Origin of the sequence: Alcaligenes sp. EGD-AK7 (assembly GCF_000465875.3) — a bacterium.
Taxonomy (GTDB): domain Bacteria; phylum Pseudomonadota; class Gammaproteobacteria; order Burkholderiales; family Burkholderiaceae_B; genus Alcaligenes; species Alcaligenes phenolicus.
Map to the genome: position 1 here is coordinate 400246 of NZ_AVOG02000001.1, position 230686 is coordinate 630931.

215 protein-coding genes, 1 tRNA gene and 3 riboswitches (2 of these 219 running past the window's edge) are annotated in these 230686 nt (G+C 54.5%); of the genes, 106 read left to right on the forward strand and 110 right to left on the reverse strand.

Translation table 11 applies throughout. The annotated features are described in order from the left end of the window. The 7 genes from N879_RS01860 to N879_RS01885 all read right to left on the reverse strand — a co-directional run. Positions 1-158, reverse strand: the start of a protein-coding gene (locus N879_RS01860; protein WP_003799903.1) for an ArsR/SmtB family transcription factor. The gene continues 166 nt to the left of window position 1, outside the view; the window shows 158 of its 324 coding nt (coding positions 1-158); the start codon lies at positions 156-158; its stop codon lies beyond the left edge, outside the window. An 842-nt stretch (positions 159-1000) separates the two neighbouring features. Beyond that, positions 1001-1321: an H-NS histone family protein gene (locus N879_RS01865; protein WP_009454066.1), complete on the reverse strand. Its 321-nt coding sequence runs from the start codon at positions 1319-1321 to the stop codon at positions 1001-1003. 102 nt (positions 1322-1423) lie between these two features. Continuing rightward, positions 1424-2332, reverse strand: coding sequence for a hypothetical protein (locus N879_RS01870; protein WP_009454065.1), 909 nt, complete (start codon positions 2330-2332; stop codon positions 1424-1426). 6 nt (positions 2333-2338) lie between these two features. Next, positions 2339-2938 (reverse strand): hypothetical protein, encoded by a 600-nt coding sequence (locus tag N879_RS20265; RefSeq protein WP_128831567.1) that lies wholly within the window; start codon positions 2936-2938, stop codon positions 2339-2341. A 22-nt stretch (positions 2939-2960) separates the two neighbouring features. Next, positions 2961-3704: a DsbC family protein gene (locus N879_RS01875; protein WP_009454064.1), complete on the reverse strand. Its 744-nt coding sequence runs from the start codon at positions 3702-3704 to the stop codon at positions 2961-2963. 21 nt (positions 3705-3725) lie between these two features. Beyond that, the gene (locus N879_RS01880) at positions 3726-4214 is read right to left on the reverse strand and encodes a PH domain-containing protein (RefSeq protein ID WP_021446572.1); all 489 of its coding nucleotides are present in this window, start codon (positions 4212-4214) and stop codon (positions 3726-3728) included. Between the two features lie 92 nt (positions 4215-4306). After that, positions 4307-5113, reverse strand: coding sequence for a SprT-like domain-containing protein (locus N879_RS01885; RefSeq protein WP_009454062.1), 807 nt, complete (start codon positions 5111-5113; stop codon positions 4307-4309). Positions 5114-5266: 153 nt separating this feature from the next. Here N879_RS01885 and N879_RS01890 point away from each other — a divergent pair, with 153 nt between their 5' ends. The 6 genes from N879_RS01890 to N879_RS01910 all read left to right on the forward strand — a co-directional run bounded on the left by N879_RS01890 (position 5267) and on the right by N879_RS01910 (position 9215). Next, positions 5267-5638: a hypothetical protein gene (locus tag N879_RS01890; protein ID WP_009454061.1), complete on the forward strand. Its 372-nt coding sequence runs from the start codon at positions 5267-5269 to the stop codon at positions 5636-5638. Between the two features lie 227 nt (positions 5639-5865). Next, entirely contained in the window at positions 5866-6018 is a 153-nt protein-coding gene (locus tag N879_RS01895) for an antitoxin MazE-like protein (RefSeq protein WP_009454060.1), read from the forward strand. Then, positions 6015-6341, forward strand: coding sequence for a type II toxin-antitoxin system PemK/MazF family toxin (locus N879_RS01900; RefSeq protein ID WP_022983158.1), 327 nt, complete (start codon positions 6015-6017; stop codon positions 6339-6341). Before N879_RS01895 ends, N879_RS01900 begins: the two co-directional genes overlap by 4 nt. 337 nt (positions 6342-6678) lie before the next feature. After that, complete coding sequence (locus N879_RS19895) at positions 6679-7080, forward strand: GFA family protein (protein WP_009454057.1); 402 nt, start codon at positions 6679-6681, stop codon at positions 7078-7080. A gap of 207 nt (positions 7081-7287) precedes the next feature. Further along, on the forward strand, positions 7288-7962 hold the full coding sequence (locus N879_RS01905) for a hypothetical protein (RefSeq protein ID WP_009454055.1): 675 nt from the start codon (positions 7288-7290) through the stop codon (positions 7960-7962). Between the two features lie 341 nt (positions 7963-8303). Continuing rightward, positions 8304-9215: an AbiJ-NTD4 domain-containing protein gene (locus N879_RS01910; RefSeq protein WP_021446574.1), complete on the forward strand. Its 912-nt coding sequence runs from the start codon at positions 8304-8306 to the stop codon at positions 9213-9215. Between the two features lie 450 nt (positions 9216-9665). Here the strand turns inward: N879_RS01910 and N879_RS01915 are convergent, their stop codons facing one another. The 21 genes from N879_RS01915 to pilL2 all read right to left on the reverse strand — a co-directional run bounded on the left by N879_RS01915 (position 9666) and on the right by pilL2 (position 30300). Then, positions 9666-11294 carry a conjugal transfer protein TraG N-terminal domain-containing protein gene (locus N879_RS01915; RefSeq protein WP_021446575.1) on the reverse strand — a complete coding sequence of 543 codons (1629 nt, stop codon included), beginning with the start codon at positions 11292-11294 and terminating at the stop codon, positions 9666-9668. 14 nt (positions 11295-11308) lie between these two features. Continuing rightward, on the reverse strand, positions 11309-11710 hold the full coding sequence (locus N879_RS01920; RefSeq protein ID WP_009454051.1) for a hypothetical protein: 402 nt from the start codon (positions 11708-11710) through the stop codon (positions 11309-11311). Beyond that, complete coding sequence (locus tag N879_RS01925) at positions 11707-13098, reverse strand: integrating conjugative element protein (protein WP_021446576.1); 1392 nt, start codon at positions 13096-13098, stop codon at positions 11707-11709. Before N879_RS01925 ends, N879_RS01920 begins: the two co-directional genes overlap by 4 nt. 19 nt (positions 13099-13117) lie before the next feature. After that, entirely contained in the window at positions 13118-14464 is a 1347-nt protein-coding gene (locus tag N879_RS01930; RefSeq protein WP_021446577.1) for a TraU family protein, read from the reverse strand. A gap of 9 nt (positions 14465-14473) precedes the next feature. After that, entirely contained in the window at positions 14474-14953 is a 480-nt protein-coding gene (locus N879_RS01935; protein WP_009454042.1) for a TIGR03757 family integrating conjugative element protein, read from the reverse strand. Further along, positions 14950-17871 (reverse strand): conjugative transfer ATPase, encoded by a 2922-nt coding sequence (locus tag N879_RS01940; RefSeq protein WP_009454040.1) that lies wholly within the window; start codon positions 17869-17871, stop codon positions 14950-14952. Before N879_RS01940 ends, N879_RS01935 begins: the two co-directional genes overlap by 4 nt. Then, a complete protein-coding gene (locus N879_RS01945) occupies positions 17861-18370 on the reverse strand; it encodes a TIGR03751 family conjugal transfer lipoprotein (protein ID WP_009454038.1) in 510 nt (169 codons plus the stop codon). The genes N879_RS01940 and N879_RS01945 overlap by 11 nt, the downstream gene beginning before the upstream one ends. After that, positions 18357-19931: a TIGR03752 family integrating conjugative element protein gene (locus N879_RS01950; protein WP_021446578.1), complete on the reverse strand. Its 1575-nt coding sequence runs from the start codon at positions 19929-19931 to the stop codon at positions 18357-18359. The genes N879_RS01945 and N879_RS01950 overlap by 14 nt, the downstream gene beginning before the upstream one ends. 15 nt (positions 19932-19946) lie before the next feature. Continuing rightward, positions 19947-21107 carry a TIGR03749 family integrating conjugative element protein gene (locus tag N879_RS01955; RefSeq protein WP_009454036.1) on the reverse strand — a complete coding sequence of 387 codons (1161 nt, stop codon included), beginning with the start codon at positions 21105-21107 and terminating at the stop codon, positions 19947-19949. A gap of 11 nt (positions 21108-21118) precedes the next feature. Continuing rightward, positions 21119-21919, reverse strand: a complete 801-nt coding sequence (locus N879_RS01960) for a PFL_4703 family integrating conjugative element protein (RefSeq protein WP_080584946.1) — start codon at positions 21917-21919, stop codon at positions 21119-21121. Further along, positions 21916-22455 (reverse strand): TIGR03750 family conjugal transfer protein, encoded by a 540-nt coding sequence (locus tag N879_RS01965; protein WP_009454033.1) that lies wholly within the window; start codon positions 22453-22455, stop codon positions 21916-21918. Before N879_RS01965 ends, N879_RS01960 begins: the two co-directional genes overlap by 4 nt. 15 nt (positions 22456-22470) lie before the next feature. Further along, positions 22471-22881 carry a DUF2976 domain-containing protein gene (locus N879_RS01970; RefSeq protein ID WP_009454031.1) on the reverse strand — a complete coding sequence of 137 codons (411 nt, stop codon included), beginning with the start codon at positions 22879-22881 and terminating at the stop codon, positions 22471-22473. 45 nt (positions 22882-22926) lie between these two features. After that, positions 22927-23178 carry a DUF3262 family protein gene (locus tag N879_RS01975; RefSeq protein WP_021446579.1) on the reverse strand — a complete coding sequence of 84 codons (252 nt, stop codon included), beginning with the start codon at positions 23176-23178 and terminating at the stop codon, positions 22927-22929. Positions 23179-23200: 22 nt separating this feature from the next. After that, a complete protein-coding gene (locus N879_RS01980) occupies positions 23201-23464 on the reverse strand; it encodes an integrative conjugative element protein, RAQPRD family (RefSeq protein ID WP_131071821.1) in 264 nt (87 codons plus the stop codon). Between the two features lie 103 nt (positions 23465-23567). Beyond that, on the reverse strand, positions 23568-24350 hold the full coding sequence (locus tag N879_RS01985; RefSeq protein WP_009454027.1) for a TIGR03747 family integrating conjugative element membrane protein: 783 nt from the start codon (positions 24348-24350) through the stop codon (positions 23568-23570). Beyond that, positions 24347-26611: a type IV conjugative transfer system coupling protein TraD gene (gene traD, locus N879_RS01990; protein ID WP_021446580.1), complete on the reverse strand. Its 2265-nt coding sequence runs from the start codon at positions 26609-26611 to the stop codon at positions 24347-24349. The genes N879_RS01985 and traD overlap by 4 nt, the downstream gene beginning before the upstream one ends. Then, entirely contained in the window at positions 26601-27152 is a 552-nt protein-coding gene (locus N879_RS01995; RefSeq protein WP_009454022.1) for a PFL_4695 family integrating conjugative element protein, read from the reverse strand. The genes traD and N879_RS01995 overlap by 11 nt, the downstream gene beginning before the upstream one ends. Beyond that, complete coding sequence (locus N879_RS02000; RefSeq protein ID WP_021446581.1) at positions 27142-27933, reverse strand: transglycosylase SLT domain-containing protein; 792 nt, start codon at positions 27931-27933, stop codon at positions 27142-27144. Before N879_RS02000 ends, N879_RS01995 begins: the two co-directional genes overlap by 11 nt. 11 nt (positions 27934-27944) lie before the next feature. Beyond that, positions 27945-28505: a hypothetical protein gene (locus tag N879_RS02005; RefSeq protein ID WP_235484223.1), complete on the reverse strand. Its 561-nt coding sequence runs from the start codon at positions 28503-28505 to the stop codon at positions 27945-27947. A gap of 11 nt (positions 28506-28516) precedes the next feature. Next, the gene (locus N879_RS02010; protein WP_009454016.1) at positions 28517-29749 is read right to left on the reverse strand and encodes a hypothetical protein; all 1233 of its coding nucleotides are present in this window, start codon (positions 29747-29749) and stop codon (positions 28517-28519) included. Next, positions 29746-30300, reverse strand: a complete 555-nt coding sequence (pilL2, locus tag N879_RS02015; RefSeq protein ID WP_009454013.1) for a PFGI-1 class ICE element type IV pilus protein PilL2 — start codon at positions 30298-30300, stop codon at positions 29746-29748. Before pilL2 ends, N879_RS02010 begins: the two co-directional genes overlap by 4 nt. 530 nt (positions 30301-30830) lie before the next feature. On the opposite strand from pilL2, the gene N879_RS20270 reads away from it, so the two are divergent. The 3 genes from N879_RS20270 to pap all read left to right on the forward strand — a co-directional run bounded on the left by N879_RS20270 (position 30831) and on the right by pap (position 35739). Further along, on the forward strand, positions 30831-31370 hold the full coding sequence (locus tag N879_RS20270) for a hypothetical protein (RefSeq protein ID WP_021446582.1): 540 nt from the start codon (positions 30831-30833) through the stop codon (positions 31368-31370). Positions 31371-31529: 159 nt separating this feature from the next. Beyond that, positions 31530-33857 carry a MobH family relaxase gene (gene mobH / locus N879_RS02020; RefSeq protein WP_009454011.1) on the forward strand — a complete coding sequence of 776 codons (2328 nt, stop codon included), beginning with the start codon at positions 31530-31532 and terminating at the stop codon, positions 33855-33857. A gap of 352 nt (positions 33858-34209) precedes the next feature. Further along, positions 34210-35739: a polyphosphate:AMP phosphotransferase gene (gene pap / locus N879_RS02025; RefSeq protein ID WP_009454010.1), complete on the forward strand. Its 1530-nt coding sequence runs from the start codon at positions 34210-34212 to the stop codon at positions 35737-35739. 74 nt (positions 35740-35813) lie between these two features. Here pap and N879_RS02030 read toward each other — a convergent pair whose 3' ends face one another. The 4 genes from N879_RS02030 to N879_RS02045 form a co-directional block, all read right to left on the reverse strand. Continuing rightward, positions 35814-36272: a hypothetical protein gene (locus N879_RS02030; RefSeq protein WP_021446584.1), complete on the reverse strand. Its 459-nt coding sequence runs from the start codon at positions 36270-36272 to the stop codon at positions 35814-35816. Between the two features lie 18 nt (positions 36273-36290). Continuing rightward, complete coding sequence (gene purT / locus N879_RS02035) at positions 36291-37493, reverse strand: formate-dependent phosphoribosylglycinamide formyltransferase (RefSeq protein ID WP_009454002.1); 1203 nt, start codon at positions 37491-37493, stop codon at positions 36291-36293. 150 nt (positions 37494-37643) lie between these two features. After that, positions 37644-39233, reverse strand: a complete 1590-nt coding sequence (locus N879_RS02040; RefSeq protein ID WP_009454001.1) for a multicopper oxidase family protein — start codon at positions 39231-39233, stop codon at positions 37644-37646. Positions 39234-39815: 582 nt separating this feature from the next. Then, positions 39816-40883: a DNA-binding protein gene (locus N879_RS02045; protein ID WP_021446587.1), complete on the reverse strand. Its 1068-nt coding sequence runs from the start codon at positions 40881-40883 to the stop codon at positions 39816-39818. A gap of 189 nt (positions 40884-41072) precedes the next feature. On the opposite strand from N879_RS02045, the gene N879_RS02050 reads away from it, so the two are divergent. The 5 genes from N879_RS02050 to N879_RS02070 all read left to right on the forward strand — a co-directional run bounded on the left by N879_RS02050 (position 41073) and on the right by N879_RS02070 (position 45812). Continuing rightward, the gene (locus N879_RS02050; RefSeq protein WP_009453997.1) at positions 41073-42272 is read left to right on the forward strand and encodes a tyrosine-type recombinase/integrase; all 1200 of its coding nucleotides are present in this window, start codon (positions 41073-41075) and stop codon (positions 42270-42272) included. Positions 42273-42419: 147 nt separating this feature from the next. Continuing rightward, complete coding sequence (locus tag N879_RS02055) at positions 42420-43352, forward strand: LysR family transcriptional regulator (protein ID WP_009453995.1); 933 nt, start codon at positions 42420-42422, stop codon at positions 43350-43352. A gap of 103 nt (positions 43353-43455) precedes the next feature. Continuing rightward, positions 43456-44127 carry a DsbA family oxidoreductase gene (locus N879_RS02060; protein ID WP_009453993.1) on the forward strand — a complete coding sequence of 224 codons (672 nt, stop codon included), beginning with the start codon at positions 43456-43458 and terminating at the stop codon, positions 44125-44127. Positions 44128-44229: 102 nt separating this feature from the next. Next, positions 44230-45198, forward strand: a complete 969-nt coding sequence (locus N879_RS02065; protein WP_432763166.1) for a cyclase family protein — start codon at positions 44230-44232, stop codon at positions 45196-45198. A gap of 173 nt (positions 45199-45371) precedes the next feature. After that, positions 45372-45812: a YtoQ family protein gene (locus tag N879_RS02070; protein ID WP_009453991.1), complete on the forward strand. Its 441-nt coding sequence runs from the start codon at positions 45372-45374 to the stop codon at positions 45810-45812. 144 nt (positions 45813-45956) lie between these two features. Here N879_RS02070 and N879_RS02075 read toward each other — a convergent pair whose 3' ends face one another. Next, on the reverse strand, positions 45957-48365 hold the full coding sequence (locus tag N879_RS02075) for a heavy metal translocating P-type ATPase (protein ID WP_021446588.1): 2409 nt from the start codon (positions 48363-48365) through the stop codon (positions 45957-45959). Here N879_RS02075 and N879_RS20610 point away from each other — a divergent pair. Beyond that, positions 48364-48543 (forward strand): hypothetical protein, encoded by a 180-nt coding sequence (locus N879_RS20610; protein ID WP_021446589.1) that lies wholly within the window; start codon positions 48364-48366, stop codon positions 48541-48543. The genes N879_RS02075 and N879_RS20610 overlap by 2 nt on opposite strands. A gap of 15 nt (positions 48544-48558) precedes the next feature. Here N879_RS20610 and N879_RS02080 read toward each other — a convergent pair whose 3' ends face one another. Next, positions 48559-48873: a DUF4148 domain-containing protein gene (locus N879_RS02080; RefSeq protein ID WP_009453988.1), complete on the reverse strand. Its 315-nt coding sequence runs from the start codon at positions 48871-48873 to the stop codon at positions 48559-48561. A 139-nt stretch (positions 48874-49012) separates the two neighbouring features. On the opposite strand from N879_RS02080, the gene N879_RS02085 reads away from it, so the two are divergent. The 3 genes from N879_RS02085 to N879_RS02095 all read left to right on the forward strand — a co-directional run bounded on the left by N879_RS02085 (position 49013) and on the right by N879_RS02095 (position 52018). Next, positions 49013-49966, forward strand: a complete 954-nt coding sequence (locus N879_RS02085; RefSeq protein WP_009453987.1) for a LysR family transcriptional regulator — start codon at positions 49013-49015, stop codon at positions 49964-49966. A 105-nt stretch (positions 49967-50071) separates the two neighbouring features. Beyond that, positions 50072-50746 (forward strand): ankyrin repeat domain-containing protein, encoded by a 675-nt coding sequence (locus N879_RS02090; protein ID WP_009453986.1) that lies wholly within the window; start codon positions 50072-50074, stop codon positions 50744-50746. A gap of 54 nt (positions 50747-50800) precedes the next feature. After that, positions 50801-52018 (forward strand): cyanate transporter, encoded by a 1218-nt coding sequence (locus N879_RS02095; protein ID WP_021446590.1) that lies wholly within the window; start codon positions 50801-50803, stop codon positions 52016-52018. A gap of 212 nt (positions 52019-52230) precedes the next feature. On the opposite strand, the gene N879_RS02100 is transcribed toward N879_RS02095, so the two are convergent. Further along, positions 52231-52569, reverse strand: a complete 339-nt coding sequence (locus N879_RS02100; RefSeq protein ID WP_009453982.1) for a c-type cytochrome — start codon at positions 52567-52569, stop codon at positions 52231-52233. 251 nt (positions 52570-52820) lie between these two features. Here N879_RS02100 and N879_RS02105 point away from each other — a divergent pair, with 251 nt between their 5' ends. Continuing rightward, on the forward strand, positions 52821-53246 hold the full coding sequence (locus N879_RS02105; RefSeq protein WP_009453980.1) for a universal stress protein: 426 nt from the start codon (positions 52821-52823) through the stop codon (positions 53244-53246). A gap of 56 nt (positions 53247-53302) precedes the next feature. On the opposite strand, the gene N879_RS02110 is transcribed toward N879_RS02105, so the two are convergent. The 5 genes from N879_RS02110 to N879_RS02130 form a co-directional block, all read right to left on the reverse strand. Next, positions 53303-54484, reverse strand: coding sequence for a PQQ-dependent sugar dehydrogenase (locus N879_RS02110; RefSeq protein WP_021446591.1), 1182 nt, complete (start codon positions 54482-54484; stop codon positions 53303-53305). 128 nt (positions 54485-54612) lie between these two features. Beyond that, positions 54613-56010 (reverse strand): class II fumarate hydratase, encoded by a 1398-nt coding sequence (gene fumC, locus N879_RS02115; protein WP_009453975.1) that lies wholly within the window; start codon positions 56008-56010, stop codon positions 54613-54615. 50 nt (positions 56011-56060) lie between these two features. Continuing rightward, entirely contained in the window at positions 56061-57104 is a 1044-nt protein-coding gene (locus tag N879_RS02120) for a type I glyceraldehyde-3-phosphate dehydrogenase (RefSeq protein WP_009453973.1), read from the reverse strand. Positions 57105-57117: 13 nt separating this feature from the next. After that, positions 57118-57906, reverse strand: coding sequence for an SDR family oxidoreductase (locus N879_RS02125; protein WP_021446592.1), 789 nt, complete (start codon positions 57904-57906; stop codon positions 57118-57120). A 3-nt stretch (positions 57907-57909) separates the two neighbouring features. Beyond that, a complete protein-coding gene (locus N879_RS02130; RefSeq protein ID WP_009453969.1) occupies positions 57910-58881 on the reverse strand; it encodes a D-2-hydroxyacid dehydrogenase in 972 nt (323 codons plus the stop codon). Between the two features lie 154 nt (positions 58882-59035). On the opposite strand from N879_RS02130, the gene N879_RS02135 reads away from it, so the two are divergent. Further along, a complete protein-coding gene (locus N879_RS02135; RefSeq protein ID WP_009453968.1) occupies positions 59036-60946 on the forward strand; it encodes a S9 family peptidase in 1911 nt (636 codons plus the stop codon). A gap of 60 nt (positions 60947-61006) precedes the next feature. Beyond that, positions 61007-61621 (forward strand): glutathione S-transferase family protein, encoded by a 615-nt coding sequence (locus N879_RS02140; RefSeq protein WP_009453967.1) that lies wholly within the window; start codon positions 61007-61009, stop codon positions 61619-61621. A 245-nt stretch (positions 61622-61866) separates the two neighbouring features. Here the strand turns inward: N879_RS02140 and N879_RS20275 are convergent, their stop codons facing one another. The 6 genes from N879_RS20275 to proC all read right to left on the reverse strand — a co-directional run bounded on the left by N879_RS20275 (position 61867) and on the right by proC (position 67894). Continuing rightward, positions 61867-62568, reverse strand: coding sequence for an ABC transporter ATP-binding protein (locus N879_RS20275; RefSeq protein ID WP_009453966.1), 702 nt, complete (start codon positions 62566-62568; stop codon positions 61867-61869). After that, a complete protein-coding gene (gene livG / locus N879_RS20280) occupies positions 62569-63333 on the reverse strand; it encodes a high-affinity branched-chain amino acid ABC transporter ATP-binding protein LivG (protein WP_009453965.1) in 765 nt (254 codons plus the stop codon). Then, positions 63330-64553, reverse strand: coding sequence for a high-affinity branched-chain amino acid ABC transporter permease LivM (locus tag N879_RS02155; protein ID WP_021446595.1), 1224 nt, complete (start codon positions 64551-64553; stop codon positions 63330-63332). Before N879_RS02155 ends, livG begins: the two co-directional genes overlap by 4 nt. Then, a complete protein-coding gene (gene livH, locus N879_RS02160) occupies positions 64553-65482 on the reverse strand; it encodes a high-affinity branched-chain amino acid ABC transporter permease LivH (protein WP_009453959.1) in 930 nt (309 codons plus the stop codon). The genes N879_RS02155 and livH overlap by 1 nt, the downstream gene beginning before the upstream one ends. Positions 65483-65586: 104 nt before the next feature. Then, on the reverse strand, positions 65587-66708 hold the full coding sequence (locus tag N879_RS02165; RefSeq protein ID WP_009453957.1) for a high-affinity branched-chain amino acid ABC transporter substrate-binding protein: 1122 nt from the start codon (positions 66706-66708) through the stop codon (positions 65587-65589). A 334-nt stretch (positions 66709-67042) separates the two neighbouring features. Next, a complete protein-coding gene (gene proC, locus N879_RS02170; RefSeq protein ID WP_021446596.1) occupies positions 67043-67894 on the reverse strand; it encodes a pyrroline-5-carboxylate reductase in 852 nt (283 codons plus the stop codon). Between the two features lie 166 nt (positions 67895-68060). Here proC and ugpB point away from each other — a divergent pair, with 166 nt between their 5' ends. From ugpB to N879_RS02190, 4 genes are all read left to right on the forward strand, one after another. Beyond that, positions 68061-69368 (forward strand): sn-glycerol-3-phosphate ABC transporter substrate-binding protein UgpB, encoded by a 1308-nt coding sequence (ugpB, locus tag N879_RS02175; protein ID WP_009453953.1) that lies wholly within the window; start codon positions 68061-68063, stop codon positions 69366-69368. A 180-nt stretch (positions 69369-69548) separates the two neighbouring features. Further along, positions 69549-70433 (forward strand): sn-glycerol-3-phosphate ABC transporter permease UgpA, encoded by an 885-nt coding sequence (ugpA, locus tag N879_RS02180; protein WP_009453951.1) that lies wholly within the window; start codon positions 69549-69551, stop codon positions 70431-70433. Positions 70434-70454: 21 nt separating this feature from the next. Further along, complete coding sequence (gene ugpE, locus N879_RS02185; protein ID WP_021446597.1) at positions 70455-71297, forward strand: sn-glycerol-3-phosphate ABC transporter permease UgpE; 843 nt, start codon at positions 70455-70457, stop codon at positions 71295-71297. Positions 71298-71317: 20 nt separating this feature from the next. Further along, positions 71318-72403: a sn-glycerol-3-phosphate import ATP-binding protein UgpC gene (locus N879_RS02190; protein WP_021446598.1), complete on the forward strand. Its 1086-nt coding sequence runs from the start codon at positions 71318-71320 to the stop codon at positions 72401-72403. An 88-nt stretch (positions 72404-72491) separates the two neighbouring features. On the opposite strand, the gene N879_RS02195 is transcribed toward N879_RS02190, so the two are convergent. From N879_RS02195 to N879_RS02220, 6 genes are all read right to left on the reverse strand, one after another. Continuing rightward, the gene (locus N879_RS02195) at positions 72492-73616 is read right to left on the reverse strand and encodes a branched-chain amino acid ABC transporter substrate-binding protein (RefSeq protein ID WP_009453947.1); all 1125 of its coding nucleotides are present in this window, start codon (positions 73614-73616) and stop codon (positions 72492-72494) included. Between the two features lie 156 nt (positions 73617-73772). Further along, positions 73773-74240, reverse strand: a complete 468-nt coding sequence (locus N879_RS02200) for a Dps family protein (protein WP_026482584.1) — start codon at positions 74238-74240, stop codon at positions 73773-73775. A 392-nt stretch (positions 74241-74632) separates the two neighbouring features. Next, positions 74633-75598 (reverse strand): LysR substrate-binding domain-containing protein, encoded by a 966-nt coding sequence (locus N879_RS02205; protein ID WP_009453943.1) that lies wholly within the window; start codon positions 75596-75598, stop codon positions 74633-74635. A 37-nt stretch (positions 75599-75635) separates the two neighbouring features. Then, positions 75636-77717, reverse strand: coding sequence for an ATP-dependent DNA helicase RecG (gene recG, locus N879_RS02210; RefSeq protein WP_021446599.1), 2082 nt, complete (start codon positions 77715-77717; stop codon positions 75636-75638). A gap of 12 nt (positions 77718-77729) precedes the next feature. Beyond that, positions 77730-78116 (reverse strand): Rid family detoxifying hydrolase, encoded by a 387-nt coding sequence (locus tag N879_RS02215; protein ID WP_009453941.1) that lies wholly within the window; start codon positions 78114-78116, stop codon positions 77730-77732. Positions 78117-78189: 73 nt separating this feature from the next. Then, a complete protein-coding gene (locus N879_RS02220) occupies positions 78190-78966 on the reverse strand; it encodes a ferredoxin--NADP reductase (RefSeq protein ID WP_009453939.1) in 777 nt (258 codons plus the stop codon). Between the two features lie 308 nt (positions 78967-79274). Here N879_RS02220 and N879_RS02225 point away from each other — a divergent pair, with 308 nt between their 5' ends. From N879_RS02225 to N879_RS02235, 3 genes are all read left to right on the forward strand, one after another. Next, positions 79275-80318 (forward strand): Fe(3+) ABC transporter substrate-binding protein, encoded by a 1044-nt coding sequence (locus N879_RS02225; protein WP_009453937.1) that lies wholly within the window; start codon positions 79275-79277, stop codon positions 80316-80318. A gap of 94 nt (positions 80319-80412) precedes the next feature. Further along, on the forward strand, positions 80413-82077 hold the full coding sequence (locus N879_RS02230) for an ABC transporter permease (RefSeq protein ID WP_009453931.1): 1665 nt from the start codon (positions 80413-80415) through the stop codon (positions 82075-82077). Then, complete coding sequence (locus tag N879_RS02235; RefSeq protein ID WP_009453929.1) at positions 82074-82856, forward strand: ABC transporter ATP-binding protein; 783 nt, start codon at positions 82074-82076, stop codon at positions 82854-82856. Before N879_RS02230 ends, N879_RS02235 begins: the two co-directional genes overlap by 4 nt. 39 nt (positions 82857-82895) lie before the next feature. On the opposite strand, the gene N879_RS02240 is transcribed toward N879_RS02235, so the two are convergent. Together N879_RS02240 and N879_RS02245 are read right to left on the reverse strand one after the other, a co-directional pair. Beyond that, the gene (locus tag N879_RS02240) at positions 82896-83657 is read right to left on the reverse strand and encodes a MauE/DoxX family redox-associated membrane protein (protein ID WP_021446600.1); all 762 of its coding nucleotides are present in this window, start codon (positions 83655-83657) and stop codon (positions 82896-82898) included. Positions 83658-83783: 126 nt separating this feature from the next. After that, positions 83784-84977 carry an MFS transporter gene (locus N879_RS02245; protein ID WP_161808928.1) on the reverse strand — a complete coding sequence of 398 codons (1194 nt, stop codon included), beginning with the start codon at positions 84975-84977 and terminating at the stop codon, positions 83784-83786. A gap of 102 nt (positions 84978-85079) precedes the next feature. Between N879_RS02245 and N879_RS02250 the strand changes: the two genes are divergently transcribed. Beyond that, the gene (locus N879_RS02250) at positions 85080-86009 is read left to right on the forward strand and encodes a LysR family transcriptional regulator (RefSeq protein ID WP_021446601.1); all 930 of its coding nucleotides are present in this window, start codon (positions 85080-85082) and stop codon (positions 86007-86009) included. 56 nt (positions 86010-86065) lie between these two features. Here N879_RS02250 and N879_RS02255 read toward each other — a convergent pair whose 3' ends face one another. The 7 genes from N879_RS02255 to N879_RS02285 all read right to left on the reverse strand — a co-directional run bounded on the left by N879_RS02255 (position 86066) and on the right by N879_RS02285 (position 94768). Then, positions 86066-86524: a GNAT family N-acetyltransferase gene (locus N879_RS02255; RefSeq protein ID WP_021446602.1), complete on the reverse strand. Its 459-nt coding sequence runs from the start codon at positions 86522-86524 to the stop codon at positions 86066-86068. Positions 86525-86647: 123 nt separating this feature from the next. Further along, positions 86648-88060, reverse strand: a complete 1413-nt coding sequence (gene glnA, locus N879_RS02260; RefSeq protein WP_021446603.1) for a type I glutamate--ammonia ligase — start codon at positions 88058-88060, stop codon at positions 86648-86650. Between the two features lie 227 nt (positions 88061-88287). Next, the gene (gene hemW / locus N879_RS02265; RefSeq protein ID WP_021446604.1) at positions 88288-89502 is read right to left on the reverse strand and encodes a radical SAM family heme chaperone HemW; all 1215 of its coding nucleotides are present in this window, start codon (positions 89500-89502) and stop codon (positions 88288-88290) included. A 4-nt stretch (positions 89503-89506) separates the two neighbouring features. Then, positions 89507-90118, reverse strand: a complete 612-nt coding sequence (rdgB, locus tag N879_RS02270; RefSeq protein WP_009453909.1) for an RdgB/HAM1 family non-canonical purine NTP pyrophosphatase — start codon at positions 90116-90118, stop codon at positions 89507-89509. 153 nt (positions 90119-90271) lie between these two features. Next, positions 90272-91009 carry a ribonuclease PH gene (gene rph / locus N879_RS02275; protein ID WP_009453908.1) on the reverse strand — a complete coding sequence of 246 codons (738 nt, stop codon included), beginning with the start codon at positions 91007-91009 and terminating at the stop codon, positions 90272-90274. Between the two features lie 29 nt (positions 91010-91038). Beyond that, positions 91039-93660 carry an AAA family ATPase gene (locus N879_RS02280; RefSeq protein ID WP_009453906.1) on the reverse strand — a complete coding sequence of 874 codons (2622 nt, stop codon included), beginning with the start codon at positions 93658-93660 and terminating at the stop codon, positions 91039-91041. Then, positions 93650-94768, reverse strand: coding sequence for a metallophosphoesterase family protein (locus tag N879_RS02285; RefSeq protein WP_009453904.1), 1119 nt, complete (start codon positions 94766-94768; stop codon positions 93650-93652). Before N879_RS02285 ends, N879_RS02280 begins: the two co-directional genes overlap by 11 nt. 147 nt (positions 94769-94915) lie before the next feature. On the opposite strand from N879_RS02285, the gene N879_RS02290 reads away from it, so the two are divergent. Beyond that, entirely contained in the window at positions 94916-95848 is a 933-nt protein-coding gene (locus N879_RS02290; RefSeq protein WP_009453903.1) for a YicC/YloC family endoribonuclease, read from the forward strand. 609 nt (positions 95849-96457) lie between these two features. Next, positions 96458-97219 carry an NAD(+) diphosphatase gene (gene nudC, locus N879_RS02295; protein WP_009453902.1) on the forward strand — a complete coding sequence of 254 codons (762 nt, stop codon included), beginning with the start codon at positions 96458-96460 and terminating at the stop codon, positions 97217-97219. 8 nt (positions 97220-97227) lie between these two features. On the opposite strand, the gene N879_RS02300 is transcribed toward nudC, so the two are convergent. From N879_RS02300 to N879_RS02325, 6 genes are all read right to left on the reverse strand, one after another. Next, a complete protein-coding gene (locus N879_RS02300) occupies positions 97228-97683 on the reverse strand; it encodes a MarR family winged helix-turn-helix transcriptional regulator (RefSeq protein WP_009453901.1) in 456 nt (151 codons plus the stop codon). A 71-nt stretch (positions 97684-97754) separates the two neighbouring features. Beyond that, positions 97755-98912: an FAD-dependent oxidoreductase gene (locus N879_RS02305; RefSeq protein ID WP_009453900.1), complete on the reverse strand. Its 1158-nt coding sequence runs from the start codon at positions 98910-98912 to the stop codon at positions 97755-97757. Between the two features lie 10 nt (positions 98913-98922). Beyond that, positions 98923-99915, reverse strand: a complete 993-nt coding sequence (locus tag N879_RS02310; protein ID WP_009453898.1) for a VOC family protein — start codon at positions 99913-99915, stop codon at positions 98923-98925. Beyond that, entirely contained in the window at positions 99912-100775 is an 864-nt protein-coding gene (locus N879_RS02315) for an alpha/beta hydrolase (protein WP_009453897.1), read from the reverse strand. Before N879_RS02315 ends, N879_RS02310 begins: the two co-directional genes overlap by 4 nt. A 3-nt stretch (positions 100776-100778) precedes the next feature. After that, positions 100779-102017, reverse strand: a complete 1239-nt coding sequence (locus N879_RS02320; protein ID WP_009453896.1) for an MFS transporter — start codon at positions 102015-102017, stop codon at positions 100779-100781. A gap of 170 nt (positions 102018-102187) precedes the next feature. Next, positions 102188-103411: an MFS transporter gene (locus N879_RS02325; protein ID WP_326942911.1), complete on the reverse strand. Its 1224-nt coding sequence runs from the start codon at positions 103409-103411 to the stop codon at positions 102188-102190. On the opposite strand from N879_RS02325, the gene N879_RS02330 reads away from it, so the two are divergent. Then, positions 103410-104183 carry an AraC family transcriptional regulator gene (locus tag N879_RS02330; protein WP_009453892.1) on the forward strand — a complete coding sequence of 258 codons (774 nt, stop codon included), beginning with the start codon at positions 103410-103412 and terminating at the stop codon, positions 104181-104183. The two genes, N879_RS02325 and N879_RS02330, sit on opposite strands and share 2 nt — an antisense overlap. A 121-nt stretch (positions 104184-104304) precedes the next feature. Then, a complete protein-coding gene (locus N879_RS02335; RefSeq protein WP_009453890.1) occupies positions 104305-105621 on the forward strand; it encodes a M20 metallopeptidase family protein in 1317 nt (438 codons plus the stop codon). 74 nt (positions 105622-105695) lie between these two features. Here N879_RS02335 and N879_RS02340 read toward each other — a convergent pair whose 3' ends face one another. From N879_RS02340 to N879_RS02350, 3 genes are all read right to left on the reverse strand, one after another. Beyond that, positions 105696-106145 (reverse strand): Hsp20/alpha crystallin family protein, encoded by a 450-nt coding sequence (locus N879_RS02340; protein WP_009453888.1) that lies wholly within the window; start codon positions 106143-106145, stop codon positions 105696-105698. 191 nt (positions 106146-106336) lie between these two features. Further along, complete coding sequence (locus tag N879_RS02345) at positions 106337-107869, reverse strand: nucleobase:cation symporter-2 family protein (RefSeq protein WP_021446606.1); 1533 nt, start codon at positions 107867-107869, stop codon at positions 106337-106339. 55 nt (positions 107870-107924) lie between these two features. Continuing rightward, the gene (locus N879_RS02350; RefSeq protein WP_009453885.1) at positions 107925-109301 is read right to left on the reverse strand and encodes an 8-oxoguanine deaminase; all 1377 of its coding nucleotides are present in this window, start codon (positions 109299-109301) and stop codon (positions 107925-107927) included. Positions 109302-109754: 453 nt separating this feature from the next. Here N879_RS02350 and fmdA point away from each other — a divergent pair, with 453 nt between their 5' ends. From fmdA to N879_RS02390, 7 genes are all read left to right on the forward strand, one after another. Continuing rightward, the gene (gene fmdA, locus N879_RS02355) at positions 109755-110954 is read left to right on the forward strand and encodes a formamidase (protein ID WP_021446607.1); all 1200 of its coding nucleotides are present in this window, start codon (positions 109755-109757) and stop codon (positions 110952-110954) included. 57 nt (positions 110955-111011) lie between these two features. Then, positions 111012-111299 (forward strand): FmdB family zinc ribbon protein, encoded by a 288-nt coding sequence (locus N879_RS02360; RefSeq protein ID WP_009453884.1) that lies wholly within the window; start codon positions 111012-111014, stop codon positions 111297-111299. 241 nt (positions 111300-111540) lie between these two features. Further along, the gene (locus N879_RS02365; protein ID WP_009453879.1) at positions 111541-113778 is read left to right on the forward strand and encodes a TonB-dependent siderophore receptor; all 2238 of its coding nucleotides are present in this window, start codon (positions 111541-111543) and stop codon (positions 113776-113778) included. Between the two features lie 209 nt (positions 113779-113987). Beyond that, entirely contained in the window at positions 113988-114746 is a 759-nt protein-coding gene (gene dsrO / locus N879_RS02370) for a sulfate reduction electron transfer complex DsrMKJOP subunit DsrO (protein ID WP_009453878.1), read from the forward strand. A gap of 9 nt (positions 114747-114755) precedes the next feature. Next, positions 114756-115787: an NrfD/PsrC family molybdoenzyme membrane anchor subunit gene (gene nrfD, locus N879_RS02375; protein WP_009453877.1), complete on the forward strand. Its 1032-nt coding sequence runs from the start codon at positions 114756-114758 to the stop codon at positions 115785-115787. A 37-nt stretch (positions 115788-115824) separates the two neighbouring features. Further along, positions 115825-118950: a tetrathionate reductase subunit A gene (locus tag N879_RS02380; protein ID WP_021446608.1), complete on the forward strand. Its 3126-nt coding sequence runs from the start codon at positions 115825-115827 to the stop codon at positions 118948-118950. A gap of 593 nt (positions 118951-119543) precedes the next feature. Continuing rightward, positions 119544-120077: an AAA family ATPase gene (locus N879_RS02390; protein WP_009458281.1), complete on the forward strand. Its 534-nt coding sequence runs from the start codon at positions 119544-119546 to the stop codon at positions 120075-120077. A 206-nt stretch (positions 120078-120283) separates the two neighbouring features. Here N879_RS02390 and N879_RS02395 read toward each other — a convergent pair whose 3' ends face one another. From N879_RS02395 to N879_RS02410, 5 genes are all read right to left on the reverse strand, one after another. Beyond that, positions 120284-120919 carry a riboflavin synthase gene (locus N879_RS02395; RefSeq protein ID WP_021446609.1) on the reverse strand — a complete coding sequence of 212 codons (636 nt, stop codon included), beginning with the start codon at positions 120917-120919 and terminating at the stop codon, positions 120284-120286. Further along, positions 120919-121086, reverse strand: a complete 168-nt coding sequence (locus N879_RS20540) for a hypothetical protein (RefSeq protein WP_161808929.1) — start codon at positions 121084-121086, stop codon at positions 120919-120921. Before N879_RS20540 ends, N879_RS02395 begins: the two co-directional genes overlap by 1 nt. Then, a riboswitch (FMN riboswitch) is annotated at positions 121071-121215 on the reverse strand. It overlaps the preceding gene by 16 nt. Positions 121216-121272: 57 nt before the next feature. Beyond that, entirely contained in the window at positions 121273-122022 is a 750-nt protein-coding gene (locus N879_RS02400) for an SDR family NAD(P)-dependent oxidoreductase (protein WP_009458283.1), read from the reverse strand. A 151-nt stretch (positions 122023-122173) separates the two neighbouring features. Further along, positions 122174-123466 (reverse strand): LLM class flavin-dependent oxidoreductase, encoded by a 1293-nt coding sequence (locus N879_RS02405; RefSeq protein ID WP_009458285.1) that lies wholly within the window; start codon positions 123464-123466, stop codon positions 122174-122176. Then, entirely contained in the window at positions 123463-124245 is a 783-nt protein-coding gene (locus tag N879_RS02410; protein ID WP_009458287.1) for a 3-oxoacyl-ACP reductase, read from the reverse strand. The genes N879_RS02405 and N879_RS02410 overlap by 4 nt, the downstream gene beginning before the upstream one ends. Before the next feature lie 50 nt (positions 124246-124295). Beyond that, a riboswitch (TPP riboswitch) is annotated at positions 124296-124393 on the reverse strand. Between the two features lie 66 nt (positions 124394-124459). Further along, a riboswitch (TPP riboswitch) is annotated at positions 124460-124567 on the forward strand. Positions 124568-124708: 141 nt separating this feature from the next. On the opposite strand from N879_RS02410, the gene N879_RS02415 reads away from it, so the two are divergent. Next, entirely contained in the window at positions 124709-126148 is a 1440-nt protein-coding gene (locus N879_RS02415; RefSeq protein ID WP_031232068.1) for a sodium:solute symporter family protein, read from the forward strand. A 75-nt stretch (positions 126149-126223) separates the two neighbouring features. Here the strand turns inward: N879_RS02415 and N879_RS02420 are convergent, their stop codons facing one another. The 3 genes from N879_RS02420 to N879_RS02430 form a co-directional block, all read right to left on the reverse strand. Next, entirely contained in the window at positions 126224-127069 is an 846-nt protein-coding gene (locus N879_RS02420; RefSeq protein WP_115633629.1) for an OmpA/MotB family protein, read from the reverse strand. Positions 127070-127073: 4 nt separating this feature from the next. Beyond that, a complete protein-coding gene (locus tag N879_RS02425) occupies positions 127074-127889 on the reverse strand; it encodes a motility protein A (protein ID WP_009454185.1) in 816 nt (271 codons plus the stop codon). A 138-nt stretch (positions 127890-128027) separates the two neighbouring features. Then, positions 128028-128408 (reverse strand): flagellar protein FlhE, encoded by a 381-nt coding sequence (locus N879_RS02430; protein ID WP_009454187.1) that lies wholly within the window; start codon positions 128406-128408, stop codon positions 128028-128030. A gap of 247 nt (positions 128409-128655) precedes the next feature. Between N879_RS02430 and pbpG the strand changes: the two genes are divergently transcribed. From pbpG to N879_RS02460, 6 genes are all read left to right on the forward strand, one after another. After that, complete coding sequence (pbpG, locus tag N879_RS02435; RefSeq protein ID WP_009454188.1) at positions 128656-129660, forward strand: D-alanyl-D-alanine endopeptidase; 1005 nt, start codon at positions 128656-128658, stop codon at positions 129658-129660. Positions 129661-129670: 10 nt separating this feature from the next. Then, on the forward strand, positions 129671-130585 hold the full coding sequence (locus N879_RS02440) for a LysR family transcriptional regulator (protein WP_021446610.1): 915 nt from the start codon (positions 129671-129673) through the stop codon (positions 130583-130585). Between the two features lie 158 nt (positions 130586-130743). Next, positions 130744-131733, forward strand: a complete 990-nt coding sequence (locus N879_RS02445; protein ID WP_021446611.1) for a Bug family tripartite tricarboxylate transporter substrate binding protein — start codon at positions 130744-130746, stop codon at positions 131731-131733. Positions 131734-131777: 44 nt separating this feature from the next. Beyond that, positions 131778-132728 (forward strand): succinylglutamate desuccinylase/aspartoacylase domain-containing protein, encoded by a 951-nt coding sequence (locus N879_RS02450; protein WP_009454193.1) that lies wholly within the window; start codon positions 131778-131780, stop codon positions 132726-132728. Between the two features lie 128 nt (positions 132729-132856). Then, on the forward strand, positions 132857-133750 hold the full coding sequence (locus tag N879_RS02455; RefSeq protein ID WP_009454196.1) for an NRDE family protein: 894 nt from the start codon (positions 132857-132859) through the stop codon (positions 133748-133750). Further along, positions 133747-134166 carry a carboxypeptidase-like regulatory domain-containing protein gene (locus N879_RS02460; RefSeq protein ID WP_009454198.1) on the forward strand — a complete coding sequence of 140 codons (420 nt, stop codon included), beginning with the start codon at positions 133747-133749 and terminating at the stop codon, positions 134164-134166. Before N879_RS02455 ends, N879_RS02460 begins: the two co-directional genes overlap by 4 nt. Here the strand turns inward: N879_RS02460 and N879_RS02465 are convergent. Next, a complete protein-coding gene (locus N879_RS02465; RefSeq protein ID WP_039941207.1) occupies positions 134153-134767 on the reverse strand; it encodes a tRNA-uridine aminocarboxypropyltransferase in 615 nt (204 codons plus the stop codon). The two genes, N879_RS02460 and N879_RS02465, sit on opposite strands and share 14 nt — an antisense overlap. A 114-nt stretch (positions 134768-134881) precedes the next feature. On the opposite strand from N879_RS02465, the gene imuA reads away from it, so the two are divergent. From imuA to N879_RS02490, 5 genes are all read left to right on the forward strand, one after another. Next, positions 134882-135619 (forward strand): translesion DNA synthesis-associated protein ImuA, encoded by a 738-nt coding sequence (gene imuA / locus N879_RS02470; RefSeq protein WP_021446612.1) that lies wholly within the window; start codon positions 134882-134884, stop codon positions 135617-135619. Then, positions 135576-136859, forward strand: coding sequence for a Y-family DNA polymerase (locus N879_RS02475; RefSeq protein WP_009454204.1), 1284 nt, complete (start codon positions 135576-135578; stop codon positions 136857-136859). Before imuA ends, N879_RS02475 begins: the two co-directional genes overlap by 44 nt. Beyond that, positions 136856-140053, forward strand: a complete 3198-nt coding sequence (locus N879_RS02480) for an error-prone DNA polymerase (protein ID WP_021446613.1) — start codon at positions 136856-136858, stop codon at positions 140051-140053. The genes N879_RS02475 and N879_RS02480 overlap by 4 nt, the downstream gene beginning before the upstream one ends. A gap of 65 nt (positions 140054-140118) precedes the next feature. Then, the gene (locus tag N879_RS02485) at positions 140119-140580 is read left to right on the forward strand and encodes a GatB/YqeY domain-containing protein (RefSeq protein WP_009454206.1); all 462 of its coding nucleotides are present in this window, start codon (positions 140119-140121) and stop codon (positions 140578-140580) included. Continuing rightward, positions 140577-140996, forward strand: a complete 420-nt coding sequence (locus N879_RS02490) for a PaaI family thioesterase (protein ID WP_009454207.1) — start codon at positions 140577-140579, stop codon at positions 140994-140996. Before N879_RS02485 ends, N879_RS02490 begins: the two co-directional genes overlap by 4 nt. Before the next feature lie 129 nt (positions 140997-141125). Here the strand turns inward: N879_RS02490 and N879_RS02495 are convergent, their stop codons facing one another. Beyond that, positions 141126-142226 carry an alkene reductase gene (locus tag N879_RS02495; RefSeq protein WP_009454209.1) on the reverse strand — a complete coding sequence of 367 codons (1101 nt, stop codon included), beginning with the start codon at positions 142224-142226 and terminating at the stop codon, positions 141126-141128. Between the two features lie 156 nt (positions 142227-142382). On the opposite strand from N879_RS02495, the gene N879_RS02500 reads away from it, so the two are divergent. From N879_RS02500 to N879_RS02520, 5 genes are all read left to right on the forward strand, one after another. Continuing rightward, positions 142383-143036 carry a potassium channel family protein gene (locus tag N879_RS02500; protein WP_009454211.1) on the forward strand — a complete coding sequence of 218 codons (654 nt, stop codon included), beginning with the start codon at positions 142383-142385 and terminating at the stop codon, positions 143034-143036. 3 nt (positions 143037-143039) lie between these two features. Beyond that, positions 143040-144407 carry a TrkH family potassium uptake protein gene (locus N879_RS02505; RefSeq protein WP_009454213.1) on the forward strand — a complete coding sequence of 456 codons (1368 nt, stop codon included), beginning with the start codon at positions 143040-143042 and terminating at the stop codon, positions 144405-144407. Positions 144408-144539: 132 nt separating this feature from the next. Next, entirely contained in the window at positions 144540-144740 is a 201-nt protein-coding gene (locus N879_RS02510; protein ID WP_223254031.1) for a hypothetical protein, read from the forward strand. A gap of 13 nt (positions 144741-144753) precedes the next feature. Then, entirely contained in the window at positions 144754-145428 is a 675-nt protein-coding gene (locus N879_RS02515; RefSeq protein WP_009454217.1) for a hypothetical protein, read from the forward strand. A gap of 154 nt (positions 145429-145582) precedes the next feature. Continuing rightward, complete coding sequence (locus N879_RS02520) at positions 145583-146524, forward strand: formylglycine-generating enzyme family protein (RefSeq protein WP_009454219.1); 942 nt, start codon at positions 145583-145585, stop codon at positions 146522-146524. Here the strand turns inward: N879_RS02520 and N879_RS02525 are convergent. From N879_RS02525 to N879_RS02535, 3 genes are read right to left on the reverse strand one after another with little or no spacing between them, the layout of a single operon-like run. Then, complete coding sequence (locus tag N879_RS02525) at positions 146521-147135, reverse strand: helix-turn-helix domain-containing protein (protein ID WP_009454221.1); 615 nt, start codon at positions 147133-147135, stop codon at positions 146521-146523. The two genes, N879_RS02520 and N879_RS02525, sit on opposite strands and share 4 nt — an antisense overlap. Continuing rightward, positions 147125-148198: a YkvI family membrane protein gene (locus N879_RS02530; protein WP_009454223.1), complete on the reverse strand. Its 1074-nt coding sequence runs from the start codon at positions 148196-148198 to the stop codon at positions 147125-147127. Before N879_RS02530 ends, N879_RS02525 begins: the two co-directional genes overlap by 11 nt. A gap of 35 nt (positions 148199-148233) precedes the next feature. Continuing rightward, positions 148234-149364 carry an NAD(P)/FAD-dependent oxidoreductase gene (locus tag N879_RS02535; RefSeq protein WP_009454225.1) on the reverse strand — a complete coding sequence of 377 codons (1131 nt, stop codon included), beginning with the start codon at positions 149362-149364 and terminating at the stop codon, positions 148234-148236. A gap of 105 nt (positions 149365-149469) precedes the next feature. On the opposite strand from N879_RS02535, the gene N879_RS02540 reads away from it, so the two are divergent. Beyond that, positions 149470-149748, forward strand: a complete 279-nt coding sequence (locus N879_RS02540; protein WP_021446614.1) for a hypothetical protein — start codon at positions 149470-149472, stop codon at positions 149746-149748. A 69-nt stretch (positions 149749-149817) separates the two neighbouring features. Here N879_RS02540 and N879_RS02545 read toward each other — a convergent pair whose 3' ends face one another. Further along, positions 149818-150735 (reverse strand): AraC family transcriptional regulator, encoded by a 918-nt coding sequence (locus tag N879_RS02545; protein WP_009454229.1) that lies wholly within the window; start codon positions 150733-150735, stop codon positions 149818-149820. A gap of 99 nt (positions 150736-150834) precedes the next feature. Here N879_RS02545 and N879_RS02550 point away from each other — a divergent pair, with 99 nt between their 5' ends. The 4 genes from N879_RS02550 to N879_RS02565 all read left to right on the forward strand — a co-directional run bounded on the left by N879_RS02550 (position 150835) and on the right by N879_RS02565 (position 155179). Beyond that, a complete protein-coding gene (locus N879_RS02550) occupies positions 150835-151830 on the forward strand; it encodes a zinc-dependent alcohol dehydrogenase family protein (protein ID WP_021446615.1) in 996 nt (331 codons plus the stop codon). Between the two features lie 64 nt (positions 151831-151894). Further along, positions 151895-152323, forward strand: a complete 429-nt coding sequence (locus N879_RS20285; RefSeq protein WP_128831578.1) for a DUF2946 family protein — start codon at positions 151895-151897, stop codon at positions 152321-152323. Positions 152324-152385: 62 nt separating this feature from the next. Beyond that, a complete protein-coding gene (locus N879_RS02560) occupies positions 152386-154533 on the forward strand; it encodes a TonB-dependent receptor family protein (protein ID WP_021446616.1) in 2148 nt (715 codons plus the stop codon). A 169-nt stretch (positions 154534-154702) separates the two neighbouring features. Further along, positions 154703-155179 carry a copper uptake system-associated protein gene (locus tag N879_RS02565; protein WP_009454240.1) on the forward strand — a complete coding sequence of 159 codons (477 nt, stop codon included), beginning with the start codon at positions 154703-154705 and terminating at the stop codon, positions 155177-155179. 94 nt (positions 155180-155273) lie between these two features. Here the strand turns inward: N879_RS02565 and N879_RS02570 are convergent, their stop codons facing one another. Further along, positions 155274-155558: a hypothetical protein gene (locus N879_RS02570; RefSeq protein WP_009454242.1), complete on the reverse strand. Its 285-nt coding sequence runs from the start codon at positions 155556-155558 to the stop codon at positions 155274-155276. 242 nt (positions 155559-155800) lie between these two features. On the opposite strand from N879_RS02570, the gene N879_RS02575 reads away from it, so the two are divergent. The 31 genes from N879_RS02575 to N879_RS02715 all read left to right on the forward strand — a co-directional run bounded on the left by N879_RS02575 (position 155801) and on the right by N879_RS02715 (position 182921). Beyond that, on the forward strand, positions 155801-157111 hold the full coding sequence (locus N879_RS02575; protein WP_021446617.1) for a ParB/Srx family N-terminal domain-containing protein: 1311 nt from the start codon (positions 155801-155803) through the stop codon (positions 157109-157111). A gap of 478 nt (positions 157112-157589) precedes the next feature. Beyond that, on the forward strand, positions 157590-158147 hold the full coding sequence (locus N879_RS02580) for a hypothetical protein (RefSeq protein WP_031232077.1): 558 nt from the start codon (positions 157590-157592) through the stop codon (positions 158145-158147). Positions 158148-158443: 296 nt separating this feature from the next. After that, positions 158444-158641 carry a hypothetical protein gene (locus N879_RS02585; protein ID WP_009454246.1) on the forward strand — a complete coding sequence of 66 codons (198 nt, stop codon included), beginning with the start codon at positions 158444-158446 and terminating at the stop codon, positions 158639-158641. A gap of 36 nt (positions 158642-158677) precedes the next feature. Further along, positions 158678-159400: a zinc ribbon domain-containing protein gene (locus N879_RS02590; protein WP_009454248.1), complete on the forward strand. Its 723-nt coding sequence runs from the start codon at positions 158678-158680 to the stop codon at positions 159398-159400. 352 nt (positions 159401-159752) lie between these two features. After that, a complete protein-coding gene (locus tag N879_RS02595) occupies positions 159753-160820 on the forward strand; it encodes a tyrosine-type recombinase/integrase (RefSeq protein WP_009454251.1) in 1068 nt (355 codons plus the stop codon). A gap of 159 nt (positions 160821-160979) precedes the next feature. Further along, complete coding sequence (locus tag N879_RS20940; protein ID WP_009454253.1) at positions 160980-161312, forward strand: plasmid mobilization protein; 333 nt, start codon at positions 160980-160982, stop codon at positions 161310-161312. Continuing rightward, entirely contained in the window at positions 161296-161523 is a 228-nt protein-coding gene (locus tag N879_RS02605; RefSeq protein ID WP_009454255.1) for a hypothetical protein, read from the forward strand. The genes N879_RS20940 and N879_RS02605 overlap by 17 nt, the downstream gene beginning before the upstream one ends. Positions 161524-161542: 19 nt before the next feature. Beyond that, positions 161543-161878 carry an H-NS histone family protein gene (locus tag N879_RS02610; protein WP_009454257.1) on the forward strand — a complete coding sequence of 112 codons (336 nt, stop codon included), beginning with the start codon at positions 161543-161545 and terminating at the stop codon, positions 161876-161878. Between the two features lie 89 nt (positions 161879-161967). Beyond that, on the forward strand, positions 161968-162645 hold the full coding sequence (locus N879_RS02615; protein ID WP_009454259.1) for a TrbM/KikA/MpfK family conjugal transfer protein: 678 nt from the start codon (positions 161968-161970) through the stop codon (positions 162643-162645). 9 nt (positions 162646-162654) lie between these two features. After that, complete coding sequence (locus tag N879_RS02620; RefSeq protein ID WP_009454261.1) at positions 162655-163317, forward strand: lytic transglycosylase domain-containing protein; 663 nt, start codon at positions 162655-162657, stop codon at positions 163315-163317. Between the two features lie 37 nt (positions 163318-163354). Further along, entirely contained in the window at positions 163355-163753 is a 399-nt protein-coding gene (locus N879_RS02625) for a hypothetical protein (RefSeq protein ID WP_009454263.1), read from the forward strand. A gap of 236 nt (positions 163754-163989) precedes the next feature. Continuing rightward, positions 163990-164313: a hypothetical protein gene (locus N879_RS02630; RefSeq protein WP_009454265.1), complete on the forward strand. Its 324-nt coding sequence runs from the start codon at positions 163990-163992 to the stop codon at positions 164311-164313. Positions 164314-164316: 3 nt separating this feature from the next. After that, positions 164317-164673 carry a type IV secretion system protein VirB3 gene (locus N879_RS02635; protein WP_009454267.1) on the forward strand — a complete coding sequence of 119 codons (357 nt, stop codon included), beginning with the start codon at positions 164317-164319 and terminating at the stop codon, positions 164671-164673. 11 nt (positions 164674-164684) lie between these two features. After that, complete coding sequence (locus N879_RS20725; protein ID WP_021446619.1) at positions 164685-166202, forward strand: hypothetical protein; 1518 nt, start codon at positions 164685-164687, stop codon at positions 166200-166202. Positions 166203-166223: 21 nt separating this feature from the next. Next, positions 166224-167138: a hypothetical protein gene (locus N879_RS20730; RefSeq protein WP_021446620.1), complete on the forward strand. Its 915-nt coding sequence runs from the start codon at positions 166224-166226 to the stop codon at positions 167136-167138. A gap of 78 nt (positions 167139-167216) precedes the next feature. Beyond that, positions 167217-167579 (forward strand): hypothetical protein, encoded by a 363-nt coding sequence (locus N879_RS02645; protein ID WP_009454269.1) that lies wholly within the window; start codon positions 167217-167219, stop codon positions 167577-167579. A gap of 99 nt (positions 167580-167678) precedes the next feature. Further along, positions 167679-168365, forward strand: coding sequence for a type IV secretion system protein (locus N879_RS02650; protein WP_009454271.1), 687 nt, complete (start codon positions 167679-167681; stop codon positions 168363-168365). Positions 168366-168377: 12 nt separating this feature from the next. Further along, positions 168378-169316 carry a type IV secretion system protein gene (locus tag N879_RS02655; protein ID WP_021446621.1) on the forward strand — a complete coding sequence of 313 codons (939 nt, stop codon included), beginning with the start codon at positions 168378-168380 and terminating at the stop codon, positions 169314-169316. Between the two features lie 94 nt (positions 169317-169410). Then, complete coding sequence (locus N879_RS19915) at positions 169411-169557, forward strand: conjugal transfer protein (protein ID WP_082453569.1); 147 nt, start codon at positions 169411-169413, stop codon at positions 169555-169557. Beyond that, positions 169550-170236, forward strand: coding sequence for a virB8 family protein (locus N879_RS02660; RefSeq protein ID WP_009454276.1), 687 nt, complete (start codon positions 169550-169552; stop codon positions 170234-170236). The genes N879_RS19915 and N879_RS02660 overlap by 8 nt, the downstream gene beginning before the upstream one ends. 20 nt (positions 170237-170256) lie before the next feature. Further along, the gene (locus N879_RS02665) at positions 170257-171375 is read left to right on the forward strand and encodes a TrbG/VirB9 family P-type conjugative transfer protein (protein WP_021446622.1); all 1119 of its coding nucleotides are present in this window, start codon (positions 170257-170259) and stop codon (positions 171373-171375) included. Further along, positions 171372-172484, forward strand: coding sequence for a type IV secretion system protein VirB10 (virB10, locus tag N879_RS02670; protein WP_031232088.1), 1113 nt, complete (start codon positions 171372-171374; stop codon positions 172482-172484). Before N879_RS02665 ends, virB10 begins: the two co-directional genes overlap by 4 nt. Then, complete coding sequence (gene virB11, locus N879_RS02675) at positions 172453-173475, forward strand: P-type DNA transfer ATPase VirB11 (protein ID WP_031232089.1); 1023 nt, start codon at positions 172453-172455, stop codon at positions 173473-173475. The genes virB10 and virB11 overlap by 32 nt, the downstream gene beginning before the upstream one ends. Before the next feature lie 15 nt (positions 173476-173490). Next, complete coding sequence (locus tag N879_RS02680) at positions 173491-173757, forward strand: hypothetical protein (RefSeq protein ID WP_009454284.1); 267 nt, start codon at positions 173491-173493, stop codon at positions 173755-173757. 135 nt (positions 173758-173892) lie between these two features. After that, complete coding sequence (locus N879_RS02685) at positions 173893-174831, forward strand: TrfA (RefSeq protein ID WP_031232090.1); 939 nt, start codon at positions 173893-173895, stop codon at positions 174829-174831. A 650-nt stretch (positions 174832-175481) separates the two neighbouring features. Beyond that, a complete protein-coding gene (locus N879_RS02690; RefSeq protein WP_009454288.1) occupies positions 175482-175928 on the forward strand; it encodes a hypothetical protein in 447 nt (148 codons plus the stop codon). A 42-nt stretch (positions 175929-175970) separates the two neighbouring features. After that, positions 175971-176714: a StbB family protein gene (stbB, locus tag N879_RS02695; protein WP_009454290.1), complete on the forward strand. Its 744-nt coding sequence runs from the start codon at positions 175971-175973 to the stop codon at positions 176712-176714. Further along, on the forward strand, positions 176707-177141 hold the full coding sequence (locus N879_RS02700) for a hypothetical protein (protein ID WP_009454292.1): 435 nt from the start codon (positions 176707-176709) through the stop codon (positions 177139-177141). Before stbB ends, N879_RS02700 begins: the two co-directional genes overlap by 8 nt. Positions 177142-177203: 62 nt before the next feature. Further along, positions 177204-178793 carry a helicase HerA-like domain-containing protein gene (locus N879_RS02705; RefSeq protein WP_041202843.1) on the forward strand — a complete coding sequence of 530 codons (1590 nt, stop codon included), beginning with the start codon at positions 177204-177206 and terminating at the stop codon, positions 178791-178793. A gap of 37 nt (positions 178794-178830) precedes the next feature. Next, the gene (gene mobF / locus N879_RS02710) at positions 178831-181755 is read left to right on the forward strand and encodes a MobF family relaxase (protein ID WP_021446625.1); all 2925 of its coding nucleotides are present in this window, start codon (positions 178831-178833) and stop codon (positions 181753-181755) included. 560 nt (positions 181756-182315) lie between these two features. Next, positions 182316-182921, forward strand: coding sequence for a hypothetical protein (locus N879_RS02715; RefSeq protein WP_009454295.1), 606 nt, complete (start codon positions 182316-182318; stop codon positions 182919-182921). 190 nt (positions 182922-183111) lie between these two features. Here the strand turns inward: N879_RS02715 and N879_RS02720 are convergent, their stop codons facing one another. The 10 genes from N879_RS02720 to N879_RS20615 all read right to left on the reverse strand — a co-directional run bounded on the left by N879_RS02720 (position 183112) and on the right by N879_RS20615 (position 195161). Next, positions 183112-183816, reverse strand: coding sequence for a hypothetical protein (locus N879_RS02720; protein ID WP_021446626.1), 705 nt, complete (start codon positions 183814-183816; stop codon positions 183112-183114). Positions 183817-184110: 294 nt separating this feature from the next. After that, a complete protein-coding gene (locus N879_RS02725; protein WP_021446627.1) occupies positions 184111-184404 on the reverse strand; it encodes a HigA family addiction module antitoxin in 294 nt (97 codons plus the stop codon). Positions 184405-184419: 15 nt separating this feature from the next. Beyond that, the gene (locus N879_RS02730) at positions 184420-184698 is read right to left on the reverse strand and encodes a type II toxin-antitoxin system RelE/ParE family toxin (protein WP_021446628.1); all 279 of its coding nucleotides are present in this window, start codon (positions 184696-184698) and stop codon (positions 184420-184422) included. Positions 184699-185020: 322 nt separating this feature from the next. Next, positions 185021-186127 carry a caspase family protein gene (locus N879_RS02735; RefSeq protein ID WP_009454305.1) on the reverse strand — a complete coding sequence of 369 codons (1107 nt, stop codon included), beginning with the start codon at positions 186125-186127 and terminating at the stop codon, positions 185021-185023. Between the two features lie 27 nt (positions 186128-186154). Further along, positions 186155-188641, reverse strand: a complete 2487-nt coding sequence (locus N879_RS02740; RefSeq protein ID WP_021446629.1) for a GAP1-N1 domain-containing protein — start codon at positions 188639-188641, stop codon at positions 186155-186157. Positions 188642-188645: 4 nt separating this feature from the next. Then, on the reverse strand, positions 188646-189482 hold the full coding sequence (locus N879_RS02745; RefSeq protein WP_009454307.1) for a hypothetical protein: 837 nt from the start codon (positions 189480-189482) through the stop codon (positions 188646-188648). A gap of 3 nt (positions 189483-189485) precedes the next feature. After that, on the reverse strand, positions 189486-190298 hold the full coding sequence (locus N879_RS02750; protein WP_235484225.1) for a GTPase domain-containing protein: 813 nt from the start codon (positions 190296-190298) through the stop codon (positions 189486-189488). A gap of 145 nt (positions 190299-190443) precedes the next feature. Beyond that, complete coding sequence (locus tag N879_RS02755; RefSeq protein ID WP_009454311.1) at positions 190444-191760, reverse strand: GTPase-associated system all-helical protein GASH; 1317 nt, start codon at positions 191758-191760, stop codon at positions 190444-190446. A 1096-nt stretch (positions 191761-192856) separates the two neighbouring features. Beyond that, positions 192857-194740, reverse strand: coding sequence for a ParB/RepB/Spo0J family partition protein (locus N879_RS02765; protein ID WP_009454316.1), 1884 nt, complete (start codon positions 194738-194740; stop codon positions 192857-192859). A gap of 19 nt (positions 194741-194759) precedes the next feature. Next, a complete protein-coding gene (locus N879_RS20615) occupies positions 194760-195161 on the reverse strand; it encodes a hypothetical protein (protein WP_009454318.1) in 402 nt (133 codons plus the stop codon). A gap of 585 nt (positions 195162-195746) precedes the next feature. Here N879_RS20615 and N879_RS02775 point away from each other — a divergent pair. Both N879_RS02775 and N879_RS02780 read left to right on the forward strand, forming a co-directional pair. After that, complete coding sequence (locus N879_RS02775) at positions 195747-196850, forward strand: M48 family metalloprotease (RefSeq protein ID WP_161808931.1); 1104 nt, start codon at positions 195747-195749, stop codon at positions 196848-196850. Positions 196851-198028: 1178 nt separating this feature from the next. Then, positions 198029-198673, forward strand: a complete 645-nt coding sequence (locus N879_RS02780; protein WP_009454322.1) for a hypothetical protein — start codon at positions 198029-198031, stop codon at positions 198671-198673. A gap of 357 nt (positions 198674-199030) precedes the next feature. Here the strand turns inward: N879_RS02780 and N879_RS02785 are convergent, their stop codons facing one another. Beyond that, positions 199031-199582, reverse strand: a complete 552-nt coding sequence (locus N879_RS02785; RefSeq protein ID WP_009454323.1) for a recombinase family protein — start codon at positions 199580-199582, stop codon at positions 199031-199033. Between the two features lie 871 nt (positions 199583-200453). On the opposite strand from N879_RS02785, the gene N879_RS02790 reads away from it, so the two are divergent. After that, positions 200454-201968 (forward strand): SH3 domain-containing protein, encoded by a 1515-nt coding sequence (locus N879_RS02790; protein WP_152978302.1) that lies wholly within the window; start codon positions 200454-200456, stop codon positions 201966-201968. A gap of 518 nt (positions 201969-202486) precedes the next feature. Beyond that, positions 202487-203149, forward strand: a complete 663-nt coding sequence (locus N879_RS02795; RefSeq protein WP_031232095.1) for a hypothetical protein — start codon at positions 202487-202489, stop codon at positions 203147-203149. Positions 203150-204242: 1093 nt separating this feature from the next. Here the strand turns inward: N879_RS02795 and N879_RS19920 are convergent. The 14 genes from N879_RS19920 to N879_RS20620 all read right to left on the reverse strand — a co-directional run bounded on the left by N879_RS19920 (position 204243) and on the right by N879_RS20620 (position 219113). Continuing rightward, a complete protein-coding gene (locus N879_RS19920; protein ID WP_009454326.1) occupies positions 204243-204476 on the reverse strand; it encodes a transcriptional regulator in 234 nt (77 codons plus the stop codon). Between the two features lie 635 nt (positions 204477-205111). Beyond that, positions 205112-205188 (reverse strand) — tRNA-Pro (locus N879_RS02800). Between the two features lie 213 nt (positions 205189-205401). Beyond that, positions 205402-206934, reverse strand: a complete 1533-nt coding sequence (locus N879_RS02805; protein WP_009454327.1) for a M81 family metallopeptidase — start codon at positions 206932-206934, stop codon at positions 205402-205404. A 19-nt stretch (positions 206935-206953) separates the two neighbouring features. Next, complete coding sequence (locus tag N879_RS02810) at positions 206954-208135, reverse strand: YgeY family selenium metabolism-linked hydrolase (protein ID WP_009454328.1); 1182 nt, start codon at positions 208133-208135, stop codon at positions 206954-206956. Beyond that, a complete protein-coding gene (locus N879_RS02815; RefSeq protein ID WP_009454329.1) occupies positions 208126-209061 on the reverse strand; it encodes an N-carbamoyl-D-amino-acid hydrolase in 936 nt (311 codons plus the stop codon). Before N879_RS02815 ends, N879_RS02810 begins: the two co-directional genes overlap by 10 nt. 150 nt (positions 209062-209211) lie before the next feature. Next, a complete protein-coding gene (locus tag N879_RS02820) occupies positions 209212-210855 on the reverse strand; it encodes a dipeptide ABC transporter ATP-binding protein (RefSeq protein WP_009454330.1) in 1644 nt (547 codons plus the stop codon). 24 nt (positions 210856-210879) lie between these two features. Then, complete coding sequence (locus tag N879_RS02825; RefSeq protein WP_009454332.1) at positions 210880-211719, reverse strand: ABC transporter permease; 840 nt, start codon at positions 211717-211719, stop codon at positions 210880-210882. Between the two features lie 27 nt (positions 211720-211746). Further along, entirely contained in the window at positions 211747-212688 is a 942-nt protein-coding gene (locus N879_RS02830; RefSeq protein WP_009454334.1) for an ABC transporter permease, read from the reverse strand. Further along, positions 212685-214283, reverse strand: coding sequence for an ABC transporter substrate-binding protein (locus N879_RS02835; protein ID WP_009454336.1), 1599 nt, complete (start codon positions 214281-214283; stop codon positions 212685-212687). Before N879_RS02835 ends, N879_RS02830 begins: the two co-directional genes overlap by 4 nt. 77 nt (positions 214284-214360) lie before the next feature. Beyond that, on the reverse strand, positions 214361-215605 hold the full coding sequence (locus N879_RS02840; RefSeq protein ID WP_021446635.1) for a Zn-dependent hydrolase: 1245 nt from the start codon (positions 215603-215605) through the stop codon (positions 214361-214363). Next, positions 215602-216849: a diaminopropionate ammonia-lyase gene (locus N879_RS02845; protein WP_021446636.1), complete on the reverse strand. Its 1248-nt coding sequence runs from the start codon at positions 216847-216849 to the stop codon at positions 215602-215604. Before N879_RS02845 ends, N879_RS02840 begins: the two co-directional genes overlap by 4 nt. A 21-nt stretch (positions 216850-216870) precedes the next feature. Beyond that, complete coding sequence (locus N879_RS02850) at positions 216871-217716, reverse strand: MurR/RpiR family transcriptional regulator (RefSeq protein WP_009454338.1); 846 nt, start codon at positions 217714-217716, stop codon at positions 216871-216873. A 526-nt stretch (positions 217717-218242) separates the two neighbouring features. Then, a complete protein-coding gene (locus N879_RS02855) occupies positions 218243-218617 on the reverse strand; it encodes a DUF7079 family protein (protein ID WP_009454340.1) in 375 nt (124 codons plus the stop codon). A 328-nt stretch (positions 218618-218945) separates the two neighbouring features. Next, positions 218946-219113: a hypothetical protein gene (locus N879_RS20620; RefSeq protein ID WP_009454343.1), complete on the reverse strand. Its 168-nt coding sequence runs from the start codon at positions 219111-219113 to the stop codon at positions 218946-218948. A gap of 932 nt (positions 219114-220045) precedes the next feature. Here N879_RS20620 and pgaA point away from each other — a divergent pair. From pgaA to N879_RS02900, 9 genes are all read left to right on the forward strand, one after another. Beyond that, entirely contained in the window at positions 220046-222529 is a 2484-nt protein-coding gene (pgaA, locus tag N879_RS02860) for a poly-beta-1,6 N-acetyl-D-glucosamine export porin PgaA (protein ID WP_021446637.1), read from the forward strand. A gap of 12 nt (positions 222530-222541) precedes the next feature. Further along, on the forward strand, positions 222542-224563 hold the full coding sequence (gene pgaB, locus N879_RS02865; RefSeq protein ID WP_021446638.1) for a poly-beta-1,6-N-acetyl-D-glucosamine N-deacetylase PgaB: 2022 nt from the start codon (positions 222542-222544) through the stop codon (positions 224561-224563). Beyond that, positions 224556-225884, forward strand: coding sequence for a poly-beta-1,6-N-acetyl-D-glucosamine synthase (gene pgaC / locus N879_RS02870; protein WP_021446639.1), 1329 nt, complete (start codon positions 224556-224558; stop codon positions 225882-225884). Before pgaB ends, pgaC begins: the two co-directional genes overlap by 8 nt. Further along, entirely contained in the window at positions 225881-226414 is a 534-nt protein-coding gene (gene pgaD, locus N879_RS02875) for a poly-beta-1,6-N-acetyl-D-glucosamine biosynthesis protein PgaD (protein ID WP_009454351.1), read from the forward strand. Before pgaC ends, pgaD begins: the two co-directional genes overlap by 4 nt. A 137-nt stretch (positions 226415-226551) precedes the next feature. Beyond that, the gene (locus N879_RS02880) at positions 226552-227037 is read left to right on the forward strand and encodes a curli production assembly/transport protein CsgE (protein ID WP_009454353.1); all 486 of its coding nucleotides are present in this window, start codon (positions 226552-226554) and stop codon (positions 227035-227037) included. A gap of 15 nt (positions 227038-227052) precedes the next feature. Beyond that, the gene (locus tag N879_RS02885) at positions 227053-227487 is read left to right on the forward strand and encodes a curli assembly protein CsgF (protein ID WP_009454355.1); all 435 of its coding nucleotides are present in this window, start codon (positions 227053-227055) and stop codon (positions 227485-227487) included. Next, complete coding sequence (locus N879_RS02890) at positions 227484-228452, forward strand: CsgG/HfaB family protein (protein ID WP_031232101.1); 969 nt, start codon at positions 227484-227486, stop codon at positions 228450-228452. The genes N879_RS02885 and N879_RS02890 overlap by 4 nt, the downstream gene beginning before the upstream one ends. 89 nt (positions 228453-228541) lie before the next feature. Beyond that, on the forward strand, positions 228542-229651 hold the full coding sequence (locus N879_RS02895; RefSeq protein WP_009454359.1) for a hypothetical protein: 1110 nt from the start codon (positions 228542-228544) through the stop codon (positions 229649-229651). Between the two features lie 389 nt (positions 229652-230040). Further along, positions 230041-230686, forward strand: partial view of a response regulator transcription factor gene (locus tag N879_RS02900; RefSeq protein ID WP_009454362.1) — the 5' portion only. 119 nt of this gene lie beyond the right edge of the window; 646 of the gene's 765 nt are visible here — the first part of the coding sequence; it begins with the start codon at positions 230041-230043; its stop codon lies beyond the right edge, outside the window.

A 230686-nucleotide genomic window follows, 5' to 3' on the forward strand; every position in this document is an offset into this window, starting at 1 on the left:
AGATGGAACGACAAAGCATTGGGAGCAATGCCAAGTTGCTCTGCTAAAGCGCTGGGAGTCAGGCCATCAGGTCCGGCGACGACTAGAGCACGGAAGATGCGCAGGCGAGCCTCATGGGCTAAAGCGGAGAGAGAACGGATAACTTGAAGTTCTTGCATTGAACAATAGTACAACAATTGTTGAAGTGTTGTTTGTTTTTCTCTCTTTGAATGGCTAACAGAGTGAGTTAACTATGAATTTGTTGAATAAGCACCGTGTTTCAACATTGTGTGCGCTCCTCTTACGCTTTTGCGCTTGGACAGCTTACTCCCTCAGTACAGTGTCTCAGAACATTGAAATCCCATGTCAACTGCTTCAGATTGCAAGGCTATGAGAAATTTATCGATGTTAAAAAACCGCTTGGACTTTCGGGAGCGGCCTCCCAGGCATCGCGTCCGTCGCATTGCCTGGTAATGCTCGTGCCCTTTGGGGTATCCCCCGGAGCGTGGGCAGGCGATGGGTTTGACTGTGCAAGGTGTGGAGCTTGCGCAGCGCGATACTATGTAGCGTGTCATCCGCGTGGGTAAGCTTATAAGAAAAATAGTGAATGTACCTATTTCATGCTCCAACTTCCCTGTTAGGCTTATTTCTCAAAAAATGTCTCTGAGTCTTTTCATCGTGCTTAGCTCGAAAATTGCTGCGCTGAGCTTTTGAAAGCCAGTGTTCTCGCTGCGTTAAAAAACGATTCAGCAGCCCGGCCCAGATTGACAGCTATCCGGCAGTCAGCTCGTCTCAGGATAGCGGCAGCATCTGCTGGTGAGCGAGCCACCACCAGCCCTGTTGGATCAGCTTAATTGATGATAATCACGGATACACCAACCCTTTAGCTTAGAGTGTGGTAGAAGTTCAGTGCAGCTGTTTCCATAGGGGACAGCGTTGAAGCAATGCGTCCATCCAGACCTTGGATATCTGCTATTTGAGGGTTTGAGTTGAGCATGTTGCCAGCCTCCATAATCTGAGTTCATTCATTGCTAACAGCAAAGTCGTCACGGGAACGGCCTTCCGATTCAATCTGCTTGATCCATGTCGGCGTGCGTCCTCTACCAGTCCACGTATGGCCATCTGGGTGTCGATACCTGATTGTCGATACTGCTTTTGTCTTTAAGGGGGGTTTATGAAACGCCTGAGCAATATCTTCAGGACTCAGGTCGTTTTCCTTCATGGATCGAAGAATATCGCTGACTACTTTAGATCTCGTTTTTTGTTTGAGTTTATCGGCATCACGTTGCAGTCGAGCAATTTCTTTTTTTATTTCGGAGATGGAGTTAAGTTCTTTTTTCATGCGTTCCTCTTTATTATCTCTCAACCGGCGAAACTGAGAGGTGACCTTTCTAACGAGGATGTTGGCCAGGCACCAGCGGCTTGGCTAATCTTTTTTCTTGAGTTAGAACAACGACATCACAACAATGAATGACATTCCGATCATGATAGTTTTCTGTACGCCACTTACAAGCTCAACCTTTTCGATTGAACCAGTTGAGTAGTTTCGAAAAAGCGCCGTAATAAATGACATCAAGATAAGGATAACAAAAGCAGTTGATATCGCAAAAATGATCGCTCTTAAATTGCCCATGCTGACGCCAGATCCAGATGCAAATCCTTGCTCCAGGCTTTCGGTTAAAGGCAGGCAGCCTTCACCCTCACGGATACACGGATCGACGGGTGGCCGGTAGATGCCACCTTGATCAGGGTTGGGGCGAATGAGGTCGTCAACAGGATCGCCGTTATTGCCCGTAGGCGGACCATTACGTATTCGGTCAGCCATTTTGCAGATGGTCGTCCCATTGATATCCGCAAAGCCGCTACAACTGCCTGAGTTGATCATTTTCTGGCAATTCCCGATTCCGAGCTGTACGCATGCCAGCACCATATCACCATCGACTTCTCGGCCATCGAACGTTCCCAGTCCTGCAAGAGTCTTGGGTGCTTGTGCTTGCATGGCTTTAGTGGTCAGTTTTGACCAGGCGTCTACTTGCTCCTGTAATCCCCATGTTCTGAACTCCTCGGGAGATACCTTGGCATATTTTTGAATATTGGTTTTATTCATTTGCAAAATGCCTGAGCAGCATGAGCCATTGTAAACATCTAGTTGTCCGCCACCTGATTCGAACATAGCCAAGCGCCCAACGGCATCTGCATTAGCTTTTAGCCACGGACTGGCGTGTGGAGAATTTTTTATCGCTTGGGCAACTTGTTCAGCAGTGACAAGGGTTGCAGCAATAGTGACGACTGTGAAAATAAGACCAAGGAAAGACCATACTAGCTTTTTAAAGCGATTAAAGTTCCTTAACATGTTTTTCTACCGTAATGCTAATTTTCGATCACATGCCGGTACGTGTTTTCCGTGCTGGATAACTCGGAAATGTGCCGTCATATTTTTTTCGTCAAATGCAAATTCTGTTTGATTGACATCACCAGGTTGGTCAGGCGGGAAGGGATAGAGATGACAATAATTTTGAAACTCTTGAGTGCGCGACTGAGAGCCTTGAAATTCTGTCACTCGCAATGGGCATGTCTCGTACATGTCCTCAATCCCACTGCCATTACCAGGCTCTATGCATCCTGGTGTCCCAGCTGAACTAAAGATTGAAAATGTGTACTGCACACCTTGATTCGTAACTGAGCTAACTAAGATGAAAGAAGGCAGTTTTGTTCCATCATCGTCCAGGGGGGCAGAGTCGATTTCTTTATTCCAGACGGTTCTGGCTAGGTTCATATCTGCACGCGATACATCAGGAACATTTATTCTGCCGTAATTGAATGAAGCTATAGCCATGGGTCGCCATTGCAGATGATTTTTCGTGCCATCCTTATGGTTCATGCTTGTTTGAGCCAGTGTCGCATTTGTACTGGCCAACGTGATTGCAATTGTTAGAACTGACGCTGTGCTTATTTTCATTTCCTATTCCCTTAGCGTGAATTTAAGAAGCATCTAATTCTGCAATAAATTGCTCGGGAGGTGTTGCGCCAACTAACCGCTTTCCGTTCCCCAATATAACTGTAGGTGTGTTAGCGATATTGTTTGCTTCTCCGAACTTTAAAATCTCCACGAGCCCAGTAATGTCGCAGTCTTCACGACCGTCTATGTTTCGTCCATTCATGACCATGTTCCAGGCAGTGTTTCGATCTGGCGAGCACCATGCTTTGCGGGCGATGGGGGCCGATTGCGGGTCAATAACGGGAAAGACAAATCGATAGACCGTTACGTTTTCCAGTTGATCGACGAATTTTGTGAACACGCGGCAGATGGGGCAGAGCGGATCCTCAAAGACGGCCATCTTGCGTTGTCCGTTGCCATGGACTTGCACAATGGCTTGACTCAGCGGTAGTGATTCCCATGGGATTGTGTTGAGCTTCTCCAGGGCTGGTGCGGTCACATCGCGGCGGTCTTTCATGTCCATGAGGGCGCCGCCGACAAATGCGTACCGCCCGGTCGAGTCGCTGTAGAAAATCTCGTTGCCACTGGTGACCTGGTAGATGCCGGCAATAGGCGTGGTTGAGATGCTATCGATGGGGACAGAACCTTGAGTGTGTTCCTCAATAGCTGCTTGCACGTCAGACGGTACGCCTTGAGCCCAGGACGCTGTGGCCAGTCCCAGGCTAAGGCTTGCACTGGCTGCCAGGCGAATCAGCAAAGAAGAATGGGAATAGGTTGAGGTAAGCATTGTTCGGAAGAATCCTGGTTTTCAGTAATCAAAGGCGCGAACGCCTCGGGCGACACGGCATTGTTCGACCGCGTCACGAATAAGTTGGGAGACGTGCTGAGGGCTAGCGATCGCGCTGATGTGCACGGTCGGCGTCGAGGCGTCAGTGGTTTGCAAAACGACACGGCCACGGCCGAACAGGGCTTGAAAGAGGGTGCCGGAAACGGCGATGTCTTTTACCCGGTATAACTCCAGGGTTTCGACACGTTTGACGAGAATTCCGCTGTATTCCAGTAGGCGTTGGTTCGTCAGTTCATAGCGATGATTGGCAACCTTAAGGTATCGGTAGATCGCCCATAGGACAGGTATGACTGTCCAGCAGAACAGGATAGCGACAATGAACCAGCCCGCATTGACGAGCTGGCCTTCAGTGCCTGCCCAGATAAGTTCTGTCTCTCGCGTGGATGCAGGAGGCGCAATGTGGCTGGCAGCTGCCTGTGATAGTGGAGAAGGGGTGTCGAATGGGTCCATGTGGCCACTGTAGGGCCGCATGAAGTGTGTGTCTGTTCAAACCCTTGGGCACATAACCAAGGGTTTCGACTTGACAAGCCTTTAAATCAATTCTAGGCCGATTCGCTGTTGGTGCTTAGTCGAGCTGCGTCTGGCGATGTGAATGTGCTTTCACAGGATCCGCAGATAATCTTCAACTTTGGTTTACCCCAGACGCTTGTGCCGCATGGGCAGACGTACTTCCAGCGGTTTGAATTGCCGGTGGGTTTTACCGGCATACTCTCGTCTCCCTGGGCGGCGTTGCTCGTGGAGGCGGCACTGGATGCTAAAGCTTGAGTGAGTGCTGGAAGTGCGATGTATGGAGGAGCTCCACCTCCTACTGAGATGTCCAAGCGCTCAGCGGCGCTACGAGGTGCGTCGGCATGTGAGAAGCGATCGTACCAGGTCAGACAGAATGACTGGGTGAGCAGATCGGCGCACGCTTTCACAAATTTGCCATCCTCAATCGCATAATCAGCCATGAGTTGGCCAGTGCGAGCGCCACCAGGTTGGCCAGTCGAAGAGGGCATCAGTCCAATCGCTTCCATCTTCGAGGCCCACTCATCATTGTGATACCTGCCACGCCCAGGCTTGCCGAAATGGAATTGCCAGAGATGGCACATTTCATGTACCAAAGTTTGCATAGTTTCGATCAAGGGCACGACGGCAAAGTAGGCCGGGTTCATCGCTATTTCGTCTGTATAGGTACCTTGAGCATCGACAAATCGCTGGCTTGAGAAGTAGCCCATTGAGCGTTTCTCGCGTTGCAAAGTAATCAAACAGTTAGGCAACCTACCGTCGAATAGGGCGGTATTAAAATGATCGTAGGCTTGTTGCAGCTCGGTATATGTTTGATGGGTCGGCGCCGTTTTCATGTTCATGGTGGTCTTAAAGTATGAATTTGTATTGCACAATACACTACATTTGGCGTCAAAGCATTGGCCGAATTTGAGATTGGAGACAGTTAAACTAGTCACCGCGTGAGATCTCGTGCTCCTGAAATTGCAGTTTTTTTAAAGTCTATATGGAATGAAATGAGTACATCCAACATTGAGGCCCTGGCCAGCATTTGGGCACGGATTGCTGAGGAAACGGAATTCCCAACCGACTACGAAGGGACGGCCACGCCTGCGGCACACCAAGCCAGCGTAGCAATACAGGTACGGATTCGGGATCATATCGTCGCGACCAACGACATGCGGTTGTTCGGCCTGCTGCACTTGCTGGGGCAGGCGTCGCTGTGCATGGAGCAGGTGCTATGGCCGGAGGAATACGAGCGGATGGCCCGCGAGGTTGAAGAAGCTCTGGGTGAAGTCAGTGATCCCAATGCCAGGTTGTACACCCATGAGGAAGTAATGCAGGTGATGCAAGAGCGGAACCAACAGGCACGAAGCAAGCTCCGTTGATGGGGTGATGTAATTGATGGCTGTTTCGGCTTGAGCGGGGGACGCTGGGCTATCGATCACGAACTCAAGGGGCCTTGTCTTTGCGTTGCATACAACTGTCGAAGCATGTTGCATGTAACGGGTAATGGCCGTACTATAAGTGCATAGTTATGGAGGTCAAGATGGCAAATGTAAACGCGAGAGTTCAGAAGCACCGGGATTCCCTCCGGCAAGCAGGATTGCGCCCAGTGCAGCTTTGGGTGCCTGATACACGTCGGCCCGATTTTGCGGCGGAATGCCGCCGCCAGGCGCAGCGGGTAGCCAAGGCAGACAAGACCGATGTGGATACAGAACATTTTATGGATGAGGCTCTGGCTGACCTGGATGGTTGGACAGAATGAGACGTGGGGATCTAGTTACTGTTGCAATGCAAGGGGATTTTGGAAAACCACGGCCTGCGTTGGTTATTCAAGCAGATTTATTTGCTGCCCATTCCTCGGTCACTGTACTTCCAGTTACCAGCACAATAGTGAATGCGCCCTTATTGCGCATTAGCATTCAGCCAGACCCAGAAAATGGTCTACAAAAACCATCACAAATTATGATCGATAAGGCATTGACCGTGAAACGGGATAAGATTGGCCAAGCTTTTGGATCTGTTAGTGCTGATACACTGGTGGAAATTGAACGATGCCTTGCTGTTTTCTTGGGAATCGCTAAGTAATACTGGGTGTGAGGAGGGCTAAGGTAAATGAAGTACGCTCTGAAACTAGCACGACATGGAAGTATTTTTTTTATAAGGGTGACGTGGATTGGGTTAATGCTCGTGTTTGATTTTCTTCTAATGTTAATAAATTCAAGTAGTAATAAAAACTTGAATAACATGGCCGCACCAGAAGTCCCTGATCCGTTGGATCGGATGGATCCTAGCTGGGACTTCTATTGGGGTGATCGTGAGTGACGGAGTCGTTTCTCAATGACTGTTTACGGCCAGGAGCGGTCGCTCGGCGAATTAAGTTCGAGGTAGTTACACTGGTTCTTTGACTGTGTGGAGACGCATAATGCCAGAGGCATTCCAGGGAAGTTGTTTGTGCGAAAAGGTCCGTTATGAGCTGCTCGTCCCTCCCAAAGCAGTGAGCCATTGTCATTGCAGCAAGTGCCGTAAAGGTCACGGAGCAGCGTTTGCATCCTATGGCAGCATTCCGCGTAGCGCGCTACGCGTTCTTTGCGGGGCCAACAACCTTAAAACATATGCGTCCTCACAGACGGTGTTGCGCGAGTTCTGCGCAGAGTGTGGTTCGACCCTGTTCTGGTCACGCTGTGAAGGTGAATTTGCCGACTGGATTTCGGTAGCACTAGGCACACTTGATACGCCATTCGTGCCCCACAAACAAAAACACGTCCACGCTGATTCCGCAGCCGATTGGTACAAGTCATCTAGCTGTCAATCAAACGCTGAATGACCGCTTAGGTCGAAAGTCGACATACACAGTAAGCTAAAAACTAATCAGTCCGACTAGCTATATCCGCACTCTTGCACCCAAGCCCTCTTCTGAGGGCTTATTACTTTTCATTACTACTTCTTCCGATATTTACGTAAATAGTGATGTGCAACTTATAATGCAGTTAAATGTAAGAAGCATATTCAATAAGCGATCAAGGAGCCAATAATGCACCCCGTAGTTACCAAGGACTTCCCCGAAAATCTCTCTGGTGGGGTGATGATCTGCGGCATAAATTTTGGCTACTCCTCCAAAGATGAAGCCTTAGAGAAGTCTGGAATGCTACAAGAAATAGACGCCCCTTCATTTTTCTCTGATTTATCAGTCAATAATACACGGTTCCGAAATACTGTACGCAAGTGGTTGAAAAACTGGGGTCTCCCTTTATCTCATGAACCTGGGAGTGAAACAGCATTTGATCGATCTTTTTTTCAAACTAACTGGATTAACTCTCAAACACGCAGTGTTCAAAGTAATGAGAAAATCACTATCAACATGATGGTCAAAGAGTCTGATGGCATTCTCAGCCTGATTGAGTCTAGAAAGCCCAAAGTAATAATATTCTTTGGCGTTCAAATGATTCAGGCTCTTAATGATATTGATATTCGCAAACGTGTCGTTTCGGCCTTAGGTGAACGGCCAGGCAATGGGGAGGTTTATCAAGCAAGATTAGAGAATTACAAAGGAACACGCTTTAAACTAATAACTCAAAATTTTCCTAAGGCCCTAGTACTGAGTCTCCCCCATCCTCAAACTATTGGTATAACTGATGAATATATGGCTGCTCTTAAACCTGCACCGCAGCACCTTGAAAGAATCATAAGCATGAATCAATCAGTATAAATTGCAAAGCTCAACACTCGAAAAGCCGCCTCTCTAGGCGGCTTTTTTCAGGTTAGTCTATACTAGGTAGTCCCTATAATTTCTGCTATCGGCCGAAGCAGTCATTCCATTACAGGCGTTTGGCTACTAATAACAAGCCTTCATCTCAGTGTTTTTGGTTTACCTAATAAGTATTTAGGATCGTTCACTCTGAGACGTTACTTAAGCTTCAGGGTATCCTTATGGACATGCAAACGGTTCGCCTTCCGGCAGGAGGGGGGGCTGCGCTACGGCCTACTATGTCCTCAAATGTTGTACAAAATTACTAATAATCAACATACCAATTGCTTGAACGTTGAGACATGACAGCTACACCATCGATACCGTTTTCTGCGCGCGCTAAGGGGTCACATCGGCAAATTGACTCTGACTTTCCTGATACAGGTAAGGCAGGCCTACTTCATTTGCTAGCTGACCTTATTGAACAAGGGTATGTGGCCGACTGGATAGTAATTGCTCGAGAGCTTCACCGTATCGGCCGGCTTGAGTTGGTGTCGTATGACACTTCGTCAGTGTCGAGTCTTGAGCAGGCGAAGGCCAACGCCACGTATGCGTTGGAAACACTTCAGTGGCAGAAGGTCTATGATTTTTGTGAACGGCTCTACTCTAAACTCCCGAATCAGATAGGATGGGAAGACAACTACGGTAATTACACCGAGGAGATCTCCCGTTCCGATTCACAAGCCTACATCGCCGCTGAACTTCAGCGACTCTTTCTTGAGGAGTCACTTGCATACGAATTCACAGATGGTGCAGTACGGCGGCGAGGTCGGAAGCACACCGTCGAGCTCGCCTCAAAATCTCAAGTCGTCCTTGGTGCAGCGGAGTTGATTAGTGCCAGGCAGCATTACGAGAAGGCACTGCAGTTTTTCCGGCATCCAACCAAGCCGGACTTCGAGAACGCAGTTAAAGAGGCAGTGTGTGCTGTCGAGGCAACAGGGAAGGTGCTCTTTCCAATGGCCAAGGCCTCGACGTTGGGAGATTTGATTAAATGGTTCGGATCAACGAGTCTTGTATCAGTTCCGAAGGCACTTACGCAGACGCTCAATGGCATTTATGCATTCCGGAATGGAGCTGAGGGCGTGGCTCATGGAGCGGCGACAGGAGGGAAGGCTTCTGTCGAAGTCACCGAGTACGTGCTAGCTGTTTGCGCATCACAGATAATTTATCTAGTAGATCTTGCAAATGGTTTTGAAGGGGATGTTCCATTTTAGGTCAAGGGCATGGCGACGAATCCTGCGCCTACTCCTATATCGAACTCGTTGTGCCTCTGCTTGTCGTGTAAATCTAGTTGGGTCTTATTGGGAGTAGTTCGATGGATGTTTTCGTGTTCCTTAGTTCGTTACTTGGCTGCTGTGGAATTGGCAACGTTGGAATGGGTCGCCTGGTACAACCATCAACGCCTGCTCGGGGCCATCCGGTATATTCCTCCTGGGCAGGCTAAAGAGTTCTATCACCGTAACCACTCTGAAGCTGTGCCGATGAACACTGTACTTTAACCAAACAGCCTCCTCGGTTCCCGGGGCGATCCATTTTTATATTATCGATAATTTATACTAGTCAAATCGTGCTTGATAAAAATAAAGTGGAGTCCTAGGAATCGGAACGTCTTTCTAAAACTATGAGTACCTTGTGTCTGCTTGGCCCTATTAAGAAATTAGATTTTACTTTTTCCTACCAAAAATTTTCCCTAGCAATGGAAGTCGTCCCGAGTTGGCTGCTCCGTTTCCTCCTTCACTTACCATTTTATCGATACCACCCGCCACTTTGAGTCCAGCCCACGCCATCATCGAAGACCAAATGACCGGTAAACCGACATACAACGACAATAAAATCGTGTTCAGTATCATTCGTTTGTAGCCCGCTGGAATCGCTCCTTTGCCGATCATCATGGCTTCTTGAACAAATATATTGCCCAGAGCGCCAGGGTACATGGCGTTGATGAGGTGACCGTCGATCCAGGTGGCGATGTACCACATCGATGCCCACATTTTGATGGTAAGAATGGCCATAGCTCCTAAGAACAAGACCCGGAGACTGAAGCCGCTGACCAAGGTGGCCAAGGGAAGAAAAGCGTAGATCCCCATGAGGACTAAGGCCTGGATCATAGGTAAGGACGTCACTAAGGGCATCCATGCCATGCTGGCCATGAAGGCTGCCCCACCAACACCGAGCGTGCTTCCTGCGCCCGTTATTGTTCGACCCGCGACCGTGGCAGAGTCATAGGGAGTCCCCATCATTTGGTCGAAATCAACAAAGACTGGATTGGCTGCGGTTGACGCCAGACGAGCCACTTCATCTTTTTGTTTGTCGAACGACGTAAAGGTGAGAACGTTCGCTGCTCTGGATGCGAACGCTCGCACCCCAGGGCTTCCATCGATCAGCTTTTCTCGTAGCTGATCCTCCCACCATTGCTTGCAGGTTGGGCGTCCAAACTCTGGGTTTACCGCGCCGGTGACTTGTGGATCCACGTCACTCGATGGGTCGTAGTACTCCGTATCGCGGGAGTAATCGATCGCAAAACCAGTTACTGGTGCACGACTGCGCATGGAGGCGTAATACCCAGGTTCAGTTCTGAAAAACTGGCTGCCCATCCAATCCACATCGGTAGGCCCATAGTCGGCATTGGATTCTGCCAAGATCGAGGCACCTGATGCACTGATTCTGCTGCGATCGCTGCGCAAATACTGACTGCGTGCCGGGATAAAGCATTCGCTGTAGAAGCGCTGCACATCACCGAGCAAGGCGGGGTCTTCGATTGTGGCATTCTTGGCCATATCCTCCAGAACCCGCATATCAGATCCGGAATTATTCATGCCATTGCGAAAGGCATTGTTGATCCCAGAGCTGATGGACATGATGGAGTACCACCATAGGGGCACGTTACTCAGCCCGCTGGCTTGGCTCATGCTTCCATCAATAGCATCGCGTAGTGCCGTATCGTAGGTGCTGCCACTCGCTCCAGGCGTTGCCTCTGCAGGGTTAGGGTTATCAATCGAAGGAGGAGGCACGTACGACAAGCGCGCATACGTCAGGCTTGTGATGGGCGATGTGAAAAAGCAGACCGACATCACAAACAACATGACGATGAGCTGCGTTTGTACGCTTTTGATGACACCCATAACGCCGATGTCTTGCATTCCCCGCTGGCCAGCTTCGCGCCAGGCATTGAGGATTACCACAAGAAAGGGGATGACGACCAAGCCGGTGCCGGTGACGATCTCGCCAAAAATATTGGCAAAAGCCCACCCGTAGAAAGTGGTGAAGAGCTCAAGATAACTGTCTAGTTGCATGGCGTATTCCCCAGCTAAGCCGCAATGAGCGCTGTCACCCAGCGCCAGATGCGGTCAAGGCCAATCGGAATCAAAACTAAGTACAGCGTGGCAAATGCCGCCACCTTGCGGCGGCTGGCCAGCACGGCGTCATATTCGAATCCTTGAACAATATGCCTGGCTTGAAGCCAGCGCACGACGGCTGGCCAGCGCCAAATAATGAGTAGTGCTGCCAGACATTGCGCGATTGCTCCAATATCTCGTACTGACGATGTCCCCTCAAGAAGGCTTAGAAGTTTATGTTCCTGTCCGATAAACGACTGCGCTAGTGCGCCGAGCAGCCCAATGAGCAGGAGAAATCCGGCCAAACCGATGGCGAGCCATATCAGTGCTCGCCACAGCCAGCTGCGTTTTTTGGTGAGAGAGACTTGTGTCATAGTCCAGGCACCCGTCCACCCACTGCTGGGGCAGGATCAACAGGGTTGCCACCCGGTACGTTCAGTGATTGTGTGTCAATGGCGGACTGGGTGTTGATGATCGACAATGCCGTCTGGGACGTCAGATCCTTGCGGATCCGAGCCTCATACATCAAGTCGTCAATGTAGCCACTTAAGCGATCGACCGAAGCCTGGGTGTTTTGGATTGCATCTCCTGCGGCCGTAACCTCCGGTAAGGTCAGACCTGTCATCAACACGCTACGCGCCACCAGTGCTTTATTGATCACCCGGTGCATCGCCATTTCCTGAGCAATGCGGTTCACAGCGATGCTGCGGGTGTCAGGCGGCATTGCTCGTAAGGAGTCAAGCAACTGAGGAGACACGGCAAAGCCAGGAGCTGAGATTTCTGCGAGATCGGCATAAGTGGCCGAGTTCGATGGGTTGGCCATTGCCTCAAGCTTAGGCTGGACGAAATCGACTTCGGCTTCATATTTGGGCCCCAGGCCGCTGGAGGTCACGACCGTGGTTGGGGCAGGACAGTGATGTTGCCCGCAGGTATAGACCTTCTGATCCCCAAGGACTTCGGTTGTCCATTGGGCAAGTTCTGCCGGTGATTTAAACGCACGAACCAGGCGAGAGTTTTTCTCGGCAGGTGAGTTACTGTAGTCCGTGGTCTCTGATGCTGTGATTGGTTTGTTGAGGGTAGCGTTATAGCCTGCCACAGAGAGATCTCGCACCGGCTCAATAGGTCGGCCTCCTACACCCCCGGCATTTTGGCCAAAGACCCATGGCACCCCGGCTTTATTGGCCTCTTCATTCTTCTCAATGTCGATTTTTGCCTGGTAAATATCACCTTGCGCGGAGGCCTTGATCTTCCAGCCTTCACCTTTGGCCATCTTGATCCAATCCTCATAGGGGTTCTGCCCCGCTTTGACCATGGCCTCCATCTCTTCGCAGGATTTAAGGCTGGCCCCGAGCAGGAGATCCACCTTTTGCGAATAGTTTTGAAAAATCTGATACAGGCCTGGCTGTGCGCGTTGCAAGACGTACAAGGGGAGGGCAGCGATACCAGATTGAATCGCCCCAGTCACCGTCTGGCCCAGGTTGTTGAGGTTGTTCATGATGTTGGCCCAAGATAGGCCTATATCAAACTTGCCACATGAATAGTTCAGTCGAGCATTTCCTCCAAAGCCTAAGCTGTGAGCGACCTGGCCGCGATAATTTGCAGAGCCGCCGGGCGAGCCGCCTCCCATTCGGTAATATAGCGAAGAGCCGCGTACGGGTTGCGCGTAGGCGTCGGGCATCACGCTCATGGAGGTCAACGCAAGAGCCAGCATCATGGCTGCTGGTTTCAAGCGCAGTGTGAACGGGCGTTGTGGTTGTTGCATAGATATTCTCGTCCTTCGCTTAAGGGATGCTGTATAAAAACTCACCACGGATGCGGCAGCAGTCATAGTGGTTCCACATATTCCACATATAGCCATCGGAACCATCGGTTTTGTAATCGCCAAAGCTGGCCAGGCTCATCGAGTCATCTGCACCAAAGGTCATGCAGGACCGTTGAGCGCTCGGATAGATCATCTGCCAGGTAGTGGGCTTGGAGGTGGGGAAATACTTGTAGCCACTACCGGGTTGGAGACGCTTGTAAATGTGGGGCTGTGCCGATTGCGAGATGATGCTTCCGACACGCGTGGCCAGCACGGCGGAGGCCTTTACTGGGTGTGACTGCACAAGCTCGCCGTTACGTGGGTATATAGGCCCCCAGGTAGTGGAAAGGGGCGAGGTGCTTACTTCCCCTGTACCAGGCACCCATGATTGGGGGTAGAGCATCTCTAGCGGCCAAAACCCTCGCCAGCTCATCGCGTCCATGTCTGACTGAAAATGCAGATTGAACGCCGACGCTGAGCCGGGGCAGAACATCTCAGATAGCCCACCGGAGGCACCCAGGCGCTGAGCGATCTGCACCATGTCTCTGATTGGCCCAAGATCTGCACCCACCATATCGACACCGGACAAGCCAATGGCTTGGGTGCTAACGCTTCCACCAAAGACATTGCCCAAATTTCCAATTGATGAGCTCAGCTCGCCAAGTTTTGCCGGAAATGCAGAGACGGAGGAAATGATGTCTGCTGGTGCATTGGCCATGGCACGGGCTGCTTCGATGAATTCGTTGCCCAGCTGTTGGGGGACTTGCCGCCAAGACTGCGCGATACGAGGCAGTTCTGTGCGAGTGAAGGCCAACAATTCGCTATGGCCCGGAAACTGGAATGAACTGCCAAAGCTGGGGATGTAGCCGCTGGCGATGCTGGCAATCAAGCCTGCGGGGTTGCCAATGGCGTCCGCACTTTTATATGTAGTCACCTCTGTGCCCTCGCGCTGTGTTCCTGCTGATGCGTCGATCGGGGCGCCGACTACGGCTGATCCCACTGAGGATATAGCTGTCGCCAATGGCTTACCCACCTCAGCCCAAGGGTGAGCCAGAGGATCGTTGTAGGTGCTGATCACGACATCGGGCACGTAATGTGCAACCCGAACCGACGTCCGGATGAAGCAGCCAATGAGCGGGATGCAAACCAGCCAGACGCAAATGCCTTTGACCTGATAGGACGTGCAACTGGGGAGTGCAGCGACCGTATTGGTGACGACGCCCGCCGTGGTTGTGGCAGCTGTTGCTGGAACAGGCCGCAGCGCGGTTGCCAGCACCAGCAAACTAATCGCAAGCATGTGCCGAAAGCGCAAAGTAATGATTGACATGAGCGCCCCTTAATTTTGGCTGTCACGCCAGGCCATAAGCGCCTGGTCAACGTCGACATAGCCAAAGACTACATAGCGCTGGTTGATGACCACCGCTGGTAATCGGTCAATCTGATAACGCTGCGCGCGTGCCAGGCCGTTAACGGCACTCGCGACCATGGGTTGGATCATTTGTCGTAAGCGGGCTTCATTGTTGGCAACCCATAGACGTGCTTCTGCTTCGTCTTGTGGCATACCTTCATTCATCTGAGCTTCGAGATTATTCATTGCATCCAAGCGGTAGATGGACAAGGCATAGTGTGGTGAAGTGCTTGGTGTTACCGGCATGGCACTGTTGGCAAACACCTCTACGGTCATGACCCCTGCGTACAGGTCTTGGTCAGGCTGTTGCGCAGTCGCTGGTGTGACGACGGCAAGCAGTGCAGTCAGAACCGCGATGCAAGCCGTGAGACGAGAAACTCCTTTGCTAAGTGAGCGTATCTTGATCATGCGCGACTCCGCGCTAGCTCTTGTGCCACCATTTGAGCAGCCCCCATTTCGTTGATTCCATGCTTTTCCATCAGGCGACGTCGATGTGCTTTCTCATGGCCCTCAGTCATGGCCAATGCAATCGGGAGAGCTGGAGGGACGTTGCGAAAGAGCATCTGGCCGGTCGCAGAAATCAGAACCCCTTCCGTGTATTTCGGGGGCTCCTTTTGGGCGGATTCCATCATGGCTCGCTGCTCGTTGGTGAGCGACCGAAATCGCACCACTTCTTCAATCTCTGCTTTGTCCATGGTCAGTAGCATCCAGTACTCACACATCGAGAGCACGCGCTCCATGGAGTCGGGGAAGTCTTTCAGGTTTTGTGTGGCAAGCCAGAACCAGGTATTGAATTTGCGCCACATTTTGGTGCCCTTGGCTATCTTGGGGCCAAGCAGCTCATTGGTTGTGATCAAGTGGCCCTCGTCCGTAAGGAACACCATCGGGCGACCAGAGTGTTGGTTCAGCTCGGCACGGGACTGTACTGAGTCGATGAGGCTTGTGTACGCAACTGCCAAGGCATCTTCATAGCCGTCTTGAGTGAGCGTACCCATCTCGACCAGAGTGACGTCTGCATCTGGCCAGTCCTGTCCCTCACGATTGAATAATTTGCCTCGCAGCGCCTGGGTGAAGGTCATCATTGACTGACCCATTTCTTCGGCGCGGGCCCGCCGCGCCGGTGACATGGTCTGATCTTTGTTCATGTGCATCAGCTGCAGGGCCACATCTTGTGTCAACGGGTGCTTGGCTCCCCGTTCTTTGCAACTGATCGCGGCCATGATGATGGCGCGTGATACCAAGTACCGGTCGGCTCGACTCATCTGTGCGACTTCGTCCGCTTCACCGCCTGTGATCATCAGGATCGCGGCAATCAGCATCTCGCCCAGCAAGTCTCTTTTATCCAGCTCGTCGTCCTGCTCTTCGTCATCTTCACTGGCCTGGAACGTTTCATGAAAAGACACGTCGGCAGCCGACGGCCCATCATCTTGGCCAAGCAGGGCATTGAGCAGTTCGTCATCGGGCAGGCCTGCGTTGCTTCGTGCCTGCTGCTCGGCCGCCACAAAACTCTCCATCACTTCACTATCATCTAGTAGTTGGTACGCATGAACGAACGGTGGCAAGGACACTTTTGCACTACTGTTCAGTTCAACTTTGTAGGTCGATAGCCCTCGGTCTTTAAAAAAATCCACCAAAAGACCGAAGGAGTTCCCGGCATCGACAATCACCAGCCGTGGCCGATGAATGGCCATCGTCATCATGGCGATGTAGTTCAAGGTGGCCGATTTACCGGCTCCGGTCGGTCCCAGCACCAGCATATGCGCGTTCTTTTTACGATCGCGTTTGTTGAGCGGATCCACAAACAAGGGTTCCCCGCCACGATTCCAGAACCACATGCCGGGGTGAGGTGTGCCACGGGCACGGCCATACAATGGCAACAGACGCGCAATATGGGAGGCGAAGGTCAAGCGGGACCGACGAAGTACCTGATTATCGAAGGCGGGGTCATAGTTAAAGGGCAGCGCCCGCATGAATGTGTCCAGCGGGACCAGGTCATGCTGATTACTGATGAACTTCAGGCCCGATGGGATCAACAGCGCATTAATCGTGTTGATGTTGCTATCGAGTTCATCTGTGCTGGTGGCAGTCGCGTACAGGGTCACCATCATTGGAAACAGGTGGTTGCCCCGAACTATTTCATTCAAAACGTTGGTGCATTCCCGGTAGGTTTCGATGGCCTGCGCAGTCTTGGCGCGTGAGGCATCCCGGATCCGCTCAATTTGTGACTCTACGACGTGTTGCGGCGCGATGGTAATGGACACTGAGAGCATCGAACCGGGAGGTAGCCGATCAAAACGTGCAAATCGTTCCTTGCCATTGGCCAACTCGGCCGTGAAGTGTCCGATTTCTGGCTGCTTGCGCATATTTTGCAAAGTCAGCGCTTTGACCGGTACGCCATCAAACTCAAATAACCCTTGCTCCAGGTCCGAACGGGGCTCATTGATACTCAACAGCTCAGACAAGTCCCATCCAAAAATGGGCGTGTCCTCGTCATCGGTTAACGGGGTGTCGCCGGGATAGGGTAATTCACGCATCATTTGCGTGCCAGGCGCCCAGGGTAGATCGCGGTTAAAAAACGGCAGTAGCCACTCATAGAGGTCTTTGCCGGTGCAGCGGCGAACGGCTACACCGGCTTCGGAAAACGTGGCCATGATGGTGTTGGCTACCGACTCGATTTGCTGCACCGGCGTTTGTGGATCATCGGCTGCACCGCCAAATCGACGATACAGGCAACAACGAACACGGCGGATTTGCCCGCGCCAGACTTGACCGGTGACAAGCGTATCGGTGAACAGGCCATTGGGTTGCGAGACATTCGACAGGTGCGAGCGCACTTCGTCCAATACCGCCTGGGTAAAAGGCGAGTTAAGGATCTCCTGGCCCAGGCCATCGTCCTTGTGTTGCTCCAGGATATAGTCGGTAAAAGTGTCATTAAGATGATCCAGGTTACGGTCATCATTGACAAAAAACTGAGCAATCCACGGTGCGCCGTTGACCGATGGCATGGCTTGCAAGGCCTCCTGAATCTTCTGGGCGTGTTCATTCAGGATTTCGATAGGCATGGCCTCGGTCGCAATGGGCGAGAGTTCAAACATTGCCCCGAGGGTATTGCCATCACGCAACACAAAAATGCGCTCATCGGGGGCATAGCTGATATAGGGCAGCATGTCGGTAAACGACGGTGGCCGCAGGGCCATGCGTCGACGATCTGCAACGGTCTGGCCAGGAGACGATGCCTTTGCGGTGACTTGAGGAGCGCGCTTACTGCCTGGTTGCGCTGCACGTTGACGCGTGAATCCGAGCAAGCTGGCCACATTAGCGATCATCTGCGCCTCCCTTTTTCTTGGCGCTGGATTTTGCCTCAAAGTAGTCACCTCGCCACTGCAGTAAATTTTGGGTGACCTCACCAGGTAGCGCATACTGTGTCTGGTCGTACATCGGGAAGACGGTCACGTAGCCTGGAACCGGATACTGGCCCTTGGCCAGATGCGGAAACACCACCATTACCAGGTCAGGATTCGGCAGCCGAGCAAATCGCTGATTCATGGAATCAACAGCTGACCAATATCGCTGGGTTAACTCATCACCTGGATTAATCGGTCTAGCCTGAGTGCGCTCACGCATCCGCTCCTGGGGGGAAATGCGCGACTGACGAGTCGCTTCGTTTCGATAGTCGGTGCCCCGGTAGACGTCCAGGACGGTTGGCGAGTCTTTGGTGACTTCGTTGAGCGGGGACTCGCGATCCATCATGACGGTACAACCGCTTGCCATCGTAGTGGTGAACAGGACCAGCGCCAGGCGTTGGGCAGTTTTATTCCAGACCATAATGTGCTCCACGAGAAATCTGCTGCGTCCCTTGCTGGCGGTAGACCAGCTTGCGGGCGTTTGGCATCTTGTCAATCTGCAGTTCTTTATCCAGGTGAATGACCATCTGCTTGCCAGCCGGGGTTACAACGGCGTCAAAACTATTCTTGAGGCGGGAGGTCATCCAGGCGACGACTTCATTGGTTGCGCCAGAGGCGGCTTGTCCCATGGCGTAGCTGCTACGCGAGCCGGTGATTTGAGAGGTGGTATTTCCTGTGCCCAGGTTGTTCGAGACGGTGCGCTGAGCATCGGAGAACGCTTGCGCAGCGACATCCAAGCCCTTGAGCGCAGCCAGATCGGCCAGATAGGCCGGTGCATTGGTGACGAATTTGCCAGGAATGCAGGGGTTCCCATGTACGTCTGAGATGTAGCCCAGGTCCTGGGTGGTGCCGCTACCATTGACGTTGGCATTACCCCCGCCTTTGGAGCGCTCAGAGATGGTGCGAACCGTGCCATCATTAAAGATAAAGGTGATCGAGCGCACTTTTCCTTCTGAGCACGACAGCGCCATATCCCCAATGGCCACACCGGTGACGATCATCCCTTCAATGTCTGCCGGTAATTCAAAGCCATTGGCTGCCAGGTTGTCGCGGCCGACAATCGCTTTAAACTGCATCGGGTCAGTGACACGACCATCGATGGGCACACGTCCGATGAGACTGGTCATGGATACTGCGCCGACCAGTGTCGAGTTCTCGGGAACAGTAAAATACGGAATCGGTTCAGGCTTGGCGGCTTGCGGTGTTGACCGTGTTTGTGTGGCGGTCGGCCTGGATACAGGAACCATTGAGCTATTGGCATAGGCCTGATTACCACTGGTGCGGACATAGCGCGTAATGGCTGGTCCGTCATTACCATTGCGGCCCTGCTCGGACTGCGTTACCGCGCTATAGCCCATGGGAGGCAAAACACGATATGGGCCTGATGAGGCAACCGTCGGAGTGGACGATTCAGTTCCCAGTGATAATGATTGTTGTGGGACCAGGGGAGTTGTTCGTGTCTGAGCAGCTCGATTGGCCGCTTCGGTCTCAGAGCGGGCCGGTGACAGTTGAAAGGCGCGTGAGAACGTATCGACCGCTTCGGAGCCTCGCTGCAAGGTTAGGTTGACTGCGCTTTTGGCGCTTGTCTCATCGCCAGTTGGATCGATCGAGCCCGTCCGAGGTCCGTCAATGTTGAGTGTGTCGCGCTGTTCTTGTTCAATGCGACGCGAGACCGTCGCATTAGCGCCTCCCATGCGCTTATTCTCAGCGATGAGTTGATTGTTCATCTCGATCACGCGTGCCACATCACGCCGCAATTGTTCATTGCTGGCGGTGACGGTGCGTAGGGTTTCGGCGGCGTTGTCGTTGTCCGCTCCTTGCGCGGTAGGCAGTGTGGCACTTTCAGGTGTAGGAATGGAGGTCAATACCGAGTTGGTGGATTCTCCTGAACCCGTAAATTGCCTGTATATCACCACGCTGACTATTAAGACTGCGACACCACCGAGGATGGGGATCAGTTTGTTGCTGGACGTGCTGCTCATGCTGTTGTTCCTTTATTACCGGCAGGCTTCAAATCGGCGCTGGCACACCAGATAAATGGCGGTGGTGTCCGTCTCGGAACCGGCTGGGCCAATTCGACCGTGCTGCGCGGTGGCTGCAATCCATTGGCCGCGCACTTGCTCAAGTGGAATCTCCAAGGGGTTATGTGACCGGTTCTTGATGAGAACGGCTGTCACATAGAGCTGGCCAGAACGCCATTGACCGACGGGGGTGGATACAACATTGACGCCGCGTATTAGGTTGGCAATTGGCTCAGCTGTGACTTCGACCTGCTGTACACCAGAGAATGGCGTGGCAAGCCGCTTTGGGGCATAAAGCTGGCGTGCGGCGTAGCGGGTGAGCTGGACCATATCTGTCGGTGCCGATTCCGCCATTTGCTGGCTCAATGTGTGTGCATTCGCTATGCTGGTCGCTTGCGCTGCCGCTTGGGAGGCGGGACCATCACCACCGATCCCCTCTGTACCAGGCGATGATGAAGCAACGACAAAAACCTGAAGTTCGCTACGGGCACTGGCTGTTGTGCTGTCGGCAACCAGATCGAAGGGAATTTGCTGCCCAGAGTCAATGAGCTCAGCAATGATTCGCACGGGTGTGAACTGCTGGAGGGCCGTGATGTACATCGTGCGATCAATGACTTCGATTCGGGCAATCTTGGACATATCCGATGGCACATGCAGGGCGGCAGGCGCAGGCAAGGTAATCATGCGTTCGATGCCCACAGGCAGTGGCGCACGTACCGGAGCTCGATTAAACACGGCTCGCTCGACGCCATGCGGTTTGTTTTGTGGCGGTTTGCGGATGGTCGTGCCGCTTTCGTCCTGATTATCCTTGGCCTGTTGAATGGCCGCATCCACAGTGCTCACCACCATAGCTTGGTCACCCATCACATTGACGCCAGGGGTTTGATACTCAGCATTAGAGGGTGAGGAGCCAAGATTGGGAATCTCTCCCAGATCGGGCGCGTTATTCACTGCTGCGTTTGTTGCAGAACCCACATTGACACTTGAGTTGACGCTGTTAGGGGCTGGAGCAATAAGATCTGCTGGTACGCTCTCCAAGTTTGGCCCCAAGTCTCGCACTTGTGCCTGTGCGTACTGGGCCAGCCCCAAAAGAGCGCAGGCCAGAGCTGTTTTGCGAATGCTAAGAATGGCTTTCATGGATGACAATCTCACTCGCTTTGTGGTTGGACGGGTCGCACCTGGATAGGTGTCGGAGCGGGGTCGGTCACGTTGGTTGCCGGGTCGGTGATCGTGCCGGGCAATGTGGCGGGCACGATTTCTGACTCAGTTGGCAGCTCGGGACTTTGGTTGTTCTTCTGGACTGCGGCGACTTCGTCAGGATTCAGGCGGGCAGGGCGGTTGTTGCCATAGCAGTCAATGGCCAGCTTCCAGGGGTTTTTCTCGGGGTCAACGTCATATCGCACGACACGCATCGGATACCGGATGTAGATGTCTTTGATTTGTTGACCACGAAATGTCTCTTGCAATTGCATGTCGAGCAGTACTGTCCAGGTGTTGGTGCCTTGCGAAATGACTCGTCTGGGTGAAAACCCAAACCCTGGAATCTCCGTCATGATGCGTGTGCGTGAGCGCAACTCACCGGCTCTATCCCGTGTGTTCATGTCGTTCTCTAGCTGAGCGCGGCAAGACGGGGTGATGTAGGCCTGGTAGTAGTAGATTTGCTTGCCGTAGTCCTTGTACCCGTCGGCTTGCCAGCGGTTGACCTGCTGCCAGATGTAGTAGGCAAAGCCATATACATTGACGTCAGGGACCGGCGACTGGCCGTCGGTCACGGTGACGACGTCCCCGCCTTGAATGTTGGGGTGCAGATTGACGTCGATTCGATGCGGTGTGCGGGCAGCAAAGTACATACCCACAGCCCCAAGTGCGGCGACAACTAAAACAAGTGCGCCCAGTCTTTTATTTGTCGCCTGAACAGTGGCCAGGGCGTTTAAATATTTTGAACTCATACGTTGTTGCTCGCTTTATCCGCTATCGGTGTCACACCTTGAGCAGCGCAAGAAGAGGGGATGGCCGTTTCGCCCGTAGAAACAACGTTCTGACGGGACGGTTTAGGGTTGAATGATGTGGACAAGCTAAAGGGCAAGGTCCGGCCCAAGCTCCAATAACCGTTGTGGCGGATGAATTTGGCTTTCACCCACCCACGAGAGGCCATCCAGTGGTGCATAGCCTGGTTGTAATAGCCGTCAGGACGGTTGCGCTTAAGTCCAGCCAGGTATTTAGAGGCAAACCACAAAATGACTAATGGTCCAAATAGCATGATGGCCAAAAGTGTTTGCCAGAAGCCGGTTATGGCCAGCAGTACTAAGCCCAGCAGCAGACACACCACGACGGAGATCAGACCGATGATTTGTGCTTCATCGACCGTCATACCGTTCAGAATGGCTGGTTGAACATTCACGCGATCGGTTATCGGCGTAGCGATGCCCTGGGTAACTTGCTCATCTAGCTGTTCAAGGTGTGGGGCAGAGGGCTTGCGAGCCATATCGACTTTTCCCCTTTACCCGAGCGTGGCGATGGCATACGTGGCCAGTGCGACAAGCGCAATGGCAAGCACACCGCCAGTGATTACGTATTCTTTCAGGTCAGCAATATCTGCCTGGCCACGTGTGTATTGGGTCCACTTTGTGATTGCACCCATCACGACTTTCAGGAAAAAGTAGCCAACAAAGATCATGGCCAGAATCGTGATGCCCTGTTTCCAGTAAGCACCCATCGCTCCAAGCCAATCGCCGTCAGCAACTTGAGCCCCGTCAATGCCAGATCCCGGTGTGGGCATCGTGGGCAAAGCTGCCATGGCAGGTGACGAAAGTAACGCTACAGCAGGGATCAAAGCGGCTTGCGCGAAGTAACGCTTGGCTTTTTGCCACCCCGCTCGGGGTGCCGCCAACAGAGCGTTCAGTGTGGTCATAGCTAAACTCCGTAAGGTTTGATGTGTTAAGAAGTCCTGTGAGCGTCAAACCAACACCCACAGGATTAAGGACAACAGCACAACTAATTTGACGCAGGCCCAGACCACCTCTTCTTGCTTGAGTTGGTTCTCCCGGTAGTTCTCTAGAGCGGCCATTACCAACCACGCAAAGAACAGAGCCACAGCTGCTACCGTTATGACCGTCAGCACGATCTTCATGGCGTTTGGGTCAACACCCGAGCCCGCTGCAAACGCCTCTCTCATGCTCGAACCCATCTGCGCATTGTTCATGCCCATAAGGAGATCTCCTGAAGCTGCGTCATTGGCGGTAGTCGCCTCGCAGTGGCTCGACCGGACGCGGCTGCATAGGGGCATTAAGGTGTTGTTGAATTCCCCGACGCATCACGTCCAGGTCATTGATCAACCACTCATATCGAAAATTGACTCGTTGAGATGGAGGCGCATCACGAGAGGCCGCGGCCACCATCTGCTGCACGACGGCCAGCTCGTTTTCAATCCGTGCCAGACTTTCGCGCTCACTATCGGCATCTCCAGCCTGAACGGTGGCGCACGCGACGAGCATGAGCGCGGCTACCCAGGCGCGATGAGTCTTACGTTCTGAGAGGCCAGATTGCTGTGGTTTCATTTCTGTCGTTTCTCCAATGTCGTGATGTGAGCGAGAGGCGCTACATATACTTTTTGAGGGAAGCCACTGTGGTGCTGAGCGTTGCAGCGACCAACGCGGTGAAAATCAGAACCATGTAAGCGGGGTTGAAGCCGCCGAAAGGCCAGGTCAAATACAGACCGAAACCTCCAGTCAGTGCCCAGGCGGTGTATCGCTTAGCGTGGTGATAAACGAAGGAGGATTCTCGGCCGCCGCTCCACCGGCGCAAGTCACGCCGTACCAGGCCATCGACCGCACCCACTAGGCACGCAAGAACGAAGGCTGGCAGCGCATAAAGGGCAATCGAAAGTCGAAGCGCTACATCCATGGCGACATACATGGAAAGCACGAGTACCGTGCTGATAAATTGGCTGGCATCAGCGCCAATCGTTTTCAGCCTGGAGGAGAGGCTGTTGCCGTTTGCCTTTATTTCTTGTGCACGACGAAAGGCCTGTTGACGCTGCATGGCGGGGTCATGGCTATTGGCATACCACTGCAAGATTCCGAACTTCTCGTAAGGCCATGAGATATAGCCGAGCATCTTGTTTGAGAAGGCCACTGTATTGGGAATAATCAGGCTCTTCGGGGCAGCCTCGATATAGCTCAGGTCCTGCTCCACGATAGAGCGAGCATGGCCTGTGCCTTGGTCCTTCCAAATCGTATGAATGCCGGCCAGTTCTATGAACAATCCCAGCACACACGCTGAGACAGAGACCATAAGCAAACCCATGACCATCTCAAATGTCATCAAAATGGGGCCGCGAGTGGTGGGCTTAACAGGGCGGCTGGTCGAGTTGGTACTCATCCGTGCCCCCTTGTGATCAGGCCCATCGTGTCAGTGTTTATCGCGCTGTTGCTTTGAGTGTCGTCATCGGGGTCAGGATCCTGCACCGCCAGATCAGTGGCGATCATGCCCGTGCCATCGGCGATTGGCTGGCTATTGAGCCAGTTTTCAGTGAACCAGTCGGTTTCACTGGCCCATTGCTCGGAAGTCCGGTAGCGGGCCTTCATTTGCGCGGCGACGTTTTGCAAAGACTGCGGTACAAATTCGTCGTTTCTTGCATCAGCCAAGGGGATTCGGATCTTGAAGCGTCGATTGCCTTCAAGTAGCGCAAAGGCTTGGCCTTGCGGTAGTTCCAGCACATCGGCTGGTTCAATCATAGGGACCTTGGTTTTGGTCCAGATATCATCGTTGCGACTGATGAAATCGACGCCGGTGCCTTGGGCGGCGGTGTCTGTGACGCCTGACATTGGCGTGAGATGGACCACCTCGACTTCGGGAACCTGGTCCGTCAGCAGCTTGGCCGTAGTGACACTACGCACGCGCAGCATGACCAGGTGGTTAAAGTTGTCCAGGATCTGGCCCGCTTTGGCCTTATCTCCGACTTTTGCCTCAATATCAAATGCTGACTGTGTGTACGCGGTGATCCGAAAGCCCGAGCCCCCCAGCTTGTTCACCATGGGCACAAATTCAGGGCCTGCAATCTCATTGACCTCGTCAAAGTGAGCACAAATGGTCGGCAACACGATTTTTCCGTCTGGGGCATGAGGGTCCAGCCCCGTCTTGTAGAGTTTGCCGCCCACGCTGACCAAGTCGGCCAGCATGGAATTACCGACCGCAGAGCTGACCACGGAATCAGAGAGGGCATCTAAGCCTACGTAGACCACGCCTCCCTGCCGGATGACGCTCATCCAGTCGAAGATGGGACGCTTATCGGTTTGGTCGTAATAGTCAGGTGAGATCAGTTTGCCTACTGCGCCGGTGGTCAACTTCTCCAGGAATGGCCCCAAGGACGCGATGATCTTTTCGTAGAAACTACGCTCATAGCTAAAGGCGGCTGCCAGTCCTGCGAGGACCGTATCGTTGATCTTGGCCTCTTTGATGAGCAAAAACATTGCTACAAATTCGGGCTGTCGATCGGCCAAGGCTCTTGGCACCGGCGGCGCGGTTTTGCGATCCTGCAGCGCGAGCTCAAGGCTGGCCAGTCTTACTTCCCAGTCGATCAGACGGCCTTGGCGGGCTTGTTGGCCAAACACCATGCGGGCATAGTCCATGAACAGACCATCAATGCCGGTCACATCTTTGAGCAAGGCTTCATAGGTCGGGACACGACCCAGCGCAACTTGGGCCTGAGCCACAATATTGGTAAAACGCCAGGAGAACTCTTTAAAAGCGGCGGAGTTTCCGCTGCTGGGCAAGGCGTTAGTGGCACGAGTGGCGACTTCGGTGATACGCGAGAAGTTGCCGATGCCGTTGTACCTTGCTGAGATCTCGGGGTAGCCAAGATGGAACATGTAAAACTGGTCCAGGCGGCCTGCACGAGCGCATTCGGCATACATACGCAGCATCAGATCGGCATCCCCCTTGGGATCGATCACGATAGTGACGTGCCCAGCATGAATGTCCTGGGTGGCAAATAACTCCAGCAGCCTGGTCTTGCCCACGCGCGTGGTGCCCATGACCAGCATGTGTCCATTGCGAGAAGATTGGCGAATCTTGACGGGGGCTTCGTCCATGCTGCCCACGCCATGCACGATGGGTGAGCCACCTAAGTCTGGGTGAGGCTGCAATGGGTTGAGCCAATGATCAATGCCCGCAATTCCTGCAATGGCTCGCACAATGGGTTTGACGGGGCCTTTGCCTTGCGCTTGTTCGATGGCTTTTGAACCCAGGCTGCGTAGAGCCAGCTCTTTGCCCGATGGACGCACAAAACGCTTGGCCTGCGGTTGCAAGGCCTCACGTTTACGTTGTGTGTGCGCTTGCGACCACTCGAATCCTTCGCCCAGGTAAAACTCGCCCGGTGCCACGGGAATTTTGGCGGGAGCAATTTTCGTGACTTTGTAGTATTTCAGGTGATGGTGATAACGCTTGATCCGCATCGCCTGCTTAAAGCGGACCCCGCCAAAGTAGCCCGATCCTGCTGCTGCAACGTAGCCCAAAGAAGGGGGCATCATCAGCGCCCAAGGCGCCAGGGCAGCCGTGGCCGTGACGGACCAGGCCGTTGCCGCACTCCAAATTTCGACAGGTGGACGCAGTAACGCTTCCAAGACGGCGTTATTTTTCATGCGCTTCACCTCGTTCAAAACCTTCTGAGAAGATGATCTGTCGCGCTTGACCGTCCAAGCCAATCAGCACGGGATAGACAGTCACATGCGCTGCGGCAAGACGGCTCTGTAACCAGTGGCCGGGATCAGGGACGATTGGCAATGCGTTGGCTTGTCGCTGGATGTCTTTAAAGCGTTTTTCACTGGCTGCGGATACCACAATGACAGTGGCCTGCAGAGAAAGCAGGCGTTCCAAATGGAGCTTGAGCCATTCTTCTGAGCCTTTGTCGTCACCCACAATGGCTAATGTTTGGGTCATCCATTTTGGGTTAAATACTGGAACAGCCGATGGCTTAAGCACGCCAGGTTGTAGCAAGTTCGACGTCAGCGGAAACTGGATGCCGGCACCAACACCAGGTTGGTCTGCACCTGAAATTAAGGCCGAATAATAGGAAACAGCCGGAACCGAATCGTCCAGGACGACCGGTGCAGTCTGAGCGTTGACCGAGCTGGAGATCAGTGTGGTCGCTGCAAAGAAGGCGAGGGCGAGATTACGGCGCATATCGCCTCCAACCGGTTGAAGTGGCCAGTTCCGACGCATCTAAGCCCAGGTTGGCCAATTTGTTGAAAACGCCACGGCTATAGCGATTGCCGCGGCTGATTCGTTCTTGCGTATTTCTGGAGCCCGTGTGATAGAGAGCGACCGCCAAACGCCAGGAACTGTTGCGGTCAAAGTGTTCACGCAGAATTTGTGCACCTACATCGAGATTGGGGTAGGGATCCAGAGCACGTTCAAAGCTTTGGAGCTTGTCGTTGTGGTAGCCCCAGTTCACCTGCATCGCACCGCAATCCACATTGCGGATACCTCTGACATCCACATACTTGCGCAGGGCCTTGAGGGTGGCCTCATAGGAGCCATAGCGCTTAGCAGCACCTCTGACGCACAGAGTCCAAGGGTAGGGCAGCGTCTGCCGACCAAATTTCATTTGCGACTCTTGCAGTGCCACGCCGTAAAGCAGCCACGGATCTATGTTCCAGCGCTGTCCCGCCCAGTCATAAGCGCGGGGTGGCAACAAGGATGCCGTCACGATCGGCGCACCAGGACGGGTGCGTGTGCGAGGCATCTGACGAACATAGCCGTGGGGGATAGTCGTCTGCTCCTGGGGTGTGATCTTGGGCTCAATGCGCACAGCCGTATCTGACCAATATGGCCACCATTGCGGGTCCAGGCCTTCAGGCTGCGCCAGCTCCGATTGCGCAGGTGCAGCCATTGCCCACGAGCGCGTCATGACGCCACTGGCCGTCAGTGCGGTGAGGGCGCCAAGAAACTGTCGGCGGTGCATGGAGGTCCCCATTACTTCGCAGAGCCCTGTGCTGGCACACTTTGAGTTAGAGGCGTGTAGCCCGGAGCGGGGGTCTCGATGATGGCAGTGCGCGGCACGTTCAAAGTGTCAGCCGCACCTACCGTGGCGGGAACGGGTGGGATTTGACTGAAATTGACAACTGGCTCATTTGGGTAAAGGCGTGCCATCGCTTCGGTGAAAGCACGATTCCATGCCAATGAGCGCTCCACGTCGGCATGAAAGGCTCGGGCGAACATTTCGGCATATTTACGGCGCTCTGCTTCCGAGGTCGCATGAATGCCCAGCGCTTCAATAGGCGAGAGGTTTTCCACCGAGAATGCTTTGCGAGGGCCTTCCAGCAAGGTTTTGGCGCGCAACATTTCTTCGTCGGTTAAGCCCCAAATATTGGCGCGCAGGCGATCTACGGCATCCAGCGCAATCGGATTACGCCCTTGTGCCTGCGTAGCATTGGCGACTTCTTCGGTACGCTGCTGAGCGGTGGCCTGGGTTTGCGAATGCGCCATCGCAGGGAAAAGCAGGGGCAGGCTAATGGCTGCTGCTTTGATTTTCATAAGGCGCGGCATCACTGGCCCTCCACAGTTAATTTGGTGGTTTTTCCGTTTACGAGAAAAGAGGCGCTGCGCTCGGATGCGCTTGCGCTTTGCAGCGTGACGCCGTTGACGGTGTCACCTGGTCGCATTACTAAGGTTTGGTTGTCGCCTGCGCGTGTACTGGCGACGACAACGGAAGGTTTGCCATCCCACATATCGACTGAGACAAGACGAACGCTTGGCTTCGGTGCAGCCTTGGCTCGACGTGTGACCGGCTTTTTAACGGGGGCAGGTTCAACAACTGGCACCACCTCTGGCTCTGGCTCTGGTTCAGGCGCAGGTGTGGACAGAGCTATCAACTGCTCGTTTTGATGCAAGAGCTCATTGAGTAACTGCCTGATTTCGTTGACATCACGTTGCAGGGACGAGATTTGCACCTCGAATGTTGGTGTTTCTTGAGCGGCGTACGAGCCTTGCGATGTTTCAAGGTTCGATGGGAACGTCTCTCCGAGATCAATGGGGATATCTTGGAATTCCGTTGACCCCGCTGTGTTTATCGGTTCCGTTCCCATCGGTATGTCAGATGTTTTCTCTACACTTCCTAATTCACTGCTGGTGGGAGCAGGGGAGGGCTCAGAACCCTTTTTCTCATCCTTAACAGGGGCGACCTGATCTTCGATTTCAGCCAGTGAGGGTTCGGCTGCAGACAAGGCGGCTGTTTGCTCAACCACAGATTGGTTAAACAGGTATTTCCAGCTCAAGAAAAGGACAGCAAAAAGCACCAACGCCAGGATTAGCTTCCACGGATAGCCTGTCTTTTTCTTGGGAGTTGGAGTACCGGTTTGTGCAGCAGATGCCAATGGGGATGGCGAAACGCTGGCAGGTTGCGGTTGATTGTCTTGTTCAGCAAAGAAATCGGTGACTGCTTCATTGTTTTGCGTCTCGGTCAGGGGATCCACTACAGACGAAAACACGGGCTCCACGTTCTGTTTTTCAACGCTTGCCGTTGGTTCTTTGCGAGAGAACAAAATTTGCATGAGTGTTCGCAAGACACCAGGCTTGTTTGGGGTAGCGTCCTCCAACTCACGACGGGAGTCATAGTCGTGCTGATCCAGCTTTTCTTGGCGTTCACGCTCAAGCTGCTGGTCTTGCTCCAGTCGTTCATGTTCCAAGCGCTCGAGCCGTTCACGCTCTAGCTGCTCGGCTTGTTCCCGGCGGCGAAGATCGTCTTGCTGCTGTTGCCATTGTTGATCTTGTTGGTTCATGGCTGCACCCCGCTGATGCGCTCGGTCAGGGGCAACCACGGCTTTTTAGGGTCAACTGTGACGGGGTAGGTTTGGGCGTGGAGCCAATTCTGTGACAGTTCGACGCCTGACAGAGTCGGCTGTGCCGCTAGACTGATCCACAGTCTGCGACGGATGGGGTCCTCGTCCCAGCGCCAGGTCTCACCTACGAGTGCATTTAAGACATCACGCACACGATACGTGCCCAGCGACCGCTGGGACTCTGGAAGTGGTAAGCGAAGAAACTGCGCGGCTTCTAGCGACAACTTGGAGCGATCAAGCTGCCAGCCAGTCCGTTTGAGGGTGTACTCAATCGCACCATCAATGGTGGCTACGTCTTGACGTGGGTAAGTCAGTGCAACAAACACAGACAGGGGATCAGAAACGCTATGCCCTGGTGTGCTGGCTTGTGTGCTGTATTGTCCTATTCGCACCTGTGTGCCGTTGTCGTAGGTATCCCCGACCTGGGCTTGGGCCTGCAACGCCAAAACAGCCAGTGGCGCGGCAACAGCGAGTCTAGCTGTCCAGCTCATGAAGTACTCCATCCGATTGAGAATGGCGTTCAGTGTTGCAAAGGCACCCCAAGGTGTCGCTCGTTAACCCAAGGTCACGTAACACGGGGTTTCAGCTTGACGAAAACAGTTATGTGCGTTATCCGCGCGGCCTGCTATATGCGTTTTTGAGTAAGTGAAGAAAGGGTATTCAAGTTAAAATGTTTTGCATTGCACAATACAACTAGAACAAGAATGTGTTGACGGACTGCCGGGGCGTCAATCCGCTACTGGGAAAAGGTTGCTACGGGTCAAGGGCCTTATCCAAAGGGCCGCCGTCCACCTAAAAATCCGGTGGCCGTCGGGAAAGGCCTTACGGGTAGGGGAAAAGGGGGCTTACGGGTTACGCATCGCTTCACCCAGGGGCTGGGTGAAGCGATGCAAATGGCCTCGGCCAGCATAGCGGGCTGTGACTTATCAGAACTTAACGTTGCGCGCAAGCGAGAACCCTAGGTTACGTCGCACCCGGTATCGCGTTGAGAGATAGCAAACCGCTTTGTAGAGTGGCCGCTATGACTATCCTCGCCCACACGTACCTAGACGAGCATCCATACCCCGATCCTGGGTTCCCCCATTTTGGGCGTGATGCGCACGACCGTGCTCATGCGATTTACCGCATTGTCGAGCTCCTGACTGAGCTCGGATTGGCTGAATGGGTCCCCCATTTTTCAGCCTGGCTATCGCGCTATGACGGATTAGAAATTTATGCCGAGGATGAAGATGATCCTCATCTGTGTGTGAGAGAGATTTTGAAGAATCATTGTCAGAACCTGGCGCAAGAAAGCAGCCAGGCCGTAGATCTCGCAGGACGCAAAGAGAGCATTGTTGAAGATATTTTGCAGCAGCCATTTGTCCATTATCGGGCCCACTGGGGCAAAAATATGCTGCCTGATCCTGATTCAATTCAATGGAATCCACTGCAGATGAGCTGGTTCCATTTCCTGCAGCTGGGCGATCCGCAACATCCCACTGAGTCACTGCATATTTTGCTCACATTGCGCCATCCTCGTCCGACTCTGGAGACGTTGCGAGCCCATTTGCTTGAACGTTAGAGCATGACTCACCGCCGAACCCCGCCTTGGATCTCGAAGTTCTCCACTTTTATTCCGCGACGCGCCTCCAGTACGGCTAAACCCGCACCGGTTCCGCCACCTCCAAGCCCCCCACCAGTTCCAGTTGCCCAACGTGTAGCAGGGCGGGAGGAAGGGTGGTTGCGTGTTCTTGAGTCTGATGACTTGATCCGTCTGCTGAAAGCTCAAAAAGCGGTTCATCAAATGTTCCTGCAGTCTCGCGTAGCAGATCCTGTTTTTAGACGAGATTTCATCCCAGCTATCCGACGATATGCAGAATACGTCCAGCTCATGCCTGCCTCAGAAGCACACCATCACGCCCACGCAGGTGGTTTGTTGGCCCATACGCTGGAGATGGTATTGGCAGCCATGACCTGGCGAAACGCGCATTTTTTACCGACGAATGCTCCCGTTGAGCAGATTGACGCCGAGCGTGATCAGTGGACCTATGTGGTCTTTTACGCGGCACTGCTTCATGACATTGCCAAACCGATGACGGACCTACGGATCTTATGGCGAGGCGGGGCGATGGATGAACCGTTGCGATGGAAACCGCTGGCGGGCTCCTTGTTCGAAGTGGGGCAGGGGCGTCTGGATCTGGAGTATCGAGTCGAGTTTGAGCCAAAAGCCAGCCGGGACTACCAGGCCCATAATCGCCTGGCACTGACCTTGCTTCATCAGATTGCCCCAAAATCTGCCTTAACTTTTTTGTCTCAAACGCCTCACGCCTTTGATGCGCTGACTCATTATTTGTCTGGCCATAAGGATGGATTATTGGCTGACATTATCAAACGCGCTGACCAGGCCTCCACCAGCAACGCATTGATGAAGGGCAGTAAGGCTCGTTTTGCGACAGCTAATGCAGTACCGCTGGTGGATTTACTCATGCAAGCGCTCAAAAGCATGTTGCAGTCTGGAACGGAATTGCCGCTCAATCGTACTGGAGCTGCCGGATGGGTGTATGACGGCTCTGTGTGGTTTGTGGCTAAGCGTTTGGCCGATGCCACGCGGGCCTGGATTAAAAAGCATGAGCCTGACGAGTCTGTACCTGGAGAGGCCAAGAACGATAGGCTGTTTGACACATGGCAGGAATATGGAATCTTGCAAGTCAGTCCTCATTCTGGCCAAGCTATTTGGCACGTTGAAATCAACGGGCAAACGCCGGCAACAGAAGAGGGCACAGAAGCCCATCAATATCGACACAGACTAAGTGTGCTGCGCTTTCCACTGTCAAAGCTCTATGATGATCCAAACTTATACCCACCGGCGATGTCCGGAGAGATCCATGTCCGGGCCAAGCGTGGCGATGATGAGTTTGAAACAGAGGCTGATCCAGCTGCGGTTGATTGTGAGCACAGCGCTGACACAACAGTCATTCAAGCCAAAGCTGCTCCAGAACACATTGATGAAGGAATATTGCCGCAAAAGGTGGCCACAACGGCCAAAACTGCTTCAGCTCGTTCCCAAACTGCAGCACCCAAGCGTAATCTCGTACCAGCAATGGAGTTTAGAAAGCCCAAAAATGCGTCAACTGGCGCAGCCAAGCGGCAAACACCGAAAAATGGCGCAACGCAAAGCGGCAACCAGCCCAAACCTGTGCCAACCTCAAGCAATAGTCACCAAACTGCTTCAATTCAGGTATACGACGACGAGACGGTGATTTTGCCAGCCGAACTCGCCGTAGATGGCTTTGATGTTGACGATGACTTTCTGGATGAAGCTGATACAGCATCCAACGTTATTCATCGCAGCCCACCGCAAGCGTCGCATAAGCCCACACCTGTGAACTCAGCGCCGACAGCAACGGTTAGCAGCGCACGCCCAGGCAAAAAATCACATCAACATGAAGCAACAGCCATAGCTGCAGCAAAGGCTAAAAGTGTTGTGCCAGCCTCTGTTGAGCACACACCTGGAGCATTACCAGCCTTACCGACGCCTAAAGCGTCGGTTTTTGAGCCAGAGCTTGCTCCAAAGACACAGGCAAAATCTCAACGTATGTTCAGCCAGGCAAGCACCACGCCGGTCGTGTTGACGCCTAGCTTGCCAGAACTGCCGCATGAAGCTCCTGTGAAGGAACCTAGCGAAGCGGCGATGGCGTTTATACAGTGGCTGCAGCAAGGCTTGGCCAGCCGTGAGATTAAGTACAACGAATCTGGGGCACCCGTGCATTTTGTAGAAGAAGGCATGGCATTGATTTCACCCAAGATTTTCAAGCTCTACGCGGCTCAAACAGGGCCTGAAGAACAGGCCGACGCCATGGGGATGCAGATTCAGCGAGAGGTTATCAAAGCTGGGTGGCATCGGATGCGGCAAGTAGAAGGTGGTGGCAAGGTCAACATCTTGCGCTACCAGATCATTGGCAAAGGAAATGTGCCGATCGCCTCGCTGGCGGCGGTGGTGTTGATGGACCCGGACCGGTTTGTTTTACCCGTGCCGCCCGTCAATCCAGTATTGAAGTTGGATCGTTGAATGAAGGGGATGTTTGACACAGGATAAAGTGCTGTGCTACCGTCCGATCAGTCGTGCAATTCAACGTTTCGACGGGGTTTCGGTTTAGATTACTGTGAGGTGCCTAACTTCACATAATGCAAAAGACTGCTGAACAGGCTCGTTTTCCTCCCTGGAGGACGGCTGGGAAACATCGCATAATGTATATTATGTAAAGTCAGTAATCGATAGACATTAGCCCCATTCCCTTAAGCACCTGTTCTTATCGCTTGTCACTCCTCTCTCTTCTTCCGGATTATTTTTGCTCTGAAGGTAGTTAAGTCTTCCCTTGCATGGTTATAGTGAGCAGCTATGTAAATCGGAGCAAAGCACCATGGGCCATGTACTACAGTTTGCCGAACGCGATCCCAGCTTGAGTGATGACTTGGCCAAGGCGCAGATTGAAATCCTGCGTGAAGCCTTGCTGTCCAAGCAGTATGAACGTCTGGATAAGGCAGATCAAACCCTGCTGATCGTGGTGGCAGGTATGGACGGTGTGGGTAAAGGCTCTGCTATCAATACCTTGAACACGTGGCTGGATCCGCGCCATGTGCACACTCTGGCGTTTGGCAAGTTAAGTGAAGAGGAAGCCATGCGCCCTTTGATGTGGCGTTATTGGAATAGTTTGCCCGCTCGTGGTCAGACGGGTTTGGTGTTTGGGTCCTGGTATGCGCCTTTAATGAAAGAGCTGGCCCGTAAAGCACCGGATCCGGCCAAGATTGCTTTGTATACCCATCTGATCAATCGTTTTGAAGCGCAGTTGGCCTATCAAGGTGTGCAGGTTCTGAAGCTGTGGTTCCATCTTTCTGCGCAGGCTCAACTGGATCGATGCGCTACCTTGATGTCTGATCCTAGTACTGCCTGGCGTGTCAGCAAGGCTGACCTGAAAGTTCATAAGCAATTCAATCGCTTGCGCAATGCCGCGACGCAAACTATCAATCTGACCCATCGAAATTACGCCCCTTGGGTTGTTATCCCTAGCGCAGATAAGAACCTGCGTGATGTGTCTTTGGCCAAGGTGGTGTTGCAGGCCATGGACAAGCCTATTGTCCCGCGTCAGGTGAAAGAGCCGCATGCCTTCCCGTTTCGCTTGAACGTCCCGACTGCTTCGCTTCAGTCCCCTCCTCCTGAAGAATCTGTGCAGGATTACGACGCCGAGCTTTTGCATTGGCAGGGCCGTTTGTCTTGCGCGGTGCGTAGTAAAGCTTTCCGCAAGCACTCTTTGGTACTGGTGTTTGAGGGGCGGGATGCAGCGGGTAAAGGCGGCACTATCCGCCGTTTGACCGAAGCCCTGGACGTCCGTACTTACGATATCCACCCTATTTCTGCTCCTAATGCTGTGGAGCTGGCACGCCCTTATCTATGGCGTTTCTGGCGCAAACTGCCGCGTCTGGGGGAAATTTCGATTTTTGATCGATCCTGGTATGGTCGTGTGCTGGTGGAGCGGGTGGAAAAATTGATTTCCCGTGCCGCCTGGCATCGTTCTTACGAGGAAATCAACGAATTTGAGGCACAGTTGCTGGCCAACGGTACGGCTGTGATCAAGTTCTGGCTGGATATTGATAAGGACGAGCAGCTCAAACGATTCAAGGCCCGCGAGGAAACGCCCTTCAAGAATTACAAGATTACGGAAGACGATTGGCGTAACCGGGAGAAATGGACGGCGTATCAACGCGCTGCGGAGGAAATGTTCGCCCAGACCGATACTCACATGGCACCTTGGCATATTGTGCCCAGCAAGGACAAAAAAGCCGCCCGTATTCAGGTTCTGCGTACGGTCGTCGAGACGCTGGAGTCTTTGGATGAGCACATGATCAGCCTGAATGAGCCGGCCTTGTCTGATCAGGTGAGTGAGCAGGTATAAGGATGCACGTGCTTTTTGACCGACAAGGCTTTACTTCGGTTAGGCGTATTGTCGATTTGCTTTGACGATGAGCCTTATAAATCCTGCCGTGCTGCCAGGCTAAGGATTTTGCGCCAACGTTTGGCTTCTGCGGTATGGGCAGGCTGGATTTCCCAACTTTGCGTTGGGTTACGCAAAGTCAGCGTCAATCCCCTGCCCTGCAGCTCGACCGAGTCTATATCCGCAAAAATAAACGCTCGTGTTCCCTGCCCCGTTTGAATCTGACCGCGTTTTTGCAGGGCCTCCAGGCGTATTGAACCGTCGGGTAAGGCCAGCTCCAGAATGCGCTGGCCTTGCTGCTTTTTGCCGTGAATGGCCAGATAACGGCGTTGCCATACGATGAAGGGGGCCACCAGAATGGCCGCTGCGATCAGCAGGCTCAAGATCGCGGCAATAACTCCGGCACTGGCACTGACCAGGCTAAAGAGCTGCATTCCACCATACACAAGCGCCGCAATAATCCCCAGGAACAGCAGGACGACGATGATGGGCATGGTGGAAAACTCCTTGTTTTAGCGGGCTTGGACTTTTACGGTGGCCGCGGCCTGGCGGGCGTTTGCACGGGCCGTTTCCAGATCAGCGTCTGCGGCCAATGCGACACCCATGCGGCGCTTTTCAAAGCTCTCGGGTTTGCCGAACAGACGGATATCGGTTTGCGGGATGCGCAAGGCTTCAGCCACATTCAGGAAATTCACGTCTTTTGCATCTACACCGCCGTAGATCACGGCGCTGGCGCCGGGCATACGCAAGGCGGTATTCACAGGCAGGCCCAGAATGGCGCGTGCATGCAGTTCAAATTCTGACTGCCATTGGGTGGCCATGGTGACCATGCCGGTGTCGTGTGGACGGGGGCTGACTTCACTGAACCAGACCTGATCGCCCTTCACGAACAGCTCAACGCCAAACAAGCCCTGGCCGCCCAGGTTCTGGGTAACGGCTTGGGCAATATCGCGTGCGCTTTGCAGAGCCGCGGGACTCATGGGCTGGGGCTGCCAGCTTTCAACGTAGTCGCCATCTACCTGCTTGTGGCCGATGGGATCGCAGAACTGGGTTTCGATCTGGCCGTCTGCGCCTACGGCACGGACAGTCAATAAGGTGATTTCGTAGTCGAAGTCGATAAAGCCTTCAACAATGATGCGGCATTGGCTGACGCGGCCACCCGCCATGGCGTAGTCCCAGGCTTTGGCAACATCGTCCGGGCCGCTGATCTTGCTTTGACCCTTGCCCGAGCTGCTCATCAAGGGTTTGACGACGCAAGGGTAGCCAATCTTGTCGTCGATAGCGGCTTGAAGCTCTTCCAGCGATTCGCAGAACTGGTAGGGGCTGGTAGGAACACCCAGGGTTTCAGCGGCCAGGCGACGGATGCCTTCGCGGTCCATGGTCAGGCGAGCGGCACGGGCCGTCGGAATGACGCGTACCTTGCCTTGGGCTTCCAGCTCTTCCAGCACGCCGGTGGCAATGGCTTCAATCTCGGGTACGACCAGAGTGGGCTTTTCTTCTTCGATCAGGGCGCGCAATTGTTCGGCATCACTCATGGTGATGGTGCGCGAGTGATGGGCGACCTGCTGGCCGGGTGCGTTCTCGTAGCGGTCCACCGCTATGGTTTCTACCCCCAGGCGTTGCAGCGCAATCAGTACTTCTTTGCCCAGCTCTCCCGAGCCCAAGAGCATGATTTTGTCCGACGACGACGATAAAGGGGTGCCCAACAGGCTCATGGCGCGTGCTCCGCTGAAAATGAGAAATTCAAAAGCGGTATTGTAATGCAGGCGACGCCGGGTTTTTTTCAAGCAGGACTGCTTTGTCCGCCCTGCTGGCATACAGGCTTGCAGGGCGGATGTTTTCAAGGCTCTACCTCAGGGGTCAGGCTACTCCACCATTAGCTGCGCCATCATGCCCAGGTCCTCGTGCTCCAGAATGTGGCAGTGGAACATGCGCAGGCCGGGCAATTCCTGGCGGAATGCCAGCCGGACCGTCTCATTGGGCCGCAGATTGACCGTGTCGCGCCAGGCCCGGAACGCCTCCGGTACGGACTGCATCCCGGTTTGGCGCGCCAATACCTGAAACTGTGTGCCGTGCAGATGGAAAGGATGGTCCATATGGGAATCGTTAATCACATCCCAGTACTGCCACTGCCCTGTTGGGCAACGCAGGTCGATGCGGTCCATGTCGTAGACCTGATTGTTGATACGGAACATGGAACGCATGGCAGCCATGCCGGGCATCATATCGTTATCCATGCCTGCCATACCCTGGTGGTTCATCCCGGATGAGTTTGTCATACCAGAACCGTGCCCAGACTGCATGTCATGGTTCATGGGCATGACTTCGCTGAACACGACTTTTGCGGTACTGGCGGCTGCTGGAATGGCAGGGATTGCGCGTAATTGCTTGGGCAGTTCGATTTCCTGATGGTGGATTTTCAGTGTTGCCAGCGTCAGGGTTTCGGGACTTTCCTGCACCATCATTTTTTGCCGATCGTAATACAGTGCTTGCAAGCTGCTATCCAGATCTTTATCCGCCTGGATAAAGAACTCCACCCGTTCGGCCGGGGCCATCAAAATCGACTCGGCCGCTGCCAAGGCTTGCTCTAACAGTCCGCCATCTGTAGCGACTTGAACCAGCCGAGCGCCGGGGATGTGCAGCTTCAAATAACGGGCAGAACACGAGTTCCAGACACGGATGCGTTCTGCTGTGCTGGCCTGGATAAGGGGTTGGCGTTGACCATTCAGCAGCACGAATTGCCCTTCCCTGCCGTTCATCCAGTCAGGACCTGTGTTGGCCGGAATATGGCCATTAATGTCCAACCGCAGATCGCTAATGGCCCAGTGTTGCTCCGTATAGTCTTTCAATGGGTCTTTGAGAGAGCGGACAATAATTGTCCCGCCCAATCCGTGGGCGACTTGCTCACCGCTTTTGCCATGAGGGTGTGGGTGATACCAGTACGTACCGGCGCAGCCTTCGGGCAAGGTAAAGCGGTAGTAGCGGCTTTGTCCTGGCATCACCGCGTCTTGTGGGTTGCCGTCCTGATCAGAAGGAACCGGCAAACCGTGCCAGTGGATGGTAGTGGCCTGATCCAGCTGGTTTTCAAACTCGATTTCTACTTGGTCGCCCTCATACAGTTCGATCAGCGGGCCGGGAGCTTGGCCGTTGTAAAGCCAGAGTTCGGTGCTTTTTCCATCTGCCAGAACGCGTTGATGGGCAGCAGCAGTAATTTTGGCCTGGAAAAGCCCTTTTTTCTGACTACTGTTTTTAAGTACAGGTAGAGCTTGCAGAGCCTGGCCAGCCGGCATTTTTTCTATGGGCATCAGGCCTGGGCGGGTGCTCATGCCGTGACCGGGCATACCTTCAGACATGGAGCCGTGGTGCCCCATCATGCCCTGCCCCCAGCTTCGCATAGGCAGGCTACTCAAGAGGCTGGCACCCAAAGTCAGTTTAAAAAAATCGCGTCGTTTCATGGGTTTATCCCTATCAATCATCAATACACACGTACCACCCAGGCTGGATCAGCACAGGCTTTTAGCGCTTGGGCGGCAATTAGAACGGGAGGATCAGGACGAGCGCGGAGGTGGCTGGGCGGGGCCAATCAGCCGGGAGACGTAGTTTTGATGCAGGGGGACGGGAGGGAAAACGGGCTGTAATGCCACCGCTTCAGGTTGTGGAGCCTGCGTCGCCAGACAAGCGCAGCAACCACTTTTCATTGGAGTGCTGCAATGGTTGGGAGCGCTATGGTGAGATTGCCCCGACGAGGCATGTTGCGCTTGAACAGTGCTGCGATCCGTATTTTGAATCGTGGCGTGTGCGGCAAAGCTGCTACTCAAACCCATGCTGGCAAAAAAAACAAGCAGGCCGACTAATAAAAGCCAGCCTATTGTTTTGCGAGATGAAATGGGTGCGCGCAGCATGGGCAAAAGCTTAGCATAAGCCTTCTGTGCATCGTTTACGCTAAAACAGACCGTTACACGCAGTGGTCTATCCAGGCGATTGAAAGTGCAGCAAATCAACCTTACGGATGGCTGGCATAGGCTGCTAAATAGATTTTATTGTTCAGGATCGTTCTTGATCGGGCGTCGCTTCAACCGTAGGGGGCGTACAGGCTGGCTTTGGGCTTGTTCCAGTTCCTGGCTGAGTCGTTGGGCTGTTTTGCGCGCCTCTTCATTCTCCCGCTCCAGCAAAGCAGCGCGAGTACGCAACATTTGCAATTGCCCCTGCATCTCTTTGGCCAAGTTATGGCTGATATCCATAGCCGCTTGCATCGCGCGGCGCTCGCCCTGCTCTTGCCCCAACTCCTGGCGCAGTTTCTGCATTTGATCCTGCTGTTTGTTCAGCTCCTGTTCGTGAGCTTGACGCTGGGTCTTGTTTGCTTGCTCGGCCTCTTCTATTTGCTGACGCAGTCGCGTTTGAATGGAGCGTTCCTTGTCGATTTCCAGTAAAGCACGGCGCTCGTTGGCCTGGGCGCGTTCTTCGGTTAGCTCAATAGCCTTTTGCAGCCGCTCCAAGTCCTGGGTGAATTGCTCACCTTGGCGGCGCAGTTCTTGTTGAACCAATTGTTTTTCGGTTTCCAGCTCGTTTTGACGTTGTTTGGCGTGCAGCAAGTCTTGTTTCAGAGCTGCTTGTACCTGACTGGCTGCCTGTAGTTCTTCTTTCTGCTTTTCTATATGGGCTTGGGCATTTTTCAAGGCGCCCTGCTCTACTTCCAGCACCTGTTGGGCCTCCAGGGTTTGGGCTTGGGCCTGTGCGACGCGTTCATCAGCCTGAGTCTGGTAATGCAGCATTTGCTGCTTCGAGTGCCCCATCGCTTCTTGCCAGATACGACCCAGCAGATCCCCCGTCAGGGCTTGTAGCTCTTCAGGCATGTCGGCCACATCCAGCCGAACTCGACTTTTATCCCGCAAATCTTCCCAGAACGTCTGTAGTGCCTGAGCCGGAGCGCTCATGCTGCCTTTGCGCACCAATTGGTACAGCTTGTTGGCCGTAGGTGTGACGCCATAGCGGAAAAACAGGAGTGCGGCCACTTCTTTGTACAAAGTCTGCGTATGGCTGAAGCGATCACGTAATTGGGCAACATCGGCCAGGATTTGCCCCTCGTTTGGCTGGTTTTGCTCCATTTTTCCACCTTTGTTGATAATTTAATTAATAATACAACGTAATATATAAAATTATCAACAAATTGGATTTTATAATTTGACATTATCTCTATAATGTCAAATATATGATCCTAAACAGGTTGATTGGCACAGGCACGGGTTTGAAAGCCCTTCCCTGCTCTCTTATCGCCTTCGTTTTTCTGCTTATTCATGGAAATAGCCAACACTTCGCCCTCAACCGACCTGGGATCGGACGATATTGCTCAATTGCTGGCTCGTTTTGACGGGCGGCAAGGGGCCAACCGGTCTATCGGCGGACGTGCACAGATTGAGGCGCAAACAGATATAGAGGCGTTGCGGGCTTGGTTGGCGCGCTATATAGATAGTCCACGCACCTATGCGAACTACCGCAAGGAGGCGGAGCGCCTCTTGTTATGGGCGGTATTGGAGCGTCACAAGGACTTGTCCTCGCTTAGCCTGGAAGACATCCTGGCCTATCGTTTGTTTCTGGCGGACCCTCAACCCGCTCATCGCTGGGTGGTTCAAGGGCGCTCCCGCCCTGCCCGTCACCATGCGGCATGGCGGCCATTTTCGGGGCCCTTGTCTGAAAGCAGCCGGAATCAGGCGTTATTGATTCTGAACTCTTTATTTAGCTGGCTGGTGCAGGCGGGGTATTTGGCGGGCAATCCTTTGGCCTTGTCTCATCAGGGCCGACGTCAAAAGAAAACCACCGCCCCCCAGCAACGGTACTTGACCCGGTTGCAATGGCGTTGGGTACAGGAGTACATCCAGGCCCTTCCTGAAGATACGCAGAGCGAGTTGCGCTACAAAGCCCGCGTACGTTGGCTCTTTTCCATTCTTTATGGCGGCGCCCTGCGCATTTCCGAACTGGTTCAGGCGCGTATGGCCGATGTTCAGGAACGTGTTGATGCGGGAACGACGGCTCAATGGTGGCTGCATATCCACGGCAAGGGCGACAAATGGCGTCGTGTGCCTTTAACGCAAGAGCTTTACGGCGAATTGATGCGCTACCGACAAGCGCATGGGCTGGAAGGACCGCCCCAGGCTTTGGAGCCCTATCCGTTATTAATGTCCGCCGGCGCCAGCGACAAGCATTTGACGCGGGCCATGGCGCATGTTCTGGTCAAACAGGTTTTTCAAGGTAGTGCGGATCGTTTACGGAGTCTGCATCCCGATCAGGAGTCCCAGGCCCGTATTCTGGAGCAGGCCTCGGCTCACTGGCTGCGTCACTCGGCAGGGTCTCACCTGGCTGATCAAGGGGTGGATCTACGTATCATCCGTGACACCTTGGGCCATGAGTCTATCGCTACGACCAATATCTATCTGCATGCGGATGATGATCAGCGTCACCAGGCTCTGGAGCAATCCCATAGCCTGGGTTGGAAATAAAGCACCCGCCTCGAGACAAGAAAATCAGACGCAGACAGCCCCCGGCAATGCGGTAGGATACGATTCCTGTGGGGACTGCGTTCCTGTTTTCAGACATGCTCCCCGCCCATGCCTTGCTATAGCTGATTGTTGGAGTACCTATCCCTTATGGACACTTTTAATGTCATGCGCACCTTCCGGCGCATTGTGGAGCTGGGCGGACTTGCCAAAGCCGCGGAGGATCTGGGGATATCCGCAGCGGGTTTGAGCAAGCAACTGCGTACCCTGGAAGCGCATCTGGATACGGTGCTGATCCAGCGCACTACGCGCAGCATGAGTCTGACGGAGACTGGCCGCAGCTACTATGCCGAATGCTGTCGGATACTGGATGAGCTGGACACTTTGGAGCGCTCGGTCAAACAGCAGTCCCAGCGCGTGACGGGGACCTTGCGCGTGAATGCCCCCTTGTCGTTTGCACTTAGCGTCCTGTCGCCATTGATGACGGATTTTCTACACAAGTATCCGGAACTGAAGCTGGAGCTGGTGATGGAAGACCGGATCGTGGATGCCGTGGCTCACGGTTTTGATGTCTCGGTGCGTTTGCGTAGCAGCCTGGATGATTCCACCCTGATTGCTCGTCGCCTCGCCACCATCGAGCAAAAATTATGCGCCGCCCCCAGCTATTTGAAGCAGCATGGCCTGCCTCAGACCTTGCAGGATCTGCGCAATCACAAAATGATCAGCTATAGCCTGGCACATACCCAGGGCCTTGCTTTTGATAGTGATTTCGACAGCAATCCTCAACAGCACCCCCCCAGTGGTACGGCTTTGCTGTTTTCAGGCGAGCATAGTCAAGTGAATAACAGCCTGATGCTGCGCGACTTTCTGATTGCCGGTTTGGGTATTGGCGCCCTGCCTTCCTTTCTGGCAGATCCAGCAATTGCTTGCGGGCAGTTGCAACGCGTTTTGCCCGAATTGGTGAATGAGCCCCGCCATATCTACGCCGTGTATCCAACCAACCGACACCTGCAACCCAAGGTCAAAGCCTTCGTGGATTATCTGGCCGACCAACTGCCCCATGCCATGTCCAACGCCCTGTAAACAGACCTTTATGAACTCGGAGTAAAAACTGTCTGCACCGCCACGTGCTTATTCTCCGCTCCGGGGAACGCTATTGTGATGACCATCTTACAAGGACATCACAATGCACGATCAAACACACCCGACCCAGCCGCTTGTCTCCCCCCTGATTATTGATTTCTTCCATGACGCCGTCTGCGGATGGTGTTATGTCATGTCGCCACGCTTGCGGCAAGTTGCCGCCGAACTGGGCATCCAGGTCCGCCACCATACCTTTGTTCTGCAAGACAGCCGCGAGCAGATGCTGCAAGCCTTCGGCTCCATGGAGCGCGCCAAACGTGAAATCCTGGGCCACTGGGCCGCCTGCGCCCAACACGACGATACGCAGTCCATCAATATCGAGGGCATGCGAGCACAGAACTTCGACTATCCCCATGGAATGTTGTCCGCTCGGGCGTGTCAGGCGGCGCAGCTACTTTCTGGCGACAACGCCCATTGGGATTACTTCGATGCGGTGCAGCGTGCGCATCTGGCAGAAAGTCGCAATATCGGCGATATGGACACGCTACTGGAGGTCGCCATTGCGCAAGGCTTTGAGGGTGAGGCCTTTCTGAATGCTATGGATAGCGATATCGCGCAGCAGCGAGTTCAAACCGATCGCGCCGAAGCGGTACGGCTAGGGATCCAGTCCATCCCCACTTTATTAGTCTCCTCACGCGAGACCGGCCAAGTGTTGGCCCGTTTGCAGACCCAATCCGCCGAAATGCTCAAAAGCCGTTTGCGCGCTTTGCTGTAAGCGCTGCCCCTTTCTTTCTTATCTACGCTTCATAAAAGGACATCCATGTCGATTCGTTTTTCTCACCGTCTTCTCGGTTTACTGCTGGTTGGTGCAAGCAGCATGAGCGTCTCTCTGGCTCATTCCACTCACCCAGCGAGCAACCCTTTGCCCCTTAGTGCTCAGGAAGTGGGCATCAGTCCCTGGGGGCCGGACGATGAAATTGGTCGCTTGAACCTGATCACCCCTGCTTCCCGGGCCGCCATCTTGTCCCGTCTGGATGGCAGCAAAGTGTATGACCTGGCAACCGACTACTACCTGGGCATGCCCAGTTGGCAGGACGCGGGAGACCCGCACTATCAGTTCTGGATGACCCATACCCCTCGTGGTACCGCAGTGGATGACCCGATGGGAGTTGGCGATGAGATGAACGCGGTTCGTAGCTACACAGGCACGGCTTTTTCCATGTACAGCCATACGGGCACCCATATCGATGCCCTGAATCACTTCGGCATTCATGGAAAGATCTGGAATGGTTTCAAGGCTGATGAGCATCTGGGTGACCGTGGCTGGAACCGTACTGGCATCGAGAAATTCCCGCCCTTGATCGCCCGTGGCGTCTTGATTGATGTGGCCGCCGCCAAAGGCGTAGACATACTGCCCGATCAATACCGCATCACACGCCAGGACTTGAAGGATGCACTGGCCCGTCAGAAAACGGTGCTGAAAGAAGGCGATATTGTCCTGATCCGCACGGGCCGCATGAAGCTCTTTAATGATCCCAAAGCCTATATGAATGCGCCACCCGGCATGGGTCTGGATGCTGCTCGCTATCTGGTGGAAGAAGGCGGTGCGATGATTGTGGGTGCGGACAATTTGAGCTTTGAAACCTTCCCTTCCGAGGTGCCTGATGACTACGTCCCCTTGCATACCTATCTATTGGCCCAACAAGGCGCACCGATCATTGAGTTGATTGCTCTGGATGAATTGTCCAAGGACAAGGTCTATGAGTTTGCCTTTATTGGTGGTCCGCTCAAGATCCGGGGCGGTGATGCGGCTCCGCTGCGTCCGGTTGCCATTCCGATTCGCTGATCCACAGGCTTCATAAAGAAACCCGTTTCTTTACCCCCCCCTGATGCGTTTGCGAATAAGGTTTATTGCGTTTGCCTGCTGTTAGGTGCCGCTCAATATGCTACTGTTGGGTGGGTTTGAATGCGCCGGGCGCCTGTTAAAGAGGCGTCCGGCTTTTCTTTATGGAGTATGTAATGACTTACACCGTTTATCTGTCCGGCGAAATTCACACGGATTGGCGCGAGCAGATTGCTCAAGGTTCAAAGGCCGCTGGATTGGATATTACCTTTACCAGCCCTGTTACCGATCACGATGCCAGCGATGCCGCCGGCGATCACCTGGGACCGGCCAGCGAAGGTTTCTGGCGTGATCACAAATCCTCCAAAATCAATGCCATCCGTACCAGAACCTTAATTGAGCAGGCGGATCTGGTCGTGGTGCGTTTTGGGGACAAGTACAAACAGTGGAATGCTGCCTTTGATGCCGGTTTCTGTGCCGCCCTGGGCAAACCGTACGTGACGTTGCACGCCGAAGACATCATCCATCCCTTGAAAGAAGTGGATGCCAGTGCGCAGGCCTGGGCAACTAGCCCCGAGCAAATCGTGGAGATTTTGCGCTATACGCTGAAAGCCTGATCGGTGAAGTCTGATGAGTTTGGCAATATCGCCTTGCTGAAAAATGCCGCCCAACCGGGGCGGCATTTGTTTCTCTGCTTGAAAGAACCTCTTGGTTTACACCGGGTTCTACTGCGCGGCAGTGAAACGTGTTGTGCGGGTACCTTAGTTCAGCTTCACCCGCCGCAAACGCAAGGCATTGCTGACCACAAAGACACTAGACAAGGCCATGGCGCCAGCGGCAAACATGGGCGAGAGCAAAGTGCCGTTAAAGGGATAGAGCACGCCCGCTGCTACCGGAATCAGTGCCACGTTATAGGCAAAGGCCCAGAACAGGTTTTGACGGATATTGCGCATGGTGGCGTGGGACAAGGCAATCGCGGTGACCACGCCTTGCATATCGCCCGACATCAAGACTACATCAGCCGCTTCAATGGCAATGTCCGTTCCGGTGCCAATTGCAATCCCCACGTCTGCTACAGCCAGAGCGGGTGCATCGTTGATGCCATCGCCGACATAGGCCAGATGTTGATGGGTATCGCGCAAGGCCTGAACCGCTTGCACCTTGCCTTCAGGCATGACTTCCGCCACCACTTCGTCAATATTGAGACGGCGGGCAATGGCATTAGCTGTGTGGCGGTTATCGCCGGTAATCATGACGACCTTGATGCCACGGGCATGCAACTGCTCGATGGCGCGCGGCGTGGTTTCCTTGATCGGGTCAGCCACGGCCAGCAAGGCAATGACCTGCTTGTTGCGGGCGGCGTACATGGGGGTTTTGCCGTCCTGCGCCAGCGTCTGGGCTTGCTCGGTAAAGGCGGACAGGTCCGCCCCTAATTGCGTCATCAGGCGATCTGCACCCACATGCCATTGGTCAGCTCCGATTTGGGCGGTGACACCCAGGCCTGTCAGGGACTCAAACTGCTCAGCCTTGGGCAAGGTGATTTGCTTTTCCTTGGCGGCGCTGACAATGGCTTGGGCGATCGGATGCTCGGAGTAGTTTTCCAGAGCGGCAATCGCTGCCAAAGCCCGATCCTGGTTCTCTCCGGGTGCGCAGACAAAATCGGTCAGTTCGGGCGCGCCCTTGGTCAGGGTGCCTGTTTTATCCACGGCCACGACTTTTACATCACGCAGTGCTTGCAGAGAGTCCCCTTTACGGAACAGCACGCCAGCCTGTGCGGCTCGGCCCGTCCCCACCATGATGGAGGTTGGCGTGGCCAGACCCATGGCACATGGGCAAGCAATAATCAGCACAGCGACGGCATTAACCAGTGCAAAGCTCAATGCGGGCGATGGGCCAAAAATCAGCCAGACAATGGCGGTCAAGACGGCCAGTGTCATGACGGCGGGTACAAACCACAGCGTGATTTTGTCGACCACGGCTTGAATAGGCAGCTTGGAGCCTTGGGCCTGCTCTACCATGGAAACAATATTGGCCAGTACGGTGTCCTGCCCCACGGCGGTAGCCTCAAATTCCAGCGAACCTTTTTGGTTCACTGTGCCACCAATGACTTTATCGCCCTGGGATTTGGACACGGCAATGGATTCGCCTGTCACCATGGATTCATCCACATAGCTCTGACCGGCAAGAACATCTCCATCAACGGGGATACGCTCGCCGGGACGAACCAGCACGACATCGCCCGTATGCAGGTCTGCCAGGGGCAGCTCAATTTCTTGACCGTCGCGACGTACACGAGCGGTAGGCGGCTGCAGGCTGAGCAGGCGTTGAATGGCTTCAGACGTGCGACCTTTGGCGCGCGCTTCCATGACACGGCCCAGCAAAATCAGGGCGACGATGACAGCGGCAGCTTCAAAGTACACGTAGACGGATTCGGAAGGCAGCCACTGTGGCGCAAAGGTAGCCACCAGCGAGAAGCTGTAGGCCGCCAGGGTGCCCACAGCGACCAGCGAGTTCATGTCCGGACCACCGCGCAAGAGAACAGGAATCCCTTTGGTGTAGAACTCGCGGCCTGGGAACAGCAAAACCAGCGTGGTCAGCACGAACTGGATCAGCCAGCTGTTTTGTGTACCTATGGTGCTGGCCACCCAGTGATGGAAAGCAGGCACCATATGGCCGCCCATTTCCAGAATGAAAACGGGCAAGGCCAGTACTGTCGCCAGCCAGAAACGCTTGCGCAGCGTTTCGTAGGTTTGTTCGGCACGCTCGAACTGGTCATTCGTGACAGCCGCTTCGGCAAGGCTGGCGGGATAGCCCGCTTTGCTTACCGCCTGGATCAGCTCAGGAGCTTTCACACCCTGCGCCACTTGCACGTGCGCTTTGGCGGTTGCCAGATTGACCGAGGCTTTTTGTACGCCCGGCACCTTCAGCAAGGCCTTTTCAACGCGGCCCACGCAGGAGGCGCAGGTCATGTCCTGCACGTCCAGCACAATGTCTTGCTGGGAAATTTTGTAACCACCCTTTTCCACTGCCTGCATAATGGCGTCGACCGGGGCGGCACCCTCAAATTCCACGGTGGCCTTGTTGGTGGCCAGATTTACCTGGGCCGATTGCACACCGGGGACTTTGCCAATAATCTTTTCAACCCGACTGACGCAGGAAGCACATGTCATGCCTTCCACATCTAAAGTCAGGCGTGAGCCCTTGTTTGAAGCGCTGCTTGTCATCGAAATCACCCTTCAATGGATCGTCAATGAAGCCACTTTAGGGCTTGACCCGATGGGAAGGTCAACAGCTGATAAAAAAAACGCCTCCGAAGAGGCGTTTCAAGGGGGAACTACGACTAATTAGGGATCAATCAGCAGCTTAGTAAGCAACAAAGGTGCCGTTGTTGTTCCAGTCTTTGGCTTCTGCTGCAACCTGATCACGGCTCAGCTTGGAGCTGGTATCGATACGTGGGTAGTCGCCCATGGAACCCGTGCTAATGTAGCCTTGCTCTTGAGCAGCAGCCAGTTCTTGAACGACTTGCTGACGGCTCAAAGGAGCGTCGGTCGATTCAATTGCTGGGTAGCCCAGGTTTTCGCCGGTAGCGACATTGTTGGTAGCTGCCATGGCAGTGCCGCTCAAAGCGGTGGCACCAAGAATCAGGCTGGCGATAGTTGCGCGTGCAATGTTTTTCATTCTTTACTCCAAATCTACGGTGTGTTTTTCAGTGGTTCGCTGTTGTGTTTAGCGAATCGTTAGATGGAGTATGAGCCTTTCTAAACTTGGTAAAAACCCTTAATATTGCAAACGTATTTCCATTCATGGAACAATTCAAATGAGTACCATTATTGCCGGTCCCCTGCTCAACGACATCGCGATCTTCGTGGAAGTGGCTCGTGCCCGCCACTTTAGCCGTGCTGCCCAAGCCCTGGGAATGCCGGTTTCCACCGTGTCACGCCGTATCCGTGAACTGGAAAAAGAAGTGGGTGTGGCCTTGCTCAAACGCAGCACGCGCAATGTAGATGTGACCGACGCGGGACAAGTGTATTTTGAGCGTTGCCTGGCTGTCGTCGAACAGGCTCGTCTGGCTCATGAGCAATTGCTGGATGTGGCTCAGACCCCCAAAGGACGTTTGCGGGTTTCCATGCCTGCCAGTTTCAGCATTGTGCTGATGCCCGCCATTATCCGGGGCTTTAATCAACAGTACCCGGATATTGAGCTGGAGTTTGACCTGACCATACGGCCTATTGATTTGCAGGCCGACAACTACGATTGCGTCATCCGTGTGGGTGCCCAGCCTGACTCCAGCGCAGTGGCCACCATGTTAGGACAGATTCGCCTGGGGCTGTATGCCACCCGCAACTATCTGGACCGCAAAGGGCGACCCAAGCATCCTTCTGAACTGGCAGGCCATACTTGTATTTGTGCCCGCCCCGCCAGCTCGGATCGAGTCTGGTCCTTGCGTGGTCCGAATCAGGAGCGCTATGACGCGATTGTGGAGGGTTCCATTACCGTCAATAACGCCATCATGATGCGCAAACTGGCCGTGCATGACTTGGGTATTACCTTCTCTTCCTTGCTGGAACGAAAATTGGATCCGGATTGCGCACACCTGGAGCGTGTCTTGCCAGATTGGGAGTTTGCCCCCTTTCCTATTCTGGCTTTGCTCCCCTCGCGTCTGATGCCGCAGAAGACGCGCGTGTTCCTTAATTATCTGCGTAGCGAGCTGGATAGATTGATGTCTCAGCCCGAACTGGATGTGGCCGCAGCCGGTCAAGCTTATCCGTAAGAAAATAAGCAGTATGCTTATGAATCGGTGTTGCCCAAAGCCTATCTATGCTATTTATAAACGTTTGGTCCTGTGGAGCCAATGCCATGACGGGGGGGGAAGCGCATGAAAGCAGCACTGCAAAGCTTGCTGGCTGGAATGGTGATGAGTTTGGCCTTGGGGAGTGGCAGCGTGTGGTCACAAACAGTATTGCTGGAAGCGGTAGAGCAAGGCGATAGCGCCAAAGTGCGCGAGATTCTTTCAGAAAAGCGGGCTCGCGCCAGCGTCAGTGTCAGCGACGATCAAGGGCAAAGCCCCTTGTTACGTGCAACCTGGTTAAACCATATTGATATTGCCCGGCAGTTGATACGTGCCGGTGCGGATGTAAATCAGGCCGACTCCATTCACGACAGCCCTTACTTGGTCGCGGGTGCACAAGGTCGTCTGGAAATCCTGCGCATGACTCTGGAGAACGGAGCCGATCTGCGTAGCGTGAACCGTTATGGTGGTACGGCGCTGATTCCAGCGGCTGAGCACGGTTATGTCGATGTTGTGCGCCTTTTACTGGCGGCGGGGGTCGACCCTAACCATGTGAATTACTTGGGCTGGACTGCCTTGCATGAGGCGATTGTGCTCTCTGATGGCGGGCCGGACCACCAGGAAGTGCTGCGTTTGCTGATCAAGGCCGGAGCGGATGTGAACCTGCCGGATCGTCAGGGAGTGCGTCCCTTGAGCCTGGCTCGCCAGCGCAGCCAGACAGAGATGGCCGAGATTCTGGAACAGGCTGGCGCGAATCCTTAAACGTCGCCGACTCGGCGGCTGCATTTTTCTTCCAATCACAACAATAACGATTTTATGTCTTCTACTCAGACTGCCCCGTCGTCGACGGGTGTTCAAGCCAGCCCAGCTTTGTGGCTGGCTTTCGTCATTCTGGTCGGCTTGAACCTGCGCCCTTTTCTGACCTCCAGCGGCACCTTGGCACGACAGGTGGCCCAAGGGTTGAATATGTCCTTGAGCAGCCTGGCCTGGCTGACTTTGCTGCCCATGATGGTGATGGGACTGGGCGCTTTCTGCATGCCCTCCTTGCGGCGCGTCCTGGCACTGCGCCATGTCTTGATTACATCTTTGCTCTTGCTGTGCCTGGGCTGTGTGCTGCGCTGGTTTGTGCCTAATGGGGCCAGCCTGATTGCAACAGCGCTGATCTGTGGTTTGGGCGTGTCCTTGCTGCAAGCGGGGATGCCCGGTTTGATCAAGGAACAGTTTCCGCGCCATATCGCTCAGGTCACCGGGGTGTACTCCGCGACCTTGATGGGTGGGGGTGCTTTGGGTGCGCAGATTACGCCGTGGGTCAGCTCCTTGACGGACAGCTGGCGTATCGCGCTGGCTTTCTGGGCCTTGCCGATCAGCGTGGCCTTGTGGATTGCCTGGAAAGTGGTGCCGCGTGAAGCTCCGGGCGCGAATTTGTCTCCCCCGTCCTTGTCCTTGCTGGCTCGCCCTCGCACCTGGACCTTGATTGTGTGTTTTGGCCTGATCAATGGCGGCTATGCCTCTTTGGTGACCTGGCTGGCGACGTTCTATCAAGACCGGGGCTGGACGGCTGAAGCCAGCGGTAGCCTGGTGGCGGTCCTGTCGGTGGCACAAGCCATTGCCGCCTTTGGCTTGCCTACCTTGGCGGCCAAGAATAAAGATCGCCGCATGTGGGTATGGCTGGCGCTGGCGTGTCAGTTCGTGGGCTTCCTGGCCTTTGCCTATATTCCCGATATGGCCCCCTATCTGTGGGCGATTATTATCGGCATCGGCTTGGGCGGCTGCTTTTCCTTGCTGCTGTTAGTGGCTCTGGATCACTTTCCGGATGCAGCCCGTGCCGGGACCTTGAGTGCCTTGATGCAAGGCGGTGGCTTTCCGATTGCCGCCCTCTTTCCCATGATCAGCGTGCAGTTGCGTGAAATGAGTAATGGCTTTCAGGCAGGCTGGATGTTGCATGCGGCAATGGCGGTATTGGTGGCCATCATGGCCTGGAGCTTTCAGCCTGCGCGATACGCCCAAAAGATGAGTGGGGACGACAGCCTTTAAGTCAATCCGATAATGGCGAAAAGCCTGGTTATGGATGCACCCAGTTTTTTATTGTTTTGAGATTTTGAAGTCTGGCCATTGACCGCAGCTGCTGCGCTTGTCTTTTTCCATCAAAACGATGATCGCAGGATTGCGTGGACAACCGCAATCCTGTTCAGCCAATAAAAACGGCCATCCCTGGATGACCGTTTCCCACCGTGTAAACACCCTGCTTACTCTTTTGGCGCACCCGCCATGATCCAAGCCACCACCGCCTTGATGTCGGCATCAGAAATGGCTGCATTCGCAGGCATGGGCAGCGGTCCATAGACGCCCTTGCTGCCTTGACGGATATGTTGGGCGATGATTTCAGCGTTGGCTGGATCGTCCTTGCGCATGTTGGCTATGTCCTTATAGGCGGGGCCGACCACTTTTCTGTCTACGGTATGACAGGACAAACAAGCATTTCTGGTCAGCACATCCTTGACCGAGTCAAAGCTGGCCTCGGCCGCCTGGGCGCTGAAACCGGCACTGAACAAGGCCGTACAGACCAGTAGCTGCTTCAAGCTCATGAGGGATATCTCCTAAGAAAAACGGGCTCAAGGAATGGTGGGACGACCGGATGTGGCGCTTGTTTTTTTTCCACACATAAACGGGGTGATGTGGCATCCATACCGAGATCATACGGTTATGATAGAACAGTCTTTAGCAAATAGCGGTGGGTCTTGATACTGATCAAGCTGGTCTGCGCGCTTATTCTGTAATGTCCTAGTAGAAGTTATTGCTTCATACTTAAACAGTTCACACACTACAAGAGGTCTTCATGCTTAATGTTCTCGTTCCTGTCGATGGGTCTGATGCTTCCACTCGTGCTTTGAAAACCGCCGTGGACATCCTAACGGGCAAACCAGAAGCCACTTTGCACGTGCTGGCTGTTCCTACTCCGATCGTGTCGGGTAACGTCAAACGCTTTTTCTCGGAAGATGTGCTGCAGGCTTACTACCAGGACGAAGGCAGCAATGCGCTCCTGCCCGCTCGTTCCGTACTCGCCGGTTCTCCCCTGAAAATCAAGGAAAGCATTATTGCCGGTAATGCCGCCCAAACGATTAAAGAATATGTAGAGAAGAACCAGATCGATCACATTGTGATGGGTACGCGCGGCTTGAGCGCCCTGCCCGGCCTGGTTCTGGGTTCGGTCACGACCAAGGTGCTGAGCCTGGTGAATGTGCCAGTAACCTTGATCAAGTAATTGAGCTGACTGCTCAGTCTGTACAGGCCGTCCTTGTGACGGCCTTTTTTAAGGGCTCAAGGCTTGGGCTGAATGCGCAGTAGCTGGCCGTCGCTTTCGTCGGTCAGCACATAGACATCGCCATCCGGCCCGACACGCACATCCCGGATACGCTGCTTCAAGTCTTGCAGCAAGCGCTCTTCACCGACGATGTGGCCGTCCTCTTCATCAAATTCCAGACGAATCAAAGCTTGTTCTTTCAAGGCACCTACAAACAGGCTGTGCTGCCAGTCCGGGACGCGTTCGTTGTTATAGAAAGCCATGCCGCTGATGGCGGGCGAGACTGACCAGTAGTGGAAAGGCTCGGTCAGCCCCTCAAGCGGTGTGGGGCTGGCGTTGGGAATGGGTTTGCCGTCATAGCCTTGCCCTTCGGTACGCAAGGGCCAGCCATAGTTGGCGCCGGCTTGAATCCGGTTCAGTTCATCGCCGCCTTGCGGGCCATGTTCAGCCACCCACAACTCGTTTGTCCAAGGGTTCCAGGCCATGCCTTGCGGGTTGCGGTGGCCATAGCTCCAGATTTCTGCTCTGGCACTACGTTGACTGCGGAAAGGATTGTCGCGCGGCACAATGCCATCCGGGCGAATACGCACGACTTTACCTTGCAGGTGATCCAGCTGCTGAGCCGTGGCCGGCTGATTGTTCTCGCCCAGGGCGATATACAGGTCTCGTCCCCCGGGATCAAAAGCCATACGCACACCATAGTGCTGTCCGGTGGACAAGGCCGGTTCCTGACGGAAAATCGGGCGGAAGGCGTCGATGCGTTTCAAGTCCGACGACAGCACGCCATAACCGACGGTGGTGGCCGAGTTCTGTTTGTCGCGGCGCTCGGCATAAGCCAGATAAATACGACGGCTACGGAAAAAATCCGGGGCCAGAGCGACATCCAGCAAGCCCCCCTGGGACTGCGCATGGACTTTAGGTACACCGGCAATCGGTTCGGACAGGCCGTTTTCCTGAGTCCAAACACGCAGGCGGCCTGGGCGCTCGGTAATCAGAATGCCGGCATTATTTGGCAAAAAAGCCATGGCCCAAGGGTGTTCCAGCCCACTGACCAGGGTCTCAACCGAGACAGCCGGTCCGCTGATGGCAGGAACAGGTTCAGATTGTGCCTGGGCCGATACTGTGGCCGTGGCTACGGCCAGACCCAGCACGGTGGCTGCAAATGCAGAGGACAAACTGAAGGTTTTCTTTATACGCATAAGGCAGTGAAAGGCAGATAGGTGGGATGGAACACTCCCCTACTCTTTCATAGGGACAAATGGCTACGCTGTTTACGTAGTCGCCCCGTTGAAGGGGCGAATACGCTCAAGCACAAGCGAGGCTGAATTTAGCCTGGGTGGGTCATATCCAGTGGCACAATCCACTGATCGTACTGCTCGTTAGTCAGATAGCCGGATTTCAGGGCGGACTCACGCAGGGTCAGGCCTTCCTTGTGGGCTGTCTTGGCAATGTAGGCGGCCTTGTCGTAGCCGATGTGACGGTTCAGGGCGGTGACCAGCATCAGGTTCTGGTCCAGATTGTGCTGGATCTTTTCCATGACAGGCTCCAGACCTTGAGCACAATGCTCGTCAAAGGCCAGGCATGCGTCGCTGATCAGGGCAATGCTTTCCAGCACATTGTGCACCATCACTGGTTTGTAGACGTTCAACTGAAAATTGCCCTGGCTGCCGGCAAAGCCCACCGCCGCGTCGTTACCGTACACCTGCACGGCCACCATGGTCAGCGCTTCGCACTGAGTGGGGTTGACCTTGCCGGGCATGATGGAGGAGCCGGGCTCGTTCTCGGGAATTTGTAGCTCGCCAATCCCGCAGCGGGGGCCGCTGGCCAGCCAGCGCACGTCGTTGGCCATTTTCATCAAGGCACCGGCCAAGGTGCGCAAGGAAGCAGACAGGTTCACCAGCGCGTCGTGAGCCGACAGTGCGAAGAACTTGTTTTCAGCCGCCTGGAATGGCAAGCCTGTGATCTTGGCAATATGGGCTGCTGTGCGTTCGCCAAACTGAGGGTGGGCGTTCAGACCCGTACCCACGGCGGTGCCGCCAATCGCCAGTTGGTAGATACCGTCCAGAGCCTTGTCCACGGTTTGCAGGCCGAAATCAATCTGCGCCACCCAGGCACCAATTTCCTGGCCCAGCGTGATGGGCGTGGCATCTTGCAAGTGGGTACGGCCGGTTTTCACAATGCTGTTGAATTGCTTGGCTTTGGCGGCCAGAGTGTCGCGCAACTGGCCTACGTCTTTGCGCAGGCGGCGATGACATTCCAGACCCACAGCGATGTACATGGCGGTGGGGAAAGTATCGTTGGAGGATTGGCCGCGGTTCACGTGGTCATTCGGGTGGACGGGCTTTTTGCTGCCCTTCTCGCCACCAGCCAGCTCAATGGCGCGGTTGGAGATTACCTCGTTCACGTTCATATTGCTTTGGGTGCCAGAGCCGGTCTGGAACACCACCAGCGGGAACTCGGTATCCCACTGGCCTGCAATCACTTCATCAGCCGCTTTGACAATCAGCTGGGCCAGCTCGTCGGGCAATTCGCCCAGTTCCTGGTTGGCCAAGGCTGTGGATTTTTTCAGGATGCCCAGCGACTCGATCATGCTGCGGCCCCACTGGAAGCGGTCTCGGCCAATCGGGAAGTTCTGGATCGAGCGCTGTGTCTGTGCGCCCCAATAGTGGTCAGCGGGAACCTCAATGGTTCCCATGGAATCCTGTTCAATACGTGTCGTACTCATCATGGCTCCTGTAAGAATTCGGAAGACAGTTCAGTTTGAAAATGGGGTGTTCACGGCTGGCGCATAAAGCGCGCAGCCCACACACAGGCAATATCAAGCATGCGGTTGGAAAACCCCCATTCGTTGTCAAACCAGACCAGCATATTGACCAGCCCATCCCCATTGGTTCGGGTTTGCGAGCCGTCCACGACTGCAGAGTGTGGATTGTGATTGAAGTCGATCGAGGCATGGGCCTGATCGGAATAGTCCAGAATACCAGGCCATTGCTGCGCCGCTTTCTGGAACAACTGGTTGATTTCATCCCGGCTGGTGTCGCGTTCCAGGTTGACCATCAGATCAATGGCCGACACGTTCAAGATAGGGACGCGTATGGATTTGGCCTGAACTTTGCCTTTTAATTGCGGTAACAGCCGCTCTACGCCAGTTGCCAGCCCAGTAGAGACTGGAATCATGGATTGCAAGGCGGAACGGGTGCGGGCCAGATCGCTGCTGTGGTAGCCATCGATCATGGGCTGGTCGTTCATCACCGAGTGCAGCGTGCTTAAAAAGGCGTGACGTATGCCGAAAGTCTTATCCAGTTCCGCCAGAACCGGGATGATGGCATTGGTGGTGCAGGAGGCGTTGGAGACAATCCGTTCGTCGCCTTGCAACTGTTCATGGTTAATACCCAGCACAGCGGTGAAATCTACGTCCTGGGCACTATTGCCGGGATTGGATAGCAGCACACGCGGGCAACCGGCGTCCAGAAATTGCTGCAGCTGGGCTCGACTGCCAAAGGCGCCACTGCATTCGATCAGCATGTCCAGATCCAGCGCCGCCCAGTCTATGGATTTGGGGTCGGTTTCATGCAGCACCCGGATGGCCTTATCCCCCACAATCAGCTCGTGTTCGTTGTGCTCTACCTGGGCCGGAAATACGCCATGGGTCGAATCAAAGCGCGTCAGATACGCCATGGTGGCTATGGTGGCGGGCTCGTTAATGACCACGACATCAAATTCCTGGCGTCGTGGGGATTCGTAAATGGCGCGCAGCAGGCAACGGCCTATGCGGCCATAGCCATTGATCGCGATGCGGATGGGACGAGGTAGCGGCATGGTCAGGGAACAATCAGAAAGTAATGGAGAAACCGCCGTCTACAACCACGATATGGCCATTGACATAGGAAGCAGCCGGAGAGGCCAGGAACACAGCGGCAGCGCGGATTTCGTCCGGCTTGGCCCAGCGTCCCAAGGGGTTGCGGCCAACCACTAAAGGACCTTTGACGGGGTCTTGAGCCAGAGCGGCATTGGTTTCCGTGGCAAAGGTACCGGGGGCGATGCCATTGCTGGTAATGCCCTGCCCGCCAAATTCTACGGCCAGTGCTCGTACCATGCCGGCCAGACCCTGCTTGGCAACCGGGTAAATAGCGTCGCCTGGGCGAGCCAGCGGGCCTGCAATGGAGGTCAAGGTCACAATACGGCCGTGCCGGGTCTGAGCCTTGAGCATGGCTTGGGCCGCGTATTTAGACAGTTTCAGCGTGGCCAGCAGGTCTACATTCAGCAAATGCTCCACATCGTCCCAATCGGCATCCTGCAAGCGGCTGCGTAGTCGCACGCCCACATTGTTCACCAGAATATCGGGAGTGCCGACGCGCTGGCACAGGGCTTGATAGGAGTCTGGCAAGGAGTCCAGATCGGCCAGATCATGTTCCCAGGTATCCACCTGGGCACCGCCAGCTGCAAGCTCGTTGGCAAGAGGCAGAAGTTTGCTGGCCTTACGACCATGCAAAATCACATGGGCGCCATGGGCGGCGTAGGCACGGGCGATTTCCAGGCCCAGACCGGCGGACGAGCCGGTCACCAGCGCACAGCGACCAGCGAGGGAGAAATTGGCTTGGTAGGAGCTTAAATCAGTCATTATTTACAGCGTATGGCGTGCTTGGCCGCGGTGGAAAGCAACAATGTTTTCGATCAACTGGTTTGCCAGGGCCTGCATGGCCTCCTGACTGGCCCAGCCTATATGCGGCGTCAAAATGTAATTGGGTAAGTCTAACAAGCGCATCAGGATATGGTCAGCGGGTGGCGGCTCGGGCGTGCAAACATCAATGCCTGCACCACCCAGCCAGCCCTGTCGCAAGGCGTGCTCCAGTGCCTGATCGTCGGTCAGCCCGCCACGGGCGGTATTGATCAGCAAGGGGCGGCGTGGGGCCATACGCTCGAACTCGGCCATGCCCAGCATGTTTTGTGTTTCAGCAGTCAGGGGGCAATGCAGGGATAGGACGTCGGCTTGCTCCAGCACTTGCTCAAAGGGCAAGCGGTCATCCGCATTGCTGACGATGGTCTGGCCACGGCGTTGAGCAAAGATGACTTTCATGCCCAGGGCTCGACCCATGGTGGCGACGGCCTGCCCCAGAGAACCAGAGCCAATCAGCCCTAAGGTGGAGCCTGCCAGATCACGGATGGGATAGTCGAAATAACAGAACTGCTGGGCTTCTTGCCAGCGGCCTTCCTTGACGGATTGGCGGTAGGCGCAGATATTGCGGCGCAAGGCAAAGATCAGCGCAAAAACGTGCTCCGGAACACTGCGCACGGCGTAGTCGCGGATATTGCTGACCACAATGCCGCGTTCACGGGCGGCATCCAGATCAATATTGTCGCTACCTGTGGCGGCCAATGCGATCATTTTCAAGTTGGGCGCGGCCTGCAAATGCTCGCGGCGGAGTGCCACTTTATTGCTGATGACAATGTCGGCATCGGCAATACGTTCGGCCACTTGATCGGGAGCGGTACGTCCGTAAACTTGCAGTTCATGCTTAAAGGGAACCTGCGGCAGCTCTACGCTGTCTGACAGTGTTTCCCTATCCAGAAAAACGATACGAGTCAAAGAAGTCATGCCTGTCCTTGTCCTTGAGCTGCCCCTGGCATTCTGGCCCTATTTTCAGAGGGTTCTTGCCTTTGCTTGGGACCATCATCCGATATAGTAATGGGATTGATACAGGCTTGTCCCTGGTCTCACCCTCATAACCCTGTTTTATAGGTTATTGCTTATGCTCTTGTCCCTCTTGCTCTCTTTGGGCGCCCACGCCCTGATACCGGATAACGTCGCGAGCACCACTCCCCCACTGTACGACATTCGGGACTTCTTTCAGAATCCCAAGCGTAGCGGTTTCCGGATTTCGGATCAGGGGCGCATGATCGGCTTTATGGAGCCCGTCAAGATCGACGGTCACCCCGCCCGTCAGAATATCTTTGTGCAAGAGTTAAAAGGCAGTGAGCCTGTGGGCGAGGCTCGCCGCGTCACCGCCGAACATCAGCGCGATATTGCCGAGTACTTCTGGAAAGGCGATGAAACCGTTATTTATGCCAAGGACGTCAATGGCGATGAGAACTATCACGTTCTGGCGGTGAACGTGCTGACTGGCAAAGTCACGGACCTGACGCCGCTGGAAGGGGTACGTGCCGGGGTGCAGGACGATTTGCCGGACGACCCGGAGCATATTCTGGTGTCGCACAACGGCCGTAATCCGGAAGTGTTCGACGTCTACAAGGTCAATGTCCTGACCGGTGAAAGCACATTGGCGGCCGAGAACCCCGGTGATGTACTGGGTTGGAGCACAGACCATCAAGGTCGGGTGCGCATGGCGATTTCGATCTCGGGTGTGGATTCCGAACTGCGTTATCGCGACAGCGATTCCGAGCCGTTCCGCAGCATTTTGCAAACGGACTTCCGCACGGAAGTCAGCCCCCTCTTTTTTCATGCCGACAATCAGCGCTTCTACGCCTTGAGCAACCGTGGTCGCGACACCTTGGCCCTGGTATTGATTGACCCTGCCAAGCCGGATGAAGAAGAAAAAATTTACGAATTACCCGATCACGATCTGATGGGAGCTGGCTATTCTCGCCTGCGTCAGGTGTTGACTTCGGTGGATTATTACACCGACAAACCCGGTCAGCATTTCTTTGACGAGCACAGCGAGAAAATTCACGCCGCCATCGCCCGCCAATTGCCGGGCTACGAGATCAGCATTCAGTCCATCACACGCGATGAAAAGAAAATGATTGTGGCCAGCTACAGCGATCGCAATCCAGGCTCACGCTACCTTTACGATGTGGACAGCAATAGCTTGCACAAACTGGCTGTCATCAACAGTGCCTTGCCGGAAAGCGATATGGCGGTCATGCACCCTATCGAATTTACGGCACGTGACGGCATGAAGATTCACGGCTACCTGAGCCTGCCTTTGGGTGTCCCCAGCCGTAATCTGCCGGTGGTCATCAACCCGCACGGCGGCCCGTGGGCGCGCGATTACTGGGGCTTTAACCCCGAGGTGCAGTTCCTGGCCAACCGTGGCTACGCCGTCTTGCAAATCAACTTCCGCAGTTCGACCGGTTATGGACGCAAGTTCTGGGAAGCGGGTTTCAAGCAATGGGGCCTGAGCATGCAGGACGACATTACCGATGGCGTTCAGTGGCTGATCGATCAAAAGATTGCTGACCCCAAGCGCATTGCCATTTACGGCGCCAGTTACGGTGGATACGCGACCTTGGCCGGTATCGTCAAAACCCCGGACTTGTACGCTGCAGCGGTGGACTATGTGGGCGTGTCCAACTTGCTGACCTTCATGAATACCATCCCGCCGTACTGGAAGCCTTTGCTGGTGAAAATGCACGCCATGGTAGGTGATCCGGAAAAGGATAAAGAGCTGCTGGAAGCCAACTCCCCCGTTTTACATGCCGACAAGATCCGCACTCCCTTATTTATCGCCCAGGGCGCACACGACCCACGGGTGAACAAGGCAGAAAGTGACCAGATGGTTGCCGCTTTGAAAGCGCGTGGTGTGGATGTGGAGTACATGGTCAAGGATAACGAAGGCCACGGCTTCCATAACGACGAGAACAAGTTCGAGTTTTACGAGCGTATGGAGCGCTTCTTGGCTCGCCACCTGCAGCCTCGATGATTTTGGAGTGGCGCGACAAGCTCGCGCCATTTGTTTATCGCACTTTTGGAAAGAGAGCTTATGAAACTGTATTACATGACTGGTGCTTGTCCTTTGGTGACCCGCATTGCATTGGAGTGGATAGGCAAGCCGTTTGAATCCCAGCGCGTCAGCCGTGACGAACTGCAGCAAGAAGAATTCCTGAAACTGAACCCCAACGGCGCTGTGCCTGTTCTGGTCGATGGTGATCTGGTTCTGACACAAAGCATCGCCATTCTGGAATACCTGAACGAGAAGAACCCGCAAGCCAATTTGATTGGCAGCACCATCGAACAACGCTTTGAAGCCCGCCGTTGGCTGGCCTTCCTCAACGCCGAAATCCACCGCAACGTGGGTGTGGTGTTCGGTACGCATCGCTACGCGGATCAGGAAGCAACTCAGGCCGAGGTCAAGGCCAAGACCGCTGCCTTGCTGACCAAGCAACTGGGCGTGATCGACAAGCACCTGGAAGGTAAAGAAACCTTGTCGGGCTCCTTGTCCGTGGCTGATGCTTACCTGTACGTGGTACTACGCTGGGCTGCTCTGATGAAGCTGGACCTGTCGGGCATGAAGAACCTGAAGGCCTTCTTTGCTCGCATGGAGCAGAACGAAGGTGTGAAGGCGGCACTGCGCGGCGAAGGCTTGTTGAAGGATTAAGTCGTTTCGCAGCTAGCGATATCAGGTTTCAGGGGATGCTGTCGTGTTCTGCTCCCCTGAAGCGTACGGCAAGCATATCGATAGCTTTTAGTTCTGGTGCGGATGGCCTTGTGTTGACTTGTCACCCGAAAAAAAACCTGAATCCAGCAAAAGCTGCGATTCAGGTTTTTTTTCAAGCACGTAAATTAAAGCGGTGCTTTAAATCGATGACGCTCTACCGCTTTGAGGCTGCATTCGCTGGCTGTCTAAGCCCCCAGATACGCCTTCCGAATATCCGGATTCGCCAGCAGATTGGCGCCGGTATCCTGCATCACTACCTTGCCGGTTTCCAGCACATAGCCACGGTCTGCGACTTGCAGGGCCTTGTTGGCGTTCTGCTCTACCAGAAACACCGTCACGCCTTCATCTCGAATGGTACGGATGATGTCAAAGATCTGGGCGATGATCAGCGGGGCCAGGCCCAAGGTAGGTTCGTCCAGCAGCAGCAAGGACGGTTTGCTCATCAGTGCGCGACCGATGGCCAGCATTTGCTGCTCACCACCTGACATGGTTCCTGCTCGTTGCGCAGCGCGTTCTTTCAGGCGGGGGAACAGTTTGTAGACGTGCTCCTCTCCTTCGTCGATCTCGCTGCGGTTCAGAAAGAAACCGCCCATCTTCAGGTTTTCCGACACGGTCAGGTCTGGAAAGACGCGACGGCCTTCGGGAGAGATGGCGATGCCTTTGCGCATGATGCGGTGCGTATCGGCGTGGGTGATGTCCTCGCCCATGAAGCTGATGCTGCCCGAGCTGGCTCGGGGCGAGCCGCAAACGGTCATGAGCAAGGTGGTTTTGCCAGCGCCGTTCGCGCCAATCAGGGTGACGATCTCGCCCTGATTCACGTCCACGCTAACTTGATCCAGCGCCTGAATAGCGCCGTAATGGGTAGATACGGAGTCCAGCTTCAGCACTTATTCTTCCCCCAGATAGGCTTTGATGACGCGCGGATCATTGCGCACTTCTTCAGGCAGGCCGGTGGCAATGGGTTTGCCATATTCCATAACCAGGATCCGGTCTGATACGCCCATAACCAGGCTCATATCGTGCTCGATCAGCAGGACGGCCACGCCAAATTCGCGGCGCAGTTGGTCGATCAGGGCTTGCAGATCGCGTTTTTCTTGGGGATTCAGGCCCGCCGCAGGCTCGTCCAGCATCAGCAAGCGCGGCTGGGTGATCATGCAACGTGCAATTTCCAGGCGGCGCTGGTGGCCGTAGGCCAGGTTGCCCGCTTCACGGTTGGCCAGATCGGTCAGGCCCATGAAGTCCAGCCATGTCACTGCACGCTCTTTAGCTTCCTTTTCGGACTGCTTGTAGCGGGACAGGTTCAGCAGACCGGACAAAAAGCCGGCCTTGAGCTGGCTGTGCTGGGCAACCAGCAGGTTCTCCAGCACCGTCAGCTTCTTGAACAGACGCACGTTCTGGAAGGTACGTACCAGGCCTTTTTGTGCCACCTTGTGGCTGGACAGGCCGTGAATGGGCTGGTCTTCCAGGGTGACAGAACCGGAAGTGGGCTTGTAAAAGCCGCCTACGCAGTTAAATACCGTGGTTTTACCGGCGCCGTTGGGGCCGATGATGGCAAACACTTCGTCTTTAGCCACATCGAAGCTGACGGAATCCACCGCCAGCAAGCCACCAAAACGCATCGACAGATCGGATACTCGGAGTAATGGGCTCATGTACGCAACTCCACATGAGGACGTTGCACAGGCAGCAGGCCCTGTGGACGCCAAACCATCATGGCCACCATGACCAGACCAAAAATCAACATCCGATACTCCGCGAACTCTCGGGCCAATTCAGGGACCACTGTCAGCACAATAGCAGCCAGAATGACGCCGATTTGTGAACCCATACCACCCAGCACCACGATGGCCAGGATCAAGGCGGATTCAATAAAGGTGAAGGACTCTGGGTTGACCAGACCCTGACGGGCGGCAAAGAAAGCACCACCAAAACCGGCAAACATGGCGCCCATGGTAAAGGCGGACAGTTTGATGGAAGTGGGGTTCAGGCCCAGCGAACGGCAAGCAATCTCGTCCTCGCGCAGGGCTTCCCAGGCACGGCCAATAGGCATGCGCACCACACGGCTGGAGACCAGCAAGGTGATCAGGGCCAAAGCCAGGGCCATCAAGTACAGATACACCACCACGTCCTGGTTGCTGAAGGTCCAGCCCATCAGGTCGTGGAAGGTGGTCTGCCCTTCCGGTGCACGGCGTGCCATTGGGAAACCGAATACGGTTGGCTTGGGGATACCGGAGATGCCATCCGGGCCGCCGGTCAGGTCATACATATTGATGAGCAAGAGGCGAATGATTTCACCAAAACCCAGGGTGACGATAGCCAGATAGTCGCCGCGTAAGCGCAGCACGGGGAAACCCAGCAGGAAGCCGAACAGGGCTGCCATACCACCCGCTAATGGCAGTGCTTCCCAGAAGCCCCAGCCTGCGTAGTGATAGAGCAAGGCGTAAGTGTAGGCACCCACGGCGTAAAAGCCCACAAAGCCCAGGTCCAGCAGGCCGGCAAAGCCCACCACGATATTCAGCCCCAGGCCCAGCATGATGTAGATCAGCACCAGGGTGGCAATATCCACCTGGGCACGCCCACCAAAAAAGGGCCAGACCACGGCACAAGCGATCACGATGTACAGCAGGATCTTCTTGTGCTGCATGCTCAGTTTGGGCAGCGTCCAGCGGCTTTCACGTATCTTGGTGCGATTGACGTTAGGACGGATCAGCTGGACCACAAAGACCAGTGCCATACCGATCAGAATGATCTGCCAATCGCTTTCCAGATGGGTGTTCATCCCGGCGCGCACAATTTGCAGGCCAAAGACGGGAGCCACAATAATGCCTGCCAATACAGCGGCGATAAATGCATTGCTAAAGCGGTTCATCATCAGACTTTCTCCACCTCGGGTTTACCCAGCAGGCCCGTTGGGCGGAACAGCAGGATAAAGACCAACAGTAAAAAGGCCACGATGTCCTTGTACTGCGACGAAATAAAGGCAGCGGCAAAGGTTTCTGCCAGACCCAGCAGGACACCGCCCAGCATGGCGCCCGGGATGCTGCCAATACCGCCCAGCACGGCTGCCGTAAAGGCCTTGATACCGGCAATAAAGCCGATGAAGGGGTTCAGCTTGCCAATGGCGGTGGCAATCAGCACGCCGCCCACGGCAGCCAGCATGGCGCCGATGACAAAGGTGAAGGAGATGATTTTATTGGTGTCGATACCCAGCAGGTTGGCCATGCGCAAGTCTTGTGAACATGCACGCGAGGCGCGACCCAGACGCGAGTACTTGATGTAGAGGCTGAGCATGATCATCAGCACCACGGTCACGACAATGATCATGACGCGTGAGTAAGGCGCCGTGACGGTAAAGCCGTCTGCGCCCAGGCTGAACTGAAAGGAGCCGGACAGCAAGGTAGGCACCGCCATATCGCGTGCGCCTTGGCCCAGGGCAACCCAGTTCTGCAAGAAAATGGACATACCAATGGCCGAGATCAGCGGGACCAGCCGAGGGCTGCCACGCAGCGGCGCATAGGCAACTTTTTCAATCGCATAGCCGTAAACCGCGGTTACCAGGATGGCAACCAGCAACATGATAAGAATGATCAGCCAGATGGGCAGACCCGAGCCTACGCCAATCGCAGTCAGGGTTACCAGCCCGACATAGGCGCCGATCATGTAGATCTCGCCGTGGGCAAAGTTAATCATTCCGATAATGCCATAGACCATTGTGTAGCCGATGGCGATCAGTGCATAAATAGCGCCCAAGGATAATCCATTGAACAGCTGCTGCACGATCTGAGGGAGTAAATCAGACATGCTTGTTTTTTTCCGTTGAGTCCGTCGTTTTGTTCTAAGGCTTTGTGGGCATCCAAAAGCAATGCCCCCGTTCTTCGTAAAGAGCGGGGGCACATAATCCAGTCTTATTTCTCAACTAGATCAAAGTTACCTTCTTTATCCCACTTGAAAACGGCAAATTCGAAATGCTTCAAATCACCCTTGGCGTCGTATTCTACCTTGCCAATGGCGGTATCGAACGCATTTGCGTGCATGTAGTCGGCTCCCTTGGCCGAATCTTCGCCTACCGCATTGATTGTATCGGCAATAATTTGCACGGCCGCGTAGGCCGGGAAGGTAAAGGCCCCGTTAGGATTGCGCTTGTATTTGCTGAAGTTTTCCATCACATCCTTGTTGGCCGGCATCTTGGTGAAGTCGGTTGGCAAGGTCACCAGCAAACCTTCCACTGCCGGACCGGCAATGGCGACCAGGTCGCGGTTGGCAACGCCTTCCGGACCCATGAAGGTGTTGGTCATGCCTTGTTCACGCGCCTGACGCAGCAGCAGACCCAGCTCGGCATGGTAACCACCGAAATAAATCAGATCGGGGTTCACGCCCTTGAGCTTGGTGATTACGGCCGAGTAATCGCTGTCACCGACGTTAATGCCCTCGTACATGACAATGTTCATGTTCTTTTTCTTGAGCGCGTCACGCACTTGCGTGGCAACACCGGAGCCGTAAGTCTGCTTGTCGTGCAGGACGGCAATGCTCTTGGGCTTGAGGACGTCAGCAATGTAGTCGGCCGCAAAGGGGCCTTGCTGGTCGTCACGACCAATGGTGCGGAAAAAGTAATGGGGCTTGATAGTGTCGGTGACCAGAGGCGAGGTCGCACCGGGAGTAATCGCCACAATGCCTTCCTGCTCGTAAATGTTCACGGCAGGCACCGTGGTTCCCGAGCACGCGTGGGCTACGGCGAATTTCGCGCCGGAGTTGACCACACGGTTGGCTGCAGGCACCGCCTGTTTGGGTTCGCACGCATCGTCAATCAGGACGGCTTCCAGCTTTTTGCCTTTGACACCCCCTGCTGCGTTAATCGCGTCAATTGCGGTCAATGCACCGGCCTGGATTTGGTCACCATATTGGGTGGAGGGACCAGTCATGGGTTGAGGGATACCAATTTTGATGGTGTCCGCCGCATAGGCGGTGCCCATGGCCAGTACGGTGGCCAAGGCGGTCAGAGCGGGGGTAAAGCGTCGAGTAAGGGTCATAGCAGCTGTCTCCCGAGGCCGGGGGTTCCCGGCATTGCTTTTTAGAAAGTGCTTATTCTGGGGTCTGGATAGGCATTGTTATGCTCCAGGGGAACCCATTTTGGGGTAGCTGCCTAAAACTTGTCACTTCGTATAAGCCCTAGCGCCCTGCTTATTTATTTTGAAAATAACGAGGCATTGTTAACAGGGTGTTTCCAAAACACGCTCGCATACTAAAAGCCTTGTTTATAAAAGAAAAGAGGAGCTCTCTTGAGAACTCCCCTGCTTTTTGTTTTACTGCTTTTTTATTGCGCTATATCAATTTTTGACGATGCTATAGGGAGTAATCCGGGGATCAGGAAAACTCTTGGGCCAGCTCTCCGGCACGCACTTTGGCAGCATTGACTGCTTTTTGGACCAGTGGTGTAAAGCCGCCTTCGTTAAAGACATTCAGGGCGGCTGCCGTAGTCCCCCCTTTGGAGGTGACGCGCTCGCGCAAGACCGAAGGTTCTTCTGGCGACAAGGTGGCCAACTGGGTGGCGCCGTGCAGCGTTGCCAGGGACAGCTGGCGGGCCTGTTCTGGCGACAAACCTTGCTCGATACCGGCTTTGATCAAAGCTTCGATAAACAAAAACACGTAAGCTGGACCACTGCCTGAAACCGCCGTGACGGCATCAATGGCGGCATCATTTTCAACCCAGACCACTTCCCCCACGGATTTCAACAATTGCTGCGCAATGGCTTTATCGCTTTCATCTACCTGTTCCAGGGCCATCAGGCCGGTAATGCCACAACCAATAAAGGCCGGGGTATTGGGCATACAGCGGATTACACGCTGGTACGGCTGGCCGGGTTCGCCCAGCCATTGGGCCAGAGCAGTTGCCGGAATGCCAGCGGCCACGCTGATCACCAGGGTGTCCCCTTGCAGATAGGGTTTGCAGGCCAGTACGGTTTCTTTCATGACCTGGGGCTTGACGGCAAAAACCCAGATACGCTGCTTGGACAAGGCCGGGCCGGGTTCATACGCGGTTTGTACACCTTGCTGGGCCCACGACTCCAGGGCGGGCGGGTAAATATCAATCGCCAAAACGTCCGAGCCGCCGCAGCGTTTCCCAATTAAACCAGCCGCCAAGGCACTGGCCATATTGCCCGCGCCGATAAACGCCAGCTTAAAAGAGGTATCGTGTGGATTCATCATCGCTCCCATTAAAAATCTGTCCTCTGACACGTTTTCTTAGCGTTTGAGGGTAATTAGTCATTGCTTATATAACGCTGTCATGGATACATTCACGAGAGCGTCATAAACAAGTCATAAGCTTGAGTTTTAAAACCTGCTACACCTTAGCGGCACCTTTTATACAGGAGAAAGCCTGATGCGAACAAAACTATTTGCTCTGTCTCTAGCCGGTCTGATTGCTTCTATCGGCACTGCGCAAGCGGCCACAGAAATTCAGTTCTGGCATTCAATGGAAGGAGCCTTGGGCGAACGGGTTAATGCATTAGTCAAAGACTTTAACGCATCTCAGTCGGACTACCAGGTTAAAGCCTCGTATAAAGGCAACTATGGCGAGTCCATGAACGCCGGTGTCGCCGCTTTCCGTGCCGGTAATGCCCCTGATATTTTGCAAGTATTCGAGGTGGGTACTGCCACCATGATGGCCGCCAAGGGCGCCATTCAGCCAGTTCAGGAAATGTCGGAGAAAGCGGGCAAACCTATCAACCCGGATGACTTTCTGGGTGCGGTTGCCGGTTACTACTCCTCCAACGAAGGCAAGCTGATTTCCATGCCTTTTAACAGCTCCACCCCGGTGCTGTACTACAACAAGGACGCCTTCAAGAAAGCTGGCCTGGATGCCGAGAAGCCACCCAAGACCTGGCAGGAGCTGCACGAAGCCGCCAAGAAACTGCGTGAGTCCGGCCAAGAGTGTGGCTATACCTCTTCCTGGCCCTCCTGGATTCTGCTGGAGAACTTTGCCGCCTGGCACAACATCCCCTTTGCCAGCGAGAACAACGGTTTTGGCGGCCCCAGCGCTCGGCTGCAGCTGGATAACCCACTGTTCCTGAAGCACATGACTTTCCTGGCAAATATGTCCAAGGATGGTTCCTTCTCCTACGGCGGTCGTGGTGATACGGCCAACGCCCTGTTTACCAGCGGCAAGTGCGGCATGTTTACCGGCTCCAGCGGTAACCGCGCCAACATCATCAAAACCGGCGAATTTGAATTTGGCACCAGCAGCCTGCCCTATTACAGCGATGTACAGGGCGCGCCTCAGAACTCCATTATTGGTGGTGCTTCCCTGTGGGTCTTTGCCAAGAAATCGGATGATGTCTACAAGGGCGTGACCGAATTCTTCCACTTTATCTCCAGCCCTGAGCAAGCGGCGGCCTGGCACCAGGACACCGGCTATGTGCCTGTGACCAAAGCAGGCTTTGAAAAGACCAAGGACTCCGATTTCTACGCCAAGAACGTGGGCGCAGACGTTGCCGTCAAACAGCTGGACGCCAGCACCACCGAGAACTCGCGTGGTATTCGCCTGGGTTCCTTGCCGCAGATTCGTGACATCGAAGACGGTGTGATGGAACAGATTTTTGCTGGCAAAGTCACCCCTGAAGAAGGTTTGAAAGCCATGCAAAGTCGTGGCAACGAACTGCTGGAGCGCTTTGAAAAGAGCGTGAAGTAAGCCCTGCCCGCCTTGCGCGGGTGGTTTACAATCGAGCGTATGAGTGTGCGGACGGCGTCTTGTCTTGGCCTCAGGCCGGCAAACTGTCACCATCTTGTCCAAGCCGCTCATACGCTTTTCGTTTCATTAGAAGTCTGTCCACCCTGATGGTGGCGCTCCCTTCCCATTGCGCGCAAACCTATGGAAAAACGTGTCGTCTTTCGTCATAAGACACTGCCCTATTTGCTACTTGCTCCGCAGCTAGCCATTACTCTGATCTTCTTTTTTCTGCCTGCCGGTCAAGCGCTGTGGCAGGCTTTTCATTTGGAAGACCCCTTTGGCCTGTCTTCGCAGTTTGTAGGCCTGGATAACTTTGCCGAGCTGTTCAATAGTGCAGAATATATGGCCTCGTTCAAGACGACGGCGGTATTTTCGCTTGCCGTGTCAGTGTTGGGCCTGGTCGTGGCTTTGGTTCTGGCCGTGATGGCGAATAGAGTGATACGAGGCGCGCTGCTGTATCGCAGCTTGCTGATCTGGCCTTATGCCGTGGCAACGGCGGTGGCCGGGGTGTTGTGGTTGTTCCTGTTCTCCCCCTCTGTAGGGATTGTGGCCGTGTTCCTGCTGGAGCATGGCATTCAGTGGAATCCACGCTTGAATGGCAATGACGCCATGTTGCTGGTGGTGATTGCTTCGGTCTGGAAGCAGATCTCCTACAACTTTCTGTTTTTCCTGGCTGGCCTGCAAGCCATCCCGCGCTCCCTGATTGAAGCGGCCGCCATGGATGGTGCCGGTCCCATGCGCCGTTTCTGGGGCATTGTGTTTCCTTTGCTGGCCCCGACGACTTTCTTCCTGCTGGTCGTGAACATTATTTATGCCTTCTTTGACACCTTCGCCATTATTGACGTGGTCAGTCAGGGCGGGCCGGGTGAAGCCACCTCGATTCTGGTTTACCGGGTCTACAACACGGGGTTCCGTGGCCTGGATATTGGTTCTTCGGCAGCCCAGTCTGTGGTGCTGATGGCGGTGGTTGTGGCGCTGACGGTGATTCAGTTCCGCTATATTGATCGCAAAGTGACGTACAGCTGATGCGCAGCAAGGAACATAGTCATGGTTGAACGACGCCCTATTCTTGATTTTTTCACGCATCTGACCCTGATCCTGGGTGTGATCGTGATTGCTCTGCCCCTGTACATCACGTTTGTGGCTTCCACCCAGACCAGCGCGGAAGTGGCCCGTGCGCCCATGTCGCTCTGGCCGGGCTCGCACATGGTAGAGAACTACATCACCGCTTTGCAGGGGACGGCCACCAACTCCCCACCAGTGGGACGCATGTTGCTGGTCAGCATGGTGATGGCGCTGGGCATCGCGGTTGGCAAGATCATTATTTCCATGCTCTCGGCCTTTGCCGTGGTGTATTTCCGCTTCCCGTTCCGCATGCTGTTTTTCTGGATGATTTTCGTCACCCTGATGCTGCCGGTGGAAGTGCGCATTATGCCCACGTACAAGGTCGTGGCGGACCTGCAGTTGCTGGACAGCTATGGGGGCCTGATCCTGCCCTTGATCGCTTCAGCAACCGCGACCTTCCTGTTTCGCCAGTTCTTTCTGACGGTGCCCGATGAATTGATCGAGGCCGCCCGTATTGATGGTGCCGGCCCGATGCGGTTTTTTAAAGATGTTCTGCTGCCCTTGTCCAAGACCAGCATTGCCGCTTTGTTTGTGATTCAGTTTATCTACGGCTGGAACCAGTATTTGTGGCCGCTGATCATTACCACCAAAGAGGATATGTACCCGATCGTGGTTGGTATCCGGCGCATGATTTCCGGTGGTGACAGCGTGACCGAGTGGAACGTGGTGATGGCCACGGCCCTTTTGGCCATGATCCCGCCTGCCCTGGTGGTGATGCTGATGCAAAAGTGGTTCGTCAAAGGTCTCATCGACTCTGAAAAGTAATTCTCTACAGGCTTTATTGAATGGCTAGCTTACGATTTGAAGGCGTCAAGAAAACCTACCCGAACGGGACGGTCGTTATTCACGGCATTGATGTGGACGTGAAGGATGGCGAGTTCGTGGTAATTGTGGGCCCTTCTGGATGCGGTAAATCGACCTTGATGCGTATGGTGGCGGGGCTGGAGTCTGTCACGGCAGGTCAGGTACTGATTGACGGCAAGGTCGTCAATGATCTGGAACCGGCTGAACGTGACATTGCCATGGTGTTCCAGAACTACGCGCTCTACCCCCATATGTCAGTCTTTGACAATATGGCGTATGGCTTGAAAATCCGTAAGTTTTCCAAGGATGAAATCAAGCAAAGGGTCAATGCCGCCGCTGCGATCTTGGAATTGGGTGCCCTGCTGGAACGTCGTCCAGGGCAACTGTCGGGGGGCCAGCGTCAGCGTGTTGCGATGGGCCGTGCGATTGTGCGTGAACCCAAGGTGTTTCTGTTTGACGAGCCCCTGTCCAATCTGGATGCCAAGCTGCGAGTGCAGATGCGTCTGGAAATTCAGAAACTGCATCGTCGCCTGAAAACCACCAGCCTGTATGTGACTCACGATCAAATTGAAGCCATGACCTTGGCCGAGCGCATGATTGTGATGAATCAGGGCATGCCTGAGCAAATCGGGACACCCGCCGAGGTATTCGAAAAGCCTGCTTCCGTTTTTGTGGCCACTTTCATTGGTTCACCGCCCATGAACTTGTTGCCAGTAGAGGTGGATGCACAAGGTCAGATCACGCAAGACAATGGTCAGCCTGTGCAGTTTGGCCCGGAAATGGTGCCCGCTGCGGTGCGTGGCCGCAAGGTGTTCCTGGGCATACGACCAGAACACATCCAGCTGCATGTGCCCGGTGTGACTACGCAGGTGGAAATGGTGGAAATTCTGGGTTCCGAGCAGTTGCTGCATCTGGGTTGTGGCGACTATCGCATCATCGTGCGCTGCCCGATTGAGCAGACTCGCGAATATCCAATTCAAATTGGCGAGGCTATCCAGATTGGCTACATGCCACCCCACCCTTTGCATTGGTTCGACCGCGATACGGGTTTGCGTATCGAGGCCTGAGCAGCCTGCCTGAAGCAAGGTGCTCCAAGGCGATACATAATAAAAAACCGGCCCGAAGGCCGGTTTTTTTACGAGCAAGAATCAGGGATTACTTGCCGTAGACGGTCTTGGAACCGTCAGCGTGCCAGCTGAAGACGTCAAATTTGAAGTCGTTCAGGTCGCCCTGCTTGTTCCAGCTGATTTGACCGATAGGCGTTTTCACGCTGTTGACGTGCAGGTAGTCGGCCACTTTGACTGGATCGTCTTCGCCAGCGCCCTTGATGCCTTCGGCAATCGCAATAGTTGCGGCGTAAGCGGACAGCTGGAACGCGCCGCTAGGATCGCGCTTCTTGTCCTTGAAAGCCTGGACGATGGCCTGGTTGTCCGGATCTTGCGAGAAGTCCGCAGGCAAGGTCAGCAGCATGCCTTCAACGGCTTTGCCGGCAATGGCGTTAATGTCGGGGTTACCCACGCCTTCCGGTCCCATGAAGTGGACTTTTACGCCTTGCTCGGCGGCTTGACGCAGCAGCAGGCCCATTTCAGGGTGGTAGCCACCAAAGTACACGAAGTCCACGCCGGTGGATTTCAGCTTGGTGATGACGGCGGAGTAATCGCTGTCCCCCGCGTTAATGCCTTCAAACAGGGCAACTTCGGTACCGGCTTTTTGCAGTTCGGAACGAACCGAAGCGGCAATACCTTGGCCGTAGGACTGTTTGTCGTGCAGGACGGCAACTTTAGTGGGCTTGATCTGTTCCAGGATGAACTTGGCAGCGGCTGGACCTTGCTGATCGTCGCGACCAATGGTGCGCAGGATCATTTCGTAGCCTTTGCCGTCGGTAACAGCAGGTGCTGTTGCCGATGGAGTCACCATCAACACGCCTTCGTTGTTGTAGATATCGGTGGCCGCGATGGTAGCGCCCGAACAAACGTGACCGACAACATAGTGGATCTTGTCATTCACGATACGGTTGGCTGCGACGGGACCTTGCTTGGGTTCGCAGGCATCGTCAACAGTGACCAGTTCGAGCTGTTTGCCCAGAACGCCACCGGCAGCATTGATCTGTTCGATGGCCGTATCGACGCCTTGTTTGACCATGTCACCGTATTGGGTAACCGAGCCTGTAAAAGGACCGGCCAGTGCAATACGGATGTTGTCAGCGTGAGCAGCACCGGACAAGAGCAGACCCGTTGCCAGGCTCATGGCCGCTGCAACAGGAGTGAAACGAATTTTCATAGAAAACACCTCCGTGAATATGCAGGAAAGCATACACCGATAACAGGGCTTTATGCCTGCCTGACGCCTGAATTCAGGGTTTTCTATAGGGGGAATAGGAAAGGCCACCGTTTGGTGGCCTTTTTTTATCGCTATTTGAGGGCGATAAGATGGAAATTACTGCAGCAGGCTACGCAGCATCCATGCATTTTTCTCGTGCACGTCCAGACGCTGGGTCAACAAGTCAGCGGTAGGCTGGTCGTCGGCCGAGTCGGCACGGTCAAAAGCGGTGCGTGCAGTACGAGCCAGCGCTTCGTTACCTTTGACCAGCAGTTCGATCATGGTGGTAGCATCCGGCACGGAAGCGGGCTGGGTGATGGAGGACAGCTTCTGGAATTCGGCATAGGTACCAGGGGCGTAGTGACCCAGGGCGCGGATACGCTCGGCGATGTCATCCAGGGCTTGCCACAGTTCGGTGTACTGCGTCATGAACAGCTCATGCAGAGTCTTGAACATAGGGCCGGTGACGTTCCAGTGGAAGTTGTGCGTCATCAGGTACACGGTGTAGGAGTCGGCCAGTACCTTGGACAACTCTTTAACTACAGCAGCACGGTCTGCCGTCGAAATACCGATATCAATTTTCAGAGCGCTGCTGGCGGCGCTGGCAGGAGCAGCGGGTTTGGCGGCGGCAACCGGCGTGGTTGCGGCAGGCTTGCGAGCAGCGGCTGGTTTGGCAGCTGGCTTGGCCGCAGGTTTAGCAGCCGCCTTGGCGGGAGCTTTGGCTGCGGTGGCAGGCTTTTTGGCGACGGCCTTTTTAGCGGTCACTTTTTTGGCGGGGGCCTTGGCGGCTGCCGGTTTTGGTTCAGCCTTTACATCGGCTGCAACTGCGACCTTGGTATCAGTGTTCGGGGCTTCTTCGGCCTTGCTGACCTTGGCGGTTTTACTGACTGCTTTCACGGCTTTTGCCATAGTGGACTCCTGTTGAACAGAGGGCTAAATAGGTACTGAAGCAGAATAACACGCAGTAGGTGTGCGATTTACGCTAGTTCAGGATACGGGAAATTGCTGTTGTATTCGACTTTTAAGTAGTTGACCCCAGCCAAGCCACTTTCCATGATCCCACGGGTCAAGGCGTCAATGGCCGACGTACGTGGAAAACTTTTGCGCCAGACCAAGGCAATGCGACGATCTGGAATGGGTTTTTTGAAGGGGACATAGGCCAGCAGTTCGTTGGCCTGGCCGGGGGCTGTCAGAGAGCTGGCAGGCAGGACAGTCAGACCGATGCCTGTGGCCACCATATGACGGATGGTTTCCAGTGAAGAGCCTTCAAAGGTGCGCTGTATGCCTTCACTGGACGCTGAAAAGCGCGATAGTTCCGGGCAAACATCCAGCACCTGGTCGCGGAAACAATGGCCGGCACCCAGCAGCAGCATGGTCTGATCTTTCAGCTGTTCGGGATCAATTTCCTTGCGCTTGGCCCAGGCGTGTTCATGGGGCATGGCCACCACAAAAGGCTCGTCGTACAGCTCGCGGATAACTAAGCCTGTTTCAGGCAAAGGCAGGGCCACAATGGCGCAATCAATCTCACCTTGGCGCAGCAATTCCAGCAGACGCACGGTAAAGTTTTCTTGCAATAAAAGAGGCATTTGCGGGGTCAGCTCGATTTGCTTGGGAACGAGCTTGGGCAGCAGGTACGGTGCCACGGTGTAAATAATGCCAACGCGCAAAGGGCCTGCCAAAGGATCGTGGCCCTGGCGGGCAATCTCGCGCAGGTTGGCACCCTCTTCCAGGACTTTCTGTGCCTGGGTGACAATGCGCAGCCCGATGGGAGTAATAGCCACTTCGGGCCCGCCACGCTCGAAGATGACCACGCCTAATTCGTCTTCCAACTTCTTGATGGCCACCGACAGCGTCGGTTGGCTCACAAAGCAGGCTTCGGCAGCACGTCCAAAATGACGCTCGCGTGCTACGGCAACGATGTATTTCAGCTCGGTCAATGTCATGACAATTCCTTGTGCAAAACAGCATTAAGACCTTGGGTTAACTACGGAGTAATTCTTCCCGGCCCTTCATCCAGCGCTGTAAATGGTGGTGAGCGTGGTCTGGATAATCACGGCGAAAGGTGCTGGCCAATGTTTGGGCCTGCTCGATCAAATCTTCATCGGACTCCAGGCTGGCAAAACGCAAGCCTGCCTGCCCGGATTGGCGCATGCCCATGAACTCGCCCGGGCCGCGTTGTTCCAGGTCGCGGCGGGCAATTTCAAAGCCATCGGTGGTTTCATACATGGCGCGCAAGCGCAGGCGGGCAATGGCCGACAGCGGTGCCTGATACAGCAAGACGCAGACGGACTGAATCTGCCCCCGCCCTACCCGGCCGCGCAACTGGTGCAGCTGGGCCAGGCCGAAGCGCTCGGCGTGTTCAATAATCATTAAAGAAGCGTTGGGCACGTCTACACCGACTTCAATGACAGTGGTCGCCACCAGCACGTCCAGATTGCCGCTACGGAACGCTTCCATGACCTCGGCTTTCTCCGAGGAAGACAAGCGGCCATGAATCAGCCCTACCCGCAAGGGGGCCAAGGCTTGCTCCAGAGCAGCATGGGTATCCACGGCGGTTTGCAATTGCAGGGCTTCACTTTCCTCGACCAAGGGGCAGACCCAATAGGCTTGTCTACCTTGGGCAACTTCAGCCCGGACGCGCGCCATGATTTCATCACGGCGATTATCGGCGGCCAGCTTTGTAATGATGGGACTGCGACCTGGGGGCAACTCGTCAATCGCGGAGACATCCAGATCCGCGAAAAAAGCCATGGCCAAGGTACGAGGGATAGGTGTGGCACTCATATTGAGCTGATGCGGCAAATAAGCCTGACCTTTCTTGTCTTGCGCATCCCCTTTACGGTTCAGCTCCAGACGCTGGCCAACACCAAAGCGGTGTTGCTCATCCAGAATCACCAATCCTAATTGCTGAAATTGCACATTGTCCTGAATCAGGGCCTGGGTGCCGATGGCCAGTCTGGCCTGTCCGGAGCTGATGGCTTCATAAGCCAAACGTTTGGCCTTGACGCCCAAACTGCCGCTTAACCAGGCCAGCTCGACGCCCAACGGCTCCAGCCAGGCGCGCATCTTCAGATAATGCTGCTCGGCCAGAATCTCGGTGGGTGCCATCAGGGCCACCTGAAAACCGCTGGCAATGGCTTGCACGGCGGCAATGGCCGACACAATGGTTTTACCGCTGCCTACATCTCCCTGCAACAGCCGGTGCATGGGATACGAGCGCTTCATGTCTGCGCTGATTTCCTTGACGCAGCGTTTCTGAGCGGCCGTTAACTTGAAGGGCAACGAAGCCAGCAAGGCTTTAGCCAGATCACTATTGCCTTCACGCATAGGCTTGGCACGTTGAGCCTGACGCGCAGCACGAGCCTGCGCCAGGGACAACTGCTGCGCCAGCAATTCATCAAACTTGATGCGGCTCCAGGCCGGATGGCCGTGTTCGAACAAATCGTCGTAGCTGAGCTCGGGCGGTGGGTAATGCAAAAGCCGGATAGCCTCGTTAAAGGGCATCAGGCCATATTCGCTACGAACTTCTTCAGGCAGGGTGTCGCGCAGGTCCGCATTATTGAGCGCATCGGCAATGGCTTTGCGCAGCTGTACCTGGCTCAAGCCATCTGTCGTGGGGTAAACAGGGGTCAAGGCGCGGGCCAGGGGTTGGCCGGCTTTGGTGACTTTGGGGTGCACCATTTCCAGGCCATGAAAGCCCTGGCGCACTTCGCCGCGTACTCGCAGTGGCAAATCCCCTTGCAGCTGCTTGAGCTGGCTGGGGTAAAAGTGCAGCCAGCGCAAGGCCAGCTCGCCACTTTCGTCGGCAATACGGGCATGGAGCTGCGCACGGGGACGAGCCTGAACATCCGTACTAAGAATACGACCTTCAATTTGCGCCATCTTGCCAGGGTAGAGATGGGCGATGGGCTCGACCTGAGTCTCGTCCTCGTAGCGCAAAGGAAGATGGACCACGAAGTCGGCAGGCTCTCGTAGGCCGAGCTTTTCAAACTTCTGGTCCAGACTGAGCGCCTTGCGTGGCGCAGCCCGTTTGGCCTGAGGCGCAGGCCGACCTGCGGTCATGGCAATACGTCTTTAGAAATTGAGGATAGCCTCGACCTCGAACTGAGCGCCTTTGGGCAAGCTGGCCACACCGATGGTGGAGCGTGCGGGGAAAGGCTGGGGAATCAGTTCGGCCATGATGGCGTTGGCGCTGGCAAATCGGGACAGATCTGTCAAAAACAAAGTCAGTTTGACGATGTCGCTCAGGCTAGCGCCAGCTTCTTTGACCACAGCTTCCAGGTTGGCAAATGCCTGACGTACCTGACCTTCAAAATTTTCAGATACCAGTTCGCCTGTGGCAGGCTCCAGACCGATTTGGCCAGACAGAAATACTGTCTTGCCACCCGAAGCAATAATGGCCTGAGAGTATGGGCCTACGGCAGCCGGAGCGGCATCGGTGAAGACAACTTGCTTAGTCATAAGAAACCTCTGATGAGTGTTGTACTATCAGAGTTTAAGCGCCTATAGCTAAAATTAACAGATCTTGGCGTGATTATTTTTCCACGAAGGCGCGTTCAATCACGTAGTCACCTGGTTGACCTACACCGGGCGACACTTCAAAACCGCGTTTATCGAGCATGGCGCTGATATCGGTCAGCATGGCGGGGCTGCCGCACAACATGGCGCGATCCTGAGCGGGATCCAGTTGAGGAATGCCCAGGTCTTCGCACAGCTTGCCGGTCTCGATCAGGTCGGTAATGCGGCCGGTATTGCGGAACTCTTCGCGGGTGACAGTGGGGTAATACAGCAGTTTTTCGCGTACCACTTCACCAAAGTATTCGTTCTGCGGCAATTCATTCTGGATGAAATCCGAGTACGCCAGTTCGCTGACAAAACGCACGCCGTGAACCAGTACCACCTTTTCAAAACGCTCGTAGGTGTCGGGGTCCTTGATGATGCTCATGAAAGGAGCCAGACCGGTGCCGGTGCCAAACAGGAACAGATTGCGGCCTGCGCGCAGGTCGTCAATTACCAGCGTACCAACGGGTTTGCGGCTGACCAGAATGGTGTCGCCTTCTTTCAGGTGTTGCAGGCGCGAGGTCAATGGACCGTCCTGTACCTTGATGCTGAGAAATTCCAGATTTTCTTCGTAGTTGGCGCTGGCGATACTGTAAGCGCGCATCAGCGGCTTGCCATCGACTTCCAGACCGATCATTACAAAGTGCCCATTATGAAAACGCAGGGCGGCGTCGCGGGTGGTGGTAAATGAGAACAGGGTGTCGTTCCAGTGATGGACGCTGAGCACTTGTTCGGTATTGAAAGCTGCCATGTTAGTTGTCGTATAGAGGGGCAACATTGCCCGGATCAGTAAGCAAATATTTGTCCATTGTACCGAGTTCCCCAGGTAAATCCATGCTGATTCACCAATACGATTTGATCGCAATCAGGACTTACCATTAAGTTCCATGAGTCGCCATTCTCCTGCTTTGGCACAGATAGTACGACGATTTCCAGCCTGGAAACGGGCCCACATTCAAATAGCTCTTGCCTAGTTCCTGCATACGTTTGATAATCATTCACATTTTCTGGCTTACAGCCGATTTTTACGCTATTTACGCCTGTTTTGGAGTGTTGATAATGCGCTTTACTCTTCGTAGCCGTGCCCTGACCCAAGCTTTGCTTCTGTCCGCTATGGGCACTATGTCGATGGCGGCTTTTGCTTCTGGCGAAGTCAACCTCTACACCACTCGCGAACCTGGCCTGATTACTCCCCTGCTGGAAACCTTCAGCAAAGACACAGGCGTGAAGGTCAATACCGTGTTTGTGAAAGATGGCCTGATCGAGCGCGTGAAAACCGAAGGCGACAAGTCCCCTGCCGACATTCTGATGACGGTGGACATCGGTAATCTGCTGGATCTGGTGGAAGCCGGAATTACTCAGCCCGTTGAGTCCGCCACTCTGGACGGCGCCATTCCCGCCAATTTGCGCGGTGCCGACAAACAGTGGTACTCCCTGTCCTTGCGCGATCGCGTGGCCTATGTGGCTAAAGACGTGGATGTAAAGAGCATTCACTACGAAGATTTCGCCGATCCTAAATGGAAAGGCAAGGTGTGTATTCGCTCCGGCCAGCACCCCTATAACACAGCCTTGGTGGCTGCCATGATTGCGCATAATGGTGCAGAAGCGACGGAACAATGGCTGCGTGGCGTGAAAGACAACCTGGGCCGCAAGGCTGCCGGTGGTGACCGTGACGTAGCGCGCGACATTCTGGGCGGCATTTGTGATGTGGGTATTGCCAACGCCTACTACGTGGGCCGCATGAAAAACGCCGAGCCTGGTAGCGATGCCTACAAATGGGGCGAAGCCATCAATGTGGTGCGTCCAACCTTTGCTGATACCAAGGGCGGTGGCACACACGTGAATATTTCCGGTGCCGCTGTGGCCAAGCACGCTCCTAATAAGGACAACGCTGTCAAACTGCTGGAGTACCTGGTTTCCGAGAAAGCCCAGAGCCTGTATGCCAAGGCCAACTACGAATACCCCGTGCGCGCCGGTGTTGAGCTGGACCCCGTGGTGGCCAGCTTCGGCCCAATGACGATTGATCCTTTGCCATTGACTGAAATCGCCAAACATCGCAAACAAGCCAGCGAGCTGGTAGATAAAGTTGGCTTCGACAACTAAAATCGCCCTACTCTTTTTCTACGACCGCCAGCTTTGAGAAATCAGAGCGGCGGTCGTCGCGCATTTAAGCGCCTGTAATACCTAGCCTTTCATAATGCCCTTTTTTCGTCGTCTGCCCTTTTGGTCCCTGGCTGCCGCTGTGATTGCCCTGATCGTGGCAGCGCCTGTGATTACCCTGCTGACCCACGCCTTAGGCGGCTCGACTGAGCACTGGTCGCATTTGTTCCAGTTCGTTCTGCCTCAAGCCATGAGCAATACCTTGCTGCTGCTCCTGGGGGTCGGCGTGGTGGTGAGCTGTCTGGGAGTGGGGTCAGCCTGGCTGATTACCGCCTACGAGTTTCCCGGACGACGGGTCTTGCAATGGGCTTTGTTGCTGCCGCTGGCAGTGCCGACCTATATCGTGGCCTTTGCGTATCTGGATTTGCTGCATCCGATTGGCCCGATTCAGTCTGCCATTCGCTACGTCTTGGGCTATAGCAGCCCGCGTGAATTCCGTTTGCCAGATCTGCGCTCCTTGGGTGGCGCAATTTTTCTGCTGGGTTCGGTGCTCTACCCCTATGTATACCTGAGCACGCGCGCCATGTTTGCTACACAATCGGCCAGCTTGCTGGAGGCTGCCCGCATTATGGGTGAATCGGGCCGCAGCGTATTTTTTCGGGTCGTGTTGCCCATGGCCCGCCCCGCGATTGCAGTGGGTGTCAGCCTGGCTTTGCTGGAAACGCTGAACGATATTGGTGCTTCCGAGTTTCTGGGCGTGCAGACCCTGACGGTGTCTATTTACACCACCTGGGTAACGCGCTCGGATTTGGCGGGTGCCGCGCAAATTGCTGTTTCCATGCTCTGTCTGGTGGCGGCGTTGATCAGCATCGAGCGTTATGGTCGCCGCCGCCAAGCCTATTCCAGTAATCAGCGTTCCGAACCCATTCGACCTACCCGGTTGAAAGGCTCCGCTGCCTGTATCGCCATTGCTTTGGGTGTAGCGCCCGTGCTGGTGGGCTTTGTGGCCCCCTCCCTGTATTTGTTGAATGAGACCATCAAGCATGTGAGCTTGGCGGGCGGTGTGTCGGCGCAATTGCTGAGCAGCGCCTGGAACACCTTGTATATCGCAGCGCTGGCCACTATCGCGACCCTATCTTGTGGCTTGGTCGTCGCCTGGGCTGCTCGGGCAGTACGTTCGGGACGCAAACCGCGTCTGGCCCGTTTTCTGGCAGGTGTCAGCAGTCTGGGATACGCCATTCCGGGAACCGTACTGGCGATTGGGCTGTTGACGCCCCTCGTCATGTTTGACTCTTTCTACAATCAAGTCATGTCCTGGTTTGGTGTTTCGGCGACGGGTTTGTTGTTGATGGGTTCAACGCTGGCTTTGGTTTTGGCTTATACCCTACGCTTTCTGGCGATCTCGGTTGGCGGTATTGAAGCCGGGCTGGCTCGAATCCCGGCATCGCTGGAGCAGGCTTCCCGTTTATTGGGTGAAACCCCGGCGGGGACGCTAAAACGTGTGCACTTGCCCTTGCTGCGCCCCGCCATGGGCGCGGCTGCCTTGCTGATTTTTGTTGATGCCATGAAGGAGCTGCCTGCGACCTTGTTGCTGCGTCCGATGAATTTCGAGACCTTGGCAACCTGGCTGTATGCGGAAGCGGCTCGTGGGACTTATGAGGAAGGCGCGGTTGCCGCCTTGGCCATTGTGCTGGCCGGTTTGATCCCCGTTATTTTATTGGCACGTACTCAATTGATGGCCTCTGGCCCACGCGCATCATGAACGATTTTCTGGATTTGCAGGCGATTACCCTGTCCTACGAAACGTCTGAAGGTTTTCGGCCGGTTGTTGACCAGCTCAGCCTGCATTTGCCCCAAGGGGAAATTGGCTGTCTGCTGGGGGCCTCGGGCTGTGGCAAGACCACGGTCTTGCGGGCCATTGCCGGTTTCGAGCCTTTGCGTGCCGGACATATTCTGTTGAATGGCCGTGTCTTGTCGGCTGTGTCTCAGCAAGTGCCGCCGGAAGATCGCCATGTGGGCATGATGTTCCAGGATTACGCCCTCTTTCCTCACCTGACAGTAGAAAAAAACGTGGCCTTTGGTCTGCGCAAATGGGATAAAGCCCAGCGTCAGGCTCGAGCACTGGAAATGCTGGAACTGGTCGATCTGGCCCGTTTGGCGCAGCGCTATCCGCATGAATTGTCGGGTGGCCAGCAGCAGCGCGTGGCTTTGGCACGTGCCTTGGCTCCCAAACCCTCTCTGCTGTTGCTGGATGAACCGTTTTCCAATCTGGATGTGGATACCCGCGAGCGCTTGGCGTTTGAGGTGCGCGACATTCTGAAAAGCGCAAGCATTACCGCGATTCTGGTCACCCACAATCAGGCTGAAGCCTTTGCGATTGCCGATCGTATTGGTGTGATGCAGGCTGGCAAGATCATCCAGTGGGATACGCCTTACAGCCTGCATCATCGTCCTGTGAATGACTTTGTGGCGGACTTCATCCGCCGCGAAGCCATCATGGCGCAACGGGCCCAGGCCTTTTTGCGTGGCGAGCCTGCGTAGTTGCAAGTACGGCAGATCTAGCGTGCGCCATGCTGTCCTCTACGCGCTGATCAAGGACGGCTTGATCAGCATCCAGACTGCCATCGCCACCATCATCAGGTTTTCAGTTAGAGAGACAAAGCCCAACGGCACCTTGCTGTCGCCACCCACGCAAGCGCATTTCAGTTCGCGCTTGTCGATATAGACCGCCTTGAACACTGACCAGGCACCGATGCTGCCAATAAATAAGGCGATGGGCACAGACAGCCACATCAGGGCACCGGCCAGCATCAACACGCCTGCCACTGCTTCTCCAAAGGGGTACAGATAGGCGTAGCGCACCCATCGTTGGGCCAGCAAGTCGTAGTTCAGGAACATGGTGGCAAAGCCGTCCACATCTTTGAGCTTCTGCACGGCCAGCAAACACATGGCAATGGCAATAAACCATTCCAGCGCCTGGAGCAGGACAATCTGTCCGAATGCCGCCCAGGAAACAGCTAGCGCCATCAAGCCAGCCATCACAAACAAGGCGATCACGGGCGTGTAGCTGATGGCATCCTTGTCCTTGACCTTCCCACCGAAATACTCGACCAGTTCGTCATAGCCCCCTATCCGTTTTCCATTGATAAAGGTCTGGGGGGTTGTGCTGACTTGATGCTTGGCCTTGAAAGCGTCAATCTCTTCGCGATTCCTGAGCCAGTGATCGTCCAGCTCGTAGCCCTTACGTTTGAGCAGTGCGCGTGCTTTAAGCCCGAAGGGGCAGATATGGTCTGCCGTCACCATGCGGTAAAGCTCGGCGTGTTTGGCGCTATGTGTAGCCATATGCGACTCCTTTGACGTGATGCTGTTTGTCGGAAGCCCTCCCCTGACGCTCATGCAAGCGTTTATCTGACACCCTAAACCAGGTGTCAGGAAGTGTGAGTAAGCAGGTGTAGTGATTTAGTAGTGTTAGTGATCGATTGTTTTTGCCTGATCGTAAGGTCTCAGGGGCTGGGTGGCAGCACATCGCATGAAAATGGGCAGAACAAGGGCAACAAACGCTGTCAGGAGCAGCAAGACATGAAGGTCTGGCACGGATACATCCAGAGTGCGGAGCAGTAGGGAGGGAATAGCCAGAGCAATAAAGCTGCCGATGTGGTTGCCTGTGGTTTGCAAAGCCATGAAGCGGCCCCGCTGAGCTTGAGTGGGGTAGCTGGTACTGCGGGCGCTGGTGCAGACTAGACGGGTGTAGCTGCCCGTCATGAACAGAATCATGAATACGTGAGCTGTTCCCCACCCCAGGGCCAGCATGATCAAGGACAAGAGCAAGATCAACGTACCCAGATCAGAGATACGGGTCTCGCCCCATTTTTTGATGCCCGTAGCGGATAGGCGGGAGGCGATCAAGGCGGCGACACCGCCCAACATGAAGATCACAGGCATTTGCTGTGCTTGAGTGTCGTAGCGTAGCGCCAAAACGGGGATCAGGACCGGGATCAGTAATAGTGAGCCTGCCTGCGCAATAGCCGGCAGGCTTAGCCAGCGCCAGGCCTCTTTACCTAGAGCCAGTGGTGAGGGTTGCGCTGCAACGCAAGGGTTGGAAGGCAGATAGCGATGAGCAATTGCGACGGCAAGCAGGCAGAGCACGGCCAGAGTCATCAAGGCGATACGCCAGCCCAGTTCTACGGCGATGAACAAGGTGACGGGCATTCCGGCGATACTGACCAAGGCAAAGGCGCTGACCACAATGGCAATCGCGTCGGTACGCTGCTCGGCATTCATGCCATGCAGCAGTAAAGTCGTTGCGGCGCTCATCAAAAAACCACCTAGCAAACCAGCTCCCAGACGCAGCAAGATAAATAGCCCGAATTCGGAGCTGATGGCCCCCAAAGCGTTTAATACGGCCAAGAGAATCAGTGCCAGAAGCAGTAAAGGCTTTAGCGCCGCGCAGTGCATCCAGCGTGCAGCCAGGACGCCCGATAAAGCGGCGCCGCCCATATAGGCGGAAGCGGCATAACCGGCGTAGGTGGCAGGAACATCAAAGTCCACTGCCATCCAGACAAACAAAGGCGTCAAGGCCATGAATTCCAGAGCATGAACAAACTGGATAAAAGACACGGCACGGGCACGCAGCCGGGGACGAAACACTTCAGAATCAGACATGATGATACGCATAAAGAAAGAGGCCTCTAGCCTAATTCTTCGCGGTTTTGATATGTAGTCTCTATAATTCGAATATTAAATTATCAAAACCGGGATAATTCCATGACTCCTCAGCTGAATTTGAATGCCTTGCGGGTTTTTATCCAGGTAGCCGAAAGTGGCAGTTTTACGGCTGCAGCTCAGGTGCTGGATTTGCCGACCTCCAATGTCAGCCGTTATGTGGCGCAACTGGAGCGGCAGATTGGTCAGCGCTTGCTGGAGCGCAGTTCCCGGCAGCTGCGTTTGACCAGTGTGGGCCAGGGCTTGTTTGATACCGTTCAGCCCTGGTGGGGAGCCTTAAAGCAGGCTGAACAGGATTTGCTGGATCAACGCACCCGTTTGTCGGGACGCTTGCGGATTTGTATTCCATCCGAGGTGGGGCCGTTTCTATTGGCGGGTGTCCTGGCGGATTTTGCGGCCCAGCATCCGGATCTGGAACTGCATTGTCAAACCAACCTGGAAGGCCCTGGTGTGCTGGCGCAGGATTTTGACCTGGCCTTATTGATGTGTCGGGGTGCTTTGCCAGACAGCAGCCTGGTGGTGCAGGAATTGTATTCTTTTGATTGCCAGGTCGTGGCGGCACCTGCCTTGATCGAGCAATGCGGTATGCCTAGCAGCCTGGAAGAGTTGGAACAGTTGCCCTGCATTACGACCGATACGGCTTTGGATGGCCAGGCCTGGCAGTTTGTCTTGCCCGATGGTCGCTTTCAAATTTTGAACGTCCCCAGCCGCTTTCGTGTGAATAGCGGTTTGCTGGCGGGAGCTGGCGCCGTCAAAGGGCTGGGTTTTGCGATTCTGGTGCGGCAGGGATGTGAGAAAGAGATCGCCCAAGGGCGTCTGATTGCCGTTCCCCTGCCCTTGCCGCCTGCCCCTTTGCGTCTGGTACTGGCGTATACGCATCGACGACACTTGTCGAACTCGGCACGTGCCTTGATTGAGTATCTGAAGGCCCAAGCAGATATCGGCACCTTGCCTGGATTAAACACCCATTAACTTGGGGGCCTTGTAGGGTTTGAGCTTGGGTCGTCGTTGCAGCAATCGACGCTATATCAAGCAATGACGGCTGCTTTGACCATCTCAATATGAGGAATGCCGTCCTCGTCGTAGATCTCGCCCACAGGTTCAAAACCTAAAGAGCCGTAGAACTTCTGCAAATGCGCCTGTGCGCCAATGCGTATGCCTGCGCCAGGATAGTGGGCTTCCGTAAAGCGGATCGCTTCAGCCACTAGCGCGTAGCCGATTTTCAGGCTACGGAACTTGGTTAAGGTCAGGACACGGCCAATGGAGGGCTCATCATATTTCAGGCCCGGTTCGACAACGCGAGCATAAGCAGCCAGCTCGCCGTCCTTGAGCACGGACAAATGCCAGGAATCCAGGTCCAGGCCGTCCACGTCCTGGTAGGCACACTCCTGCTCCACCACAAACACCGCCTCGCGAGCCTGGATGATTGAGTACATTTCCCGCGTGGACAGATCGTCCAACCGTTTCCATTGAAAAACCAGGTCCATCTTTACTTCCATGACGATAAGGTTTGGGTGACTGCGTATGGTAATCGTCCAAGGGCAGAATAAAAAGAGCGGCCCGAAAGCCGCTCTTTTTGATCGTACTGGCCAAAACCAGTGCCTTCGATCTTACAGGCTGTAGTACATGTCGAATTCGACCGGGTGCGGAACCATACGCAGACGGGTGATTTCGGCTTGTTTCAGCTCGATGAAGGCGTCCAGCATTTCATTGCTGAACACACCGCCACGGGTCAGGAATTCGCGATCTTTGTCCAGGGACTCGATGGCTTGTTCCAGCGACACACAAACGGTTGGGATTTTTGCATCTTCTTCGGGTGGCAGATCGTACAAGTTCTTGTCGGCTGCATCGCCGGGGTGAATCTTGTTCTGCACACCGTCCAGACCGGCCATCATCAGGGCCGAGAAGGCCAGGTATGGGTTGGCCATTGGATCGGGGAAGCGGGCTTCCACACGACGCGCCTTGGGGTTGCTGACGTAAGGAATGCGGATCGAGGCCGAGCGGTTACGGGCGGAGTAAGCCAGTTTCACTGGGGCTTCAAAGTGCGGAACCAGACGCTTGTAGGAGTTGGTCGTGGGGTTGGTGATGGCGTTCAGGGCACGGGCGTGCTTGATGATGCCGCCAATGTAGAACAGCGCGAACTCGGACAGACCGGCGTACTCGTTACCGGCAAACAGGTTCTGGCCGTCTTTCCAGATGGACTGGTGCACGTGCATGCCGGAACCGTTGTCGCCGACCACGGGCTTGGGCATGAAAGTTGCCGTTTTGCCATAAACGTGAGCCACGTTATGGATGGTGTACTTCATGATCTGGTTCCAGTCCGCACGCTCGACCAGAGTCGAGAAGCGCGTACCGATTTCCAGCTGGCCGGGAGCGGCCACTTCGTGGTGGTGGATTTCAACAGGAACGCCCTGCTGTTCCAGCAGCAAACACATTTCAGCGCGCAGATCGGCAAAGGAGTCTGTAGGCGAAACAGGAACGTAGCCGCCTTTGACGCCAGGACGGTGACCCAGGTTATTGCCATTGAGTTCCAGACCACGCGACCAGGGAGCTTCTTCAGAGCGAATCTTCACGAAGCTGCCCGACATGTCGTCGTTCCAGGTAATACCGTCGAACACGAAGAATTCCGGCTCGGGACCAAAGTATGCGGTATCGCCCAAACCGCTGGAGCGCAGGTAGGCTTCAGCACGCTTGGCCAGCGAACGTGGGTCGCGGTCGTAACCTTTCAGATCGGAAGGCTCGACCACATCGCAGGTCAGAATCAGGGTGGGCTCTTCACGGAACGGGTCCATACGGGCGGTTTTGGCGTCCGGGATGAGCAACATGTCCGAGGCTTCGATTCCTTTCCAGCCAGGCAAGGAAGAGCCGTCAAAGGCGACACCAGACTCAAAGCGATCCTCGTCCACCGCGTGTGCGGGGGTGGTCAAGTGGTGCTCACGGCCCAGGGTATCGGTAAAGCGGAAATCGACAAACGTGATTTCGCGTTCGGCGATGATCTTCAGAACATCTTCGGGGGAGGACATGGTTACTCCAGCGTCAATGACGTTAACAAAAAGTGAGGAGGAGTGGCGCGGATCATTGTGTAACCCACTACGGCAGGTCTTAATTACGTGTATCGGGATTGCCGCTGAGTCTGATCCAAACAGCGCAATACCGATAAAGTAGTTATGGCATAGGACTTACCAGAAATTAATTGTAGAGCAATTGTGCAGATGCACAATAAAAAATGTCTTAAATAAACAATTAAATGTCAGGAACCTTCATCAGGAAGGAATGCTTCCTGTAAATCATTTAAGAATCGCCAGCCTAAATCGGTGGTTCGAATACGAACCGGATCGGAAGCCAGCAAACCTTTCTCGATATTGCGCTTGATCACGGGCAGGATGTGCGCAAGGGGCACACCCGTGCGTTCCTGGAAGTACTGGGCTGGTACGCCCTCTTTCAGGCGCAACACGTTCAGCATGAACTCAAAGGGCAAGTCTTTGGGTGTGACACGGGCATTGTGCGCATAGTGGCTGCCGTCGCGCTTGATGGCGTTCTGCATCCATTGCGCCGGGCTGCGGGTGGTAGCAGTACGGATAATGCGGTCGTGAAAGGACAGCTTGCCGTGGGCTCCCGGGCCTATTCCGATATAGTCGCCAAATTCCCAGTAATTCAGATTGTGGCGGCTATGGCCACCGCGCTTGCTGTACGCCGAGATCTCGTACTGGTTCCAGCCACGGCTGGCGGTCAGCTCGATCAGGCGGTCCTGCATGGCGGCGCTGTCGTCGTCATTGGGCAAGACCGGCGGGTATTTCGCGAAAACGGTATTGGGTTCCAAGGTCAAATGGTAGAGCGACAAGTGCTCGGTCTCATAAGACATGGCCTGCAAAATGTCCTGCTCGGATTGCGCTGGGGTCTGGCCCGGCAAGGCGTACATGACATCCAGATTCACGCGATCCACGGCTTTCATGGCAGCTTCAATGGCCTGTTGTGCTTGCTGGCTGTCGTGAATGCGGCCCAGCGCTTTCAGGGCCTCATCGTTAAAGCTCTGAATGCCCAAAGAAATCCGGTTCACGCCACTGTGTGCAAAATCCATGAAGCGCGAGGCTTCGGAGGCTCCAGGATTGGCTTCCAGCGTAATTTCTGCGTCGGGCAGCAAGTTCAGGTGGGAGCGCAGCAAGGCCAGCATGCGGTCCAGCGCCTGGGCTGACAACAGACTGGGCGTGCCACCACCGATAAATACGGAAATTACCTGCCTGCCCCAGACCAGCGGCAGGGTTTGTTCCAGATCGGCCTGCAAAGCGTCCAGATACTCGTTTTCGGGCAGTTCAGCGGGTGCTTCGTGTGAGTTGAAGTCACAGTATGGACATTTGCGCACGCACCAGGGCACGTGCACGTAGACGGACAAGGGCGGCAGGCTGGGCAGCAAGGTGGCCGGGCCGGAGCCAGGCCGGATGCGTACCTCGGGAGAGAAAACAGTCATGGTGTTACTCGGCGGCCAGACGGGCCAACAAGGCTTGCATGGCTTGCGCCCGGTGGCTGTATTTGTTCTTCACTTCAGGAGAGAGCTGCGCCGCAGTTTGCTTGAGCTCTGGCAGATAAAAGTGAGGATCATAGCCAAAGCCGTGCTCGCCAGCGGGTTGATCCTGAATTTCCCCTTCCCAGACGCCTTCAATCACGATGGGCCGTGGGTCCTGGGCGTGGCGCACATACACCAGAACAGCCACATAACAGGCGCGACGGTCGCTTTGTCCTTGCAGACGCTGGACCAGCAAGGCGTTATTGGCTGCATCGGACTTTTCACCGCCCAGTTCGCGAGCGGCAAAACGGGCGGAATATACGCCGGGGGCTTCGTCCAGGGCGCGCACACAGAGGCCGGAGTCATCGGCCAAGGCGGGCAAGCCGCTTAATTGGCTGGCATGACGGGCCTTGGCCAGTGCATTCTCGATAAAAGTGGCAAAGGGTTCCTCGGCCTCGGGAATGTTCAATTGGCCTTGAGGAACCATGCTGATACCGGCCTGAGCCAGGATGGCGGAAAACTCCTTGAGCTTGCCGGCATTGTTGGAGGCCAGGACGACACGCTTGGATTCAGTGTTCATAAGTCGCAGCAGGCGGCAAAGCGCCCTGTTCAGTAAAAATGGCAAGGCGCCGTGCCAGGCAGTGTGTGCTGCATGGGACGGCGTCCCAATAGCGGTTTGTCCCGCTGCCTGGCGGTGTCGCGCAGGGAGCAGGACAGACCCGTTTCATCGCGATCAGCCCTGCAAGGCTTGTTTCTGGGCTTGCATCAGCTCGGCAATGCCCTGCTCGGCCAGATCCAGCAAGCGATTCAAGGTGGGGCGTGCAAAAGTCTGGCCTTCGGCGGTGCCCTGCACTTCCACCAGATTACCGCTGCCTGTCATGACGATATTCATGTCCACGCCGCAGGCGGAGTCTTCCAGGTAGTCCAGGTCCAGGACGGGGTTGGATTCGAACACGCCGACCGAGACGGCCGCCAGTTGATCCAGAATGGGCGAGGCTTGCAGCTTGCCCTGCTCTTGCAGGCTGCGTACGGCCAGGCTGGCTGCGACCCAGGCCCCAGTGATGCTGGCGCAGCGGGTGCCGCCGTCGGCTTGCAGAACGTCACAGTCAATGTGAATGGTGCGCTCGCCCAGGGCTTTCAGATCAAAGACAGCGCGCAGGCTGCGGCCGATCAGACGCTGGATTTCCTGGGTACGGCCATTCTGCTTGCCACGGGCCGCTTCACGGTCCGAGCGCGTGTGCGTGGAGCGAGGCAGCATGCCGTATTCCGCCGTTACCCAGCCCTGTTCCTTGCCTTTCAGAAAGGGAGGGACTTTGTCGAGCACGCTGGCATTGCACAGAACATGGGTTTCACCCAGACGGATCAGTACCGAGCCTTCGGCGTGACGGGTAAAGGCGGTCACCAGTTCGATAGGACGGCATTGTGCAGCAGATCGACCCGAGGGACGTGCAATCGTAGCGTTTTCAGACAAGGCTAGGCTCCGGACAAAATTCAAAACGCCTATTGTACGCCTTGCGGGACGGGCCGTAGCGCAACACCCATGTCCATCCACTTATCGGCCTGGCAGGTGAAAAGCAGGATCTGATGGCGCTGGGCGGCGTCGTGAATAATGCGCTTCATGGCCCCCAGGCGATCGTTGTCGCTGTGGACCAGCACGTCATCCAGAATCAGCAAGGTGGGACGGCCTGCCTGCTGCAGCAAATCTGCATAGGCCAGACGGGCAATCAGGCCGATTTGCTCGCGTGCGCCAAAGCTCAAGCCGTCAATGTCGTCGGCCAGCCCTTGTCCGCTATCGCGTTGCAGCCAGCGTGGGGCCAGGTACTCGTCCAGTTCCACCCGGGCCTTGCCCAAAAGCAGACGCAGATAGTGGTTGATGTGCTTTTGCAAAGGCTCGTGCAATTGCTGGGTCAAGGCGTTGCGCTGCTCCCTTAGCACAGACAGCAACAGGCGCAAGGCCGCGACACGGCGCTCGTAGGTGGCGCAACGGCGCTGGCAATCGTGCAGACGTAGCGAGGTCTGGTCGATTTGCTCTTCCAGGCCTTGCGCTCCGTGGGTTTCCAGCTTGGTTTGCACCAACTGCGCGGCCAGTCGGGCCTCGTTATAGCTTTGCTCCTGTTGTTGAGCGCTGCGCTCCAGACGTTGCAGGTCCTGCTCCAGAACCGAGACGGGCAAGGCGGCCAGCTCGGCTTCCAGAGCTTTTTGATCGGCCAGTTGCTGCTCGCGTTGCAAGCGCAGTTGTCCCCACTGCTGCTCGCGCTCCTGCTGCGCTTGCTGGCGTTGCGGATCAGCCCATTGCTGTTCCAGGCTGTGAGCTTCAGCCTGGGCCTGCTCCAGACGAGCCTGGGTGCGGGCAAGGGCTTCGCGGGCATCATGCCAGTCGCTTTCCAGTGCGCGGTACTGCTGCTCGGCCATGGAGGCGGCTTGGGCGATACGGCCCAGTTCCGAGGCCTCGATGGCCTCGCCTTGCGGGCGTTGCGGGGCGATGCGTTGTTGAGCCGCCTGAACCAGACCTTGCAAGTGTGCTTTGCCTTGCGGGGCCAGCGCTTTCATGGAGCTGCGTAACAGCCGGTCCTGCTGCTCTTGTTCCCGATATTGCTCGCGGCGGCGTTCCAGCTCTTCCAGGCTTTTTCCGCCCAGTTGGCCAAGCGCCTGTGCGTATTCCTGCTGGGTTTGCGCCAATTGCTGCTGCACCTTGCCCAGATCGCGGCCGCCGGGAATGATGCGCAACTGGCCCATTCCGGGAAGCTCAATCAGGGTGCTGGCGCTAAGGTGGGCGCGGTGCTGGCCCTGAATGGATGCCCCATCCAGCAACAGGCTGGCGCCGTCTTGCAGTTCGATCTGCAATTCGGTGGAAATCGTCTCAAGTTGGTGTTGCAAACGCTGAATAAGCTGGTGCTGCTGGCGTAATTGGTCCAGGGCATCGTCGCTGATTTTCAGCTGCACCAAGGCGGCCCCGCATTGCGCCAGTTGGGTTTCCAACTTGCCCAGTTCTTCCAGTTGCCCTTGCACCTGCTGCAATTGCTGCTGCGTGCCTTCAAAGCTGGCTTGATCTTGAAACCATTGCTGCCAGGTACGGGCGCGTTCCTGCTCCTGCAGGCTGGCGTCTTTATGGCTGCGCGCCTGCTCCAGACGCTGGTTCAAGCTGTTGAGCGTGCCCTGCTCTTGCTCCAGCTTGGCACTCAAGGATTTTACCTGCTCGGCGCGCTGGCTGCGTTGGCGAGCCCACTCCAGGTCGCGTTCCCCAGCTTGTTGGTAGAGCTTTTCTCGCTCGGCCAACATGTTCAGCGCCTGTTGCAGTTCCTTGGCCCGTTCCTGCAATTGGCGGGCTTGAAGTAACTGAACCTGCACTTGTTTGGCTTGCTCACGTAGCTGTTCCCACGGGCGCTTAGCCTCGGCATGGGTGATTTGCTTGCGGGCCTGCGCCAGTTCGTCCACCCATTGCTGGTACTGCTGCAAGGCGGCTTGCTGGCTCTGTAACTGCTCTTCCAGCTCCTTGGCTTCTTTCTGCGCTGCCAGCCAGACGCCGCGTGGCTGTCCTTGAGCCTGGGTCACATATTGGTCCAGCTGTTGCTGGGCCTGTTCGATCAGATAATCCCCGTCTGCACTGGTCAAATCAGCGATTTCGCTACCCAAAGCCTGCTGCAAGGTGCCGCTGGCGTGCTCAACGGAGCTGCGCAAATCCTGGCCCTGCCCTTGTTCAATCCACAAAAGGCCCGGCACGCCCCAGTTGCGGGCCTGGCTGCTGCCTTTGGCGGCGTACTCAAAGCCCATTTGCTGGGCCAGGAATTGTTCGGCCTCGTCATTGTCCAGATGCTGATTGCCAATGTATAAATCGCAGCGTTTGCGCTTCAGGAAACGTTTGCTCAGTCGCATGTCCTGGCCGTTCAGGCTGAAATCCAGCTCGATTTCCGGTGCGGCTGAAGAATCACCCCAAGGCAGGATTTTTGCCAGACTACCTGTGCCATAACGTTCGAAAAACACCGTGCGCAAGGCTTCGGCCAAGGTGCTTTTACCGGCCTCGTTCGGGGCGCTGATGATGTTCAGGCCCGGTTCCAGCTGGTCCAGTGAGACGGGCTGACGAAAGCGCTTGAACTGCTCGACGCGCAGGGACTTAATGTGCATGACCACCTTCCTTATCGCGCAGCAAACCGGCCAGAATCAACAAGGCATCTTCAGCGGCTTGCTGCTGGCTGCCGTGACGCAGTTCCTGCAACTGTTTCAACGCGGCTTGCAAGTAGCCATCGGCTTGCAAGGCGTCCAGATCCTCTTCAGAAGGTGCCAGACGCAAGGCCTCGCGCTGGCAGTCCCAGGCGCGGCAACGGGCTTGGGACTGCCCCAAAATATTTTCCAGACGCTCAAAACCGCTCAGGCTTAACTGACCTGATAGCTCCAGTTCCACCACGCTCTGATCCGCTAAGGCATTCAGTTCCCGCTCCAGCAGGTCCAGATCCGTGTCGTCATTCAAATGGTGCTGGATACTGCGCCAAGGGTGTTGGGCAACCGGCAAGGCTTGAACCACAGGTGTTGCGCCCGGCTCGCTGATTTCCACCAGCAGAGCCTGGCCAGAGTCGTTATCCCGAAAGCGGTCCGGCTCGGGCGTGCCGCTGTAGTAGCAGCGCTCGTTAATTTTGACGGTGCCGTGCCAGTCCCCCAGTGCCAGATAGTCCAGTTTGGCGCGTTGTACACGGTTTTGATCGATCAGGTTATGGCTGTCCAAATGCTCCAGCACCCCACTGACGCTGCCATGCGCCAAGCCCAGACGCCAGTAACCCGCCGGACTTTCGGCCTGATCGAACCAGTCGCTCAAGTCCTGATAAGTCTGGCGTTGTGTCAACGGCGCTGGCAAGACCGCAAGCTTGAGCTCGTCCAGCAGAAAAAGCTCCGGTGTATCAAGCACATGCACATAATCTGGAATGCAGTTCAAGCGGCGCGCGCGTGTCCAGACACTTTCGCTCAAGGCCGCGTCATGGTTGCCGGGCAGGAGCAGCCAGGGGCCGGTGAAACCCGCCATGGCATTGAAACTGCGGCGCAGATTGCGATCGCTCAGGGTTTGCGAATCAAAGACATCGCCCGCTACCACAAGCAGATCGGCGCGATGTTCGCTGGCCATCGTTGCCAGCTTCTCAATGGCCTTGAAACGTGCCTCAGCCAGGGCGGCCGCGTCCTCCAGCTCGAAACGCGAATACTGGCGACCTATTTGCCAATCGGCTGTATGCAGGATTCGTAGCATGACTGCCCTTAGATTTGGTAAAAAAATCGGCCCTTACAGGCCTTGAATGCCTAAAGTATAGAGCTTTGTCGCGGCAAGAGGCGCGGCCAAAGCCGGGACCTGAGAGTACAATTGGCGGCTTTATTCCATTCTTAAAGTGACCCACCCATGATCCGTAGCATGACCGCGTTTGGCAGCGCCAAGGCCGAGTCCGAAGCAGGCACCATCAATATCGAGATGCGCAGCGTCAACAACCGCTTTCTGGACCTGAATCTGCGTTTGCCCGAGGAACTGCGTTTTGCGGAGAATCTACTGCGCGAGCTGGCCGCCCAGGGTGTACAGCGTGGCAAGCTGGAATTGCGGGTCAACTTTGCCCGTAGCGGCACGGATCAGCAACGCAGCCTGGATATGGAGGCGGTGGAACGCACAGCACAAATGCTGCAAGTGGCACGCGTCGCCATTCCCGATCTGCCTGCGCCCGAGCTGCATACCTTGCTGAGCAATCAAAGCGGCAATAATTCAGGCATGGACCCCGAAATCTGGCTGCCCATGATCAGCCAGGCTTTCGAGGCGGCCCTGCAGGATTTTCAGGCGACCCGAGAGCGTGAAGGCCAGCGGCTGGCACAAGCCATGCTGGATATTCGCCAGGACATGAGCGCCATTGTGGACGAGGTTGAGCAGCACTTGCCTTCTATTCTGACGGAGCAGAAGAACAAGATTGCCACTCGCTTGCATGACGCCTTGTTGCAAGCCAGCCCGGACGGTTTTGCCCTGATTTCGGGCGAAGAGCTGTCTGCCCGCGTCGCCCAGGAAGCGGCTGTTTTCTCTCTGCGTATCGATGTGGCCGAGGAAATTGCCCGCTTGCGTTCGCATTTGACCGAGCTGGAACTGATTCTTAACGGTGATACCAGCGTGTCGTCCAACAAGAAAAGCACGCGCCAAGGCAGCACTGGCAAGCGTTTGGACTTCCTGTTCCAAGAGATGAACCGTGAGGCCAATACCTTGGGTTCCAAGGCAGGCAGCATGGACATGACGCGCGCCTCTATCGACTTGAAGCTATGTATTGAGCAACTGCGCGAACAGACCCAAAACATCGAGTAAACCAGCCAGTTCCTTATTTTCTGCCTGCCAGTATTTTTTTCAGCAGGTGCTGTCTGCTTAAACCGCGTGAAACCTCAGGTTTTATGCGGTTTTTTCAAGAAAACCGTCTTGCTCAGGCCAGGCGGTTTTTTTGTGGACTTTTCTGATCATCCTCAAACTCCCTAGGGCTATTTTTTCTGAAAGTGGTCTAGTGAAGCCAGGAATAAATACAGACGCTTTATAAGCTGCCTTAATATATAAAAATAAAATAGCGATTTTTAAAATAAAAAAAATAAAACAAAAATAAGAAATGGTTTTTATAAATAATTAATCCGGTTTTAAAAGTTTAAAAACGAATCACTGGTTTTAAATAAATTCATGCTTAATTATCTGTCTGCTAATTAGGTGGCTTGCCGGTTTTGTCCTGGGATTTGCTCGACAAGGCCAGGTAACACGTCACCTTTTTGACAGTTGTGTTTCTGGTTTTAAAACGGCGGATTTTTCTGGCCGCTGTCTGAACGCCCTGCTCGGCCCCTTGGGTTTTTCTCCGCTTTTTTCTGCCTCCGTCCTTCCCGTACAATAGCCAGCGCTGTGCTGCTCTTAGGCGGCTTATTAAAGGACAGAAAACACATGAATTTCATTTTTCGTGGAAATGAAATATTGGTCAGCAGCCAGGAAGGACAAGCCTTGATTCCTGCCAAACCCGCACTGGATTTAGCGCCGGCGCAATGGCATGCTCTTTTTCCAGGTGACGATTGTCAGGATTTTGCCTGCCACGTAGCGGCCGAGACCCCGGCTCCGGATGGCTTTACCTTCCGTCACTTGCGCGGCGTGCTGTCGCAGTTGGGAGATCAAGCCAGTATGGTGAATCGGGCTTTTCAAGTCTCGGAATGGGCGCGCAGCCATCGTTACTGTGGTGTGTGCGGTTCGGCCATGGAGCGTGTGAAGCATGAACTGTGCTTTCGCTGCACCTCTTGTGGTTTCTCGGCCTATCCCCGCATCTCCCCGGCCATGATGGTACTGATCCGCGACAAGGACCGTATCTTGTTGGCCAGTCATTCCACTTACGCGACGGCGCGCTACACGGCTCTGGCCGGGTTTGTGGAAGCCGGTGAAAACCTGGAAGAAGCCATTCACCGTGAGGTTATGGAGGAAGTGGGGCTGCGCGTGGACAATATTCAGTACTTCGGCAGTCAGTCCTGGCCTTTCCCACATTCTTTAATGGTGGCTTATACCGCCGAGTACGCCGGGGGTGATTTGCGCATTCAAGCTGACGAAATCAATGACGCGCGCTGGTTTGGCCCGGGTGACGCCCTGCCCGATCTGCCCCATACAGACTCCATTGCGGGCCGTTTGATTCGGGCCAATTTACCGGGCCAGGCCAAGACTTAAAGCGTGACTCAGGTCGCCAGATGGGCGGCGACATTGCGCAGCATACGGCCCAAATCCTCGCGCTCATTCGGATTGAGCACTGACAGAGCATCATCAATCATTTCTTTGGCGGCGGGCCAGACTTGCGCATAGCGCTCACGGCCCGTTTCGCTCAGATACACACGCATATAGCGGCTGTCGTTTTCGTCCGTGCGGCGCTGCACCAATTCGCGTTCTTCCATTTGGTCAATCACCCGGCTCAAGACCGGCTGATGCACCACGATGGCCTTGGCAATTTCCCCGATGCTGCGCCCGTCCTTATCCCACAGGTACTGCAAGACCCGAAAGTGCACATAGGTCATATTGTGTTCACGCAGGGTGGTCGATCTTAGCGTTTGGTCCAACTTGTAGATAATGTTGGCCATCTGGAAGGCCAGATTGGTTTCTACGCTGCTGTCAGGGATGGAGACGGGAGTTTTGCTCATAATGCCTTGGGAGAGTCAATCCTGCGCTTGTCGCTCCATGAAATCGGAGCGACAAGCGGACCGTCAGTATACTAGCAGAGCTCTGCCTGGACGGTTCCCGTAGGCGTGTGACTGGCAGCGCGGAAAATCTGCGCGTAGCTCCAGGGATTGGCCATGGCAGAACGCACGACCTGAGTACGCACGGCATCGGGCAAGGCGCTGATCTCACCATATAGACAGGACCACTTCTGGCAGTGCTCTACAATCTCGCGCTCGTTGTTTTCCCAGGCTTCCAGGGCTTCGGGGATATCGCGGGCATCCTGCACCTTTTCCAGGAACGTGGCCAAAGCCAGGCCATTTTGCATGGCCATGCCCCCACCCTGCCCCAGGTTCGGCGGTTGAGCGTGGGCGGCGTCGCCCAAAATCGCGGTACGGCCACTGGACCAGGTTTTGCAGCGCGTCACACTGTAACGACCCCAACTGACCGGGCCATCTGCGCGTTCAATCAAGTGTGCCCAGTGCGGGAACAAGGCAGACCAGTATTCCTTGTCGATCTGGACATTGCTGGCACGCACATCGTCGTACGGGCACGTTAAGGCCAGATAGGTTTGGGTCTCGCTGACGGGCGTAATCAGCAAGCGATGCAGACCGTTCCAGTTCTCGATGTATTTTTGAGCGTCTTGCTCCGGAGTGTCGTCTGGCTTGCGGGTGATCATGGTACGCAAGGCCCCTTCGCGGGTTTGCTCGTGCACCAGTTCCAGACCGAGAGATTGGCGGATACGGGACCAGATGCCATCAGCACCCACGACCAGATCGGCACGTAAACGCTCGCCCGAGGCCAGTTGAACTTCGCCGCGTGCGCTGGCGGCAATGACTTCCACATTCGTGCGTACCTTTACGCCGGCGCGTTTGCCCGCTTGCTCCAGGGATTTCAACAGTTGCGAGCGCATCACGGTAATCAGACGGCGATCGGGCGGTGTGGGGCCGCAATCAATGACCTCGTTATTCAGATCGCGCTGCTCAAAGTGACTACCGTAGAAAGCGCCTTCAATCGCTTGTTCGTACGCTCCCAAGGCTTTGAGAACGCGCAGGCCGTTTTCCCAGATATAAATACCGGAGCCATTGGCGCGCAATTCAGACTGGCGCTCCAGCACAGTGACATCCCAGCCGCGTTGAGCCAAAGCGGCGGCGGTTGCCAAACCACCCAGGCCACCGCCTGCGATCAAGGCACTTAGTTTTTTATCGGACATGCTGGTTTCCTCAAACTTGCGCCCACAAAGGCAAAGAGTGATTGCTATCCAGAACACGTTCGCCAGCCAGAGTCACGTACCACTCGCTGAGCAGACCATCCGGGTCACGCAAGAAGAAAGCGCGCTTCCAGGGCAGGTTCACGTTGTGAACGGGTGTGATGTTCCGGGCTTTCAGGCGCTCCAGTGTTTGTTCCAGATCCTGGACGCCGGCCAGCTCGAAACTGCCATGCGAGAAGGAGGCTTCTTCATCACGTACCAGGATCAGGCTGTAATAATAATTGGCCAGACCAGCACGCAAGTAGACAACCTGCTCATTTTCATAAACCACTTCCAGGCCGCCGACTTCGGTGTAAAAGCGGCGCATGGCGTCCAACTGAGCGGTACGCAGCACGGCATGGGTGACGCGGCGTGGTTGGACCGGGGCGTCGGCCACTGTTTCCAGAACCGGGTCGGAGTCGTAACGGCCTTCGGTAAAAGGCTCCTGGCCTTCGGGGTCCCAGCGGCTGGTCAGTAATTCCATAGGACCACCCAGTACGCTGCGCCAGTTTTTAATGGTGTCGCAGTAGAACTCGTTGTAGTTGCCATCGGGGTCAAACATATAGACGCTATGGGCAACCTGATGGTCCACTGTCATGTCAATGTCGCGCCCTTGCTCTTTTGCGCGCTTCCAGCCGGCAACCAGTTCAGCTTCGTTTTCCAGCTCCCAGGCCAGGTGATTCAGACCGGGCTTCAGGCCAATTGTGCCGGGCAGTTGCAGCAGACCGTCACGGCCATACCGGTTCACGCCTTTGGTCGTTTCCATCATTCCCAGATCATGGGGCGTGTGGCCGGTGCCCAAAAAGGTCGCTACCAGATCCGGTTCGGTAAATTCCACTTTCAGGCCGCAGACCTGGCTGTAAAAATCTTCACCGCGTTGCAGTTCGTCAACCCACAGGTTGACGTGGCCCAGACGGCGGGGCTCAAAGCACGCGGTTTGGATGGAGTGGGAAGTTGCTTGTGTCATAGTCTCTCCTCCTGGGTATGACGATTCATGGTCTGCAACACGGCTAGCGTCAATGCGCTGTCGCTCTGCTCCAGACCCATCAAGACGTTGAAATGATTACGGTTTGGCACGGCCATGCTTTGCACCAGGCAGCCCGCCAGCTCGCATTGCCGGGCGTAGTGACGGCTTTGTTCTTGCATGACGGCAGGCTCCAGTGCCCCCCAGGCCACCAGCACGGGCGTTCCCCTTGCTGGTGGGTGCAAGGCCGGGCTATAGCGTTGGGCTTGTTCTTCGTTAAGCTGCAGCCAGTCATTCACGGCGGTTTGCAAGAGGGGATGCAAATCCATGACGCCGCTGATAATGCTGGCGCTGTGGATCAGACGCTGTTCACGTCGGGTATCGGCCGCCAGCAACATGCCGCTTAAATGGCCCCCTGCCGAGCTGCCACTAATATGAATACGCTGCGGGTCGCCATTAAATTGCGTGGCGTGCGCGTGGACCCACTGCAAGGCGCGTTCGCATTGCGCCACGATCTGCGGCAGGCGGTAAGCCGGAGCCAAACCGTAGTCCAGGCAAATCACCGTGGCACCGGCGGCATGCAGGCTTTGCGCCATCATGGCCGAGTCATCCTTGGACAACATGCGCCAGTAGCCCCCATGAATGAACAGGTATACCGGGGCGCCAGCCTGGCTGGCCGCATAGATATCCAGTTTTTCTGTCGGGTCATCGCCATAGGCGTGGGTGCTGAAACAGGCTTCCAGAGCTGCACGGGCCCGTTCACTGGCCTGCTTGTAGGCGGCCATCTCAGCGTCAAAATCAGCCACCGAGGCCTGGAGCCGGTATTGCTCCAGGTCTGCTGGATCGAAAACAAGTTTGTTCATTGTTTATTCCGCCTGCGCCGAAGGCAAGCGATTCAAGAGGAGGAAACCGATGAAAACCAGCACTTCCACCACCAGGAAGCTGCCAAAGGCCCAGATGTAGGAACCAGTCAGGCTCAGCAAGAGGCCCAGCAGGGACGGCGCGACAAAGGTGGCGAACACACCGCCCATTTCGGCATAGCCAGCAGCGCTAGGGCCCAGGTTCACGCCATAGCGCTCCCCCACGTAGCTGAAAATGGCGCCACCATGAAAGACCCCTACGCCACAAAGAATGGCCACGATCAGCAGGCCGTTGTAGGGCAATGCCTGCCAGGCAACCAGAACACAGGCGCTGGCCGCCAGAATGGTCAACCACATGCCCACACGCATTACCCCAACACGGGTGAAGCGATCGCTGACATAACCGCCCAGAATCAGGAAGAAGACTTGGGACAAGCCCATGATGGTGCCGAACAAGGGAGCCTGTTCGGGGGCCATTTTCTGCACATCAATCAGCGCTGGAATCAGCCAGGTCGCGGTTGCCGCAACCGAGAACAAAGCCCCAAAAATGGCCAGAATGCCTACCCAGATCCAGGGGCGTGCGGCGATGGAGCGCAACACACCGGCATCGGTTTTGATCTTGTCGTGTGGATCTTGATAAGGACCGGCGCGTACCACCAGCTGCGTGATTAAACAGGCACTTAAGGTCAGCCCGCCCAGGACCAGGAAGAAAGCACGCCAGCCATGGGCCATGGCGTAAGGCAAACCCAAGGCAAAGTCCAGGGTAATGGCCAGCGAATAGGCGGCCAGAATAATGCCCAGCACCAGACCCTGGCGGCGTGGCGCAAACCACTGCATGACGATTTTCATGGACCCGACCCAGACTGCAGAGTCAAAAAAGCCCACAACCAGACGCAGTAAAAATAGCTGCGTGAAATCCTGTGCCTGAGTCTGCAGCAGCATCAGCAAGCCGCTGCCACCCAAGCCAATCAGGTACAAACGGGCCGAGCTCATGGAGCGACCACGTGGTGCCCAGAACAACATGCCCAGTGCAAACGAGACACCGAAAGCACCCTGCACCAGCCCGGCTTGCGCGGGGCTCAGTGACAGGTCTGCCGAGACAATTTTGATAACAGCTGCAAAGCCGTAAAAGTCGGCCGCCAGGCACATTTCGCCCATCACGGCCATCAACAGCATGAGCAAGGCCACTGTGCCGCGTGGCTTGGCCTTGTCGAGCGGATTGCCCATAACCCCCTGTTCCACCATGTCATCCTCTCCTTTTGGATAAATGTTCAAGCTGAGTGTTTGTCAGGCACACTCTTCAATTGCTTTAAACATGAAGGATTATGGTGATTTGGCTTAATCTATGTCAATACATATGTATTAGTATATACCCTATGATGAGGCGGCTTACGAATGGTGTACCAGGGTTTTTCTCAAGCCTTTTTCAGGGGCAAGGCCAGACAAATAGCGGCCAGCACAGCACAAATAACAGTCACGTCAGCCAGATTTCCCCACCAGGCCGACAAGGCCAAACCGATGCCTAGCAACAGGCTGTACATCAGGCCAAAGACAGCACCTGCCTTCCCTGCCACCGAGCGATAGTCCTGCAAGGCAGCCGACAAAAGATTGGGGATGGCGATGGCGTAGGCCAATGCCAGCAACATGGCCGGCAGCAGGAAAATCAGATGTGTTCCCGCCAACTCCAGGCCGGTAGCCGCCACGGCCAAAATCGAAATCCCCCGCCACACCAAATGCCGGGCACGGTGTCCTGCCGTCAGCCAGCGGCGATTCAGAAAAGCGCCCATAAAGGTTCCGGCAGCCAGTAAAAGGCCGGCCACCATCATGGGACGGTTATCGGAGCCCAGGCCTTCCAGCAGGAAAGGTGCCCATTGGTAAAAGGAAAAAATCGTGACGTTGAACAGAGCCACCAGCATGGCGGACTGCCAAATTGCCGGGTCACGCAGCAAGCGGAACAGCACATTCACCATGCTGGCCTGGCTGTGTTGAAGCGGGCGGGTTTCAGGAAGCTGAAACAGGCAAGCGGCAAACAAGATCAAGGCCAACACGAACAGTCCCAGAAAGACGGGCATGAGATTTGCGCTTGTTGTCAGAGCGACGCCCATTGCCAGACCTAACAAGGGGCTTAATGCCAGAGCGGCACCTATGGTGCCAAAGATCCTGGCCAGATCTTCTGCCTGGTAGCGATCGCGCAACATGGTTTGTACACCGATCGAGCCGACCGCCGCTCCAAATGCACTGATCATGCGGGCAGCCAGCAAAACACCGAAGCTGGGGCTGAACACAGCCAGCAGGCAGCCCAGGCCATAAACCGTCAAACCGGCCAGAACAGCGGGCCGACGCCCGGCCTTGTCGCATAGCCAGCCCCAGAACAGCACGCCTGCAGCAAAGGCAATGAAGTAGACCGATAAGGTCTGCCCTGCGCGGCTGGCCGACACGAAATAACTGTCGGCGATCAGGGGTAAAGCCGGACTATAGGCGGTTTCCACCACCTGAGGAAACATGATCAAGGCGATCATCAAGAATAGAAAACGAGACATGCAAACCACACTGAATTGGGAAAAAAAATCAGCGTAAGTCTGGCTGGATTTTTCTATTACAAGTATTCTGATAAAAAACCAATGAAATCGGACAATCATGCCTTGGTTAGATGCTAGTGACCCCTTTCCCGACCTGACAGATCACCATGTATTGGGTATTGTTGCCCGTTTGGCGCAACATGATTCCGGCCTGCATCAGCACCCCTGGGGCCAGATCCTGTACACGCACAGCGGTTGCATTACTGTCACCCTGGATCAGCAATTGTGCTTGTTGCCACCGGGACGCTTGATCTGGATCCCTCCCTTGCTGCTCCATCAGGCACAGATGAGCGAGCAGGTGGATTACCGATCGGTGTATCTGGACCCGACTCATTACCCTGATTTGCCCTCTCAGGTTCAACTACTGGCGGCGAACGATTTGCTGACTGCCGCGCTGGACCGTATTGCCCAAGCTGATTTGGACGAGGACTGGGATCAGCCGCCGGGCCATCATGTGATGCTGGTCTTGCTTGATGAGCTGCAACGGGCGCCCGATCAGGCTTTGTTTCTGCCCTTGCCGCTTGATAGCCGCTTAAGACAAATTCCCTTGGACAGCCTGCCTCCCGCTCTGAATGAATTAGCCAGCTATCTGGGCGCCAGTGAAAAAACCATCAGCCGCCTTTTCAAGCGAGATACTGGTCTGAATTACCAGCAGTGGAGACAACAGTGGCGTTTGCTTAAGGCGATCGAGCAGCTTTCTATCGGGGGCCGTGTCACCCGGTTAGCTTCAGACTTGGGCTTTGCCAGCGACAGCGCTTTTATTGCCTTTTTCAAGGAACAGACGGGCCTGACTCCCGGCCAATATGGTCGCCAGAAGCGCTATTTTGATTAGACAGTAATGGGCGAGTGCACCCGGGGGTTCTAGTTAGTAGAAGTGTCAATAATTACTCCGTTCACTGTATATACCGGTGCTATGATCAGTCGCTATTACTACTAAAAAGAGAGGAGACTGTATGAAGCATTCATTGCGCCTGAGTTTGTTGGCAGCGACATGTTTAATGGCCGGTACCGCGTTGGCGCAAGCCAGCAATCCCATCATGGATACTGCATTAAGCAAGGCCGACGCCTTGGAGCAGCAGGTTATTGAGTGGCGTCGTCATATTCACCAGAATCCTGAGCTGTCTTATCAAGAGCACGATACGGCGGCGTATATCAAAGCCGCTCTGGAAACCATGCCCGGTTATCAGATCCAGACCGGCATTGCTCAAACCGGCGTCAAGGCAGTATTGAAAGGTGGCAAGTCTGGGCCAGTTGTGGCCTTGCGAGCCGATATGGATGCCCTGCCCGTGCAGGAACGTAATGATTTGCCCTTCAAGTCTGTCGCCAAAGGCACTTGGCAAGGCAAGGAAGTGTCGGTATCGCATGCTTGCGGCCACGACACCCACGTTGCCATGTTGTTAGGTGCGGCCAAGGTCTTTTCGGATATGCGCGACGAACTGCCTGGTACGATTGTGTTGCTGTTCCAACCAGCTGAAGAGCAAGGCCCTGGCAAACCGTTAAGTGGTGCTAACGCGATGATGGCTGAAGGCGTGCTGGATCAACCTAAAGTGGATGTAGTGATGGGCCAGCACATTGGTCCTTCCTACCCTGCCGGCAGTATTGGCTACCGTCAAGGCAGCTTGATGGCCAGTGGCGATGTGTTCTCCATCTCTTTGGCAGGTAAAGGTGGCCATGGCTCCTCTCCCTGGAGTGCTGCCTCTCCGGTTGTCGCTGCAGCTGAAACCGTTGTGGCCTTGAACAACATTATCGCCCAGCGTACCAATCCCCAGGACGGCACTACTGTCGTGACGGTAGGTTCGTTGCAAAGCGGTAATCTCCCCAATGTTCTGCCGGAAAGTGCCGACATCAGTGGTACGGTGCGCTCCCTGTCCAAGCAAAACCAGGCAACCGCACATGAGCTGATTCAGCGCTACGCGCAAAACATTGCTGCGAACCACGATTTGAAGGCCACTGTGCGTATCGATACTGGCTACGAAGTTTTGGTCAGCGATCCTAAGGCTACCCAAACTGTGATTCCTGCTCTGGAGCTGGCAACGGACGGGATTGGGGCCAAGGAAGTTGCCCCTGGTATGGGCTCCGAGGACTTCGGCGCCTTTGGCAAGAACGTGCCCGTGGTTTTCTGGCGTCTGAATGCCTCGACATATTCCGACAAGATGGGAGCACCTAACCATTCGCCTGAATTCATGATTGATGAAAAGGCTTTGCGCATCGGTACTCGTGCTTTAGTGGCCAGCTCTTTGACTTATATGATGGATCACAAAAAACCGTAGCCTCTTGATGGTTTCAGATGGAGAACAAAAAAACCGCGCCGTAAATGGCGCGGTTTTCAATTTAACAAGCTTATTTAGCGGATTTCCAGCTTCTTGGCCCCTGTTCCACTCTTTTTCTTGGGCAGAATCAGCTCCAGTACGCCGTTTTCGCATTTGGCGCTGGCCCGGGACTCGTCAATATCCTGCGCCAGGCTGAAGCGACGTGTCTGCACCCCGTAATAGCGCTCACTACGCAAGACCGTATCGCCGTCCTTTTCTTCCTGAGTCCGACGGCTTTCCACGCGGATAGAAACCACATTGCCTTCGACGCTGACATGCACGTCTTCCTTGTTGATACCTGGCACTTCCGCGCTGACTTGATAGGCCTCTTCGCTCTCGCTGACATCCAGACGAATGGCGGGCGGTGTATTTCCGGCCAGGGAGCCGACAACAGGAACGCGTCGGAAGATGTCTTCAATATCTCGCCACGTGTCCAGGCCCGCCAGATCACCAAACGGATTAAAACGTGTCAAATTATTTGCCATGCTTGATCTCCATTTTTCCTTTGCTGAGCCCTGCTGCAATGGAAGGCGTGGGCTCGATCGCCTACATAAAAAGAGATGAGGCTAGTTCCCGATATTTCAAGTGCTTAGCTAAAAAAAACCGCCTTGCTCCCTAAAGAGACAAGGCGGCCAAAGGTACGATCTTATGTTCTTTTAGCAATGTTTCTACTTGTTCAGGTACTGCTTAAACTCGGTTTCGTGTGCAGCACAGGGGCCTGTTCCGGTGCGGAGTGCTCATCAGCAATAATCGGGATCTCCTTGCCGTCCTTGTCCATGACCTTGCCGTTTTCAACATAGTCCCCTTCGTTCAGATTGGCCACGTCCGAGACCCGCAGATAGCGGCCTCCACCCGCAGCAAACACAGAGGGCTGATCCGGATTGCCCAAGGTGAAGTGGTTGAACAACAGGTTCAGCACAATCGCCACCAGGGCCGCCGAGCTGATGCCGGAGTGGAAAATCGTCGCAAACCAGGTTGGGAAGTGCTCGTAGAACTTGGGGGCCACGATAGGAATCATGCCGGCGCCGATAGCGGTGGCGACGATGATCAGGTTCATATTGTTTTCGTAGTTCACCTTGGCCAGCGTACGGATACCGCTGGCAGCGACGGTGCCAAACAGGACCATACCCGCGCCACCCAGTACCGCGGGTGGGACAGCGGCAACCAGACGGCCCATGATGGGCAGCAAGCCCAGTGCGATCAGAATCAGGCCACCAAAGGCTACGACGTAACGGCTTTTCACGCCGGTGACCGCCACCAGACCGACGTTCTGGGCAAAGGCACTTTGTGTGAAAGAGCCAAATACAGGGGCGATCAGGCTGGAGAGCATATCGGCACGCAGGCCATCACCCAGACGACGAGCATCCACTTTGGTTTCAATAATGTCGCCCACGGCCAGAATGTCGGCCGAAGTTTCCACCAGCGTCACGATGATCACAATGAACATGGAGATAATCGCGGCAGTCTGGAAAGTGGGCATGCCAAAGTGGAACAGGCTGGGCAAGGCAAAGACCTCGCCTTCGCTGACGGCAGAGAAATCTGCATGGCCCATGGCGACGGCAATGATGGTGCCGATAATAATGGCCAGCAAGATAGACAGGCGGGAGATCGTGGCGCTGCCCAGCTTGCTGAGCAAGAGCACGATCAGCAAGGTCATGGCGGCCAGGGAAATATTACCTACGCTGCCAAAGTCCGGTGCGGAAGGATTACCGCCCATGGCCCAGAATGCGGCCACTGGCATCAAGGTCAGACCAATAGTCGTAATCACGCAGCCCGTGACTAAAGGCGGGAAGAACCGGATCACCCGTGAAAAGACCGGCGTAATCAGCAGCCCTAGCAGGGACGCGACAATGACTGCGCCAAATACGGCTGGCAAACCGCCGCCCGTACCCAAAATGGCGATCATGGTGGCTACGCCAGAAAACGATACCCCTTGAACCAGCGGCAGACGGCAGCCGAAAAACGGCACGCCCAGCGTTTGCAGCAAGGTCGCCAGGCCGCCCATGAACAAGCAGGCGGTAATCAGCAAGCCGGTTTCATTGGCAGGCAGGCCAGCGGCCTCGCCAATGATCAGGGGTACGGCAATAATGCCGCCATACATGGTCAATACGTGTTGAAAACCGTAGGCAAGATTCGCGCCCAGGCCCAGATTCTCGTCTTCGGGGCGCTGCGCAGTCGCTGCACCCGTCGCCCTTGTAGGTGTTGTCATTGTTTGTCTCCGAAAATAGATAGGCAGGGCTCTAGGGGCCCTGTCACTACCGAACTCAAGCTGTCGCTACGGTATCCAGTACCTTGTCGCGCAAACGACGCGCAGCGGCTTGATGGCGTTGCATCAGGTCTTGCAAATCAATGCCGCAGGCTTGGCCGTCAATCACGCGCCACTGGCCGGCGACCATCACGCGGTCGGCCCGGTCTGCGCCGCAGAGCAGCAAGGCCGCCAAGGGGTTCTCAGCGCCGGAAAAGCGCAATTCATCCAGGGTGAACAAGGCCAGATCGGCCTGCTGCCCGACGTTCAGGCCACCAATGTCCTCGCGACCCAAACAACGGGCCGAGCCTTGAGTCGCCCAACGGATAACGGCTTGATGGGTAACCTGGCCCGGCTCGTAGCGCAGCCGGCCCAGCAAGAGTGCCTGTCGCATCTCTTGAGCCAGATTGGAGTGATCATTGGAGGCCGAGCCATCTACGGCCAGCCCCACGGGTGCACCAGCGGCTTCCAGCTCGATGGTGCGGCACAGGCCGCTGCCCAAGACCATATTGGACGAGGGACAATGGGCAATACCTGTGCCTGCCCGGCCCAGACGCTGGATTTCTTCGTCGTTGAAGTGAATGCCGTGTGCCAGCCAGGTGCGATTGCTTAACCAGCCCTGCTGATCCAGATAGTCCAGTGGACGCATACCAAAGAGGCGCTCGCAGTAGGCAGTTTCGTCGTCTGTTTCAGCCAGATGCGTATGCAGGCGTACGTCCTCGCGTTCGGCCAGCTTGGCGCTTTCGCTCATCAACTCGCGGCTGACAGAGAAAGGCGAACACGGAGCCAGGGCCAGCGTGATCATCGCCCCATCCTCGCGTTGGTGATATTGGCGAATCAGGCGCAGGCTGTCGTCCAGAATGGTTTGTTCGTCCTGTACGACGTTTTGCGGGGGCAAGCCTCCCTGATCCCGGCCCACACTCATGGAACCACGGGTCAATGCGGCGCGTACACCCAGGCGTTGAGCGGTTTCAGCCTGGCAATCAATGGCATGTTGCAAGGCGCCCGAAAACACATAGTGGTGGTCAGCCACAGTCGTACAGCCCGACTGCAACAGTTCCACCATGGCCAGCTCGCTGGCCACCTGCATTTGCTCGTCGTCCAACCCGGCCCACACGTCATACAAGGTGGTCAGCCAGGGGAACAAGGGTTTGTTCAGCGCTGGGGTATAGGCCCGTGTCAGGGTTTGGTAAAAGTGATGATGCGTATTCACCAAACCGGGCAGCAAAACGTGCCGGGAGGCATCCCAGCTTTGGTCGTAAGCCTGCTTGGGCTGCTGACCGGCGGCCACTTTTTCGATAATGCGGCTATCTTGCACCAGTACGCCACCGGCAGCTTGTGCATCTGAACAGGCCAGTGGATTGCGAATCCACAGGATCGGGGAACGGCTAGTCATTATTGTGTCTCCTGCGTTTTATTGCTTTTTATTGTTGTCAGTTCGACTAGCCGACTTATATACCTGCTGTGATAAGGGTTATTTAGAGCCAGGCCTTAGCCGTGCCCTTTTTCGCTCCAAGCCTTGAGTCCTGCTAGGCCATTCAGGAACTCTTATGCCTTCTATAAGGTTTGTCGTATAGAGAGCAGCCCGTTTTTTTACGGTATTCCGGGACATAAAAAATTTGCTCAAAATCAGGATTTATCCTCTGGACAAAAACCTGGGACTATTGTCCTTTAATCACTTAAAGCCTAAATCATTGACTCGCTTAAGAATTTATTTATTGGCATAAAAAAACATATAAAGCCGCTTATCCACACATTTTGACCGTGCCAGTCCAGTCGTGTTAATTGTGTCGCCAAGCGCACTAAAAGCGCCGTTGTGCTGACCTCGCACACATTATTCGGAGAACACATGCAGCATATAAAAATCAAACCCGGCGCACCCCTGGCCGAACAAGCTGAAATCGGGCACAACCGATGGCACCCTGATATTCCAGACCTGACCAGCGTGAAGCCTGGCGAGGAAATGATTCTGGAATGCATGGACTTTCTGGACGCCCAGATCAAAAACACGGACAGCGCCAACGACGTACGCGACGTTGACCTGACCCGCGCCCACCCATTGACGGGCCCCATCCACGTAGAGGGCGCTGAGCCAGGCGATATTCTGGTGGTGGATCTGCTGGATATTCGCGCCATTACTCCTGTCGGTTTCTCGGGCATTTTTGCCAAGGAAAATGGCGGTGGCTTTTTGGCCGAGCATTTCCCCGAAGCCGACAAGGCCATCTGGGACCTGCATGGTGTTTACGCCACCTCGCGTCACATCCCTGGCGTACGCATTGCGGCCATGATGCACCCTGGCTTGATCGGCACCCTGCCCTCGCACGAACTGCTGCGCGAGTGGAACCGCCGTGAAGCCCTGCTGGTGCCCAAGGGCCACGCCAATCCGCCTGATGCCAAAACCGCTGTATTGCGCGGCGTTAAAGGGGCCGAGTTTGACCGCATGGCGGCTGAAGCTGCTCGTACCGTGCCTCCACGTGAGCACGGCGGCAATCTGGATATCAAGAACCTGACCATTGGCTCGCGGATTTACTTCCCCGTCTATGTGAAGGGTGCTGGCCTGTCCATGGGCGACTTGCACTTCTCCCAGGGCGATGGCGAAATCTCCTTCTGTGGTGCCATTGAAATGGACGGCGCAGCCCACCTTGGCTTTGATCTGATCAAAGGTGGCATGGCCAAATACAATCTGACCGCGCCTATCTATGTTCCAGGCCGTCATGATCCCAAGTACGATCAGTGGATGCACTTCACGGGCATCAGCGTGGAAGAAGGCGTCAACTACTACCTGGATTCTACGGTTGCATACCGTCAGGCCTGTTTGGCTGCGATCGATTACATCAGCCGCACGACAGACCTGTCGCGTGCGCAAGCCTATATGTTGCTGACTGCTGCTCCCGTTGAGGGCCGTTACGGCGGCGTGGTGGATCTGCCTAACAGCTCCGCTTCTCTGGCCTTGCCTACCGGTATTTTTGATACCGATATCCTGCCTAAAGGTGCCTTGAATGACGCGGCCCGTTTTGGCCGTCCAGGCACACGCTGTAACTTGACCTGATCAGTCTCCGGCCCTGGCTTCGTCTTGGAGTCAGGGCTTGCTTTACTCGGATTTGCCATGCCTTTGTACGACTATCTTTGTAATCATTGCCTGCAACGCAGTAGCCATTTGCGCAGCATTGCCACCCGCAACGATCCCCAGACCTGCCCTGCTTGTGAAAAAGGCAGCCTCTTGCTGCAACTGAGCGCACCACGACGCCTGTTCAGCAAAGCCAGCCCCACGCGCGGTCTGACTCCTCAACAAGCTTTGGCGGGCAATAATGTGACCGGGCCCGGCACTCGTTCCAGCACCCGGAATTCTGTCATCCATACCTGTATGGGTCCTGGCTGCAGCGTTTGCGCCTAAATACAATCAGCCCCTTTGCAGCGCAAGCTGTCAGCCTTGACAGGCCGCAGCTTTAACGTTGGCGGGCGTAGTTCTGGCTGAATTTGCCCAGTCGGATCTGTTGGTTTTACGAGATTCACGCTCGGTAACATGAAACATTCTGTTTATAATCAAGAATCAATCTCATTATTACTGGGTGTTCATTATGTCGGTGTCCTCGTCTCTCGCCGCTAAGCGCCAGGTGCCTGGCGGCGTATCTTTTATGCCTTTAAGCAGTCTGGCAGTGGCTTTATTGTTGGCCTTTCCCTATCAGACGCAAGCGCAAGAGGTCGAGGAGCTGGACCGCATCGTGGTCAAGGCCGAGCAGGAGCTCAAGCAGACCTTGGGCTCTTCCATCATTACCGCCGAAGACATCCAGAAGTCCCCTCCCGCCAACGATATCTCCGAAGTTCTGCGCACCATGCCGGGCGTGAACCTGACAGGTAACTCGGCTAGCGGCCAGCGCGGTAATAATCGCCAGATCGACATTCGCGGCATGGGCCCGGAAAACACCATGATTCTGATTGACGGCAAACCCGTCAGTTCGCGTTCTGCTGTGCGTTTCGGCTGGCGTGGCGAGCGCGATTCGCGTGGGGATACCAACTGGGTACCTGCCGAGCAGATCGAACGCGTGGAAGTGCTGCGCGGCCCGGCAGCAGCACGTTACGGCAACGGGGCTGCGGGTGGTGTGGTCAACATCATCACCAAACCCACAACAGACAAATTCCAGGGCACCTACTCCTTGTATGGCAACTTGCCCGAACATAGCGATGAAGGCGCCACGCGACGCATGAGCTTTGGCTTGAGTGGCCCGATCAGCGAATCTTTGTCCTTCCGTTTGTATGGGAACCTGAACAAGACGGATTCGGACGATCCGGAGATCAATAAAGGACACCAGACCGAGCGTGGTGGTGCCAATGCGAACAGCTTGCCTGCTGGACGTGAAGGCGTACGTAACAAGGACATCAATGGTTTGCTGTCCTGGCGTCCTGATAGCCGTCAAACGGTGGATCTGGAGGCCTCCTATAGCCTCCAAGGCAATATTTATACGGGTGATACCCAGAACACGAATACCAATGACGAGGTGAAACGTCAGCTGGGCGACGAGACCAACAAGATGTATCGCCAAAGCTATTCGCTGACGCATCGTGGGGACTGGAACGATAAGACGAACTCCCTGGCCTACTTCCAGTACGAAAAGACGCGTAACTATCGTTTGCTGGAAGGCTTGGCCGGAGGGACTGAGGGTGCTTTTAATGATCCATCCCGAGTCAAGGATGGAGGTTTTGGCACAGCGGACCTGACCACCATGACGGCCCACGCTGAGGCCAGCCATCAATTCAAGACCGGTAGCGTCGAGCAATACGCCACTATCGGTATGGAGTGGGTTGGGCAGGAGCTGAACGACAAGTCCTCGGACTTGGCACAACGTAACCCGACCCGTATTCCTGGTGTCCCCAACAAATACAAACCCAAGTCGCGGGCGAATATTTACTCGGTTTTCGCTGAAAACAATATTTATGCCACCGACAAGACCACGGTTACCCCAGGTTTGCGTTTTGACTATCACGACAAGCATGGCAGCAACTGGAGCCCATCGCTTAACCTGACTCATGCCGTGACGGATAACTGGCTCTTGAAAGCCGGTATCGCCCGTGCTTACAAGGCACCTAACCTGTATCAAAGCAATGACGGCTATACCTTGTACAGCCTGGGTAACGGCTGCTGGGGCAATACCACGGGCAGTAGCACGGGTTGCTTCCTGCAAGGTAATTCGGACTTGAAGGCCGAAACCAGCATCAATAAAGAATTGGGTGTCGAGTACGTGGGTGACAACGGCCTGGGTGCCAGCCTGACCTACTTCCATAATGATTACCGCAACAAAGTAGAAGCGGGCCGTTTTGCAATCGATAGCTTCACGGCCTTGAACAATCAACAATTGATTCTGCAATGGGAAAACATTCCCAAAGCCGTAGTTTCGGGTCTGGAAGGTAACTTGACGCTGCCTTTGGCCGAAAACTGGCTGTGGTCCACCAACTTCACCTACATGATCGAATCCAAGAACAAGACTACGGGTGAAGCGCTGTCCACTATCCCTAAATACACGATCAATACGACTCTGGACTGGGATGTAAATGCCGATTGGTCCTTGCGCGCCAAGGCAACCTTTTACGGCGAGCAAAAGCCACCGAAGTACGACTACTACGGTCAGCCTTTGACGGGTTCTGCAACCGACAAGGTGTCCCCTTACGCCTTGTTTGGTCTGAGCACGCAGTACAAGATCAACAAGCACTTCCGCATCAATGCAGGGGTTGATAACCTCTTTGATAAGCGTCTGTTCCGTCGCGGCAATGCCATCGGCGTGAACCTGGGTACCCCCAATTACATCTACGGTGCTGGGGCCTACACATTCAACCAACCCGGCCGCACTTTCTTCCTGGGCTTAAGCGGAACGTTCTAAGCGGTTTTATCCACAACTCAGGTATATAGCGCCCCTCCCTTTCCTGGAGGGGCTTTTTTTTGTGCCTGAAAAATACAGCCGAGCGTCAACATTTCAACCTTTAAATGTTCTGTTTGACCTTCATCAAGACCGGAACTTTGTATTCTTCATATGCTTATAACTACAAATAATGTCAATGGGTTCAACCCAAGCATAGGAAAGGAAAACACATGATTCCAAGCGCCGAGCCCAAAAAGGGCAAGCGACGTTTTCTTAAGGAATTGCTGGGCCTTAGTGCCGGGGCCACGATTATTCCTATTCAGCCTGTTCATGCTGCCATGAACAGCCAGCCTCCACGACGTAGCGGTGGGAAAGATGGGGCCCGCTACGGCATGGTGGTTGATCTAAGAAAATGTATCGGTTGCCAGGCCTGTACGGTCAGCTGTTCTATCGAAAATGCACCCCCTATAGGGCAGTTCCGCACCACGGTTCTGCAATATGAGGTGCTCGATGAACAGCAGCAGGCGGCCATGCTGAGCCTGCCACGCCTCTGTAACCACTGCGACAACCCGCCCTGTGTGCCGGTCTGTCCTGTGCAGGCGACGTTCCAGCGCGAAGACGGGGTGGTGCTGGTCGACAACGAACGATGTGTTGGCTGTGCCTACTGTGTTCAAGCCTGTCCTTACGATGCCCGTTTCATTAACCATGAAACCCAGACCGCCGATAAATGCACCTTCTGCGAGCACCGCCTGGAAGTGGGTCTGCTGCCCGCCTGCGTGGAAAGCTGCGTGGGTGGCGCACGCGTCATTGGCGATATGAACGATGAAACCAGCACGATTTCCCAGCTGCTTAAAGAGCACAAAGAGGAAATCCGTGTACTCAAGCCCGGCATGAATACCAACCCGCATGTGTTCTACATCGGTTTGCCCGATGAGTTCGTTGATGGTGTGGATGGGCAGGCCAGTGTGCGTCTGACCAATCAGTTCTAAGGGGCCGTTATGTCTATTATCGAAATTCTGACCCCCGCCTACGAAGTTGCCTGGTTACCTTGGGCGGTTCAATACTTTTTCCTGGTCGGTATGGCTGCCACCAGCACCGTCTGGGTGTGGCGTTGCGCCTGGTCCAGCGACAGCGCTTTGCGTCGTCTGGAGCCTGCGCTGATGATTGTGCTTCTGTGCAGCAGCATTGCCGCTCCTGTGTCCTTGCTGGCTGACTTGCACCAACCTGGCCGTTTCTGGCATTTTTATGCCCACTTCACTCCCTGGTCGTGGATGTCGCTGGGTGCTGTGCTGCTGCCCCTGTTCGTTGGCCTGTCCATGGCCAACGTGCTGGCCTGGTGGCTGAATAAACGTGCTCTGTGGCGCTGGTTGAGCCTGGCTTTACTGGTTTCGGCCTTGTCGATTCTGGTTTACAGCGGTTTTGAAGTCATGGTGCTGCGTTCACGCCCCTTGTGGAATACCGCGTTCTTACCCATCAACTTCGCGTTGACAGCTGCTTTGGCCAGTCTGGGCGCTATTTTGCTGGTTGCTCGCTTCTTGCCTGGCGGCGTGGCCAATCTGCCGCTGGAGTACGTACGCCGTTGGTCTTTGGGCGTGGTATTGACCTTGATCCTCGTGGCCCTGTTCTGGGTGGGCTCCGGTCTGATGGGTTACAGCCACTCCTTTGGTTCGGCCTGGGAACTGTTTCAGACCTATCCCGTATGGCGTTTGGGCTTCCTGGGTTCCTCGGCGTTCGGTCTGCTGCTTCTGTACATGCTCAGCCGTCCTGTCCATACCTTGCAAGGCAATCTTTATAGCTTGTTCTGTGCTGTTTTCATGCTCGGCTCTGCCTGGATGTTTCGCTGGATTATTTTCATGGCGGTACAAGGAGTGCCTAAATACGGTGCCGGTTTGTACCTCTACACCATGCCCTTAGGCAGCGATGGTCTGCTGGGGATGCTGGGTGTGCTGGGCTTGTGTATTGCCTTGCTCGCCGCCAGCACCACCCTGCTCTCTCTGTTCCCGGCCCGCCGTTCGTCTTTGACGGCCTAGGCCCTACAGACTCACTAGCTTTCAGGTACTTATCGTCATGAGCAAGAAAAAAGAAACCCCTAACCTGTCGCGTCGACAGGTATTGACCCGCGGCGGTGCTGCTGTGGGTGGTCTGGCTGCCTTTGCGGCTGGTTATAGCGACACGGTAGTCAAGGCGGTCCAAGGTCTGGGCCAAGGTACAGCCGGTGTACCCACCGCACACGCAACCCGTGGCAACTCCTTGCAGGCTGAATTCCGTATTGATCCGATCACGGGTCTGCTGGATACGCAGTCCGGTCAGATTGTGAGCCCTTCCAGTTGCCTGGGCTGCTGGACGCAGTGTGGTGTGCGCGTACGTATTGATACGGAGAACAACAAGATTCTGCGTATCGCCGGTAATCCTTACCATCCTTTGGCAACCACGCAGTCTGCTCCCATGGAGCAGCCCGTACGCGAGGTTTACGCCATGCTGGGTGGTGAGAATGGCTTGGAAGGCCGTGCCAGCGCCTGTGCCCGCGGCGCTTCCATGCTGGAACAGCAGAGCAGCCCTTATCGTGTTCTGTCGCCTTTGAAGCGCGTCGGCCCTCGTGGTTCAGGCCAATGGGAGCGCATCAGTTTTGAGCAATTGATTGAAGAGGTCTGCGAAGGCGGCGATCTGTTCAAAGAAGGTCATGTCGATGGTTTGCGTGCGATTTGGGATCACGAAACCCTGATTGACCCGCAAAACCCCGAATTCGGTCCATTGGCCAACCAGTTGTTGTTCACGGATGCCGCGAACGAAGGCCGTACGCCACTGGTCAAACGCTTTGCCGAGCAGGCTTTTGGCACGATCAACGTCAGCAACCACGGTTCTTACTGTGGTCAAAGCTTCCGTGTCGGTACAGGGGCTGCCATGGGTGACATCAAAGGTATGCCTCATGGCAAACCTGACTGGAAAAACGCCCGTTTTGGCCTGTTTATTGGTGCAGCACCGGCTCAGTCCGGTAATCCCTTCCAGCGTCAAGGCCGTGAGCTGGCAGAAGCCCGTTCGCGTCCTGAAAACACCTTCAAGTACGTGGTTGTTTCCCCGATCTTGCCAACGTCCTCCAGCCTGGCTTCGGGCAGTGGCAACCGCTGGCAACCTGTTCTGCCCGGCACTGACTTGTCCCTGGTCATGGGCATGTTGCGCTGGATTCTGGAACAAGAGCGTTTTGATGCAGAACACTTGTCCCTGCCCCATGCGCCTGCGGAGCAGGACGAAAATACCGCTTCCTGGACGAACGCCAGCCATTTGTTGATTGCGGATCCTGAGCATCCTGGTTTTGGCCGCTATTTGCGCGGTACAGACCTGGGTTGGGAAGTAGCTGAAGACACTGAATCGCTCTTTATTGTTCAGGACGAACAAGGCGAACTGCGCGCCCATACCGATCTGGATCGCGCGACGCTGTTTGTTGACCGTACCATTGAGCTGGAAGGCAAGGATGTACGCGTCTGTACTGCGCTGAACATGCTGCGTGAGCGCAGTCAGGAAAAATCCATTGCCGAATACGCCAAAGGCTGCGGCATGGACGAAGAAACCCTGATCGAACTGGCCCGTGAATTTACCAGCTACGGTCGCCAAGCCGTGGCTGACGCACACGGCGGCACCATGAACGGCTCCGGTTTCTACACGGCTTATGCCATTGCCATGTTGAATACCTTGGTGGGTAACCTGAACCTGAAAGGCGGTTTGGTGCTGGATGCCGGCCCATTTGGTCCTTTTGGCCCCGGCCCACGCTACAACTTTGCTCAATTCCCCGGAAAAGTGACGGCCAAAGGCGTGTCTTTGTCGCGCCATCGCTTCGCTTACGAAAAATCCAGCGAATTCAAGCGCCGCCAAGCAAATGGTGAAGCGTTGTACCCCGCTCCTGCTCCTTGGTACCCCGCTGTAGGTGCCTTGAGCAGTGAAATGATTGCATCGGGCCTGAATGGCTATCCATACACCAGCAAAGTGTGGATCAACCACATGAGCAACCCGGTCTATGCGATTGCTGGCTTTAAAAATGCCTTGCTGCACAAACTGAAAGACCCTGCAGTTCTGCCCTTGTCGATTTCGGTTAATCCCTTTATCAACGAAACCAATGCCTACGCAGACTACATCGTGCCAGATACGGTGACTTACGAAAGCTGGGGTGTTTCGGCACCTTGGGCTGACGTGATCGCAAAGTCCTCGACCCTGCGCTGGCCTGTGGTCGAGCCACGAGTGGATCGCACGGCTGACGGTCAACCTATCAACCTGGAAAGTTTCCTCTTTGCAGTAGCTTTGCGTTTGGGATTGCCAGGTTTTGGTAAAGGCGTTCTGAAAGACAAGGCAGGCAATGCCCACGACTTGCTGCGCGCCGAGGACTTCTATCTGCGGGGCATGGCCAATATTGCCTTTGGTGCTGGCCGCCCGGTTGGCGACGCATCCGACGACGATATGCGCATCACCGGTGTGGATCGTCTCTTCCCTGACCTTCAAGCGCGTTTGCATCCTGAAGAGCAGCGCAAAGTGGCGATGTTGTTGACACGCGGTGGCCGATTCGACCGAATCGAAAACGCCTGGAAAGGAAATCAGCTGAAAAATCGCTACAGCAATGCTTTGCAGATCTGGAATGAAGACCTGGCCAAGATGCGTCACACCATGACGGGTGAACGTCTTAGCGGTTGCCCTACTTGGTACCCCACTCGTTTGGCTGACGGCAGCCCAATGCGCGAGCATTTCTCTGAGCAGGAATGGCCATTGCTGATGAGCTCCTACAAATCCAATCTGATGAGTTCCATGTCCATCGGGATGTCCCGCCTGCGCCAGGTCCACCCGCACAATCCGATTTCCTTGAATCTGGATGATGCGAAGAACCTGGGTATTCGGAATGGCGATCGTATTCGTGTCAGCACACCAGGTGGTGCGGTTGAAGGTGTTGCTTTGGTTCGTGGCGGTATTATGCGCGGAGCCATTGCAATCGAACACGGTTTTGGGCATACCGAACTGGGTGCACGTTCGCACCAGATTGATGGTGAGGCCATGCCTCACCTGAACGATCTGGCTGCAGGTGTGAACCTGAACGAATTGGGTTTTGCTGATCCAACCCGTGGCGATGGTCAGGACAACGTCTGGATTGACTGGGTTTCTGGCGCGGCCGTGCGCCAAGGCCTGCCAGCCAAGGTAGAAAAGTTGTCGGTTTAAAAGCGCCCCCTCTTTCAAGAGGTTTTTGAAAGATAAGAACGCCGATTGTCCTTTGGATGATCGGCGTTTTTCTTTGCTTGCTTATGGATGTATGGAGGCTTGTTTGTTCAAAGCTCCGATTTGGTTTTGAAGCAAGCCCTTGGTGTGAATGCGTGGGTACAAGAGTATGAGAACAGAAATGCTCCCTATCGCAGTACTTCCCTCTGATGTCGCATCAATAAGCGCGCCGATGGTAAGTAAATTCGCTCTCTTCTTGTTGAAGACCATCTTTTCAATGAGAAAAACTCTTTTCCGTTAATTGCATTTTATTATTTTCAAGTCGGCTGGGTGTGGGAGTATGGAAATGCAGAAATACGCTAAACTTGCACAATCTTCGCGGGTATCTGCTCCAGGCTTCCCCACCCTACATCCCTACATCCCTACATCCCTACATCCCTACATCCCTACATCCCTACATCCCTACATCCCTACATCCCTACATCCCTACATCCCTACATCCCTACATCCCTACATCCCTACATCCCTACATCCGGCTTCAGTTTCGGGGCGTGAACACGCCTGTACAAGTCTTCATCTTCTACTGACCTACTCTTATGAACCCTTTTGTTCTTATCTCCGGCTGCTCTGGTGGCGGCAAATCTACTTTGTTATCGGAGCTGCAAAATCGTGGCTATACGGTTATCCAGGAACCTGGGCGACGCATCGTGCAGGAACAACTGGCCAGCGGTGGCTCTGCCCTTCCCTGGCTGGATATGGAGGCCTTCCTGAATGAAGCGATAAAGACCGCGCAAGATGACTATTGCAGCGCTCCGAAAGATGGTGGCTGGGTGTTTTTTGATCGAGGCTTGATTGATGCGGCCGCGGCTTTGCAGGAATTAAAGGGTACGCCACTGCTGGATGACCTCAACAAGACCTGCCCTTATCATTCACAGGTATTTTTAACGCCGCCCTGGCCTGAAATATACGAGGCTGATCCAGAACGTCGTCACGATATGAACGCTGCTTTGCGTGAGTATGAGCGCCTGGAGCGTGTTTATCCCCTACTGGGATACCAAGTGAGCCTGCTGCCCAAAACAAGCGTAGAAAAGCGTGCTGATTTTGTCTTGAAGACGCTAACTCAAGTGTGAGTACTGCTTTGTTATGCAAAGTGTCGATCACTAGAAGGAGCAGGTTCACACGGCTCTGTACTCCGCTTTCGGGCAGTGTTTCACTCCAGACTTTGTCCATAAGCCCCAAAGCATCCAGTACCGCAACAGACACAGTAAAAGCCCCGCATAAAAAAGAGCCGCCAGTCTTGAAACTGACAGCTCTTTTTACTTCATTTAGGCGTCAATCAGCCTTTCAAACCAGGCATCACACGTGTCAACGTGCCTGCAACCGTACGCTCCAGCACATCGACCAGCACAACCGTCTGCTGATCCACTTCGATATTGAGCTTATCGCCCACCTTGTAGCGTGAGAACGTCGTCTGGCGCAAGGTTTCGGGAATCAGGTTGATGGTCACAACACCGTCTTCCACATCCGCCACAGTCAAGCTGCAGCCATTCACGCCCAGAAAACCACGTGGAAACACGTATTTCGCCCAATCTTCCGGCATCTGAAAACGTAGGCGGTTACCGGCCTCGGTAATGCTCAGTTCCAGCACTTCAGCCGTCGTTGCGATATGGCCAGCCATCACATGGCCGCCAATTTCCTCGTTCAACTTGGCCGATCGTTCGATATTGACCAGATCACCCGTTTTGAGTGTGCCCAGATTTGTGCGCTCCAGCGTGACGGGAATCGCATCAAAGGTGACTTTAGGGCCAGAGATGCTGGTCACGCTCAGGCACGTGCCTTCCACGCTGACACTGGCACCCAGTTGCAGATCCACCAGCAGCTCGTCGGTGAAGTCGATTTCAAACTCGGTACGGCCCAGCTCGGCCTTGACCGCTGTAAGAGGACGAACCGCTTTAACAATTCCGGTATACATCAGCACGCTCCTTCGCAGAATTCTTGCAAAAGACCAACGGCTAATGCAGGGGAGATTTTCAGATTTTTCATTTGAACGCATCCTTGATTAAACAATGCGTCCTCCGGGCAGCAATAAAACACGCCGCTGCCTTGATCACAAGGCAGCGATGCTTCATCTTCTTTCATCCGGACTCTGACCGTCGGCCCAGGTTTCTCACCTGATCTGCTGACCTTTCCCTGGCGGAAAGCGCTCGCGGGCTGGGGAATGGCTCCCTTACCGCCGGTGGGGAATTTCACCCCGCCCTGAAGACGTTTGCAGTGTAAGACCGGAGCCCAAGTCTAATCAAGCCAGACCCGCGCCGGTCGCCACGCTTAAGCCTTGCGATGCACGCTCAAGCCGGCAAAGCTTTGCGCCACTGGCATCAACTCGATGTAGTTGACGTTCATATGGGCAGGCGCGTTCATGATCCAGGCAATGGTATTGGCGATATCGTCAGGCGTGAGCGCATCCACGTTCTGGTACAGCGCTGCGGCTTTGTCTTTATCGCCCAGACGCACAGTCGAGAAGTCCGTACCGGAACACAGGCCAGGAGCCACGGTAGAAACACGAACTGCGGTACCCGACAGGTCGGCGCGCAGGTTCAGGCCCAGTTGATGCACAAAAGCCTTGGTAGCACCGTACACATTGCCGCCTGCATAAGCGTATTCGCCCGCAGTCGACCCCAGATTGATGATGTGGCCCTGATTGCGCTTGACCATACCCGGCAGCAAAGCGTGCGTAATGTGCAGCAGCGCGCTGATATTGGTGGCCACCATGGTGTCCCACTGATCCATCTTGGCGTCTTGCGCCTTGTCCACGCCCAGTGCCAGACCGGCATTATTGATCAGCACATCAATATTGGGAAAACGAGCTGTCAGATCAGCCAGCACCGCTTCTGCTCGCGCACGATCGGTCAAATCCACGCTGACCGGTACAAAACGCTCGCCCAGCTCGGCGGCCAGGGCATCGAGCTTGTCCTGGCGACGCGCCAGACCCAGCACGGTGTGTCCTTCAGATACCAATTTACGGGCAAGCGCAGCCCCAAACCCTGAGGAGGCCCCGGTGACAACGGCGGTTTTCATAGTGCGATCCCTATACAGCTCGCTGCTCGTTAAGCAGGCGACAATTAAAGCATTAAGGATAGCAAACTTCAGGCACGTCGTAGCCTCTTCACCCTAGGGAAAAAGCGGACAAATCCGTCATGGAAATGCCCGCTTTTTTCTTGCCCTGGCATCAGGCGGCAGGCCGCTCCAGGCCCAGGTGGCCGCGCAGGGTCGCATGCTCGTATTCCTGACGGAACAGCCCGCGTTTTTGCAGAACCGGAATCACCTGCTCAACAAAGTCACGAATGCCATTGGGCAAGGAAGGCGGCATCAGGTTAAAACCATCCGCTCCTTCGTTGCGCCACCATTGCTCAATCTGATCCGCAATGGACTCCGGCGTACCGACCATGGTGCAGTGACCGCCGCCAGCAGCGATTCGGCCCAGCAACTGGCGCACTGTCGGTTTTTCCATTTCCACAATGCGCAGCATGGTGGCATAGCGCCCTTTGGGGCCTTTGAAGCTTTCCAGTGGCGGCAGTGGTGGCACTGGCGCATCCAGCTCCCAATTCATGCAGTCCTGGCCGACAAACATGCCCAGCTGACGCAAGGATGTCTCGGCGGGTAGCAATTCGTCCAGCTCTTGCTGCTTGCGGCGCGCCTCTTCCATGGTGGAGCCCACATAGGTCACCAAACCCGGCATCACAGGCACATCCACGCCACGGCCCGCTTCACGCACGCGTCGTTTGATATCGCGGTAATAGGATTGGGCCGAGGGCAAATCATAAGCCACAGCGTAAATAGCCTCCGCTTTGCGCGCGGCCAAATCACGGCCTTGCTCAGAAGCACCTGCCTGAAACAGCACCGGCTGGCCTTGCGGCGAACGTGGCAAGGTCAAGGGCCCATCCACCAGGAAGTGATCGCCCTTATGCAGGATCTGGCGAACCTGATCCACTTTGGCGTAATCGCCCTTTCTGTCCATGACCAAAGCACTGTCGCTCCAGGAGTCGAACAGTTGCAATGCGGTATCGACAAACTCCTCAGCCCGCGCATAGCGCCAGGCATGATCGGGCATGGCTTCGTAGCCGTGGTTGCGCGCTTCCGAGTCAAACATGGATGTCACCACATTCCAGCCCATCCGCCCATTGGATACATGATCCAAAGAGCACAACATGCGTGCCGCCACAAACGGCGTGTAGAAGGTACTGGAAACGGTACTGATCAAGCCGATACGTTCGGTGGCTCGCGCCAGCGCAGCCATCATGGTCAAGGGTTCCAGAAACCAGCGCGGACCATCGGACACGTTATCGCTGGACTGACCATCGGCAAAGAAAATAGCGTCCAGCTTGCCGCGCTCGGCAATTTGGGTCAGCTCTTCGTAAAACCGGACATCGCCCAAACGTTCGACCTGCGACTCAGGATGGCGCCAGGCTGCTTTGTGGTGCCCGCAGCCCATAATGAACAAATTGAAATGCAGCTGTCTCATCCGTTTTTCACCAATCCACCGTCAACAACCAGATTCTGTCCTGTTACGGCACGCGCCCACGGACCGGCGAAGAACAAGGCCGCATCGGCAAACTCCTCGGGCGTGGTCACGCGGCGCAAGGGGGTGCTGGCCGCAATCAAGTCAAACACCGCTTCGGGTGTGGCCGCGGACGCGTCGGTTGTACGCAGCAAACCACCGGAAATCATGTTCACGGTGATCTGATCCGGCCCCAGATCGTGCGACAAGGTGCGTGTCATGGACAACAAGGCCGCCTTGGCTGCGGTGTAGTCGTGGTAAGGCACCACGGGGTTCTGAAACAGGTTCGTGCCGATATTGATAATGCGGCCAAAACCGGCTTGTTTCATGCCGGGCAAGGCGGCCTGTGTGGTGTTCAAGGCCCCGCCCACAATGCCTTCCAGTTGCTGGTTCATCTGAGCCCACGTCAAGGTATCGGCGTGAGGGCGAGCATCGCCATTGAAGGAGAACTCGGGCAAGGCGTTATTGACGACGGTGGTGATGGGCTGGCCAAAGTGCGCCTGCGCCTTGGCAAACAAGGCTTGTACCGAAGCCGCATCCGTCACGTCCGCCTGCACGGCCAGACATTGCTGCGGAAATTCGTCCGCCAGCGCCTGAGCGGCTGCTTCACTTTTCAGGTAATTGATCACAACTTTTGCGCCCTGGCCCGCAAAGGCGCGTACCAGACAAGCCCCCAGGCCGCGTGCGCCGCCGGTGACCAGAACAAGTTGTTGAGAGAGTTCCGAGACGTGTTCCACAGACATGACATTCCTTGCAAGATTTCGGCGAGGATGTCGACCTGCTTGAGACGCAGGGCCATGGATTCGGACATCCCTTCGCCAGTATGAGCTGGATCAGGTTCGACGGGTTTTATCTCAGCCCTTCCCAAGAAGGACACCCCGTGCCGCAGGCAGACCATAGCATAAATCGGACTCAACCGTATTATTGACATTTGAAAGAAGCTCTCCTACTCTTCTAGCCTGTTCCTGGGGGAGTCCTTAACGGGCTGAGACTCCGCATTCAAGCGGTAACCCTTAGAACCTGATCCGGATCATGCCGGCGAAGGGAAAGGAAACGCGGCCTGGCAGCCTGCCCGCTCTTGTCTATGCGGCGCATTCACAAGCTCACACGCCCCATTTCAATCCCTCCATTTTTCTGCGCCCGGTTCTGGCATCCTGCCAGCCTGGCCGGTTTGTGCCTGTTCAAGCAGGCTTTTGGGGAGATCTCATGCTGGACCAAAGTGCCACCCTCCTGTGGCTCATCGTTTTTTCCGCTGCTTTTGCCTTGGCCGGGGTGCTGTACGCCCGCCACTACAACAGCTCCCTGGAAGACTTTGTGGTGGCTCGCAACAGCCAAAGCTCGGTCGCTACCATTCTGACTTTATTGGCCTCCTCGCTGGGTGCCTGGATTCTGTTCTCGCCCGCACAAGCAGCCAGCTGGGGCGGTTTAAGCGCTGTCATCGGCTATGCCATTGGCTCCATGTCGCCCCGTCTGGCCATGATTCCACTCGGCAAGCGCATGCGCGAATTGCTGCCTCGCGGCCACAGCCTGAGCGAGTTTGTCATCGCCCGCTACGGTCGCCCCATGTATGCGCTGACTCTGGTCATCATGCTGTTTTACATGTTCATCTCCATGACGGCAGAAATCACCGCCATGTCCAAGATGATTACCCTGATTGCCCCGATTCCTTTGTGGGTCACGGCCAGCATTGTGTTGCTGGCCACGCTGATCTACACCTCTTACGGCGGTTTGCGTGCTTCCATCTTTACCGACAAGGTGCAGATGTTTGTGATTCTGCCCATGCTGTTCCTGATCGTGATGTTCGGCTGGCAAGCGGTGGGCGGCCCGGTACAGTTGTTTGACAACGTGAAACTGGAAGCTCCTCGACTGATCGAGCTTAGCGATCCCGTAGGCGTGAAAGCTGGCCTGACGTTCTTTGTCGCCATCTTGCTGACCGGCCTGTTTCACCAAGGTAACTGGCAACGCATCTATGCCGCCAAAGACACCAAGTCCATGCGTCGCGGCTTTTTGTTGGGTGGTTTGTTTGTAGCGCCCTTCATCTTCCTGATGGGCTTGTTTGGCCTGGCCTTTGTTGGTCTGGGCTCGCCCGGTGACAGCTCCGTGGCCTTGTTCAATGTAATTTTGCCGCACGTACCTGTCTGGTTCCTGGTGCTGCTGATTCCGTTAGGCCTGTCCCTGGTCATGAGCAGTGCCGATACCGCAATCAGCGCTGTCTCCAGCCTGATTGCCGTGGACTTGAGCCGCATCATGCCGCATCGCAACACCGCCCAAATGATGAGTCTGGCGCGTTCCCTAATCTGGATTTGCTCCATCCCTGTGCTCTACGCCTCCTCACAAGGCTTTAGCGTACTGTACTTGTTCCTGCTGGCGGACTTGCTGTGCTCGGCAGCGGCCTTCCCGGTTTTCTTTGGCCTGTACAGCCGCCGCTACGATGGCTTTACGGCCACCATCAGCACCATCGGTGGTCTGGTCGCCGGTCTGGCCGTATTCCCGCGCCCCAATGGTCCTATGGATTACTTGCTGGAGTCCTTCCTGCTGGCCGCGATTGTGCCGGTAGTGATCAGTGTTCTGGTCATGCCCTTGCGTCGTCACCTGCCCAAGTTCGATCTAGGCTCTCTGGCTTCCTCCACGCGCGTACTGGACTAAGTCAGACGCGTTGAATTTCGGCTCAAAACAAAAACCCCGGTTTGTATGTTGCAAACCGGGTTTTTTTTCAAAGGCTTATGGGACCGGGCTTTCAGGCTGTGCTTGGGGAGTCTGCACAATAATTTCAACCCGTCGATTCGTCGCACGGCCTTGCGAGGTGCCGTTATCCCCCAAAGGCCGGGTATCGGCATAACCGACAGCGCTCAGTCGCTGGCTGCCAATTCCGTTGGCTTCCATATAACGCACTACGCTACCGGCACGCGCACCTGATAGTTCCCAGTTGGATGGGTAGCGATAACTACGAATCGGCACCGAGTCCGTATGACCTTCAATCACAATAGGATGGGTGGATTTCTGCAGTACGGCAGCCAGTTGGCGTAATACTGTCAAGCCTTCCAGCCCCAGATCCGCACCGCCCGAGTTAAACAGAATTTCGCTATTGATGCGAAAGCTTACGGATTGGTCGTTCATGACCACATCAATATTGTCACCCAAGCCGTCCAGATCCAGACCGTGATTGCCTTTGCCTTGTCCTTCACCCTGACCAGAGTCCGGGAAAAGGCCTGCCCCAGCAGGCAGCAAACCGGCTCCGTCCTTGCCTGCTTGGGCCACGACAGTAGCCCCTCCCTGCCCTTGTCCCTGCGCCGCCGTTTGTGCCCGCTTACCCGCAAAGGACAGCATCACAATCATCAAGACCAGCAACAAGGTCATCATGTCCAGATACGTGGTCAACCAGGCTTCTTCTTCCTCGGGCACCGCCAGCCCTGGATCATTCCAGGGGCGGCTACGACGACGACTGCCCAGATTGCTGGCCAGTTGTTGTTCGATTTTGGCGCCGCGAGCTTGCTCCAGTTCCTTTTGCAAGGCTTTCTGGCGGTCAGCAAGTTCACCCAAAGTCAGGTCCTGCTCCATGTTTCCCATGGGATCAGCCCCGTTCCGGAGCCGGGTCCGCATCATCATCGCGGCCGCCCCGGTCATTGATCTCGTCCTGATACTGAGCCATGAAGGAGTTCAGCGTCTCACGCATCAAGGCCGGGCCACGGCGCTGGCTCATCATGGACACACCTTGCATGATCATGTTCATCAGAACCACACGCTGTTCGGTACGACGCTCCAGCTTCACCGCCACGGGCTTGAAGACCAGATTGGACAGCAGCACGCCGTAGAACGTCGTCATCAAGGCCAGAGCCATTTGCTGACCAATAGACGTAATGTCACCATCGCCCAGCAAAAACATCAGGTTGACCAAGCCAATCAGCGTGCCGACCATACCGAAGGCCGGTGCAAAGCTGGCCATCAAACGGAACAATTGCGCTTCTGCATGTTCACGAGCACGCAAACGGCTGATACGCCATTGCAAAAGGTCTTCAATATCTTCCTGGGGTGCCCGATCAATCACCAGCTGAACGCCGGTTTTCAGAAAAGGGTTGGCCACTTTTTCCAGCGCCTCTTCCACCGCGCGAATATCCCCCATCATCCACAGGCGGGAGATATTGATCAGCTCGTCCATATCCTGCTGGGTATACAGGCGTTCATTGCGCAGCACAGTGCCGATCAGACCAAAAATACGGACAACTTCGCTTAAGGGATAACTGATGAACGTCGCGGCCAAGGTACCTACCAGCACCACGGCCAGACTGGGCAGGTCCACAAACAAGGCGGGATTTTCTGCCGTAAAAAACAAGATCACGGCAAACAGCAGCACGCTGGCTACGATGCCGATCAGAGTAGAGGGGTTCATGCACAAGTCCTGGTTATGGCCCGATGGGCATCAGGACTACATATCGGCAGTACGGCAGGTTTCTTTAGGCCTGGACTTTGAGGTGGATCAAGTACAAGAGTAATTAAATCGTTTATTGGGAGACCGCCTCATTTCAGGCTAGCGCTGGTAATTCACCCGTATCGAGGCCTGCACACGCACAGGCTCTGTGCTACCCGCCCAGCTCCACACCTCATGCACCAGCACAAAGCCAAGACGCGCATCCTGACCGGCAAAGGCCCTGGTACTTAATACCGAACCATTCATGTCCACACAGGAGCCGCCTTGCAAGCACAAACGGCTTTTCAGAATGGCGCGCCCATTGTGGTGATAACTGACTTCCACCTTGCCTATGCTTGAAGCCTGTGCTCGCACCGCCTCTGCAGGCAGGAAGCTTTGCTGGGTGCTGGGCGAGCTGGTGGTGATGGCATTGCTAAGCTGTTCCCCGTCCCAGGCCAAGGAGGCAGCATGACTGGCCAGCGGTAATGAAACCAGGACCATAGAAAGCAGGAATCGATTTAAAAAACTGTTTATAAAAACAGGTTTTTTATTATTTTGGACTTTCAGAAAAAGCATAAGCTGTGTTTTTATACAGATAAAAATAAGTTTCTTAATGATACCGCGCAGACATCTTAATTTTTTTTTAACTTTGAGCCGTAAGATACTAATATAAAGAGGATTTTTTCTGGTAGCATAAGCGCATAAATTCTCTCCGCCCTTCTGTTTCTCGCCTACCGGGAACTGAAAAATGCCTCAGACCAGAACAAATAAATTCATTCGACGTGCGCTATGTGTTTTATTTCTAGCGCCTTTTTCGATTTCGTCCTTTGCGCAGACACTGGCGCTGGCCGAGCCATCCACACTGGATGAAGCCACAGCCGCCATCAGCTACAACGTGCCGCATCTGGTTTTCGAGAAAAACCTGCAGCCTATCAGCTATAGCGAGAACGATAGCCGCCGCGCGCTTAATGCCCTTAAACACGACGCCCTGATTCAGCACGCAGCCCTGCGGTCAGAAATTGCCTTTGTGCAGGATCTGGAATCGTCTACTGTGCTGTACCAGAAAAACAGCGACGCCGTTCGCCCCATTGCCTCCATCTCCAAGCTGATGACAGCCCTGGTCGTGGCTGAATCCGGCCTGCCCATGGATGAAATGCTGGAGATCATCGACGAAGATGTGGACCGCGTCAAATACTCCAGCTCGCGTCTTAGCGTTGGCTCCAAACTGAGCCGTGCCGACATGATGCACCTGGCGCTGATGTCGTCGGAAAACCGGGCTGCCCACGCGTTGGGGCGCAGCTATCCTGGTGGCTTGTCTGCTTTTGTGCGCGCCATGAATGACAAGGCACGTGCCTTGGGTATGCGCAATACGCGTTTTGTAGAGCCTACCGGCTTGTCCAGCGACAACGTATCCAGCCCGCGTGATCTGGTCAAGTTGCTGACGGCCACCAGCCAGCATGCCCGTATCCAGCAATACACCACGAATGATCAATACTCCGTGCAGCCTATACGTGGTCGCCAACTGGTGTTCAACAATACCAATCGTTTGGTGAAAAACGCCAATTGGGATATTCAGGTCTCCAAAACCGGCTTCATCAACGAAGCGGGCGAATGCCTGGTAATGCTGACCAAGATCGAAGATCGTGAAGTGGCTATTGTGCTGCTGAACTCCTCGGGTCGTTACTCGCGTATTGGTGACGCCGTACGTATTCGCGATCTGGTTGAAAAATCCAACGGCCTGGCCATGCTGTAAGACGCCCTTCGTGCCCCAGCTAAAACTGCTTGAAGACTTTGTAACCCTGGCTCGTGCGGGCAGTTTTGTTCGGGCAGCAGAGCAACGCCACGTCACACACCCAGCATTTGGACGCCGCATTCGGGCCTTGGAAACATGGGTAGGCACACCCTTGGTGGAGCGCAGCAGCCTGCCCATCACGCTAACGCCGGAAGGACAGGTGTTTTACAACACGGCCAATCAAGTGCTGGAACAACTGAACCGCGTTCGCCGGCAATTGCAGGCCTCGGATCAAGCCGGACAAGGCAGCTTGCGCATTGCTACCGGCCGTAGCCTGGCACGCACCTTGGTCACGGACTGGGTCAGCCGTCTGCAAAAAGGCAGCCACGCCCCTTTGTCGGCCCATATACCTATCGACATCAGCACCGGCATGATGGCCGATATGGCCAAGCTGTTGGCCCAAGGCAAAACCGACTTTCTGTGCTGTTATGAACACCCGGCCTTGTCAATTGAACTGCTGGCCGAGCAAGTGACGTATATGACCATCGCCACTGACAAATTGGTGCCTACCTGTCAGCGCCGCAAGAACGGCACACCTTTATATGAACTCAATGCCGATAGCGGACGCAGCATTCCTTTGATTTCATATTCAGGCGGCTTGGCCATGGCCCGCATTCTGGGTGACAAGCTGCACCACTTTCCCTATCCCCTGGTCAGCACGGTGCGTTGCGATTCTCTGGATACGGCAATGGGCTCGGTATTGAAAGGCATGGGCGTAGCCTGGTTACCCCAGTCCATGATTGCCAATGAATGTCGTCGCGGCACGCTGGTGCAATTGGGCGGCAAAGGCGACGAGATTGCCTTTGAAGTTCGTCTGTATCGCTCCCGAGCCCCGCTCTCGGATCTGGCAGAGTCCGTCTGGGCCTTCACCCAGCAGGGGCGATAAACGCACAAGCAACCGAAAAAGCACGTCCATGTGCCGCAACAGCACATCGCAAGTAGCCGCAACAGACACAATACCCTTTCATAACTAAGGATAAACAGGCCCGCAGCGCGCACACCGGCCGCTGCTTGGAAACCTATCTATTGAACGGGGAGCACATCATGTCTTTTTCTTTTCCCAAGCGCAGCTTGGTCCTTGGCATTCTGGGCGCCTGTAGCCTCTTGCAAGCCTCAATCAGCCACGCCGACACCTACCCCTCACGCAGCCTGACTCTGGTCGTGGGTTATCCCGCCGGAGGCAGCGTGGATCTGACTGCCCGCCTGTTAGCTGAAGAGCTGAGCAGCCGTTTGGGCCAAAGCGTCGTCGTGGAAAACGCAGGCGGTGCCGGTGGCACCATTGGTGCTCAACGCGTACAACGTGCAGCCGCCGACGGCTATACCCTGCTGCTGGGTTCTACCAACGAGATGATCATCGCCGGCATGATCAACAAAGCCGTGCGCTACGACGGGCAAAAAGACTTCACGCCTATTGGCATGATTGCCTCCCAGCCCTTGTTGCTGGCAGCCTCCAAAGAGTCCGGTATTCGCTCCGCGGCAGACTATGCGCAAAAGCTGCGGGCGGCCAAACCGGAAGCCTTCAGCTTTGGTTCCTCCGGCGTAGGTACTACCTTGCACCTAGCCGGTGAAATGGTGAACGCCTCGACCGGTACCACCGCCATGCACGTGCCCTACCGTGGCGTCCCACCCCTGGTTTCGGATTTGATGAGTGGTCAACTGGATACGGCTTACCTTGTGCTGTCCTCGGGCCTGTCGCAAGCTCGCGCAGGCGCCATCGTGCCTTTGGGCATTACCGAAACCCATGCCTCTCCTGCTGCCCCGGAGATCCCGCCGCTGGCCGATACACCCGGCTTTGAAAAGGTCGACATCAACGTCTGGTTTGGTTTGTATGGCCCCAAGGATTTGCCTGAATCCGTCACCAGCACCTTGCGTCAGGCTCTGGACAGCAGCCTGCAATCGGCCAACTTGCAAGAGAAAATGCAATCCAATGGAGCCACGCTTTACGCACCCGGCATGAACGCGGCAGAGTTCCAGGCCAAAGAGGTCGACAAATATGCTCGTCTGGTCGAACTGGCCAAGCTGCAAGCCGAATAAAACACATGCGCCCCGGCTAGCTGCTGGGGCGCTGGAGTCTTTCCATGCAATTTTCTCTTTCCTTGCCTGACATTCAAGAAGAGCGTCAGGGCAATACCGGTGTCCCTGGACTCTGGTGCCTGGACTCGGGCGAAGCGGGCCGTACCGTAATGATCAGCGCCCTGATTCATGGTAACGAACTTTGTGGGGCCTGGGCCTTGAAAGCCGTGTTGGCCAGTGGCCTGAAGCCCCGTCGTGGCAAGCTGATTCTGGCCTTTTGCAATCTGGACGCCTTTGATCGCTTTGATCCTGAGCAGCACGATGCCAGCCGCTACGTGGACGAAGACATGAACCGCGTCTGGAGCGATCAGAAGCTGGCTCAAACACAGACACAAGAACAGCGTCGCGCACGAGCCATTTTGCCTTGGCTGGAACAAGCCGACTGGTTGCTGGATCTGCACTCCATGCATGAACCCAGCGCCCCCTTGTTATTGACTGGCACCTTGGCACGCAATATCGAGCTGGCTCGTACTCTGGGCGCTCCCGAGCATGTGATTGTGGATAGCGGCCATAAGGACGGCGTACGCATGCGCGATTACGGTCGATTCTCGGACCCTGAAGCACATGAAGCGCGCTCCTTATTATTGGAATGCGGCTTTCATGGCGACCCTGATACACCGGCAATCGCACTGGACCTGATTGCCCGCTTTCTGCTCGCCTCCGAGATTGTGGAAAAAGAGGATTTGCCCTCGGACTGGCGTCGAGCGTCTCCCGATACGCAACGCGTTCTGCAAGTCACCCATGCGATTGTCGCCCCTTCCATGCAAGTCAGTTTCGATCAGAACTGGCAAGGCCTGGAAACCTTGGCCGATGCCGGCACAGCGATTGGACAAGCTGATGGCCAAGCCTGGCTGACGCCCTACGATAACTGCACCTTGGTCATGCCTTCGCTGCGCCAGCTACGTCCGGGTGTCACCGTCGTGCGTCTGGCACAAAACTACGACGCCCTTTCATAGATCGCTTAAATCTGACGTTCAAGCCCTGAATGCCAAGCCTAAAGAGGCATTCTCAATACCGAGAAAAAAAGCGGAACTTGGCGGTACTTTGGCTACCAAAGCCTGCATAGCCATCCTACAATCGGCACATGTGCATCGCTTATATCGCCGTCGGAGTTAATGCAGATTGGCCGCTGATTATTGCCGCCAATCGCGACGAATATCATGCTCGCCCCAGCCAAGCGGCCCAACCTTGGCGGGACGAGCCCGATATTCTGGCGGGTCGGGACCTGCAAGCCGGGGGCACCTGGCTGGGCCTGACACAAAGCCGTGGACGGCTAGCCTTGCTGACCAATTACCGCGAAGCCCCCAGCAACAAAAACAGCAAGCAACGCTCACGCGGCGAACTGATCCCCCAGTTTCTAAGAGACGAGCGCAGTCCCGCCGACTATCTGGAACAACTCGCCCAGGAAGGAGCCGATTACGCAGGCTTCAATCTTTTTGTGCTGGAATGGCCGGACAAGCAACAGCCTTTACGCATGGGCTATTACAGCAACCGTCATCCCAGTGGCAGCCCGCACATGCTGGGACCAGGCGTACATGTTCTGAGCAATGCCTGGCTTAATACACCTTGGCCCAAAAGCCTGTTCCTGAAAGAAACCCTGCAGGCACAACATTTTGATGGCTCGCCACCAGCGGTAGAAGGCTTGTTTCAGGGTTTACGCAATCAGGAAGTCGCAGCCGATGCCGACTTGCCCCAAACCGGCTTGAGTCTTGAGCACGAACGCTTGTTAAGCAGCCCGTTTATTGTCAGCCCCAATTACGGCACCCGCTGCACCACCGTCATCACTATTAATCAGCGCGGACATGGAATGCTGCGTGAACGCAGTTTCAATCCGCAGGCAGAACCGACCCGTCAGCATGACTGGCCGTTGTTGTGGCCCAGCTTTCATCCTGACAGCCAGCCCCACCCCTCTCATAACAGCAACAGGGCCCCTGAGGGCCCGCTTAGCCACCTTACTTCAAGCAAGGAAACCTCATGAGTCCTCGTCTTTCATTGATCGGCATTGCCATGTCGCTGGCCTTATTGAGCAGCCCCATCGTGCACGCCCAGGAACTGCCCCCCAGCCAGTATTACGGTTCAACCGAATACATCAGCGGCGGCATAGGTAGTGATGAAGCCCAACTGTTTCGCATGGTGCGCAACACCTTTCCCTTGTCCGTGAACTTTTCAGCCAACCAGGGTGAGCGCGTCGGCTATATTTCCGATGTGCAGCTGGTTATCCGTAACAGCAACGACCAAACCGTGCTGAACAGCCTGATCGACGGCCCCTACTGCCTGATCCGTCTTGGCCCCGGCAATTACAAGGTATTTGCCACCTACCAGGGCCAGACCCAGGAGCGCCAGGCCACTATTGTTGAAGGCCAGCCCCGCGAACTGAACTTCACCTGGAAGTAGGATAGTTACGCTGATACGTATCCAGGCCCATAGCCTGGATTTGTTCTTCAATCAACTGCTCGAAGGGCCGGAGCAAAGGGCTGAAATCCCGCTCCGGCTCCATAATCTGCATCAGCCGGACAATTGCTTCCAGGGTCGACACAGCCTGCGGGTCGGGCGCTTTACGCAGTCTGTAGCGCGACGCCTGTCCTTCAGGCAATACCCAATACGGCAGGGCTTGCAAAACCGGATTGCTGTGCAAGATCAGGCGTGCCTTGCGCCAGGTGCCATCTGGCACCACGATCAGATCCGGCTTCTCCCCTGGGCCTGTTGAGCCCGCCACCTTGGCTTCTGGTCCCGGAAACAGCAAAACAGGACGATGCGCCTGTGCCAGCCGGGCCTCCAGCCCAGCAAACTGTTCTCCCACCCATAGCTCTGTCCCCTTCAAACCCAAATACGCCAAGCGCGCAGTATTAAGCGCATGCCGGGCTTCGGAATGGTGCTGCAAAATCAGCACAGGACACGCTGCTTCTATCGAAGGGATCAAGGGACACAAGCAACGAGCCAAGGGCCGCTGACACTGTGCACAGCGGCCGGGACGGGTAGAAGGGGAAGAATTCATGCGAGAGCGCCAAACAGAAGGCCACAGTATATAAAAGTTCTGCTTTGAAACAGATGCCTGGTTTGCTGGCAAACAGATTTACTGTATATTTATACAGCAATCAGGAGCATACCTATGGCAAGCGCACTTCGTTCCCTTTTAGATCTTCACCCTTCCCTTTGGACAGGCAAGCATTATGCGCATGCCGCAGGCACTTGCCTGCCCAGCGGGTTTGCCGCCCTGGATGACGAACTGCCAGGAGGCGGCTGGCCTGTGGGCAGTCTGATCGAACTGCATGCACAGCAAGACAGCAGTGCCTTGTCCTTGTTGTTGCCAGCCTTGAATACGCTGCAGGCAGAGCGCTTGCGTGTTTTAGTCGCCCCGCCCTATCAACCCATGCAACAACTGTGGCGTGGTACTCCTGTTACGAACAAGCAAAACAGCTCATCAGAAAACGCCTTGCCCGCCCGCATGCTCTGGATACGCAGCCAGCACCTGAACGATACTTTGTGGGCCAGTGCCCAGGCCTTGCGTCACGGCCACTGTGCGGCTGTGCTGAGCTGGCTGCCTGCCCATGTGCCTTTAGCGGCCTTGCGTCAACTACAGCTATTAGCCAGCCATAGCGACAGCCTGTTTTTTTGTTTACGTCCGGCGCACAGTCAGACCAACAGCCCCGCCCTTTTGCGTCTTGAACTTCAGACTCGCCAAGACCAGCAGGGGCAGCCCTGGCTGGATGTTCATATCCGCAAACGACGGGGGCCTCCGTGCAAGGACAGCATTGCTTTGGCCCCTCACCACACCCTGATGCCGCCAGCGGCCATTCCGTCTCATGTACCTGTGCCTGCGACTGCCCCAGAGCCTGCTTACGCCTGAGGCCAGCCCAAAACAGCAGAACGGTATTCAAGCCGTTCTGCTGCGCTACAGCCCCCAGCTGGCACAGGTTCAAGCCGATTTATGGGTACTGAATATCAGTGCCAGCATCCGGCTGTTTGGTGGTTTGCGCCGTCTGTACCAACAGGTCCGGGCTGACTTGCAAGCCCTTATTCCCGAGCCCTGCCTGGCCCTGGCACCCACTGCCCGTGCGGCCTGCTTGCTGGCTTTGTCCGGACGCAAGCAGCGTCGTTGTGCACGACGTTTGCAGGCCTGTCTGAACTCGCTTCCCATCCACTTATTGGCTCCGCCTGCCGACCAGCTGCAATGGTTGCATAGTCTGGGCTGCCATACCCTGGGCCAGTTGCACCAACTCCCCCGCGATGGCCTATCCCAGCGCGGGCTGCGTGCCCTGCTGTTGCAGTTGGACCAAGCCTACGGCACACAAAGCTGGGCGCTGGAATGGGTGCATGCCGCCCCGCAATTTACAGACAAGCTGGAAATGGATACACCATCCAATAACAAACCCACCGTCTTGCGGGCCGTAAATCGCCTATTGATCAAGCTGGAGGCCTGGTTGAATCAGTACCAGTTGGCTTGTGGACGTCTGGAGCTGGTACTACGCACGGAAAGATACAAGGACTACCCCACGACCACCCGCCTGGAGTTGCAAATGGCCCGGTCCTGCTGGCGTAGCCAGGACTTTTTGCCCGTATGGCAAGAACAGTTCCAGCAACTGCAATTACAGGCGGCCGTACAGAGCATGGTGCTGCAGGCACAGCAACTACACCCGCGCCAAACTCATGCCAGCAGCCTGTTTCCCGATGCGCGTCATTGGCAAGAGCAGGATCAACAACTGTTGGAGCGCTTGCAGGCCAGGCTGGGGGCTGAACAGATTTTGACACCTGCCGCCCAAGCCAGCTATTTGCCTGAACAGGCGAATCAATGGCTCCCCTTGTCCCGCAGCCAGCCCCCCGATGCGGACCGTCCGGCTTTGCAACGTCCATGCTGGATGCTGGACCCGGCTCAGCCCTTACAACACGATCAGCAATCCCCGCTTCTGGATCAGCAGCGCTTGCGCTTGGTCCAGGGTCCAGAACGGGTACAGACAGGCTGGTGGAGCGGCACCGGGCATCAGCAGCGGGACTACTTTATTGCCCTGTGTCCGCAGGGGCGTTTGTATTGGGTTTATCGGGACTTGAGCCAGGAGCATGCCTGGTATCTGCACGGAGTCTTTGGATGAAACCCCATATAGACCTGCTGTATTCCGAGCTGGACTGCCTGTCCAATTACAGCTTCTTGAATGGCGCGTCCCACCCCGAGGAGCTGATCAGCCGCGCTGCCGAATTGGGCTACAAGGCGCTGGCCTTATGCGATTACGCCTCCATGGCCGGTGTGGTGCGCGCTTATGCGCAGGCCAAGTTGCATCCGGAAATTCGTCTGTTGGTTGGAAGTCGGTTCCGCTTTACGGGGGGTTGGGACAATCAGCGCCCACAAGTCGCCAAGGCTGAGACAAGAACCTGCAACGGCACTCAAACCCATGAGCTGCTGATTCTGCCGCGCAACAAGGAAGGCTACGGCAATCTCTGTCAATTCATCTCGCACCTGCACCAATCACTGGACTTGAAGCAGGAAGCCTCGATTGACTGGTCTTTTTTGCAACAAGCCCGCCAAGGTTCCCAACAACAGGTTCTGCCAGACTGTCTTGTCATCTACAAGCCGGCCTATGGCTTGGATAGCGAGCACATCCGTCTTCAAACACAGCATTTGCTGGACCTGTTTGCAGGCCGACTGTTTTTAGGCATCAGTCTGCATAGGCGCGATCAGGACATGCAGCATTTGCGCGCCGTCAGGCTGGCAGCGCAGGCATGTGGATTGCGCTGTGCCGCGTTGGGCGGCGTCCATATGCACGTGCGCTCTCGCCAGCCTTTGCACGATACTTTGGCAGCCATACGCCTGAAAACACCTGTGCAAGAATGTGGCTGGTCCCTGGCCAGCAATGCAGAACATCACTTACGCAGTCGTTTCCAACTGGCCAATCTTTACCCGGCCGAACTGCGTGAGACCACCGATCACATCCAGGAGCTATGCCAGTTTTGTTTAAGTGAAATCAAGTACGAGTACCCGGTCGAGATTGTCCCGCCCGGTCTCAGTGGCATTGAGTATCTGCGACAGGAAACCGAGCGTGGCGCGCAAAAGCGCTACCCCAAAGGGATTAGCGACAGCTTGCGCACGCGCCTGGAAGAGGAACTCAGCCTGATTGCAGACCTTCAATACGAGTCCTACTTTCTGACTTTGCATGACATCGTCAGTTACGCGCGCAGTCAGGGGATTTTGTGCCAGGGCCGAGGCTCTGCCGCCAACTCGGCCGTGTGCTACTGCCTGGGCATTACTGAAGTTGATCCTGCCAGCAGCCATACCTTGTTTGCGCGCTTCATCAGCCGCGCACGGGCTGAACCGCCCGATATTGATGTGGACTTCGAGCACCAGCGTCGCGAAGAGGTTATTCAATACATTTACCGCAAATATGGCCGGCAACGAGCAGCCTTAACAGCGGTGATCACCACCTATAGACGCCGCAGCGCCTTGCGGGACACCGGCAAGGCGCTAAGCATTCCTTCCGCCTTGATCGAGGCCTTGATTCAATGCGACCGTGCCTGGCTTAAAGACAGCCACATTCAGGATGAAGTCCTGGCACGCTTTCCCGAATGCCCGCCAGAGCAAGCGCATCAATGGTTGTCCTTGACCCGCCAGCTGATGGGCTTTCCACGTCACCTGTCCCAGCACCCTGGCGGTTTTGTAATTTCACAAACACCCTTGCACAGGCTGGTGCCGATTCAAAACGCCGCCATGCCAGGGCGCAGCGTTGTGCAATGGGACAAGGATGATCTGGATGTGCTGGGTTTGCTGAAAGTCGATATTCTGGCCTTAGGTATGTTGAGCGCCTTGCGTCGCTGCCTGGACAGTATCAGTCAGCAAAAAGGCAAACCATTCCGCTTGCAGGACATCCCTTTGCAAAGCGCCAAAACCTTTCGGATGATACGGCGCGCTGACACCATAGGCGTGTTCCAGATCGAGTCCCGCGCCCAGATGAGCATGTTGCCGCGCCTGCGTCCCAAATGCTTTTACGACTTGGTGGTGCAAGTGGCCATTGTGCGCCCCGGCCCCATTCAAGGGGGCATGGTGCATCCTTATCTGGAACGCCGTCGCGACCACAGCAAAGTCGACTACCCTGCCCCCGAAATCCGCCATGTGCTGGAACGCACCCTGGGCGTGCCTATTTTTCAGGAGCAGGCCATGGAACTGGCCATGGAGGCGGCGGGTTTCTCGGCTGACAAAGCGGACGCCTTGCGGCGGGCCATGGCGGCCTGGCGTCGTCGTGGCGGTTTGGGGCCTTTTGAACAAGAGCTGCTCGATGGCATGGCTGCCAAAGGTTATGCCCCCGAATTTGCCCAGCGCCTGTTCGATCAGATCAGCGGTTTTGGGGAGTACGGTTTTCCGGAAAGTCACTCGGCCAGTTTCGCCAAACTGGCCTGGTTCAGCGCCTATCTGAAAGCACGTTACCCGGAGCACTTTCTGACGGCCTTGCTGAACTCTCAACCCATGGGTTTTTACGGCCCCAGCCAATTGGTCCAGGATGCACGCCGTCACGGCGTTCAGGTCTTGCCTGTTGATGTGCAATACAGCCTGTATGACAGCCACGTGTGTTCCGAGCTTGGCGGCCCGCCTCAGGTACGTCTGGGCCTGCACATGGTCAAAGGCTTGAGCGAGCAAGGCGCCCAAGCCATCGTGAGTTACCGGCAAAGCCACCCGGACCGTACGCTGAATCTGGCCTGCTTGCGCCAGGAACTGGCCCTGTCAGCCCACGATCAGCAAGCGCTGGCCCAGGCCCATGCTTTACGCAGTGCTTATAGCCAACGCCGCCACAGTGTTTGGGATGCCCGACGCCCCAGTCAGGCAGGATTGCTGAGCCATGCTGAAACGCCGGAGCACACCCCGGATTTGCCACGAGCCAGTGTGGGGCTGGAAGTGTTAAGTGATTATCAGGCCGTGGGCTTGAGCCTGAATCGTCACCCCCTGTCCTTGCTACGCACACAGTTGTCCCCCTTGCGATTCTCCACCGCAGAACAACTCAACCAAGCCTGCCCGGATAGGCGGCTGGCACGGGCCTGCGGGCTGGTGACCACCCGCCAACGCCCCGGCACCGCCAAAGGCACCGTATTTGTAACGCTGGAAGATGAAACCGGCAGTGTCAATGTCATCGTGCGTGAAGAGTTGGCGCAGGCGCAATCTCAGGCCTTGCTTCACTCTCGCCTGCTGGGTGTCTATGGCGTCTGGCAACGGGATGGCAGCGTTTGCCATTTAATTGCCCGCCGTCTGGTATCCATGAATCACCTGATTGGTGATCTGGTCGCACGCAGCCGGGATTTTCAATAATCGGATTTTTCCCTACCCCCGCCCTGCGTTAAACTAGGGCTTTGCCCGTTCAACCAGGAACCACCATGAGTCAAACACTCAAAACCCGTTTAGCTGAAGATATCAAAACGGCGATGCGCGCTCGCGATAGCGGACGCCTGGAGACCTTGCGTTTTCTGCAAGCCGCGATCAAACAACGCGAAGTGGACGAACGTACCGAGCTGGGCGATGCTGAAGTAAGCAGCATCATTGAAAAACAAGTCAAGCAACGCCGCGAATCCATCCAGGCTTTTGAATCTGCTGGCCGTACCGAAAGCGCCGAGAAAGAAAAATCCGAATTGCTGATTCTGCAGGAATACCTGCCACAGCAAGCCGATAGCGCCGAAATTGATGCGACCATTGCCGATGCGATTACCCAGGCTCAGGCTGACGGCGCTCAAGGCCCCGCATTGATGGGCAAGGTCATGGGTCTGGTGAAAGCCAAACTGGCTGGCCGTGCCGATATGTCCCAGGTTTCCGCTCAAGTGAAGCAAAAGCTGAACCCATGAAGCATTTGCAGGCCGAACTGGCGCAGCCCAAACAGGACTTTTTCGGCACACATATCCCCCTGATGCAGCACCTGGGCCTGCAAACCGTTAGCAGCACCGAGCAGGAAGTGATTACTTTTCTGCCCTGGCAAGCCTGTAATGCCAACTCCCGTGCCGATGTGCACGGGGGCACCTTGATGGCGATTCTGGATTTCACCCTTAGCGCCGCCGCACGGGCACAACGTCCTGGCTCAGGGATGGCCACCATAGACATGAACTCGCAGTTTTTACTGCCTGCTCGTGGCGATGTCTGGTTCAAGGCCCAATGCCTGTATCTGGAAGGCGATACCGCTTACTGCGAAGGTGGCGGGTATGACGAGAAGGAACGCTTGCTGGTTAAAGCGGCAGCCACTTTTCGAGTGGTGCGCGGTAGCTGAACACCAGGTGCAATACACCTTGGAAAGTGGCACGCTGCCCCAAACTGCTACCGATCTACAATAAAGCCCATTAAAAAAGCCCGTATCAAACGGGCTTTTTTATTTCCACCTACTTAATCACAGGCAAGCTTAATGCGCCTGCAAATCCTCACCCACAGGCTGATCCCATTCCGGGTTGGATTTCAAAAATGGATAATCCGTATAGCCTTTAGGCCCCTGGGTGTAAAACGAATCCCGATCCCAGCCATTCAAGGGCGCACGCAACTGCAAACGCAAGGGCAAGTCCGGATTGGACAAAAAAGCCTTACCGAACGACACGGCGTCTGCCATGCCTTTGGATAAAGTGGTCTGTGCTGTCGGCAAATCGAAATGTTCATTAGCGATAATCGCACCACCAAACTGGCATTTGATCATGGGCAACAAGCTGTCCGAAGCCGGGCTTTCGCGCAGGAACAAAAAGGCAATATCACGGCGATCCAGTTCGCAAGCCACGTACGAGAACAAACGGGCCGGATCGGAATCCTTCATGCCATGCAAGCCACCACGTGGGGACAAATGCACACCGACTCGGCCAGCACCCCAAATGGCGACACAGGCGTCCACAATCTCCAACAGGAAACGAGCCCGGTTTTCAATTGAACCACCATACGCATCCGTGCGGGTATTGGAGCCATCATGCAGGAACTGGTCGATCAGGTAGCCATTGGCACCGTGTATCTCCACTCCATCAAAGCCGGCGCTCAGCGCGTTTTGAGCGGCAACGGCAAAGTCGTCCACAATATCGGCAATTTCTTCACTGCGCAGGGCACGCGGCACCACAAAAGGACGTTCCGGGCTTAAATGGCTGACCATGCCCTCACAGGCAATTGCGCTGGGCGCAACCGGCATTTGGCCATTCAGAAATTCCGGATCAGACACACGCCCCACATGCCACAACTGCAAGACAATACGGCCACCCTTGGCATGGACGGCTTCGGTAATCGTGCGCCACGCATCTACCTGTGCACTACTCCAGATGCCCGGCGTGTGGGCATAGCCCACACCTTGCGGCGATACCGAAGTGGCTTCGGCTACAATCAGCCCCGCGCTGGCCCGCTGGCAATAGTACATACGCATCAAATCATTGGGCATACGGCCCTCGGAGGCGCGTGCGCGTGTCATGGGCGCCATGATGATGCGGTTCATGAGTTCAATATCACCCAGTTTGATTGGATCAAACAAACTAACCATTGTTTTACACTGTCCACTATTGATGTTTCCGCCAGGGCTTGAACGACACGCGCCCAAGGGAATACCCGATAAGGGTTTTTACCAGATATGTCTTTATACCATCAACGCTTAATTTGGCTTGAAATTGTTTCAAGCATCAAACGGATCAAATAAGCTATGGCACAGTTCGCCGTCATAGGATTAGGCCGCTTCGGTTCGGCCTGCGCCCTGGAACTCATGAAAATGGGCCACTCCGTACTGGGAGTGGATACCAATCCGAAACTGGTCAACAAATATGCGGACCAATTAAACCGTGCCGTCATTGCCGATGTCACTGACCGCCAGGCTCTGGAAGAGCTGGGGCTGGACAATTATGACGTAGTTCTGGTTGCGATTGGAGCTGATATTGAATCCTGCCTGGTTTGCGTGGTTCACCTGAAAAGTTTTGGTGTGCCGACAATCTGGGCCAAAGCCATTTCCCATACCCAGCATTTGATTCTGGCCAAGATTGGTGTGAACCGGATTATTCACCCCGAAGAAGAAATGGGCATACGAGTCGCCCAAATGCTCAGCTACCCCATGGTCAACGATTACATTTCCCTGGGTAACGGCGATTATGTTGTGGAAGTCACCGCCAGCGACAATATGAACGGCCAGACCATCAAGGACATATTGCGCGAGCAAATGGCCGACGTGCAGGTCCTGCTGGTCAAACGTCGTGGCCAAACCACCATCCAGCCCGATGCTGATTTTGCCCTGCATGCCAAGGATCTGCTGATCCTGCTTGGACAACTGCAAGCACTTCGTACCGCCGCCCCCAAATTGGTCTGATGTATGCGCAATTGGCTGCCTAATAGTCTGACTCGCCGTCTTGAGGTCAATCCTCATACCCGCACCCTGAGCGCCAGCCCGCCACTGGTGCTGGCGCTGGGTTTTATGGCCCTGATTATTCTGGGCGCGATTTTGCTGAGCCTGCCACAAGCAGCTACGCCCCGGCTGGGGATTTTTCAGGCGCTGTTCATGGCTACCTCGGCCGTCACTGTCACGGGCCTGGCGGTCATTGATCCGGCAACAGACTTGACGCACTTTGGGCAAATTGTGCTGGCGCTGCTCGTGCAAATTGGCGGTATGGGCTTTGTGACCTTTGCCGTGATTGCGGCCATCACCATGCACAAACGCATCAGTGTCAGCCAGCAGGCACTGGCACTGGAGGCTTTTAATCAAACCAGCGTGTCCCGCATCCGCAGTACAGCCTTTCAAGTGTTCAAGATTGCTGCCCTGATTGAGCTGATCGCCGCCGCCATTCTGTTTCTGCGATGGACCATTGATTTACCGTGGACCACAGCCCTTTATCGCGCCTTGTTCCATGCGGTCACGGCTTTCAATAATGCGGGCTTCTCGCTATTTCATGACTCCTTGATCCCCATTTCCGGGGATTTCGTGTCAGTCATGACTTTATCCGGCCTGATTATTTTGGGCGGGATTGGCTTTACCGTACTGGCCGACGTAGGCCAGAAAAAACGCTGGCAAACACTTTTGCCGTACACAAAGCTGATCCTGATCGGAACACTCATCCTGAACCTGATTGGTTTTTTCAGTCTCTGGGCGCTGGAATTCACGAATCCAAATACGTTGGGCATGCTGGGCCTGGGCGATCAGGCGCTGGCCGCCTGGATGCAGAATGCGGCCACCCGTACCGCGGGTTTTACCACCATGGACATTGCCAGCCTGCGCGACAGCACTCAGTTGACCCTGATTGTGCTGATGCTGATTGGTGGCGGCTCGCTCAGTACGGCCAGCGGTATCAAAATCGGCACCTTGATTGTCTTGCTGGCGGCGGTACGCTCCTACATCCGTCAACGCGAAGAAGTGGTCTTGATGGAACGCAGCGTGGCTCCAGAAACCGTACAGAAAGCCCTGGCCCTTTTCCTGATTACCGGCGCACTGTACTTCATCAGCGTCTTGCTGCTGACCTTGTTTGAGGACATGCCCATTACCAGCCTGCTGTTTGAAGCCGCGTCGGCCTTGAGTACCACCGGCATGAGTCACGGCATTACCCACAAGCTGTCCACGCCTAGCCAGATCCTGATCATGGTGCTGATGTTTGCAGGCCGACTCGGGCCTCTAACCTTGATTTACTCGCTGGCCACACGCAAACGCAGCCGTATTCGCTACCCGGAAGGCAACTTCCAAGTGGGCTAGACCTGTCGCTAAACCACAGATATACAAGAAGTTTTAAGAAAAACGACTATTGTCACCGAATTTTGGTATGGTTAATGGATGTAAACATCGAACAACTACTGATCAGGATGCAGGCTTATGGATCACAGGAAGATGGCTACTTTAACCAAGCGCGCTGGCACCGGGCTTAGCGCGCTTTGCCGGGAACTGACCAGCCGTGGGATTAGCTACCACCCGCTGGTCGAAATGTATCAAAGTCAAATGGCCGTTATTGGTTTGCTCAGTGACGAAGTTGTCGCCCTGCGCAAAGAGCTGGACGATCTAAAAAAAGTAGTTAAGAAAAACGGCTCATGAGCCGTTTATTTTTTTGCCTGCGATTAAGGCCCCCATTCCCCTGCCTACACCTCTTGAAGTGGCCCTGTTCACATCCATGACTGTCACCCTGCCCCGTTTTTGGCTGTGCGCCGCTTTAGCCTTGTGTTCTGCCACTGCCTACAGTCAAAACGATCGGGTTCTATCTACACAAAAGCAGCCAGGCTCCCTTCCCGGCATTGCGCCTATCCCGCCTGCGGCCCCCGTTCTGAACTACGGGACGACCTTGTTCACGCCCGACTATCAGGGTGTGCGCCTGCATACTTACCTGGATGAATGGCAGCGTCAGACTCAGCTGGACTCCGGGGAACTGGCGACTCCGGCGCGTCAGGACAATCTGTTTATCGTCTTGCACTACCGCTACACCAACACCAGCCCACGCCCACTGAGCCCGCAGATCCATCGGCCACGCCTGTTTCTGGTTGACCCTTCAGGCCAGAAAGTAGCGCCCAATCAGCGAGCGACACAGGACTATCGCTACGCTCATGATCTGGACACGGTTGGCCCTGACAAAATCAACCCCTTGGTGAGCGTTTCGGATGTCGCAGTCTTTGAGATCAGCCCAGCCTTGTTTGATGCCACTCGCTGGCACTTTATGATCCAGGAAGGCCAGGCTATCCGCATTCCTTTGACGGTTGTCCCTGAAAAACCGTCTAAAAACGCTGAATAAACATAATAGACGCCCCCTCCATACCAATAAATCATTAAACTCTGCGCTCAGACAGACCCGTCTTATAAACAGGCATGGAATAATACGGGGCCATATAAGCGAAATTAATCGACAAAGCTCTCAGCTCACATGCGGTGAGAGCAAGGAAACAAGATTGCGTCATACCCCCTTTCGGATCAGCGCCACCCTCATCGTTGCCAGCGTCCTGCTCCTGCTGGTGCTGAGATCACTACCCACGCGCCCCGAACCCGGTCCTGAACTGATCCAGGTAGAAGGTGGCTCTTTTATGGCCGGCAATTTTCAGGTTCCCATGCGTAACTCCGACGGTGAGTTGTCCGTGCAATGGGTGGCGCAGCCGGATCAGGGGGCTCTGGAGCCCTACCCGGTAGAGGTCAACGCCTTTTCCATCATGAAAAAAGAGGCAAATAACGCCTTGTACGATCGCTTCTTGAAGCAAACCAAGCGCCCTGCGCGCTGGCAGCCGGTAAAAGGCGATGGCGAACAAGTCGCCAATATGCCCTACGACGAAGCGGAAGCCTTTTGCGCCTGGTTAGGAAAAAACACCGGCCTGGACATGCGCCTGCCTACAGAGGCTGAATGGGAATACGCGGCCCGCAGCCGTGGCCAGCCCTTTCCCTGGGCAACCGACAACGGCCAGTGGCAGGCAGGCCGCAACGTGCCTGAGCAAGGCAATGAAGCAGACAAAAACAAGACGGGCGCCTTCCCACCCAATCCGCTGGGCATTCAGGATATGGCCAATGGCCTGCATGAATGGGTGATCTCAGACCCGACCCGTGATCCAGCCCACGTACGGATTTTCAAAGGTGGCAGCAATGAGGGAGCCAGCTCACGCCACACCATCCCCACACGCGGCATTGTCTTTCCCTTGTCGGAAGCGGCTATTGACGCCAAGCCCGAACTGGCTCGTCTGAAAGGCCGCCCAGTAGGCACGGTGTATTTCCAGCACGCCACCGCGCGTTGTGTGGCTCCCTTGAAAACCAACGGCACGCCACCCACATCGGTTACGCAAAACACCATCCTGCCAACGATTTTTGATGATGTAACGGACAAGCGCAAACCAAGCGACGAACCTTAAACAATCCCCGGCGGCAATCCGCTGGTACAGACAGCCACAACCTTGGCGTCGTCTTCGCTGGTGGATAAATAGATATGTCCGATACCGCTGTCAAAATACGCTGACTCGTGGACTTCCAGAAACAGGGTTTCGCCAGTTTCAAACTGAATGGCAATAGAGCCGGACAGCACAATCACAAACTCCTGCCCAGCGTGACGGATATAGTCGTCAAACTCGCTGGCATCGCGTGAATCAATCACGGCCAGAATCGGATTCATGTGCTTGCCGCTGAGCTCGCCAAACAACAGGCCGTATTCATAGTTGCGGGTGGCATAGCCAGGGGTGGCCGTAGATTTATGGCTGGAAATGCCCACTTCGGTGGTGGGCAATGGCTGCGCAGTTTCCTGATCGGGAACGGCAAACAAAGAACCGACTTCAATATTCAGGGCACGGGCCAGGACCACAAACTTTTCATAGCTTAAAGTGACCTGCCCCAATTCTGCTTTGGAAATAGTGGACAGCGCCAAGCCGGTTTTTTCAGACAACTGCTTGAGTGTCTGTTTTTGATTATGTCGGGCTTGGCGCAGGCGGGTTCCTACCTGTTCCTTGCTGAGCAGTTCATTACGTAGCATTCCTGGATTGTAAGCGGCGCAAACGGAACCAGGCAATCAGAATCCAGGCCATCAAAACAAAGCCCAGGTAGCCGAAAAACGGGTATACCGTGCCCACCAGATTGATGAAACCAATCTTGGCGCCCACCAGTCCCAGCACCCCGGCGATAGCCGTACCGATATTGAATTTACGGGTATTGGGCGTAAAAATCCGGGCCGAGAAGGAATACAGCACACCCACCGAGGTTGTCAGAATCATGGCGAAAATCACCACGGACATAATGGTTCCCAGCAGTTTGGACTGTTCAGTAGCCAGCATCAGCATGGGCAAGGCCGCCGAGCCAATCGTATCGATACGGCCAAACACACCGGCGCTGATCAGCACAATCAAAAAGCCCAGCAACAAGCCACCTACCAGTCCACCGAGCAAGGCATTGCGCCGAGAAGTCGCTTGCGCACCGGCAATCATCAGGAACGGCGCCCCCACCACCATGTTGTAGGACACGTACAGTAAAGAGCCGACCAGCCAATGCCCCGCACCTTGTGGTTTAGTCTGCGCAATCACATCCAGTTCTTCCAATGGCAAATCCCGCGTATTCCAGCTGTAAATACACAGGAAAATCATCATCAGAACCAGGATGGGCGTGATGCTGCCAATAAAGGCCATCACCCGATCCACGCGCAAGAACACAATCAGCACGGTAATCAGCATGACGGCGATACTGCCGTATTGCGCCGGCACGCCCCATTGCTGCTCCATCAGCGAGCCGCCACCAGCAAACATCACCACGGCAATCGCATACATGAAGAAGGTAATCATGATGTCGACCACCACACCCAGACGCGGCCCACAAATCAGATACAAGCCCTCTTTGAAGGAATGCGATACCGAAACCTGGCTAAGCTCCCCCACCGCCATGCCCAGTATCGTGAAGCACAGACCACTGACCACCCCTCCCAGCAGCCCCCAATACCCAAAGCTGCTGAAAAACTGCAATATCTCTTGTCCTGATGCAAAGCCGGCCCCCACCACCACACCGACAAAGGCCATCGCAATGCCCAGGATATTTCTTATATTCGACATGCTTTCTCCTCCGGGAGATCAAAGTGCTGCTGTTTTTATGTTCTGAAACGAGCGGGTGATACCACAGCCGGATCAATATTCAGGGCCTTCAAAGAATCGGGCAGATCCTGCTTTTGCAACAAACTGGCCGCCAGCAAGGACGCGCCTGCGGCGGTCTGAATCCCATAGCCACCTTGACCGGCCAGCCAGAAAAAGCCGGGGCAGTGTGCATCCTGACCAATCACCAGCTCGCCATCAGGAGCAAAACTGCGCAGCCCCGCCCAAGTGTGGCTGGGACGACGGATACGGAGCTGAGTGCGCTCTTCAATACGGTAAATACCGGTGGCCACATCCAGCTCTTCAGCCACGACATCATGGGCATCCACGTCGTCGGCATTGGCAGGCGAACCCAGCAACATGCCAGCATCGGGCTTGAAGTAAAACTCTTCGCCAATATCAATGACGGCGGGCCAGTCACGATGATCCACACCTTCGGGCGGCGAAAACAGGAAAGCGGAACGACGTTTGGGTTGAATGCCCAAGGCCTGCACGCCACAGCGTTCTGCCAAGGTATCAGCCCAGGCCCCCGCCGCATTGACCAGCACACGAGTGCGCAAACTTGCAGGCTCGGCGTTGAGCTGAACTTCCCAACATTCGCCATCCCACTTGGCCGACACCACTTCCGTATCCAGACGCAGTTTCACACCCTTAGCTTGTGCACCTTTCAGAAACCCTTGGTGCAAGGCATGTACATCCATGTCCTGACCCTGACCGTCATACAAGGCACCGGCCAATTGCGCAGGGTCCAGACAGGGCACCATGGCCAAGGCTTCTTCGGCACTCAAGCGGCTAACATCCAGACCTTGTTCATGCCAATCCTGATACTGGCTGTCCAGCAAATCCTGCTGATCGGCGGTCCCCACATACAGCACACCGCGCGGCAGCAAAATTGGCTGATCGCTAAAGCCCGCGGGTGGATGGCTGAAAAAATCATTGCCCGCAACAGTCAAGGCACGAATCGTTTCCGTACCGTAGGTTTCAACAAACATCGCGGCCGAGCGTCCCGTGGAGTGATACGCAGCATGGGACTCTCTTTCCAGAACCAGCACTTGGGCACTTTCGGGCAAACGGTAGGCCAAAGACACGCCTGCCATCCCGGCTCCAACAATTACGTAGTCGTACACCATAAAATTCTCATATCCGATAATTGAGGGCTAATAGTAGGTCTTTCCAAGAAAAACATCCAAGAGGGTTTTTACTAGGCGGACACTTCGGGCTTCGTGGGCAAAGCCATGCAGCGTCTGATCGACGGCTATTACACCGTCACGGACGAAGAGTTATACCGTTTGATGGTCATTGCCTATGAGCAGGACAAGGTCAAACTGGAACCCTCCGCCCTGGCTGGCGTGCCCGGCATGGCGCGGGTATTGAACTCGCCTGAATATCTGCAGCGTATGGGTTTTACGCATGTTCAGCTGGAGAACGCTACCCACCTGGTTTGGGGAACCGGCGGTAGCATGGTGCCGGAGGCGGAGTTTCAAACCTATCTGGATAAGGGGCGCAGCCTGTAAGCGGAAACTGACAGAACAGGCTCTCAGGCAAGGCTGCGCCTGTTCAATCTTCTGACGTAGGGCCGGACATCAAACTCCGGCTCTTTGCCTCTGCCGCCACACACCGGGCGAGACTCCTTCCAAACGGCTAAAAGCACGGCTCAGGCTGGACTCATTGTCATACCCCACCTGCGCGGCAATTTGCCCTATCGTCTGCGAACCGGCTGCCAACAAAAGCTTGGCTTTATAGATACGCCAAGCCGTCAGATACGCCAAGGGAGCTTGCCCGACAGCCGCCTTGAACAAAGCAGAAAAGGTGGACCGGGACAGCCCGATCAGTGCGCCCATTTCCTCCACCGACCACGGATGCGCAATCTGCTGATGCACAGCTTGCAAGACCGGGGCCATCCTGGGGTCTCGAATACCCGCCAACAGCCCTGCCCCCAAGGAGGCGCAGTGCGATAAAGCCCGCAGCACCTGAATGAACATCACATCAACCAGACGGGCGTTAATCAGCTGAGTTCCGTAATCCCGGCTTTGCGCTTCGGTTTGCAGCACATGCAGGATGCTTTTTATGGCGACAGCATCTTCCGCCCTCAAGCGAGTGTGTACCAAGGGGCCAAGCGCACTGAACAGGGGTTCGGCAGCCAACTTGTTGAAAGCAAAGCGGGCCGTCACGATTTCAGTCAAGGCTCCATCGCCCCCATGGACGATCGGCTCAGCATGCGGATACCGAGCCAAAGTCTCACAGGAAACCAGCGGACTTTCCTTGCCGTCACACAGCGAGAATTGCACCCCTGGTTGAACAAGCATGCAGGTGTCCGCATCCAGCAGCACGGGATCGGCCCGCTGCTCTCCCTTCAAATAACAAGCCCCTTTTCTGACAATCAACAGCCGCGCATACTCGCCGGTGTCAAAGCTGACGCCCCAAGGCGCACGCAGTTGGAAGCACGCATACAAAGCATGCTGCAAACGCATGCCATCCAGAATTTCATCAAAGGGGTTCATGACTATCAGACGATAAGACAGGAAAATCGGATTTTTAACTATAGATCGTCTGAAGTCTCAGGCCTAGCATGCTCCATGCAAGTATCAACAGGAGCATGCATGGACACCTACCGTTTTACACAATATGGCAGTTTGGACTACCTGACACGAGGTCAGGAACCGCTTCCCGAACCCGGCCCCGGACAAGTGCGGGTTCAAGTCATGGCCTCGTCCTTGAACTTCAGAGACCTGTTGGTCATGAAAGATACATTGCGCTATCCCACTACGCCAGGGGCTGTACCACTGTCAGATGCAGCAGGAATCATTGATGCCCTTGGCCCCGGCGTGCAGCGCTTCAAGTTGGGCGACCGTGTCATCAACAGTTTTTTCCCGAACTGGTTCGGTGGCCCAGCCTACGCAGGCCGGGAACAATATGGTGTTGAACATGACGGCTGGCTGACTCAATACAAAGTCGTGTCGGCAGAGGCCTTGTCGCCTATGCCCGCCCATCTGAGTTTTGAAGAGGCAGCAACCCTGCCTTGCGCAGCCTTGACGGCCTGGTCCGCACTGGCCGGTATTAATGCAGGCGATACAGTGCTGACACAAGGAGCAGGTGGCGTGTCCATTTTTGCCATTCAATTGGCCAGGGCAATGGGAGCCTGCGTCATCTCCAGCACTTCTTCAGACAATAAGTTCGACAAGCTGCTGCAGTTAGGGGCTGACCAGGTTTTCAACTACAAAGACACGCCAGAATGGTCCGAGCTTGTACGAGACTACACGCACGGCGAAGGCGTCAATCGTATTGTCGATGTCGGTGGTCCGGTGACAATTGCGCAATCCATCAAAGCGATTGCTGTAGGTGGGCAAGTGTCCTTGATCGGCTCCTTGGGAAAATCCGTGCAATCGCTGGATGTCATGGATCTGGTCTTTAGTCAGGCCAACTACAAAGCCATTGGTGTAGGTAGTCGCAGTGATCTGGAAGCCATGAATCGAGTCATTAGCCAGCACCGGATCCATCCGGTGATCGACCGGGTCTTCGATTTCAAAAACGCTCATGAAGCCTACCGCTATCTGCAACAGCGCGATCGCTTTGGAAAAATCGTGATCCATCACTAATAACGGAGTCCGGGCATCAGATAAATCAAAGCTAATTGAGAAGCAGTTGTAATACAATCGCGCCATGTCTGTCCAACGGCACTGCTCTCTCGTTAAAGATGGCATAGCCTGGCAAGTTCTTTTTTGCCTGGCGATCCTGTCATTTCTGAGCCGTTCGCTGGTCCCGGCAGGCTACATGCCCGGTAGCTTGGGTGAACAGAATGGCTTCTTTTCCGTCACGCTTTGTGCCCCAGGAGGAACACCCAGCACGATCTGGATGAGCCTGACAGGACAGGCCGATCCGCCGCAATCCAATGAACACGCGGATATGCAGAAGTGCCCTTACGCATTGGTCCTGTCCCAAGTAGCCCTGCCCAGCGCTGATATGGCAAGCCTGGATATCCCAGCGCTTCATCAGCCTTTGTTGCTAGTACACCGTAATCAGAGCTTGCCGCCCCTGCCTGCCTTGGGGCCACCGCTAGGGTCACGCGCTCCCCCTGTCAACCTTGCTTGATCTCTCGTCGTCGACTGCCGTATGTGCAGTCGCTTTTCAGCGTAGTCATTCAAGGTTTTTTTATGTCCATTTTTTGTGTTTCTGCACAGGCATGCGCCGTGCAGACCGCCCCTTTTTCACCCTCTCGTCACTCGGCACAAACATCACCACGCACACGAAGCAGCGTCCTGGCTCTGACCTTGCTGTTTTCCAGCTCCTGGACCAGCCTTGCTCATGCACAGACGCCAACACTGGCTCCCGTCATCGTCACTCCAGAGCGTGGTAAAAGTCTGACCGTTCCAGACCTGCAAAGCGCTCAAAAAACCATTGAACAAACCGCGGGCGGCGTGGCTTTGGTGTCCGAGAGCGCCTGGCGTGATACCAAAGCCGCCTCCATCAAAGACATCCTGGACTACACACCGGGGGTGTTTGCACAGCCCAAATGGGGAGATGATGCACGTCTGTCCATACGTGGCTCGGGCCTGTCGCGGTATTACCATCTGCGCGGCATCAGCTTGTATCAGGATGGCATTCCATTAAATGACCCGGACGGCAGCAGCAATTTTCATCGCATCGACCCTACAGCCTACCGCTATACCGAGGTCTATAAAGGCGCCAATGCCTTGCAGTACGGAGCCGCTACTTTAGGTGGGGCTATCAACTTCGTCACCCCCACCGGCCATGATGCCGACGCCTTTCAAGGGCGTCTGGATACCGGTAGCTTTGGCTGGCGGCGCGTGCAACTTGGCAGCGGTTTTGCGGGCGAGAAACTGGATGGCGTGATTTCCGGCTCCTGGCAAACCCAGGATGGGTATAGGGAACAAAGTGCTGGCCATTCCTCGCGGGCCAGCGCAAACCTGGCTTGGCAGCTTTCAGACCGGGCAGAAACCCGTTTTTACCTGAGCGGCTATCAAATTCATCAGGATATTCCCGGCTCGGTCAGCCGCGATCAGGCTCTGAATAATCCACGGCAAGCTGCCAAAGCAAATAAAGAGCACGATTGGCAGCTCAACCTGGACGGAGGCCGCATTACCAACCGCACAGTGCTGCTCATGGGAGAGACCCAATATGAACTGGGTGGCTGGTTCGAGCAAAGCTCGCTACGGCACCCCATTTATCAATTTATTGATAGGGACACAAACAGCTACGGCGCTTACGGCAGGCTGATCAACACCAGCCCGCTGGCAGGCAGAGACAACCGCTTCACGCTAGGCTTGACTTGGTCGGCAGGCAAGACTGATGCTCAAAACTCTGTAAACGCAGGAGGCAAACGGCAGGAGAAACTGTCTGCCAGCAAAGACAGGGCCAGCAATCTGAGCGCCTATGCCGAGAACGCCTGGAGTCTTGGTTCGGACTTATCTCTGATTACCGGCCTCCAATACGTGCACGCCCAACGCAAGCGTCAGGATCTGTATAATGGCGGCCTGCCCGCCACCCGGTCCGGGGACAAAAGCTACAACCTCTTCAATCCCAAATTAGGCCTGTTATGGGATGCAGGTTCGCAGTGGCAAATCTACGGAAATATTTCCCGCAGCGCCGAGCCGCCAACTTTTGACGATATGACGTTCTCGACCCGCAATGATCTGGATCGTCTGCAAGCTCAACGTGCCACCACCTTCGAAATAGGCACCCGGGGCGAAAACGGAAACGTGGCCTGGGACGTCTCCCTGTACCATGCCCGCGTCAAGAACGAGCTGCAATGCATCAGCGCGCCTTGGAACATTTGCGACAAAACCGTCAACGCAGATCGCACCACCCATCAAGGTATAGAACTGAGCGTGCAATGGACGGTCGCTCGTGGCTTGTTGGTACAAGATCTGCAAAGTGACAGCCTGGACATCAAAGGCGCCTACACCTACAGCAACTTCAAATTCGACAATGATCGGGACTGGAACAACAATCAAATGCCCGGCGTACCCAAGCATTATCTGCGGGCAGAGATTATCTACAAACACCCGTCGGGCTTTCACATTGGCCCCAATGTGGAATGGGTGCCCCAGGCTTACTACGTGGATAACGCCAATACCACCAAGACCAGCTCCTATGCCTTGCTTGGCTTGCGAGCCGGATGGGAACGCGGCCCCTACTCCTTCTATGTAGATGGCCGCAATCTGACAGATCGTCGATACATCGCCAGCGCCAGCATTACCGACTATGCCACAGCCTCCTCGCCCTTGTTCGAGCCGGGCACAGGGAGATCGGTCTTTGCCGGTGTGCAGATCCAGTATTAATTCCACTTTTTTTATCTTGCTAAGGGGTTTGTCATGCCCGTCAAATCGCCACTATCACGCTTTATATGCCAGATCACTGCCTCTTGGCTGCCAACAAGTCAGCTGAGCACTCTGCTTGGGGCGACAGCCCCACCCTGTCTTTTATTAGCTTGAGAAACAAGGAGTTTTTATGAAAACCGCTTCACAACATCGCCAGACCTTCAAAGTGGCACTCCATGGGCTTTTCTTCGCCATGGCTTTATTCATCTTGTTCGCTATGTTCACGGGCATGGCTCACGCTGCACCATCAGAGGCCGATCGCATCTCCCAAGCCATGAAGGCGATTTGGGACAGCCCCGAAGCCCCTCTTGTGGTGGAGCCTATCGTAATCGAGGGTGACTACGCCCTGGCGGGTTGGACGCAACTGACACGTGGTGGTCGTGCGCTATTAAAAAGTCGTCATGGGGAATGGAATGTTCATATGTGTGGTGGCGATGGCTTGAACGATGTCGAGACTCTAACCATGGCAGGCATGAGCGCTGAAGCGGCAGAACGCCTGGTCAAGAACACTAGCGCAGCAGAAGCCAAACTGCCCGCCGAAGTGACCGCCAAATTCTCCACCTTTGGAGACAATATGGTGGTGGATCACAACCATCAACCCGACTAATCCAGGAAGGAGAACCCGCTGCGCAAGGACTGAGTCAACAAGGAATCACTGCACCAGACCGCCGGATCGCCGTGCTGCTGGATTGCTGTTTGCCTTACTCAGTCTGAGTGTGGTCATGCCCGCACTGGCCACACTTCTTGCGCGGAAAAGGCGAATAACTGGTGAACAAGCTCTGGCTACCCATGAACGGCGACAAGCCGCACTTTGGGCAAGTAAAAACGGTCATGGCTACCAAGCCCTGGCCCAGAATATAAAAGCCAAAGACCAAAAACCCGAAGGTCCCCAACACACGGTCGAACACAGGCAGCCCAAAATACAAGGCGACCAGAAGCAAGATATTGAACAAGGTGAACAGCCAGGCTTTTTTGTAGAGCGACATTAACGACCTTTTAAAACCAGCTCCCACAGCCAGGAAGTGATTTAGCGATTTAATTCAAGCGTGGACAGTTTACGGGATTCGATCCGCAGGGGAGAGGACTGAGCAAGCTGGTCACAATTTCGCCCCGGCCGTGACAAGCAGCCAGCTATCCGGAACAAGCGATGAATGTTTCTGAATGCAATGTTGCGGCAATACCCATCCCTCATGATCTAGGATCTTCCAACAAAATCCCCTTACGGACCATGAACCTCGCTTCTTTGCCCCCTCTTGTCCCAGTTCTACAACAGCTCCTGCGTGCCTTGGGTATCGCCCTGCTGCCCTTGGCCTTGGCTGCCTGCGACAGCGGCTCCAGCACAGGCGGCAATCACTCTCCCGAAGCTCCCGTCGTCACGCCACCGGTCACTGAGGAACCGGAACCACCTCGCAACACCGCCTATCTGGACAGTAAGGCAGGCGATGTCATCAAGGTCCGTATCGAAGAACTGCATCCCACCCAAGCGGCCATTGGCTACGATCAGGTTTACTACAAGCTGGGACGCTGGCAAGGCGATCTGGATCGGCCCACCTGGGCTAAGGACCCCAAACAGCAACTGGACTACCTGAATCGCACCATCGGCAAGAAGTTTGACGACTACTGCGAGGATATGGGCGGAACCGAACGTGCTCAAAAATTTCTGACCATCGCTGAGGCTCAAGCTGCCCGCCTGGACCAGCCCACCACCTATCTGTGCAAAGACCCTCTGGGCTCGCAAACAGAAAACCTGAAAACCGTGGTCGTAGGCTGGGACGGCAATCTCTATCTGACCGATGGCCACCACACCTTCTCATCCCTGCGCGAAATCCCGGACGGCGGCCCCAAACTGCCCGTCTGGGTAAAAGTCAGCGCCAACTACAGCGACATCCGCGAAGCGTCCGCCTTCTGGGAGCGCATGAGCAAAGAGAAACTGGTCTGGCTGCGTGATGGTGAAAACCAGACTATTACTGTCGAGCAACTGCCCACCCGCGTTGGGCTGGCCAGCGAAAAAGAAGCCGGTGGCATGCAGGAAGATCGCTATCGCTCCCTGGTGTATTTCACCCGCGACCTTGCCTATAAAAACGGCAAGCTGCCTGAATACGCAGAGTTTCTGTGGGGCGACTGGCTGCGCCGCCAAGCTTCCGGGGGCCAACTGCCCAAGCTGGACGAATACCAGATGGCCCCACCCGCCACACCGACCCAGATTCTGGCGGTGAGCACCTTGAACAAGACCTTGAAACCCGGTGGTTCAAACGACAGCTACGCGGCTGCCGTGCGCGATGCAGCCTTGAAAATGACGGCTCTGAAAGACACGGATCTGGTCTTTGAAGACCGTGATGCAGCAGCTTTAGGCCGTATCGTCCTGGAACCGGACGCTGCCAGTGACTCCGACACTAAAACAGCGCGCGACACCTTGGAAGAACTGCCACGCAACGACGTCAAATCTGACGGTAGCCCACGGGGTGCAGGAAAGCTGTGGTTTGCAGTGAACTACCGCAATTGCGGCAAGCCTGCGGCGGGGACTTGCTGGGGGTGGTAATAAAGCTAGTCAGAACCTGATCAAATAAAAAGCCCGCAATGCGGGCTTTTTAAATAGCTAGACGCACCGCAACAACTTGGACTTTCCCCACTCTTGAGACAAGCGAGCAATCCCTTTCACCAATACTCATCAAATCAACAAGAATAACTCCATCGCCATTCAAGAAGAAAATAGCTATGATCGACAGGCTATTGATTAAGGGAACAACAAATTGCTCTATGAAACAACATCAAGAAATTCATAAGGCGCAACGATTTACTGCGGAAAAAATCAAGAAAAACATCCTGAAATCTCATGCCCCTATCAATCTTGAGAATATAAATCGAACGGACAAGCAATGACGACGAACGCAGTTCAAGCTTTGAGGACTTTACACAAGAAAAATTAAGCAAAAGAAGAAAAGGAGCAATTCGGCTCCTTATTTTTTAGAAATCAAGTAACAAAATTTTAGTTTGATAGAGGAAGGTGAGATAGCGTTATGAAAACAATCGCAGTTTTAGCTCTTTCGACCGTATTGGTTGGTTGTTCTACTTATGCTGTTCCACGATACAGCATCTCTACCGATACAGTAGTCGCTCTACGGGCTGTTGGCGATGTAAAGGCCAGTGTTGGGGACTTCCGTAACGACAGTCCCACAAATAAAGACAGTCAGCCTGGGGAAATCATGTGTCGTGCAGTCGGGCCCATCAAAACACCTGATGGAGAAAGCTATGCCGACTATGTTCGCAAAGCGCTAATTAGCGAATTGATCATCGCAAATATTTATGAAAAAGAATCCACCCTTGAACTTACAGGCAGGCTGACTACCCTGGATTTTGACTCCATGGGCGGAACATGGACAGTGGGTATGGAACTTAGCTCTTCAAATGGAAAGTCAATTGCCGTCAACAACACCCATAAATACACCTCCAGTTTTTATGGTGAAACGGCATGCAATCAAACGGCACAGGCAGGCTTGGGTGCCATTCAGGATGCGATCCGCGCACTGGTTACCCACGCGGATTTCAAAACACTTCTGGCGGAAGAATCCAAGTAGGCCAAACACAGGCACACAGCCTCCAAATCATCTGTCTGACAGGGTTGGCCTCAATCCTTGCACAAGGTACACCCTGGAAAACTTCCTGCAGCACAGACACCATTAAAGAAGCCAGGAGCCACCTGGCTCCTGAGCTTTACAAGCAAATCATCATTGGAGAGATTATGAAGATGAGAACAGCCTTGATCGGAGCCACTGCTTTTTGTATGTCATCAGCCGCGTATGCTGCTGAGCTACCCCGATACGACCCAAACTCCTACTGTGAAAGCGTCTCCGCTGTCTCAGGAGGTTCGGCAATGATCACAAACGAATGCATCAAAATGGAGCAGACTGCCTACAACAACTTGAAAAGAATTTGGGAGTCTGTCCCTAGCAAGACAAGCACTTATTGCGACCGCGTGGCACGCACGACCGGCGGCAGTTATTCCATTTTAGAGAGCTGCATCGAAATGGAAATAAGCGAATCCGGTGCTCCCCAAAAGTTCCAGTTTTAAAACAGTCACTCCAAATAGATAAGCGGCCGTAGGCAGATGACCAATCAAGCTCAAAACTCCCCCATCATTCTTCATGAATGCACCGTCCTGGGCGCTCCCGGATTTCCGTTTCTACCCGGCGATAGTGTCAATCTCGTTTTTGAAGGTGACACGGTAAGCTGCAACTCGGCTACCAGAACCATCCCCTTCTCTCTAATCGAAGTTGCCGATCTCTCTGTCAATGGTCCCGGCACAGTCGTAAGCGGCGGAGGTTTTATTGGAGGTGGATTCGATGTCGATGGGGCACTGACCGGGATGGCAATAGCAGGTGTCTTGAATGCCTTAACCAGCAAGAAAACGACACAAACATTTATTGTTTTGACCACGAATTTTGGTGAACTCCATCTGCACTACAGCCTGATGGAACCCGCAGCGCTACGCATATTTCTGGGCGGTATCTTTGTCCGCCTGCGCTTTCTGAACACCCAATGGCGCCATGAAAGAGCAAGAGTGATCGAGGATCAACTGATCAGCGGCACAATTTCCGACGCAGAAGCAGAAACCTTCAAGGCAAGACTGCTCTCTTCGCCAAATTGGCCAGACCCGGCTCTGGAAGCAGAACAAGCGCGTCGGGAAAACAAGCGACTTGCTGACCTCGGTCCGAAAGGCACATGTCCAAATTGCGACCAAATAATCCCTTTGCTCAGCGAAACCTGCCCGCATTGCCGGGCGAATTTTGGAGAATACGCCTCCTGGAGCGTTATTCCTTTGAAAGCCTGATCCTGCTCTACCCGCCATTGGCGGATACATCCCATAAAACCACTACAGCAATAAAAAAGGCCTACAGCAAAAATGCTGTAGGCCTTTTTAAATTTGGTCGGAACGGAAGGATTTGAACCTTCGACCCCTTGCACCCCATGAAAGGGATCGCAGCCTTTATGCCTAAACAATTAACTGCCTATCAATAAAAAGGGGGATTTATAGATTTTTACCCGTCATATCATATAGATTTTAAATTTGGTGCGAGAATTATGAAAAGACACACAATTAAAATCACAGAGAGACAAAGAGAAGAAATTAAAAAACACGAAATAAGAAAATTTCTTGAGATAAACCGAAGAGAGCTTAAGAAATGAAATTTTCTTATTTTTTTAATGACTGGATCAATAACGGTGTATTTCGTGCCGATAACAACAACGAACTTGAAAGATTGTTCAGAAAAGACGTTTTGCCAGTCTTAGGACAAATTTCATTGAATGAAATTTGTTCAAAGCATCTTCTAGGAGTGCTACTCAGCCAAAGAGAGCGCGGTGTCACAAGGCTGTCGATTGTAACATTGCACAATCTCCGCCAGCTATTTAAGTGGGGGATGCAGAGGGAGCCATGGTGTGAAGCCATAGGACTAACCAACCCAGCTTCGCAAATAGCGCTCAAACAGTTCATCCCGAAGGACTATGAAGTTGCTAGAGATCGGGTACTGTCAAGTGCTGAAATTTGGGAACTACACCAGATCCTATCGGAGAGCAGCCACAACGTACTAGATAAGAAATCAAATATTGCCATATGGCTTTGCTTAGGTTCTCTATGCAGAATCGGTGAGCTATTACAATCCAGATGGGAGAATGTCAATCTTAAATCTGGAATTTGGTACTTACCGAGAGAGACAACCAAAGGAAGCACGCAAGACCATGTGATATTCATGTCAGAGTTTATACATAAAAAATTTGTAGAATTATTTAGATTTACAGGCGGTAGCCAGTGGTGCTTTCCGTCTAGAAACAATAAAAACCATGTTGACCTGAAGAGCATCACAAAGCAAATAGCAGATAGACAAATTCGCTTCAAGAATAGAACAGACTCTTTTAAAGGTCGGGTCAACAGCAATGCTTTAGTGCTAGCGAATGGCTCACGTGGCGATTGGACACCACATGACTTGAGGAGGACTGGTGCAACGATGATGCAATCGCTAGGGATACCGTTAGAGGTCATTGATCGCTGCCAGAACCACGTACTTTCTGGCTCTAAAATACGTCGCCACTACATGCACCACGATTATGCTCAAGAAAAAGCAGAAGCTTGGCAGATATTAGGCCAAAAAATAGAGGGCATTTTCTCAATGCCTAGCCCCCAGGCTCACGATGAGTTTCTCGGTATCAAGCATCCCTTGCATAAACCTCATTGGTTGCAATGGAATGTTTAAGTTTTTTCCTCATTGCTCGTAGCCAGCATCCGGCAGGAGCCGAACCCGCATAAGACCAAAAGGGGAACTCGTTCCCCCTGGTAATTACCGGGTGTGAGGCCTCTTAAGCCCGATCTATCAAGCGCTCAAAAATTCATTTTTTATCCAAGGAAAGACTTTATGGCAGAACCTCTGTCGGAACTGTTGCGCTTGCGCATAACACCATCGCAACGCCAGCACCTAAGCGAAGCAGCAGCCTTAGCCGGACTATCTTCGTCAGAATATGCCCGTCAACTGCTGACAACCTCTCAATCCATGCAATCAGAGCTAGCGTCACTGCGCCATGCTCTAGAGAATCTACTGAATCGACACTCGCCAGCCACTCAAATGGAAACCCTGATGCTACTGCGGATCTTGGTCCAACCCGAACAAGTCAGCCAGGTACACAAAAGCATGCTGACCATGGGATACATGCCAGCTCACTCGGAGATGTCATATGGAACCCGCACCTAAAGAAGGCAAGCAACAATCAAGTGGTCGTGCCTTCATCCTCGGAGTAGTCGCAACACATATTGTTCTTTCTGCCTGGAACTCCATCCCTGAGTCTGGCGGAAGTTGGATCTTGCAAGCGATCGCCTTTCTTGCACACATCTTCATGTGGTTTTTTATGATTGCCGTCGTCACCAAGTTTTGCTCGTCACTCTGGAGATGGCTCACTCGTTAACACAACAACAAGGATCATCATGATCAATGACCTCAAGACAGTTTCAGAAATCAACGCAGAAATTTCCCGCCTTCAGCGTAAAGCGGAAGTTATCAAACGCAAGACCCGCCAGAATGTACTTGCTGACATCGTACGAACCATGCGGGAGAACGACCTAACCATGGACGAGATTGCACAGGCCTTTCGCCATCCAGGTGTTAAGCCAAATGCCTCGCCCACAGTCAAATACAAACACCCAAGCGGTGCAACTTGGTCAGGCAGAGGCCGTACCCCAGACTGGATGAAAGCAGCTGAAGCCGCAGGTGAGTCACGTGAACGCTACCTGCTTCCCACCCCGTCCACCAACCCGCAGTAATACAAAAGAAGGGCATCTCCCCTTCCGCCCTCTTCCTTCCAGTCGTTCTGTGGCCCAGCGCCATCGTCTTCTATCCATTTGGAGTAATCATGAAACAGCTCCCCATTTCATTGGGTGCGCTGGCGTTGGCCTGCGCGTCCACCTCTTATGCTCAATCGTCCGAAGTCTTGACTGGACTTCCCGGATTGGCTTGCGAGGCCGTCCTATGCCTGTCCAGCAGCCTGCAACCAGGCGAATGCACCGCCTCTTTCGATCATTACTTTGACATTCGCAAATACGCCAAAGGCATGCTCGACTGGGAAGCCACTGTAGACGCTAGACGTTTTTTCCTAGGTATGTGCCCAGTTGCATCTGAACCCGGTATGTCGGCACGTATGGATGCCATCTCTCGCGGAGCAGGCAAATGCGATCCTGACTATCTCAATGCGACATATGGGCAAGACATCTACCGCTACCGGATGGTGGGCTCTAATTATGTGGGCATACCCGCCATTCGGGACTTGTCCCTTATCAAGACAGTCACCCTTACTAAATTGCCCAATTACTGCGTTGTCTACAACGACCATGAATGGACATACGACTTGAGCATTAAGTACGTCGGTGATCCAAACCGTGGGGGCTATTGGGCTCCAGCCAGAGACTACGTATCAGCCCAATCAAAATGGAATGCTGAACACACTGGTAGTTGGGCCAACAATTGGCACTACTCGTTTGAAGATCCTCGTCGCAATATCGACGACACCGCAGGCACTGGGAACAACCATTGAGAGAGAGCCGTGCTAGCAGAATTCGCGCTTTTGGCCGCCACATGTGCGCCCAACATTCATGAAACGACGTTATCGGCCCTGGTACGCCATGAATCTAAGGCCCAGGTATATGCCATTGGCATAAACAAAGGTAAACGACTGGACAAACAACCAACTGACTACGAACAAGCCGCACCAATTGCGAACGATCTCATTGATCGTGGCATTGACTTTGATGCGGGTCTTGGTCAGATCAATGTTCGGAACTGGTCTTGGCTTGGATTGACGACAGAAACAGTCTTTGATCCTTGCACAAATCTGAAAGCTGCTCAAACAGTTCTGACGGACTGTTATCGGCGAGCCTTACGACAGTCAGCCGATGAGCAGCAGGCTCTACGCTCTGCCTTGTCTTGCTACAACACCGGCAATTTTGAGCGTGGCTTTAGCAATGGCTATGTTGGGAAAGTTCTAGCGCAAGCTGGAGTGAAAGTACCAGCTCTCAAAGCTATTAAGCATGAGGCTGTAGTCGTCGCGGAAGAATCAAGGCAGCAAAAGCCCAGGAAAACGGGAAAACCAGATGGCTTTACCGGAAAGAGAGTCACTGATGGTTTCGTCAATACAGAAAACAAATCGTTGGAAGCACCTATACAAAACGAAGTCACACCAGCGTTCCTAGTACAGCCCTCAGCCTAGCCAACTCCAAAACTCCAAAACTCCAAAGGATATTTTTATGAAACTAACACCTCTTAGGGCTCCCTTATCTGTCAATAAACAGAACCGCTTCACTCGCAGTCTTCTTGCGGTCATGTCTTTGATCTGGAGCTCCCTTATCGGCCTGTGCGTTTTTCTGGGCTTGCCCATCCTTGGTTTTATGCTAAGCCGAGGGAGCAGTCATGAAATCAACGACTTGCTTACTGAAGTGAATATTAATTACTTGCTAGACAAACTTATTCAGATGGATTGGGTGAGCTTGGGGATCTTGTACGGCTTTGCCTACGGCCTATTCTCGCTTTTAGTAAAGCATCGTGAGTACTTTGAGCAACTTCGGCAACGTCGTTTGGCCAAGCGGATGGCGGGTCAAGGGGTTGGTGCGGCCCACAGCCTATCGGGCGAGGACACGGCCCCTTGACGCGACCGTAGCAACATACGCTATTTCCGAGGACAGGGGCGAAGAGACAACGTCTCGTAGTTCACTGATCCCGAGGTTCCCGTCGGCGAGGGCGGAGAGTTCAGAGAGGCAGCGCCTCTTTGCTTACGGCCGCAAGTGCCGGCCACCAGTTTTTATCAGCGCCCATTCGGGCAAACACATCCCTTTTCTTAACCAAAATGCCCGGTGTTTTCTGACACCAGGCCAAGGAGCTATGCATGTTTGTTAAGCAATACCTGACCCGTTTAGCGCAAAACCATGTCGTGCGCCATGTTTACCAGTCGGCCATTGTGGCAATGCTGACCACCAATATGGCTTACGCCCAAGCGATTGGGGGCTTGAATAAAGCAAAAACGACACTGGAAGCGCTCCGTGACGCTCTTATCATTATTTTGCCCATCGCCTGCGTGATTGCCGGTCTGGTGATTTGGGTCCTGTACTCCGCTGAGATCATGCGTAAAGAAGATGCCACACGCTGGGCTATTGGCGTTATTGGCGCAGGCTCAGTTATCGAAATCGTGGCGCTGCTCTGGAGAGGTTAAGACATGGCAAACAACCCAGACAACTACGACGATGACGAAACTGAACTAAAGCCTTTTCACTATCTCGTGTTTAACGGTTTAGGTAGGAAGCCAACATTCATGGGAGTCCCCACCATGGTCTTCCTCGGCACCTTGTCTTCTGTCGCTATCTTGGCCATGTTCATCGGTCTGTACATGTGGGCCACCTTGATCTTTGTGATCCCATGGCTTGCCTGGATTACAAAATCTGACGACAAAGCCTTCGAGATCTGGGGGTTGGAGCTGAAGACACGATTCAAAAACCGCAACAAAAGTTTTTGGAATGGTTCCAGCTACGCCCCAACCTCATTCTCAGCGCGCCGCCCCTGGCGCCACAAATAAAGGAGTAAGTAATGAACGCGCTGACTTTGAAAGAGTGTCCGGTATCACATTACGTGCCGTACTCACACCACATTACTGACGAAATTATTGCGGACAAAGGCAATGAGTACCTGGCGGTCATCAAGGTCAGCGGACGCTCCGCCATGGCCGCCAGCCTGGAAGATCAAAATGACTGGCTTGAAGCGTTACATAACGTCCTTCGTGGTTTGCCACTCGGCAAGCTGGGCTTATATACGCATATCGTCGGTCGCTACGTGACTGAATACCCAGACAGCCAATTCTCACAAGTCTTCGCCCGGCAGTTCGATGACTCCTATCGCGCAACCTTCAATGACAGAAATGCCTTGAAGGTCAACGAACTCTACCTGACCGTCTCTATTCATCCCGTAGCAGATGAATTACTGGGCGTGATGGCATCGCTTGAAAAAGCATCTCCTGAACGTCTAAAGGCATGGCAAACCGAATCCATTGAGGATCTGAAAGGGGCTGTTCGCGCCATTCTTGCTGGGCTGCATCGCTATGACGCTGAAGTCCTGAAAATTGTGGATCGAAATGGATTTGCGTTTAGTGAGCCAGGTGAATTTCTTGGATTCCTGCTCTCTGGTGAATGGCATGCAGTACCAGTGACGGATGGCTACCTGTGGGACAGTTTGCCGTCTGCGCGACCCGTATTCTCGCGCTATGGCGAACTAGGTGAAATCCGAACCCTTACCGGGACACGAAAATTTGGAATGCTGGAATTGTTTCGCAAGCCGGGACAAGTACGGCCTGGCCACTTGGACTCTATCTTGTCCAGCCCTTATGAGTATGTCATCACTCAATCATGGGGCAGTTTCACCAATTCGGCTGCCAAGAAGCTCGTCAAAAAGCACAAGAAACTACTTCAGGACTCCAATGATGATGCACCGGGTCAAGTCAAGCAGTTAAAGAAAGTGATCGAAAAGATCGAGACTGGCGACCTAGGGCTTGGTGATCATCACGCAACCATGTTGATTTGGGGAGACGACGCTGACTCACTGCGCCGCTCCATGTCTGATATGCGAGCAAGGTTCGCCGATCGCGGTTTAGTTGTTAAGCCACTTGAAAAAGCCTTGGAGGCTGGCTTCTGGTCGCAACTACCAGCGAATTGGAGTTGGCGAACTCGTCCTGTAGCCATCACTAGCGAGAATTTGCTTTGCTTGAACAGCCTCCACAATCAGCTCTCAGGCAAAGCAACCGGCAACCCGTGGGGGCCTGCCGTAACGATGTTTAAGTCAGTTGTAGGTGCCCCCTTCTTCTTCAATTACCACGTATCACTTGAAGAGGTCGACGAGACTGGCCAACGACGACCTGGCAACACCTTGATCATTGGATACACCGGGACCGGCAAAACAGTGCTGCAAGGGGTATTGCTCACTCAAGCACAGAAGTTTGGTGCAACGGCGCTTATCTTGGACAAAGATGAAGGACTCCATGTGCTTGTATTGGCCTTGCGTGGGCAATACTTCACTCTCCGTTTGGGTTTACCGACTGGCTGGCAGCCTTTCTAACTGGACCCGACTCCCAAAAACATGGCCTTCATGCGCCAATTGGTGGCGCACCTAGCAGGACTTCGCGGTGAAACGGTCTCTACCAAGGAAGCAAAAGACATTGCGAAAGCAGTGGAAATGCTAATCCTGGAAATTGACAAAGAAGATCGAGGTATCCATACCCTTCTCCAATATCTGCCTGACTACTACCAGGAAGAAGGACAGCAGCTCACCCTGCATAAGCGTCTCTTACCATGGAGGCGTGACGGTGAATATGGCTGGGTTTTCGATAACCCGACAGACAGACTAAATCTGGAAGTGCCTGAAGGACACAATCCCATTTTTGGTTTTGACCTTACTGAAATCCTAGATGACGAGCATGTTCGCGGCGCAGCGACGATGTATATACGACACCGCAGTCAGGCTCTGCATGACGGTCGACGGATAATCAATTTAGTTGATGAGTGCCAACATCCTTTGAAAGACAAGCACTACCAAGATGACATGCAGGACGCGGTTAGGACCATCCGTAAAAAGAACGGTGTGCTGGCGTTCTCCACCCAAGAGCCGGAGGCTATTGCAGAAAACCCGGTTGGACCGTCGATTATCCAACAGGCAGGCACGCTCATTTTCCTTCCAAACCCACGAGCAAAGCGCGAAACCTATATGAAGGACTTTGGGCTAAGCGCTAGAGAGTTTGAGCTAGTGAAACAACTGGGAGAAAAAAGCCGTCAATTCGTCGTCAAACAGGGTTCAAGCGTTACGGTCGCCGAGTTGGATCTATCAACGTGCCCTGAAGCTCTTTTGGTTTTTTCCGGCAGCCCCGACATGGCCACCATTGCTAAACAGGTGATTGCCGAGGTTGGCGATGACCCAGCCACATGGTTGCCCCTTTACTTCGACCGGGCCGAACAAGCTCGTAAAGGTGAAGAACCAGTCGAGCTGACTAGTCATTAACTTAATCGCGTAATTATTAATTACTTAGCTATTATTGCGAGGTTACTTAAATCCAATACCTATTGAATGGAGCCCAGCATGAATAAACGAAAATTAATATTTGTTTCCGGCCTAATTGCAATCAGCCTAATTACTGGCTGCCAAACAAAAGAAGAAAAATTCGCGGGATACTGGCTCCAGAACAGCGACAAACGCCCTGTTTCCATGCATATAAAACCTGACGGCAGTGACTTTCTTGTAAATATCAACCAACTTAATTTCGGTAGGTTTTCAAGAGATATTGAAAAAGGGGTATACAAAGGAAACGGAATTTTGACAATAGGAGAGAAAAAGCAAGTCAAATACAGTGACGACAATGATTCATTAAGTGATGTTGATGATGAAACCATCACATTCAAAAGAGTGACAGCAGATCAATACAAAGCAGCCAGCAATCACTAGACTTAATCCAATCCTCTAGATCCCCCTCTTTGGTGGCCAGTTTTTACTGGCCATCTCTTTGCGCCGTCCTGGCGTATCCATGTATCCCTCGGAGCAATTATGAAAAGCATTTCTGCGCTTGCAGCAGGGCTTTGCCTTGCCTTTTCACTTGTATCGCCCAGCTACTCAGCCGGTGGCATTCCTACACTGGATGTGAACTCAATCCCCCAGCTCAACGCCTTGCTGGATCAACTGGAGACGGCGCGTGCTCAGCTCCAACAGGCGCAAGCACAAGTTCAAGCACTAACCCACTCCTCGGGCTTTGGCTACGTTCTTGAAAATGCCGATGTTCGGCGAATGATGCGGGAGTCACTACCTAGTGATGCCTCTGCGCTCCTCAATCGCCTGGATGGCCAAAACTCGACGCTTTCAAGCTCTGTCAACGCCATATCTGAAGAGGTCAATGCACCGGTGAACTTCCAGCAGGACTCTAAAGCGCTTCGTGAGCGATCTGTACGCATTGCAGCCACAAAAAAGGCCATGTCTGAACAGGCGTATAACGCGATGACTAAACGACTTGAGACGATTGATGGCCTCCAGGCCCAAATCAATCAAACAAGTAACCCGAAGGAAATCGCAGAGTTGCAAGCTCGCATTGCGATTGAGCAAGCGAACATTCAGGCAGACCAAACCCGTATTCAACTGGCGGAGCAACAGTTTGCTGCTGAATCAGCACTGCTGGAGGAGCGCGGCAATGTCGTCTACGGGGGCTGGTTTGGCGGCAGAAACAGACAAGCAACTCCATAACTGGGGATCATTATGGCTTTTGATGCAAACAGGATATCCGAGCCAGCCAACATTAACCGGATCGGCGAGTGGTTGATGAGGCAAGTGGATGTTGTTTTGAATACCGCTATAGCGACACCCATTGAGCAACTAGCCCGGGCCTTGGCTCCGATCATTGTCGTTGGGCTAACCCTGCAATTTCTGTTCTACAACATGGCCATTATGCGTGGCTATGGAAACATGACCGTCACTGAACTGATGTGGAAAGCAATGCGAGTGGCACTCATTGCGGGAGTCGCAACAGCCGGTGGTTTCTATCAAACCAATATTGTCGATGTCATGATCTCCTTGCCTGACGATGTTGCCGGTATCGTCGCAGGCGGCAATACCTTCTCCGACAGTATCGACACTCTTCGAGCAAGGACCGAATCAGCAGCAGCTACCATGGAGGACTCAGAAACAAACTGGTATCCAAGCAGCAAGAACATCCTGGTCAATATCTATGCAGGCTTCTTAACTGTAGTCACCGCGATAATTAGTGCCTCTGTAGCGGTGCTGATGATTGTCGTCAAAGTTGGTATGGCCTTAGTGGTAGCAGCCGGGCCATTTTTCATAGCCGCATTAGCATTTGAGCGCACAGAACGGCTATTTGACAGTTGGGTGTCACAGGCTCTGAACTTTGTGATCCTGGCATTACTAGGCGCACTGATCATGTCTATTTTGCTAGAGCTAACCCTCTCATACATAGCCATGCTCATACGGCTACTGACCGAAGGAGACACATCACTTCTTTCATTGATCGCTGGGTACTTTCTCGTGGGGATTGCCACGATTGTCATCATCGTTATGTTGCCTGGCCTTGCCCAAAGTCTTTCCAGCGGCTTTGGTGCCCAATTTGGCCTTGGCAGTGCTGGCCGCGGTGCCATGAACGCCATGCGCGCAGGTAGCTTGATTCGGAAGTTGATTCGCTAATAAGTCCTTAACCGCGCTACAGCACCACTCATATCCTCCTCCACTCTTCCATAAAGCCCAACAGTCTGCATAGCTGGGCCAGGAGTCATTCCCGATGAAAATACAACTTGCCGCGGTGGCTTTGGCCACCGTGATGGCTGGCTGCGCCTTTACGCCGCCAACCCCACCACAACCAGCCGACTCGCCACGAGTCCCGGTCAATCTCACGGCCCCTCTATCCAGCGGAGGCAGCCATGAGTAAAAAGCTTCGAACTATCGACGTCGCTGAAGAGCTGGAAAAAAGCCGGGGGCTGGAACGTGACTTGAAGACAGAACTGATTTCGAGTCGTCGTCGAGCTCATCAACTCAACATTTTTCTTGGTGTTTTAGCATTGGCAGGCGTCGTTGCCGTAGCAGGCTTAACCCCTTTGAAAGAACCTGCAAAACCGCACATCATCCGTGTCAATGACACAACCGGTGCCATTGAACACATTACAAGCCTGGGCGACACCCCTGAAAGCTATGGTGAACGCATTGATAAGTATTTTCTGAATACCTACGTCCTTAATTGCGAAGGCTATAACTGGTACACCATCCAAGAGCAGTTTGACACCTGCGCTCTACTTTCTTCACCGCCAATACAGGCCCAATACGGCAAGCGCTTTGAGGGTCCTAACGCCCCTACTGAGCGACTTGGCCAGCTTTCGAATCTGGATGTTGAAGTTCACTCGATCACGATGGGCGCCAATCAAACTGCTACTGTTCGATTTAGTACCGCTCAACGGGACGTGAGCTCCGGCCGCAATGAAAAAGAGCGTCACCAGATTGCCACCGTTGCATACGAATACCTCCAGGTGCCCTTAAGCGAATCGGTTGCTCGACGCAATCCTCTCGGCTTTCAAATTATCCGTTACGACTTAGCTGCGGACCTTTCACGTTAAACCCCCTTGAAGGAGTACCCATGAACCGATTTGCCAAAACGGCATTTGCGGTGGCACTGGCGTGCTTGGTCGCTACGCCTGCACTCGCCCTAGATCTGCCCAAACAAGCGGGCACTGATCACCGGATACGCTACGCCAACTACGATCCCCACAATGTCACCCAACTCGACTCTGTGATCGGTGTTGGAACAATGATTCAGTTAGAAGAAGGCGAGAACTATCTATTTCATGTATTCGGTGACAGTGAAGCCTATGAATTTACCGAATACACAAATCATCTGTTTCTCAAGCCAGTGGTTGATCAAGCTGATACCAACTTAATCGTAGTCACTGACCGACGGAACTATACCTTCCGGATCGAGTACCACAACGAGCGGGAAACAAAACAAGCTCTCTATAAATTGATCATGCGCTATCCCGACAGCGAAGCTATAGAAGCACGTCAACAGCAGCATGAACAAACGGTTCAAGCCGCATTTTCCCAAGTAGGTCTTCCAGTGAACTGGCAGGCATATTCCAAGAGTGGAGACCTGGATCTGGCCCCAATACACGCTTGGGATGACGGCCATCAAACCTGGATGCAGTTTGCACCAACCGCCGAAATCCCAGCCATTTATCGAGTCACAGATGATGGCCAGGAAGTGCTCACGAATTACCACATGGCTGATCACAGAACGATGGTGCTACATCGCACTAGCGCACGTTGGCATGTTCGGCTCGGAGGCAGTGTAGTAGCAATACATAACGCCGCATTTAGACAGACACCCACAAAGCCACATACAGGCACAGCTTCTCCCTCCATCGAGCGTGTCGTCCATGGCGTTAAACCGCTTTCCCTGCCCTCCTCTGCGGGTCCTGCCTCCACCGCCACAGCCTATCCGGCTCAACCGGCTTACGACCCACAGGCTTTTGAACTAGGCCTCGAACGCATAGAGCAAAAGGACGGCAGAACGCTCATGACCTTTAGTTCAAGCCGCCTCCCAATCGTCCAACCAATCAATGAGCAAGGGCAAGCTTACTCGGCGACCACCACAATCCGACCTGGGAACATCTTGCTTATCGATAGCAATGCAGATGCCTGGCAAGCACAGAGCAGTGGTTTGACTCACATTTTCAAAACAGAGGAGTATTTGAAATGAGCCTCAGCCAAAACAACTCGAATGATGTTGATGATCGAGGGCCAAGCGACACCGGAAGTACCCGTCGCCCCTTACCTCCGGGTGCCCGTGGTTTTCTATGGCTCTGCCTAGTGATCGGTCTGTGCATCATTGCTATCGTCATATGGAAAATGACTGGCTCACGTACTGAAGTCCCTGCTGAGAATACAGACTCCACCGCCAGTGGTATCAGCAATCTGCTTCGATTACCTGAACTAAAGGCGCAGTCAACTCCTGCACCTGCATCTAAGCCAGACACCTCTGCAAGTGAGACATCATCCAAAGAGCAAACTGATACTTTCACGTTGCCCATGATTCCAAGCCTGATCAATGGTGTTGATGCTCGACGGCTACGCAGTCCGTTACGTGCTCAAAGCAATGAACAGGGGCAGCAGCACACACAACAGAACGTCGGGACCTCGACAACTGTTCAAGATGATGCCGGCCCATTAGCGAGTCAGTTGCGACCGTTAGAACTTGCTCCCTCTGTGGCGGGACAACTAGGAAATCGTAATTTCTTGATTACCCAAGGAACAATGATCGATTGCGTCATGCAAACTCGATTAGTTACCGCGCAGGCAGGAATGCTGACCTGCAACGCCACCCAAAACGTCATGAGTGCGAACGGGAAAGTCGTCCTGATTGACGCTGGAACCAAGTTTGTTGGTTACCAAAGCGGTGGCATCGAGCAGGGGCAACCACGTGCATTTGTGACATGGCATCGCCTTGAAACACCCAGTGGCGTCATTCTTAACCTCGGTTCTCCTGGGACAGGCCCATTGGGTGAGGCTGGCGTTGACGGTGCCATTGATCACCACTTTTGGGATCGCTTGGGCAATGCCATCTTGCTCAGTCTCCTCGGCGACTTAGGCAACTGGGCCTCGAATCAAGGGAACAAAGGAGACGGCAATATCAGGTTTGATAACACCCGAGAGGGTGGCCAAGAGGTCGTTGCCAAGATTTTGGAGCACTCACTGGATATTCCCCCCACCTTATATAAGAACCAGGGCGAACGAGTCGGAATCATGGTCGCCCGCGACTTGGACTTCAGTAAAGTTTATGACCTCAAACCCACCCATTACCGTCAATAGTGTGGACCGAGGGATTGCGGTTCGGGCAGCCTTACGGCCACTCGAACCGTATCTTAACGACCCCACTATTTCAGAACTTGCGATCGTGCGCCCCTACTCCGTATTTGTGCGTCAGCACGGAGCCTGGCATGAACACGAGTGCATGCCCTTGACGTTATCTAGCTTAGAGGGTCTATCGCTCTCGCTGTCTGTGTATAACGGCTTGGCACCAGCACCCATCATGTCGGTCATACTGCCTGACGGAGAACGGGGACAAATCGTACAAGCTCCGGGGTGCCTGGATAACACCATTGCAATCAATATCCGCAAGCACACCCAGCTAGTCAAAACACTGGATGAACTGGAAGCAGAAGGCGCATTCAACGAAGTTTGCGACAGCCTGGACCTACTAGACGAAAGCGGTCTAACACCGACTGATCACCTCCTGTTTCAACTGAAAAACGAAGGTCAGATTGCACGTTTTCTGCATGAGGCAGTTCAGGCTCGCCGCAACATCATCGTTGCTGGCAAGACCGGCTCTGGGAAAACAACGTTTGCCCGCTCCTTGATAGAACGTGTACCACTAGAGGAGCGCATCATCACAATTGAGGATGTCCATGAACTAATCCTCCCCAACCACAGAAACTTAGTGCACATGCTCTATGGCGGTAGCCACGGCCGTGTAACAGCGACCGATTGTGTTGCGGCATGTATGCGCCTGTCACCTGACAGGATATTCCTTGCGGAATTACGTGGCGGTGAAGCCTGGGAGTATTTAGTTGCTCTCAATACGGGGCACCCTGGATCTATTTCAACGACGCACGCAAATAGCTCACTGGACACCTACGACCGCCTAGCCTCACTGATCAAGCAATCGCCAACCGGCGGCCAGCTAGATCTGGCGACCATACAGGCCTTCCTGCGAAATACCGTCGATATCGTCCTGTTTTTTGATCGTTTCAAACTACGTGAGATTTTCTATCAACCACGCCGTCGAGACCTGGCCACCTGATTGGAGGAAATCGATATGAATGAACCTTATGAAGGCATTGGCTTCGCGGCCTATTCCTACAAGCTAATGACCGATATTTACAGTGAAGGCCGTGCCCATCAACAGAACCTTGTAGAGATTGCAGCCAAAATTGACGCCAGCTACCCCTGGGATACCCGATACGGATGGCGCTACAAAGAGTGGCTACGCGCCCGTAGGGAATTCTTTAAAGAGCATGGCTTGCCAGGTCTGCAACCTCGACGCAGCCTAAAACTGGGGAACGAACTGCCGGTATACAGCTAACCGTCTGAACTCAGCCCCTCTGCAACGATTGACCGTTTCACATGCACCATGTGCATGAAGCGGTCTTTTTATTGAACAGCACAGGGGCGCTAATCCAAGCAAAAGCGTCTCTGTGCTGACGCTATTTGGATTGCCATGTCTTCGAACACTCATCACTCCACACACCGTTTAAACGATGCACTTAGCCGTTTGGCCAAAACCGCCAGCCACCGAACAGCGACACAGAAGGAAGCGGAAGAACAAGAAGCCCTACTCCTAGGAAAACCCGTATTCAAACGTATGTATCTACCGGGTATTGGAGAACACACACGCGCCATGCCCAACTGCATCGCACGCAGCAGCATCTTTGCACCCATAGCCCGTGGCAACCGTACCCTACACGACGACTCCACACTTCTGCAAAACGACAGGATACTAATCAAAGGCTCTGGCAAACAGCTTGGAGAGGATCACGCCGATATCTGGATGCACGCCATCTATCTTCAAATGACCTGCCCATCAGGCCAGCAACCTGTAATAAACCGGGCTGACTTTTTGCGTGCCCTTGGTCGACCGATTGGGGGCAGCCAGTACGACTGGCTACATAGCGGAATGAAGGACCTGGCACGCTTTACGCTATCTATCGAAGCTAGCCGCAGCAACGGCGCTCTCAAATACAGCTTTGGCCACCACCCTGCCAGTCGTGTCTTGGCGATGCTGGGGGGCTTCGATTATGACGACACGCTAAATGAGTACAGACTGTATGTAGATCCCCGTTGGGCGACTATTTTTGGTAACCGTGAGTTCACATTAATTGATTGGAAAACACGTTTGTGCATGCGTCACGAACTCTCGAAAAGTCTTCAACGGCTGATAGGAACGTCAAAGGACGCGGAGCAGCGTTACAGCCTACAAATCCTCAAAGAACGCGCCCAGTACACAGGCCGGATGCGTGATTTCAAAGCCAGCTTGCAACGAGCCATTAATGAACTCGCTGAACTCGGATTAATCATCTCTCCGCGCATCGAAATGAGTAGGCGTGGAGTGGAACAAGCCACTTGGCATCGAGCCAGTGACGAAGCTCTAGTAGCCTAAAAAGCTCAGCACGCAATCGCGGTTTTATCGGCATAGCATCGCGCTTCCAGACCGTAACACTGCCCAAAACCACCTGTGGATAACCTGCTTTTGCTAACGGCATAGCATCGCTCAATTTCGGCATAGCATCGCGGATCATCGGCGTAGCGTCGCGCTTTATCGGCATAGCGTCGCACCGCAAATCCGGAAATCCTTTAGTCATGCGGCTTTCAGAGCCTCTGTTACACCTCTACCTTCTTTCTACCTATCTTCTACCTATAGGGCTGTGAATAACTCAAACAATCCGGCTGTCGAGTCTTGGGTCTCTGAGACGCTCGAAAAAACACATGACGAGTCCTTGATTTTCTTGTTGCTTATTCAATCGCATATCAAGTCAGTCCCCCACGCTTTGCGCGTGAGGGAAAGGTAGACCCCCAAAGAACATTGGTCCCCACCCTGACGGGCGGGGATGGATGTACCCCTTGGCCGCGGAACCCCTGCCGGGTTCCCTGTCCAGTCCGCCCAAGGTCGGACTGCGGCCTCGACCCTTCCCCGTGGGCCTTGCCCCACGCCCGTCACCGGGCGCGGCTCCCCCTGCGCGGCACTGCCGCGCTTCTGTCTTCAACGTGGAAAGTGGCATTTGCTTTCCAGCACAACTAGGAATCCAACCCATGCAAGTTGACAAATTCGTCGAGCAATTTCGTCAAGCATTGGCCGATGCTGACCCGCGCTCCACCAAAACAGCACGCATACGCCTGCTGTTCCCGCTCATCGAACAGCGGCTTGCCAACGGTTCGTCATATGCCGCGGTCGTGGAGGATCTGAACAAAGCGGGTATCTCCGTTTCGCAGACAATTTTTTCCACCGTCCTTTGGCGAATACGACGTGAAAAACAATCCGCCTCAGAACAGGTAATTCCTTCCTCTTTAAAACCACGACCTCTCGTTGCAGCGGGAGCTCCAGTTCGAACGCCACCACCAAACTCACTCGCCGTTCAAGGTCGCCCCAGTTCCATCGAATCACCCGCCGATCTGCGCCAGATCCATGACATGGACATTGACCTGGATGCTCTGCGAGAAGAAGGCCGCGCTATGCGAGCCAAGTCGAAATCCTCTTAACCCCACCTTTGATTCACCCTCACAACCTGAAGGAAAACTTTCATGAAAATCGCCGTTTTGAACTACACCGGCTCGGTCGGTAAAACCGTTGTGGCATCGCACCTGCTGGCCCCGCGCTTGAATCAAGCCCAGATTTTCGCAATCGAATCGACCAATGAAACAGCGGAAGATCTGGGGCTGGATGTGGACCAGCTTCGCGGGATGCAGTTTGGCAAACTATTCCGCGGTTTGCTCACGTTGGACGATGCGATCGTGGACGTCGGGGCATCGAACATCGAGGAATTTTTGGCGCACATGTCGCGCTACGACTTGTCCCATGAAGAAATCGATCAATTCGTGTTGCCGGTCGTCCCGACAGGCAAAGCACAACGAGAAACCATCAAGACCGTTGCCGCCTTGAGCGGCCTAGGCGTGCCAGCACATCGAATTCGTGTGCTGTTCAACCGCGTAGAAAGCGATGTGGATGAAGAGTTTCTGGCGCTGCTCACCTACGCCAAGAAAACCGGCGAATTTATCGCCAACCCCCAAGCTGTCATTTTCGAAAACGAAGTGTTCGAGCTGCTGGCCGATAAACGCATCACCATCGCATCGATACTAGCCGACCAGACTGACTACCGTCAGCTTCTGCGCGAGGCAGACCCCAAAGACCGCAAACGCATCTCACACCTGTCGGACATGCACACGTTGAAAGCACTGGCCCGACCTGTAGATCGTCAGCTTGACCGTGCTTTCCAGGCCCTATTTGGGGATGTGCTGCCTGCCACCAACGGAGCTTCGCATGAGTGAGGAAAAAACAGCGCGGAACAAGCTGGATCTCTTGTTCCAGGAAACGCTGGGTGATGTAGCCGGACTGATTGAGCGCACAGAACGCATCAACGACAAACAGCGCGAAATCGCTACCGCGCTGGTAGCCGGTATCGAGGCTTTCTCCGCTTCCAATAAGCAGTTGCAAGACTTGCCCGAAGATCTGGCCAACACCCTGGGAGCCGTGCTCAATCGCGCCAGTATCGATCTGACCGATCAAGTGGTGCATAACGTGCAAGGCAGCCTTTCACCTATTCGCGCTGAGTTGAAGCTGATCAGTGCGGACACAGCCCGATACGCAAAATTTGCACATATCTCGGCACGCAAGATGGCCATCCTGGCGTTGGTAATTGGGGCAAGTGCAGGGGTAGGCGCCACCACCCTCTTTTTGCACTTTTTTGCTTCATAGACGCGGCTGCATGCCTTTGCCTTGGGACTCAGCCCCTGGGCATATCTTTTCAAGGATTCTTTATGTCACCGATTACGAGACGACGTTTGTCTGTCCTGATGATTGTCGCATTCCCACTTCTGGCATGGATAACGGCCGCATGCCTGGCCAGCGGGGTGGCTGTCAACCGTTGGGATGCACGAACCACTTGGCATCTACTGATAGCAACCGCCCAGTACCCGGTCCTCTATATTCCCCCTGCCATTGGGTTCGCCTTGTCGCTGGTTGCCGTTCTTGCGTTAAGCAGAATGTTTAAACGCACAGCCGGTTTTGAAGGCGACCGATTCACACGACATATCCGGGGAACAAAAGTCGTCCCTATCGCCAAGCTCCGTTCGCAATGTACAGACCGAATACACCGACAGGTAGATGTGGCCTCTGTACCGATGCCTGTCAAAGTTGAAAACCTTCATTCCCTAATCGGTGGAGCAACTGGAAGTGGTAAATCCGTGGTGCTTCGCAGAATGGCCAAGTCCGTACAAAAACGTCGGGATCGAATGTTTGTGATTGACCCCGATGGCGATTTGCTCAGCAAGTTTTGGAAGCCGGGCGACATTATCCTCAATCCATATGATGCTCGTACACCAGGATGGGCTTTCTTCAATGAAATCCGGGCGGAGTACGACTGGAAACGCCTATCCCACTCAATGGTGCCGATGAGCCAGGACAAAAGTGCCGAAGAATGGAACGATTACGGACGTTTGTTGCTGCGCGAGACTGCTAAAAAACTCTATACCGTCACGCCTGACAAGGCACACATCAATGAGCTATTTCGGCTATGTACGATTGAGGACCCTGCCAAGCTCAAGGACTACCTGGAAGGCACATTGGCTGAATCGCTGTTTGTGGGTTCATCTGAGGCCAGTAAAGCGCTTTCGAGTGCTCGCTTTGTCCTGTCGAACAAGCTGTCCGAGCACACCAGCATGAAATCCGGCTCATTCTCGATTCGTGACTGGATTGACGATCCCAACGGTGGGAACTTGTTCATCAACTGGCGTGAAGACATGGTGACCGCAATGAAGCCATTGGTCTCATCTTGGGCCGATGTGTTTATTACGGCTGTCCTGTCATTGCCCGAAGATGCCAAACGGCGCTGGTGGTTGTTCATCGACGAGTTGGCCAGTCTAGACGCCCTGCCCTCATTGGAGGATGGGCTGACCAAGGGCCGTAAAAAAGGCCTGCGTATCGTTGCTGGCCTGCAAAGCACGTCCCAACTGGACTACATCTACGGCGAGAAGAAGGCTCAAACGATTCGCGCCAGTTTCCGTAACTTGCTGGTTCTGGGTGGATCTCGCACTGACCATGAAACTGCTGAGGATCTGAGCAAGAGCTTGGGCGAGCATGAGGTAGAGCGCCATAAATACAGCATCTCTCGCTCCGTCGGTGATCGCAATACCAATGATCAAAATACGCCGGTCACAGAACGGGTGGTAACCGCTGCGCAGATTCAAGCCTTCGATGATTTAACGGGCTATGTTGCCTTTGCCGGTAAGTACCCGATCTCACGGTTCAAGTTGCAGTTTCAACCCTTTACTCAAGTGATCGAGCCGTTCATTGAGTCGAACCAGCTCAAACGCATTCCCCGCTCAACACAAAGCACGGCTGAAGCGTAGCGACAGCCTGCTCTAGTCTTGCCAGTAGGAACACAACATGATTACTAAAGAGGTTTTACACCGCTCTGGGGCAGCCAAGCATTCGCACTACTATGGTGACCAGGCCGATGACTACTACAGCCGTGATGGCCAGGCCGCCCTTTGGCAAGGCAAAGGAGCCCAGATGCTTGGCGCATCGGGCGCGGTCGATACCCAGCGCTTTCATGCCATGTTGCGCGGCGAGTTCGGCCGTGGCGTGAATGCTGGCAACAGTATCCGTCACGACTCCCAAGCCCGCTCTGGCTTGGATCTGACGATCTCAGCACCCAAAAGCGTCTCGCTGCAAGCCTTGATCGGTGGCGATGAGCGCATCATCACTGCCCATGACCGAGCAGTTGAAGGTGCATTGGCCCACGCAGAGCAGCATTTTGCACAGTCACGCCAAACCATCCGTGGTAAATCACAGGTGGAAAACACCGGCAATCTGATCATCAGTAAATTTAGACACGAAACGGCCAGAGCCACAGACAACTCCCCGCCGGACCCGCAGCTCCACACCCACGCCGTCATCATGAATCTGACCCAGCGCCAGGACGGTAGTTGGGCAGCGCTGAACAACGATTTACTAGTTCAATCCCGTCCGCTCCTGGACTCGATTTACATGGCTGAATTAGCCAAAGAGTTAACCGCCATCGGCTACGATCTGCGCTTTGAAAAGAACCATGTTGAGCTGGCGCATATCACGCGTGACCAGATCGAGCACTTTAGTAAACGCAGTGCGCAAATTAACCAGCGTTTGGCCGATGTGGGCATGGACGGTCCCACCGCCTCTCATGCGCAACGCCAAATGGCTGTGCTAGCCACTCGTCAGCCTAAAACACAGGAGTTCACCCGCGATCAGCTACAAGCTGACTGGACGGCGCAGTCAAAGGACATTGGGATCGACTTCCAAAGTAATCTGCACGCCTCAAAAGAACGCGCCAAGGATCTGGCTAGCCTTAATCGCCACTCGCCTGAACCCGAGGCCCATCAGCGCATTGCCGATACCGCGATGATCTGGGCCATCAAGCACCTGGCTGAACGTGAAACAGTCATGAGCCAATCCGCATTGCTCAGTCATGCGCTGCGCCATGGGGAAGGAGCCGTCAGCGCAGAGCAACTACGACAGTCTCTAAGTCGCCTGGTTGCACGAAACGAGTTGGTGGCCAGGGCCTTCCATTACCGTAGTGGCTCTAACCATGAAGCTAAACCGCGCACCCGTCAGGCTTGGGCGCAAGAGCTAGTCCAACTGCGCGGCATCTCCATAAACAAGGCCCTACAGCAAGTCGATCAGGCCATTGATGTCGGTCGGCTAACACCCACCGAACCACTCTTTGCGACCCAGACGGCATTGCGCAGTGAACGCGATGTCGTATCAATGATGCACGCGGGACGCGACATGGTAGCGCCGGTGCTAGCGCGTAATCAATTACAGGCGGAGTTAACCGACACTCCCCTCACTCCTGGCCAGCGCAGAGCCATCGAACTGATGCTATCAGGCCAAGACCAAGTAGTGGGCGTACAAGGATTGGCCGGAACAGGAAAATCATTTGCACTACAGGAAACCAAAGCATTGTTAGAGGCGCGTGGATATCGCATGATCGCCCTAGCCCCTTACGGTTCACAGGTCGCAAATCTACGACAGGACGGCATTGAAGCGAACACGGTCGCCTCTATGACAACAGCCACCGAGACCGAGCGCCTGGATAACAAGCTGGGGGAAAAAACGGTGGTCGTTATTGACGAAGCTGGAGTCATTCCGGTGCGCGAAATGCAAAAGTTGCTACACCGCTTGCAGCCCAGCGGTGCTCGCATCGTATTGCTCGGAGACACTGGCCAGACCAAAGCAGTCGAGGCCGGGCGGGCATTTGCACTGCTACAAGAACAAGGCATGAAAACCGCCCTCATGGGGGATATTCAACGTCAGAAAAGCAATGTACTTAAACAAGCGGTTGAACTGGCTGCCGTTGGCAAAGCCTGCGCATCGCTCAAAGTTCTGGAAAATCATATCGTCCAGATCGACGATCGCATCACAAAACGGGATGACGGCACCCAAATCCGCGACAGCAGTCCACGTTATGAAGCGATCGCACGCGAGTACGTCAACTTGTCCGATACCGCCCAAGCCAATACGCTCATTGTCACTGGGACCAATCACTCTCGACAGGCATTGAATCAACGCGTACATGAGCTCAGAGGTCTGAGCGGAAAAGGTCGGCAATACCGCCTGCTCACGCGACACGACACTACCCGCGCCGAACGCCGCTGCGCCAAGTACTACACGGTCGGCGATATTGTCCAGCCCGAGCGCGATTACAAGAATAGGATGAAACGCGGCCAACTGTATGAGGTGATCGAATGCAATCGCTCCACCGATAGGCTGATCGTTTTACCCCTGCGCCTCGATTCTGGCCAGGAAGCTCAGCCCATTGAAGTGATCCCGAAAACGATGAGCACCTTATCGGTCTATCACCAGCACACCGCCGAAGTGTCCGTGGGTGACATGGTTCGGGTCACTCGCAACAATGCCGAGCTCGACCTGGCCAATGGGGAGCGTTATGAAGTACTCGGTATTGCGCAGGACTCGGTGACCATTGCGGCCAATGGCCGAGCCGTCACCTTGTCCGCAGATCAACCTTTGCACCTGGATCATGCTTATGCAACGACGGCCCACAGCGCCCAGGGCTTGACCTGCGATCGCGTGCTCTACAACGCGGAAAGTTTTTCACGCACCACGGCCCAGGACACCTACTACGTGAGTATTTCGCGTGAACGCCATCAGGTTACCGTCTTCACGGATAACGCCACGTTGCTCCCCAAGGCAGTCAATAGAAAGGCATACAAGGGGCTGGCTCATGACTTGCTGCCTACTCCTGGCAAGGCTAAGCCGTATGACTTAGCTCACACTAAACACGCGAAACAGCATGCCGAACTGGAAATTTGAGTGTTTAACGACGGATTGTTCATTATTTGTTTAAAAAATGTTTGTTGATTGTTCAAGAGTTGATTAATAGACGTTTGTTAAATGTTTGCGAATAGTTTCATTCTTGTTTATGAAGTGTTTAGAAATCGTTGGTTCGTAGGTAGAGCAACCTTGTCTACGCACTAAAACACCACATCCGTACCCCATAAAAATGGCGAATTTATTGGCTTTACGAAGCTTTTGTTGCTCTATTTGTTCCACGCTTGCTAAAGCCGACAACCTTCTGAAAGCCAGTATTCATGCGGCTTTCGGCACCCCAGCAGGGGTGCGTCCTGTGTGAGACCTTAAGGGCTACAAAGAGCGCCAGCTCATTGTGGGACTTTTGGTCTCTTGCCTGGTCCTCAGACCAGGCAGCGTCACCATGATGGGGCCCCGGCAACGCCGGGGAAACTCACTATCCCACAAACTCCGATTTAGCTGCTGCTGCTAAACAGTGCGGCCAGATAGTCACGCCTTCATCTCTACGACGGGGGCTTCACCAAGCAGTGCATAGAACTGCACGCAATAGGAGATTCACGACGATGGAAAAAAAACTCAACAATGAAAATGACAGTACCAAACGCAAATCAATAGATGATCACGAGCGACGGCGACAAGCCGAAAAGTCACGGGCGGTTGAACAGCAAAGGCGAACCAATACCATGGACGGACCCCGATTAGTTCGTGATGTGATGATCAAATTGGGACTCCAGCGGCAACCGGCTGAGCGTGAGCACATCAATATGAAAATTTATGAGGCCACTATGTCATTAGAAAAATTGACATCAACCGACCACGCAAGAGAGGATCAGCGAAATTTTCAGTCTCCAATACCTGAGCATCAATTTGTGCATGAAGAGTCGGAGGGATTTCAAGCCTATGACCGTGGTTATGCAGCAGGCTCGAAGGCTCAGGAATTGACTGGTGCAGAGCTGAAAAATCCAGACGTACTCGAAGGCTATATAAAAGGGCTGGAAGATCATCGAACAGAACTGCACATCGGCAGAGACATCGAGAATGCCCAAGTGCCACAGACGGATTTCGAAAGGGTCAATCAGCTATTGACACCTGCTTATTCGAGCAGGATTAACAACATGGAAAAACAAAATTTTGAAGTGAAGTCACAGGGGCCAGAATTAGATCGCTAAGCTCATTCAGGCTATCAGAATAAACAACGGCCACCTATGGGGTGGCCGTTGTTGTTTAGCTGCTGAGCTGTATAGGTTTCAATTTAACCCGACAGCATGTGTCAGATCATGAATGTCGCAGTTCGACCCCTTGCAGTCATTTGATAACGCCTGAGTTAAGCCGCGCCGGCTTGAATAAATTGTTATGCCGTTAGCCCTGCAAATTAGAAAGGTTAATGACAAGAACCTTGCCCTTGATTCCTAGCTCCGTTAGATGGTTCTGCATCACCCCTACAGGGAGCGGCTGGCCTGTGCGGCACTCGCAAATAGAACGAACCACCTCACCTATACCTTGCTTCTGGGCTGCCAGTAAAGTCGTTAACTCGGTGTCAGCCCATGGCGCTGTCTGAGTTCTTGCAGACGAAATGGCGAAAGCGTCGGCGTGCCAAACACATGATGAACCGTACTCTGGGAAGTACGGATTAGGGCCATAAGGCTCTTCCGAGTAGAACATCTCCCAGATTGCTGATCCAGAGAGGGCGTTTTGTCGATCTAGCTGACTATCAAAGTGAGATTTTCCGGTGCTTTTTTGCAGCGAATCCCAGCAGTTCGTGTGAGTGCTTAAGCGTGGCCACTTTGCTTCAAAAAGGCCCACTTTGAAGATATCTCTATTGCGGAAAATTATACAGGCGTCCGTTCCGGTACTGCGTTCAACTTTAGGTGTAAGAACTTGCGTGTGCGCCACCAAATCTGGAATAGCCCTGCTATTGATCTCGCGACGGAGCGCGCCGGTAAAATTCGATGTGTAGTCGTTTTCAGTGACTACAAATCCATTGATTAAGTCTGCACGAACCAGGCGATCTGCCCACTCTGCACATCCTACGACTTCATCAATAATACTAGAAGGAGCGAGCATGAAGCCTCCTTGCGGCATAACTAGATTTATACGACAACAAAAAAATGTTCGTTGTTCTTATAAAAATGAATCTATCTGCAATTTTGAGAGTAAGCAATCACAAGCAAACTTCTTAGGCAAACCAAAAATTTTTGGGATAAAAGCTTGTTGAGAGTAGTGCTACGCCGATGATTGAATGACTGCTGATGGCTGAACTCAGCCCTTCACTGTAACCTCAAGTCGGGACCAAATCTGACAGGTACCGCTAGATTAAGTCTGATTTACTACAGCTCAGCTCTTCTCAAATATTTTCCCCTATGCCTGCGCTTTAGCAGGAAACAGAGCCCGAATTACAGGTTGCGGATGCTTCATGGCTTGAGCCAAATCATAATTGGATTGCATCGTCAGCCAAGCACGGGCGGTACTGACACCTGCCCGTTCAAGCCGAATAGCAAGGTCGGGACTAACAGCCGCTTTGCCGTTCAGGACTCGGGAAAATGCTACACGAGACATGCCAAGGCGTTGAGCGGTTTCTGTTACAGACAGCCCCAGTTCTACGACTACATCTTCTCGCAAAATCTCGCCTGGGTGTGGGGGGTTCTTCATCATATTAGGTACTCCTAATCAGTGGTAGTCCAGGTAATCGACCAACTCAACATCGGTGCCAACAAAGCGAAAAATTACTCGCCAGTTGCCGTTTACCGTAATAGACCAATAGCCCTTTAATTCTCCTTTCAGCGGATGTAAGCGAAAGGATGGGACGTTCAAGTCTTCGGGGCTTTCTGCTGCATCCAACGCACCCAAAATGCGCCTCAGTTTTGGGGCATGTGCAGCTTGAACACCCTTGGTTGTGTCGTTATCGTAGAGGGCTTCAAGGCCCTTATGCCGGAATCCCTTAATCATGGATAGATTGTATCGCGTATCGTTGCGCGTTTCAATCCAACGTGTATTGTTCCTTTCATGAAGTTCTTGCTTTGCAAAGGGTGGGAGCCCTACTAATCTGTGCCCCTATCGCTCTCAAAAACCTATGGTTCAAAACGGTTATACCCACAAAAAATGTTGATAGCTGACATAACAATAGACAGGAAAATAAATTGACCCACACAAATTGTTGGCATAGTCATCTAACAAGCCGATTTTCTGTGCCTATACCTCGCGTGCAGATGGCTTGTGGGTAAGCATTGAAGGGTTAGCCTCCGCGAAACTCAAGATGATTCAGTCGCCTTCAAGGCGCATGCAGCATCGCCAACTGCGGATGGTTCGAAAAATCTTCCTGGGCTATCTTAAGCAAACTGCTAAAGTTGATACTCTGGCCTCCGCCTCCCTGTTTCAGCGTACGAAGTGCTGCATGCCAAGCAGCCTGACCTGAAGGATGGAACTGGAGACGAAATAGATCACCGCCGGCGCGACTCCACACCTCCTGATCTCTCGGTCCGAATGGGTAGAGCTCGACCAGGATCCCCTCTAACACCGACCAATGATCCTCCTTTTGCGTCGTGGGGAGGGGCGCCTGGGAATTACACAGAGACTTCCTCCCGCCTTGGCTCAGAGCAACTGCAAAGTTAACCTCAAGATTGTCAGCTTTAAAAACCGGATGCTGCTCCTTTTTTGGGATCAACTTAGGCACCTCTTCGGAGATGAAGCTAAACAGGTCAAAAACCCTGATAAAGCCACTCTCACTTTTATCAGCAGCTCCACGCAAGCCGGCCAATAATGCCGTTGTAAACACGCTATTTCGCGCACCACCAAGTGCAAATGACACCTCATCAGCACGACACGATGCCATCATAGCGCGCCCACTTCCGGCTGCCAGCTTAGCGAAAATGTTTTGGGTATATCCAGACTTGAGCTCGTGGCCTTTTTCATCAGTCAAACTCTTCGGGAGTGCAGCTCCCCCAGCATGACAAGCGTCAATAAAGACCAGCAGCCGCTTTGACTTAATCTGCGCAAGGGCCGCCGCTAGCTCATCCGAGCTAATGGATGTATTTTCAATGTCAGCGAGGTCGCTATCCACTGTCACCAGCACGCTGTCCTCATTACCAGGACTGCCCACGATGCCACCATGACCAGAGAAGAACACGCAAGCCGTGTCATCATTGTCTGCTCGAGTAGCCAGCTCTTCTAGCCCCTTCAACACAGCCTCCCTAGTTGCGTTTTCATCCAAGAGGGTGACGACGTTGGCTGGCGCATAGGCACAGTACTCCGGAGATGAGAGCGTCGCGGCAATGTCGTTGACGTCGTTCAGTATCGCAACGGGCAGGCTGGAGATTTTCTGATAATTTGCAACTCCGATAAGGAGCGCGTGGCCTTGAGGGTAGCCAGTGGTGTTCATATTTCGACCATAAGGGTGTTAAAAATGTCAACGCCATCCAATGATGTCGGTGTCACTAGAATACAAGCGCAACTTCTCATTCAAAGAAAAGTCCTGGCACATTACTGCAAGGAGCTCACGCGCACTCGGACGGCCGCCGTAACGAATAAAATGCAAGGTAGTGTGCCAACGCGTTGCCCCGTTTTCAGACCGTCCAGGCAAGTCAGCATTCTTGCCTCCGGCGCGTGACCAGAGCTCACCATGATCTGGACCGCTTGGGTAGAGTTCGCGGGCCTCATCTTCAAATGCTTTCCACTTCTCGGCAGTGCTTGGTTTTGAGATTCCAAGTCGCCAGCATGTAAACATACCGAGCAAATCTGCGCACAACCGTAGCCCTGGCATAAGATCTGGGCGCCTGTTGACATGTTCCGCAAAATATCTGCCTGCGCGCTCCCAACGCCGAGACGCTACAAGCGTTCCGAGTTGTTCAGAATCCGTATGAGAGAGGGTACGAACACTCCGCAATAGGTTGTTTAGCCATGTAATGAATACTTCTTCGGGGAATGACGAGAGAGCACTGATGATTGCACGACGCGCATCAACCGCCACCGATGACCTTTCAAGCACGGATAGCAAGTTCGGACTCGCTATGATTGCGCGCTCAAGCTCAGATTCGGGGGGAGCTATCACCACGCCTTTCGCAGCAGCATCTATCCAGGCAGTTGCGGTAGCCTGCAGGTAATAATCACGCTGAGAAGCTGGCAAAAGCGGCCAGAGCCGCACCCGCTCTGGGGCGGTGCTGAGGTCAGCCAAGGGGGTCTGTGCCAGGGCATCGAGTAGACCGATGTCGACGGGCCGCCCTTCGGCGAGGTGAGCCAAAACGATATCGCGCACACCAATAGCGTTGCGTGGCGCGTTCCATAGAGAGGAATTCTTGCTAATCGCGGCGCCCCACACCTGCTGCTCTGTGATGTCATCGCAGCGGATGTTAGACAGTATATGAGGATGGGTAGCGGCAAGGTCTGCGCACAACTGGACTAAGCGCAAGTCCTTGTGCACGAGTGTACATTCCAACTTCTGGAGAGGGGTCGCATACCGAAGGGCTGACTGCAAACCGGCACTGTGATCTGGGTCCTTGTCTACTTTGAGCTGCTGACCTGTTGCATCCAGGGGAGGCAGCGTTGCAGCTAGTACTGCACCATGCGCGGTCAGCCAGCGCTTCTTGAGTAGCTGCGAGAGCAAAACGGTCGGACTGGTAACACGCAGCTTTCTAGGCACCTCCTTCGCCAGTTTCTGCTCAACTAACGATTCAGCCGGTAGGGTGTCTATAGCTGCAAAGAACGCGACTTGGCTAAGTTCGGCCCATCTCCAGATCGCTTGGAAGATGGCGGGCTTGCCGCGACGAACAGCAGTCGATAACCCAGCAATCACCGCAGAGCGCCACGACGATAATGCGATATTCTCATCAACTGACGCTGAAACCATCTCTATTAGGTAGCTGTCGTCCGCTGGCGCAAATCCTAGGTTGCTAACTAAGAGTTCAACGGCCGACCAAAGCGACTGCGGGTTGCCGAAACTAGAGAGCGTCAAATTTCTCATTAGCAGCAACTGCTTGCAGCCCACACCTGAAATCAAAGCAGTAAGCTGACTAATGAGTTTGTTCTTAATGCTAACGGCAAGCGTTGGCTGATTTGAGAAGCCGTCTGTCAAACGTATGGCAGCCAACAAATCATCAAAATTTTCACCACCAGAGAGAAGGGAGTTCAGCCGTTCAAGTCTGCTTAGCTCCTTAAGCGTATGGACTTCAACGCCTAAGTCCACAGCAAGAGCCAAGATTGGTTGTACGTCACGCTGGCCGCAGAGAAGCTTTGCTGCCTCAGAATCTGAGGTTTGATCGCCTGGTTTAACTATGCGGTATTTTGTCCAACGGGCTTGGAGCTGCTCGGGCGTGCATACAAGCGTCGGCCTGGGTTGCTCTATCACGTCATTCGGACCAAAGCTCAGCCGGAACGCGAAGGTTCGTCTTAAGAGCGGCCAGAGATTTCCCCAGAGAGAGTCAATGAGATGCTCGAAACCCTCTACGCCCAGTCGGACAATCGGGGCTGGTCCTTGAGCAGCCAACGCGTTGGCTGCACCTATCAAATCAGGGGCCAACACCTGGATGCTGTCGGAAGTGTCAAGCTCGAGTGTAGCTAACGAACCGGGGCAATCTGAAACCGAGGATGCCAGCCACCCAAAAAACGGGGCTAGGCTTCCAACTTCGCATATATCATCCAACCTAACGATTAGCGCGTGAGTTAGAACCATGCCACCGCGCGACGCGCTCAGATCCAGGAACGTGCGAGCAAGAACGTAATGGTCGTCGATGGGAAAGCCGCGTACGAACGGCGACCAGCCCTGGACGCCTAGAGGCATTGCATCTGGCAGATCGAGCTTTGATGCAATGGCAGCAGCTATAGGCGTATTCGTACTCGATGCTCTAAGTCCGTGACCACGACCAGAAACCTCGCCATAGACAGCCTGCTCAACTCGCATGCGTTCAGACTCCACCAATCATCAAGCGTTGAATCGGCAAGGTAATGTCGGCACTCTTCTCACCATCGGGCAGCACCACGTAGCCGAACTCTTCAGGACCGCGGATTGCGTACTCTTGATCCACATCAGTTTTGCTAAGTGCGCGTTCGAGGGCCGACAGTCCAATGACAGTAGGCGACGCCCAATTGCTGCGCACGAACGACCACAGCATCGGCAGTCGAGAGGCTAGGAGGTCTGCCGGTAGCTCCGTCGTTTCAAGCTCATCCCAGCAACTCAGCAGAATCATCAAGCGAGGTTTGCGAAGCGGCCGATCCAAATGGAGCTGCGCCAGGTAGAGCAGCATTTGAAGAAGCTCTACTGACCTTGCTTGGTCTGACAGCTCGTATGACGTAGCCTCCCCCAGAGACTCAACCGTAGCGAATGACTGCAGCGGGCGGGAGAACAGATCGTCATCGAACCGAAGCGAATGCAGTCTGATAAGCAATACCCAGTCCGTGGCTCCCAGTACGCGCTCGCGCCAGGCGGTCGGAATCCGACGCTGCGTGACAAGGTGGCGAACTTGTTCGCCACCGTAGTCTGGCCACACCAGTTCGGCGTAGCGGCCCGCCTCGTCCCTAATAGGCCAGACGCTCTCGACGTAAGTACTGGCCGGAGTGTGGTCGGTCGATTTTCCCTCAGTCAAGCAACTGAGCGCTGTAGTGAACGCCTCCAGGTTCGTCGGAGCGCCAGACATCTTAAGTGCACACGCCTTGACCATGAGCCGCTTCAAAAACTGAGCCCCGTAGTGGGTCTTCCCGACGTTCGATTCACCAACCAACAAGATGGTGTGTTGATCTGCCACCAACTACCTCCTACCAAATCGAAAAAGTGGGTCGAAGCCAGATGCTTCTGTCGTAGGTAGATCCACCCCTACGCGTTTGATGCAAAGAATCCAGTCAAATAACTCGCGGAAGCCTTCTGCAGCATCAACCCCGTCACGAGGGTACACGCTGACTGTGAACTCCGGAACACTTGATGAGTCCGACACCACCGCTTTTCTGATCTGAGCCTCCATGGCAGGCGCCACGTCTACGTCCCCTTTCGTCCAGACGAGTACCAGACGCCGTCCACGAGCCTCCGCCACTGCACGTTGAGCAAGCAGCTGAAAGTCGTTTCGAGCGGTCCCCATCTTTGAGCCAGCAAGTGCCTGACGGTCGGCAATCAAGAGTATGACGTCTGCGTGCCGGGCAATCCAACGGGCCCCTTCCGCGCTGTCGTCCTGCTCATTGATCGCCCACTTCTGAAACCACTCTCCAGGAGCATCGGCAAAGAGAAGGTCGCGCAGAGCCCCATCCTCATGGCGAAAGGCAAGATGAAGCATGCCGGGGGCTCGGGCCGCTCCGCTGGGTGTGTGAGGCGGAAAGCTTGGGAGTTGTCCGGGCTTCCAGCGCAGACTGGTCGCCACCGCTTCCCAGCCGGCAAGCGTATAAGAGTTGCTGAAAAAGCTAGTGCCAGTAGTCAGTGCACCTCGACCAAGCATTAGGTAGAGCGCACCCAGGATGGTTGTCTTACCTGCGCTTTCCGGGCCGACGATACCAACAATGATGGGCTTGGCCTTACTGCTGACGAAGTTGAGGTCAACCTCCCCCATCGCCAAGCCACTCCACGGGAGCAGCATATGGTCGCAGTCCTCCGCAGCGGTTACTTCGCCTTTGCTAACACGTTTCCACTCGGGGCACATATCAAGCCGGATGTGACCCAGCGTGCAAGTAGTGTTGTCGTCAGCGAAACAGTTAGGATGGGAGCATCTGTCCATGGGTACCTTACTTCTTCTTGACCTGCTTGGTTGGGCTTTTCGTGGTGGCGCGTGCACTCTGAAGCTCACGGAATAGGTACGTCCCCCACTCGGACGGAGTCATCTTGGTAGAAGCGTCCACACCAACAAGCGCACGCAGAGTTGTAGCTTCGATTACACCTGAATTCTGCGTGTGCCCAATCAACGACAGCAGCGGGCCTCGGCCAACTGGTTCAGGCACATACTGAGTAGCCAGAGCGCGGAAAGGCCGCATGAACGCTGCAGTCCTGGCATCGTGCACAAGACTAGCGACGTCACGCTCACCGTTATCTTGGTCATCTTTCTCAGCCGGAAGGCAGCGGATGGCCTCCCGTAGAAAGGCCGATACGCTCGCTGGTGAATAGGTAGGCACCTGTTCATGCAGATCGAGCGCCATCAAAGCAGATGCCTCGAACAGCGGCAGGTCAAGATAGCTCGCATGGACACTCGGGGAATAAAGCGCTTCCTTCCACCAAAGCAGATTCGTACGGCGCTGTAGACCTGCCGTTGCACCACTGAAGCTGGCCAACGCCTTATCAACGTGAGTGGTGACCGCCTTCGCCAGCTGAGACAGCGGGCCCGATAGGTCGACGGGGGCTGGCGCAAGCTCCTCGGCCATTCCATTCAACACTTCTGCGATTGCGACGCTCATCTTGTCTGCAAATATAGGCGCCCAATGCTGGGGCTGACTCGAATGATACTGATTCGAGTTACTAGCCCCCCATGGTCCTGCGGCAGAATAGATATTCTCTCGTAGCTCACTCTTATTGACAGTGGGAGCCTCATAGCTCGTAGACACTGGGGATGGCGCCGTGTACTGAAACGGATCGACCGTAATCGTCTCCGGCGTTGCCCACTCGGCCTCGGCGCGCGCATCGACCTTCTTTTCAATTTCACTAACAGCTTCACGCCAAATCTCAGATTCGTTGGCCGTTTCGGCGTGAACCAGGGCATTGCGTGCCGTGTTGACAAAGGCGACAGCAATCGCATCGTCCGAACGGGCCGCCTGCATAATCGCGTCTAGCAAAATGGCCCGCAAAATACCAACGGGACGCCTGGCAAAGGCATTTGCAACAGTCTCCCATTGCTTGCGAAGAGAAGCCATTGCCTCCTCTACAGTCGGGTCGGTAGCTGCAATGTTGGGGTCGGCCGCCACCATCGTGAAACAGGCAGTCTTCGAAGGTGCCTTTCGAAGAGCGGCTGACAGATCTTTGGCAGTGGATCGCAGCCTTTCAAGTTTAGTGTCATCGCCTTTGAGGTCGATCGCTCCAATCTCAAGAAACTTCAACAAAAACTCTTGTTCCATTCCCTAGCCCCGACCTTTTAGTGATGTTATGAAATGATACTGAAGCCCAGGTTTGATATTGGGGATCACACCGCTCTATCCAAATAACCATCCCAGAGAGCTCCTTCGCCCTATTTGTTTTAAAAGTTTGTAATCGGATTATACATACATCAAACTCCAGCTTGTACCTACCATTGCGGAGAGGGGAAGAAAGCCGCAGCGAGGAAAAACATGGCCCCAGTCTGTTTTGTCGAGAACGGTGTAAAAAAGCACAGATTTTATGGCGTTTGCTAACATATTTTTTGTAAAAATGAATTTAAGTAAGAATCTCTGTGCTTATGAGTCATGTTTACACTATTTAGTAAGCATAACCATTTAATAAACAATCGGAGCGCTAGCTTTCGACCCCCACCTTTTTGTACGCTGTCTTAACGTAGGTTATGCACAGACTCGAGCAACGATTACGTTAAACTTCCATTACTCTTAAGGCATTAATCGACTTATCAATTACCGACTGCGCAGGCACTCTGAAAGTTATATTTTGGGTATTAGGGGTAGGGTCATTGATCAACACCCGCCTCTAGTGGGGCAAGGAGCACTCTGCTACCACCCCACTCGAGAACAAGCGGACACCACCCTTCTATCTTTCCTGCCATTGCCAGCATGTAATCGACATCAAGGCTGAATGTCAAACCTTTCCAAAATGAAATCTGAGAACAATCAATAAATATGAGTAAGGTTTTGACGGACCGCTCTTCCTCAATCTGCGATGCTCAAATGCAATTTTTACACTTGAGTTTATATGAGATTGCCGGCGGTGAGTACATCTTGCAGGTGGGAATCGCAAGCAGGTTTATTGGCTTTAATATCAGTTTGAATAAGAGCCTCCTCGACTCCCGGAGCGATTCATACACATGTCACAGACAGCTTTTGAACGAGTCAATCAGCTATTGACACCTGCCTATGAGAGTAGACTGCATAACATTAAGAAACAAAGCCTTGAAGTAAAATCGGACAGTAGTACCCGCACGAGTCGAACAACCATGAATCCAGTCAACCACGAGATAAACATTTTTATCGCTCAGGTGCTACCCCACTGGGGTAGCACTCCCGAAAATCAGTCTTTGAGCACCATAATTGATGGCAACCAACCAGTACCTGCAAGGGCTTGTTCTGCCGCTTCAATCGCCTCTTTCTTCTTCATCCGCATTATTGGTGCAGCTTGCTCGGACGAAGCCCCTTCGGAAACAACTTCCACCAGTCGATCTTTTGATACGTGGCTTAAGTAGGTTTCACTCGTAGCGCTCCACCACTCAGATATCTGTACGTCCAGCAACCCGGCCAGTTGATCAAGTATGTTCGCCTGACTGGACTCCTGGTGTTGGATGCCCTGTACAGTGACGGCTACCAAGTAGGCCAATAATTCAAGCAAAGTCTCGGTATCTTGGTTCAGCGCCCAGGCCAACTCGCCACCGTCGCTACCTGGAGTAATCACATCACCCCAATGCTGCTCGATGCGTGCTAACTCTTGGCCTGCGCGGCTTTCCGTAAAGTCTGGCGCGTCTGCTGCCAAGGGCTCGCAACTGGTTGAAATACCCAATCCAAAACCAGCGTGACTGTAATAGCCAGCGCCATAATGACGACGCGCCAGTTGAGCGACCAGCACAGCCAAGGCCACATTAGGATTGTTGGCCAGGGCAGCTTGCACAATGGCCGTTTTATTGGCGGTCAATTGGCGAACCAAGCGTTCAGAATGCGTTGGACGGGTCTTCACTGCTGGCAGGGAAACACGCCCTACTCCCTCAGCGTCTTGTTGCTGCTCCTGAGCTTGCGCACGATCTTCCGGGCGAATCAAACCTTCAACTATGTTCAGTTCACCTTGGTAATTCAGACGCACAATGCATCCTGATACGTTTTTCTGACTGTCGCTATAGGCCTGGCTCCGGTCTTCAATCGCATGGATTTGCTCTTGCAGCTCGTCAAGCTGCTGATGCAATGCTTCCCATTCATCCTCATCAGTCTTTTCTTCCTCCTCTTCAAGAATCGCTATGTCATGCATCAGCGATTTTTCTTGGGTTTGCAACTGGGCAACCGCCGCCTCTTCCTCCGGCGTCAAATCAACCTGCTCAGGATAAACACGTCCATAACGATTGCTGACTGGTTCAGAATCAAGTGTGACCTCTGCCCAAGCCCAGCCCTGCGCTGTCAAACTAGCCGCTGTTTCTTGCAACTTGTTGAGCGCCAATCGATCAACCAAAGCTCTATCAATTAGATAGATACCGTTGAGGTCATCTTCATCAGCGAACAAATCTCGCGTCACCCCGCCGCCAGCCGCTTGATATGCGTCCAGGCCGATAAAATGCACCAGCCGGTGATTAGCTGTCATAGCTTCTTCAATCATGCCGCGAATAACACGAGGGCTCTTTCGGTCCCACATATTTAGATTGGAATAGACCTGCACTTGACGCTCTTGATTGTCAGTCATTGCATACGCCATCAGCGCATCCAATGGCAATTCATTGTCACGATATGCCTGCATTAGTGCGGGTGCCACTCGCCCCAACTGCAAGCGGCGGCGCACAACAGTTGCCGTGACGCCGAACGCGGCAGCCACATCTTCAATGGTTTTGCCTTGTCCGATCAGCTCAGCGAATGCCTCAAACTCGTCTGCCGGGTGCATCTGCTCACGCTGCACGTTCTCAGTGATCGACACAAGCAAGGCATCTTCTTCATCGTAGAGATTGCCTGCAACTAACTGCCCTTCCGGCCAACGCCCATCTTCCAACAAATGATGGATTGCCTGCAAACGCCGTCCCCCTGCTATAACCTCATGGAAACCACGTTTTTTGCTTTTGACTACAGCTAGGGCATGAAGCAAGCCGACAGTCACAATCGAGTCAGCTAGTTGTAGCAACGGTGTCTGACTTGCGGTTTTGCGAGCTTGGTACTGCTCCGAGACAACCAGTTTGCGCGGGTCGAGTTCAATAGCCTTATGTTTCATGATGCGTACTCCCTCTGAATCAATGAACAGTCGAATTGCCAACCACAGGCAATGACTCAGAAAGGAGCGCGGACAATAGTCCCAACTGGGCAACGGTCAACGCTGGTAAACGAAAGGGTGTTGCGGTCGCATGGGCTTCTCGCCATTCCTGGGCTAATTTGATAAGATCAACTTGCATTACGTGAACTCCTTCAAGGTTGTGTGATGCCTGCCCCTGCTCTGGTTGCTGCCAGACAGGGGCTTCTTTATGCAACGTGTATGTAGAAAAAACCAACGAACACAGCGCATTCAGGCAAGGTTGATGACTGGTCCCAATCATCACTATTTCGTGGGCCAAAACGAGGGTCCAGTGGGTCATGGCCAGAACTGAAAAGAACAGTTCCATTTGGCTTGAGCACATAGTGAGTTTCAGTAGTTTCATCACCGTCTTTTACGGTTACGATGTACCCCTTATGCCGAGTTTTCTGTGCTTGCATGAATCACCCCTTTAAACATTCCAAGGATTTACCACTGACCGGGATCGAAGATTCCGAGCCCGATTTGTAGATATGTGTTGCGCTGTACATTTCGGCTTGCGGTGTGTGCCGCCGGTCTCGTTAGTTCGTCGCCCTTGCCGTGCCGAACCATGCAAGGACAAACGGAAAGAGACCGTGGAATAAATAGGGAGCGAAGCGAGTGGTTTATGCCGCGAAAGCCCTTGGAGTGCGGGCCTGGAGTGGTACGGTCGGCGTTGTAGGGGCGACGGACTGACGAGATCGGATTCGCGGTAGCCCAATGATGAAAGGACGCAACACAGCCGCGCGGCGAGCGCCTTATGTGCGTAGCACACCAACTAGGCCACAGAGTGGCCTTAGCAAGCAAAGCGCGCAGACCCAATAGGGCAAGAGACTATGAAGCTGTCGCATTTTTGAGTGAATCAACCAATCAGTAAGAAATCATAGATACAAGTCCTATGCCTAACAACTTCATTAGTGACGCGGAAATTGCGCGCAGGATCAGCCCAACTATGCTCGCGTATGTAAAAAGGGCGTCCAAAGCGACAAGTATCTGCGCCCCATCAATGCTCAATCATCCTGCGGCCTCCCTAGTCGAGATCGTAGCGGCCAATCTGATCTACGTTGCCCAAACAGGGTATACCGGTACCCGGAAAGCGCTACGGTTCACTGTAGCGAATACCGACACTGCAAATGCGTTTGCGTGCTGGTCCGAACCGTCTTCCGACTGGATCGTGATCACGTCCGGCCTCATCGAGATCCTATGGAATGAATCGCTCAAACTTGATCGACTGACGCATGCTCTCGAGAAAGAAGCTGTCGCTGATTTTCCCATAGGCGATACGCTTCGCAGTTGCGTAGGCGAAATGGACTCGAGCAGCTCTCGATTCAGAGAATTGATGTTTATGTCCGCGGTCGCATTTTTCGTCGGACACGAGATCGGTCATCTGATCGACGGCCATGCGGTCTGCTATGAAGAGGGAGGGGCGAAAGACGGGTTTAACGCCGATGATGAGGACCCCCAGCTGACAAAGGGCGACAGCCAGCTAAGGAAGCAGGCGCTCGAGCTACGCGCTGACAGCTTCGGTGTGGAATATTCGCTGAGATTCACGATTAACACCCTTTTTTCTCTTTGCTTTAAACCCGGTCTAGCGCTAGAAGAAGCTGCGCACATTCAGTCGCAGGTAGCGTGGATTGCCATGCTTGGCATGTCACTCGCAATCGCCAAAATCCGTCCGGTGCGCGTTGATATCAGTCAGCAAGGAAATTTCTCCCATCCTCCTCCTGCTTTTCGCGCGCTATGGCTCAACAACCGAGCTACCGAGATGATGCGGTGTTGGCTGCCGCTTATCGACGAACAGACAATGCGACAGATCGCGGAGCATGCACTGGTACAGGCCAATGGCCTTACCGTCCTGCCCTACGATGAGGCCCAAGGCTGTTTTGTGGGGAGTCTCTCCCGCGAGGAGTTAGTCAGAGCACTTAATCAGACTGGAATCCGCCGGCTGATTTTCGAGAGCGACGAGGTCAGCGCGTACGTCTCCGCGCTTAGGGCGCTAGACGCTGAGCTGCATCCCTTGTTGGCGCCACATCAGCGTCGGGTCAAATTAGTGTGATTTCCCAACATAAACCGCGACCAAGTTGGCCTGAACGGAGTACGAACGAATGGGCGCTGCCGTCATTTGAGGAGATCGGCTCTGGCGCGTTTGGGGCCGATCATTGGACTCTATCTTTTGGATGGCTCGTAATGGCTGAAAGCCGCCGCTCTGAGCTCTGAGACTTGTTCAGACAATGTCTGTCAGATCAAGTCTGAGTTAGTACACCTTAGGAATTCCTCGACCCCACTCAATGCTCCGACCTCTTGCGCTTTGGCAGCATACGGACGTAAGGAAGAAACGTCGGCACCGGAGGCATGAGGTCGGTCTCCGCCCAGAGCCGCGCCCATTCGCTGCGAAACCTAGCCAACAGATGCCCGGCCTGACGACGAGCAAGACGAAAGCCCGGCGCTCGACTCACGTCGGCGATCAACTTCTCAGCTCGGGCTCCGTCACGCCTACCAGGCGCGGCGGAACAAACACGGCGAATCTTCTCATGCCATCGTGACATCGTGGCTTGACTCATCTGCCATGACCACCCTATTCCATCGTATACAAGCTCATGGCCATTCAGTTCTAGACGCTTTGATCGGACAGCACCTTCTAACCTCAAAGGAATGAGCCGTTCCTCCTCCACAGTCCGGCCTTTGCCATCGGGCACTAAAAGTACCCACCAAAACGGAGCCTTGCCCTCGATGGCATCGGGCCGTTCGTAGACCCAGATAAATCCGATGTAGCCGAGCCTGCTTTCGTTCGATGCCGAAATACTGACTGTCTAAGTAGGGAAAGTCTTGGCAGGTCGTGGGAGTGGCATCCTGCGGAATTACCTGTCAAGACTGGGAGATGGCTTGAGTAGTGCCGCCGCATAAGTGGTGGGGAGGCCCAAGGTTTATTCGACCCGAAAGCGACTGTATGCGTCATCTCCTATAAACTGTCCATTTCATACACCAAGCCTACCTCGACGTAAGTCATTCTTTACCTAGTGTACGCCACCGGGTTTCATGGATCTTTTCACCTCGGCGCTGAAGCAGAAAGAAAACTGCAACTCAACCTGTAAACCTCTACTTGGAAAAGTTCGTGCCCAGAATATTCAGCATCGTACAGTTTATCCCGCAGACTCTACGACATATATTACGTGATGCTGCCACATGACTGTCTGCGCATATTGCCAGCAAGATCGGCCGCCTACTCGGGAGCACGTGATTCCCGCCTTCATATACGACTTCCAGAAGCAACTAGAGGGGGCAGTGGCGGGATGGAATGAAGTAGCCCAGCGCATGGTCGGCGGTGAGGGGAAAGTAAAAGACGTCTGCGCTGCCTGCAACAATCAAGTTCTGGGCCAACTCGACGCTTACGGCAAGGAAATGTTGAGAGACGCGGGGCTACTTGTTCACAACTATACGAAGTGTGAGCTCACGCTTGAATATGATTATGCTTTCATGCTCAGATGGCTTCTAAAAATGTCTTTCAACTCGTCGAGAACCGACGGTGTCCACAGCGCGCTATTTGAAAGATACGTACCTTTTATTCGTGGTCTGGGCCCTGTGCCATCACGTAGCCAAGTTTCCGTACTGCTGTATCTTGCTCGGCCCGAAGTACTCAGCGACTCAAGGCTTGCCGAAGAATCTTTATTTCGGATCACAAACGGATCGGCAATGCTAAATCCCTTTCTAGCTCGCATTTGTTATGGTGGCATTCCTGGCGAGCAGAGATACGTCTTGCGATTAAACATCTTCGGGCCAGCGGTCTTCTATATCGTGATGTTCAAAGATGGCATCCTGCCGGGAGATGCAGCATCTGCGATTCGAAGTTTAAAAAAGTCACTTCAGGCGCAATTGAACTAACTCCGAAGAGGAAAATAGTTTACGTACGGGCTGGCGAGAAAAGTTGGCTCGACCTCTATGAACATCAGGTCGCCCGGATACATGCTCTTAACGGAAGCCAATCCTAAAATGCACAGGATTATCCCAGGAAAAAGTCGGCGCAAGGCCGGTGATTTCCAACCTTGAACGACCTCTCGTCACAGCTGCCATCCACAGCTTCTGGCCGAAAACAGACGTTCCCAGAGCTCTGATACTTGATCAGTCACTGTCTGTCAGATCAAGTCTGAGTTAGCAAGGATTGTGCTTCTATATTTTTACGTATTTCCGTCTTCTGGTGCAGTGACCAGATTTTTTTAACTTGGCTCGTACTGCATCCTGCTAGCTTAGCCGTATCAGCAATGCTTCGACCCGCATCGCGACAATGCGGCCATGTACTTTAGTCTTGGCTTTTTTGCCTGTACAGCAACCCGCCTCCCTGGCTAACTCAATTCCTTGGCGTTGACGCGTACGACGATCTTCATAATCGTCGTACGCGATCTGCAATGCCAGCTTTAACAGCATGTCTTGAACAGAATCTAAGACTATCTTAGCTACACCTTTAGATTCTGCTGCTAACTCAGACAAATCGACTACACCAGGTACAGACAACTTTGCCCCTTTGGCGCGGATCGAAGCAACCAAGTGTTCTGCCTCAACCAACGGTAAGCGGCTGATTCGGTCAATTTTTTCAGCAACGACTACTTCACCCGCTTGCAGATCAGCAATCATGCGCTGTAACTCTAGATGATCAGTTGGGGCGCCAGAGGCTTTTTCGCGATAGACGCCTGCGATATAGAAACCCATCGCCTTCGTAGAATCAATAATGCTTTCTTGCCGCTCAAGATCTTGCTCATCTGTGCTGACGCGCATGTAGATGCGAGCTACTTTCATAATATATGGCCACCCACATCAATGTGTCACTTATATACAAATTGGGTATACTGAAATTAGCCACTCAAGCATTGATGGTCAATATGATTATTGACCGAACTACTTAACCTTGTCGTTTTTGACCACTTAGCCTGGCTAGGAATGGCCCTTCCTGGCCCTTCAATCAGACCAGAGGAATAGCCCCAAAAAAGAACAATCTTAAAGATAGACTGTTTCAACAGCAGAATTTAGGTAATTTTACATGTAGACCTCAAGTAATCAGCCTTTTTTCACAACCGCTAAAAAGGGTAGGCTACCAAGTCATATAAGATAAAAAAAGGCACTTGCTTGTACCATCTTATTAGGTAATCGGCTAACCTTACATTGCACACATAAAACCTATAGGCCTACGTTGCCTGCGACTTGTCCGTAGCATGATGGAACCCCTCGCCCCTTAAACTCAGCGCGGAAGATATAGATGCTGAACTTCGATAAGTGCGGTATAGCGTCATTAGCATAGTTTTATCTAGCATCTTTGAAAATGCTATTTCGAGCACGACATGGCTGAATTTGTATAAACTCTGATTAATCCGTATGACTAGTAGGCAATTAAAAAATGTACGTATTTAAGAGCTCAAAGAAAAAATAGTGGGAAATTTACTGATTTACGCAATTTCGTTAGGTGATACACCTAGGCTAGCGGCAACTCATGACACATGGCTTCTATGTAATTTCACACATGAGTCTTTAAATCCAGTGGGGGCTTGCCTACTTGGTAGTGCGCGCTCCCCTGGCTCCACTCGTTATCACCGATAAAATTTTCAAATCGCTGAAATAAAAAATTGATGTAATTAGTACTGAAGTCCCCCTTCATCAGCCTGTAAAAAAATTTATGGCTGGCATCCCTGAAACGACTGATTATCTGAAAACGAAAAAAACAACTATGATTACCGGATTTTTAACAGCCACATTATCGCTCTCTTTTCTATTTGGAGGAAGTGACGAAAAAGCTTCTTCAGTGAAAGGCGATTCAGCCTTCACATGTGCACAGATTAATAGTGCCGTTGTGAAGAGTGACGTAGGAAGTGCAAATCAAATGCTGGAATTGTCATTTCGGCAGTTGGACAAGGCCTACACAAATAACAGCACGATTGAACTTTTTTATCGAGAAAGGCTGAGAGGAGAAAATCGACGTTACAGAAAGTTGTTATCTGACTTAGTTTTCGATAAATGCATGGAAAACCCGAAAACCAGCGCACTCGATGCATCAACAGCAGGAATAAATAAGGCATATGATTTTTCTAAAACTCAGCCACTTTATGCCGTCTGCAAAGCCTATAACGATAAGAAAATAAGCTATGAAAACTTGATAGCCCTTGCATCAGATCCTAAGGCTACTGGGTACTATGCGGGTCCACGAGTGATAGATTTGAAAAACCATTCTTCATACGGCGATATGTATCTCCAAGAAGAAATTTCTAAGCACTGTGCCGCAAACCCTGGCGTGCCTGCTCTAGAAACAATGATAGAAGTGACAGAGGCGGCATATAGGAATGAAATAAAAAAACAGGAGGCTGAAGCAAAATTGCGTTACGAAGCCGACATGGAGCTACACAGACAGCAAGAAGCCGAAAGCGAAAGAAAAGAGTTTGAAAAATATTCATCGAGCTTATATGCAAGCACAGACGACTATGTTCGCTGCTATGAGTTCCATGATCAACGCAATAAGTCGATGTATGGCCAAGACCCAGAGATGCTGCAAGCATACAAAGCAGGTCTAGCAGGCACACTTGACGACGCGGTTAAGTTGAGAACACCCTATGAGCAAAAGGAACTAACTGCCCAACTCTTAAATAATAGAGAGGCCTTTTCTGAGCGTATCGACCAGTATTGCGTGCAACATTCCACTGACAACCTCCAATACGCACTCAATTACATGGTTCCTCCTGAGCGGCTTCAGACTGCCTCGAACACGCATTTGAACCAGGCTGAGTCAACGTCTACAGTAGTGCAGGGGCTAGTGGCTACATCTGCCTATGCCGCCGCTGTGCAGCACTCTAAGACTGTAACGAGTAATCCGCCAACGCAAAAGACACCTGAGTCTGTTGCGCTTAGCTCGCCTACGCAGAACCAAGTGGAACCTGCAATCAGTAACGCCAATCAAGAGAGTGGCCCGTCAGCAAATTCGAGCCAGACGGATCCATTTAATCGTGTGGCTGTTATTAACGACCCAGATGGGTATACGAATGTAAGGAATGCTACCAACGCAAAGAGCAAGATCATTGCTCAAATTTTGAAAAATGAGCGTTTTTTCACCTATGAGCAGCAAGGATCTTGGTGGGCGATACGTAATTCCGATGGACTTGTAGGCTATGTACACAAGTCCCGTATCGAGATAGTACCGTAAGCAACTTTTAGCTATGTTTTTTTATGAGTGTTGCTTAAGAGGAAATCATGCGGTATTGGACTCACCGTACTGTTTTTAGTGTCTTCACGCTGGCCGTTGTACCAGGCCTAATTATGTTGCCGTCCATGAGCAATGCGACAGAACGTTTTTTTTGAGATGTGAAGTGTCAAGCTTAAGCAATCCAGTATCACTACGCAGTGGTTGATTTGCAAGAGGGAGTAGCACAAGAAGCATCAACTGGGCCCATATTAGCTGATCTCTCCATTATCCAGGGTCGTGTCATCGCTGCCGAGCCAAAATTTCGTTACGACAAAATAAAGGAAAGTATTTGGAACTGCTACAATTTAGAGGAATGGACAAAATATAACGAATATACTTATTTATGAGGAGTATTTTGAAATTAGATAAGCAAGAGGTTGAGATATAATAAAAACAAGAAAATAAATTAGAAAATTCTCCTTGAATTAATTGCATGCTGTAATAGTAAAAATTTTAATTTAATAAATGGGAAACTATTAATGTCATTTTTTTCAAACGCTCTACTGACAGCATTATTAACGTTATATTTCGCCAGCATGGGGCAAGCCGCAACCGTAAAAGATGTTTTCAATGGAGACTTGCTTGGAACAAACCAGCGGTACTTTGAATCAGTTGCTGGCATACCTCGTGAATCGTTGGGAGACGAACACAACTTTAGGATTCAAGGCTGTAACATCACCGCCACTATTGGTGGCGGAAAAGTGTCTGCATTACGCATGGAATTAACGGACAAGTGTGAGGCTGATCTAAGCACATTCATCGGGACCTATGCACCACCTGTAAACCGTATCCTAACTGCTGATATATTCATAGGATCGTATGGTGGACCATTAAACTACTCAGCTGACTGTCTTTCTATGTGTGGAAATTCCTATGATCCATCAGTGTACGCATCTTGGCAAGGCCCACGAGCAGCCGGTTTTATGGAGGTAATACTCGAGGTTGAACTGGCCGATGACAATGCAATCAATGCTTCTAATATTTGGGAGGAGCATATGACTGCAGCTATGGGTGAGGATTACGTCATAAATACACGGTTTAACTGTGACCGCCGCTTTGATCCAGTAGCAAACCAAGCATTTAAAGACATCAAGATTACAGCAATCACTGTGGGCCATGGGCTAAAAACTCCCAGCTGCTGATGGGAGGCAGAACTAATTAAAGGTCATATCTAATAAATACAGTCAGGTATAAAATGGTTGAGTTCGTAGCTATTTTTGATTGCCATAAACCCAGTCTGTAATTGGGATATTCTCATGACCTCGTTGGGCAAAGACAGTGGTATTGGACGTCTATATTTTACACGTCGCGTGCAGGCCGTCTTTCAACGACCCTCGCAACGTATACTCGGTGGTTTGTTACTGCATAAGATCAGGGCAGAACAGCAGGCTTGGCTGTTCTGCAAAAATAGCTAGGGCTTTAAGAAGTAGTGCTGTGCTTACGTGAGGAAGAGCAGCTATTTGGGCCGATGGTTCACTGCGCTTTTAATTACTCGCCTAACTAGTTGACAACGATTTGTATAGACGGATTATCTATGGTGGGCTGGAGTGAAAGTAAGTAGTAGGCTGAACCATTCCCCCCTAAATCCTTGTTGCGCTGTTAGCTGACCACTGCTCAATTCATCTTGGATTATTAAGCGCGATGCCAGGGCCACGCCTTAGCCACAAAGCGCCGCAGTTTACACAAGTAGAAATGCTCTGGTTCCAGTGCTGATTGTTAACCTGCAGCAAACCCACTCAATTGGGGCCACGTCGCCCAAGCTTATGGGCGGGAACAGGTATGAATGTGCATGCACGCCTTGTCTGCTGTGGAAAAGGGCTAGTCTAGCTACCAGACTAACCCGATCCTCTCCTAGCATAATTTAAAACCATAAACTGAATCGGCCCAGTAAAAATCCTCGCGCCGTATCGCCAATTCAATCCCCATCTTATTGAAATCCACTGGCCCGCCCGCTGCCATCAAATGCAAGGTGATAGTGGAGTTGTGAGCATGAAACTGACCCAGCCGTGGATCAACCATTTCATGGCGATAGTTGGTTCGCAGGAGACGGCTAAAGCGGACTCACCTTGGCCGCTTAGCCGCTGCTTTTAACGACTATTAAAAAAGGGAGGAATACCTTTTGCATCCTTATTCCAGACGAACACAACTGGCACGTGTCCAAACTGAGCCGCATCGGACTCAGTCTTAATTTCCCTTCCAAAGTGAAATGAAAATATTGTTAGCACTCTGGTTTTGTTATTTATTGATAAGCTCAGGCCACATCTCATGAAAATCATCAGGTCTGAGCATTTTACGGGTGACCTCACCGTTAGTTAGTTGCTCAATTTGCACACATCGTAAATGGGGAACAGGGCGCTCATTTGCTGCCCATCGATGAACAATAGGTGGAGCAACGCCTAATAGTTTAGCCAGCGCACTTAAGCCCCCAACTATTTCACAGGCTTTACGTACGGGAAGAAAATCGCTCATATGATTCGACTATAGTTGTTAACTGGGCATGTAGGGGTTGCCAAATTTTACCAGATAGGTAAAAATGAGCATAACCACTGACTACCAGTGGATGCTCATTAACAACCTGGTCGATGAATACCGGCTCATGCATAGAATTATTATTGTGCAGTGAGGGCCGGCTGCCCGATTACATAGGGGCAGAAGTAAAACCTATGAAAAACCAGTTAGCCTTCAGGCACGTTGAGTGTGCGCAAAGAGAAGGTGTGACTGGCTACCCTACGAAGGGCTGTCTCATTTCTATGTGACACCTAGAGGGCGCCCATTGTCGTGAGACAACCATCGCGGGGATGGCGGGTAATTCCCGACAAACAGCAATAACTTGATCAGTCGTTTGTGAGGTCTCTTGCTCGAACAAGAGGTCTCATACTGAGCCAAGGTCGATACAGACACTTAACCAGAACGCTGTATCTCAAAGCCTGATGCTTTTACATCAGGCTTTGCTTAGCCACCTGTAGGACAAAGGTAGCTAAGCAAAGCCTTGTATTTTCCATGGCCGAAAACGGCAAAAAGCCATGGTATCGCTACCACAGCTTTTTGCCTTACAAAGCAGTTACTGAATCGTTAAAGAACCAGACTACTACCTAGGGAATATTTGGTCGGAACGGAAGGATTTGAACCTTCGACCCCTTGCACCCCATGCAAGTGCGCTACCAGGCTGCGCTACGCCCCGAAAGAATTAAACTATAACCCTGTTCTTCCTTTCTTGCAAGTGTTTTTTAGATTTTTTCTTTCGATTCGAGATTATTGATAGTTAATCCCGGTGCCGATTGAAATCCACACTTGTCTGAACAGGCGGTCTGATTTTCGAAGCTCATTTTACCGAGCTAATCCGCATCAAAACCGTGAAGGCAGGAGTATACCTACTTAGGTAAAAAATGCAAAGCTATTGTGAACAGGCCTGCCCTTCTGATTGCATGATTCGCCATTGAGACAGGCTGGGGCCAACGGGATACAGCAGGCGCTCTGCCGGCAAGCGCTCCCATGGCAGGTCTGTCGTGCGCATGGAAACGCCTCCCGGGGCGGCTCCGATAATGATACGGTCACTGATACAGCCAAAGTCCGCCCTGAAATGTACAGCGCTTTTCAAGACCAGTATCTTCATTTGCTCCGGCTCTATCCCCACAAAACGGAACATGCTTTGATCTGCCATTTGCGACTTGTAGGAGGCCAGAACGATACGCACGCCCTCTATGCGCAAACAGGCACTAGGCCCCAGGTTCATGGCACAGCCTGCGTAATACGGACCGGTGGCGGAGAACTGACCATCGGATACGGACTCGATATAGAAGCGTGCATGCAAGGGCATATCACCGGGAACACCGGATTTACCGCCCAGGGACAGCTCGATGCTTTTACCAACCCCTGCCTGGTGAACCAGAGCAGCGCTTTCCGGATCCACGATCAAGCCTAAAGCCGCATCGGATACCTTGGCTTTCAGCAAGGCACGCAAGAGCCCACAGGTATCGGAGCTGGCACCGCCTCCGGGGTTATCGTGCGCATCGGCAATAATCACCGGGCCTTTGCCGGGATGACTCAGCGCCCATTGCACAGCTTCGTCCGGTTCGTACAGCTTGCCTTGAAAGCCTTGGGCTTTATCAAGCACCTCATCCAGAAAGCCTGCTAAACGGCTATCGGCTTCTTCCTGCGTCTGCGCATAGGCCCACAAAACCGCTCCGCATTCGGGCACGTCAGCAGCAGGAAAGCCCATGGCGAAGGACACGCTCCCCTCGCCTTCTATTTCTTCCAGCGATGACAAGTGACGGTACAGGCTGGCAGCCGGTTCCATCTCGGTGCTTTGCCAGATCGCCGGGATCAGGAAGGGCAGTCGATGCCAGGCCAATTCCGGGCGACGATCGCTTTGCAGACATCGCATCAGCGCCTGAAAAGTACGCTCACCCGTTTGCGCCATATCCACATGCGGGTAAGTTTTGTACGCCACCAGCATATCGGCCTGCGCCAGCATGGTGTCGCTGACATTGGCGTGCAAGTCCAGACTGGCGACCACCGGCACGTCCGGCCCCACCATCTCGCGCACCAGAACCAGCAAATGCCCTTCCCCATCGTCCCGATGCTCGGCCACCATGGCGCCGTGCAAGTCCAGATACACCGCATCCACGGGCAGAACTTGCTCCAGGCGGTACAGAATCTCCGCCACGATCGCCTCATACGTCATGGCTTCGACGGGAGCGGAAGGACTGGCCGCGGCCCACAATAGCGGGACGCACTCGACCCCGGCTTGTGAGGCGGCAGCCATAAACCCGGCTGCCGGGATGTTGGCACCACGCAAGGCAGGTTCAATCGCCTCTGCCCGGCACATTCCCGGCCAGCCGCCCCCATGCTCAAAGTCCGCCATCGTTGCCATGGCCGGGCCAAAGGTATTGGTCTCATGCTGAAAACCCGCTACTGCAATACGCATCACTTGTCTCCGATTGCTATTACGCTTGTCCCGCCAGTTGGATACACAGCTGCTCGTAAATGTCCTTGGCCCCCAGGACATCGTCGATCGCTACCGACTCGTCTGCCGTATGTGCCTGTGCTTCCTCGCCCGGTCCCAAACCGATGGTGGGAATGCCACGTCGCCCGGCGGACTCGGAGCCATTGGTGCAAAACCACCAGGTATCCATTTCCACCACACGACCAGCTTGCTGGACCGCTTGCACCATGGCCTGCGCCAAAGGAGCCGACTCATCCAATCGCCAGGCGGGCAAGTCCCGCCCCGGACTGGCCTGCTGACCTGTATAGGTTTGTACCTGACTGTCCACCAGTTCCAGCGAAAAGCCCTCCACCCCTGCGGCTTGCAAGCATTGCTCCATTTGCTTGAGCACCGATTCACTGCTTTCCCCCACCAGGGTGCGGCGATCAAAACGCACCGTAACGGACGACGGAATCAGCGAAATGGAAGGATGCGGGTCGGAAATGATGTCAGTAGGCACCAACAGGGCTTGGCCGACTTGCGCATCCTTGGGCAAATCCAGTGTCTGCAAAACAGAAATAGCTTTGGCCGCTGCCTGAATAGGATTCACCCCCAGATGAGGCAAGGCTGCATGCGCTGGACGGCCTTGCAGACGCAGCAAGATCTCCTGCCGCCCTTTCTGACCCACCATGATGCGCAAACGCGAAGGCTCACAAATCACCACGGCGGCTGGCGTGCATAGTTCCAGAGCGTGCGACAAGGCATAGCCTTCGATCACTTCCTCCATCACGCTGGCAGACACGGCAATACGCTGTTTCAATGCGCCGCTACGAGCCGCTGCCGCCGCGCCACACAGAGCAGCGGCCAAGCCTGCCTTCATGTCACTGGTGCCGCGCCCATACATGCGGCCGTCCTTGATTTCGGCTCCAAAAGGCTCCACCGTCCAGGTTCCAGCAATAGGGACCACATCCATATGAGCATCGAATAACAGCGCCAGCGGGGCCTGGGCCGGGCCCACAAAGCCCAGCACCGAACCTTTTTCATCAACACTGATTTGATCAAAGCCCAAGTCCCGCATGACTTGCTGTACAAAGTCCGCCATGGCCTGCTCTTGTCCGGACAGGCTGGGGATGCGCACAAAAGCCTGTGTCAGGCTGACCGCGTCCCAGGCCAGATCCATTTGCTTGTGTTCGCTCACGCCCATGGCACTACCGCTCCACGTTGCGAGCTGATCAAACCATAAGCCTCTGGTCGACGATGACGCTCAAAGTTGAAGGTCGTGCTTTTGTAGGAATGGCACAGATCCAGATCGCAGCGGGCAATGGCCAGCTCGTCACCCTTGGTCGAGCAAGCCGCAACAATCTCCCCAGACGGCGCAATGATGGCGCTGCCGCCAATCATCTCGATGCCCTCTTCGCTACCCGCCTTGGCCACGCCCACCACCCAGGTGCCGTTCTGATAGGCCCCGGCCTGCATCACCAGATGGTTGTGGAACATGGACAGATCGTCGTGCTCCGGGGCGGGCGGGTTATGAACCGGCGTGTTGTAGCCCAGCATGACCATTTCCACGCCCTTCAAACCCATGACGCGGTAGGTTTCTGACCAGCGGCGGTCGTTGCACAAAGCCATGCCCATCACGCCCCCAAAGGCCGACCACACACCGAACTCGTGGCCGGGTTCAAAGTAATATTTCTCCAGATGCTGGAAAGCACGCCAGGGCTCGTCCTGGCCGTGACCGGGCAAATGCACCTTGCGATACTTGCCCACAATCGTGCCGGTTTTATCGACCAGAATGGATACGTTAAAGCGACGCTTTACGCCGTTTTCAATGACCAGCTCGGCATAGCCCAGGTAGAAACCTATCTGCAATTTGGCAGCGGCATCAAACAAGGGCTGGGTGTCCGGCCCCGGCATCTGGGTTTCGTAAAAACAATCAAAATCGGAAATATCCTCGCTGAACCAGCGCGGGAAAAACGTGGTCAGTGCCAGCTCGGGAAACACCACCACATCAACATCCATTTTCTTGGCTTGATGCAAATGGGCCAGCAAGCGGTCAACCACCTGCTTCTTGGTTTCGTTGCGCGCGATAGGACCCAGTTGGGCCGCAGCTACATTGACAAACCTGGACATGAAATATGAACTCCATCAACAATTAAGATCCGCCCTGGGCGGGATTCGGAACGCCCGGCCCCTCTCAATCAAGGGCCAGAAATCGAAAACAGACTGCGCGCCGGGCTGCGCACAAGGCTCAGCCCCCAGCTGCGCTGACACGCGCATCAATCAGGCATAAGCACAAAAATTCTGAAAATCCCAATGCACACCGGGTGCGGATTCCACCAGTTCACGGGTGTAAGCCTGACTAGGCTGGCTAATGACACGGCCTGGGTCCCCGGCCTCCACAATCCGGCCTTTTTGCATCACCACAATGCGATCGGAAATCTGGGCCGCCACCCTTAAATCGTGCGTAATAAACAGGATGGCCACACCAGTTTTGCGCTTGATATCGACCAGCAACTTGAGCACTTGCTCTTGCACCAGCACATCCAGCGCGGACACGGATTCGTCCGCAATCAGGACATCCGGCTCCATCACAATGGCGCGGGCCAGACAAAGCCGTTGCCGCTGACCACCCGAAAATTGATGCGGATAGCGCTCCAGCACATCCGCGTCCAGCCCCACAATGGACAAGACCTCGGTCACGCGTTCGATAGCGACTTTGGGATCGACGCCGATGTTGTGCATGCCCTCGGTCAAAGACTGGCCAATCGTCACGCGGGGGTTCAAAGAGCGATACGGATCCTGAAACACGATTTGCACTTTGCGCCGCTGCGCCAGGCTGCGGTCCTTGCAGGCGGCGGGTAAAGTTTCACCGTTCAGCGTGATCTGCCCTGAACTTGCCTCAACCAGGCCAATAATGCAGCGCGCCAAGGTGGACTTGCCCGAGCCGGACTCCCCCACGACACCCAGCACTTCATCACGGCGTATATCCAGATTGATATCGCTAAGCGCATGCATCTTGCGACCTTTGGAGAACCAGCAATCCGAGCCATAGACCTTGCCCAAACCACGGGCGCTCAACACGATCTCGTTTTGCACTTCCTCTTTTGCAGGCGGATGCACATTGGGAACGGACGCAATCAGGGAGCGGGTATACGCTTCTTTGGGATTGGACAGAATCTGCTGACACGTCCCCATCTCCACACTATCGCCACGCTTCATCACCAGAATCCGGTCAGCAATATCGGCCACCACACCAAAGTCGTGCGTCACGAAAATGACCGAGGTGCCGCATTCGCTTTGCAGTTCCTTGATCAGGCTTAGAATCTGCTTTTGCGTGGTCACGTCCAACGCCGTGGTAGGCTCATCCGCAATCAGCAAACGTGGCTGCAGGATCAAGGCCATGGCAATCATGATGCGCTGGCGCTGACCGCCGGACAGCTCATGCGGATAGGCCATGAAGAGTTTTTCCGGCTCCGGCAAACGCACGCGCTCCAGCATATTGATCACACGCTGGCGACGCTCCTGCCGGGAACTGTTCTTTTCGTGGATACGGATCACTTCGTCGATCTGCTCGCCCACCCGCTGCACCGGATTCAGCGCGGTCATGGGCTCCTGAAACACCATGGACATGGCCGAAGCCCGCAAGGACAGCAAATGCTCCTTGTTCATGGTCAGCAGGTTCTCGCCCATCAGCTCGATACTGCCTTGGCTGACACGCAAGGTATCGGGCGGCAACAAGCCCATGATGGCAAAGGAACTCAAGGATTTGCCCGAGCCGGACTCGCCCACAATGCACAGGGTCTCGCCTGCATACACATCAAAGCTGAGCTTGTTCACCAACTGGCGGGGATTAGTCGCTTTAGTTTCGATGCACAAGTCCTTCACCGACAAAACACAGTGGGGCTTGGTCGTAGAGGTATTCATTGTTATGTCTCCTGCCCTCGTCATTTACAGCCGTGTGACCAGCTTGGGATCCAGAGCATCGCGCAAGGCGTCGCCCAGGACGTTGATACTGAGAATGGTGATGGACAGCACAATGCCGGGGTACAGCACGATGCCGGGAATCAGCTGAAAGTACAGGCGACCTTCGGCAATGATGTTGCCCCAGGAGGCCATCTCGGGAGGGATGCCCGCCCCCAGGAAACTCAAGATCGCTTCCAACAACACCGCCGAGGCAAACACATAAGTGCCCTGCACAATCAGAGGGGCAAAGGTGTTGGGGAACATATGGCGCGACAAGATCACGTAGGCCGAAGTCCCCACTGTCATGGCCGCTTCCACATAGGGCTCGGAACGCACGCTAAGAATCACGCCCCGCACCAAGCGTGTCATGCGTGGGATCTCCGGGATGGCAATGGCGATCAGTACCGTGGTCAGGCTGGCACCGGACACCGACACCAGCGCAATGGCCAGCAAGATGCCAGGGATGGCCATCACACCATCCATCACTCGCATGATGACGGCGTCCAGACGGCGGAAGTAACCCGCCAGCGAACCCAGAATCACGCCAAAGAACACGCTGATGGCCAGGACACCGAACCCCACCATAAAGGACACTTGCGCCCCATACACCACGCGGGAATACAGATCCCGACCCAGTGCATCCGTCCCCAGCCAGAACTGCTCGGAAGGCGGTTGCAGACGCACACTGGGGTCCAGTTGGGTGGGATCTTGCGTACCCAGAAACGGAGCAAAGATCGCCATGGCGGCCATCAGGATCAGGAACAGCAAGGCAGCACGGGCCGAATTGCTGGCGACCACTTTCTTCAATTTGTTGAGCTTTTGCATATTGTTCTACCTGTAAAAAGCGAGGGCTCAATAATCGATACGGGGATCGACCAGCATGTAGGAGATATCAATCAGCAGATTCACCCCTACATACACCAGCGAAAACAGCACGATCAGGCTCTGAATCACCGTAAAGTCGCGCGACAGCACCGCATCCAGCACCAAGCGCCCAAGCCCCGGAATGTTGAAGACCGATTCGGTCACCACCACCCCGCCGATCAGCATGGTGATGCTGATGCCGATAATCGTCAGGATGGGAACTGCCGCATTGCCCAGGGCATGACGTGTCAGGACACGACGCTCGTTCAAGCCTTTGGCACGGGCGGTGCGGATGTAGTCCTCGTTCAAGGTGTCGATCACACTGGTGCGCACAATGCGGGTAATCAGGGCGATGTACACCGTACCCAGGGACACCGCCGGCAGAATCAAATGCCGCAGGTGTTCCCACAGGCCTTCACTCAAGGGCTTGTAGCCCTGTACCGGCAACCAGCGCAGCTCCAGCGAAAACAGCAGGATCAACAAATAAGCCACGATGAATACCGGCACGGAAAAGCCCGCCACCGACCCTGCCATCACAAAGCGATCCAGCGACTTGCCTCGATACCAGGCCGAGCACACCCCTAGCGGAATGGAAATGGCCAGGGTGTAGGCCAGGGTCAACAAGGTCAGCGAAACCGTAGGCCCCAGACGATCCAGCACCAGATCCTTGACCGGGCGGCTGGAGATCAGGGACGTGCCAAAGTCCCCTTGCACCATGCTGCCCAGCCATTGCACAAACTGCACCGGCACTGGCTGGTCCAGCCCCATCTGATGACGGATTTCCGCGATCTGTGCATCCGTCGCGTTATCTCCCGCCACCAGTACAGCGGCATCGCCATGTGTCATGCGCAGGACCACAAAGATCACCAGCGCCACAATCAGCAATACCGGGATGGTGGCCAGTACGCGCTTGAAAATAAGCCCAATCATCGCTTCTCCACATTCCAGAAGACCGGAACCGGCGTTTGCAGAAAGCCATTCAGGTTCTTGCGCACGGCGCTGACCATCTTGAACTCACCCAGAGGGACGATCACACCTTCATCCATGATGTGTTTTTGCAAGTCCGTGGCCAAACGCACCAGCTCGGACTCGCCACTGGCGCGGGCAAATTCCATGCGTGTCTTTTCAATGGCAGGGACATCCGGCCAGCCAAACCAGGCCTTGTCGCCGTTGGAGGCCACCGCCATGAAGCTCAGCGGATTGCTGACATCCACCAGCCCGGAATAGGTGGTGATGATGCTCCAGCCCCCCTCTTGCACGGGACGCTTGGAGGTGCGGCGAGTCTGCACGGTTTGCCAGTCCATGGCTTCCACGTTGACGGTGAACCCGGCATTGCGCAGTTGCTGGGCAATCACAGGCACCACGGGCGAAGTCAGGAAGTCGGTGGGATGCAGCAAGACCACGGGCTCGCCCTTGTAGCCGGCCTGCTCCAGCAGCTTTTTCGCACCGGCGGCATCACCCTTGAAGTAGGCTTCAGAACCGGCTTGTGACGGGAAAACGCTGTGGCATCCAAACACGGCACCACACGTTTCAAAGTATTCCGGGTTGCCCACTTGCGCCTGCATCAAGGGCTTCTGGTTCAGCGCCATCATGGCGGCCTGACGCACTTGCTTGTTATTGAATGGCGGCTGCAGGAAGTTAAAGCGCATCTCGGTCTGCGCGCCCCGAGCCGTAGAAGCATTCAGAACAATGTCCGACTCGTTTTGCAGCAGGGGCAAGAGGTCCAGCTGAACCTGATCGATCACATCAATCTCGCCACTGCGCAGCGCGTTCACCCCGGTCATGGCATCGGGCATGGCCACCCAACGCACACGATCTACCTTGACCTGTTTGCCACCGGCCAACCCGCTGGCAGGCTCATTGCGGGGCACGTAGTCCGGGTTTTTCTCGAACACAGCCTGCACACCTGGGCGATATTCCTTCTCCACAAATCGGAATGGTCCCGAACCCACCGTAGAAGTAATCGCCTGACTGACCGGCGTGCGTGCCACATCCTTGGGCATGACAAACAAGGGCAAGGAACTGGGTTTGCCCATGGCGCGCAACGCGATGTCGGTCGGGAAAGAGAACTGCATCACAAAGGAGCGGTCATCCACGACCTCCATCTTGGTCAGGAACTCCGTCATGATCTGGCCCATCTTGTCCAGCTGAATCCAGCGCTTGATGGACTCGACCGCATCTTCAGCCGTCACGGGCGAGCCATCATGCCAGCGCAGGTTTTCACGCAAAGTCATGGTGTAGGTCTGACCGTCCTCGGACACTTTCCAGCCTTCCAGCATCTGGGGTTTGACCTGCCCCTGCGCATCTTCCGCCAGCAAGGTGTCGTACACCATATAGCCGTAGTTACGCACAATGTAGGAGGTAGTAATGACTGGATCCAGGGAGCGCAGTGGCGCTTCCATTACGGCGGTCAGCGTGGTTTGCGCACTGACGGCCGCAGGGGCAATCGCCGTGATGGCAAGGGCAGCCCAGACAGCGGCTAACGATTTGGCAGGACGCAAGCGGTCCTTAAGCAGGTTGCTCATGTTTTGTCTCTCCAGGTAGTTAAAAGCGGTCCGCCTTTGCTCTTGTGGCGGCGGTCCCGTCATCAGGGATTTACTGCTTATTCACGGGCCAGCTCCACCAAGGTCGATAGCAGAATCGAACATCCCGCTATCAGGTCTTTATCGTGGGTAAACTCTGCCGGGTTGTGGCTCAAACCACGTACACTCGGTACAAAAATCATGCCTGTGGGGCAAGAGCGCGCCAGCATCTGCGCATCGTGCCCGGCACCGCTGGGCATGCGCTTGACCGAGCAGCCCAGATCCTTGGCGTGTTGCTCGACCTTGCTGATCAAGCGTTCATCAAACTGCACAGGATCAAAGCGGGCCAAATGGCGATGCTTGATCTGCACACCCTCACGCTCGGCCGCCTGCCGGGCGAAATCCAGCACTTCCTGTTCGGCCTGATCCAGGCTGGCCTTGTCCACATTGCGCAAATCCACGGTAAATACGGCTTTGCTGGGGATCACATTGACCAGATTCGGAAACAGCTCGCAGCGCCCTACTGTGCCCAGTTGCGGCGGGCCGTAACGCTCAGTCAACTGGCGTACAAAACTACCAATTTGCTGCGCCACGACACCGGCATCATGACGCAGGTGCATGGGCGTGGTGCCCGCATGGTTGGAGACACCATGCACCTCAAACTCCAGCCAGCAAATCCCTTGCACGCCAGTCACGGCACCAATATCAATGCTTTCATGCTCCAGAACCGGGCCCTGCTCAATATGCAGTTCCATATAGGCATGCACATCAGGTTGGCCGCAAGGCACGGAACCGGCGTAGCCAATACGCTCCAGATTCTCGCGCACGGTGCTGCCATCAATGCCCACGGTGTCCAGTGCTTCCTGCAAGGACAAGCCACCTTGAAACACCAGACTGCCCATCATGTCCGGAGCAAAGCGCGCTCCTTCCTCATTGGTAAAGGCCACCACTTGCAAGGGACGATCCAGTTGCACATCGGCATCATTCAAGCTGGCCACCACTTCCAGTCCCGCCAGCACACCCAGATTGCCGTCGTAGCGTCCGCCAGTACGCACGGTATCAATGTGCGAACCCGTCATGACCGGCGCCACATCCAGACGGCCAGCGCGTGTCCCGATAATGTTACCGATCTGATCGATCTCCACACGCATGCCCAGATCACGCATCCAGCTGACCACCTGATCGCGGCCCGCCTTGTCCTCATCCGTCAGGGCAAGGCGGCAGACGCCGCCCCCGTCGATTGCACCAATCTGCGCCAACTGCGCAATACGCTGCAGCAGGCGTTCGCCATTAATGGCTAAACAAGTGCTGGCTGCGCTGTTCATACTGGCTCCTGAGCCAGCACTTCTTTGGCGCTCATACCGACAATGCGCTGATACAGCTCTGCATCGGTATCACCTTCGCTGGCAAAAAATAGGATTTGGCTGTTTTCATCAATACCCAATGCCTGACGCCAGTCCGCTTGCTCGCACGCAGCCATGCAAGCCGCCACACCGGCCACGGCAGACTCACCCGCCACAATCGGCGCATCACCTTTATCGGCACGGGCCAGACGGCGCATGGTTTGCAAGGCGGCATCGTCTTCCAGCGTCATATAGGCATAGGTGCCGGGATCCAGAATTTCCCAGGCCAGCAAGGAAATTTCGCCGCAAGCCAGACCGGCCATCACCGTATTCAAATCGCCGGTGACCGTGACGGGCTTACCTTGAACAGCACTTTGGAACAGGCAATCGGCCTTGTTGGGTTCCACCACAATCAAGCGAGGGCGCTGCGCACCCAGACGCTCCCACATATGGGCGCATACGGCCGCCGCCAAACCACCCACACCACCCTGAATAAAGACGTGAGTCACCGGCTTGCCCGAAGCAATCTGATCCAGCGCTTCCTGCACCATCACGGTGTAGCCCTGCATCACATCCTTGGGCACATCCATATAGCCCGGGTAGGACGTATCGGACACCACAAAATAGCCATGCTCTTTGGCATCTTCAGCAGCTTGGCGCACCGAATCATCGTAATTGCCGGGCACGCGTACTACCTTTGCCCCGTAAGAGGCAATGGCCTGCTCACGACCAGTACTGACATGCTCATGGATATAGATCACGCACTGACAACCGGCATTCTTCGCCCCCCAAGCCACCGAGCGGCCATGATTGCCATCGGTCGCGCAGGTCACGGTCAAACCAGCAATAAAGTCCTTGTAGGCAGGACTCTTCAGATCATCCAGCGTCAGGCTGGCATTGCCGGTATGAGCTTGCAACTGACGCAACAGCAAACGATTGACGGCATAAGCACCGCCCAAAGCCTTGAAGCTGCCCAAACCAAAACGACCGGCCTCATCCTTGTAATACACCCCGCCCACCTTCATCTGCGCGGCCAGGCCGGGCAAATGACGCAAAGGAGTAGGCGCGTAACCGGGCCACTGCACGATGCTGGCCTGAGCCTGCTCGTAGGCGGCCACCGACAAAATCGATTGCAAGGAGGCGTCATATTCCTGGCTATCCTGAACGCAACGAGGGTTCAGATACAGTTGCACCGCGCCTTGCTCCCGAACGGCATGTTTGTTCATGTCTGCTCCACTTCTATGGGTTTAATTATTGGACTTCAAGTCCTGAAAACTGCGATGGATGGATTCAATCTTCTGCAACTTACGGGCAACCTGCGTCTCGGCCTGCAGTGCCACCCGGCTGACCAAGTAATTGATCAGGCTGAGCGTGCCGGTATGCGAGTCAAACAAGTACTCCCCGCGTGTTGCCACCGTGAATGCGATGTCTTGCGAACGCAGCAAGGAGCTTTCCAGGCCATCCGTCAAAAAAGCCATCTGTACCGACTCGCCCCGCAGATGCTCCACCAAGGAAGGCAAGAGCACCGAGCGGCGACGAAAATCCATCACCAGGGCCAGATCCCCTGCTTCCACATCGGCCAGTTGCTCGGTCAGATGGGCCACCGTGCCCACCGCCAGATGCACATCCGGGCGCAGCTGCTGCAGTAAAGAGTGGGCGTAGCACGCCAGGATCTGGCCATTGCGGAAACCAAACACCCAGATGCGTCGTGCTTTCAGGGCGGCTTGGGTGAAGTTGTCCAGATGCTGTTCAGTAATGTTCTGGAAGGTGGTGGAAATGTTCTGTACGTCTGCATTGATAAACGGCGTCATATCGGCCTGAATACCGCTGCTGGACATGGAGTGCAGACGCTTGAAGGGAGCGCCGTCACCCATTTGCTCGCGGGCCGTGACCCGGAATTCGTTAAAGCCGTTAAAACCCAGACGCCGGAAAAAGCGCACCGCGGTAGCCGCCGATACACCTGCTTTCTCGGCCAGTTCCTGGGCGGAGTAAGTCGCCAGCTGCCCCATATGAGACAGGACCACATCGGCCAACCGCCGCTCCGCGCTGGGCAGGACATCGAGAATATCCAGGATCGAATCTTTGATGACCATGACACAACCTAAAATTGAAATTTGTTTTTCATATAATACTTAATAAAATTTTAATTTCAATTATGGATGTAATGATTTGGCTCCGTATTTACCCTTGGGAGCAGAAAAAAAGAAAGAAGATCATGATCTCACGTCCACCAAGAGTGGCTTCAAATAAGGCCCACAGAGAAAAATAAGGGATAAACCCTTATTGGGAAAAATTTCTGTTTCCTGGCAATGAAAGCATAAAGCCCATGATGAAATTTAAATTTCATCATGGGCTTTGGTAAGACAAATTTCAGAACCAAGGCCGCTTGCAGAAGCCAGAAAAACCCCGTCAAGTGGGCCTATTGCGCTGGCAACAAAGACAAACAACGCGCAATCAGAATATCGGCCAAGGACAGACTTCTGGCCACACTCCGGGACCAGAGCGCCTACATCTGGCAAGCCAGCATGGCATCCTCAACATCAAGCGCCAACAGTTCACATCGATACGCGGATGCCTCTTGCAAGGCTTGTCGCATCACGCCCCCATTTTTAACGATCGTTAGAAATGGGGGGGATTACCCGATGACAAGTACTGAGACAGCTCACGCCACTCCTTGGCAAAGTAATAGTGCAGGAAACGCTGCTGGGCATGCCAGCGCACCCGTCTGAACAGACCGGCACCGGCACGAGCCTGGCGATGCGCCACAATATCGCGCCAGAGTTGGTCGGGTTCAAACCCGGTCCAGATTGAAGGGATGGGGGCAAGCGCGTTGGAATAGCAAACCGGCGCCACCCACTCGAACAAAGCCCTTTCTACATGGTGGACCGAAAAGTACTTGGCCACGTTCGCAATAGCCTGGTAATTAACCGGCCTATCTACAAACAATTCCGACAAGGCTTCACACAACGCCTTATCGCTTGGCTGATCACTCAAGATGTAACTCCTTCTCTCCAGCCATTTCCCCCTTTGATAATGAAGGGAACTACCATAACATCCAGCGACACACCGTCCGGTGGTCCAGACGATACTGGGCAGCTAAGGATCACGCCCCTATCTGCGTTGATCAATACGTCTGTGCAACTTCTAGCTTGAATGCTTCCGTATGCTTCGCCATATAAAACACCCCAAAGCTTGGATGGGTATCAAACTTTTGGGGTGCAGTTCAATTTTTCAACAGGCGGGCATTTTTGCGTGTGGAAATGCTTAATTCTTCCAGCATCCGCCGTTGAAGCCTTGCCAGGTACCAAGCTGTCTCCAGAAATTAACCCGAATGTGCTCGCTTGCCGGGATTTTTCTTGCTGCGGGTATGCGCACCACGTTCCTGGCTAACACATTGGCCCCGGAATTTCGTGCTGAGGTTCACGCCTTTGGGAGTGGCAGGAGGAGGAGTACGCTTACGGTCGGCCTCGGTAACAATTTTGGTGCCCATGGGAATCTCTCCAGTTTGGTCAACTTGCGTTTATTTTGCGTTCGCTCGGTTTAATCTCGGCCACAGGAATCATCACGGATAACCTGTCACCTCATCCAGCATAACAGGCATTGAACCAACCGGCCCCATAACCATGCCCCCCCCTCGCAAGGCCAGATGTCTGGACGTACACGCACTTTGGTATGGTTGCAGCAGTAGCCCCTACCCTTTCAAGGCACGAGCCGTATGTGTTTTTCCATACAAGGGTGAACCCATAGCGAAATGAATGCCTCTGGTGGGCTGCCAAGTGACGAGCGGCCCAACCGTGAGAGGATTTGTACCAATGTCCAGCCAATGCCGGTTTCAGCGCAGTGCGAGTACATGACTTAAAGCACACATTTGGGCGACGGCTGCGTGCTGCGGGAATGCATTTGGCAAACAGGCAAGTTCTGCTAGATCCCACGAATGGGTCAATCACAACCGACTATTCAGCCGCTGATTTGTCCAAATTGCTGAACGAAGTTGAGAAGCTTGCCCACAATGCCGAAAAAGCGCCGGCGGTTACGCTTCTGAGAAGACGGGGTGATCGGTGAAAAACGAGTCCCCACAGAATCCCCACAGCAATGAACAAGGGCTTACAGCAATAATGCTGTAAGCCCTTGATAAATATGGTCGGAACGGAAGGATTAGAACCTTCGACCCATTGCACCCCATGCAAGTGCGCTACGCCCCGAAAGAATCAAGCCCCGACCCTGTTTGCTCTGTTGTGCAAGCTTTTTCTTAAGAAGCATCTAGCTTAGGCCGAGTGGCTTACTACAAAAAACCTGGTGGTTTACATCAAAAGGCCAATTACCGCCAGAGGCCCAGACTCCTAAGATACCCCTTAAGACCCTTCTGTTCGCTCAGTAACGAACAGTGGCAGGACGTACACACAAACAACAAGGGGAAGAGAAGTGTCCAGGCGATCAATAAAAAGACAAGCTCTGCAAAACGTCGGTCTCTTCCCAGCCAGAACCTCGTTTCTGCGCCGGTTCTGGCTGGATTCCTTTACCCTGCTGGTACTGACCGCGTGTAGCACCAGCCTGTATGCCGCCTCCTACGAGGATTGGATCAAACAGGCACGCCAAGGCCAATACCAATCCGCCATTGCCGGCTTGCAGCAGTACCGGCAACAGCATCCGCAAGAGACACGTGTCCAGCTTGATCTGATGCGCATTCATGCCTGGGCAGGCCAGCCGCAAGAGGTCATCCGCCTGTACCAAAGCTGGCCGACCAACCTGCCCTTGCCGGCCGATGTATTGCTGCTGACAGCACGCGCCTACAAAGATGCGCGCCAATGGACACCGGCCCAAAACCTGTATCGGGAAGGAATGCGGCGCTTTCCACAACAAGCCGCCTTCACCATGGGCCTGTGCATGAGCCTGGCCGATGCCGGACTGACTGCCCAGGCCTTGAGCTGCGCCCAGCAACTGCAGCCGGCCACACGCCAAAACACCATGTACCTGCTGACGCGCAGCTACATCTACCGCGCTGCCGGCCAGAACTACGAAGCCCTGCGCTTCAGCCAGGACGCTCTGGCTGTCCAGCCAGACAAAACCGATGTTATCCGGGATTATGACCAGTCCCTGCATGCCGCCGGACTGCACCGCCAGGCGATGGAATGGCAAACACAACATCCCGACATCTTCTCGAACGCAGACCTGGCTGACCGTCAAGCCGACTATGCCGCTGAATTGACACGGCTGTCGCCCCAGCCCACACGCACACTACCCGAACGTTTTCTGGTCGCCAATCGAGCCATCGCGTTGCAAGACAAACTGGCTGACAGCGCCAGCTTTCTGGGTAACCCCGCTTTCGCCCGCCGCATCCGTGGTGACCGTCTGATTGCGATGGACACACGCGAAGACGCACCCTCTACAGTAGACATTGCTCCCGAACGGGCGGCCCAATATCCAGGCTATGCCTATGCCTCGCTAGGAGCCCTGCAACTGCGCGCCCGTCGCCCCGAACAAGCCGTATCCAGCTACGAGCGGGCGTTGGCCGAACCCTCGCTGGACGCAAAAACACGCACACGCTATCAAACCGGATTGGCCTTTTCCTTGCTGGAGTCTGGCCGCGAAGATCAGGCACTGGCATTGGCCGAGCGCATGGAAAAAGACATGCCCGCCACTCGGTGGCTACGCGGGAATCCAATCCCCCAGCCCAATCCAGGCTATACCGACGCCTTGATTTTGAAAAACTCGCTCTATACCTATACGGGTTTGCTCAAGGAGGCGCGCGAAAATCTGGGCAAGGCCAGCGCACAGGCACCGAGTAACGTCAACCTACGCGTGCCGCTGGCCGATGCCCAGCGCATGTCGGGCATGCCACGGGCGGCGGAACGCAATCTGAAGATCGCCGAAACCTACGCGCCGCGCCAAGAAGACGTCATCATCAGCCAGGCCCAGACCGCCCTGGATCTGCACGAATACCGCCAGGCCGAAGAACTATTGGCGTATGCCAAAGCGCACTACCCCACCAATATGCGGGTCGCGGAACTGGAAAAAGACTGGCAGTCCTACCGCAAGAATGAATTGATCCTGCGCAGCGGTTTTGAAACCAGCAACGGCGGCGATATCTCGGGCAATGACGGCATTCGCACCGAGGCGCAATGGTACAGCGCCCCCATCAACTACAACTGGCGCGCCACCGCCCTGGCCGGTCACCTTGATACCAGCGACGAGCTTGGTCACAACGTGAACTGGCAGGGAGCCGGCCTGGAGTACCGCGGCCGCGACTGGCAATCACAGTTGACAATCAACAACCAGAACTGGGGTCAGGGCAACAAGATGGGAGCCAGCCTGCAGCTTGATCACGAGCTGAGCGATCACTGGAGCATCGGCGGCACCCTGGACTATCGCACCCTGGATATTCCGAATCGCGCCCTGGCCGCAGGCATCACGGCCAACCAGGGACAAGTACGGCTGCGCTGGAAAAACGGCCCCGAACAATGGGTGCAAGCCGCCTATACCGGGACAAAATTCTCTGACAACAACGTACGTCAGAGTCTGCAGATCACAGGTAACCAACGCATCTACACCAGCCCGCGCATCAAGGCCGACGCCCAGCTGGAACTATGGGCTTCCGGCAACAAAGACGAAGACAGACCCTACTACAGCCCACGGCGCGAATACATGGCTGTGCCTGCCCTACGTCTGGAGCACCTGCTTTACCAACACTATGACGAGCGCCTGACCCAAGCCCTCACACTGGGTGTGGGCTTACATCACCAAAGCGGCTATGGCAATGGCACCGTAGGTTCCGTCGCCTACGAACTGAACTACCAGCACGACCGCAATCTGGAAGTCGGCCTGCGCCTGCAGGCCCTGTCCCGCCCCTATGACGGCCAGCGCGAACAGCAGTACAGCGGCATGGTTGAACTCAAGATCAAATTCTAAGCGGCCACGACAATGAGCACACGAATCCTGACCCTTCTGATAGTGGCCTTCAGCGCCCTTTTATCCGCCTGCAGCGCCAGCCCGCCGGCCCTGTATGTACCGCCCGAGCAGCGTCGCCTCGAACAACAAGAGCAGCCCTGGCGCAATGACGAGCTACTCATCATCGCCTACCACGACGTGGAGGACCACGATCCTAACCAGGCGTACCTGAGCGTCAGTACCGAGCACCTGCGCCAGCAGTTTTCCTGGCTACAGGAAAACAACTATGTGCCCGTCAGCGTAGAGCAGATTATGCGCGCCCGCCAAGGTGTGGAGCCTCTGCCTGAAAAGGCAGTGCTGCTGTCATTTGACGACGGGTATCAAAGTTTCTATACCCGCGTGTTCCCGCTGCTAAAAGCCTATCACTGGCCTGCGCTGCTGGCCCCGGTCGGCAAATGGTTGGACACCCCCGACAACGAAAAAGTGGACTTTGGCGGTCTTCCCACCGAACGTTCGCGCTTTTTGCACTGGGCACAAATCGACGAAATGGCCAAATCCGGTTTGGTGGAAATCGGCGCGCACACCCAAAACATGCATTACGGTGCCATCGCCAACCCACAAGGCAATATCCAGCCAGTGGCTGCCGCACATCGCTACCTGACCGATCAGAAACGCTACGAGACCGATGCCGAGTACACCGCCCGCTTTCGCGAGGATGTGCGCGCCATCAGTGCCCGCGTCAAACAGCACGCCGGTAAGCCGCCGCGCGTCTGGGTCTGGCCCTATGGCCGGATCAGCGGCCTGGGCCTGCAAATTCTGGAGCAAGAAGGCTATCAGATGGCCCTGACGCTGACCGACGGCGTGGCCAATGTCCACGACCCGATGAATATGCCCCGCTATCTGGTGGATAACGACCCGGACATCAGCACCTTTGCAGGCTTTATCACCGCCCGTGAAGACCGTCAGGCCGAGCGCGTGGTGCATGTGGATCTGGATTATGTGTACGACCCCGATCCGGCGCAGATGGAACGCAACTTGAGCGCCCTGGTGCAACGCATCGCAGACCTGAAACCACGTAGTGTCTATCTGCAAGCCTTCGCCGACCCCACAGGCGATGGCCTGGTGCGCGCGGTCTACTTCCCCAACCGCCACCTGCCCATGCGCGCCGACCTGTTCAATCGCACGGCCTGGCAATTAAGTTCGCGCGCCCACGTCAATGTCTTTGCATGGATGCCCGTGCTGGCCATCGAGACGTCCGAGCCGGCGCAACGCGTGCTGCAATGGCATGCCGACGGCAGCCCACCTTCCCTGCCCACACAAGGCTACCGCCGCCTGTCCCCCTTTGACCCTCGCACTCGCCAGATCATGGGCGATCTGTACGAAGACCTGGGACGCAGCGCCATCTTCTTTGGTGTCGTATTCCATGACGATGCCACGCTGACCGACTTTGAAGATGCCTCGCCCGCCGCCCTGGACGCCTACGAAAACGCCGGCTTTGGCAGGGACATCAGAACGATACGAGCCAATCCCGAGCAGTTTGAGCGCTGGACGCGCTTTAAATCACAAGCCCTGATCGACTTGACCCGGGAACTAGCTGATCGGGTACGCAAGCAGCGCGGCCCGCAGATCAGTACGGCCCGCAATATGTACGCTCTACCGGTTCTGAAGCCCCAGAGCGAACAGTGGTTTGCCCAGAACCTGAACGATTTTCTGCAAGCCTATGACTGGACTGCCGTGATGGCCATGCCCCGCATGGAAGACATCCTCGATCAGCATGCCGTGACCTGGCTGAACGAGCTGGTCGATAAGGTGGCCAGCCACCCAGAAGGCCTGCGCCGCACCGTGTTCGAAGTGCAATCGGTCGATTGGCCCGGCCAAGGTCAACCATCCCGTCCGCTGGACTCCCATCTAGTGGCCGGCTGGCTCAATGCACTGACGGCAAGAGGGGCGCGACATGTCGGCTATTACCCCGACGACTTTGTCAACAATCAGCCCAAGATGAACGTGATTCGTCCGGAAATCACGATTGAATGGTATCCAACAAAAAATGATTGAACGACTGATCGCCCTATTGGCCCTGTGCCTGATCGTCGGAATTCCCCTGGGAATCACCGTCGCCCTGACCAGCCACCTACTGCTCTACTTCATCTTCATGTACCCGCTGTTCATGTCGGGCATATGGATAGGCGGCGGCTTGATCTTCTGGTTCCAGCATGAACGCCGCTGGACCTATAAACCACACGCCCCACCCGAACTGGAAGGCATGCCGCTGGTCAGCATCCTGATCCCCTGCTTTAACGAACAGGCCAACGCCCGCTCTACCATCCTGTCCGCGCTGAACCAGGTCTATCCCAACATCGAAGTCATCGCCATCAACGACGGCTCCAGCGACCGCACCGCCCAAGTGCTCAATGATCTGAGCGAGGAGTACGACAAGCTGCGCGTCATCCACCTGGCCCAGAACCAGGGCAAGGCACTGGCCCTGCGCATGGGAGCCCTGAGCGCCAGCGGCGATTACTTCGTGTGTATAGACGGGGATGCTTACCTGGACCCGGAAGGCGTCAATTACCTGGTCGCCCCCATGCTGCGTAACCCGGAAGTCGGTGCCACCACCGGTAATCCGCGCATCCGCACGCGCTCCACCCTGATCGGCCGCATCCAGGTTGGCGAGTTCTCCTCGATCATCGGGCTAATCAAGCGCACGCAGCGCGTCTACGGAAAAATCTTCACGATTTCCGGCGTGATCGCAGGCTTTCGTCGCCAGGCCTTGGACGAAGTGGACTACTGGAGTCTGGACATGATCACCGAGGACATCGATGTGACCTGGAAGTTGCAGCTGGCCGGCTGGCAGGTGTTCTATGAGCCGCGCGCCCTGTGCTGGGTGCTGATGCCCGAAACACTGAAAGGCCTGTTCAAGCAGCGTTTGCGCTGGGCTCAGGGCGGTGCGGAAACCTTCCTGAAATACACCCCGCAGGTGCTGCGCTGGGAAAACCGCGGCATGTGGCCCCTGACCCTGGAATACCTGTGTTCGACCTTATGGAGTTTCGCCCTGGGCGTAGCGATGCTGATCTGGTTGCTTGGACAAATGCTCCACTTGCCTGCCGCCACCCAGATCGACGGCCTGTTCCCGCCCTCGTTCACCGGTATGGTGCTGGCCGGCATGTGCCTGCTGCAGTTCGCCGTCAGTATCTGGATCGACCGTCGCTACGAGCCCGATCTGCCCCTGACGATGTTCTGGATCATCTGGTACCCATTTGCCTACTGGTTGATCAATTTTTTAACCACGCTGTGGAGTTTCCCCATGGTCATGCTGCGCCTGCGTCGCAAACGCGCCCGCTGGAGCAGCCCCGACCGGGGTATCAAGGAGCTGTCATGATCATCACGACCCAACGCCATCCCATCACTCGCTGGATAGACCGTCTACTGACCATCGCCGGCTGGTTCGTCTTCAGTTACCTGATCGCCAAAGGCTTGCTCCTATTGATCGGTCACACCATGGACAAAGCTGGCTACGAACAGATAGATCCGATCTTCCCAACCCTGACCACCTTTCTGTTCTACGGGGCGGTTCTGCTGACCAACGGCCTGCTGCTGTTGGCCTGGTCACGCTGGCGACGCCAGCAGCGCCAGCAGCGCCACCTGCGCCAGGCCCTGTACCGCCAACGCAGCCGCTCGCATCGCGTCAAGCAGCCCCCCCTGCCGCACTTTGATCACGAGCAGATCGATACCGTGCGCCACAGCCGCATCGTCGTGCTCTACAACGCCCAGGACGGCGCGGTACAGCATGTAGAAGCAGCCAATCCGCTACCCATGCAGCAGGCAACCGGCCCACACGACGGAGAACCACTGACACCGCTGATCTTTCGTCCGCGCGCCTACCCCAAACAGCCTACGCCGAATCAGTAGCACCGACGCAAAAACAGCCCTGTGCAAGGGCAAACAGCCTAGGAAATGCGGCTCATGTAATTGCAGATGGCCGTCTCTACCATAGTCAGTAACGCCGATGTATCAAGCCGTAAGGCGAAGGAACAACAGGTGCTGCAATGACAAAACCATACCAACAAGGGGCCGTGCTCCTGGCAATGCTGTGTGTCATGAGCAGCGCCGCTGCACAACCAGGCAGAGATACCAGCAAGCCCAAACCGGCCAACTTCATGGAAGCCATCCGGCAGGCTGAAGTAGTTCGCAAGAACCTGTTTGACGATCCGCTCGCGGGCATCGTCATCAACCGCACCGTCACGGTGCAAGGACAAGACTTTTACCGCTACTTCAGCAATCGCTGGCGCGAGCTGACCGGGGCCAGTCCCTTCACCCTGACGGTGGTGGAGCGCCCGTCGGCCCGCTGGGGCAGCGAAATCTGGGTCGAATACCGCCGCCAGCGCATGTATCACGCTTTTCTCACGCCCGCGCGTTCCGGCACAAAGAAGGCCAGTGAGCGGGCTGTGGATCTTGTTCTGGAAAACGTCAATAAAAGCGAGATCGAACGCGTACTCACCAACAACCCGGACCTTGCTCCGGACGAACTTTAACAAGAGAGACATAACGTGAAGACCTTCCTGCCCCTTGCCTCTGTTGTGCTGACCGGTGCGCTATTTGCTCCCGTCCACGCAACCGAACTGATATATACCCCCGTCAATCCCAATTTCGGCGGCAGCCCGCTCAATGGGCAATGGCTACTGAACTCGGCCCAGGTCACCAACAAGCACACGGACCCCGACGCCGAAGACCTGGGCTCATCCTTTGAGCAGCGCACGCCCTTCCAGGACTTCAACGATCAGTTGGAGCGCTCGGTACTCAGTCGCCTGGCCTCGGCCGCGTCCTCGCAGTTTGTGGACAGCAACGGCAAATTTGTACCCGGGACCTTCGAGACCGGCAGCTTTACTGTCAGCGTCGTCGATATCGGCGGCGGAGCACTGACGATCACCACTACGGACCGGATCACCGGCGCTTCCACTACTTTCCGAGTGATGCAACCATGATGAGCACAGTGACCGTCCTGAACGCGCGCCCAACACGCCTGTTAAGCGTGCTGGCCCTGACCTGGGCCCTGGCTGCCTGCGCCGTCCCCTCCACCCCGGCCGAAGTCAAAGGCTCTGCCTACCTGACGCCCGCCTCGCCAGCCACACACGATCTGCTGGAGCTCCCCGCGCCCGCCCAGCGCCTGACCGTGGCCGTCTACGGGTTTCGTGACCAGACCGGCCAATACAAGCCCAATCCGGACAGTTCCTTTTCCACCTCAGTCACCCAGGGAGCCGCCGCCCTGCTGGTCAAAGCCTTGCGTGACTCGCGCTGGTTCACTCCGGTCGAGCGCGAAAGCCTGCAGGAACTGCTGACCGAGCGGCGCATCGTGCGCGCCCTGGACGGATCGCAGGAAAACGGCCAGCGCACCGCCATTAACATCCCGCCGCTAGCCCCGGCCGAAATCATGATGGACGGAGGCATCATCTCCTATGAAAGCAATGTGCGCACGGGCGGCGCGGGCGCACGCTTTCTGGGCGTAGGCCTGTCTACCCAGTATCGGGTGGACCAAGTCACGGTCAACCTGCGGGCCATCGACGTGCGCACCGGCAACATTTTGCAAAGCGTGTCCACGACCAAGACCATCTTTTCCTACGAAGTCCGGCCCAGCGTCTACAAGTTCGTGAACTTCAAAGACCTGCTGGAAATCGAGGCTGGCGTAACCAACAACGAACCGGCCCAGCTCTCGGTCAAAGAGGCCATTGAATCGGCGGTGGTGCATCTGATCGTGCAAGGCATGAAGGAAGGCCAATGGCGACTGCAAAACGAGGCCGACCGTAACAACCCCATCGTGCAGAACTACATGAAGCAAAACGAAACCTATCGCAGCATGCGCACCCAGACCGCTGTGGCCGCTCCTGAGGCCACGCAAGCCAATGAGGCCACAAGCGATGAGGTGCAGACCGCTCCAGTCACCGGCAGTTGAACACGAGCAGACAGCGCGGTGGTTCCGAGAAGACCGGCCACCGCTCTCTTTCCTAACAACGGTCTTCGACATGCACTGAGGAGAAGTATATGAACGGCAAACTGTCCACATTAGCTATTGCCCTGGGCACCGCGCTGGCCCTGCCCACACTGGCGCTGGCTGACAACGCCACCGTGACGCAGACCGGCAATTTCAACAAAGGCGTAGTTCTTCAAAACCACAACGCCAACGCCAACGCGACCATCGACGTGAAGGGAGACCGCAACGACGATTACATCAACCAGTGGGATAACGGTACGGTTCGCACCACCGTGAAGGTCATCAACGGCAACGACAACAAGGCCGTGGTGGAACAAAGCCGCAGCGGCGGCAACTCCACGATCACCATCACCCAGTCACGCAACCGCAACGACGCCTTTGCCAGCCAATGGCAGGCCAACGGATCGCAAATCGGCATCAAGCAATTACGCTCGGACAACAAGGCGGTTGTGGAACAAGTCCGCAGCACTGGTGACCAGGCCTGGGTAAACCAAACGGGACAAGCGGGCGATGCCTATGTCAATCAATACCGAACCCGTGACGCACTGGCTGTCATCAACGACAGCGGCGCGCGCAACGACTCAGTCATTGAGCAAGACAACAGCAGCCATGTCAACGCCTTCATTACCCAATCGGGGTACAAAGGAGATGCGTACATCAATCAATACAAAAGCATGAGCTCGACCGCCAGCATCACCGACAGGGGCAAGTACGACAAAGGCGTGATCGATCAGTGGAATGTCTCCAACTCGAACGCCTCCATCGTCCAGGGCGGTGGCCACAAAAATGATGCCACTATCAGCCAAACCGGCACGTGGTGGGGCAATTCGGATCGCCTGCACGCCAGTATTGTCCAGATCGGCTCGCATAACAAAGCCGTTACTGAACAGACCGGCTACAGCAACGACAGCAACATCATCCAAAGTGGCCTGGGCAATGACGCCTATAACTCCCAAGCAGGCATCGGCAACGATTCCTACATCAGCCAGAGCGGCGGCTATAACAAGGCCGTGGTTACCCAGGTCGGTTTCAACCTGGATTCGTCGGTTATGCAGAACGGTTGGGGCAACCGTGCCCAAGTGGTGCAAAGCGGCCTGAACCACAACAGTACCGTCACCCAGACGGGTAATTTCAACAATGCGTATGTCAACCAACATTAACCGGCTGACGTAAGCCAAATGTCAGCGGCAATATGTTATATAGTAGGCGCCGCTGACAACACTCAAGCTATTGATATGTAAGCGGTTTAGGGATTATGGAGCATAGGAGTAACCCGAATTTATAAGGCTTTCCAGATACCTGATCCGCGCTTTTGGGCACGGTATGGCGTTTAAAACATCAAAATTTAACCAAAACAAACAATGATTAACAATTTCACATGATTCGCCCGTTCTGAATGCGGCTAGCCATCTGAAAATTAGGCTGCCAATAGGAATGAAAAAAGAAAATACCCATAACTACCAAAGACAATGACACATGCAATCGAACCAACAAAAGGCTTATTCAACGTAATGACATAGAGCCCATGACGCAGCGAGGGAGACATAAAATGACAACAATTATCATCGTAGAGCCACACACCTTATACAGGTTGGGTATCGTACGGCTGCTGGCAGACACCCTGCCCAGCGCGGAACTGCTCAGCATGGACTACGAATCTATGGAAACCGGTCTGCAGACACGATGTTGTGAGCTGCTGCTATTGTCGGTGCCATCGGCCAAGGCCTGTTTGAAGCTGCTGGCTGATGCGTACCGCAGCCTGCAACCCAGCGCCGTACTCCTGATAGCCGACTCCCACTACGCCTTGCCTGCGCTTCAAGACATGCCTGCCGGCGTTATGGGACATTTGCTCAAGACCGCCACACCGGAATTAATGGCGGCTTCGATCAATCTGGTGTTGGCCGGCGGCTCCTGTTTTCCATCGCCTGCGCCCCAGCGTCAAACGATGGCAATGACCACGACTGTAACCCAGCCATCGAGTCCATCGCCGTCCCAAGCTCATTCCGACAAGCTGATTACGTCCTACGAGCCCATACGCTGGCCACCCGCCGATCCTGAGACAGACCATCTTGACGAAGCGCGGCTGCTGGGCCTGACACCGCGCCAGTATGAAGTGCTGGTGTTATTGGCACGAGGCATGACCATCAAGGGCGTGGCCCGGCAGTTGAATATTTCATCGGCTACAGCCAAGGCGC

Coding starts and splice junctions, on each gene's coding strand:
- N879_RS02100 (WP_009453982.1), bottom strand. CDS start 52,569: ATGAGCTTGAAGCAGCTACTGGTCTGTACGGCCTTGTTCAGTGCCGGT.
- N879_RS02895 (WP_009454359.1), top strand. CDS start 228,542: ATGAACGGCAAACTGTCCACATTAGCTATTGCCCTGGGCACCGCGCTG.
- N879_RS02335 (WP_009453890.1), top strand. CDS start 104,305: ATGAAGCATTCATTGCGCCTGAGTTTGTTGGCAGCGACATGTTTAATG.
- N879_RS02125 (WP_021446592.1), bottom strand. CDS start 57,906: ATGACTGATTTAAGCTCCTACCAAGCCAATTTCTCCCTCGCTGGTCGC.
- N879_RS01915 (WP_021446575.1), bottom strand. CDS start 11,294: ATGCAACTAGACAGTTATCTTGAGCTCTTCACCACTTTCTACGGGTGG.
- N879_RS02565 (WP_009454240.1), top strand. CDS start 154,703: ATGAAAACCGCTTCACAACATCGCCAGACCTTCAAAGTGGCACTCCAT.
- N879_RS20620 (WP_009454343.1), bottom strand. CDS start 219,113: ATGGGCACCAAAATTGTTACCGAGGCCGACCGTAAGCGTACTCCTCCT.
- N879_RS02775 (WP_161808931.1), top strand. CDS start 195,747: ATGCTCGCGTATGTAAAAAGGGCGTCCAAAGCGACAAGTATCTGCGCC.
- N879_RS01885 (WP_009454062.1), bottom strand. CDS start 5,113: ATGAACATGAAAACGGCGCCGACCCATCAAACATATACCGAGCTGCAA.
- N879_RS20265 (WP_128831567.1), bottom strand. CDS start 2,938: ATGAAAATAAGCACAGCGTCAGTTCTAACAATTGCAATCACGTTGGCC.
- N879_RS01985 (WP_009454027.1), bottom strand. CDS start 24,350: ATGAGTACCAACTCGACCAGCCGCCCTGTTAAGCCCACCACTCGCGGC.
- N879_RS01865 (WP_009454066.1), bottom strand. CDS start 1,321: ATGAAAAAAGAACTTAACTCCATCTCCGAAATAAAAAAAGAAATTGCT.
- N879_RS01910 (WP_021446574.1), top strand. CDS start 8,304: ATGACAGCTACACCATCGATACCGTTTTCTGCGCGCGCTAAGGGGTCA.
- N879_RS02040 (WP_009454001.1), bottom strand. CDS start 39,233: ATGAAACGACGCGATTTTTTTAAACTGACTTTGGGTGCCAGCCTCTTG.
- N879_RS02705 (WP_041202843.1), top strand. CDS start 177,204: ATGTCACCGATTACGAGACGACGTTTGTCTGTCCTGATGATTGTCGCA.
- N879_RS02000 (WP_021446581.1), bottom strand. CDS start 27,933: ATGCACCGCCGACAGTTTCTTGGCGCCCTCACCGCACTGACGGCCAGT.
- virB11 (WP_031232089.1), top strand. CDS start 172,453: ATGACCTCAAACCCACCCATTACCGTCAATAGTGTGGACCGAGGGATT.
- stbB (WP_009454290.1), top strand. CDS start 175,971: ATGAAAATCGCCGTTTTGAACTACACCGGCTCGGTCGGTAAAACCGTT.
- N879_RS02740 (WP_021446629.1), bottom strand. CDS start 188,641: ATGCGAGTTGAGCAGGCTGTCTATGGCGAGGTTTCTGGTCGTGGTCAC.
- N879_RS02235 (WP_009453929.1), top strand. CDS start 82,074: ATGAACGATTTTCTGGATTTGCAGGCGATTACCCTGTCCTACGAAACG.
- N879_RS20725 (WP_021446619.1), top strand. CDS start 164,685: ATGAACGCGCTGACTTTGAAAGAGTGTCCGGTATCACATTACGTGCCG.
- N879_RS20730 (WP_021446620.1), top strand. CDS start 166,224: ATGGCCTTCATGCGCCAATTGGTGGCGCACCTAGCAGGACTTCGCGGT.
- N879_RS02300 (WP_009453901.1), bottom strand. CDS start 97,683: ATGAGCAAAACTCCCGTCTCCATCCCTGACAGCAGCGTAGAAACCAAT.
- N879_RS02450 (WP_009454193.1), top strand. CDS start 131,778: ATGCAATTTTCTCTTTCCTTGCCTGACATTCAAGAAGAGCGTCAGGGC.
- N879_RS01880 (WP_021446572.1), bottom strand. CDS start 4,214: ATGGACCCATTCGACACCCCTTCTCCACTATCACAGGCAGCTGCCAGC.
- N879_RS02810 (WP_009454328.1), bottom strand. CDS start 208,135: ATGGGCGTGAGCGAACACAAGCAAATGGATCTGGCCTGGGACGCGGTC.
- N879_RS02360 (WP_009453884.1), top strand. CDS start 111,012: ATGCCTTTGTACGACTATCTTTGTAATCATTGCCTGCAACGCAGTAGC.
- N879_RS02365 (WP_009453879.1), top strand. CDS start 111,541: ATGCCTTTAAGCAGTCTGGCAGTGGCTTTATTGTTGGCCTTTCCCTAT.
- N879_RS02455 (WP_009454196.1), top strand. CDS start 132,857: ATGTGCATCGCTTATATCGCCGTCGGAGTTAATGCAGATTGGCCGCTG.
- N879_RS02330 (WP_009453892.1), top strand. CDS start 103,410: ATGCCTTGGTTAGATGCTAGTGACCCCTTTCCCGACCTGACAGATCAC.
- N879_RS02055 (WP_009453995.1), top strand. CDS start 42,420: ATGGACACTTTTAATGTCATGCGCACCTTCCGGCGCATTGTGGAGCTG.
- N879_RS02890 (WP_031232101.1), top strand. CDS start 227,484: ATGATGAGCACAGTGACCGTCCTGAACGCGCGCCCAACACGCCTGTTA.
- N879_RS01960 (WP_080584946.1), bottom strand. CDS start 21,919: ATGAGTTCAAAATATTTAAACGCCCTGGCCACTGTTCAGGCGACAAAT.
- N879_RS02345 (WP_021446606.1), bottom strand. CDS start 107,869: ATGACAACACCTACAAGGGCGACGGGTGCAGCGACTGCGCAGCGCCCC.
- N879_RS01970 (WP_009454031.1), bottom strand. CDS start 22,881: ATGACCACACTGAACGCTCTGTTGGCGGCACCCCGAGCGGGGTGGCAA.
- N879_RS02140 (WP_009453967.1), top strand. CDS start 61,007: ATGAAACTGTATTACATGACTGGTGCTTGTCCTTTGGTGACCCGCATT.
- N879_RS02585 (WP_009454246.1), top strand. CDS start 158,444: ATGATCACAAACGAATGCATCAAAATGGAGCAGACTGCCTACAACAAC.
- N879_RS02290 (WP_009453903.1), top strand. CDS start 94,916: ATGATCCGTAGCATGACCGCGTTTGGCAGCGCCAAGGCCGAGTCCGAA.
- N879_RS02540 (WP_021446614.1), top strand. CDS start 149,470: ATGCAGCGTCTGATCGACGGCTATTACACCGTCACGGACGAAGAGTTA.
- N879_RS02050 (WP_009453997.1), top strand. CDS start 41,073: ATGGAAATAGCCAACACTTCGCCCTCAACCGACCTGGGATCGGACGAT.
- N879_RS02205 (WP_009453943.1), bottom strand. CDS start 75,598: ATGACATTGACCGAGCTGAAATACATCGTTGCCGTAGCACGCGAGCGT.
- N879_RS02320 (WP_009453896.1), bottom strand. CDS start 102,017: ATGGTGGAACAGGGGGTTATGGGCAATCCGCTCGACAAGGCCAAGCCA.
- N879_RS02830 (WP_009454334.1), bottom strand. CDS start 212,688: ATGATTGGGCTTATTTTCAAGCGCGTACTGGCCACCATCCCGGTATTG.
- livG (WP_009453965.1), bottom strand. CDS start 63,333: ATGAGCCCATTACTCCGAGTATCCGATCTGTCGATGCGTTTTGGTGGC.
- pbpG (WP_009454188.1), top strand. CDS start 128,656: ATGCCTCAGACCAGAACAAATAAATTCATTCGACGTGCGCTATGTGTT.
- purT (WP_009454002.1), bottom strand. CDS start 37,493: ATGAGCCTGTTGGGCACCCCTTTATCGTCGTCGTCGGACAAAATCATG.
- N879_RS02305 (WP_009453900.1), bottom strand. CDS start 98,912: ATGTCCGATAAAAAACTAAGTGCCTTGATCGCAGGCGGTGGCCTGGGT.
- N879_RS01930 (WP_021446577.1), bottom strand. CDS start 14,464: ATGTCAATCATTACTTTGCGCTTTCGGCACATGCTTGCGATTAGTTTG.
- N879_RS20615 (WP_009454318.1), bottom strand. CDS start 195,161: ATGAAACTACTGAAACTCACTATGTGCTCAAGCCAAATGGAACTGTTC.
- N879_RS02130 (WP_009453969.1), bottom strand. CDS start 58,881: ATGACTTCTTTGACTCGTATCGTTTTTCTGGATAGGGAAACACTGTCA.
- N879_RS02325 (WP_326942911.1), bottom strand. CDS start 103,411: ATGATTGTCCGATTTCATTGGTTTTTTATCAGAATACTTGTAATAGAA.
- N879_RS02310 (WP_009453898.1), bottom strand. CDS start 99,915: ATGACACAAGCAACTTCCCACTCCATCCAAACCGCGTGCTTTGAGCCC.
- pap (WP_009454010.1), top strand. CDS start 34,210: ATGGGCCATGTACTACAGTTTGCCGAACGCGATCCCAGCTTGAGTGAT.
- N879_RS01975 (WP_021446579.1), bottom strand. CDS start 23,178: ATGGGCATGAACAATGCGCAGATGGGTTCGAGCATGAGAGAGGCGTTT.
- nudC (WP_009453902.1), top strand. CDS start 96,458: ATGAATTTCATTTTTCGTGGAAATGAAATATTGGTCAGCAGCCAGGAA.
- rdgB (WP_009453909.1), bottom strand. CDS start 90,118: ATGAACACTGAATCCAAGCGTGTCGTCCTGGCCTCCAACAATGCCGGC.
- pilL2 (WP_009454013.1), bottom strand. CDS start 30,300: ATGAGCTGGACAGCTAGACTCGCTGTTGCCGCGCCACTGGCTGTTTTG.
- N879_RS01905 (WP_009454055.1), top strand. CDS start 7,288: ATGCACCCCGTAGTTACCAAGGACTTCCCCGAAAATCTCTCTGGTGGG.
- N879_RS02750 (WP_235484225.1), bottom strand. CDS start 190,298: ATGCTGCTCCCGTGGAGTGGCTTGGCGATGGGGGAGGTTGACCTCAAC.
- N879_RS02400 (WP_009458283.1), bottom strand. CDS start 122,022: ATGAAAACCGCCGTTGTCACCGGGGCCTCCTCAGGGTTTGGGGCTGCG.
- N879_RS02045 (WP_021446587.1), bottom strand. CDS start 40,883: ATGGAGCAAAACCAGCCAAACGAGGGGCAAATCCTGGCCGATGTTGCC.
- N879_RS19915 (WP_082453569.1), top strand. CDS start 169,411: ATGAAAATACAACTTGCCGCGGTGGCTTTGGCCACCGTGATGGCTGGC.
- N879_RS02060 (WP_009453993.1), top strand. CDS start 43,456: ATGCACGATCAAACACACCCGACCCAGCCGCTTGTCTCCCCCCTGATT.
- N879_RS02690 (WP_009454288.1), top strand. CDS start 175,482: ATGCAAGTTGACAAATTCGTCGAGCAATTTCGTCAAGCATTGGCCGAT.
- nrfD (WP_009453877.1), top strand. CDS start 114,756: ATGTCTATTATCGAAATTCTGACCCCCGCCTACGAAGTTGCCTGGTTA.
- N879_RS02135 (WP_009453968.1), top strand. CDS start 59,036: ATGCTCTTGTCCCTCTTGCTCTCTTTGGGCGCCCACGCCCTGATACCG.
- N879_RS02530 (WP_009454223.1), bottom strand. CDS start 148,198: ATGTCGAATATAAGAAATATCCTGGGCATTGCGATGGCCTTTGTCGGT.
- N879_RS02605 (WP_009454255.1), top strand. CDS start 161,296: ATGGAACCCGCACCTAAAGAAGGCAAGCAACAATCAAGTGGTCGTGCC.
- N879_RS02580 (WP_031232077.1), top strand. CDS start 157,590: ATGAAAACAATCGCAGTTTTAGCTCTTTCGACCGTATTGGTTGGTTGT.
- N879_RS02350 (WP_009453885.1), bottom strand. CDS start 109,301: ATGACTAGCCGTTCCCCGATCCTGTGGATTCGCAATCCACTGGCCTGT.
- N879_RS01965 (WP_009454033.1), bottom strand. CDS start 22,455: ATGGCTCGCAAGCCCTCTGCCCCACACCTTGAACAGCTAGATGAGCAA.
- N879_RS02785 (WP_009454323.1), bottom strand. CDS start 199,582: ATGAAAGTAGCTCGCATCTACATGCGCGTCAGCACAGATGAGCAAGAT.
- N879_RS02765 (WP_009454316.1), bottom strand. CDS start 194,740: ATGAAACATAAGGCTATTGAACTCGACCCGCGCAAACTGGTTGTCTCG.
- N879_RS02105 (WP_009453980.1), top strand. CDS start 52,821: ATGCTTAATGTTCTCGTTCCTGTCGATGGGTCTGATGCTTCCACTCGT.
- N879_RS02720 (WP_021446626.1), bottom strand. CDS start 183,816: ATGCTCGCTCCTTCTAGTATTATTGATGAAGTCGTAGGATGTGCAGAG.
- N879_RS02550 (WP_021446615.1), top strand. CDS start 150,835: ATGGACACCTACCGTTTTACACAATATGGCAGTTTGGACTACCTGACA.
- N879_RS01945 (WP_009454038.1), bottom strand. CDS start 18,370: ATGGTCTGGAATAAAACTGCCCAACGCCTGGCGCTGGTCCTGTTCACC.
- ugpA (WP_009453951.1), top strand. CDS start 69,549: ATGGAAAAACGTGTCGTCTTTCGTCATAAGACACTGCCCTATTTGCTA.
- glnA (WP_021446603.1), bottom strand. CDS start 88,060: ATGTCCTCCCCCGAAGATGTTCTGAAGATCATCGCCGAACGCGAAATC.
- N879_RS02650 (WP_009454271.1), top strand. CDS start 167,679: ATGAAAAGCATTTCTGCGCTTGCAGCAGGGCTTTGCCTTGCCTTTTCA.
- N879_RS02655 (WP_021446621.1), top strand. CDS start 168,378: ATGGCTTTTGATGCAAACAGGATATCCGAGCCAGCCAACATTAACCGG.
- N879_RS02225 (WP_009453937.1), top strand. CDS start 79,275: ATGCGCTTTACTCTTCGTAGCCGTGCCCTGACCCAAGCTTTGCTTCTG.
- N879_RS20270 (WP_021446582.1), top strand. CDS start 30,831: ATGACTATCCTCGCCCACACGTACCTAGACGAGCATCCATACCCCGAT.
- N879_RS02080 (WP_009453988.1), bottom strand. CDS start 48,873: ATGAAAAACATTGCACGCGCAACTATCGCCAGCCTGATTCTTGGTGCC.
- N879_RS01875 (WP_009454064.1), bottom strand. CDS start 3,704: ATGCTTACCTCAACCTATTCCCATTCTTCTTTGCTGATTCGCCTGGCA.
- N879_RS02280 (WP_009453906.1), bottom strand. CDS start 93,660: ATGCACATTAAGTCCCTGCGCGTCGAGCAGTTCAAGCGCTTTCGTCAG.
- N879_RS02030 (WP_021446584.1), bottom strand. CDS start 36,272: ATGCCCATCATCGTCGTCCTGCTGTTCCTGGGGATTATTGCGGCGCTT.
- N879_RS02510 (WP_223254031.1), top strand. CDS start 144,540: ATGGCTACTTTAACCAAGCGCGCTGGCACCGGGCTTAGCGCGCTTTGC.
- ugpB (WP_009453953.1), top strand. CDS start 68,061: ATGCGAACAAAACTATTTGCTCTGTCTCTAGCCGGTCTGATTGCTTCT.
- N879_RS20940 (WP_009454253.1), top strand. CDS start 160,980: ATGGCAGAACCTCTGTCGGAACTGTTGCGCTTGCGCATAACACCATCG.
- N879_RS02220 (WP_009453939.1), bottom strand. CDS start 78,966: ATGGCAGCTTTCAATACCGAACAAGTGCTCAGCGTCCATCACTGGAAC.
- N879_RS02790 (WP_152978302.1), top strand. CDS start 200,454: ATGGCTGGCATCCCTGAAACGACTGATTATCTGAAAACGAAAAAAACA.
- N879_RS02730 (WP_021446628.1), bottom strand. CDS start 184,698: ATGATTAAGGGATTCCGGCATAAGGGCCTTGAAGCCCTCTACGATAAC.
- N879_RS02230 (WP_009453931.1), top strand. CDS start 80,413: ATGCCCTTTTTTCGTCGTCTGCCCTTTTGGTCCCTGGCTGCCGCTGTG.
- N879_RS02495 (WP_009454209.1), bottom strand. CDS start 142,226: ATGGTTAGTTTGTTTGATCCAATCAAACTGGGTGATATTGAACTCATG.
- N879_RS02880 (WP_009454353.1), top strand. CDS start 226,552: ATGACAAAACCATACCAACAAGGGGCCGTGCTCCTGGCAATGCTGTGT.
- mobF (WP_021446625.1), top strand. CDS start 178,831: ATGATTACTAAAGAGGTTTTACACCGCTCTGGGGCAGCCAAGCATTCG.
- N879_RS02445 (WP_021446611.1), top strand. CDS start 130,744: ATGTCTTTTTCTTTTCCCAAGCGCAGCTTGGTCCTTGGCATTCTGGGC.
- N879_RS02430 (WP_009454187.1), bottom strand. CDS start 128,408: ATGGTCCTGGTTTCATTACCGCTGGCCAGTCATGCTGCCTCCTTGGCC.
- N879_RS01995 (WP_009454022.1), bottom strand. CDS start 27,152: ATGCGCCGTAATCTCGCCCTCGCCTTCTTTGCAGCGACCACACTGATC.
- N879_RS02575 (WP_021446617.1), top strand. CDS start 155,801: ATGAACCTCGCTTCTTTGCCCCCTCTTGTCCCAGTTCTACAACAGCTC.
- N879_RS02820 (WP_009454330.1), bottom strand. CDS start 210,855: ATGAATACCTCTACGACCAAGCCCCACTGTGTTTTGTCGGTGAAGGAC.
- fmdA (WP_021446607.1), top strand. CDS start 109,755: ATGCAGCATATAAAAATCAAACCCGGCGCACCCCTGGCCGAACAAGCT.
- N879_RS02380 (WP_021446608.1), top strand. CDS start 115,825: ATGAGCAAGAAAAAAGAAACCCCTAACCTGTCGCGTCGACAGGTATTG.
- N879_RS02725 (WP_021446627.1), bottom strand. CDS start 184,404: ATGATGAAGAACCCCCCACACCCAGGCGAGATTTTGCGAGAAGATGTA.
- N879_RS02065 (WP_432763166.1), top strand. CDS start 44,230: ATGAGCGTCTCTCTGGCTCATTCCACTCACCCAGCGAGCAACCCTTTG.
- proC (WP_021446596.1), bottom strand. CDS start 67,894: ATGGGAGCGATGATGAATCCACACGATACCTCTTTTAAGCTGGCGTTT.
- virB10 (WP_031232088.1), top strand. CDS start 171,372: ATGAGCCTCAGCCAAAACAACTCGAATGATGTTGATGATCGAGGGCCA.
- N879_RS02085 (WP_009453987.1), top strand. CDS start 49,013: ATGAGTACCATTATTGCCGGTCCCCTGCTCAACGACATCGCGATCTTC.
- recG (WP_021446599.1), bottom strand. CDS start 77,717: ATGACCGCAGGTCGGCCTGCGCCTCAGGCCAAACGGGCTGCGCCACGC.
- N879_RS02155 (WP_021446595.1), bottom strand. CDS start 64,553: ATGATGAACCGCTTTAGCAATGCATTTATCGCCGCTGTATTGGCAGGC.
- N879_RS01935 (WP_009454042.1), bottom strand. CDS start 14,953: ATGATCAAGATACGCTCACTTAGCAAAGGAGTTTCTCGTCTCACGGCT.
- N879_RS02465 (WP_039941207.1), bottom strand. CDS start 134,767: ATGAATTCTTCCCCTTCTACCCGTCCCGGCCGCTGTGCACAGTGTCAG.
- dsrO (WP_009453878.1), top strand. CDS start 113,988: ATGATTCCAAGCGCCGAGCCCAAAAAGGGCAAGCGACGTTTTCTTAAG.
- N879_RS02240 (WP_021446600.1), bottom strand. CDS start 83,657: ATGGCTACACATAGCGCCAAACACGCCGAGCTTTACCGCATGGTGACG.
- pgaC (WP_021446639.1), top strand. CDS start 224,556: ATGATTGAACGACTGATCGCCCTATTGGCCCTGTGCCTGATCGTCGGA.
- hemW (WP_021446604.1), bottom strand. CDS start 89,502: ATGACTGTTTTCTCTCCCGAGGTACGCATCCGGCCTGGCTCCGGCCCG.
- N879_RS02005 (WP_235484223.1), bottom strand. CDS start 28,505: ATGAAAATCAAAGCAGCAGCCATTAGCCTGCCCCTGCTTTTCCCTGCG.
- pgaB (WP_021446638.1), top strand. CDS start 222,542: ATGAGCACACGAATCCTGACCCTTCTGATAGTGGCCTTCAGCGCCCTT.
- N879_RS02700 (WP_009454292.1), top strand. CDS start 176,707: ATGAGTGAGGAAAAAACAGCGCGGAACAAGCTGGATCTCTTGTTCCAG.
- N879_RS02505 (WP_009454213.1), top strand. CDS start 143,040: ATGCGCAATTGGCTGCCTAATAGTCTGACTCGCCGTCTTGAGGTCAAT.
- N879_RS02285 (WP_009453904.1), bottom strand. CDS start 94,768: ATGCTACGAATCCTGCATACAGCCGATTGGCAAATAGGTCGCCAGTAT.
- N879_RS01890 (WP_009454061.1), top strand. CDS start 5,267: ATGAGTACATCCAACATTGAGGCCCTGGCCAGCATTTGGGCACGGATT.
- N879_RS02090 (WP_009453986.1), top strand. CDS start 50,072: ATGAAAGCAGCACTGCAAAGCTTGCTGGCTGGAATGGTGATGAGTTTG.
- N879_RS02680 (WP_009454284.1), top strand. CDS start 173,491: ATGAATGAACCTTATGAAGGCATTGGCTTCGCGGCCTATTCCTACAAG.
- traD (WP_021446580.1), bottom strand. CDS start 26,611: ATGAAAAATAACGCCGTCTTGGAAGCGTTACTGCGTCCACCTGTCGAA.
- N879_RS02755 (WP_009454311.1), bottom strand. CDS start 191,760: ATGGAACAAGAGTTTTTGTTGAAGTTTCTTGAGATTGGAGCGATCGAC.
- N879_RS01925 (WP_021446576.1), bottom strand. CDS start 13,098: ATGCAACAACCACAACGCCCGTTCACACTGCGCTTGAAACCAGCAGCC.
- N879_RS02165 (WP_009453957.1), bottom strand. CDS start 66,708: ATGACCCTTACTCGACGCTTTACCCCCGCTCTGACCGCCTTGGCCACC.
- N879_RS02535 (WP_009454225.1), bottom strand. CDS start 149,364: ATGGTGTACGACTACGTAATTGTTGGAGCCGGGATGGCAGGCGTGTCT.
- N879_RS01955 (WP_009454036.1), bottom strand. CDS start 21,107: ATGAAAGCCATTCTTAGCATTCGCAAAACAGCTCTGGCCTGCGCTCTT.
- N879_RS02805 (WP_009454327.1), bottom strand. CDS start 206,934: ATGCGTATTGCAGTAGCGGGTTTTCAGCATGAGACCAATACCTTTGGC.
- N879_RS20610 (WP_021446589.1), top strand. CDS start 48,364: ATGCCTTCCACATCTAAAGTCAGGCGTGAGCCCTTGTTTGAAGCGCTG.
- N879_RS02410 (WP_009458287.1), bottom strand. CDS start 124,245: ATGTCTGTGGAACACGTCTCGGAACTCTCTCAACAACTTGTTCTGGTC.
- N879_RS20540 (WP_161808929.1), bottom strand. CDS start 121,086: ATGAAAGAAGATGAAGCATCGCTGCCTTGTGATCAAGGCAGCGGCGTG.
- N879_RS02525 (WP_009454221.1), bottom strand. CDS start 147,135: ATGCTACGTAATGAACTGCTCAGCAAGGAACAGGTAGGAACCCGCCTG.
- N879_RS02845 (WP_021446636.1), bottom strand. CDS start 216,849: ATGAACAAACATGCCGTTCGGGAGCAAGGCGCGGTGCAACTGTATCTG.
- N879_RS02610 (WP_009454257.1), top strand. CDS start 161,543: ATGATCAATGACCTCAAGACAGTTTCAGAAATCAACGCAGAAATTTCC.
- imuA (WP_021446612.1), top strand. CDS start 134,882: ATGGCAAGCGCACTTCGTTCCCTTTTAGATCTTCACCCTTCCCTTTGG.
- N879_RS02635 (WP_009454267.1), top strand. CDS start 164,317: ATGGCAAACAACCCAGACAACTACGACGATGACGAAACTGAACTAAAG.
- N879_RS19920 (WP_009454326.1), bottom strand. CDS start 204,476: ATGAGCGATTTTCTTCCCGTACGTAAAGCCTGTGAAATAGTTGGGGGC.
- N879_RS02685 (WP_031232090.1), top strand. CDS start 173,893: ATGTCTTCGAACACTCATCACTCCACACACCGTTTAAACGATGCACTT.
- N879_RS02250 (WP_021446601.1), top strand. CDS start 85,080: ATGACTCCTCAGCTGAATTTGAATGCCTTGCGGGTTTTTATCCAGGTA.
- N879_RS02215 (WP_009453941.1), bottom strand. CDS start 78,116: ATGACTAAGCAAGTTGTCTTCACCGATGCCGCTCCGGCTGCCGTAGGC.
- N879_RS01940 (WP_009454040.1), bottom strand. CDS start 17,871: ATGATCGCTAATGTGGCCAGCTTGCTCGGATTCACGCGTCAACGTGCA.
- N879_RS20285 (WP_128831578.1), top strand. CDS start 151,895: ATGTCTGTCCAACGGCACTGCTCTCTCGTTAAAGATGGCATAGCCTGG.
- N879_RS02395 (WP_021446609.1), bottom strand. CDS start 120,919: ATGTATACCGGAATTGTTAAAGCGGTTCGTCCTCTTACAGCGGTCAAG.
- N879_RS02590 (WP_009454248.1), top strand. CDS start 158,678: ATGACCAATCAAGCTCAAAACTCCCCCATCATTCTTCATGAATGCACC.
- N879_RS02715 (WP_009454295.1), top strand. CDS start 182,316: ATGGAAAAAAAACTCAACAATGAAAATGACAGTACCAAACGCAAATCA.
- N879_RS02835 (WP_009454336.1), bottom strand. CDS start 214,283: ATGAGCAACCTGCTTAAGGACCGCTTGCGTCCTGCCAAATCGTTAGCC.
- N879_RS02245 (WP_161808928.1), bottom strand. CDS start 84,977: ATGTCTGATTCTGAAGTGTTTCGTCCCCGGCTGCGTGCCCGTGCCGTG.
- N879_RS02075 (WP_021446588.1), bottom strand. CDS start 48,365: ATGACATGTGCTTCCTGCGTCAGTCGGGTTGAAAAGATTATTGGCAAA.
- N879_RS02485 (WP_009454206.1), top strand. CDS start 140,119: ATGAGTCAAACACTCAAAACCCGTTTAGCTGAAGATATCAAAACGGCG.
- N879_RS19895 (WP_009454057.1), top strand. CDS start 6,679: ATGCCAGAGGCATTCCAGGGAAGTTGTTTGTGCGAAAAGGTCCGTTAT.
- N879_RS02010 (WP_009454016.1), bottom strand. CDS start 29,749: ATGAACCAACAAGATCAACAATGGCAACAGCAGCAAGACGATCTTCGC.
- fumC (WP_009453975.1), bottom strand. CDS start 56,010: ATGAGTACGACACGTATTGAACAGGATTCCATGGGAACCATTGAGGTT.
- ugpE (WP_021446597.1), top strand. CDS start 70,455: ATGGTTGAACGACGCCCTATTCTTGATTTTTTCACGCATCTGACCCTG.
- N879_RS02815 (WP_009454329.1), bottom strand. CDS start 209,061: ATGTCCAGGTTTGTCAATGTAGCTGCGGCCCAACTGGGTCCTATCGCG.
- N879_RS01900 (WP_022983158.1), top strand. CDS start 6,015: ATGAGACGTGGGGATCTAGTTACTGTTGCAATGCAAGGGGATTTTGGA.
- N879_RS02850 (WP_009454338.1), bottom strand. CDS start 217,716: ATGGTCATCAAAGATTCGATCCTGGATATTCTCGATGTCCTGCCCAGC.
- N879_RS02475 (WP_009454204.1), top strand. CDS start 135,576: ATGTACCTGTGCCTGCGACTGCCCCAGAGCCTGCTTACGCCTGAGGCC.
- N879_RS02190 (WP_021446598.1), top strand. CDS start 71,318: ATGGCTAGCTTACGATTTGAAGGCGTCAAGAAAACCTACCCGAACGGG.
- N879_RS02120 (WP_009453973.1), bottom strand. CDS start 57,104: ATGCCGCTACCTCGTCCCATCCGCATCGCGATCAATGGCTATGGCCGC.
- livH (WP_009453959.1), bottom strand. CDS start 65,482: ATGTCTGATTTACTCCCTCAGATCGTGCAGCAGCTGTTCAATGGATTA.
- N879_RS01950 (WP_021446578.1), bottom strand. CDS start 19,931: ATGAGCAGCACGTCCAGCAACAAACTGATCCCCATCCTCGGTGGTGTC.
- N879_RS02490 (WP_009454207.1), top strand. CDS start 140,577: ATGAAGCATTTGCAGGCCGAACTGGCGCAGCCCAAACAGGACTTTTTC.
- N879_RS02545 (WP_009454229.1), bottom strand. CDS start 150,735: ATGAACCCCTTTGATGAAATTCTGGATGGCATGCGTTTGCAGCATGCT.
- N879_RS02840 (WP_021446635.1), bottom strand. CDS start 215,605: ATGAACAGCGCAGCCAGCACTTGTTTAGCCATTAATGGCGAACGCCTG.
- N879_RS02095 (WP_021446590.1), top strand. CDS start 50,801: ATGTCTTCTACTCAGACTGCCCCGTCGTCGACGGGTGTTCAAGCCAGC.
- N879_RS02570 (WP_009454242.1), bottom strand. CDS start 155,558: ATGTCGCTCTACAAAAAAGCCTGGCTGTTCACCTTGTTCAATATCTTG.
- N879_RS02390 (WP_009458281.1), top strand. CDS start 119,544: ATGAACCCTTTTGTTCTTATCTCCGGCTGCTCTGGTGGCGGCAAATCT.
- pgaD (WP_009454351.1), top strand. CDS start 225,881: ATGATCATCACGACCCAACGCCATCCCATCACTCGCTGGATAGACCGT.
- N879_RS02340 (WP_009453888.1), bottom strand. CDS start 106,145: ATGGCAAATAATTTGACACGTTTTAATCCGTTTGGTGATCTGGCGGGC.
- N879_RS02195 (WP_009453947.1), bottom strand. CDS start 73,616: ATGAAAATTCGTTTCACTCCTGTTGCAGCGGCCATGAGCCTGGCAACG.
- N879_RS02315 (WP_009453897.1), bottom strand. CDS start 100,775: ATGAACAAACTTGTTTTCGATCCAGCAGACCTGGAGCAATACCGGCTC.
- N879_RS02560 (WP_021446616.1), top strand. CDS start 152,386: ATGTCCATTTTTTGTGTTTCTGCACAGGCATGCGCCGTGCAGACCGCC.
- N879_RS02795 (WP_031232095.1), top strand. CDS start 202,487: ATGTCATTTTTTTCAAACGCTCTACTGACAGCATTATTAACGTTATAT.
- N879_RS02070 (WP_009453991.1), top strand. CDS start 45,372: ATGACTTACACCGTTTATCTGTCCGGCGAAATTCACACGGATTGGCGC.
- N879_RS02625 (WP_009454263.1), top strand. CDS start 163,355: ATGAAACTAACACCTCTTAGGGCTCCCTTATCTGTCAATAAACAGAAC.
- N879_RS02110 (WP_021446591.1), bottom strand. CDS start 54,484: ATGCGTATAAAGAAAACCTTCAGTTTGTCCTCTGCATTTGCAGCCACC.
- N879_RS02460 (WP_009454198.1), top strand. CDS start 133,747: ATGAGTCCTCGTCTTTCATTGATCGGCATTGCCATGTCGCTGGCCTTA.
- N879_RS02415 (WP_031232068.1), top strand. CDS start 124,709: ATGCTGGACCAAAGTGCCACCCTCCTGTGGCTCATCGTTTTTTCCGCT.
- N879_RS02480 (WP_021446613.1), top strand. CDS start 136,856: ATGAAACCCCATATAGACCTGCTGTATTCCGAGCTGGACTGCCTGTCC.
- N879_RS01980 (WP_131071821.1), bottom strand. CDS start 23,464: ATGCTCGTCGCGTGCGCCACCGTTCAGGCTGGAGATGCCGATAGTGAG.
- N879_RS02735 (WP_009454305.1), bottom strand. CDS start 186,127: ATGAACACCACTGGCTACCCTCAAGGCCACGCGCTCCTTATCGGAGTT.
- N879_RS02825 (WP_009454332.1), bottom strand. CDS start 211,719: ATGCAAAAGCTCAACAAATTGAAGAAAGTGGTCGCCAGCAATTCGGCC.
- N879_RS01870 (WP_009454065.1), bottom strand. CDS start 2,332: ATGTTAAGGAACTTTAATCGCTTTAAAAAGCTAGTATGGTCTTTCCTT.
- N879_RS02615 (WP_009454259.1), top strand. CDS start 161,968: ATGAAACAGCTCCCCATTTCATTGGGTGCGCTGGCGTTGGCCTGCGCG.
- N879_RS02645 (WP_009454269.1), top strand. CDS start 167,217: ATGAATAAACGAAAATTAATATTTGTTTCCGGCCTAATTGCAATCAGC.
- N879_RS02255 (WP_021446602.1), bottom strand. CDS start 86,524: ATGGACCTGGTTTTTCAATGGAAACGGTTGGACGATCTGTCCACGCGG.
- N879_RS02420 (WP_115633629.1), bottom strand. CDS start 127,069: ATGGGAAACATGGAGCAGGACCTGACTTTGGGTGAACTTGCTGACCGC.
- N879_RS02405 (WP_009458285.1), bottom strand. CDS start 123,466: ATGAGACAGCTGCATTTCAATTTGTTCATTATGGGCTGCGGGCACCAC.
- N879_RS02595 (WP_009454251.1), top strand. CDS start 159,753: ATGAAATTTTCTTATTTTTTTAATGACTGGATCAATAACGGTGTATTT.
- N879_RS02500 (WP_009454211.1), top strand. CDS start 142,383: ATGGCACAGTTCGCCGTCATAGGATTAGGCCGCTTCGGTTCGGCCTGC.
- N879_RS02425 (WP_009454185.1), bottom strand. CDS start 127,889: ATGAACCCCTCTACTCTGATCGGCATCGTAGCCAGCGTGCTGCTGTTT.
- N879_RS02660 (WP_009454276.1), top strand. CDS start 169,550: ATGAGTAAAAAGCTTCGAACTATCGACGTCGCTGAAGAGCTGGAAAAA.
- N879_RS02630 (WP_009454265.1), top strand. CDS start 163,990: ATGTTTGTTAAGCAATACCTGACCCGTTTAGCGCAAAACCATGTCGTG.
- N879_RS01920 (WP_009454051.1), bottom strand. CDS start 11,710: ATGACACAAGTCTCTCTCACCAAAAAACGCAGCTGGCTGTGGCGAGCA.
- N879_RS02665 (WP_021446622.1), top strand. CDS start 170,257: ATGAACCGATTTGCCAAAACGGCATTTGCGGTGGCACTGGCGTGCTTG.